The organism is Pseudomonas sp. EA_15y_Pfl1_P101 (genome assembly GCF_963970835.1).
In the GTDB taxonomy this organism is placed as follows: Bacteria; Pseudomonadota; Gammaproteobacteria; order Pseudomonadales; family Pseudomonadaceae; genus Aquipseudomonas; species Aquipseudomonas tritici.
Map to the genome: position 1 here is coordinate 1 of NZ_CAXAPA010000008.1, position 230,686 is coordinate 230,686.

206 protein-coding genes, 2 tRNA genes, 1 other RNA gene and 2 pseudogenes (1 of these 211 cut by a window edge) are annotated in these 230,686 nt (G+C 58.8%); 99 read left to right on the forward strand and 112 right to left on the reverse strand.

The features are described from left to right. Positions 1–125: 125 nt before the first annotated feature. The 9 genes from msrQ to mrcB form a co-directional block, all read right to left on the reverse strand. Positions 126–746, reverse strand: coding sequence for a protein-methionine-sulfoxide reductase heme-binding subunit MsrQ (gene msrQ / locus AACY36_RS13925; protein WP_339420321.1), 621 nt, complete (start codon positions 744–746; stop codon positions 126–128). Then, positions 746–1,759 (reverse strand): protein-methionine-sulfoxide reductase catalytic subunit MsrP, encoded by a 1,014-nt coding sequence (gene msrP / locus AACY36_RS13930; protein WP_339420320.1) that lies wholly within the window; start codon positions 1,757–1,759, stop codon positions 746–748. The genes msrQ and msrP overlap by 1 nt, the downstream gene beginning before the upstream one ends. Before the next feature lie 63 nt (positions 1,760–1,822). Next, the gene (pssA, locus tag AACY36_RS13935; RefSeq protein ID WP_049711521.1) at positions 1,823–2,680 is read right to left on the reverse strand and encodes a CDP-diacylglycerol--serine O-phosphatidyltransferase; all 858 of its coding nucleotides are present in this window, start codon (positions 2,678–2,680) and stop codon (positions 1,823–1,825) included. Between the two features lie 143 nt (positions 2,681–2,823). Then, a complete protein-coding gene (ilvC, locus tag AACY36_RS13940) occupies positions 2,824–3,840 on the reverse strand; it encodes a ketol-acid reductoisomerase (protein ID WP_007948647.1) in 1,017 nt (338 codons plus the stop codon). A gap of 47 nt (positions 3,841–3,887) precedes the next feature. Next, a complete protein-coding gene (ilvN, locus tag AACY36_RS13945; RefSeq protein WP_003176102.1) occupies positions 3,888–4,379 on the reverse strand; it encodes an acetolactate synthase small subunit in 492 nt (163 codons plus the stop codon). Positions 4,380–4,381: 2 nt separating this feature from the next. Continuing rightward, complete coding sequence (locus AACY36_RS13950) at positions 4,382–6,106, reverse strand: acetolactate synthase 3 large subunit (RefSeq protein ID WP_339420319.1); 1,725 nt, start codon at positions 6,104–6,106, stop codon at positions 4,382–4,384. A 431-nt stretch (positions 6,107–6,537) separates the two neighbouring features. Beyond that, positions 6,538–6,867 (reverse strand): YqcC family protein, encoded by a 330-nt coding sequence (locus tag AACY36_RS13955; RefSeq protein ID WP_065875696.1) that lies wholly within the window; start codon positions 6,865–6,867, stop codon positions 6,538–6,540. Next, positions 6,867–7,601: a tetratricopeptide repeat protein gene (locus AACY36_RS13960; protein ID WP_339420318.1), complete on the reverse strand. Its 735-nt coding sequence runs from the start codon at positions 7,599–7,601 to the stop codon at positions 6,867–6,869. The genes AACY36_RS13955 and AACY36_RS13960 overlap by 1 nt, the downstream gene beginning before the upstream one ends. A 16-nt stretch (positions 7,602–7,617) precedes the next feature. Further along, positions 7,618–9,942 (reverse strand): penicillin-binding protein 1B, encoded by a 2,325-nt coding sequence (gene mrcB / locus AACY36_RS13965; RefSeq protein WP_339420317.1) that lies wholly within the window; start codon positions 9,940–9,942, stop codon positions 7,618–7,620. Between the two features lie 118 nt (positions 9,943–10,060). Here mrcB and AACY36_RS13970 point away from each other — a divergent pair, with 118 nt between their 5' ends. The 3 genes from AACY36_RS13970 (at position 10,061) to AACY36_RS13980 (ending at position 12,520) form a co-directional block, all read left to right on the forward strand. Next, positions 10,061–11,617, forward strand: a complete 1,557-nt coding sequence (locus AACY36_RS13970) for a bifunctional aminoglycoside phosphotransferase/ATP-binding protein (RefSeq protein ID WP_339437539.1) — start codon at positions 10,061–10,063, stop codon at positions 11,615–11,617. A gap of 92 nt (positions 11,618–11,709) precedes the next feature. Continuing rightward, positions 11,710–12,054 (forward strand): pentapeptide repeat-containing protein, encoded by a 345-nt coding sequence (locus AACY36_RS13975; RefSeq protein ID WP_339420315.1) that lies wholly within the window; start codon positions 11,710–11,712, stop codon positions 12,052–12,054. Between the two features lie 193 nt (positions 12,055–12,247). After that, the gene (locus AACY36_RS13980; protein WP_339437538.1) at positions 12,248–12,520 is read left to right on the forward strand and encodes a TfoX/Sxy family protein; all 273 of its coding nucleotides are present in this window, start codon (positions 12,248–12,250) and stop codon (positions 12,518–12,520) included. Positions 12,521–12,757: 237 nt separating this feature from the next. Here AACY36_RS13980 and AACY36_RS13985 read toward each other — a convergent pair whose 3' ends face one another. The 3 genes from AACY36_RS13985 to AACY36_RS13995 are packed head-to-tail and all read right to left on the reverse strand — an operon-like array spanning position 12,758 to position 15,437. Then, entirely contained in the window at positions 12,758–13,525 is a 768-nt protein-coding gene (locus tag AACY36_RS13985; protein WP_339420314.1) for a heme ABC transporter ATP-binding protein, read from the reverse strand. Next, complete coding sequence (locus AACY36_RS13990; RefSeq protein WP_339420313.1) at positions 13,525–14,562, reverse strand: FecCD family ABC transporter permease; 1,038 nt, start codon at positions 14,560–14,562, stop codon at positions 13,525–13,527. Before AACY36_RS13990 ends, AACY36_RS13985 begins: the two co-directional genes overlap by 1 nt. After that, a complete protein-coding gene (locus AACY36_RS13995; protein WP_339420312.1) occupies positions 14,559–15,437 on the reverse strand; it encodes a heme/hemin ABC transporter substrate-binding protein in 879 nt (292 codons plus the stop codon). Before AACY36_RS13995 ends, AACY36_RS13990 begins: the two co-directional genes overlap by 4 nt. Before the next feature lie 156 nt (positions 15,438–15,593). On the opposite strand from AACY36_RS13995, the gene AACY36_RS14000 reads away from it, so the two are divergent. After that, complete coding sequence (locus AACY36_RS14000; protein WP_339420311.1) at positions 15,594–15,911, forward strand: Rieske (2Fe-2S) protein; 318 nt, start codon at positions 15,594–15,596, stop codon at positions 15,909–15,911. On the opposite strand, the gene sfsA is transcribed toward AACY36_RS14000, so the two are convergent. Beyond that, complete coding sequence (gene sfsA / locus AACY36_RS14005) at positions 15,908–16,618, reverse strand: DNA/RNA nuclease SfsA (protein ID WP_339420310.1); 711 nt, start codon at positions 16,616–16,618, stop codon at positions 15,908–15,910. The two genes, AACY36_RS14000 and sfsA, sit on opposite strands and share 4 nt — an antisense overlap. Further along, positions 16,618–17,790, reverse strand: coding sequence for a pyridoxal phosphate-dependent aminotransferase (locus AACY36_RS14010; RefSeq protein ID WP_339420309.1), 1,173 nt, complete (start codon positions 17,788–17,790; stop codon positions 16,618–16,620). The genes sfsA and AACY36_RS14010 overlap by 1 nt, the downstream gene beginning before the upstream one ends. Before the next feature lie 319 nt (positions 17,791–18,109). Between AACY36_RS14010 and dksA the strand changes: the two genes are divergently transcribed. From dksA to AACY36_RS14080, 14 genes are all read left to right on the forward strand, one after another. Further along, complete coding sequence (gene dksA / locus AACY36_RS14015) at positions 18,110–18,553, forward strand: RNA polymerase-binding protein DksA (RefSeq protein WP_025857127.1); 444 nt, start codon at positions 18,110–18,112, stop codon at positions 18,551–18,553. Between the two features lie 83 nt (positions 18,554–18,636). Next, entirely contained in the window at positions 18,637–19,524 is an 888-nt protein-coding gene (gluQRS, locus tag AACY36_RS14020) for a tRNA glutamyl-Q(34) synthetase GluQRS (protein WP_339420308.1), read from the forward strand. Between the two features lie 62 nt (positions 19,525–19,586). Continuing rightward, positions 19,587–19,763 (forward strand): hypothetical protein, encoded by a 177-nt coding sequence (locus AACY36_RS14025; protein ID WP_003176118.1) that lies wholly within the window; start codon positions 19,587–19,589, stop codon positions 19,761–19,763. Continuing rightward, positions 19,747–22,701, forward strand: a complete 2,955-nt coding sequence (locus tag AACY36_RS14030) for a sensor histidine kinase (RefSeq protein WP_339420307.1) — start codon at positions 19,747–19,749, stop codon at positions 22,699–22,701. Before AACY36_RS14025 ends, AACY36_RS14030 begins: the two co-directional genes overlap by 17 nt. Before the next feature lie 22 nt (positions 22,702–22,723). Next, positions 22,724–24,154, forward strand: a complete 1,431-nt coding sequence (locus tag AACY36_RS14035) for a sigma-54-dependent transcriptional regulator (protein WP_339420306.1) — start codon at positions 22,724–22,726, stop codon at positions 24,152–24,154. A gap of 708 nt (positions 24,155–24,862) precedes the next feature. Beyond that, positions 24,863–26,266 carry a polynucleotide adenylyltransferase PcnB gene (locus AACY36_RS14040; protein WP_065875682.1) on the forward strand — a complete coding sequence of 468 codons (1,404 nt, stop codon included), beginning with the start codon at positions 24,863–24,865 and terminating at the stop codon, positions 26,264–26,266. A gap of 2 nt (positions 26,267–26,268) precedes the next feature. Further along, positions 26,269–26,754 (forward strand): 2-amino-4-hydroxy-6-hydroxymethyldihydropteridine diphosphokinase, encoded by a 486-nt coding sequence (gene folK / locus AACY36_RS14045; protein ID WP_339420305.1) that lies wholly within the window; start codon positions 26,269–26,271, stop codon positions 26,752–26,754. Positions 26,755–27,032: 278 nt separating this feature from the next. After that, positions 27,033–27,833: a 3-methyl-2-oxobutanoate hydroxymethyltransferase gene (gene panB / locus AACY36_RS14050; protein ID WP_049711503.1), complete on the forward strand. Its 801-nt coding sequence runs from the start codon at positions 27,033–27,035 to the stop codon at positions 27,831–27,833. Then, a complete protein-coding gene (gene panC / locus AACY36_RS14055; protein ID WP_339497245.1) occupies positions 27,830–28,681 on the forward strand; it encodes a pantoate--beta-alanine ligase in 852 nt (283 codons plus the stop codon). Before panB ends, panC begins: the two co-directional genes overlap by 4 nt. A gap of 225 nt (positions 28,682–28,906) precedes the next feature. Then, positions 28,907–30,571 carry a glucose-6-phosphate isomerase gene (gene pgi, locus AACY36_RS14060; RefSeq protein ID WP_339420303.1) on the forward strand — a complete coding sequence of 555 codons (1,665 nt, stop codon included), beginning with the start codon at positions 28,907–28,909 and terminating at the stop codon, positions 30,569–30,571. Positions 30,572–30,676: 105 nt separating this feature from the next. After that, on the forward strand, positions 30,677–32,614 hold the full coding sequence (acs, locus tag AACY36_RS14065; protein ID WP_339437533.1) for an acetate--CoA ligase: 1,938 nt from the start codon (positions 30,677–30,679) through the stop codon (positions 32,612–32,614). Between the two features lie 16 nt (positions 32,615–32,630). Continuing rightward, on the forward strand, positions 32,631–33,500 hold the full coding sequence (locus AACY36_RS14070) for an oxygenase MpaB family protein (RefSeq protein ID WP_339420301.1): 870 nt from the start codon (positions 32,631–32,633) through the stop codon (positions 33,498–33,500). A 57-nt stretch (positions 33,501–33,557) separates the two neighbouring features. Continuing rightward, on the forward strand, positions 33,558–34,574 hold the full coding sequence (locus tag AACY36_RS14075; protein ID WP_339420300.1) for a class I SAM-dependent rRNA methyltransferase: 1,017 nt from the start codon (positions 33,558–33,560) through the stop codon (positions 34,572–34,574). Between the two features lie 87 nt (positions 34,575–34,661). After that, complete coding sequence (locus AACY36_RS14080; RefSeq protein ID WP_339428319.1) at positions 34,662–37,592, forward strand: DUF748 domain-containing protein; 2,931 nt, start codon at positions 34,662–34,664, stop codon at positions 37,590–37,592. A 233-nt stretch (positions 37,593–37,825) separates the two neighbouring features. Here the strand turns inward: AACY36_RS14080 and AACY36_RS14085 are convergent, their stop codons facing one another. The 16 genes from AACY36_RS14085 to rlmE form a co-directional block, all read right to left on the reverse strand. Beyond that, entirely contained in the window at positions 37,826–38,446 is a 621-nt protein-coding gene (locus AACY36_RS14085) for a BON domain-containing protein (protein WP_339420298.1), read from the reverse strand. A gap of 295 nt (positions 38,447–38,741) precedes the next feature. Then, positions 38,742–40,847, reverse strand: coding sequence for a polyribonucleotide nucleotidyltransferase (pnp, locus tag AACY36_RS14090; RefSeq protein ID WP_339439270.1), 2,106 nt, complete (start codon positions 40,845–40,847; stop codon positions 38,742–38,744). A 194-nt stretch (positions 40,848–41,041) separates the two neighbouring features. After that, a complete protein-coding gene (gene rpsO / locus AACY36_RS14095; protein WP_003176135.1) occupies positions 41,042–41,311 on the reverse strand; it encodes a 30S ribosomal protein S15 in 270 nt (89 codons plus the stop codon). 159 nt (positions 41,312–41,470) lie between these two features. Then, positions 41,471–42,388 carry a tRNA pseudouridine(55) synthase TruB gene (truB, locus tag AACY36_RS14100; protein WP_339420296.1) on the reverse strand — a complete coding sequence of 306 codons (918 nt, stop codon included), beginning with the start codon at positions 42,386–42,388 and terminating at the stop codon, positions 41,471–41,473. 3 nt (positions 42,389–42,391) lie between these two features. Next, positions 42,392–42,787 carry a 30S ribosome-binding factor RbfA gene (gene rbfA / locus AACY36_RS14105; RefSeq protein ID WP_065875288.1) on the reverse strand — a complete coding sequence of 132 codons (396 nt, stop codon included), beginning with the start codon at positions 42,785–42,787 and terminating at the stop codon, positions 42,392–42,394. A 159-nt stretch (positions 42,788–42,946) separates the two neighbouring features. Continuing rightward, positions 42,947–45,457: a translation initiation factor IF-2 gene (gene infB, locus AACY36_RS14110; protein ID WP_339420295.1), complete on the reverse strand. Its 2,511-nt coding sequence runs from the start codon at positions 45,455–45,457 to the stop codon at positions 42,947–42,949. Positions 45,458–45,484: 27 nt separating this feature from the next. Continuing rightward, entirely contained in the window at positions 45,485–46,966 is a 1,482-nt protein-coding gene (nusA, locus tag AACY36_RS14115) for a transcription termination factor NusA (protein WP_049711491.1), read from the reverse strand. Between the two features lie 47 nt (positions 46,967–47,013). Then, positions 47,014–47,472: a ribosome maturation factor RimP gene (gene rimP / locus AACY36_RS14120; protein ID WP_049713475.1), complete on the reverse strand. Its 459-nt coding sequence runs from the start codon at positions 47,470–47,472 to the stop codon at positions 47,014–47,016. A gap of 140 nt (positions 47,473–47,612) precedes the next feature. Next, a tRNA-Met gene (locus tag AACY36_RS14125) sits at positions 47,613–47,689 on the reverse strand. 96 nt (positions 47,690–47,785) lie between these two features. Continuing rightward, positions 47,786–47,871, reverse strand: a tRNA-Leu gene (locus AACY36_RS14130). 21 nt (positions 47,872–47,892) lie between these two features. Next, positions 47,893–48,276, reverse strand: a complete 384-nt coding sequence (gene secG / locus AACY36_RS14135) for a preprotein translocase subunit SecG (protein WP_003235031.1) — start codon at positions 48,274–48,276, stop codon at positions 47,893–47,895. Between the two features lie 4 nt (positions 48,277–48,280). Then, on the reverse strand, positions 48,281–49,036 hold the full coding sequence (tpiA, locus tag AACY36_RS14140; RefSeq protein WP_339420294.1) for a triose-phosphate isomerase: 756 nt from the start codon (positions 49,034–49,036) through the stop codon (positions 48,281–48,283). 66 nt (positions 49,037–49,102) lie between these two features. Then, positions 49,103–50,440, reverse strand: coding sequence for a phosphoglucosamine mutase (glmM, locus tag AACY36_RS14145; RefSeq protein WP_339420293.1), 1,338 nt, complete (start codon positions 50,438–50,440; stop codon positions 49,103–49,105). 16 nt (positions 50,441–50,456) lie between these two features. Further along, a complete protein-coding gene (gene folP / locus AACY36_RS14150) occupies positions 50,457–51,308 on the reverse strand; it encodes a dihydropteroate synthase (RefSeq protein ID WP_339420292.1) in 852 nt (283 codons plus the stop codon). An 8-nt stretch (positions 51,309–51,316) separates the two neighbouring features. Next, the gene (ftsH, locus tag AACY36_RS14155) at positions 51,317–53,227 is read right to left on the reverse strand and encodes an ATP-dependent zinc metalloprotease FtsH (protein ID WP_339420291.1); all 1,911 of its coding nucleotides are present in this window, start codon (positions 53,225–53,227) and stop codon (positions 51,317–51,319) included. Between the two features lie 200 nt (positions 53,228–53,427). After that, positions 53,428–54,078, reverse strand: coding sequence for a 23S rRNA (uridine(2552)-2'-O)-methyltransferase RlmE (gene rlmE / locus AACY36_RS14160; protein ID WP_032862906.1), 651 nt, complete (start codon positions 54,076–54,078; stop codon positions 53,428–53,430). A 105-nt stretch (positions 54,079–54,183) separates the two neighbouring features. Between rlmE and AACY36_RS14165 the strand changes: the two genes are divergently transcribed. Beyond that, positions 54,184–54,492: a YhbY family RNA-binding protein gene (locus AACY36_RS14165; RefSeq protein WP_017139256.1), complete on the forward strand. Its 309-nt coding sequence runs from the start codon at positions 54,184–54,186 to the stop codon at positions 54,490–54,492. Positions 54,493–54,501: 9 nt separating this feature from the next. Here the strand turns inward: AACY36_RS14165 and AACY36_RS14170 are convergent, their stop codons facing one another. The 8 genes from AACY36_RS14170 to grpE all read right to left on the reverse strand — a co-directional run bounded on the left by AACY36_RS14170 (position 54,502) and on the right by grpE (position 64,967). Continuing rightward, positions 54,502–54,906, reverse strand: coding sequence for an MFS transporter (locus AACY36_RS14170; RefSeq protein ID WP_339420289.1), 405 nt, complete (start codon positions 54,904–54,906; stop codon positions 54,502–54,504). Between the two features lie 28 nt (positions 54,907–54,934). Then, positions 54,935–55,411, reverse strand: coding sequence for a transcription elongation factor GreA (gene greA, locus AACY36_RS14175; protein WP_049711485.1), 477 nt, complete (start codon positions 55,409–55,411; stop codon positions 54,935–54,937). Next, entirely contained in the window at positions 55,408–58,629 is a 3,222-nt protein-coding gene (gene carB, locus AACY36_RS14180; RefSeq protein WP_045060049.1) for a carbamoyl-phosphate synthase large subunit, read from the reverse strand. Before carB ends, greA begins: the two co-directional genes overlap by 4 nt. Positions 58,630–58,734: 105 nt before the next feature. Then, positions 58,735–59,871 (reverse strand): glutamine-hydrolyzing carbamoyl-phosphate synthase small subunit, encoded by a 1,137-nt coding sequence (gene carA, locus AACY36_RS14185; RefSeq protein WP_339420286.1) that lies wholly within the window; start codon positions 59,869–59,871, stop codon positions 58,735–58,737. 257 nt (positions 59,872–60,128) lie between these two features. Then, on the reverse strand, positions 60,129–60,935 hold the full coding sequence (gene dapB / locus AACY36_RS14190) for a 4-hydroxy-tetrahydrodipicolinate reductase (protein ID WP_339420284.1): 807 nt from the start codon (positions 60,933–60,935) through the stop codon (positions 60,129–60,131). A gap of 10 nt (positions 60,936–60,945) precedes the next feature. Further along, positions 60,946–62,070, reverse strand: coding sequence for a molecular chaperone DnaJ (gene dnaJ / locus AACY36_RS14195; RefSeq protein WP_339420282.1), 1,125 nt, complete (start codon positions 62,068–62,070; stop codon positions 60,946–60,948). Positions 62,071–62,387: 317 nt separating this feature from the next. After that, complete coding sequence (dnaK, locus tag AACY36_RS14200) at positions 62,388–64,304, reverse strand: molecular chaperone DnaK (RefSeq protein WP_339420280.1); 1,917 nt, start codon at positions 64,302–64,304, stop codon at positions 62,388–62,390. Between the two features lie 102 nt (positions 64,305–64,406). Then, entirely contained in the window at positions 64,407–64,967 is a 561-nt protein-coding gene (gene grpE / locus AACY36_RS14205) for a nucleotide exchange factor GrpE (protein ID WP_049711480.1), read from the reverse strand. 254 nt (positions 64,968–65,221) lie between these two features. Between grpE and recN the strand changes: the two genes are divergently transcribed. Further along, on the forward strand, positions 65,222–66,895 hold the full coding sequence (gene recN, locus AACY36_RS14210) for a DNA repair protein RecN (protein WP_339420278.1): 1,674 nt from the start codon (positions 65,222–65,224) through the stop codon (positions 66,893–66,895). An 86-nt stretch (positions 66,896–66,981) separates the two neighbouring features. Here recN and fur read toward each other — a convergent pair whose 3' ends face one another. Then, positions 66,982–67,386 carry a ferric iron uptake transcriptional regulator gene (gene fur / locus AACY36_RS14215; RefSeq protein ID WP_003194220.1) on the reverse strand — a complete coding sequence of 135 codons (405 nt, stop codon included), beginning with the start codon at positions 67,384–67,386 and terminating at the stop codon, positions 66,982–66,984. A gap of 98 nt (positions 67,387–67,484) precedes the next feature. On the opposite strand from fur, the gene AACY36_RS14220 reads away from it, so the two are divergent. Continuing rightward, positions 67,485–68,012, forward strand: coding sequence for an outer membrane protein assembly factor BamE (locus tag AACY36_RS14220; protein ID WP_339420276.1), 528 nt, complete (start codon positions 67,485–67,487; stop codon positions 68,010–68,012). 63 nt (positions 68,013–68,075) lie between these two features. Here AACY36_RS14220 and AACY36_RS14225 read toward each other — a convergent pair whose 3' ends face one another. Beyond that, positions 68,076–68,378 (reverse strand): RnfH family protein, encoded by a 303-nt coding sequence (locus tag AACY36_RS14225; protein ID WP_339420274.1) that lies wholly within the window; start codon positions 68,376–68,378, stop codon positions 68,076–68,078. Continuing rightward, positions 68,371–68,805: a type II toxin-antitoxin system RatA family toxin gene (locus AACY36_RS14230; RefSeq protein ID WP_339420272.1), complete on the reverse strand. Its 435-nt coding sequence runs from the start codon at positions 68,803–68,805 to the stop codon at positions 68,371–68,373. The genes AACY36_RS14225 and AACY36_RS14230 overlap by 8 nt, the downstream gene beginning before the upstream one ends. 168 nt (positions 68,806–68,973) lie before the next feature. On the opposite strand from AACY36_RS14230, the gene smpB reads away from it, so the two are divergent. Further along, positions 68,974–69,456 (forward strand): SsrA-binding protein SmpB, encoded by a 483-nt coding sequence (smpB, locus tag AACY36_RS14235; protein WP_339420271.1) that lies wholly within the window; start codon positions 68,974–68,976, stop codon positions 69,454–69,456. A gap of 36 nt (positions 69,457–69,492) precedes the next feature. Here the strand turns inward: smpB and AACY36_RS14240 are convergent, their stop codons facing one another. Next, entirely contained in the window at positions 69,493–70,260 is a 768-nt protein-coding gene (locus AACY36_RS14240; protein ID WP_028617983.1) for an FCD domain-containing protein, read from the reverse strand. 251 nt (positions 70,261–70,511) lie between these two features. Between AACY36_RS14240 and AACY36_RS14245 the strand changes: the two genes are divergently transcribed. From AACY36_RS14245 to AACY36_RS14265, 5 genes are all read left to right on the forward strand, one after another. Continuing rightward, the gene (locus AACY36_RS14245) at positions 70,512–72,206 is read left to right on the forward strand and encodes a lactate permease LctP family transporter (protein ID WP_339420269.1); all 1,695 of its coding nucleotides are present in this window, start codon (positions 70,512–70,514) and stop codon (positions 72,204–72,206) included. A 70-nt stretch (positions 72,207–72,276) separates the two neighbouring features. Further along, on the forward strand, positions 72,277–75,087 hold the full coding sequence (locus AACY36_RS14250) for an FAD-binding and (Fe-S)-binding domain-containing protein (protein WP_339497247.1): 2,811 nt from the start codon (positions 72,277–72,279) through the stop codon (positions 75,085–75,087). A gap of 150 nt (positions 75,088–75,237) precedes the next feature. After that, positions 75,238–75,516, forward strand: coding sequence for a hypothetical protein (locus AACY36_RS14255; protein WP_033898249.1), 279 nt, complete (start codon positions 75,238–75,240; stop codon positions 75,514–75,516). A 104-nt stretch (positions 75,517–75,620) separates the two neighbouring features. Beyond that, positions 75,621–76,017, forward strand: a transfer-messenger RNA (tmRNA) gene (gene ssrA, locus AACY36_RS14260). Positions 76,018–76,202: 185 nt separating this feature from the next. Then, positions 76,203–77,459 carry an integrase domain-containing protein gene (locus AACY36_RS14265; RefSeq protein WP_014719966.1) on the forward strand — a complete coding sequence of 419 codons (1,257 nt, stop codon included), beginning with the start codon at positions 76,203–76,205 and terminating at the stop codon, positions 77,457–77,459. Between the two features lie 166 nt (positions 77,460–77,625). Here the strand turns inward: AACY36_RS14265 and AACY36_RS14270 are convergent, their stop codons facing one another. The 5 genes from AACY36_RS14270 to AACY36_RS14290 all read right to left on the reverse strand — a co-directional run bounded on the left by AACY36_RS14270 (position 77,626) and on the right by AACY36_RS14290 (position 82,203). Continuing rightward, positions 77,626–77,895: a hypothetical protein gene (locus AACY36_RS14270; RefSeq protein WP_339497248.1), complete on the reverse strand. Its 270-nt coding sequence runs from the start codon at positions 77,893–77,895 to the stop codon at positions 77,626–77,628. Beyond that, positions 77,892–78,872, reverse strand: coding sequence for an integrase domain-containing protein (locus AACY36_RS14275; protein WP_339497276.1), 981 nt, complete (start codon positions 78,870–78,872; stop codon positions 77,892–77,894). Before AACY36_RS14275 ends, AACY36_RS14270 begins: the two co-directional genes overlap by 4 nt. Then, positions 78,856–79,209, reverse strand: a complete 354-nt coding sequence (locus AACY36_RS14280) for a hypothetical protein (protein ID WP_339497249.1) — start codon at positions 79,207–79,209, stop codon at positions 78,856–78,858. The genes AACY36_RS14275 and AACY36_RS14280 overlap by 17 nt, the downstream gene beginning before the upstream one ends. Then, positions 79,202–80,602, reverse strand: a complete 1,401-nt coding sequence (locus AACY36_RS14285; RefSeq protein WP_339497250.1) for a YfjI family protein — start codon at positions 80,600–80,602, stop codon at positions 79,202–79,204. Before AACY36_RS14285 ends, AACY36_RS14280 begins: the two co-directional genes overlap by 8 nt. Before the next feature lie 1,064 nt (positions 80,603–81,666). Beyond that, on the reverse strand, positions 81,667–82,203 hold the full coding sequence (locus AACY36_RS14290; protein ID WP_339497251.1) for a LasR-specific antiactivator QslA: 537 nt from the start codon (positions 82,201–82,203) through the stop codon (positions 81,667–81,669). Between the two features lie 527 nt (positions 82,204–82,730). On the opposite strand from AACY36_RS14290, the gene AACY36_RS14295 reads away from it, so the two are divergent. The 6 genes from AACY36_RS14295 (at position 82,731) to AACY36_RS14320 (ending at position 89,504) form a co-directional block, all read left to right on the forward strand. Continuing rightward, entirely contained in the window at positions 82,731–83,063 is a 333-nt protein-coding gene (locus AACY36_RS14295) for a hypothetical protein (protein WP_339497252.1), read from the forward strand. A gap of 591 nt (positions 83,064–83,654) precedes the next feature. After that, positions 83,655–84,560: an abortive infection family protein gene (locus AACY36_RS14300; RefSeq protein WP_339497254.1), complete on the forward strand. Its 906-nt coding sequence runs from the start codon at positions 83,655–83,657 to the stop codon at positions 84,558–84,560. Further along, positions 84,553–85,446, forward strand: coding sequence for an abortive infection family protein (locus tag AACY36_RS14305; RefSeq protein WP_339497256.1), 894 nt, complete (start codon positions 84,553–84,555; stop codon positions 85,444–85,446). The genes AACY36_RS14300 and AACY36_RS14305 overlap by 8 nt, the downstream gene beginning before the upstream one ends. Before the next feature lie 526 nt (positions 85,447–85,972). Next, positions 85,973–87,187 carry a hypothetical protein gene (locus AACY36_RS14310; RefSeq protein ID WP_339497258.1) on the forward strand — a complete coding sequence of 405 codons (1,215 nt, stop codon included), beginning with the start codon at positions 85,973–85,975 and terminating at the stop codon, positions 87,185–87,187. 2 nt (positions 87,188–87,189) lie between these two features. Continuing rightward, positions 87,190–87,648, forward strand: a complete 459-nt coding sequence (locus AACY36_RS14315) for a three component ABC system middle component (RefSeq protein ID WP_339497259.1) — start codon at positions 87,190–87,192, stop codon at positions 87,646–87,648. Further along, a complete protein-coding gene (locus tag AACY36_RS14320) occupies positions 87,645–89,504 on the forward strand; it encodes a DUF3732 domain-containing protein (RefSeq protein ID WP_339497260.1) in 1,860 nt (619 codons plus the stop codon). Before AACY36_RS14315 ends, AACY36_RS14320 begins: the two co-directional genes overlap by 4 nt. A gap of 536 nt (positions 89,505–90,040) precedes the next feature. Here AACY36_RS14320 and AACY36_RS14325 read toward each other — a convergent pair. The 4 genes from AACY36_RS14325 to AACY36_RS14340 form a co-directional block, all read right to left on the reverse strand. After that, positions 90,041–90,712, reverse strand: coding sequence for a uracil-DNA glycosylase (locus tag AACY36_RS14325; protein WP_339497261.1), 672 nt, complete (start codon positions 90,710–90,712; stop codon positions 90,041–90,043). Positions 90,713–91,206: 494 nt separating this feature from the next. Further along, positions 91,207–91,818: an Nmad2 family putative nucleotide modification protein gene (locus tag AACY36_RS14330; protein ID WP_177108266.1), complete on the reverse strand. Its 612-nt coding sequence runs from the start codon at positions 91,816–91,818 to the stop codon at positions 91,207–91,209. Next, entirely contained in the window at positions 91,815–92,264 is a 450-nt protein-coding gene (locus AACY36_RS14335) for a hypothetical protein (RefSeq protein WP_339497262.1), read from the reverse strand. The genes AACY36_RS14330 and AACY36_RS14335 overlap by 4 nt, the downstream gene beginning before the upstream one ends. 150 nt (positions 92,265–92,414) lie before the next feature. Further along, positions 92,415–93,668 carry a nucleoside triphosphate pyrophosphohydrolase family protein gene (locus tag AACY36_RS14340; RefSeq protein WP_339497263.1) on the reverse strand — a complete coding sequence of 418 codons (1,254 nt, stop codon included), beginning with the start codon at positions 93,666–93,668 and terminating at the stop codon, positions 92,415–92,417. An 800-nt stretch (positions 93,669–94,468) separates the two neighbouring features. On the opposite strand from AACY36_RS14340, the gene AACY36_RS14345 reads away from it, so the two are divergent. From AACY36_RS14345 to AACY36_RS14355, 3 genes are all read left to right on the forward strand, one after another. Beyond that, positions 94,469–94,738 carry a DUF6124 family protein gene (locus AACY36_RS14345; RefSeq protein ID WP_339456793.1) on the forward strand — a complete coding sequence of 90 codons (270 nt, stop codon included), beginning with the start codon at positions 94,469–94,471 and terminating at the stop codon, positions 94,736–94,738. 338 nt (positions 94,739–95,076) lie between these two features. After that, complete coding sequence (locus AACY36_RS14350; RefSeq protein ID WP_339416794.1) at positions 95,077–95,586, forward strand: hypothetical protein; 510 nt, start codon at positions 95,077–95,079, stop codon at positions 95,584–95,586. A 134-nt stretch (positions 95,587–95,720) separates the two neighbouring features. Beyond that, complete coding sequence (locus tag AACY36_RS14355) at positions 95,721–97,154, forward strand: ArnT family glycosyltransferase (RefSeq protein WP_339416796.1); 1,434 nt, start codon at positions 95,721–95,723, stop codon at positions 97,152–97,154. Between the two features lie 14 nt (positions 97,155–97,168). Here AACY36_RS14355 and AACY36_RS14360 read toward each other — a convergent pair whose 3' ends face one another. Further along, the gene (locus AACY36_RS14360) at positions 97,169–97,657 is read right to left on the reverse strand and encodes a TIGR00645 family protein (RefSeq protein ID WP_049711466.1); all 489 of its coding nucleotides are present in this window, start codon (positions 97,655–97,657) and stop codon (positions 97,169–97,171) included. A 164-nt stretch (positions 97,658–97,821) separates the two neighbouring features. Here AACY36_RS14360 and AACY36_RS14365 point away from each other — a divergent pair, with 164 nt between their 5' ends. Continuing rightward, positions 97,822–99,645 carry a hypothetical protein gene (locus tag AACY36_RS14365; protein WP_339416801.1) on the forward strand — a complete coding sequence of 608 codons (1,824 nt, stop codon included), beginning with the start codon at positions 97,822–97,824 and terminating at the stop codon, positions 99,643–99,645. A gap of 3 nt (positions 99,646–99,648) precedes the next feature. On the opposite strand, the gene AACY36_RS14370 is transcribed toward AACY36_RS14365, so the two are convergent. Both AACY36_RS14370 and AACY36_RS14375 read right to left on the reverse strand, forming a co-directional pair. Further along, positions 99,649–99,957 (reverse strand): PA4575 family protein, encoded by a 309-nt coding sequence (locus AACY36_RS14370; protein ID WP_339416802.1) that lies wholly within the window; start codon positions 99,955–99,957, stop codon positions 99,649–99,651. Between the two features lie 314 nt (positions 99,958–100,271). Next, positions 100,272–102,710 (reverse strand): Lon protease family protein, encoded by a 2,439-nt coding sequence (locus AACY36_RS14375; RefSeq protein WP_339416803.1) that lies wholly within the window; start codon positions 102,708–102,710, stop codon positions 100,272–100,274. Between the two features lie 267 nt (positions 102,711–102,977). Here AACY36_RS14375 and AACY36_RS14380 point away from each other — a divergent pair, with 267 nt between their 5' ends. From AACY36_RS14380 to AACY36_RS14405, 6 genes are all read left to right on the forward strand, one after another. Then, positions 102,978–103,466, forward strand: a complete 489-nt coding sequence (locus AACY36_RS14380) for a DUF3015 domain-containing protein (RefSeq protein ID WP_010206666.1) — start codon at positions 102,978–102,980, stop codon at positions 103,464–103,466. A gap of 94 nt (positions 103,467–103,560) precedes the next feature. After that, positions 103,561–105,414: an Lnb N-terminal periplasmic domain-containing protein gene (locus AACY36_RS14385; RefSeq protein ID WP_339416804.1), complete on the forward strand. Its 1,854-nt coding sequence runs from the start codon at positions 103,561–103,563 to the stop codon at positions 105,412–105,414. 101 nt (positions 105,415–105,515) lie between these two features. Further along, entirely contained in the window at positions 105,516–105,815 is a 300-nt protein-coding gene (locus tag AACY36_RS14390) for a chorismate mutase (RefSeq protein ID WP_339416805.1), read from the forward strand. 214 nt (positions 105,816–106,029) lie between these two features. Next, positions 106,030–107,115 carry a type I restriction endonuclease gene (locus AACY36_RS14395; RefSeq protein ID WP_339416806.1) on the forward strand — a complete coding sequence of 362 codons (1,086 nt, stop codon included), beginning with the start codon at positions 106,030–106,032 and terminating at the stop codon, positions 107,113–107,115. A 277-nt stretch (positions 107,116–107,392) separates the two neighbouring features. Then, entirely contained in the window at positions 107,393–107,749 is a 357-nt protein-coding gene (locus AACY36_RS14400) for a hypothetical protein (RefSeq protein WP_339416807.1), read from the forward strand. 70 nt (positions 107,750–107,819) lie between these two features. Beyond that, a complete protein-coding gene (locus tag AACY36_RS14405; RefSeq protein WP_339416808.1) occupies positions 107,820–108,317 on the forward strand; it encodes a GreA/GreB family elongation factor in 498 nt (165 codons plus the stop codon). Here the strand turns inward: AACY36_RS14405 and gdhA are convergent. Both gdhA and ettA read right to left on the reverse strand, forming a co-directional pair. After that, positions 108,314–109,651, reverse strand: a complete 1,338-nt coding sequence (gdhA, locus tag AACY36_RS14410; RefSeq protein ID WP_339416809.1) for an NADP-specific glutamate dehydrogenase — start codon at positions 109,649–109,651, stop codon at positions 108,314–108,316. The genes AACY36_RS14405 and gdhA overlap by 4 nt on opposite strands. Positions 109,652–109,993: 342 nt before the next feature. Continuing rightward, positions 109,994–111,658 (reverse strand): energy-dependent translational throttle protein EttA, encoded by a 1,665-nt coding sequence (gene ettA / locus AACY36_RS14415; protein ID WP_339497264.1) that lies wholly within the window; start codon positions 111,656–111,658, stop codon positions 109,994–109,996. Positions 111,659–111,973: 315 nt separating this feature from the next. Here ettA and AACY36_RS14420 point away from each other — a divergent pair, with 315 nt between their 5' ends. Further along, positions 111,974–115,825, forward strand: a complete 3,852-nt coding sequence (locus tag AACY36_RS14420) for a sensor domain-containing protein (protein ID WP_339416813.1) — start codon at positions 111,974–111,976, stop codon at positions 115,823–115,825. 220 nt (positions 115,826–116,045) lie between these two features. After that, positions 116,046–117,299, forward strand: a complete 1,254-nt coding sequence (gene glyA, locus AACY36_RS14425; RefSeq protein WP_049711455.1) for a serine hydroxymethyltransferase — start codon at positions 116,046–116,048, stop codon at positions 117,297–117,299. A 186-nt stretch (positions 117,300–117,485) separates the two neighbouring features. Here the strand turns inward: glyA and yjiA are convergent, their stop codons facing one another. The 3 genes from yjiA to AACY36_RS14440 all read right to left on the reverse strand — a co-directional run bounded on the left by yjiA (position 117,486) and on the right by AACY36_RS14440 (position 120,874). Beyond that, positions 117,486–118,445 carry a GTPase gene (gene yjiA, locus AACY36_RS14430; protein WP_339416814.1) on the reverse strand — a complete coding sequence of 320 codons (960 nt, stop codon included), beginning with the start codon at positions 118,443–118,445 and terminating at the stop codon, positions 117,486–117,488. Positions 118,446–118,594: 149 nt separating this feature from the next. Next, positions 118,595–118,792: a YbdD/YjiX family protein gene (locus AACY36_RS14435; RefSeq protein WP_003176208.1), complete on the reverse strand. Its 198-nt coding sequence runs from the start codon at positions 118,790–118,792 to the stop codon at positions 118,595–118,597. A 15-nt stretch (positions 118,793–118,807) separates the two neighbouring features. Beyond that, complete coding sequence (locus AACY36_RS14440; protein WP_339416816.1) at positions 118,808–120,874, reverse strand: carbon starvation CstA family protein; 2,067 nt, start codon at positions 120,872–120,874, stop codon at positions 118,808–118,810. 174 nt (positions 120,875–121,048) lie between these two features. On the opposite strand from AACY36_RS14440, the gene AACY36_RS14445 reads away from it, so the two are divergent. Beyond that, positions 121,049–121,417 carry a PilZ domain-containing protein gene (locus tag AACY36_RS14445; RefSeq protein ID WP_339427989.1) on the forward strand — a complete coding sequence of 123 codons (369 nt, stop codon included), beginning with the start codon at positions 121,049–121,051 and terminating at the stop codon, positions 121,415–121,417. A 127-nt stretch (positions 121,418–121,544) separates the two neighbouring features. Here the strand turns inward: AACY36_RS14445 and radA are convergent, their stop codons facing one another. From radA to katB, 3 genes are read right to left on the reverse strand one after another with little or no spacing between them, the layout of a single operon-like run. After that, positions 121,545–122,912 (reverse strand): DNA repair protein RadA, encoded by a 1,368-nt coding sequence (gene radA, locus AACY36_RS14450; protein ID WP_099584746.1) that lies wholly within the window; start codon positions 122,910–122,912, stop codon positions 121,545–121,547. Between the two features lie 35 nt (positions 122,913–122,947). Continuing rightward, on the reverse strand, positions 122,948–123,487 hold the full coding sequence (locus tag AACY36_RS14455) for an ankyrin repeat domain-containing protein (RefSeq protein ID WP_339416822.1): 540 nt from the start codon (positions 123,485–123,487) through the stop codon (positions 122,948–122,950). A 58-nt stretch (positions 123,488–123,545) separates the two neighbouring features. Then, positions 123,546–125,087, reverse strand: coding sequence for a catalase KatB (gene katB, locus AACY36_RS14460; RefSeq protein ID WP_339416824.1), 1,542 nt, complete (start codon positions 125,085–125,087; stop codon positions 123,546–123,548). 286 nt (positions 125,088–125,373) lie between these two features. On the opposite strand from katB, the gene mscL reads away from it, so the two are divergent. Continuing rightward, positions 125,374–125,793: a large-conductance mechanosensitive channel protein MscL gene (gene mscL / locus AACY36_RS14465; RefSeq protein ID WP_339416826.1), complete on the forward strand. Its 420-nt coding sequence runs from the start codon at positions 125,374–125,376 to the stop codon at positions 125,791–125,793. A 44-nt stretch (positions 125,794–125,837) separates the two neighbouring features. Here mscL and AACY36_RS14470 read toward each other — a convergent pair whose 3' ends face one another. After that, on the reverse strand, positions 125,838–126,614 hold the full coding sequence (locus AACY36_RS14470) for a ferredoxin--NADP reductase (RefSeq protein ID WP_339416828.1): 777 nt from the start codon (positions 126,612–126,614) through the stop codon (positions 125,838–125,840). 383 nt (positions 126,615–126,997) lie between these two features. Here AACY36_RS14470 and AACY36_RS14475 point away from each other — a divergent pair, with 383 nt between their 5' ends. Together AACY36_RS14475 and AACY36_RS14480 are read left to right on the forward strand one after the other, a co-directional pair. Continuing rightward, positions 126,998–127,711 carry a helix-turn-helix transcriptional regulator gene (locus AACY36_RS14475; RefSeq protein WP_339427988.1) on the forward strand — a complete coding sequence of 238 codons (714 nt, stop codon included), beginning with the start codon at positions 126,998–127,000 and terminating at the stop codon, positions 127,709–127,711. A 162-nt stretch (positions 127,712–127,873) separates the two neighbouring features. Beyond that, positions 127,874–128,998: a class I SAM-dependent methyltransferase gene (locus tag AACY36_RS14480; RefSeq protein ID WP_339416832.1), complete on the forward strand. Its 1,125-nt coding sequence runs from the start codon at positions 127,874–127,876 to the stop codon at positions 128,996–128,998. Between the two features lie 67 nt (positions 128,999–129,065). Here the strand turns inward: AACY36_RS14480 and AACY36_RS14485 are convergent, their stop codons facing one another. Genes AACY36_RS14485 through AACY36_RS14495 form a run of 3 tightly spaced genes read right to left on the reverse strand, consistent with a single transcriptional unit; the run spans position 129,066 to position 131,694 of the window. After that, on the reverse strand, positions 129,066–129,233 hold the full coding sequence (locus AACY36_RS14485; RefSeq protein ID WP_010562540.1) for a DUF2474 domain-containing protein: 168 nt from the start codon (positions 129,231–129,233) through the stop codon (positions 129,066–129,068). A 12-nt stretch (positions 129,234–129,245) separates the two neighbouring features. Continuing rightward, entirely contained in the window at positions 129,246–130,253 is a 1,008-nt protein-coding gene (gene cydB, locus AACY36_RS14490) for a cytochrome d ubiquinol oxidase subunit II (protein WP_339416833.1), read from the reverse strand. 1 nt (position 130,254) lies between these two features. After that, positions 130,255–131,694: a cytochrome ubiquinol oxidase subunit I gene (locus AACY36_RS14495; protein WP_339416834.1), complete on the reverse strand. Its 1,440-nt coding sequence runs from the start codon at positions 131,692–131,694 to the stop codon at positions 130,255–130,257. A gap of 320 nt (positions 131,695–132,014) precedes the next feature. On the opposite strand from AACY36_RS14495, the gene AACY36_RS14500 reads away from it, so the two are divergent. Further along, positions 132,015–133,253 (forward strand): MFS transporter, encoded by a 1,239-nt coding sequence (locus AACY36_RS14500; protein WP_339416835.1) that lies wholly within the window; start codon positions 132,015–132,017, stop codon positions 133,251–133,253. Positions 133,254–133,387: 134 nt separating this feature from the next. Here AACY36_RS14500 and AACY36_RS14505 read toward each other — a convergent pair whose 3' ends face one another. The 4 genes from AACY36_RS14505 to AACY36_RS14520 form a co-directional block, all read right to left on the reverse strand. Further along, positions 133,388–135,571: a xanthine dehydrogenase family protein molybdopterin-binding subunit gene (locus tag AACY36_RS14505; protein WP_339416836.1), complete on the reverse strand. Its 2,184-nt coding sequence runs from the start codon at positions 135,569–135,571 to the stop codon at positions 133,388–133,390. After that, positions 135,568–136,557: an FAD binding domain-containing protein gene (locus AACY36_RS14510; RefSeq protein ID WP_339416837.1), complete on the reverse strand. Its 990-nt coding sequence runs from the start codon at positions 136,555–136,557 to the stop codon at positions 135,568–135,570. Before AACY36_RS14510 ends, AACY36_RS14505 begins: the two co-directional genes overlap by 4 nt. After that, positions 136,554–137,060 carry a (2Fe-2S)-binding protein gene (locus AACY36_RS14515; RefSeq protein WP_339416838.1) on the reverse strand — a complete coding sequence of 169 codons (507 nt, stop codon included), beginning with the start codon at positions 137,058–137,060 and terminating at the stop codon, positions 136,554–136,556. Before AACY36_RS14515 ends, AACY36_RS14510 begins: the two co-directional genes overlap by 4 nt. Positions 137,061–137,156: 96 nt before the next feature. Then, positions 137,157–137,603 carry a DUF4879 domain-containing protein gene (locus tag AACY36_RS14520; protein WP_339416839.1) on the reverse strand — a complete coding sequence of 149 codons (447 nt, stop codon included), beginning with the start codon at positions 137,601–137,603 and terminating at the stop codon, positions 137,157–137,159. A 173-nt stretch (positions 137,604–137,776) separates the two neighbouring features. Between AACY36_RS14520 and AACY36_RS14525 the strand changes: the two genes are divergently transcribed. From AACY36_RS14525 to AACY36_RS14540, 4 genes are all read left to right on the forward strand, one after another. Beyond that, entirely contained in the window at positions 137,777–139,072 is a 1,296-nt protein-coding gene (locus AACY36_RS14525) for an NCS2 family permease (RefSeq protein WP_339416840.1), read from the forward strand. Then, on the forward strand, positions 139,069–140,148 hold the full coding sequence (gene trmA / locus AACY36_RS14530) for a tRNA (uridine(54)-C5)-methyltransferase TrmA (RefSeq protein WP_339416841.1): 1,080 nt from the start codon (positions 139,069–139,071) through the stop codon (positions 140,146–140,148). The genes AACY36_RS14525 and trmA overlap by 4 nt, the downstream gene beginning before the upstream one ends. Before the next feature lie 283 nt (positions 140,149–140,431). After that, a complete protein-coding gene (gene aroQ / locus AACY36_RS14535) occupies positions 140,432–140,881 on the forward strand; it encodes a type II 3-dehydroquinate dehydratase (RefSeq protein ID WP_065873640.1) in 450 nt (149 codons plus the stop codon). After that, positions 140,878–141,732: a shikimate dehydrogenase gene (locus AACY36_RS14540; protein WP_339438502.1), complete on the forward strand. Its 855-nt coding sequence runs from the start codon at positions 140,878–140,880 to the stop codon at positions 141,730–141,732. Before aroQ ends, AACY36_RS14540 begins: the two co-directional genes overlap by 4 nt. 52 nt (positions 141,733–141,784) lie before the next feature. Here the strand turns inward: AACY36_RS14540 and AACY36_RS14545 are convergent, their stop codons facing one another. Beyond that, entirely contained in the window at positions 141,785–142,426 is a 642-nt protein-coding gene (locus AACY36_RS14545; RefSeq protein WP_339416847.1) for a TetR/AcrR family transcriptional regulator, read from the reverse strand. Between the two features lie 78 nt (positions 142,427–142,504). Beyond that, entirely contained in the window at positions 142,505–144,406 is a 1,902-nt protein-coding gene (gene quiC, locus AACY36_RS14550; protein ID WP_339438503.1) for a 3-dehydroshikimate dehydratase QuiC, read from the reverse strand. A 210-nt stretch (positions 144,407–144,616) separates the two neighbouring features. On the opposite strand from quiC, the gene AACY36_RS14555 reads away from it, so the two are divergent. Next, positions 144,617–145,951 (forward strand): MFS transporter, encoded by a 1,335-nt coding sequence (locus AACY36_RS14555; protein ID WP_339416851.1) that lies wholly within the window; start codon positions 144,617–144,619, stop codon positions 145,949–145,951. 13 nt (positions 145,952–145,964) lie between these two features. Here AACY36_RS14555 and AACY36_RS14560 read toward each other — a convergent pair whose 3' ends face one another. Continuing rightward, positions 145,965–146,843: a DMT family transporter gene (locus AACY36_RS14560; protein ID WP_339436765.1), complete on the reverse strand. Its 879-nt coding sequence runs from the start codon at positions 146,841–146,843 to the stop codon at positions 145,965–145,967. Positions 146,844–147,042: 199 nt separating this feature from the next. On the opposite strand from AACY36_RS14560, the gene AACY36_RS14565 reads away from it, so the two are divergent. From AACY36_RS14565 to AACY36_RS14575, 3 genes and pseudogenes are all read left to right on the forward strand, one after another. Next, entirely contained in the window at positions 147,043–147,456 is a 414-nt protein-coding gene (locus AACY36_RS14565; protein WP_049711418.1) for a membrane lipoprotein lipid attachment site-containing protein, read from the forward strand. A 45-nt stretch (positions 147,457–147,501) separates the two neighbouring features. Continuing rightward, on the forward strand, positions 147,502–148,386 hold the full coding sequence (gene ypfJ / locus AACY36_RS14570) for a KPN_02809 family neutral zinc metallopeptidase (protein ID WP_339416855.1): 885 nt from the start codon (positions 147,502–147,504) through the stop codon (positions 148,384–148,386). Then, positions 148,387–148,790 (forward strand): annotated as a pseudogene (locus AACY36_RS14575) (alpha/beta hydrolase); the annotation flags it as partial. 158 nt (positions 148,791–148,948) lie between these two features. Here AACY36_RS14575 and AACY36_RS14580 read toward each other — a convergent pair. From AACY36_RS14580 to AACY36_RS14590, 3 genes are read right to left on the reverse strand one after another with little or no spacing between them, the layout of a single operon-like run. After that, a complete protein-coding gene (locus AACY36_RS14580; RefSeq protein WP_339416857.1) occupies positions 148,949–149,536 on the reverse strand; it encodes an HAD family hydrolase in 588 nt (195 codons plus the stop codon). Further along, positions 149,533–150,402, reverse strand: coding sequence for an acyl-CoA thioesterase II (tesB, locus tag AACY36_RS14585; protein ID WP_339416859.1), 870 nt, complete (start codon positions 150,400–150,402; stop codon positions 149,533–149,535). The genes AACY36_RS14580 and tesB overlap by 4 nt, the downstream gene beginning before the upstream one ends. 41 nt (positions 150,403–150,443) lie before the next feature. Next, positions 150,444–151,013, reverse strand: a complete 570-nt coding sequence (locus AACY36_RS14590) for a GNAT family N-acetyltransferase (protein WP_339416861.1) — start codon at positions 151,011–151,013, stop codon at positions 150,444–150,446. A 75-nt stretch (positions 151,014–151,088) separates the two neighbouring features. Here AACY36_RS14590 and AACY36_RS14595 point away from each other — a divergent pair, with 75 nt between their 5' ends. Continuing rightward, positions 151,089–152,009, forward strand: a complete 921-nt coding sequence (locus AACY36_RS14595; protein ID WP_339416863.1) for a histone deacetylase family protein — start codon at positions 151,089–151,091, stop codon at positions 152,007–152,009. 170 nt (positions 152,010–152,179) lie between these two features. Further along, positions 152,180–153,424, forward strand: coding sequence for a TIGR03862 family flavoprotein (locus AACY36_RS14600; protein ID WP_339427986.1), 1,245 nt, complete (start codon positions 152,180–152,182; stop codon positions 153,422–153,424). A gap of 62 nt (positions 153,425–153,486) precedes the next feature. On the opposite strand, the gene AACY36_RS14605 is transcribed toward AACY36_RS14600, so the two are convergent. Next, positions 153,487–154,821 carry a DEAD/DEAH box helicase gene (locus AACY36_RS14605; protein WP_339427985.1) on the reverse strand — a complete coding sequence of 445 codons (1,335 nt, stop codon included), beginning with the start codon at positions 154,819–154,821 and terminating at the stop codon, positions 153,487–153,489. Positions 154,822–154,870: 49 nt separating this feature from the next. Continuing rightward, complete coding sequence (yedA, locus tag AACY36_RS14610; RefSeq protein ID WP_339416869.1) at positions 154,871–155,767, reverse strand: drug/metabolite exporter YedA; 897 nt, start codon at positions 155,765–155,767, stop codon at positions 154,871–154,873. Positions 155,768–155,927: 160 nt separating this feature from the next. Between yedA and AACY36_RS14615 the strand changes: the two genes are divergently transcribed. Next, the gene (locus AACY36_RS14615; protein WP_339436762.1) at positions 155,928–156,389 is read left to right on the forward strand and encodes an Lrp/AsnC family transcriptional regulator; all 462 of its coding nucleotides are present in this window, start codon (positions 155,928–155,930) and stop codon (positions 156,387–156,389) included. 88 nt (positions 156,390–156,477) lie between these two features. Here AACY36_RS14615 and AACY36_RS14620 read toward each other — a convergent pair whose 3' ends face one another. Next, the gene (locus AACY36_RS14620; RefSeq protein ID WP_339427992.1) at positions 156,478–156,726 is read right to left on the reverse strand and encodes an acyl carrier protein; all 249 of its coding nucleotides are present in this window, start codon (positions 156,724–156,726) and stop codon (positions 156,478–156,480) included. 233 nt (positions 156,727–156,959) lie between these two features. Here AACY36_RS14620 and AACY36_RS14625 point away from each other — a divergent pair, with 233 nt between their 5' ends. Continuing rightward, entirely contained in the window at positions 156,960–157,259 is a 300-nt protein-coding gene (locus tag AACY36_RS14625; RefSeq protein WP_339427983.1) for a DUF6124 family protein, read from the forward strand. 155 nt (positions 157,260–157,414) lie between these two features. Here the strand turns inward: AACY36_RS14625 and AACY36_RS14630 are convergent, their stop codons facing one another. The 3 genes from AACY36_RS14630 to AACY36_RS14640 form a co-directional block, all read right to left on the reverse strand. Then, positions 157,415–158,026, reverse strand: coding sequence for a 3'-5' exonuclease (locus AACY36_RS14630; RefSeq protein ID WP_065873654.1), 612 nt, complete (start codon positions 158,024–158,026; stop codon positions 157,415–157,417). Positions 158,027–158,068: 42 nt separating this feature from the next. Then, positions 158,069–158,545, reverse strand: coding sequence for a LabA-like NYN domain-containing protein (locus AACY36_RS14635; protein WP_065873655.1), 477 nt, complete (start codon positions 158,543–158,545; stop codon positions 158,069–158,071). Between the two features lie 117 nt (positions 158,546–158,662). Beyond that, positions 158,663–159,430: a DUF2076 domain-containing protein gene (locus AACY36_RS14640; RefSeq protein WP_339416879.1), complete on the reverse strand. Its 768-nt coding sequence runs from the start codon at positions 159,428–159,430 to the stop codon at positions 158,663–158,665. Between the two features lie 176 nt (positions 159,431–159,606). On the opposite strand from AACY36_RS14640, the gene AACY36_RS14645 reads away from it, so the two are divergent. Beyond that, on the forward strand, positions 159,607–160,266 hold the full coding sequence (locus AACY36_RS14645) for a YciC family protein (RefSeq protein ID WP_339416881.1): 660 nt from the start codon (positions 159,607–159,609) through the stop codon (positions 160,264–160,266). 40 nt (positions 160,267–160,306) lie between these two features. After that, the gene (locus AACY36_RS14650; RefSeq protein ID WP_339416883.1) at positions 160,307–161,395 is read left to right on the forward strand and encodes an endonuclease/exonuclease/phosphatase family protein; all 1,089 of its coding nucleotides are present in this window, start codon (positions 160,307–160,309) and stop codon (positions 161,393–161,395) included. Between the two features lie 3 nt (positions 161,396–161,398). On the opposite strand, the gene AACY36_RS14655 is transcribed toward AACY36_RS14650, so the two are convergent. Further along, positions 161,399–162,166 carry a hydroxypyruvate isomerase family protein gene (locus AACY36_RS14655; protein ID WP_339416884.1) on the reverse strand — a complete coding sequence of 256 codons (768 nt, stop codon included), beginning with the start codon at positions 162,164–162,166 and terminating at the stop codon, positions 161,399–161,401. A gap of 189 nt (positions 162,167–162,355) precedes the next feature. On the opposite strand from AACY36_RS14655, the gene AACY36_RS14660 reads away from it, so the two are divergent. The 4 genes from AACY36_RS14660 (at position 162,356) to AACY36_RS14675 (ending at position 167,990) form a co-directional block, all read left to right on the forward strand. Beyond that, complete coding sequence (locus AACY36_RS14660) at positions 162,356–163,258, forward strand: GntR family transcriptional regulator (RefSeq protein ID WP_005791674.1); 903 nt, start codon at positions 162,356–162,358, stop codon at positions 163,256–163,258. A gap of 219 nt (positions 163,259–163,477) precedes the next feature. Then, positions 163,478–165,934: a membrane-bound PQQ-dependent dehydrogenase, glucose/quinate/shikimate family gene (locus AACY36_RS14665; RefSeq protein WP_339416886.1), complete on the forward strand. Its 2,457-nt coding sequence runs from the start codon at positions 163,478–163,480 to the stop codon at positions 165,932–165,934. A 330-nt stretch (positions 165,935–166,264) separates the two neighbouring features. Beyond that, positions 166,265–167,002: a TSUP family transporter gene (locus tag AACY36_RS14670; RefSeq protein ID WP_005791677.1), complete on the forward strand. Its 738-nt coding sequence runs from the start codon at positions 166,265–166,267 to the stop codon at positions 167,000–167,002. Between the two features lie 31 nt (positions 167,003–167,033). Further along, on the forward strand, positions 167,034–167,990 hold the full coding sequence (locus tag AACY36_RS14675; protein WP_339416888.1) for a TauD/TfdA family dioxygenase: 957 nt from the start codon (positions 167,034–167,036) through the stop codon (positions 167,988–167,990). A gap of 84 nt (positions 167,991–168,074) precedes the next feature. On the opposite strand, the gene hrpB is transcribed toward AACY36_RS14675, so the two are convergent. Next, entirely contained in the window at positions 168,075–170,585 is a 2,511-nt protein-coding gene (gene hrpB / locus AACY36_RS14680; RefSeq protein WP_339497265.1) for an ATP-dependent helicase HrpB, read from the reverse strand. 192 nt (positions 170,586–170,777) lie between these two features. On the opposite strand from hrpB, the gene AACY36_RS14685 reads away from it, so the two are divergent. Together AACY36_RS14685 and AACY36_RS14690 are read left to right on the forward strand one after the other, a co-directional pair. After that, positions 170,778–171,197 (forward strand): polyribonucleotide nucleotidyltransferase, encoded by a 420-nt coding sequence (locus AACY36_RS14685; protein ID WP_090401953.1) that lies wholly within the window; start codon positions 170,778–170,780, stop codon positions 171,195–171,197. Positions 171,198–171,212: 15 nt separating this feature from the next. After that, entirely contained in the window at positions 171,213–172,118 is a 906-nt protein-coding gene (locus AACY36_RS14690) for a cation diffusion facilitator family transporter (RefSeq protein ID WP_339427980.1), read from the forward strand. 26 nt (positions 172,119–172,144) lie between these two features. Here AACY36_RS14690 and AACY36_RS14695 read toward each other — a convergent pair whose 3' ends face one another. Then, positions 172,145–173,122, reverse strand: a complete 978-nt coding sequence (locus AACY36_RS14695; RefSeq protein ID WP_339427979.1) for a DUF6515 family protein — start codon at positions 173,120–173,122, stop codon at positions 172,145–172,147. Between the two features lie 398 nt (positions 173,123–173,520). On the opposite strand from AACY36_RS14695, the gene AACY36_RS14700 reads away from it, so the two are divergent. Together AACY36_RS14700 and AACY36_RS14705 are read left to right on the forward strand one after the other, a co-directional pair. Then, entirely contained in the window at positions 173,521–174,000 is a 480-nt protein-coding gene (locus tag AACY36_RS14700) for an Lrp/AsnC family transcriptional regulator (RefSeq protein WP_017735654.1), read from the forward strand. A 194-nt stretch (positions 174,001–174,194) separates the two neighbouring features. Continuing rightward, complete coding sequence (locus AACY36_RS14705) at positions 174,195–174,404, forward strand: DUF2788 domain-containing protein (protein WP_049713471.1); 210 nt, start codon at positions 174,195–174,197, stop codon at positions 174,402–174,404. On the opposite strand, the gene AACY36_RS14710 is transcribed toward AACY36_RS14705, so the two are convergent. From AACY36_RS14710 to AACY36_RS14725, 4 genes are all read right to left on the reverse strand, one after another. Then, positions 174,399–175,034 carry a pseudouridine synthase gene (locus AACY36_RS14710; protein ID WP_339416894.1) on the reverse strand — a complete coding sequence of 212 codons (636 nt, stop codon included), beginning with the start codon at positions 175,032–175,034 and terminating at the stop codon, positions 174,399–174,401. The genes AACY36_RS14705 and AACY36_RS14710 overlap by 6 nt on opposite strands. A gap of 71 nt (positions 175,035–175,105) precedes the next feature. Then, positions 175,106–176,578 carry an AMP nucleosidase gene (gene amn, locus AACY36_RS14715; RefSeq protein WP_339427978.1) on the reverse strand — a complete coding sequence of 491 codons (1,473 nt, stop codon included), beginning with the start codon at positions 176,576–176,578 and terminating at the stop codon, positions 175,106–175,108. Between the two features lie 105 nt (positions 176,579–176,683). Then, positions 176,684–178,330, reverse strand: coding sequence for an acyl-CoA dehydrogenase family protein (locus AACY36_RS14720; RefSeq protein ID WP_339416897.1), 1,647 nt, complete (start codon positions 178,328–178,330; stop codon positions 176,684–176,686). A gap of 67 nt (positions 178,331–178,397) precedes the next feature. Next, positions 178,398–180,794: a hybrid sensor histidine kinase/response regulator gene (locus AACY36_RS14725; RefSeq protein WP_339427977.1), complete on the reverse strand. Its 2,397-nt coding sequence runs from the start codon at positions 180,792–180,794 to the stop codon at positions 178,398–178,400. 287 nt (positions 180,795–181,081) lie between these two features. Here AACY36_RS14725 and AACY36_RS14730 point away from each other — a divergent pair, with 287 nt between their 5' ends. The 4 genes from AACY36_RS14730 to AACY36_RS14745 all read left to right on the forward strand — a co-directional run bounded on the left by AACY36_RS14730 (position 181,082) and on the right by AACY36_RS14745 (position 184,602). Beyond that, positions 181,082–181,879, forward strand: a complete 798-nt coding sequence (locus AACY36_RS14730; RefSeq protein ID WP_339416899.1) for a hydroxymethylpyrimidine/phosphomethylpyrimidine kinase — start codon at positions 181,082–181,084, stop codon at positions 181,877–181,879. A gap of 18 nt (positions 181,880–181,897) precedes the next feature. Beyond that, complete coding sequence (gene thiE, locus AACY36_RS14735; RefSeq protein ID WP_339416900.1) at positions 181,898–182,521, forward strand: thiamine phosphate synthase; 624 nt, start codon at positions 181,898–181,900, stop codon at positions 182,519–182,521. A 17-nt stretch (positions 182,522–182,538) separates the two neighbouring features. After that, a complete protein-coding gene (hemL, locus tag AACY36_RS14740; protein ID WP_339416901.1) occupies positions 182,539–183,822 on the forward strand; it encodes a glutamate-1-semialdehyde 2,1-aminomutase in 1,284 nt (427 codons plus the stop codon). 225 nt (positions 183,823–184,047) lie between these two features. Then, positions 184,048–184,602, forward strand: coding sequence for a tetratricopeptide repeat protein (locus AACY36_RS14745; RefSeq protein WP_339416902.1), 555 nt, complete (start codon positions 184,048–184,050; stop codon positions 184,600–184,602). 122 nt (positions 184,603–184,724) lie between these two features. Here AACY36_RS14745 and AACY36_RS14750 read toward each other — a convergent pair whose 3' ends face one another. Then, complete coding sequence (locus tag AACY36_RS14750) at positions 184,725–185,051, reverse strand: DUF1820 family protein (RefSeq protein ID WP_003236992.1); 327 nt, start codon at positions 185,049–185,051, stop codon at positions 184,725–184,727. A gap of 131 nt (positions 185,052–185,182) precedes the next feature. On the opposite strand from AACY36_RS14750, the gene miaB reads away from it, so the two are divergent. The 5 genes from miaB (at position 185,183) to lnt (ending at position 190,883) form a co-directional block, all read left to right on the forward strand. Further along, positions 185,183–186,511 (forward strand): tRNA (N6-isopentenyl adenosine(37)-C2)-methylthiotransferase MiaB, encoded by a 1,329-nt coding sequence (gene miaB, locus AACY36_RS14755; RefSeq protein ID WP_339416903.1) that lies wholly within the window; start codon positions 185,183–185,185, stop codon positions 186,509–186,511. A gap of 231 nt (positions 186,512–186,742) precedes the next feature. Next, positions 186,743–187,747, forward strand: coding sequence for a PhoH family protein (locus tag AACY36_RS14760; protein ID WP_339416904.1), 1,005 nt, complete (start codon positions 186,743–186,745; stop codon positions 187,745–187,747). After that, positions 187,740–188,198: an rRNA maturation RNase YbeY gene (ybeY, locus tag AACY36_RS14765; protein WP_339416905.1), complete on the forward strand. Its 459-nt coding sequence runs from the start codon at positions 187,740–187,742 to the stop codon at positions 188,196–188,198. The genes AACY36_RS14760 and ybeY overlap by 8 nt, the downstream gene beginning before the upstream one ends. Positions 188,199–188,239: 41 nt before the next feature. Next, positions 188,240–189,079: an HlyC/CorC family transporter gene (locus tag AACY36_RS14770; RefSeq protein WP_339416906.1), complete on the forward strand. Its 840-nt coding sequence runs from the start codon at positions 188,240–188,242 to the stop codon at positions 189,077–189,079. A 280-nt stretch (positions 189,080–189,359) separates the two neighbouring features. After that, positions 189,360–190,883 (forward strand): apolipoprotein N-acyltransferase, encoded by a 1,524-nt coding sequence (lnt, locus tag AACY36_RS14775; protein ID WP_339427990.1) that lies wholly within the window; start codon positions 189,360–189,362, stop codon positions 190,881–190,883. A 62-nt stretch (positions 190,884–190,945) separates the two neighbouring features. Here lnt and AACY36_RS14780 read toward each other — a convergent pair whose 3' ends face one another. Then, positions 190,946–191,707: a YdcF family protein gene (locus AACY36_RS14780; protein ID WP_339427976.1), complete on the reverse strand. Its 762-nt coding sequence runs from the start codon at positions 191,705–191,707 to the stop codon at positions 190,946–190,948. A 96-nt stretch (positions 191,708–191,803) separates the two neighbouring features. Continuing rightward, on the reverse strand, positions 191,804–192,121 hold the full coding sequence (locus tag AACY36_RS14785; RefSeq protein WP_339416910.1) for a hypothetical protein: 318 nt from the start codon (positions 192,119–192,121) through the stop codon (positions 191,804–191,806). Positions 192,122–192,383: 262 nt separating this feature from the next. Here AACY36_RS14785 and leuS point away from each other — a divergent pair, with 262 nt between their 5' ends. The 5 genes from leuS (at position 192,384) to AACY36_RS14810 (ending at position 198,534) form a co-directional block, all read left to right on the forward strand. Beyond that, entirely contained in the window at positions 192,384–194,990 is a 2,607-nt protein-coding gene (leuS, locus tag AACY36_RS14790) for a leucine--tRNA ligase (RefSeq protein ID WP_339416911.1), read from the forward strand. 88 nt (positions 194,991–195,078) lie between these two features. Continuing rightward, positions 195,079–195,684 (forward strand): LPS-assembly lipoprotein LptE, encoded by a 606-nt coding sequence (locus AACY36_RS14795; protein ID WP_339416913.1) that lies wholly within the window; start codon positions 195,079–195,081, stop codon positions 195,682–195,684. A gap of 39 nt (positions 195,685–195,723) precedes the next feature. Then, complete coding sequence (gene holA, locus AACY36_RS14800) at positions 195,724–196,761, forward strand: DNA polymerase III subunit delta (protein ID WP_339416914.1); 1,038 nt, start codon at positions 195,724–195,726, stop codon at positions 196,759–196,761. Positions 196,762–196,982: 221 nt separating this feature from the next. Continuing rightward, complete coding sequence (gene arfA, locus AACY36_RS14805) at positions 196,983–197,147, forward strand: alternative ribosome rescue factor ArfA (RefSeq protein ID WP_003176285.1); 165 nt, start codon at positions 196,983–196,985, stop codon at positions 197,145–197,147. A 61-nt stretch (positions 197,148–197,208) separates the two neighbouring features. Further along, positions 197,209–198,534: a lytic murein transglycosylase gene (locus tag AACY36_RS14810; protein WP_339416915.1), complete on the forward strand. Its 1,326-nt coding sequence runs from the start codon at positions 197,209–197,211 to the stop codon at positions 198,532–198,534. An 81-nt stretch (positions 198,535–198,615) separates the two neighbouring features. Here the strand turns inward: AACY36_RS14810 and AACY36_RS14815 are convergent, their stop codons facing one another. The 13 genes from AACY36_RS14815 to AACY36_RS14875 all read right to left on the reverse strand — a co-directional run bounded on the left by AACY36_RS14815 (position 198,616) and on the right by AACY36_RS14875 (position 211,087). Then, a complete protein-coding gene (locus AACY36_RS14815; RefSeq protein ID WP_339416917.1) occupies positions 198,616–199,536 on the reverse strand; it encodes a S66 peptidase family protein in 921 nt (306 codons plus the stop codon). A gap of 153 nt (positions 199,537–199,689) precedes the next feature. Further along, positions 199,690–200,691 carry a lipoyl synthase gene (lipA, locus tag AACY36_RS14820; protein ID WP_162490596.1) on the reverse strand — a complete coding sequence of 334 codons (1,002 nt, stop codon included), beginning with the start codon at positions 200,689–200,691 and terminating at the stop codon, positions 199,690–199,692. Positions 200,692–200,717: 26 nt separating this feature from the next. Then, a complete protein-coding gene (gene lipB / locus AACY36_RS14825; protein WP_339416919.1) occupies positions 200,718–201,365 on the reverse strand; it encodes a lipoyl(octanoyl) transferase LipB in 648 nt (215 codons plus the stop codon). Next, entirely contained in the window at positions 201,365–201,640 is a 276-nt protein-coding gene (locus AACY36_RS14830) for a DUF493 domain-containing protein (protein WP_065891172.1), read from the reverse strand. Before AACY36_RS14830 ends, lipB begins: the two co-directional genes overlap by 1 nt. An 83-nt stretch (positions 201,641–201,723) precedes the next feature. After that, the gene (locus AACY36_RS14835) at positions 201,724–202,881 is read right to left on the reverse strand and encodes a D-alanyl-D-alanine carboxypeptidase family protein (protein WP_339416921.1); all 1,158 of its coding nucleotides are present in this window, start codon (positions 202,879–202,881) and stop codon (positions 201,724–201,726) included. 180 nt (positions 202,882–203,061) lie between these two features. Continuing rightward, positions 203,062–204,060 carry a septal ring lytic transglycosylase RlpA family protein gene (locus AACY36_RS14840; RefSeq protein ID WP_339416923.1) on the reverse strand — a complete coding sequence of 333 codons (999 nt, stop codon included), beginning with the start codon at positions 204,058–204,060 and terminating at the stop codon, positions 203,062–203,064. Beyond that, positions 204,060–205,070: a lytic murein transglycosylase B gene (mltB, locus tag AACY36_RS14845; RefSeq protein ID WP_339416925.1), complete on the reverse strand. Its 1,011-nt coding sequence runs from the start codon at positions 205,068–205,070 to the stop codon at positions 204,060–204,062. Before mltB ends, AACY36_RS14840 begins: the two co-directional genes overlap by 1 nt. Before the next feature lie 17 nt (positions 205,071–205,087). Then, positions 205,088–206,191 carry a rod shape-determining protein RodA gene (gene rodA, locus AACY36_RS14850; protein ID WP_339417049.1) on the reverse strand — a complete coding sequence of 368 codons (1,104 nt, stop codon included), beginning with the start codon at positions 206,189–206,191 and terminating at the stop codon, positions 205,088–205,090. A gap of 31 nt (positions 206,192–206,222) precedes the next feature. Beyond that, on the reverse strand, positions 206,223–208,121 hold the full coding sequence (gene mrdA, locus AACY36_RS14855) for a penicillin-binding protein 2 (RefSeq protein WP_339416926.1): 1,899 nt from the start codon (positions 208,119–208,121) through the stop codon (positions 206,223–206,225). 15 nt (positions 208,122–208,136) lie between these two features. After that, positions 208,137–208,604 carry a 23S rRNA (pseudouridine(1915)-N(3))-methyltransferase RlmH gene (gene rlmH, locus AACY36_RS14860; protein WP_003176297.1) on the reverse strand — a complete coding sequence of 156 codons (468 nt, stop codon included), beginning with the start codon at positions 208,602–208,604 and terminating at the stop codon, positions 208,137–208,139. A 9-nt stretch (positions 208,605–208,613) separates the two neighbouring features. Continuing rightward, the gene (gene rsfS / locus AACY36_RS14865; protein WP_003237041.1) at positions 208,614–209,108 is read right to left on the reverse strand and encodes a ribosome silencing factor; all 495 of its coding nucleotides are present in this window, start codon (positions 209,106–209,108) and stop codon (positions 208,614–208,616) included. 69 nt (positions 209,109–209,177) lie between these two features. Next, positions 209,178–209,822 carry a nicotinate-nucleotide adenylyltransferase gene (gene nadD, locus AACY36_RS14870; protein WP_049711370.1) on the reverse strand — a complete coding sequence of 215 codons (645 nt, stop codon included), beginning with the start codon at positions 209,820–209,822 and terminating at the stop codon, positions 209,178–209,180. Then, on the reverse strand, positions 209,822–211,087 hold the full coding sequence (locus AACY36_RS14875) for a glutamate-5-semialdehyde dehydrogenase (protein WP_339416927.1): 1,266 nt from the start codon (positions 211,085–211,087) through the stop codon (positions 209,822–209,824). The genes nadD and AACY36_RS14875 overlap by 1 nt, the downstream gene beginning before the upstream one ends. 174 nt (positions 211,088–211,261) lie before the next feature. Between AACY36_RS14875 and AACY36_RS14880 the strand changes: the two genes are divergently transcribed. Then, positions 211,262–211,945 (forward strand): DNA-3-methyladenine glycosylase, encoded by a 684-nt coding sequence (locus AACY36_RS14880; RefSeq protein ID WP_339417051.1) that lies wholly within the window; start codon positions 211,262–211,264, stop codon positions 211,943–211,945. A gap of 149 nt (positions 211,946–212,094) precedes the next feature. Next, a complete protein-coding gene (locus tag AACY36_RS14885) occupies positions 212,095–213,411 on the forward strand; it encodes a bifunctional DedA family/phosphatase PAP2 family protein (protein WP_339416928.1) in 1,317 nt (438 codons plus the stop codon). On the opposite strand, the pseudogene AACY36_RS14890 reads toward AACY36_RS14885, so the two are convergent. The 3 genes and pseudogenes from AACY36_RS14890 to AACY36_RS14900 all read right to left on the reverse strand — a co-directional run bounded on the left by AACY36_RS14890 (position 213,408) and on the right by AACY36_RS14900 (position 215,077). Then, positions 213,408–213,988, reverse strand: a pseudogene (locus AACY36_RS14890) (LON peptidase substrate-binding domain-containing protein). The gene AACY36_RS14885 and the pseudogene AACY36_RS14890 overlap by 4 nt on opposite strands. A gap of 22 nt (positions 213,989–214,010) precedes the next feature. Then, the gene (locus AACY36_RS14895; protein ID WP_339497266.1) at positions 214,011–214,727 is read right to left on the reverse strand and encodes an LrgB family protein; all 717 of its coding nucleotides are present in this window, start codon (positions 214,725–214,727) and stop codon (positions 214,011–214,013) included. Further along, positions 214,724–215,077 carry a CidA/LrgA family protein gene (locus tag AACY36_RS14900; protein WP_049711365.1) on the reverse strand — a complete coding sequence of 118 codons (354 nt, stop codon included), beginning with the start codon at positions 215,075–215,077 and terminating at the stop codon, positions 214,724–214,726. The genes AACY36_RS14895 and AACY36_RS14900 overlap by 4 nt, the downstream gene beginning before the upstream one ends. Positions 215,078–215,236: 159 nt before the next feature. Here AACY36_RS14900 and AACY36_RS14905 point away from each other — a divergent pair, with 159 nt between their 5' ends. The 3 genes from AACY36_RS14905 to AACY36_RS14915 all read left to right on the forward strand — a co-directional run bounded on the left by AACY36_RS14905 (position 215,237) and on the right by AACY36_RS14915 (position 218,186). Beyond that, positions 215,237–215,692 (forward strand): MaoC family dehydratase, encoded by a 456-nt coding sequence (locus AACY36_RS14905; protein WP_339416931.1) that lies wholly within the window; start codon positions 215,237–215,239, stop codon positions 215,690–215,692. Between the two features lie 104 nt (positions 215,693–215,796). Beyond that, entirely contained in the window at positions 215,797–217,515 is a 1,719-nt protein-coding gene (locus AACY36_RS14910) for a C13 family peptidase (protein ID WP_339416933.1), read from the forward strand. 29 nt (positions 217,516–217,544) lie between these two features. Continuing rightward, positions 217,545–218,186: an oxidoreductase gene (locus AACY36_RS14915; RefSeq protein ID WP_339416935.1), complete on the forward strand. Its 642-nt coding sequence runs from the start codon at positions 217,545–217,547 to the stop codon at positions 218,184–218,186. Positions 218,187–218,273: 87 nt separating this feature from the next. Here the strand turns inward: AACY36_RS14915 and AACY36_RS14920 are convergent, their stop codons facing one another. From AACY36_RS14920 to AACY36_RS14935, 4 genes are read right to left on the reverse strand one after another with little or no spacing between them, the layout of a single operon-like run. Continuing rightward, on the reverse strand, positions 218,274–218,558 hold the full coding sequence (locus tag AACY36_RS14920) for a YceK/YidQ family lipoprotein (RefSeq protein ID WP_065873690.1): 285 nt from the start codon (positions 218,556–218,558) through the stop codon (positions 218,274–218,276). Further along, on the reverse strand, positions 218,551–219,180 hold the full coding sequence (gene ubiX / locus AACY36_RS14925; protein ID WP_003219402.1) for a flavin prenyltransferase UbiX: 630 nt from the start codon (positions 219,178–219,180) through the stop codon (positions 218,551–218,553). Before ubiX ends, AACY36_RS14920 begins: the two co-directional genes overlap by 8 nt. Beyond that, positions 219,177–220,526: a UDP-N-acetylmuramate:L-alanyl-gamma-D-glutamyl-meso-diaminopimelate ligase gene (gene mpl, locus AACY36_RS14930; RefSeq protein WP_339416937.1), complete on the reverse strand. Its 1,350-nt coding sequence runs from the start codon at positions 220,524–220,526 to the stop codon at positions 219,177–219,179. Before mpl ends, ubiX begins: the two co-directional genes overlap by 4 nt. A gap of 57 nt (positions 220,527–220,583) precedes the next feature. Further along, the gene (locus AACY36_RS14935; RefSeq protein WP_339438523.1) at positions 220,584–222,491 is read right to left on the reverse strand and encodes a sigma-54-dependent Fis family transcriptional regulator; all 1,908 of its coding nucleotides are present in this window, start codon (positions 222,489–222,491) and stop codon (positions 220,584–220,586) included. A gap of 273 nt (positions 222,492–222,764) precedes the next feature. Here AACY36_RS14935 and exaC point away from each other — a divergent pair, with 273 nt between their 5' ends. The 8 genes from exaC to ppa form a co-directional block, all read left to right on the forward strand. After that, a complete protein-coding gene (gene exaC, locus AACY36_RS14940; protein ID WP_339416939.1) occupies positions 222,765–224,285 on the forward strand; it encodes an acetaldehyde dehydrogenase ExaC in 1,521 nt (506 codons plus the stop codon). A 156-nt stretch (positions 224,286–224,441) separates the two neighbouring features. Beyond that, positions 224,442–225,875 carry an ethanolamine permease gene (gene eat, locus AACY36_RS14945; protein WP_339436981.1) on the forward strand — a complete coding sequence of 478 codons (1,434 nt, stop codon included), beginning with the start codon at positions 224,442–224,444 and terminating at the stop codon, positions 225,873–225,875. A 52-nt stretch (positions 225,876–225,927) separates the two neighbouring features. Continuing rightward, complete coding sequence (locus AACY36_RS14950) at positions 225,928–227,322, forward strand: ethanolamine ammonia-lyase subunit EutB (protein WP_049711356.1); 1,395 nt, start codon at positions 225,928–225,930, stop codon at positions 227,320–227,322. Next, positions 227,319–228,152, forward strand: a complete 834-nt coding sequence (eutC, locus tag AACY36_RS14955; protein WP_339416941.1) for an ethanolamine ammonia-lyase subunit EutC — start codon at positions 227,319–227,321, stop codon at positions 228,150–228,152. Before AACY36_RS14950 ends, eutC begins: the two co-directional genes overlap by 4 nt. Positions 228,153–228,244: 92 nt before the next feature. Continuing rightward, on the forward strand, positions 228,245–228,703 hold the full coding sequence (locus AACY36_RS14960; RefSeq protein WP_339497267.1) for a GNAT family N-acetyltransferase: 459 nt from the start codon (positions 228,245–228,247) through the stop codon (positions 228,701–228,703). Between the two features lie 250 nt (positions 228,704–228,953). Then, positions 228,954–229,610, forward strand: coding sequence for a DedA family protein (locus AACY36_RS14965; protein WP_339416943.1), 657 nt, complete (start codon positions 228,954–228,956; stop codon positions 229,608–229,610). Positions 229,611–229,616: 6 nt separating this feature from the next. Beyond that, a complete protein-coding gene (locus tag AACY36_RS14970) occupies positions 229,617–230,432 on the forward strand; it encodes a M90 family metallopeptidase (RefSeq protein WP_339427974.1) in 816 nt (271 codons plus the stop codon). Between the two features lie 109 nt (positions 230,433–230,541). Then, a protein-coding gene (gene ppa / locus AACY36_RS14975) for an inorganic diphosphatase (protein WP_049711351.1) crosses the window boundary here: on the forward strand, positions 230,542–230,686 show its 5' portion. It continues 383 nt past the right edge of the window; 145 of the gene's 528 nt are visible here — the first part of the coding sequence; the start codon lies at positions 230,542–230,544; its stop codon lies beyond the right edge, outside the window.

Here is a 230,686-nt window from a genome sequence, read left to right on the forward strand (position 1 = left end):
CGATCAACTGAAGCAACTCGCTGTCGAATTTCGCATAACTCTTTGTTTACCAAGGAGTTTTCCGTTTCGACTGCGCCGGAAGTGGGGCGAATTATAGACTTCCAGAATCTGCCGTCAACCCTTAATTACGCTTTTGTTGCAGAAAGTGGTTTTTTCGCAATAAGGCGGGGGATCCGACGCATTACAGGCGGTATCCGCAGCACTAAGAGCACCACGCCTATAGAAGCATAGATAGCCCACTCCTTGAGATCAGCCCGCACAATCCACAGCATATGCAGCAAGCCGAAACCAAGAATCACATACACCAGGCGATGCAGCTTCTTCCAACGATTCCCCAGCCGACGCTGACTATAACGATTCGACGTCACCGCCAATACCAACAGCGACAGGAACCCTAACGCCCCCACAATTATGTAAGGCCGCTTGCGCAATTCCACCGCCAACTGCGTCCAATCCAACCCCAGCACAAACACACAATAAGCAGCCAGATGGAGCACCACATAGGCAAAGCACCACAAACCCAATTGTCTACGAACCGCTATCCACCCGGCCCAACCGCTAAGCTTCTGCAGCGGGGTCATCCCAAGCGTAATCAGCAACAAGATCAACGTACCCAACCCCAGTCGATCGACCAGAACCTTGCCCGGATCAGGCCCAAGGGCGAAACCCCACGCCTCATACAGCCAATACAACGGCCATATCGCCGCAGCTATAAAGACGCCAATGCGCCAAACTGGATAGCGCATCAGTAGTTCTTCCGTAAATCCAGACCGGTATAAAGAGAAGCCACCTCATCGGAGTAGCCGTTGAACATCTGCGTTTCACGCACATTCGGACTGAACAGGCCGCTCGGCAGACGACGCTCCCGAGCCTGAGTCCAGCGTGGGTGGTCGACCGTGGGGTTCACATTCGCATAGAACCCATACTCATCCGCGGCAATGCTCTGCCAAGTGGTTTTCGGTTGCTCGCTCACGAGACTGATCCGCACAATGGACTTCACACTCTTGAAGCCATACTTCCAAGGCACAACCAAACGAAGCGGCGCGCCGTTCTGGTTGGGCAGTTCGCGCCCATACATGCCAACAGCCAGGATCGCCAGCGGGTTCATCGCCTCATCCAGGCGCAACCCTTCTATATAAGGCCAATCGATCAAGCCGAAACTCGAACGCTGGCCCGGCATACTCTTGGAATCCTGGAGAGTTTCAAAGCGGATGTACTTGGCCTTGGAGGTTGGCTCAACCTGCTTGAGCAAGGCCGAGATCGGAAAACCGATCCAGGGGATGACCATCGACCACGCCTCGACGCAGCGCAGACGGTAGATACGCTCTTCCAATTGATACGGCTTCATAAAGTCTTCCAGGGCATATCGCCCCGGCTTGGCGACTTCGCCATCAATCACCACACTCCAGGGCTCGGTCTTGAGCGAGCCCGCATTCGCTGCGGGATCACCCTTGTCCGTACCAAACTCATAGAAGTTGTTGTAGTGAGTCGCATCCTTGAACGGCGTGATCGCTTCGTCCTTTACCGTGACCGCCTGCCATTTGGTACTCGGCAGCTTCTCGGCAAACCAGCTCGGCGCCCTGCCCGCTTCGACATCAGCATAACGTGAGGCTTCCTCAGCATTGGCCCAACGCGGCAAACTGCTGGCTGCGATACTGGCAAGCGCACCACCGAGCAAGCGGCGGCGAGAAAGATAGAAGGATTCAGGAGTGACATCCGATTCATGGCAATCGGACGCTTTAGGCAATTTGATTAACATGGCAACCCCGCAGCATTGGAGAACTGATACACCAATAGACTGCGGAGTATGGGGGAAATTACATTAAGGCAATGTTTTGTCGCGGCGCAGATGCAACAGGTACTGAACCGGGCCCGAAGCGGCGTAGACCAGAAAGGCCAGCAAAAGGATACGCGGCGGATCACTGAACACCACGGCGAACACCAGCACCACTGCCAGAATTGCCACGAAAGGCACACGCCCCTTGAGGTCCAGCTCTTTGAAGCTGTTGTACTTGATGTTGCTGACCATCAGCATGCCGGCAGCAGCTACCATCAACGCCACCAGGAACGACATTTTCGAACCCTGAATGCCGTAATCACTGAACGCCCAGACAATACCTGCCACCACCCCCGCAGCCGCCGGGCTGGCAAGACCGATGAAATACCGCTTGTCGGCAGTGCCCACCTGAGTATTGAAGCGCGCCAGACGCAAAGCAGCGCCCGCAACATAGATGAAGGCGACCATCCAGCCAACCTTACCCATATCACCCAGCGCCCAGGCAAATGCCAGCAACGCAGGGGCTACACCAAACGCGACCATATCCGACAACGAGTCGTACTCGGCACCGAAGGCGCTTTGCGTGTTAGTCATGCGTGCCACGCGACCATCAAGGCCGTCGAGCACCATGGCAACGAAAATGGCAATGGCAGCAAAACCGAAATACTTACTGGCACTCACCGCATCACCCGCGGCCAACGCACTTTGGGCGCTCATGGAGTTGATGATGGAATAGAAGCCGGCAAACAGGTTTGCCGTAGTGAACAGGTTGGGCAAAAGATAGATGCCACGATGCCGGACCTTGCGACCTTCGGCGTCATGCCCTTCTTCGACATGCTCATCGATCGGCAGCAGGCTTTCGGCGTCAGAAGCCTGGTGTGGCTCTTCGGGACGTTCGCTCATGGACTTTACCTTGCAACGGTTTGAAAAAATTCGACAAATACGTGCGGCGAGTGTTCGCACGCAAACGATGCAGCTTTATACCAGAACCAGCCCACAAACGAAAAAACGCGGCCTAAGCCGCGTTTTCCGTTGATGCGTACGACTTAGTTTTTGGCTTTGTCGACGATCTTGTTGGCACCGATCCACGGCATCATGGAGCGCAGTTGCTCGCCGATGATTTCGATACCGTGAGCGGCGTTGTTACGACGCTTGGCGGTCATCGAAGGGTAGCCGGTCGCGCCTTCGCTGATGAACATTTTGGCGTATTCGCCATCCTGAATGCGTTTCAGCGCGTTGCGCATTGCCTGGCGGGACTCGGCGTTGATCACTTCCGGGCCAGTCACGTACTCGCCGTACTCGGCGTTGTTGGAGATCGAGTAGTTCATGTTGGCGATACCGCCTTCATACATGAGGTCGACGATCAGCTTCAGTTCGTGCAGGCATTCGAAGTAGGCCATTTCCGGCGCATAGCCAGCTTCAACCAGGGTTTCGAAACCGGCTTTTACCAGTTCAACGGTACCGCCGCACAGAACGGCTTGTTCGCCGAACAGGTCGGTTTCAGTCTCGTCCTTGAAGGTGGTTTCGATGATGCCGGTACGACCACCGCCAACACCCGCAGCGTAGGACAGCGCAACGTTCTTGGCATTGCCCGAAGCGTCCTGGTAGATCGCGATCAGGTCAGGGATACCGCCGCCTTTGACGAACTCGGAACGCACAGTGTGGCCCGGGGCTTTCGGCGCGATCATGATCACGTCGAGGTCAGCGCGTGGCACTACCTGGTTGTAGTGAATCGCGAAGCCGTGAGAGAAGGCCAGGGTGGCGCCCTTCTTGATGTTCGGCTCGATTTCGTTCTTGTACAGCGCGGACTGGAACTCGTCCGGGGTCAGGATCATGACCAGGTCGGCAGCAGCAACGGCGGAAGCAACGTCAGTCACTTTCAGGCCATGGGCTTCAGCCTTGGCAACAGTGGCCGAGCCTTTGCGCAGGCCAACAGTCACGTCAACGCCGGAATCTTTCAGATTGCACGCTTGCGCATGACCCTGGGAGCCGTAGCCGATGATGGCGACTTTCTTGCCCTGGATGATCGACAGGTCACAATCTTTTTCGTAATAAACTTTCATGAGGTTCCTCTATATATCCAGGCCGTAAGGCCATTCACTAATTTGGGTTAAATGCTGAGTACTTTGTCGCCACGGGCAATCCCGGTGACACCACTGCGTACTGTTTCCAGAATCGAGGCCGTCCCGATCGATTGGATGAAGCTGTCCAGCTTGTCGCTTGTACCGGTCAGTTGAACGGTATAAACGCTGGCGCTCACATCGACGATCTGCCCGCGATAAATATCGGTAGTGCGCTTGATCTCGGCACGCTGGGCGCCGGTGGCCTTGACCTTGACCAGCATCAACTCGCGCTCGATGTGGGCACTTTCCGACAGGTCGACCAGCTTGACCACTTCGATCAGCTTGTTGAGGTTCTTGGTGATCTGCTCGATCACCTCATCGTGGCCCACGGTGGTCAACGTCAGGCGCGACAGGGTCGGGTCTTCGGTCGGGGCCACGGTCAGGCTTTCGATGTTGTAGTTGCGTTGCGAAAACAGGCCGACAACACGGGACAGAGCGCCGGGTTCGTTCTCCAAAAGCAGGGAGATAATGTGCCGCATGATTAAGTACGCTCCGTCTTGTTCAGCCACATGTCGCGCATCGAGCCGTCTTTGATCTGCATCGGGTAGACGTGCTCGCTGGTATCCACCTTGATATCAATGAACACCAAGCGATCTTTCATGGCGAACGCTTCTTCCATCTTCGGCTTCAGATCTTTCAAGTCGGTGATGCGAATGCCGACGTGGCCATAGGCTTCAACCAATTTGATGAAATCTGGCAGCGACTCCATGTAGGAATGGGAGTGACGGCTGTTGTAGCTCATGTCCTGCCACTGACGAACCATGCCCAGCACGCCGTTGTTCAAGCAGACGATCTTCACTGGAAGGCCGTACTGCAGGCACGTCGACAGTTCCTGGATATTCATCTGGATGCTGCCCTCACCGGTGACGCACGCGACGTCTGTGTCCGGGAAGCTCAGTTTCACACCCATGGCCGCAGGGAAACCAAAGCCCATCGTGCCCAGGCCACCGGAATTGATCCAGCGGTTAGGTTTGTCGAACTTGTAGTACTGCGCAGCGAACATCTGGTGTTGGCCCACGTCGGAGGTCACAAAGGCGTCGCCCTTGGTCACTTCGCACAGGGTTTCGATCACGGTTTGTGGCTTGATGATGCTGCCGTCGCCCTTGTCGTAAGGGAACAGGCCGCGATCACCGCGCCATTCGTCAATCTGCTTCCACCAACTGGCGACGGATTCCTTGTTCGGCGCTTCGCCGATGTCCTTGAGCGCGGCAACCATCTCGGTCAATACGCTTTCAACAGGGCCTACGATCGGGACGTCGGCCTTGATGGTCTTGGAGATGGACGCCGGGTCGATGTCGATATGGATGATCTTGGCGTTCGGGCAGAATTTGCTCGCGCCGTTGATTACCCGGTCATCGAAACGTGCACCCACTGCAAGGATCACATCGGCATGGTGCATCGCCAGGTTGGCGGTGTAGCTGCCGTGCATGCCGAGCATGCCGACGAACTGGCGATCCGTACCCGGAAATGCGCCGAGGCCCATCAAGGTGTTGGTCACCGGCAAGTTGAGCAGCTTGGCCAGTTCGGTCAGCGGTGCGGAACCGCCGCCCAGAATCACACCACCACCCGAGTACAACACGGGACGCTTGGCTGCCAGGAGCATTTCTGCTGCCTTGCGAATTTGCCCCGAGTGCCCACGAACGGCCGGGCTGTAGGAACGCAGCTTGGCTTTTTTCGGGAAGATATATTCGAATTTTTCCGCCGGATTGGTCATGTCTTTCGGGATATCGACCACGACAGGCCCAGGGCGACCGGACTGTGCGAGGTAGAAAGCCTTTTTCATGATTTCCGGAATTTCCGACGCATGCTTGATCATGAAGCTGTGTTTCACGATCGGCCGGGAGATACCGATCATGTCGGTTTCCTGGAATGCATCGGTACCGACCATGGTGCTTGCCACCTGGCCAGAAATGATCACCATCGGGATGGAGTCCATATAGGCAGTCGCGATGCCGGTAATGGCATTGGTTGCGCCTGGGCCGGATGTTACCAGTACCACACCGGCTTTACCGGTGGCACGGGCATAACCGTCAGCCATATGGGTCGCGGCCTGTTCGTGGCGAACCAGGATGTGGGTAACAGCCGGTTCCTTGAACAGTGCGTCGTAGACATGCAGCAGAGCACCCCCTGGGTACCCGTAGATATAGTCGACACCTTCGTCACGCAAAAAGCGGACGAGCATCTCACCGCCAGATAAAAGCTCCACGTTGTTCACCTCTAAAACGCCAGAATACCGTCCGTTGAAAACCGACGGGTCTTAATAGGTTTACTTCTCAACAGAGCATGAGCGACGGTGGTCGCCGACTACGTCAGCACTGACTGAGCAAGTATTGGGATCGTCCCAAGTGTTGCGGGCTTTTCCCACCCAGCGCGAGGTAACGCGTTGCGGGTGTAACAGGTCGGCGCGGATGTGCGCCTCATGATCTGCTGAGCGGGCCTGCTTCTGGCAGTCCCGATACAGCGGACTTTGGATTCTTCTGTTTCAGCCCCTTCAAGTCAAGCAATAATTGCGCTTTTTTCCAACTAAGCGCATGAGAACGTAGGAGAAAGGGGTTTGAGGAGGGATAAAACTCGCCTGAATGTCGTCAAGCGGTAGAAATGTGCGCAAGACTGCCGGAAAACCCGGCAGTCAGGCAATTAACGAGCGTCGGCGATCAGTTGGTCGAACTTTTTCAGCGCATTGCGCAAGCCGAGGCTTTCCAGCGGACGGTCAGCGTATACCATCTCCGCCATCTCCATGATCCCTGAAGCATTTGGCAATGGCAGGTCCTGCTCGAGGATCTGCTTCATGCGCACCAGGAAGATCCATTGCAGCCACTGGTGAAAGTCCAGGGTGTCTACCGAAAAGGGCTCAACGCTGCTGAGTGCCTCGACGCTGGGGGACATCTCGTCCCACCAGCCCTGCACGCGCAATTCGCGCTCAATCAGCAATAACTGTTCGGCAATTGCGGGAAAGCGTGCATCCATCAGAGGCTGACCTTGGCTTTCAGGCGAGCCTGGGCCGCGCCGGCTGCGTCACCTTGTGCAGCACGCGCGTCACCAATCAAGGCCCACAGACTGGCTTGCAGGTCTGGACGACCGTGAGCCAGGGTCAGGCCCCGACGGGCAAACTGCTCGGCTTGCGGCGCGTCGCCCTGGGCCATGCGTACTTGCGCCAAGCGATACAACACTTGAGGTTCGCGAGGTGCAACACGCTGGGCGCGCTCAAGGCTGGACGAAGCGCCGTTCAAATCACCCCCTGCCTGCTGTTGCTGGGCAGTGGTCAGCAGCGCCAGCACCGGGCCGTCCAATTGCTCATCAGCCGACAGGCCGCCACCGCTGGAGGATGACGGAATACCACTTGGCGTCGACGGCATGTTGTAGGTGCCTTGATTGATCGGCGCCGCTTGAACCGGCGTGGAGTCAATCGGGCCCGAGGTGCTTGGCCCCGGTGTCCAGGGCTCAGCACTGATCGGCGCCGATGCCGCTGCGCCGCCGCCTGGCACCATCACCACCACGCCGGAATCCTGTGGCATGGCCTGGGTCGTTGCCTGCGCAGGACGCTTGGTCACGGTTTGACGGAACCCGCCATTGGCCGAAATCCGGTCGTTATTGGAGACGGCTGTGCTCGAGTCCACCACGGGAATGGAGCCGCGTTGAACGCTGGAGCAACCGCTGAGCAAAGCCAGAGCTGTAATAGCTGGAAACAACCATTTGTTCACTTGAAACCCTCTTTGCTTAATTCATCCAGCCCTTGACCCAATCCATCACCGATTCCGCGTCAGCAGGTGCACTGCCAGCGCATGCGGCACCGGGTGGCGGTTCGCTGCCGCGAATATACGGCATCTGCACCGCGCCCGGACAATTGGCATCGGAGCCTTGACCCGTGTGCGGATCAATCCAGGCCTGAACGATGTTATCCGGCTGCGGCATGTTCAACGGCAGCGGGTCGGCTTTGCGCATGAAACTGGTCCAGACCTGCAGCGCACCGGTAGCACCGGTGAACGGGGTCTTGCCGTTGTCGTCGCGCCCCAGCCACACCACCGCCAGCACGTCCTGGCCGAAGCCGGCAAACCAACTGTCGCGCGAATCGTTACTGGTACCGGTCTTGCCTGCCAATGTCAGGTTCGCCGGCAGCACGCTATAAACCGAACGCCCGGTTCCTTCACGCATCACGCGCTGCATGGCGTTCTGGATCAGGTAGATGGAGCCCGCGTCAAAACGTTGCTGAATCTGGAACGGGTAACGCTTGAGCGGCTCACCTTCGGCAGTCAACACGCTACGGATCCCGCGCATCGGTGTATTGAAACCACCGTTGGCCAGGGTCTGGTACATGGTTGCGACTTCCATTGGGGTCATCGCGCCAGCCCCCAGCAGGATCGACGGAAAGGCCGGGAACTCACGGGTAACCCCCAGTCGCGCGATCGTCTTGAGGACGTTCGGCACGCCGACTTCAAGGCCGAGGCGGGAAGTCGAGATGTTGTAGGAGTGCGCGATCCCTTGGTATAGGAACACCGTACCGTGGGAGCGACGGTCGAAGTTCTGTGGTGTCCACACCTGGCCATCAGCACCTTTGACCGACAATGGGTCATCCGACAGCCAGCTGGTCAGGGTGTATTTGCTCGGTTTTTCCAGGGCGGTCAGGTAGACCGCGGGCTTGACCAACGAGCCAATCGGCCGCACTGCATCCAGCGCGCGGTTGAAACCGGCGAAGTTGGCCTGGCGACTGCCGATCATGGCCTGCACTTCACCGGTTTCCGGGTTGGTCACGACCATTGCCGCTTCGACTTCATCGGAGCCTTTACGGCCCTTGAGGCGCTTGAAGGTGTCATTGACGGACGCTTCGGCTTTCATCTGCAGGATCGGGTCGAAACTGGTGAAGATCCGCAGGCCTTCTTCGGTCAAGTCTTCATCGCGGTAGTCTTCACGCAGTTGGCGTTTGACCAGGTCGATAAAGCCTGGGAAGGAGCTGTCCGCCAGCTTGCCGCGGGTGGTTACACCCAGTGGCATTTTCTTCGCCGCAGCGACTTGGTCCGCCGTGGCAACGCCTTGTTGCTCAAGCACATCGAGCACCAGGTTACGACGTTCCAGTGCGCGCTCAGGGTTACGACGCGGGTTGTAGTAGGAAGGCCCCTTGACCATGCCCACCAGCAGCGCGACCTGATGCAGCTTCAATTCAGACAGCGGCTGGCCAAAGAAGAACTGGCTGGCCAAGCCAAAACCATGCACGGCGCGCTGGCCATCTTGGCCGACGAACACCTCATTGAGGTAAGCCTCGAGGATTTCCTGCTTGCTGTAATGCAGCTCCAGCAACATCGCCATCATGGCTTCGGTGAGCTTACGCGTCAGGCTGCGCTCATTGGTCAGATAGAAGTTCTTGACCAATTGTTGCGTGAGCGTGCTGCCGCCCTGGGTCATCTTACCGCCGGACGTATTCACCCAGATCGCGCGAGCAATCGACTTCGGCGAGACGCCCCAGTGGTGATAAAAATCGCGGTCTTCGACGGCAACCAGTGTTTCCAGCAGGTACGGCGGCACCTGATCAAGCTTGATCAGAATGCGATCTTCAAGGTTTTTCGGGTAAATGCCGCCGATCATCAGCGGTTCCAGGCGAACCACGGGCAGCTTGGAGCCATTGAGCGACGACAACTCGGCTACGTAATCGCCGGAAAAGCGCACGCGCACCGGCTGGGCTTTTTCCAGGCCTTCGTAGAACTGGAAGCCACGGGTATTCAGGTCGACGGTGTTACCCGTGACGGCGGCCGAACCCGGACCGTTGCTCACGGGCTCGCGGCGGTAGCCCAAGGCGTCGAGCTCGGTCAGGAAGTCGTCCTTGCTCAGCTTCTGGCCGGTGAACAGCTCCAGTGGGCGCGCGTATACCTTGGCCGGAATGGTCCAGCGCTTGCCGGAGAATTTCTCCTGGACCACAGCGTCGAGGTACACCGCAAAGCCGGCGAGCACCACAAAGCCTACCAAGCCAAGCTTGAGCGCCCAGCCCAGCCAAGGGCGAAGGCCACGGGAGGGAGGTTTTTTACGGGAACGGGGAGATCGGGTTCGAGTCATGGCGGCGGATTATACGCACTTTATTGAGGATCAACATGAGCCGGACAGCGGTTTGCACGACCGGCCGCAGCAGCCATAATGCCCGCCATGCTTTTCCCCAGACTCTGAAGGATCGCCCGTGAGCCAGTCCCTGATCGCTGCCCTGCAAAACCCGGCTTTATACCCCCATCCGGTTGAAGCGTTCCAAGTCATCGAGACCCATATTTCCTGGGTCGTACTGACCGGTTCCTACGCCTATAAACTGAAGAAGCCGATGAACTTCGGCTTTTTGGATTTCACCGACTTGGAAAAACGCGGCCACTTCTGCCGGGAAGAACTGCGCCTCAACCAGCGCTTGACCGACGATTTGTATCTTGAAGTGTTGCCGATCACCGGCACTGCCGAAGCCCCGCAACTGGGTGGCGATGGCCCGGTCATCGAGTACGCGCTGAAAATGCGTCAGTTCCCACAAAGCCAATTGCTCAGTACCTTGCAAGCCAACGGCGAACTGACCAGCGCGCACATTGATGAGATGGCCAAGCAGATCGCGCACTTCCACCTCACCGCGCCGAAAGTCCCGCAAGAACATCCTGCCGGCACCCCGGACGAAGTGATGGCACCGGTTCGCCAGAACTTCGATCAGATCCGCCCGTTCCTCAGCGACAAGGCTGACCTGGCTCAACTGGTCGCGCTGCACGCCTGGGCCGAAAGCAGCTTCGAGCGCCTCAAGCCGCTGTTCGCCCAGCGCAAGCTGGAGGGTTTCACCCGCGAATGCCACGGTGATATTCACTTGGGTAACGCAACCTTGATCGATGGCCACGTGGTGATCTTCGACTGCATCGAGTTCAACGAGCCTTTCCGCTTTACCGACGTGTACGCCGACACCGCCTTCCTGGCCATGGACCTGGAAGACCGTGGCCTCAAGTCCCTGGCGCGTCGCTTCATCAGCCAATACCTTGAGCTGACCGGTGATTATCAGGGCCTGGAAGTCCTGAACTTCTATAAAGCCTACCGCGCGCTGGTACGCGCCAAGGTTTCACTGTTCAGCATGCCGAGCGAAGCCAGCCCGGTGCAGCGCGCGACGACCCTGCGCCAATACCGCAACTATGCCAACCTGGCGGAAAGCTACAGCACCATTCCATCGCGCTTCCTGGCGATTACCCACGGTGTTTCGGCTGTAGGCAAAAGCCACGTTGCCATGCGCCTGGTCGAAGCCTTGGGCGCTGTGCGCCTGCGTTCGGATGTGGAGCGCAAGCGCCTGTTCGGCGAGCAACATGTGGAAAACACGCATCAGGCCGGCATCTATGCAGCCGATGCCAGCGCGGCGACCTACGCGCGCTTGAATGAAATCGCCGACACCGTCCTTCGCGCAGGTTACCCAGTGGTGCTGGATGCGACCTTCCTTCAGCGTGAACAACGTGATGCAGCTGCAAAGATTGCTGAAGCCACCGGTGCACCCTTCCTGATCCTGGATTGCAATGCGCCTCAGGCCGTTATCTCAAGTTGGTTGGCGCAACGTCAGGCAGATAAAAACGACCCTTCCGACGCGACATTGACGGTTATCGAAGAACAGCACGCCAATCGCGACCCGCTGACAGCCGAGGAACTGCTTCTCAGCAAACGCGTCGAAACTAATGAAAGCGGGACCCTGGATGCCTTGGTCGCGCATATTCGCCAACACTTGCCAGGCCTGTAAGAAAAATTTCTTGGTCGTGTCGTCTGCCAAGTCGCACGACCAAGCAATAGTGGCACTATAATGGCGTCATAAATCCAACAGGAGTCGCGTTCATGAGTCAGCCCAAGCTTCTTGATACTCCGCTTTACTCGCTCCTGCATAAAGACGATGTCCGCGGGTTTAACCAGGAACGCCCAGAAGACGGCGTCATCGACATGCGCGGTGGCGACTTCCGTGGGTTGGACCTGCGTGAGCTTAACGCCGCTGGCGTGGATTTTACCGACGCGTATTTCCGTTCCGCCGATTTGCGTGGCCTGGACCTGCGTGACTGCCCACTGGAAGGGGCTAGCCTGGCCCATGCGCAGATTTCCGGTACTTACTTCCCGCCAGAACTGACTGCGGACGAGATCCTTATGTCGGTCAATTTCGGCACCCGCCTACGCTACCGTACCCGCTAAAACCCGCTGCCTCTACCCCGGTTTCGCATAGTCGAACCGGGGACTTCCCGCCTGCATGATCTAGTCATTCTCATGAGTCTTTAGGCCGTTTCCGACTAAAGAACTACGCTTTTCCTACTGAGCGCTACACTCCTGTTCAGGCTTGCCTGGTCACGATACCCACCGAACCATTCGGCCGTCGCAAGGAGGCTTGATGAACGATGAGCTGCAACACCTGAAAAACCTCGGCAAGACGTCAGCACAGTGGCTGCATGCGGTGGGGATCCACAGTGCGTCCGACTTGCGTCGCCGGGGCGCGGTCGATGCTTACCGAGCCGTGCGGACGCGCGGGTTCCGTGCGTCAAAAGTGCTGCTGTATGCCATCGAAGGGGCATTGATGGATGTGCACTGGAACGACATTCCTGCCGAGCGCAAGGAAGCGTTGAACCGTCAATTGGACGCTCTGTCGGCACGCCAGAAAAATTAGCTCGACTATAAAACCCAACATTTACAGGCATTTCGAACATACGTTTGAGAGAACGCGGAAGACATGCAAAAACAAATGTTGACTCTCAAATGAGAATCGTTATGATTATCACAACTGGTCGCGAGATCAGCCGATAACTGAAAGACCATTGGTTCGGACTCTCAGATTATCTCCTCATCAGGCTAATCACGGTTATTTGACCCGGCTCTTGCCGGGTCTTTTTTTGTCTGTCAAAACCTAGCGCGCAATAATCAACGGATGCCCACGTTCCGGATGGCGTTGCACGAGCACATCCAGACCAAACACCGCTTTCAGCGGCTCAGGCTGCATTACCTGCGCCGGTGTATCCAAGGCATGGGGACGCCCCGCCTCCAGCAACAGAATTCGATCACAGTAACGCGCCGCCAGGTTCAGGTCATGAAGGATCACCAGCACTGCCGCCCCTCGATCAGCAAAGGTCCGAATGGCCTGCAAGGTCGTATGTTGGTGCAATGGGTCCAGCATTGACGTCGGCTCATCCAGCAACAACGTCTGCCCAGCTTCACCTGGCCATAACTGCGCAAGCACGCGCGCGAGATGAACGCGTTGACGCTCCCCGCCAGACAACGCCAGGTAGCTGCGACCGCTCAAGTGACCGACATCTGCCGCCTGCAAGGCGGCCTCGATAATCTCGTCGTCGCGCACTCGCCCAGTGTGATGTGGCAAGCGCCCCATGCCGACAACCTGTTCGACGCGGAACGCAAAGTCCAGCGTCGACGTCTGTGGCAAGACCGCGAGGCGCTGCGCCCGCTGCGCGCCACTCCATTCGCTCAACGGTCGTTGATCCAGCCAGACCTTGCCCTGATCGGGATGCAGTTCACCGCACAACGCTCCTAGCAACGTGCTTTTACCCGCGCCATTTGGGCCCAATACGCCAAGCACCTCGCCCGGCAATAAATCGAGGGTGACATTCGCCAACACAATTTTGCGCCCGCGACAGATCTGCAAGTCTTCCACACGCAGCATCAGGCACGCCCCCGCAACAACAGGTAAAGAAAAAACGGAGCGCCTATAAACGCAGTGACGATGCCGATCGGCAGCTCAGCCGGCGCCAAGGCAAGGCGCGCCACCAGATCGGCAAACAGCAGCAGGCTTGCACCCGCCAATACGGATGCTGGCAACAGCACCCGATGATCCGGCCCCGTCAGCAATCTCACCAGATGCGGTACCACCAGGCCCACGAAGCCAATCATGCCCGCTGCGGCCACGGCTGCGCCCACCCCCAAAGCCGTGCAGAAGACCAGCTCACGCTTAAGCCTTTCCACATCAATCCCAAGGTGATTGGCTTCTGACTCGCCGAGCAGCAATGCATTCAACGCCTTCGCTCGGCGCGGCAACCACAGCGCCACGCCCGCGCTCACCAGCAACAGCGGCCACAACCGTGAATAGCTGGCGCCGTTTAGGCTGCCCAGGTTCCAGAACGTCAGGGTGCGCAAGGTGGCGTCATCGGCCAGGTAGGTAAACAGGCCCACCGCAGAACCGGCGAGGGCTGTAAGGGCAATGCCGGCAAGCAGCATCGTCGCGACATTGGTTTGGCCGTTGCGCCGCCCCAGTCGATAGACCAATGCGGTGACGCCCAGCCCGCCGAGGAATGCGCACAGCGACAACAAGTACGGCCCGAACGCATCCGGCAAACCGCCCAAAAACGAAGCACCGACAATCGCCACTGCAGCCCCCAACGCCGCACCGCTGGAAACCCCGACTAACCCAGGATCAGCCAGAGGGTTGCGGAACAATCCCTGCATCGCCACTCCCGACAAAGCCAACACACCGCCGACCGCCAACCCCAGCAGCGTACGCGGCAAACGGATCTGCCCCAGGATCAGCTCAGCCTGCTCCAGCCCCTGTGCCTGAATAGGCAGCCCCATCAGTCGCAACGCGGCGTTGAGGGTATCCAGCCATGGCAAGCTGACCGGCCCCAACGCCAGCGAGAGCCAGATAGCCAATACACACAACAGCGCCAGCCCAATAAACAACGTCTTCGGTTTAACCAACGTGGTCATGGGGCAGGCTTAGCCTGGGACGGATAGAACCCGGCAGACAGCTCTGCCAGGCTTTGCGGCAGGCGCGGTCCAAGCCCGCCGACCAACAAGGTGGTGTCCACCTCAAACACCCGCCCATTCTTAGCCGCCGGTGTGGAAGCCAGGATCGGGTTCTCTTTGAATAGCGCCGCACGCGCCGCATCACCACTAAGGGCACGGTCAGCAAACACAAGGACCTCCGGGCTCAACCCCGCCAACGACTCCACCGAAAAAGGTTTGTAACCACTGTGGGTCGCCAGATTGCGCCCGCCCGCCTGTTGCAACATCCAATCAGCCGCTGTGTCTTTGCCCGCGATCAGCGGCTTGCCGCCTGCATGCCCGAGCAGCAGCAGTACACCTGGCGCATTTTGGGTGGACTGAGCCTTGGCAACCCAACGCTTTTGCTGATTCAGCGCCTGCTCATATCCGGCAAACAATTCGGTGGCCTTGGCGTCACTGCCCAGCAACTTGCCCAAGTGCTGAAGATTGCCTTTTAACGCAGACAAGTCCGGTTGCGCTGAGAACATCTCCACCTGCACGCCCGCGCTACGAATCTGCGCCAGCACAGGCGGTGGGCCCATTTCTTCAGTCCCCACCAGCACTTGCGGGCGCAAACTCAGGATGCCTTCAGCCGACAACTGTCGCTGGTACCCAATGCTCGGCAACGCCTTGAGGGATTCGGGATGCTGGCTGGTGGTATCGACCCCCACCAATTTTGACTCACCGCCCAGGACCGCCACCCATTCCGACAGCGCCCCACCGGCACTTACCCAGCGTTGTGACAGTTCAGAGGCTTGGGCCCCATGGTTGACCAGCAGTCCGACAACAAGCGCGATAGCGCTGGCACTCAGGCGCATAACAGGGTTTCCTTCCAGGGGCAGGGCCGCTCAAGCACTCATCGACGTGACAGAAAACGCTTGCCCGGCATCGTAATGAGCACCCGCACAGCTAACGAACGAAGCCGGCATTTGATAATTGTTTGCATTTGAACGTCAAGGCACTTAAGGACTGAAATGAAGTTTCTCTGCTCCTCCGACACCCTCGCGCCAGACAGCAGCCTCGGTTTTGACATCGACGGCTGCAAGCTGTTGGCCGTGCGCCGAGACGGCGTGCCCTACTTCTATATCAACCGCTGCCCCCATCGCGGTGTTCCACTGGAATGGCAACCCGATCAGTTCCTCGACTCCAGCGCCAGCCTGATCCAATGCGCCACCCACGGCGCTCTGTTCCTGATCGAAAGCGGCGAGTGCATCGCCGGCCCTTGCGCCGGCCAAAGCCTCACCCCCCTGCTTGGCCGCGAAGACGCCCAAGGCCTTTGGGTGGAACTCTAGTCGAGCAGCACGTCCAACCGTCGATCTACACAGATTTCTTCTGATGTAACCCGCACGCCATAGGCCAGCACTTCCACCCCCGCCGCCTTGGCTTCACGTAGCGCCGAGGCGTAACCGGCGTCGATCTCCACGGCCGGGCGCACTGCATCAATCCCCGAGAGATTGACGCAATACAATTGCACTGCCCGCACGCCCTCGCGCGCCAGATGGGCCAGTTCGCGCAAATGCTTGGCGCCGCGCTGGGTCACCGCATCGGGGAAGGCGGCAACCGAGGAGCCATCAAAGCCCAGGGTCACGCTTTTGACTTCAACGTAGGCCGCGCCGTCGGGATACTCCAGGCGAAAGTCGATGCGACTTTTCTCCTGACCGTAGGGTACTTCGCGCTTCAAGGCGGTGAAGCCATTGAGTTCGGTAATTACCCCAGCACGCAATGCCTCCTCGACCAACTGATTGGCACGCGCCGTGTTTACGCACGCCAGACGGCCCTGGGGTGTCTCGGCGATTTCCCAGGTGCCGGGCAACTTGCGTTTGGGGTCATTGGACCGGCTGAACCAGACCTGCCCGCCTTCGACCATGCAATTGAGCATCGAGCCGGTATTAGGGCAATGAATAGTCAGCAACTCGCCGTTAACGGTTTCGATATCGGTGAGAAAACGCTTGTAACGGCGAATCAGCCGCGCTTCTTCGAGGGGAGGATTAAAGCGCATCAGCCTTGCCAACTCCGCAAGCCACGTGCGATCCGTTCAACTGCTTCCTGTAACCGATCGAGGTTTTGCGTGTAGGCAAAGCGCACATGGTGGCCGGCTTGATAGCGGCCAAAATCCAGGCCTGGGGTAAATGCCACATGCTCGGTTTCGAGGAAGTGGCGACAGAATGCGAAGGCATCACCGGCGAACGCGCTGATATCGGCATACAAATAGAATGCGCCTTCCGGCTCGACGGCAATACCGAATCCCAGCTCGCGCAAGGCTGGCAGCAGGAAGTCGCGACGGCGACCAAATTCTGCCCGGCGCTCTTCCAGAATGTTCAGGGTTTGTGGAGTGAAGCAGGCCAGCGCCGCGTGCTGCGCCATGCTTGGCGCACTGATATAGAGGTTTTGCGCCAGTTTCTCCAATTCACCCACAGCGTCAGGCGGCGCAACCAACCAACCCAGCCGCCAGCCCGTCATGCCGAAATACTTCGAAAAACTATTCAGGACGAAAGCATCATCGTCTACTTCCAGCACGCTGGCTGCGTCTGTGCCGTAGGTCAGGCCATGGTAAATCTCATCCACCACCAGATGGCCGTTGCGCGCTTTGATTGCGCCGGAAAGAGCGGCCAATTCGTCGCGGGTCAGGATCGTCCCAGTCGGGTTGGCTGGCGACGCTACCAGCGCGCCCACACTGTCCTGGTCCCAGTGCTTGGCTACTAGGCCAGCGGTCAACTGATAGCGCACCTCGGGGCCAACCGGCACCAGTTGCGCCGCGCCCTCCACCAATCGCAGGAAGTGGCGATTGCAGGGGTAGCCAGGATCTGCGAGCAACCAATGCTTGCCCGGGTCCACCAACAGGCTGCTGGCCAGCAACAAGGCGCCGGAACCACCAGGGGTGATCAAAATACGCTGGGGGTCAACGTTCAGCCCGTAGCGCAGCTGATAGAAACCGCTGATGGCTTCGCGTAGTTCCGGCAGTCCGCGGGCCGCGGTGTAGCGGGTCTTGCCATTGGCCAATGCGGCCTGGCCGGCTTGGATGATCGGCTCAGCGGTAGTGAAATCCGGCTCCCCGATTTCCAGGTGGATCACGTCATGCCCGGCGGCCTGCAGCTCATTGGCCCGCGCCAGCAATGCCATGACATGAAAAGGTTCGATGGCGCGACTGCGCGCACTGTAGGGCTGAGCCATTAGCCTTCCTTAACGGTAGGGACAAAATCTGGATTCTACCGAACCCGTGCCGTAAAACATGTTCTATTGCCTGCCCGGCGGCCTGTACGGATCGGGCAAGCGCCTGCAAAACGACTAAAATCAACACTCGAGGCAACACATACCCAGCAATGGCGGGCTGATGTAGTTTGCAACCCCTTAGCCATGTGCCTCGACAACCGGGAGTGGCGCACCCCGAATCTATCTGGTAAGTTCGCCCGCTTGCAGCCGCAGGGCCGGCAGGTGTCGGTGACGTTGCAATCCTGCGCAATGGATTAGAAGAGTGAGAGGCGGTCTATTCATGTCCACCCAAGCAAAGCAACAGCAGACTCAAGGCCTCAACGGCTTCGAACCTTACGTAGAGAAGAAAGGTGAGGAGTACATGGGCGAGCCCATGCGCGAGCACTTCACCAAAATCCTGAACAAGTGGAAACAGGACTTGATGCAGGAGGTCGACCGCACCGTTGACCATATGAAGGACGAAGCAGCCAACTTCCCTGATCCGGCCGACCGTGCGAGCCAGGAAGAAGAATTCGCCCTTGAACTGCGCGCCCGCGATCGCGAGCGCAAGTTGATCAAGAAGATCGACAAGACGCTGCAGCTGATCAAGGACGAAGAATACGGCTGGTGCGAATCCTGCGGTGTCGAGATCGGTATCCGTCGCCTGGAAGCCCGCCCAACCGCGGACCTCTGCGTAGACTGCAAGACCTTGGCCGAAATCAAGGAAAAACAGGTCGGCAAGTAATCCCGCCGAGCTGAACGAATGGGGCGTGCAAACGCCCCATTTTTGTTTCTGGCGTTTACCGAATTTCCAGTAGTATCCGGCCCATGACAGCCTCTACCTATATCGGGCGTTTCGCCCCCACGCCCAGTGGCCATTTGCATTTTGGCTCGCTGGTCGCCGCTCTCGCCTCCTACCTTGATGCCCGCGCCAATAACGGCCGCTGGTTGATGCGCATGGAAGACCTCGACCCACCCCGTGAAGCGCCCGGCGCCCAAGCCGCGATTCTGCACGCACTGGAAAGCTACGGCTTTGAATGGGACGGTGAACTGGTCCGACAAAGCGAGCGGCACGAAGCCTACGCCAAAGTGCTGAACGACATGTTCAACCAAGGCCTGGCCTACGCCTGCACCTGCTCACGCAAACAACTGGAACCCTACAACGGGATCTACCCAGGCCTGTGTCGCAATGCCGGTCACGATCAGCAGGACGCCGCCATCCGCTTGCGTGTTCCTGAGCTTGCGTACCACTTTACCGACCGTGTTCAGGGCGAATTCCGACAGCACCTGGGACGCGATGTAGGCGATTTCGTCATCCGTCGCCGAGATGGCCTTTATGCCTATCAACTGGCTGTGGTGCTCGACGATGCATGGCAAGGTGTTACCGACATCGTGCGCGGCGCTGACCTGCTCGACTCCACGCCACGCCAACTCTACTTGCAAGAGTTGCTCGGCCTGCGCCAACCGCGCTACCTGCACGTGCCGCTGATCATCCAGCCGGACGGTAACAAGCTTGGCAAATCCTATCGTTCCCCACCGTTGACGCCCGACCAGGCCACGCCTTTGCTACTGAGAGCCCTGCGCGCCCTCGGCCAGCAACCCGGCGCCGAACTGTTGCACGCCAGCCCACGAGAACTGCTGGATTGGGGCATTTCGCACTGGGATGCGACAAAGATCCCGCGCGCACTCACGCTGGCCGAAGCGCAATTGAGCTGAAGGCGCTTGCAGCTTGCCAAGCATCCGTTACCATCGCCGCAGTTTTTCAATCAGAGGCCAACATGTACATCTATCGATTGGTCCTGCTGCTGGTCGTCGGGATCTACCTGTTTTCTCCCGCCATCATGGATTGGTGGATCGACGCCACGGGCGCCTGGTATCGCCCTTATTTGCTGTGGCTGATTCTGATCGTCGTGACTTTCATCCTGCAGAGCCAAAAAGATGCCGATGAGCTTTAGCCTCACCCAGATGCTGCTGATAAGCGCCGCCTATCTGGCCGCGTTGTTCGGCGTCGCCTGGATCAGTGAGCGCGGAATGATTCCGCGGGCGATCATTCGCCATCCGTTGACCTACACCTTGTCCCTGGGCGTGTATGCCAGTGCCTGGGCGTTTTACGGCACCGTCGGCCTGGCTTATCAATACGGTTATGGCTTTCTTTCCAGCTATCTCGGGGTGTCCGGCGCGTTTCTGCTGGCGCCGGTGTTGCTGTACCCGATCCTGAAGATCACCCGCACTTATCAATTGTCATCCCTGGCCGACCTGTTTGCGTTCCGCTTTCGCAGCACCTGGGCCGGCGCACTGACCACCATTTTCATGTTGATCGGTGTATTGCCGTTGCTGGCCCTGCAAATCCAGGCCGTGGCCGACTCCATCAGCATCCTCACCCGCGAGCCGGTGCAACATAGAGTCGCCCTGGCGTTCTGCGCGCTGATCAGCCTGTTCACGATTTTCTTCGGCTCACGCCATATCGCCACCCGCGAGAAACACGAAGGCCTTGTGTTTGCGATTGCCTTCGAGTCGGTGATCAAGCTGATCGCCATTGGCGGCGTCGGCCTCTATGCGCTGTACGGTGTGTTCGACGGCCCGCAACAGTTGGAGTTGTGGCTGCTGCAAAACCAGACCGCCCTCGCCGCCCTGCACACGCCCCTGCAGGAAGGCCCATGGCGCACGCTGCTGCTGGTGTTCTTCGCCTCGGCGATCGTGATGCCGCACATGTACCACATGACCTTCACCGAAAACCTCAACCCGCGCTCGCTGGTCAGCGCCAGCTGGGGTTTGCCGCTGTTCCTGCTGTTGATGAGCCTGGCTGTGCCGCTGATCCTGTGGGCGGGCCTGAAACTGGGGGCAACCACCAACCCGGAATACTTCACCCTCGGCATCGGCATTGCCGCCAACAGCCCCGCGTTGGCACTGCTGGCTTACGTCGGCGGTTTGTCAGCGGCCAGCGGGTTGATCATCGTCACGACCCTGGCGCTTTCGGGCATGGCACTCAACCATTTGGTATTGCCGCTTTACCAGCCGCCGGCTGAAGGCAACATCTACCGCTGGCTGAAATGGACGCGCCGCGCGCTGATTGTTGCGATCATCATGGCCGGATACGGTTTCTACCTGCTGCTGGGCGCCGGGCAAGACCTGGCCAACCTGGGTATCGTTGCCTTTGTCGCCACCTTGCAGTTCCTGCCGGGTGTGTTGTCGGTACTGTACTGGCCGACCGCCAATCGCCGTGGGTTTATCGCCGGCTTGCTGGCGGGGATCCTGGTGTGGGTCGTGACCATGCTGCTACCGCTGGTCGGCAACCTGCAGGGCTTCTACATTCCGTTGCTGAACATGATTTACGTGCTGGATGACACCAGTTGGCACATGGCGGCGATTGCGTCCTTGGCCGCCAACGTCTTGATGTTCACCCTGATCTCGCTGTTCACCAACGCAAGCGCGGAAGAAACCAGCGCCGCCGAAGCCTGTGCGGTGGATAACGTGCGTCGCCCGCAACGGCGTGAATTGCATGCGGCCTCGCCCCAGGAGTTCGCCACGCAACTGGCCAAGCCTTTGGGCGCCAAGGCGGCGCAAAAGGAAGTCGAACAGGCGCTGCGCGATCTGTACCTGCCGTTCGACGAACGCCGCCCCTACGCGCTGCGTCGTTTACGTGATCGTATCGAAGCCAACCTGTCGGGGCTGATGGGGCCGAGCGTGGCCCAGGACATGGTGGAAACGTTCCTGCCCTATAAGGCTGGCGGCGAAAACTATGTCACCGAAGACATCCATTTCATCGAGAGCCGGCTGGAGGATTACCACTCCCGCCTCACCGGTCTCGCCGCCGAACTCGACGCCCTGCGCCGCTACCATCGCCAGACCCTGCAGGAACTGCCCATGGGCGTGTGTTCCCTGGCCAAGGATCAAGAGATCCTGATGTGGAACAAGGCCATGGAAGAGCTCACGGGCATCCCCGCACAACGCGTCGTCGGTTCACGCCTCAATACCCTGGGCGAGCCGTGGAAAGAATTGCTGCAAGGTTTTATCAACTTGCCCGACGAGCACTTGCACAAGCAGCATCTGGCCCTCGACGGCCAGACACGCTGGCTCAACCTGCACAAGGCCGCCATCGATGAACCCCTCGCCCCCGGCAACAGCGGCCTGGTGTTGCTGGTGGAAGACCTGACCGAAACCCAGATGCTCGAAGACAAGCTGGTGCACTCCGAGCGTCTGGCAAGTATCGGTCGACTGGCAGCGGGGGTGGCCCATGAAATCGGTAATCCGATCACCGGTATCGCGTGCCTGGCGCAGAATCTAAGGGAAGAGCGAGAAGAAGACGGCGAAATTACCGAGATCAGCGGGCAAATCCTCGAACAGACCAAGCGCGTCTCGCGGATCGTGCAGTCGCTGATGAGCTTCGCCCACGCAGGCGGCCATCAGAACCAGGACGAAGCCGTGTGCCTGGCCGAAGTGGCGCAGGATGCCATAGGCTTGCTCGCCTTGAACCGGCGTAATTTCGAAGTACAGTTTTTCAACTTGTGCGACCCGGACCACTGGGTAGATGGCGACTCACAACGCCTGGCCCAAGTGCTGATCAACCTGCTGTCCAACGCCCGCGATGCGACCCCCGCCGGCAGCGCGGTACGCGTCAAGACCGAGGCTTTCGAACATACGGTCGATCTGATCGTCGAAGATGAAGGTAGCGGTATTCCACAGAACATCATGGACCGATTGTTCGAACCCTTCTTCACCACCAAGGACCCAGGTGAAGGTACCGGTCTGGGCCTTGCACTGGTCTATTCCATCGTTGAAGAGCATTATGGACAAATCACCATCGACAGCCCGGCTGACACAGAAAGCCAACGCGGCACCCGTATTCGGGTGACCTTGCCGCGTCATGTCGAAGCGACGTCCGCTGTGAACTGAGACCGTCGAGAGAATTGAATCAATGCCGCACATTTTGATCGTCGAAGACGAAACCATTATCCGCTCTGCCTTGCGTCGCCTGCTTGAACGAAATCAGTACCAGGTCAGCGAAGCCGGCTCTGTGCAGGAAGCCCAGGAGCGATTCAGCATTCCCACGTTCGACCTGATTGTCAGTGACCTGCGCCTGCCTGGCGCACCTGGCACCGAGTTGATCAAGCTCGGCCAAGGCACCCCGGTGCTGATCATGACCAGCTACGCCAGCCTGCGTTCGGCGGTGGACTCCATGAAGATGGGCGCGGTGGACTACATCGCCAAGCCTTTCGACCATGACGAAATGCTCCAGGCGGTGGCGCGTATTTTGCGCGACCGTCAGTCGGTCAGCAGCGCGCCTGCCGAACAGCGTCCCGCCAGCAAAGCTGCCGACAAGCCAGGGGTTGATAACAGCAATGGCGAAATCGGCATCATCGGTTCGTGCCCGCCCATGCAGGATCTGTACAGCAAGATCCGCAAAGTCGCGCCGACTGACTCCAATGTATTGATCCAAGGCGAATCAGGCACCGGTAAAGAACTGGTGGCCCGCGCCCTGCACAATCTGTCCAAGCGCGCCAAGGCGCCGATGATTTCGGTGAACTGCGCGGCCATCCCTGAATCCCTGATCGAGTCCGAACTGTTCGGTCACGAGAAAGGCGCGTTCACCGGCGCCAGCGCCGGGCGTGCGGGCCTGGTGGAAGCGGCGGACGGTGGCACCTTGTTCCTCGATGAAATCGGCGAACTGCCATTGGAAGCCCAGGCGCGTTTGCTGCGCGTGCTGCAGGAAGGTGAGATTCGCCGTGTCGGTTCGGTGCAATCGCAAAAGGTCGACGTGCGCCTGATTGCGGCCACCCACCGTGACCTGAAAAGCCTGGCCAAGATCGGGCAGTTCCGTGAAGACCTGTATTACCGCCTGCACGTGATCGCCCTCAAGCTGCCGGCCCTGCGTGAACGCGGCGCCGACGTCAACGAGATCGCCAGCGCGTTCCTGCTGCGCCAGAGCGCACGCATCAACCGTACCGACCTGAAGTTTGCGCCGGATGCCGAGCAGGCGATTCGGCATTACTCGTGGCCGGGTAACGTGCGGGAACTGGAAAATGCGGTCGAGCGCGCGGTAATTCTGTCGGAAAGCCCGGAGATTTCCGCCGAGCTGCTGGGCATCGATATCGAACTGAGCGACTTGGACGACGACGACTTCATCGGCCTGGCCCCACAACAGGGCGGCGGTAGCAATACCAGCCATGAGCCGACGGAAGATTTGTCGCTGGAAGATTACTTCCAGCATTTTGTCCTTGAGCATCAGGACCATATGACCGAGACCGAGCTGGCACGCAAACTGGGCGTGAGCCGCAAGTGCCTGTGGGAACGCCGCCAGCGCCTGGGCATTCCACGGCGCAAGACCGGTGTGGCCAGCGAGAGTTGAGGGTGCGCCCCCACAGGTAACACCCACAGATGTGAAAAAACTGTTACCGCGGATATTTCGCGTAACAAAAGCCGGGGCTTACGGTAACGAAGCCCCGGCTTTTTTTGGTCCATCAAACACCCGAAAGCACCTCAACACCCCGGATTTGCTGGACGGCGCAAAAGTTGGCACGCACCCTGCTATATGCTTAGTACAAAAACAATAACAAGCTTAGTACAAGACAATAAAAATAAGACGAATCGACTCACGCATAACAAAAACAACACGGCGGAGGCGCAGCTAACTGATTCTTTTGGAGAGGCGTTGCATTTGGGGCTTACCCCGCAACCAGGCCGAGAACAACAAAAACTGCCCTAAGGCAGAGCCTGAACTGGTTGGATCGTAGATCAGCAACACAGCAACCAAAGCAATCCGTTTGCTCTTGACTCCCGATTGGGAGTGTCATGAAGGTGAAGCTTCATGGCGAGGGCGATCAACAAAAACAAGAAGCCCGCAACCAATAATAAAAATAGAGCACGCAACTACTTCTGGGGGAGCTTCGGCTCCCCTTGTAGTTTCTGCGAATTGGCCTTCCAGCAACCTCTTGAAGCTTTTGGCTTGGGGCTTGCAGCTTGTTCCTACACCATCCCCTGACTAAATGCTAGAATCCCCGCCCATCATGCGGTCATTCTTCGTTATGGCCGAACATTCCTTCAAACAGTGCATCCCATGCTGAAGAAGTTGTTCCAGTCATTCCGTTCTCCCTTGCGTCGTACGCAACACATTCGCAGCACGCCTGAAGTGCTTAACAGCAATCAGCATTCATTGCAGCGCGCTCAATTCAGCCGTTATGCGGTGAACATCGTCGAACGTTTGCAGAACGCCGGCTACCAGGCTTATCTGGTGGGTGGCTGCGTACGTGACATGCTGCTCAATATCACGCCGAAAGACTTCGACGTCGCCACCAGCGCCACGCCTGAGCAAGTGCGTGCCGAATTCCGCAATGCGCGGATCATCGGCCGGCGCTTTAAGCTGGTGCATATCCACTTCGGTCGCGAAATCATCGAAGTGGCGACGTTCCGTGCAGGCCACCCGCAAAACGATGAAGAGGAAGACACCAATCAATCTTCCCGCAACGAAAGCGGGCGCATCTTGCGCGACAACGTCTATGGCACCCTGGAAGAAGACGCGCAGCGACGCGACTTCACCATCAACGCCCTGTATTACGACCCGGTCAGCGAGCGCATCCTCGATTACGCCAATGGCGTACACGATATTCGTAATAACCTGATCCGCCTGATCGGCGACCCGGTACAACGCTACCAGGAAGACCCGGTGCGCATGCTGCGGGCCGTGCGTTTCGCCGCCAAGCTGAACTTCGGCATCGAGAAGCACACCGCCGCGCCGATTCGCGAACTGGCACCGATGCTGCGGGAGATTCCCTCGGCACGCCTGTTCGAGGAAGTGCTCAAGCTGTTCCTTTCGGGCTACGCCGCCGACACCTTTGAAATGCTGGTGGACCTGCAGTTGTTCGACCCACTGTTCCCGGCCAGCGCCGAGGCTTTGGAACACAACCCGACGTACACCCACACCTTGATCAGCGAAGCGCTGATCAATACCGACCTGCGCATCAAACAGAACAAGCCGGTCACCCCGGCGTTCCTGTTTGCCGCTTTGTTGTGGCCAGCCCTGCCAAAACGCGTACTGCGCCTGCAGGATCGTGGCATGCCGCCGATTCCAGCCATGCAAGAAGCCGCGCATGAGTTGATCGTCGAGCAGTGCCAACGCATCGCCATTCCCAAACGCTTCACCCTGCCGATCCGCGAGATCTGGGACATGCAGGAGCGCCTGCCACGTCGCAGCGGCAAACGCGCCGATCTGTTGCTGGATAACCCGCGCTTCCGCGCCGGCTACGACTTCCTGCTGCTGCGCGAAAGCGCCGGCGAGCAGACCGACGGCCTGGGCGAATGGTGGACCGACTACCAGGACGCCAATGACAGCGAGCGCCGCGACATGATTCGTGACCTCGGCAGCAAAGGCGATGGCGAAGGCGCTGGCCCTAAGAAGCGCCGCCGCAGCAGCACCAAACGCAAGCGCAGTTCGGCTGACGCCTCGGGCGCTGCAGGCGAATAAACGTGGAGCGTATCTACATCGGCATGGGCAGCAATCTGGCTGCCCCGGATCAGCAATTGCGCAGCGCTATCGAAGCGCTGGCACAATTGCCAGGCACCACCGTTGCTGGCGTCTCCGCCTTTTATCAAAGTGACTCCCTGCTCCCAGGCCAACCGCGCTACACCAATGCGGTTGCTGCCTTGGACAGTAGCCTTGCGCCCCTTGAACTGCTGGATGCGCTGCAAGCCATCGAGAACGATCAAGGCCGCGAACGCCTTGAGCGTTGGGGCCCGCGCACTCTCGACCTGGACATCCTGCTGTTTGGCGATCGCCTGATCGACGAGCCGCGCCTCAAGGTGCCGCACTATCAAATGCACCTGCGGGCGTTTGTGCTGTATCCACTGGCCGAGCTAGCGCCCGCAGCGCTGCAACTGCCCAACGGTCAAATGCTCAGCGACTTGCTGGCCGCCTGCCCGTTTCTCGGCCTGGAACGCTTGCCCCAAGACTGACTGGGTCAATGTGGGAGCCTGCGCACTTAAAATCGCTTTCCCACTTGCTGAATCGCGTCAGTAACAGCGGTAACACAGCCATCGTAACAATGCGGTAACACATCCAATTGACTTCCCGTGCCCTCCTCACGACTATAGGCGTCCCGCTGCCGCCAACCCGGCGCTAAAGGGCGCAATCCAGGCCTTATAAGCACTGCTCTCAAGACAGTGCGCCTGAATAAACGAAGACTCACGCGCGTTACTCGCTGTTTCCAAGCGCCTGAACGAGGACCCTTTTCATGCCAGACATTACCCTGACCACCTTGCAGAGCCTCAAGCTCAAGGGTGAAAAAATCACCATGCTGACCTGCTATGACGCCACGTTCGCCCACGCCAGCTGCCAGGCCGGGGTTGAAGTGTTGCTGGTGGGCGACTCCCTGGGCATGGTTCTTCAAGGGAATGACAGCACCCTGCCCGTCACCACCGATGAATTGGCCTACCACACGGCCAGCGTCAAGCGCGGCAACGACGGCGCGTTTATCATCGCCGACCTGCCGTTCATGGGTTACGCGACGCTCGAACAGACTTTCCAGAATGCCGGCAAGTTGATGCAAGCCGGTGCGCACATGATCAAAGTTGAAGGCGCGGTTTGGCTTGCCGAATCGATCCGCCTACTGGCAGAACGTGGTGTGCCGGTGTGCGCACACATGGGCCTGACGCCACAGTCGGTGAACCTCCTCGGCGGCTACAAGGTACAGGGCCGCAATGAAGCGCAGGCACGGCAGATGCGTGCCGATGCAATCGCCCTGGAACAAGCAGGCGCTGCAATGATCCTGCTCGAGTGCGTGCCGAGCGAACTGGCCGCCGAAATCACCCAGGCCGTCAAAGTGCCAGTCATCGGTATCGGCGCGGGTTCCGCAACCGATGGCCAGGTGCTGGTGTTACACGACATGCTCGGCCTGTCGATCACCGGCCGCGTGCCAAAATTCGTTAAGAATTTCATGATTGGCCAGGCCAGCATCCACGACGCATTGAGCGCCTATGTTGCTGAAGTCAAAGGCGTAACGTTCCCTGGCGCCGAACACGGATTCTCTGCATGAACACCGTAAAAACCGTACGCGAATTGCGTGCTGCCGTGACTCAAGCCCGCAGCGCCGGCAAGCGCATAGGCTTTGTGCCGACCATGGGCAACTTGCACAGCGGTCACGCCACACTGGTGACCAAGGCAGCCCAGCAGGCGGACTTCGTCGTCGCCAGCATCTTCGTCAACCCGCTGCAATTCGGCGCCGGTGAAGACCTGGACAAATACCCGCGCACCTTGGCTGCCGACCAGGAAAAGCTGCTGCAAGCCGGTTGCAGTCTATTGTTCGCACCTACTGTCGAAGAAATGTACCCCGGGGGCATGACCGGCCAAACTCGCGTCAGCGTGCCGCAACTGTCCGAAGGCCTGTGCGGCGCCAGCCGCCCGGGGCATTTCGAAGGTGTGGCAACGGTGGTCAGCAAACTGTTCAACATGGTCCAGCCGGACATGGCCGTGTTTGGCCAGAAGGATTACCAGCAACTGGCCGTGATCCGCGCCATGGTCCATGACCTGAATATGCCGATCCAGATCATCGGTGAACCCACCGTGCGCGCCGACGACGGCCTTGCGCTGTCGTCACGCAACGGCTACCTCACCGACGAGCAACGCGCTATTGCGCCGGTGCTGTACCGCTGCCTCACCCTGATCGCTGCTGCGATCAAAGCCGGTGACCACGACTTCGCGACGTTGCGCGCCGAACAGGTCCAGCAAATCGAAGCCGCCGGGTTGCGCCTGGACTACCTCGAAGTACGCCAGGGTGTGCATCTGCGCCCGGCCACTGCCGAGGATCGGGATATCGTCATTCTGGTAGCCGCCTACCTGGGCGCCACTCGCCTCATCGACAACCTGCATCTGACCCTCGACTGACCCCTTGCAGTTGCCCTTCTCGCTGCGTCAATAAAAAGTGCCGGTGCAAAAAAGTACCGGCATAAGCGCAGACAAAACCAAGACATATCGACACGCTAGGTTTAATGTAATTGCCCTGCGCTATGGTTAGCGCTGTCCCGAACCCATTCCTTGATGAAAGACTGGACGTTCCGGGCTCAGAAGTGTCCTAAAGGCAGTCCCCGTAATAAAAGGAAACCCGCAGCGATGGCGTACTACCGCACTCCTCATGACGTTACCGCTCTGCCCGCCTGGCAAGCGCTCAATCAACACCGCCAAGCCATGCAGGATTTCAGCATGCGCGAAGCGTTCAATGCCGATCCTCAGCGCTTTTCCCAGTTCACCTTGAGCAGCTGCGGACTTTTCCTCGATTACTCGAAAAATCTGATCACCAGCGAAACCCGCGACCTGCTGGTGGCCCTGGCAAAGGAAGTGAATCTCAAAGGCGCGATCGATGCGCTGTACGCAGGCGAGCCAGTCAACTCCTCCGAAGGCCGCCCTGCCCTGCACACCGCCTTGCGCCGCCCAGTGGGTGACAAGCTGTCGGTCAACGGCGTGAACATCATGCCGGACGTGCACAAGGTGCTGAACCAGATCACTGACCTGGTCGGCCGCATCCACGACGGTTTGTGGCGTGGCTACACCGAGAAGCCGATCACCGACGTAGTGAACATCGGTATCGGCGGCTCGTTCCTCGGCCCGGAGCTGGTTTCCGAGGCGCTGTTGTCCTACGCGCATAAAGGCGTGCGCTGCCATTACCTGGCAAACATTGACGGCAGCGAGTTCCACGAGCTAACCATGAAGCTGCGCGCCGAGACCACCCTGTTTATCGTCTCGTCGAAATCCTTCAACACCCTGGAAACCCTGAAAAACGCCCAGGCCGCCCGCGCCTGGTACCTGGCCCAGGGTGGCTCGGAAGCCGAGCTGTATCGCCACTTCATCGCCGTGTCGAGCAACAACGCGGCCGCCGTGGCTTTCGGTATCCGCGAAGAAAACATCTTCCCGATGTGGGACTGGGTCGGCGGCCGTTACTCGCTGTGGTCAGCCATCGGTTTGCCCATCGCCTTGGCCATCGGCATGTCCAACTTCAAGGAACTGCTGTCCGGTGCCTACACCATGGACCAGCATTTCCAGAACGCGCCATTCGAAGCCAACATGCCGGTGCTGCTGGGCTTACTGGGCGTGTGGTATGGCAACTTCTGGGGTGCGCAAAGCCATGCGATCCTGCCGTACGACCACTACCTGCGTAACATCACCAAACACTTGCAGCAGTTGGACATGGAATCCAACGGCAAAAGCGTGCGGCAGGACGGCACGCCAGTGTCTACCGATACCGGCCCGGTGATCTGGGGCGGCGTGGGCTGCAACGGTCAGCATGCTTACCACCAGTTGCTGCACCAAGGGACCCAACTGATCCCGGCCGACTTCATCGTGCCAATCGTCAGCTTCAACCCGGTGTCCGACCACCATCAGTGGCTGTATGCCAACTGCTTGTCCCAGAGCCAGGCGCTGATGCTCGGCAAGACCCGCAGCGAAGCCGAAGCCGAGTTGCGCGACAAGGGCATCTCGGAAGAAGAAGTGCAGAAGCTTGCCCCGCACAAGGTGATCCCGGGCAACCGTCCGAGCAACACCCTTGTGGTCGAGCGTATCAGCCCGCGTCGCTTGGGCGCGCTGGTTGCCATGTATGAACACAAAGTGTTCGTGCAGAGCGTGATCTGGGGTATCAACGCCTTCGACCAATGGGGCGTGGAACTTGGCAAAGAGCTGGGCAAGGGCGTCTACAACCGCCTGACCGGTGCCGAGGAAACCCTGGCTGACGATGCGTCGACTCAGGGCCTGATCAACTACTTCCGTGGTCGTCACCGCGGCTGATTCAGGTATTGCAGGGCCAACGTCCGTTTGGAGGTTGGCCTTGAACCCTCCCCCTGCAGGGTGCATCTTTATGACTTGTGGCTAAAACAAGAATAAGGATCGCTCATGTTCGATATCAGCACGTTCCCCACCGCCGATGCCGTCCGCCGGGCTGCGCAACTCAGTCAAGAGGACTATCAACGCCTCTATCGCCAATCCATCGATCATCCGGACACGTTCTGGGCTGAACAGGCCAAAGGCTTTCTCGACTGGATAACCCCTTGGCACACCGTTCAAACCTCAGACATCAAGACCGGTGCTGCGCAATGGTTCGCCGGCGGCCAATTGAACGTCAGCTACAACTGCATCGACCGCCACCTGGCGCAACGCGCCGATCAGCCGGCCTTCATCTGGGAAGGCGATGATCCGAAAAATTCTTCCAAAATCACGTACCGCCAACTGCACCAGAACGTCAGCCGCCTGGCCAATGTGCTGAAAAGCCGCGGCGTGAAGAAAGGCGACCGGGTGTGCATCTACATGCCGATGATCCCGGAAGCAGCCTACGCCATGCTCGCCTGCACGCGGATTGGCGCGGTGCATTCCGTGGTGTTTGGTGGCTTCTCGCCGGACGCCCTGCGCGACCGTATTCTCGACGCAGACTGCCGCACCGTGATCACCGCTGACGAAGGCGTGCGCGGCGGTAAGCCAGTGGCGCTGAAACAGAATGTCGACAAAGCCCTGACCAACTGCCCGAACGTCAGTACGGTGCTGGTGGTGGAACGCACGGGTGCGACCGTTAACTGGACCGAAGGCCGCGACCTCAAGTATCAACAGGCTCTGGATGCCGCAAGCGACGACTGCCCGCCCGAGCCGATGGACGCCGAAGACCCGCTGTTCATCCTCTACACCTCCGGCAGCACCGGTAAACCCAAGGGCGTCCTGCACACCACGGGCGGTTACCTGCTGCAAGCGGCGATGACCTTCAAATACGTGCTCGACTACCGCGACGGCGAAGTGTTCTGGTGCACAGCCGATGTGGGCTGGGTCACCGGCCACAGTTACATCGTGTACGGCCCGCTGGCCAATGGCGCGACCTCGCTGATGTTCGAAGGCGTACCAAGCTACCCGGACAGCTCGCGCTTCTGGCAGGTCATCGACAAGCACAAGGTCAACATCTTCTACACCGCGCCCACTGCCTTGCGCGCGTTGATGCGCGAAGGCCACGGCCCGCTGGAGAACACGTCCCGCGCCAGCCTGCGCTTGCTGGGCAGCGTCGGCGAACCGATCAACCCGGAAGCCTGGGACTGGTACTTCAACGCGGTGGGCGAACAGCGCTGCCCGATTGTGGATACCTGGTGGCAAACCGAAACCGGCGGCATCATGCTCAGCCCACTGGTCAGCGCCCAGCGGATCAAGCCCGGTTGCGCGACCCAGCCAATGTTCGGTGTACAGCCGGTATTACTGAATGAACAAGGTAAGGAACTCAGTGGCGCCGGCAGCGGCGTGCTGGCGATCAAAGCCAGCTGGCCCGGGCAGATCCGCAGTGTGTACGGCGATCCGCAGCGCATGATCGACACCTATTTCAAACCCTACCCCGGTTACTACTTCACCGGCGACGGCGCGCGACGCGACGAAGACGGCGATTATTGGATCACTGGGCGCATCGACGATGTGATCAACGTGTCCGGCCACCGCATCGGCACCGCCGAGGTGGAGAGCGCGCTGGTCCTGCATGACTTGGTGGCCGAAGCCGCCGTAGTGGGTTACCCCCACGACGTCAAAGGCCAGGGCGTCTATGCGTTTGTCACGCCCATGAATGGGGTGGAACCCGACGACGCGCTGAAAGAGCACCTGCTGGCGTTGGTCAGCAAGGAAATCGGCAGCTTTGCCAAGCCGGAGCTGATCCAATGGGCCCCGGCCTTGCCGAAAACCCGTTCCGGCAAGATCATGCGCAGGATTTTGCGCAAGATCGCCTGCAACGAACTCGACAGCCTCGGTGATACCTCGACCCTGGCCGACCCGAGCGTCGTAGAGAGTTTGATCGACAAACGCCTGAACCGATAGGAAGCCCCGAGTCGCCATGGAATTTATCCGCAGCCGTATCGAAAACCAGCTGATGAGCCTGACCGGCTTGTCGCTGGGCCAGTTGGACCTGGAAAACCCCAAGGGCGACCCAGGTCTGTTCGGGCCCGACTCGGTGAGTTGGCAAGTACATGGCGATTTCAGCAGTATGCTTATCGGCGGCATCAGTGCCTTGATGCTGCAAGCTTTGCACCCACTGGCCCTGGCGGGTGTGTGGGACCATTCTAATTTTCGCCAGGACATGCTCGGGCGGTTGCGGCGTACCTCGCAGTTCATCTCGGGCACCACCTTTGGCGCGCGAAAAGATGCCGAATGGCTGATCGAGAAAGTCCGCACCATTCACCTGCAGGTGGTCGGCCATGCGCCGGACGGGCGACCTTATGCGGCCAGCGACCCGGAGCTGCTGACTTGGGTGCATGTCGCGGAGGTCAGTAACTTCTTGGCCGCCCACCTTCGCTACCGCAACCCGCACCTTTCAGGTCGAGACCAGGACCGTTACTACAGTGAAATTGCCTTGGTGGCCGAGCGTCTGGGCGCGCAGGGTGTTCCGCATTCCCGGCAGGAAGTGTCGGATTATCTGGCACGCATACGTCCGCAGTTGCTGTGCGATGACCGCAGCCGGGAAGTGTTGCGCCTGCTGCTGAATGCGCCCTCCCCCAGTGCCCTTGCCAAGCCCTTTGGCGCCTTGATGATGCGAGCCGGGATCGACCTGCTGCCTGACTGGGCCAGCGCCATGCTCGGTCAGCGCCAGAGTCCGCTGCAACGCCAGATGATCCGTGCCGGGGTCAAACGCAGTGCGCCGATGCTGCGTTGGGCGATGCGCAATGGTTCGGTGCAACGGGCCCATCGGCGGATGGGGTTGATGTAGGCGACGGCGCATAACTGTTAAACTTCGCGCCCTCATTTCCCCAGCAAGGCGCGCTCCATGTCTTCCTTGAATCAGGCGCTGCGCGCCGCCCTCGATCATCGCCAAGACCTGATCAGCGAACTGCACGCCCAAGACACCGACTGCTACCGGCTGTTCCACGGCAGCCAGGAAGGCGCTGGCGGCCTGACCATCGACCGCTACGGCCCTCAACTGCTGGTGCAGAGCTTTCACCAGTCCCTGGAAACGGCAGACCTGCTGGACCTGCATCAACAGATCAACCAGTACTTGGGCCTGGAATTGCTACTGGTCTACAACGACCGTTCCCGTGGCAATTCGCGCGTTGACCGCGAAGACACGGTGTATCGTGCCGAACCTGCTGCACTGGAAGACCTGGTGGGTCACGAGTGGGGGCTCAATTACCGCGTACGCGGGCGGCATGCCGGGCAGGATCCGCTGCTGTTCCTCGACCTGCGCAACACCCGGGGCTGGGTCAAGGAACACAGCGCCGGTAAAAGCGTGCTGAACCTGTTCGCCTACACCTGCGGCGTCGGCCTGAGCGCGGCCGCCGGTGGTGCCCGCGAGGTATGTAACCTGGACTTCGCCGAGGGCAACCTCGCAGTCGGGCGCGAAAATAGCCTGCTGAACCCACAATTGCCGACCCTGCAATTCGTGCAATCCGACTACTTCCCGGCGATCCGCCAACTGGCGGGCCTGCCGATCACCCAGCGTCGCGGGCAGAAACTGCCAAGCTATCCGCGCCTGGAGCAACGTCAATACGACTTGGTATTGCTGGACCCTCCGGCCTGGGCCAAGAGCGCGTTCGGCACCGTCGACCTGCTGCGCGACTATCAAAGCCTGCTCAAACCCGCACTGCTTGCCACCGCTGACAACGGCGTGCTGATCTGCTGCAACAACCTGGCAAAGGTCAGCATGGAGGATTGGCGCGAACAGGTGCTGCGTTGTGCGCAAAAGGCCGGGCGCCCGGTGCGTGACTGGACAATCATGACGCCCGGTGCGGACTTTCCCTCACAGGATCAACAGCCCCCGCTGAAAACCCTGATACTCCAACTGTAAGGCGTTTCCCAAAGGCCCTGCGCTTCGGAACCGAAAACCCGTGCCATACTCCAAGGCACTCTTGTTTGATATAGATGGCGCCGCCCCATGCCCAAAGGATTGATTCGCGCCGCTGGCGCTTTGTTGACCGCCCTTGCCCTTTACAGCTTGCTGGGCTTTTTGATTCTCCCCGGTATCGCGCTTCGCATTGCCAACCAGCAACTGGCCAATTACGCGACGGTGCCAGCCCGGATCGAGCGAATAGAGCTCAACCCGTTCAGCCTGGAAGTGACGGCATGGGGGCTCAAAATAGGCGAGCCTGGCAATGAACAAGTGGGTTTCGAACGGCTCTACGCCAACCTGCAAATCGACAGTCTATGGACCCGAGCCCTGCACCTGGCTGATGTGCAATTGGACAAGCCCAAGACCGAGTTGCTGTTCGACAAGTCCGGCAAGTTGAATCTGGCGCAGTTGTTCAAGCTGCCCGCCAGCGAGCCCGCCCCCGCCGATCCGAATGCCAAGCCTTTCCCGTTACGTGTCGATGGCATCAAACTGTCGAGCGGCTATGTGCATTTTCAAGACTTGCGCCCCAGCGAACCTATCGAATTTCTATACGACTCACTCGACTTCGAGCTGAAAAACCTCAGCACCCTGCCTGAAGATAATGCCGACATGACGCTGGTCGCGGCGGGGCCTGACGGTGGGAGAATCGATTGGAAAGGTAATTTCAGCCTGGTGCCGATTACCTCCGAAGGTACGCTGAAGGTCACCGATGGCAAGATGAAAGCCTGGTGGCCCTATGTACGTGATGCGTTGCCCCTGGTGCTGGAAGACGGTGTGCTCAACTTCAGCACCGAATACACGTTCAGCCTGGCCAAAGAGACAGAACTGAACCTGACCAACACCGCCGCCAGCATCGCGCCATTTGCCATCAAAGCACCGGACGGCCGGCCGTTGGTGCGCCTGGAGCGCTTGGACGTCAGCGAGACCACGGTGGACCTGGCCAAGCAGCAGGTAATTGTCGGTAAGATCCGCAGCAACAAGCTGGAAACCTGGGCGGCCCTTGAGGCCGATGGGCAACTGGACTGGCAGAAACTGTTCGCCAGTCAACCCAGTAAACCCGCCAAGGCGCCGGAGCCTGTCAGCGCTCCGGCCACTGCCGACTCGCCAAAAGCCGAACCTGCGGCGCCGAGCAAACCGTGGCAGGTCCTGCTCAAGGATGTGCAACTACGCAACTATCAAGTGCACCTGGCCGACCGTCAGGCCAAGCCGGCGGTTGCGCTGGAACTGGGCCCGTTGAACGTCGATGTGCAGAACTTCGATAGCCTCAACCAGAACCCGTTCACCTTGAAGCTCGACACGGGGCTGGGCAAGCAAGGCAAAATCCAGGCGACCGGAGAGGTCAACCTCAACCCAGTCAGCGCCAAGCTGAAGGTAAATACCCAAGACATCGACCTGCGGGTCGCCCAGTCCTACATCAGTCCGTTCATTCGCCTGGAACTGCGTAGCGGCATGCTCGGCAGCAATCTTGATGTGAACCTGAAAGGCACCGACCCTCTGAAGTTGCAGGTCACCGGTCGGGCGCAGGTCGACCAGTTGCACACCCTGGACACCCTCAAAACGCGCGATTTCCTCAAATGGCAGCGCCTGGTACTCGAAGGCGTGAACTATCAGCACGGCGACAGCCTGTCGATCGACAAGGTCAACCTGCTGCAACCGTATGCGCGCTTCATGATCAATGATGACCGCACCACCAACATCGACGACCTGCTGATTCCACAGCCGGCCGACAGTGGTACTAAGTCAGCAGCCAAACCGGCCAGCAAAGATAAGCCCCTGGGCATTCGTATCGGCCAGATTGCGATCAACGACGGCTCCGCCAACTTTGCCGACTTCAGCCTCACACCTAATTTCGCCACTGCGATTCAACAACTCAACGGAAAAATCGGCACTATCGACAGCCGCCAGGCCAAACCGGCCAGCGTCGACATCAAGGGTAAGGTAGACCGTTACGCGCCCGTCACCATCAAAGGCAGCGTGAATCCGTTTGATCCAATGGCGGCGCTGGACATCGCCACCAGCTTCAAGCGCGTCGAACTGACTAACCTGACGCCCTACTCCGGCAAGTTCGCCGGCTTCCGTATCCGCAAGGGCCGACTCAACCTTGACCTGCACTACGTGATCACCAAGGGCCAATTGAAGGCCGAAAACAAAGTGGTCGTCGAACAATTGCAACTGGGCGAGAAGGTCGACAGCACTGATGCGGTGGACTTGCCGATTCGCCTGGCGATTGCGCTACTCAAAGACACTAACGGCAAAATCACCATCGAGTTGCCAGTAACGGGCGATTTGAACAACCCCCAATTCAGCGTAATGCCGATCGTTTGGCAGACCCTGCGCAATCTCGTGGTCCGCGCGGCGACGGCGCCCTTCACGTTCATCGGTGGGCTGGTGACCGGGGGGGGCTCGGAAGACCTCGGTAATGTCTCGTTCGGACCGGGTTCCAGCGAGCTGAACAAAGACGCCGAGGGTGCCTTGAACACGCTGGCCAAGGCGCTTAAAGAGCGCCCTGCGCTGCGCCTGGAAATCGAAGGCACGGCCGCTGCCAGCAGCGACGGGCCGTTCCTCGCCGCGCAGCGCCTGGAACGCGAATACCAATACAACTACTACAAGATGCTGCAACGCCGTGGTGACAAGGTTCCGGCCCAGGCTTCCTTGCTGGAAGTACCGGAAAGTGAAAAAGCACCGTTGCTGGAAGGCATCTACCGCACCCGTCTGAAACAGCAGCCGCCGGCGGAGTGGAAAGACCTCAGCCGCGATGAACGTACCGCCAAGCTGAAGGACGGCGTTATCAAATTCTGGAGTGGCAGTGATGTGTTGCTGCGCCAGTTGGGCCAAGACCGCGCAAGCACTATCAAGGATTACCTGGTAGACAAAGGACAGTTGGAAGATGACCGGGTGTACTTCATCGATGCCAACCTCGGGCAGGCAGAGAAGGATGGTCGAGTGGTGACACCGATGCATCTGGATGCTGAGTAACCCGACCTCTACGCACACCTGAATGGGGAAGCGGGCTTGCTCGCTCCCACATTTTATCTTCATAAGCCTACAAAACGTATTCCGAGCCAGAATAGAACAGGCCCCGACACAAGTGCCGGGGCCTGTAATGACCACATCCGTGTGGTCGGTCGCATGAACTGGTGGAGGTGCGTTGAGTGTATATCTAGCTCACTCGCCGCCGCCGACGTTTAGTTCAGGCGAACTCTGGAGCGTTACTCTGCTTTCAGGCCATCAGCCGATACAGCTTTAACGCCTTTGATTTTTTTGGTGATTGCCACGGCAGTGGACTTCTGCGATTCAGTCACGGCAGTAGAGGACGACAGGGAAACCACGCCTTTGTTGGTTTCGACTTTGATGTCGGTGCCAGGAATGCCTTTCTCGGTTACCAAGTCAGCTTTCACTTTGGTGGTGATCCAAGTATCCGAGGTAGCGCCTTTGGCGTCAGCAGCAGCGGCCTTGGTTTTGTCCATGTTATCGGCTTTAGTTGCACCGCCAGCCATCAGGCCATCAGCAGAAACCGCAGTCACACCTTTGATTTTCTTGGTGATCGCCACAGCAGTAGCTTTCTGAGCGTCCGAGACAGCGACTTCGGAAGACAGGGAAACCACGCCTTTGTTGGTTTCAACCTCGATGTCCGAGCCCGGGATGCCTTTTTCAGTCAGCAGGTCAGCTTTGACTTTGGTAGTGATCCAAGTGTCCGAGGTGGCTTCTTTAGCCTTGGTCACTTCACCAGCAGCCAGGGTCATTGGCGCTTGGGAAGTCTGGGCAAAGGCCACGTTAGCACCCATGGCAAGGGTCAGAGCGGTAGCAGTAGCGAGAGCGAACTTCTTCATACGAGTAACTCCTGTTTTATTAAAAGACTGCAGTGTGTGAACCTTGATGCTGCAGCGCTAACAGGGTTGTTGCAGGCACTGTGCCAACTCACTCTCACAAAATAAATCCTTATAAATCAATAGCTTAATAAAATTTTCTTTCTTCGAAATCGTGCAACTTGCATGAACAGGAACTTGCCTGCATGCAAGTTGCGGGTTTTAGGTATAACTAAGCGACTGATTTCTAGAGATTTTCTTATAGGCATAAAAAAAGGACTCCGAAGAGTCCTTTTTTTCAGCCTACAGCGGCGGGTAATTAAACGCCCGAAGCCTTGGCTGCTGCTACGTCCTTGATGGAGAGCTTGATACGGCCGCGGTTGTCCACGTCCAGTACCAGTACTTCCACTTCCTGGCCTTCTTTCAGAATGTCGGTCACTTTCTCAACGCGAGCGTCGCTCAGCATGGAGATGTGAACCAGACCGTCTTTGCCCGGCAGGATGTTGACGAATGCGCCGAAGTCGACGATGCGCTCAACCTTACCGACGTAGATCTTGCCGATCTCGGCTTCCGCGGTGATGCCCAGAACGCGCTGACGCGCCGCTTCTGCAGCTTCCTTGGTTTCGCCGAAGATCTTGATCGAGCCGTCGTCTTCGATGTCGATCGAAGCCTTGGTCTCTTCGCAGATCGCACGAATGGTCGCGCCACCTTTACCGATAACATCACGGATTTTGTCGGTGTCGATTTTCATCGCGATCATGGTCGGAGCATTTTCCGACAGTTCGGTACGGGAATGACCAATGATCTGGTTCATCTGGCCGAGGATGTTCAGGCGCGCTTCCAGGGCTTGGCCCAGAGCGATTTCCATGATTTCTTCGGTGATGCCCTTGATCTTGATGTCCATCTGCAGCGCGGTAACACCTTTGGCGGTACCGGCCACTTTGAAGTCCATGTCGCCCAGGTGGTCTTCGTCACCCAGGATGTCGGTCAGGATGGCGAACTTCTCGCCTTCTTTAACCAGGCCCATGGCGATACCGGCAACCGGTGCCTTCATCGGCACACCAGCGTCCATCAGCGCCAAGGAAGCACCGCAGACCGAAGCCATGGAGCTGGAACCGTTGGACTCAGTGATTTCCGACACAACACGGATGGTGTACGGGAACACGTCAGCAGCCGGCAGCATGGCGGCGATCGAACGACGCGCCAGACGACCGTGACCGATTTCGCGACGACCAGCGCCGCCCATGCGACCACACTCACCCACCGAGAACGGAGGGAAGTTGTAGTGCAGCATGAATGGGTCTTTTTTCTCGCCTTCCAGGGTGTCCAGCAGTTGTGCGTCACGGGCGGTGCCCAGTGTTGCAACGACCAAAGCCTGGGTTTCACCACGGGTGAACAGGGCCGAACCGTGAGTCTTCGGCAGAACGCCGACTTCGATGTTCAGCGGACGTACAGTGCGGGTGTCGCGACCGTCGATACGTGGCTTGCCGTTAACGATGTTTTCGCGAACGGTGCGGTATTCGATTTCACCGAAAGCAGCTTTGACTTCGCTGGAAGAAGGCTGGCCTTCTTCACCGGACAGCTTGGCAACAACCTGATCCTTCAACTCACCCAGACGAGCGTAACGGTCGGCCTTGACGGTAATGGCGTAGGCCTGGGAGATCGCGTCGCCGAATTCGGCACGGATAGCGCCCAGCAGTGCGGTGGCTTCAGGCTGTGGAGCCCAAGTCCAGGTTGGTTTGGCAGCTTCGGCAGCCAATTCTTTAACAGCGTTGATCACAACCTGGAACTCGTCGTGAGCAAACAGCACGGCGCCCAGCATCTGGTCTTCGGTCAGCTCTTTGGCTTCCGATTCAACCATCAACACGGCTTCCGAGGTACCGGCTACGACCATGTCCAGGCTCGAAGCTTTCTGTTGCTCGTAAGTCGGGTTCAGCAGGTAACCGGTGCTTTCGTGGAAGGCAACGCGGGCAGCGCCGATCGGGCCATCGAAAGGAATACCGGAAATAGCCAGGGCAGCCGAGGTACCGATCATCGCAGCGATGTCCGGATCGGTCTTCTTGCTGGTGGAAACGACGGTGCAGACAACCTGCACTTCGTTCATGAAGCCTTCTGGGAACAGCGGACGGATCGGACGGTCGATCAGTCGGGAAGTCAGGGTTTCTTTCTCGGAAGGACGGCCTTCACGCTTGAAGAAACCGCCAGGGATCTTACCGGCAGCGTAAGTCTTTTCCTGGTAGTGAACGGAAAGAGGGAAGAAGCCTTTGCTCGGGTCAGCGGTCTTGGCGCCAACAACGGTCACCAGAACGGTAACGTCGTCGTCAACGGTAACCAGCACTGCGCCGGAGGCTTGACGGGCGATACGGCCTGTCTCGAGAGTAACGGTCGACTGACCGAACTGGAATTTTTTGATAACCGGGTTCACGGTGTCCTACCTTCTTTGTGGCTCTTGGGGAACTTGTCTTCTTGCGAAATTCTTGGGCAATGTCGGGAATCGGCCCGACCCTCGTCCAGGGTAAAACGTGTATCCAGATAAAACTTGAGGCTGGGAGCCTGCCATGGGCCAGCGGGAATCCCACTGACACACGGCAGACAACCAACCTCTAGCGCAATCGCTTATTAGCGACGCAGACCCAGGCGACCGATCAGAGCCTGATAGCGACCCAGATCCTTGCCTTTCAGGTAGTCCAGCAGCTTACGGCGCTGGTTTACCATGCGGATCAGACCACGACGGGAGTGGTGGTCTTTACCGTTGGCCTTGAAGTGACCTTGCAGCTTGTTGATGTTGTGGGTCAGCAGTGCAACTTGCACTTCTGGCGAACCAGTGTCACCAACAGCTTGCTGATAGTCAGCTACGATTTGTGCTTTTTCTTGAACGTCGAGAGCCATGAGGCAATCCTTTTTTCAGGAAACCACCCAAAGGGCAGTTTCAACAGGCCAGGGATAAATCCCTGTATCTAAAAATGAGTGTTGACCGTGCCTGTTAACAGCCACACTCGTTCCAGTTTGCGTAAAAGCTACTGCGCTTTTACCACAAACTGGTTCCGGTCATTCTGACCGAATCAGTCGACGCGGCGCGATGCGCCCGTCTTCGCTCACTTCACCGATACCGATAAAGCGACCGTTATGATCCTGTACCCGCACCATACCGAACTTCGGAGCATCCGGGGCACGCACCGGTTGGCCGTTGAGCCAGTAGAACGCGCTGTGCTCCGAGAAGTGCAACAACGGCCAATCCAGCAAGCCGCTGTCTGAAGGCATCAGGAAGCGATCAACCGCTTCGTTGCCACCTTCGGCATGTACCGCTTCCAACTCTTCCAGCGTGACCGTCTGGGCCAGGCTGAAAGGACCGGCCTGGGTGCGTCGCAGTTCTGCAACGTACGCACCGCAACCGAGCTTTTCACCAATATCTTCCACCAGAGTACGGATATAGGTGCCTTTGCTGCAGTCAACGGCCAAGCGGGCGGTGTCGCCTTCACAGGCGAGCAATTCCAAGCGCGCAATAGTAACAGAACGCGGTTCGCGCTCCACTACTTCGCCCGCACGTGCCAGCTTGTAAAGAGGCTGCCCATCGCGCTTGAGCGCCGAGTACATCGGCGGTATCTGACTGATTTTCCCACGAAAACCGGGTAAAGCAGCTTCGATATCAGCACGACCAACGGTCACGTCGCGAACCTGCAAAACATCACCTTCGGCGTCGGCCGTGGTAGTGGTCTTGCCCAGTTGCATCAGGGTTTCATAACCCTTGTCGGAATCGAGCAGGTATTGCGAGAACTTGGTCGCCTCGCCAAAGCACAGCGGCAACACGCCAGTGGCCAAGGGGTCGAGGCTGCCGGTGTGCCCGGCCTTCTCGGCATTGAGCAGCCAGCGGACCTTCTGCAACGCGGCATTGGAGGTAAAGCCAATGGGTTTGTCGAGCAGAATGATGCCGCTGACGTTGCGACGTATACGTTTGACCTGAGCCACCGCTTACTCCTTGGCGTCTTCAGGTGTGGACGGGCGCTGGCTGTCTTCAGCCACGGCGCGCTCGATCAGAGCCGACAGGTGCGCACCACGCACGACACTTTCGTCGTAGTGGAAGTGCAACTGAGGAACGCTGCGCAGCTTCATCTCACGGGCCAACTGCATGCGCAGGAAACCCGCTGCCGAGTTGAGCACCTTGATGCTTTGTGCGATTTCTTCGCTGTTGTCCTGCCCCATCACGGTGATAAAGATCTTGGCGTGACCCACGTCACGGCTCACTTCAACGGCGGTGATGGTGACTAGGCCAACGCGGGGGTCTTTGACTTCGCGACGGATCAGTTGGGCCAGCTCACGCTGCATCTGATCGCCGATACGCTGGGTACGGCTGTATTCTTTTGCCATGTCTTGTTACCTGTTACTGCCACACGGTGAAACCCGTGGGGTCTGAAAGCGGCAAACGCCCGGCCTGACAAAAGCCAGACCGGGCGTTGCGTTTAGAGTCCGGACACAGCGCGAGGCATTTGCATGCCCACACGCCGTGTGGCTCCTGAAGTGCGCGAGTTAGAGGCTGCGAGCAACCTGGACCTTCTCGTAGACTTCGATCTTGTCGCCAGGCTTAACGTCGTTGTAGCTCTTGACGCCGATACCGCATTCCATGCCGGCACGCACTTCGGAAGCGTCATCCTTGAAGCGGCGCAGGGATTCCAGCTCGCCTTCAAAGATAACGATGTCTTCACGCAGTACACGGATTGGACGGTTACGGTGCACAACACCTTCGATAACCATGCAACCGGCGATCGCGCCGAATTTCGGCGAGCGGAACACATCACGCACCTCGGCCACACCCAGGATGTTCTCCCGGACATCGCTGCCAAGCATGCCGGTAAGGGCTTTCTTGACGTCTTCGATGATGTCGTAGATGACGTTGTAGTAACGCATGTCCAGGCCTTCCTGCTCGACGATCTTGCGAGCGCCAGCATCGGCACGCACGTTGAAACCGAACAGTACAGCGTTGGAAGCCAGTGCCAGGTTGGCGTCGGATTCAGTGATACCACCGACACCGCCACCGACAACACGCACTTGCACTTCGTCGTTACCCAGGCCGTTCAAGGCGCCGTTCAACGCTTCGAGAGAACCACGGACGTCAGATTTGAGGACGATGTTGAGCGTCTTCTTCTCTGCCTGGCCCATGTTTTCGAAGATGTTTTCCAGCTTGCCGGCGTGAGCACGAGCCAGTTTGACTTCGCGGAACTTGCCTTGACGGAACAGAGCCACTTCACGGGCTTTCTTCTCGTCCGACAGCACGCTCATCTCGTCGCCAGCGTCCGGAGTACCATCAAGGCCGAGGATCTCGACAGGGATGGAAGGACCGGCTTCTTTGATTGGCTTGCCGTTCTCGTCGAGCATGGCACGTACACGGCCATAGTTCGAACCGACCAGCACCATGTCGCCTTGGCGCAGGGTACCGTCTTGAACCAGAACAGTTGCAACCGGGCCACGACCTTTGTCGAGACGCGATTCAACCACAACACCGCGACCTGGAGCCGATGGCGTTGCTTTCAGTTCGAGTACTTCGGCTTGCAGCAGGACTGCTTCGAGCAGTTCGTCTACACCAGTACCGACTTTCGCCGAGACCGAAACGAACGGCGTATCACCGCCCCACTCTTCGGAAGTCACGCCGTGAACCGACAGTTCGCTACGGATGCGATCGAGATCGGCGCCCGGCTTGTCGATTTTGTTCACTGCAACAACCAGTGGAACACCCGCAGCCTTGGCGTGCTGGACAGCTTCAATGGTCTGCGGCATCACGCCGTCGTCCGCTGCAACTACCAGGATCACGATGTCAGTCGCCTTGGCACCACGGGCACGCATTGCGGTAAACGCGGCGTGACCTGGGGTGTCGAGGAAGGTGACCATGCCGCGTTCGGTTTCAACGTGGTACGCACCGATGTGCTGGGTGATACCACCGGCTTCGCCAGCAGCTACCTTGGCACGACGGATATAGTCGAGCAGGGAAGTTTTACCATGGTCAACGTGGCCCATTACGGTCACAACTGGCGCACGGGAGAACGTCTCACCTTCAAACTTCAGGGACTCGGCCAGGGAATCTTCCAAGGCGGTGTCGCTGACCAGGGTCACTTTGTGGCCCAGTTCTTCGGCTACCAGCTGAGCAGTTTCCTGATCAAGCACCTGGTTGATGGTCGCTGGGGTGCCCAGTTTGAACATGAACTTGATGATTTCAGCAGCCTTGACCGACATCTGATTGGCGAGATCGCCAACAGAGATGGTCTCGCCGATCTGCACATCACGCACGACAGGGCCGGTTGGGCTCTGGAAACCGTGGGCGTTGCGTTTTTTCAGCTTGGCCTTGCCGCGACCACCACGACGGAAGCTATCGCTTTCTTCGTCGGTAGTACGTGGGGCAACGCGTGGCGCAGGCGCTTTCTCTTTGACCGAGGCACGATGCGGAGCATTTTTGCGCTCGCCATCACCGCCGCCGCCGCGACGATTGTTATCGTCAGCACGTGGTTTGTCCGGACGGCGAGGTTCTTCGCGCTTGCGGGCATCAGCAGCAGGTGCTGGTGCCGCGGCAACCGGAGCGGCCTCACGCACAGCTTCTACTGGCGCGCTAGGCGCGGAGACCGATTCAGTAGTCGCAGGCTGGCGACGCGCTTCTTCTTCGGTGCGACGCTTGGCTTCTTCTTCAGCCTTCTGACGAGCAGCATTTTCTACTGCGCGACGTTCTTCCAGATCGCGTTTGCGCTCGGCTTCGATTTCTTCCGGGCTGCGTTGTACGAAGACTTTCTTCTTACGTACTTCAACGCTGATGCTCTTGCTACCCGCAACACGCAGTGTGCTGGTGGTTTTGCGCTGCAATGTAATCTTGCGCGGTTCTTCCACTTTCGCCTTGTGGCTGCTCTTCAAGTGAGTCAGCAAAGACTGCTTCTCACTATCGCTCACACCTTCATCGGCGGCGGTGTGCGGCAGACCTGCCTCACGCATCTGCTGCAACAGGCGCTCTACCGGTGTTTTGACCTCATCGGCCAGTTGTTTCACCGTGACTTGCGTCATGCACTTCTCTCCTCAGGCCGCGCCTAGTTACTCGAACCAATGGGCTCGGGCGGCCATGATCAACTTGCCGGCACGATCTTCGTCAATGCCGTCGATGTCGAGCAGATCGTCAATAGACTGCTCGGCCAGGTCTTCGCGGGTAATTACGCCGCGCACCGCCAGTTCCATCGCCAAATCCTTGTCCATACCCTCAAGCGAGAGCAGGTCTTCGGCCGGATGGGCGTCTGCCAGCTTTTCCTCAGTAGCGATGGCTTTAGTCAACAAACGATCCTTGGCCCGAGCGCGAAGCTCGTTGACGGTGTCTTCGTCAAAGCCGTCGATGTTGAGCATTTCTTCCAACGGTACGTAGGCAATCTCTTCCAGGCTGGTGAAGCCTTCATCTACCAGCACCTGTGCCAGGTCTTCATCGACTTCGAGCTCTTCGATAAAGTTGCGCAGGATGTCACCGGTTTCTGCTTGCTGCTTAGCCTGGATGTCCGATTCGGTCATCACATTCAGGGTCCAACCGGTCAGTTGGCTGGCCAGACGCACGTTCTGACCACCACGACCAATGGCCTGAGCCAGGTTGTCTGCGCCAACGGCGATGTCCATTGCATGGGCATCCTCGTCAACGATAATTGCCGCCACTTCAGCCGGCGACATCGCGTTGATCACGAACTGAGCCGGGTTATCGTCCCACAGCACGATATCCACACGCTCACCGCCCAATTCGCCAGACACTGCCTGGACGCGCGAACCGCGCATACCAATGCAAGCACCTTGCGGATCAATACGCTTGTCCTTGGAACGGACCGCGATCTTGGCGCGCGAACCCGGGTCGCGGGACGCAGCCATGACTTCGATCAGGCCTTCGGCAATTTCCGGCACCTCGATACGGAACAGTTCGATCAGCATTTCCGGCGCGGTACGCGACAGGATCAACTGAGGGCCGCGGTTCTCGGTGCGGATTTCCTTGAGCAGCGCACGCAGACGCACGCCGACACGGAAGGTTTCGCGAGAGATGATGTCTTCACGGGCCAGCAACGCTTCAGCGTTGTTGCCCAGGTCAACGATCACGTTGTCGCGGGTGACTTTTTTCACGGTACCGGAGATGATTTCACCCAGGCGCTCGCGATAAGCGTCAACGACTTGAGCGCGCTCGGCTTCGCGAACCTTCTGCACGATGACCTGCTTGGCGGTCTGTGCAGCAATACGGCCGAACTCGATCGATTCGATCTTTTCTTCTACGACATCACCGACATTGGCGCCAGGGTGCGTTTCGGCAACCTTGCTCGGCCAGGTTTCGATGGCCGGATCATCAAGATCGGCTTCTTCGACGACCGTCCAGCGACGGAAAGTCTCATAGGCACCGGTGTGGCGGTTGATTTCCACACGCAGATCTACTTCGTCTTCAAAACGCTTTTTGGTAGCAGTGGCCAGGGCCAGCTCCAGCGCTTCAAAAATCACGTTTGCCGGTACGCCCTTTTCATTGGATACCGACTCAACAACCAGCAGTACTTCTTTGCTCATCGTACGCCTCGCCTTTCGCAAGCCATTGGATCCGCGGGATCCGCGTCTCAGCCAAAACTGGGAATAATGTTGGCCTTGTCGATCATATCGATCGGCAACAGGAACTCATGGTCTTCCACTTGCACCACAACGTCCTGCTCTTCTACACCGCGCAGAAGGCCCTGAAAATTGCGTCGCCCTTCGAACGGGGATCGCAGCTTGATCTTCACTTGTTCACCGGCAAACTTTGCAAACTGATCAATAGTGAACAGTGGGCGCTCCATGCCTGGCGAGGAAACTTCGAGGGTGTATTCAACAGCAATTGGATCTTCAACATCCAGCACACCGCTGATCTGACGGCTGACAATGGCACAATCGTCCACCAGCACGCCGCCCTCTTTATCGATATAAACGCGCAACATTGAGTGGCGACCTTGAGCCGAAAACTCAATACCCCAGCATTCATAGCCTAGGGCCACGACCACCGGGGCCAGCAAGGCCTGCAACTCTTCTAGCTTGCTCGACACCTGAACCCCCTCGTGCATGTATGTGCATGCTGTGCAAAATAAAAAAATGGGCGAAACGCCCATCCTTGAAACGCCGTCGAACAGCGGCGTTGAAAGTGTCCAGCTAACAAAAAGCCCCTTAAAAGGGGCTCCGCTAAAACTGGTTGCGGGGGCCGGATTTGAACCGACGACCTTCGGGTTATGAGCCCGACGAGCTACCAGACTGCTCCACCCCGCGACAAAGCTGGGGCGGAAGTATACGACTGATCCCTTACAGGGTCAATGTAACCTTCCACCTACAAGAAAGCCCGCAACAGCGGGCTTTCCTGATAATTGGTACCGAGAAGGGGACTCGAACCCCTACACCCTATGGGCACAACCACCTCAAGGTTGCGTGTCTACCAATTCCACCACCTCGGCAATACAGCATTTACAACCTTCTTACTTCTGCTCTTGAGCTGGAGGCACGTCAGTCGCTGGAGTAGCCGACTTTTGCTCTTGAAGCACCGGGACATCATCAGAAGCCGGTTTTGCTTTTGGTACTTCCAACACTGCTGGGTTTGGCAAACCTGCTTGAGTCAGCACATGAGCTTTCTCTTTAGCAAAGTAACCTAACCCCAAGCTGGTTATGAAGAAACCGGCGGCAAGTATAGCAGTAAACTTACTAAGAAAGGTAGAGGAACCTTGGCTTCCGAACACAGTATTTGAAGCACCTGCACCGAAAGACGCACCAGCATCCGCACCTTTACCCTGTTGCAGCAAAACCAGGGCAACTACGCCCAGGGCAGCCAACAGATGAAAAACGACTACGACTGTTTCCAGCATTTTTTCAGTTTCCCGCGGCGCGACAGATCGCACCGAACTCATCTGCATTCAGGGAAGCTCCACCAATGAGCCCCCCATCGATATCCGGCATGCCGAACAGTTCGACCGCATTGGCCGCCTTCACGCTGCCGCCGTATAGAAGACGCACACCTTGTGCGACTTCAGAATTCTCTGCCGCCAACTGCGCGCGGATGGCTGCGTGCACATCCTGCGCCTGTTGCGGTGTAGCAGTCAGCCCGGTACCAATAGCCCAGACCGGCTCATAAGCAATTACTGCTTTTGCAAACGCACCAACACCCAGCTCCTCGATGATGCTGCCTAGCTGACGCGAGACAACTTCAAGAGTCTTGCCCGATTCACGCTGCTCCAGGGTTTCCCCTATGCACAACACTGGAATCAAGCCACAAGCCTGCGCTGCGGCGAACTTGCGATTGAGTGTCCCATCACGCTCGCCCATCATCTGGCGGCGCTCGGAGTGCCCAACAAGCACATAGGAACAACCCGCATCGACCAACTGACTCGGCGAAATTTCACCGGTCAACGCACCTTGCATCGGCTCCACCGCAGAATTCTGCGCGCCGACCTGGATCGACTTACCTTTCAAGCCATCAACCACTTGGTTGATATGCAAGCAGGGTGGGAAAACCGCAACGTCAACACCGCTATGCAAGGCCAGATGACGAAGGCCATTGATCAGCTCAGCGACACTGGCGCGGGTACCGTGCATCTTCCAGTTACCAGCTACCATAGTGCGACGCATGCTGTACCTCGTCGGTCAAAGTGGGCGCAGATGTTACCCAACCACATCATCACTGGCAAGCCGAATTCAGGCGCAAACTTCAGTTACCAGTTTTGCCAGGTCTTCGGCATGGCCGCGAACCTGTGTTTCGTCGTCACCTTCGACCATGACGCGCACCAGAGGCTCTGTGCCGGACTTGCGCAATAACACACGGCCACGCCCCGCCATTGCCAGGGTCGCGCGCTCGCACGCCTCCTTGACAGCAGGGTGATCGATCGGATTTTCGCCACCGGCAAACCGCACATTGACCAGCACTTGAGGACATTTACGCAGCGCCTGACGCGCCTGGGCGAGGCTCTCTTCGCGACGACGCAATGACAGCAGCACCTGCAGCGCAGCAATAATCGCATCGCCTGTGGTGGTGTGCTGGAAGCAGACAACGTGCCCGGAATTCTCGCCACCCACTAGCCAGTTGCGTTCAAGCAGTTCGGCGATCACATAGCGGTCACCAACATTGGCGCGCACGAACGGGATACCCAGGTCTGCCAAGGCCAGCTCAAGCCCCAGATTACTCATCAGCGTGCCGACAACGCCGCCTTGCAGCTTGTTACGCTCATGCAGGTCGCGTGCAATGATGAACAACAGATCATCACCATCCACAATGGCGCCGGTGTGATCCACCATCAAAACGCGGTCGCCATCACCATCGAAGGCAATACCCAAGTCGGCATGCTCGGCAAGGACGGCCGCCTGCAACTGCCCCATGTGAGTGGAGCCGCAGTTATCATTGATGTTCAAGCCGTTCGGCTGAGCCGACAGCACCGTCACGTCCGCGCCCAATTCCTTGAATACGCTGGGCGCTACTTTGTAGGTAGCACCATGAGCGCAGTCGACCACAATTTTGAGGCCGGCGAAACTGGTACTGCTCGGCACACTGCTCTTGCAGAATTCGATATAGCGGCCAGACGCGTCATTGATTCGCGACACCTTGCCCAGCTTGCTGGAATCAACCACCGTCATCGGCGCATCCAGCAGCTCTTCAATCATCAACTCGATCTCGTCCGGCAGCTTGGTGCCTTGGCCCGAGAAGAACTTGATACCGTTATCATCATGGGGGTTGTGCGAGGCACTGATCACGATACCGGCTTCAGCGTGAAAGGTACGCGTCAGGTAGGCGATCGCCGGTGTCGGCATAGGCCCCAGCAGCATTACATCGGCACCCGCAGCGGACAGGCCTGCTTCCAGTGCGGACTCAAACATGTAACCCGAAATACGGGTGTCCTTGCCGACCAGGATGCGGCACGCGCCCATACTGCGGAACGCCATACCCGCCGCCCAACCCAGCTTGAGCATGAAGTCAGGGGTAATTGGAAATTCGCCGACCCGACCACGGATACCGTCGGTGCCAAAGTATTTTTTAGTCATAAGTGCTCCATCATTCTTATTCGGCTGATTCTACCGCAGCAATCATACGCACCACATCCACCGTCTGGGCGACATCGTGCACACGCAAGATGCGTGCGCCCTTCGTTACCGCGAGCGCTGCCAGTGCAAGACCACCGTACAGCCGCTCACCCACCGGACGATTCAGCGCCAGCCCGATCATGCTCTTGCGCGAAACACCGACCAACAGCGGCCGACCAAGTGCGTGCAGGGATTCCATATGTTTGAAAAGGCTTAAATTGTGTTGCAGGGTCTTGGCGAAGCCGAAGCCGGGATCGAGGATGATCTTTTCAGCCGCAATCCCTACGGCAGCGCATTGAGCAATCCGCTCAGCGAGAAAACCACTCACTTCACCAACAAGATCATCATAGTGAGGGTTGTCCTGCATGTTGCCGGGCTCACCCAGCATATGCATCAGGCACACCGGCAAACCGGTAGCCGCGGCCGCATCCAGCGCGCCATCTCGCTGAAGAGAGCGTACATCGTTGATCAGCCCGGCTCCCAGGCGCGCAGTCTCGCGCATCACGGCGGGGGTCGACGTATCAACCGAAATGATCACATCCAATTCTCGGGAGATTCGCTCAACTATCGGCGCCACCCTCTCCAGCTCCTCCAGGGGAGAAACTACGCGAGCACCAGGGCGAGTCGACTCACCGCCGACATCAATAAGGGTCGCCCCCGACGCCGCCATTGCCTCGGCATGACGCAGCGCGGCATCAAGCTGGCTGAAGCGGCCACCATCGGAAAAAGAGTCGGGGGTTACATTAAGAATGCCCATGACATGTGTATGGGCCAAATCAAGAACCCGGCTGCCGCAAGGCAACCGGGTGGAGGACAACGCAGAAGTCATTTCAAACCTTAGACGTCAGCTGCCGGACCGCCGATCGGATTTTCAGGGCGTTCGTTCTGAACCACAGGCGGCGTGCCCGAAGTGCCCGAACCACCTTCCCAATCGCGAGGCTCGCGCGGTGTGCGCCCCGCCATGATGTCGTCAATCTGGTCGGCATCAATGGTCTCGTACTTCATCAGCGCGTCGGCCATTGCATCCAACTTGTCGCGGTTGTCGGTCAGGATCTGCTTAGCCGTGCCGTAGCACTGGTCAATGATGCTGCGCACCTCGGAGTCGATCAGCTTGGCCGTCTCACCGGAGAAGCTGGCGCCTTGACCGCCACCGCCACGCCCCAAGAATACTTCGCCCTCTTCCTCGGCATACATCAAAGGACCGAGTTTTTCCGACAACCCCCATTTGGTGACCATGTTCCGCGCAATCTGGCTGGCACGCATGATGTCGTTGGATGCGCCAGTGGTCACACCGTCGAAGCCCAGCGTCATCTCTTCAGCAATTCGACCGCCGTACAGCGAGCAGATCTGGCTGATCAGTGCGCGCTTGGAGAGGCTGTAACGATCCTCTTCCGGCAGGAACATGGTGACACCCAGCGCCCGACCACGAGGAATGATCGACACTTTGTAGACCGGATCGTGCTCAGGCACAACGCGCCCCACAATGGCGTGGCCGGCTTCATGATAAGCAGTGTTCTGCTTCTCTTTCTCGGACATGACCATGGATTTGCGCTCAGCGCCCATCATGATCTTGTCTTTCGCCAGTTCGAACTCTTTCATTTCAACGATACGCTTGCCGGTACGGGCAGCGAACAGCGAAGCCTCGTTGACCAGGTTAGCCAAGTCAGCACCGGAGAAACCTGGAGTACCACGGGCAATCACGGCCGGAGCCACATCGTCACCCATAGGTACTTTGCGCATGTGTACTTTCAGGATCTGTTCGCGGCCACGGATATCCGGCAAGCCAACCACGACCTGACGGTCGAAACGACCAGGACGCAGCAGCGCAGGGTCCAGCACGTCAGGACGGTTGGTTGCAGCGATGACGATGATGCCGTCATTCATTTCAAAGCCGTCCATCTCAACCAGCAACTGGTTGAGGGTCTGCTCACGCTCATCATGACCACCGCCCATGCCGGCACCACGATGGCGACCAACGGCGTCGATTTCATCGATGAAGATGATGCAGGGCGCGTGCTTCTTGGCTTGTTCGAACATGTCGCGAACACGGCTTGCACCGACACCGACAAACATTTCTACGAAGTCGGAACCGGAAATAGTGAAGAAAGGCACCTTGGCTTCGCCGGCAATCGCCTTGGCCAGCAAGGTTTTACCAGTACCCGGAGGACCGACCATCAGCACGCCGCGCGGAATACGACCACCCAGGCGCTGGAACTTGCCTGGATCGCGCAGGAACTCGACCAGCTCGCCCACTTCTTCCTTGGCCTCGTCGCAACCGGCAACATCAGCCAGGGTGGTTTTCACCTGGTCTTCGGAGAGCAGGCGCGCCTTGCTCTTGCCGAAGCTCATCGGCCCGCCCTTGCCTCCCGCACCGCCTTGCATCTGGCGCATGAAGAACATGAACACGGCGATGATTACCAGAATCGGGAAGCTCGCCACCAGAAGCTGGGTCCAGATGCTTTGCTGCTCAGGCAGCTTACCCTCAACAACGACCTTGTTATCCACCAGATCGCCGATCAGACCGTTGTCCTGAATAGCCGGACGAATGGTCTTGAAGCTGTCGCCATCGACGCGCTTACCGGTAATCACGTAGCCATCAACCGCTACGCGCTCGACTTTGCCATCCTTAACTTGCTGGATGAAGTCGGAATAGTTGAGGGTCTGCGGCTCATTAGGGCTGGAGAAGTTGTTCATCACCGTCACAAGGACAGCCGCGATGATCAACCACAGGATCAGATTCTTTGCCATATCGTTCAATTAACTACCCTCTGAAGCAAGCTCCGCTACTGGCGCGCGCTTCGCATGATATTCACCGGCCTAACTTACTACATTACCTACAACTCTGGCAGGCGCCGTCTGTAACCCTTTGTGAAACTTTGACTACACAATATTCGTAAAGCTTCGTGACGAAAGCGATATAAAAAAACCTATCGCCCTCCTCCAAATCCTCAAAAACGCTCTTCGCTCGCAGCGCCTTCAACACCGCGGAAGCCGCGGCACAACAGATACTGCTCCCGGGACCTGTCCCGGGAAGAGTCAGGCTTGCGCGTCTGCACCTTGTCGAACAACTTGCGGATGTTCTTGTGGTACTCGTCAAACCCTTCGCCCTGGAAGACCTTCACCAGGAAGTCACCACCAGGACGCAACACCCGACCCGCCAAATCCAGGGCCAGTTCACACAGGAACATGGCTCGCGGCATATCGACGGCCGGTAATCCACTCATATTGGGGGCCATGTCGGAAATCACAAGGTCCACCTGCGAATTTCCCACAGCCTCAAGGATCTGTGCGAGCACGGCGTCCTGGGTGAAGTCCCCATGAACAAAGGTCACATCCGGGATACTGTCCATTTCCAGGATGTCGGAAGCGATCAAGCGACCTTGACCACCAATCAGACGACTGGTCACCTGCGACCACCCACCCGGCGCCGCGCCAAGGTCGATAACGCTCATGCCTGGACGGATCAACTTGTCCTTGTCCTGGATCTCCAGCAGCTTGTAACTGGCCCGTGAACGGTAGCCGTCCTTTTGCGCCTTTTTGACGTAAGGGTCGTTGAAATGCTCTTGCAGCCACTTAAGGCTAGTTTTGGAACGGGCCACGGGCCACCTCGAAAATAAAACGGGTCGTGATTAACTGGGCGGTCCCGGACTCGCTCGGGTAAACTGGCCGCCGCTTTTTACAAGATCAGACGCAGGGGTCAGATTATGCCGCTCACTCAAGAGCAGAAGAAACAGTACAAATCCATTGGCCACCATCTGAAACCAGTTCTGATTGTGGCAGACAACGGTTTGACTGAAGGTGTGCTAGCCGAACTTGAACGCGCATTGGGCGATCACGAACTGATCAAGATCAAGGTCAACATCCTTGACCGCGAAGCGCGCCTGGCCGCCATTGCAGAACTGTGCAAGGTGGGCAAAGCGGACCTGGTTCAGGTCATCGGCAAGATGGCGCTGCTGTATCGCAAGAACTTCAGCGTCAACAAGCAACTGTCGAACGTTCATCGCTTCAAATGATATCAAGGGTTACGGGCGTGCTTCGCGCGCCCCGCCACTCCATCCCGGTGCCGGCTGTATAACCAGCACCAGACCAGAGAACCCTAGCACAAGATAGCTGAACAGCTGCCAGCGCAACGCTTCCGGCAGCCACACATGCACCACGCAAAACATTGCGCACGCATACAGCGCCATCAACAGCAGTTGGCCGCGAATATCCCGCCATAAACTCCCCAAGCCTTCGGCCTTGACCAGCACCAACGCCTGGAGCGTCACGCACGCCGCCGCGAAACCCACCAGCAACGCACTGAGTAATCCATCGATTTCATCGATCAGCAACGGTGCCAGGCCAACCAGGCCCAGCGCCGGCAACACACCGATGTGCAACAACCACAGGCCTCCCACCCAAAGCATCTGGGAGAGCTGCCAAAGCATGGCGCCCGCATAGAGCGGGCGCCGTCTTTCAGATGTGACGAACTTCAACAATCTCGTACTCGATCACGCCGCTTGGCGTTTTCACAGCCACCACATCACCCTCTTCCTTGGCAATCAAGGCGCGGGCAAGCGGAGAACCAACGGAGATCTTGCCGAGTTTGAAGTCAGCTTCGTCTTCGCCCACGATGTGGTAGACGACGCGCTCATCTGTCTCGACGTTGGCGATTTCCACGGTGGTGCCGAAAATCACCTTGCCGGTATGTGGAATGGTCGTCACATCGATGATTACCGCATTCTGCATACGGCCTTCGATGTCACGGATCCGCGCCTCGACCATACCTTGCTGCTCGCGAGCAGCGTGGTATTCGGCATTTTCCTTCAAGTCACCCAGCTCGCGAGCGGTGCCGATATCCTGGCTCAGCTTCGGGCGGACGACTTTGGTCAGATGGGCGTGTTCCTCTTCCAGGGCCTTGGCGCCCTGGACGGTCATTGGGTATTTGGTCATGCCTTCAATCCTGCGTGTAGATCTTGCAAGCGACGCACGGTCTTTTCCGGACCGAACTTGAGCGCTTCACAGATGGCTTCGCCAGCAGCAATGGTGGTGGTGCAGTAGATCTTGTGCTGCAAAGCGTTACGACGAATGGAATAGGAGTCCGCGATCGACTGGCGACCTTCGGTGGTGTTGATGATCAGGGTGACTTCGTCATTCTTGATCATGTCGACCACGTGCGGACGGCCTTCCGTCACTTTATTCACGCGACGCACTTTCAGGCCGGCGGCTTCGATCAGCTTGGCGGTCCCGGCGGTGGCCACGACCTCGAAGCCCAAGTTGATCAAATCACGGGCCACGCCCGCAACCAGCGGCTTATCGTCATCGCGCACGCTGATGAACGCAGTACCGCCGGTCGGCAGCACTTCGCTGGCACCCATTTGGGCTTTAGCAAACGCCTCGCCGAAGGTATCGCCCACGCCCATCACTTCACCGGTGGACTTCATCTCTGGGCCCAGGATCGGGTCCACACCAGGGAATTTGGCGAATGGGAACACCGCCTCTTTCACGCTGTAGAAGTTCGGAATGATTTCCTTGGTGAAGCCGATTTCCTTCAGGGTCTTACCGGCCATCACGCGGGCAGCGATCATAGCCAGGGACACACCGATGCACTTGGAAACAAACGGTACAGTACGCGACGCGCGCGGGTTGACTTCGATGACGTAGATGTCTTCGCCTTGCAGCGCCAACTGTACGTTCATCAGACCGACCACGCCCAGTTCCAGGGCCATTTTCTTGACCTGTTCGCGCATCTCGTCCTGGATGTGCGCCGGCAGCGAGTACGGCGGCAGCGAGCAAGCGGAGTCACCGGAGTGAACGCCAGCCTGTTCGATGTGCTGCATGATCGCGCCGATCACTACGTCGGTGCCGTCGCAGACTGCGTCCACATCCATTTCGATGGCGCAGTTGAGGAAGTGGTCGAGCAGCACCGGGCTGTCGTTGGACACTTTCACCGCATCACGCAGGTAGCGCTTGAGCTCTTCTTCTTCGTAGACAATTTCCATCGCACGACCGCCTAACACGTAGGACGGACGCACCACCAACGGGTAGCCGATCTTGCTGGCTGCGCGAATGGCTTCATCTTCGCTGCGCACGGTGGCGTTTGGCGGCTGACGCAGGTTCAGGCGCTCAACCATTTGCTGGAAGCGCTCGCGGTCTTCGGCACGGTCGATGGCGTCCGGGCTGGTGCCGATGATTGGCACGCCGGCCTCTTCCAGTGCACGCGCCAGTTTCAGCGGGGTCTGGCCGCCGTACTGGACGATTACACCCTTAGGCTTCTCAACCCGGCAGATTTCCAGCACGTCTTCCAGGGTCACGGGTTCGAAGTACAAGCGATCGGAAGTGTCGTAGTCGGTGGAAACAGTTTCCGGGTTGCAGTTGACCATGATGGTCTCGTAACCGTCTTCGCGTAGGGCCAGTGCCGCGTGTACGCAGCAGTAGTCGAACTCGATACCCTGGCCGATACGGTTTGGACCGCCGCCGAGGATCATGATCTTGTCGCGGCCCGAAGGCGCGGCTTCGCACTCTTCCTCGTAAGTCGAGTACATGTAGGCGGTGTCGGTGGCGAACTCAGCCGCGCAGGTGTCAACGCGCTTGTAGACCGGGAAGATCTCCAGCTTGTGACGGTGACGACGCAGCGCTTTCTCGGTCACGCCCAGCAGCTTGGCCAGACGCATGTCGGAGAAGCCTTTGCGCTTGAGCTTGAACATCAAGTCGCGGTCGATGCTGGCCAGCCCCAGGGTCTTGACCTTCTCTTCTTCCTTGATCAGGTCTTCGATCTGCACCAGGAACCACGGGTCGATCATGTTCATGCCGAAGATGTCTTCGACCGACAGACCGGCGCGGAAGGCGTCAGCCACGTACCAGATGCGCTCGGCGCCGGGCACGGTCAATTCGCGCTTGAGGATGCTCATGCTTTCCGGGTTGCTCAGGTCGAGCTTTTCGTCCAGGCCGCAAACGCCCACTTCCAAACCGCGCAAAGCTTTCTGCAGGGATTCCTGGAAAGTCCGGCCGATAGCCATGACCTCACCCACCGACTTCATTTGAGTGGTCAGGCGTGCGTCGGCTTTCGGGAATTTCTCAAAGGCGAAGCGTGGCAACTTGGTCACGACGTAGTCGATCGACGGCTCGAAGGACGCTGGAGTAGCGCCGCCGGTGATTTCGTTCTGCAGTTCGTCAAGGGTATAGCCGATCGCCAACTTGGCAGCGATACGCGCAATCGGGAAACCGGTGGCTTTCGAGGCCAGAGCCGAGGAACGGGATACCCGCGGGTTCATCTCGATGACGACCATGCGACCCGTGTCCGGGCAGATGCCGAACTGGACGTTGGAGCCGCCGGTTTCCACGCCGATCTCGCGCAGTACCGCCAGGGAGGCGTTACGCATGATCTGGTATTCCTTGTCCGTCAGGGTCTGTGCCGGCGCAACAGTGATCGAGTCACCGGTGTGCACGCCCATTGGGTCAAAGTTTTCGATAGAGCAGACGATGATGCAGTTGTCCTTCTTATCGCGGACAACCTCCATCTCATACTCTTTCCAGCCGATCAGGGATTCGTCGATCAGCAGCTCTTTGGTCGGCGACAGGTCCAGGCCACGGGCGCAGATTTCTTCGAACTCTTCACGGTTGTAAGCGATACCGCCGCCGGTGCCACCCATGGTGAAGGACGGACGGATGATGCACGGGAAGCCCAGCTTCTCGAGCACTGCGTTGGCTTCTTCCATGCTGTGGGCGATGCCCGAGCGCGGGCAGTCCAGGCCGATGGATTTCATTGCCTTGTCAAAGCGCGAACGGTCTTCTGCTTTGTCGATGGTGTCGGCATTCGCGCCGATCATCTCTACGCCGAACTTTTCCAGGACGCCTTCGCGCTCCAGGTCCAGTGCGCAGTTCAGAGCAGTCTGGCCGCCCATGGTCGGCAGCAGCGCGTCCGGACGCTCTTTCTCGATGATCTTGGCAACGGTCTGCCACTTGATCGGCTCGATATAGGTGGCGTCGGCCATGTCCGGGTCGGTCATGATGGTGGCTGGGTTGGAGTTCACCAGGATGACGCGGTAGCCCTCCTCGCGCAGGGCTTTACAGGCCTGGGCGCCGGAGTAGTCGAATTCGCAGGCCTGGCCGATCACGATCGGGCCAGCGCCGAGAATCAGGATGCTTTTTATGTCTGTACGTTTTGGCATGGGTTTGTCACTCAAATCCGCAGGTCAGTCGGCAAGCCGTCTTGAACAATCTTTAGAGAGCCTGCAGGGGCCGCCGGAGTTAGGGGCCGCCCGCAGACCGCTCAGTTAGCGTCGCTTGGCCATCTCATTGATGAAACGGTCGAACAGCGGCGCTACGTCGTTCGGGCCCGGGCTGGCTTCAGGGTGGCCCTGGAAGCTGAACGCGCTCTTGTCAGTGCGCTCGATGCCTTGCAGGGAACCGTCGAACAGCGACTTGTGAATGGCGCGGACATTAGCCGGTAAGGTCGCTTCATCCACCGCAAAACCGTGGTTCTGGCTGGTGATCATCACAACACCGGTGTCCAGGTCCTGCACTGGGTGGTTGGCACCGTGGTGGCCGTGGCCCATTTTCAGGGTCTTGGCGCCGGAAGCCAGTGCCAGCAGCTGGTGGCCGAGGCAGATGCCGAACACCGGAGTCTCGGTCTCCAGCACGTCCTTGATGGCCTGGATAGCGTAGTCGCATGGCTCAGGGTCACCCGGGCCGTTGGACAAGAACACGCCGTCTGGCTGCAAGGCCAATACATCGCTGGCCGGAGTTTGCGCCGGCACCACGGTCACGCGGCAACCGCGCTCTACCAACATGCGCAGGATGTTGTATTTGACGCCGTAGTCATAGGCGACAACGTGGTACGGCAGCTCAGCGGCATCGATAGTCGCGTGACTGTCGGTCTTCAAGTCCCAGACAGTGGAGCGCCACTCGTACTTCTCTTTAACGCTGACGACTTTCGCCAGGTCCATGCCTTTCAGGCCAGGGAAACCTTGCGCTGCGGCAATCGCCGCCTCTTCGGAGATATTGTCACCGACCATGATGCAGCCGTTCTGCGAGCCTTTTTCACGCAGGATGCGTGTCAGGCGGCGCGTATCGATACCCGCGATAGCCACAACGTTGTTGGCTTTGAGGTAGTCGGACAGCGACATCGTGTTACGCCAGTTGCTCGCAACCAGTGGCAGGTCACGAATCACCAGACCAGCCGACCAGACACGATCAGACTCGACGTCTTCCGGTGTAGTACCGGTGTTGCCGACGTGCGGATAGGTCAGGGTAACGATCTGTTGGGCGTAGGAAGGATCGGTAAGGATTTCCTGATAGCCGGTCATGGCAGTGTTAAACACCACCTCTCCAACGGTCTGACCGTCGGCTCCAATGGCTTCGCCGCGAAAAATGCTGCCATCAGCAAGGGCGAGTATGGCTGGCTTAGTCAAGAAGACCTCCCGTAAATAAAGCCTGAAAGGGCGATCGCAGGTGTAAAAAAGCGGAGTGACGTATGGACACGTCACCCCGCTCATTCACTGAATTATTCTGCGCGCTTTTAGTGAACACACTAAAGCTGTAGCTTACAGAAAAAGGCTTTTTTGGTCCACCGCTAATGAGTCTAAAAGGCAGGGGAATGCGACAGGACGTCGCTTAGCGGGAAAAACGGGGCCCAAGCATAAGCTTGAAGCCCTGTTTGAGCGACTGATCAGTGCAGATCCAGCACATCGCGCATGTCGTAGAGGCCTGGCTCGCGCCCTTCCAACCACAGCGCAGCACGTACCGCACCTTTGGCAAAGGTCATCCGACTAGACGCCTTGTGCGTGATTTCCAGGCGCTCGCCTTCAGTGGCGAACAACACAGTGTGATCACCGACCACGTCGCCACCGCGCACAGTCGCAAAGCCGATGGTGTCACGCGCACGCGCACCGGTGTGACCTTCACGCCCGTACACCGCCACTTTCGATAAATCGCGACCCAGCGCATCGGCGATGGCTTCACCCATGCGCAATGCAGTACCCGACGGCGCGTCGATCTTGTGGCGATGATGGGTCTCGATGATCTCGATATCCGCTTCATCACCCAGCACGCGCGCCGCCAGGTCCAGCAATTTGAGCGACAGATTCACACCGACACTGAAGTTCGCCGCGAAGACGACCGGAATATCCTTCCCCGCCTCCACCAACAACTGCTTCTGCTCAGCCGTCAAACCGGTGGTGCCAATCACCATGGCCTTACCCGCCCTGCGGCAGAACGCCAGGTTTTTCAGCATCACGTCCGGCAGCGTAAAGTCGATCAGTACGTCAAACTCATCAGCCACCTGCTCCAAGTGGCCGGACAACGAAACACCGATACGCCCCAGAGAAGCCAACTCACCGGCATCCGCACCGATCAACGTGCTACCCGGACGCACAATCGCCGCGGTCAGCCCGGAGGCCGGCGAGCGCTGCTGCACCGCTTCGACCAGCGTCTTGCCCATGCGCCCGGCAGCGCCCATTACGGCTATACGTCGCATATTCAATTCCTTACAGGTCGCCGAAGAAGCGCTTCACGCCATCGAAAAAGCCCGTGGTTTTCGGTGAGTGTGAGTCATCGCCTTCCAGCGAACTGCGGAACTCTTCAAGCAATTCGCGCTGACGACGCCCCAGATTGACCGGCGTTTCAACTGCCACACGGCACATCAGGTCGCCCGCTCCACCACCGCGCACCGGCGCAACGCCTTTGCCACGAATACGGAACTGCTTGCCGGTCTGCGTGCCTTCAGGAATCTTGAGCTTGACCCGTCCGTCCAGCGTCGGGATTTCCAGCTCGCCACCCAAGGCTGCGTCGACAAAGCTGATCGGCACCTCACAGAACAGGTGCTTGCCGTCGCGCTGGAAAATCGAGTGCTCGCGCACATTGATTACAACGTACAGGTCGCCCGTAGGTCCGCCTTGAGCACCCGCCTCACCTTCGCCCGACAGGCGAATGCGGTCACCGGTATCCACGCCAGCCGGCACTTTTACCGACAGCGTCTTGTACTCTTCGACACGTCCTTCGCCGTGGCAGGAATCGCACGGATCAGAAATGATCTTGCCCTGGCCATGACAGCGCGGGCAGGTCTGCTGCACCGAAAAGAAGCCCTGCTGCATACGAACCTGGCCGATACCACCACACGTCGGGCAGGTGATCGGCGAGGAGCCCTTCTTGGCACCCGAACCATCGCACGGCTTGCAGTTGACCAGCGTCGGCACGCGAATGTTGACGCTGGTGCCGCGCACGGCTTCTTCCAGGTTCAATTCCAGGGTGTAGCGCAAATCGCTGCCACGCTGGGCGCCGCCACGCTGACCACCCCGGGCACCGCCGAAGAAATCGCTGAATACATCGCCGAAAATGTCGGAGAAGTTCTGACCACCAAAACCGGCACCGCCGCCCCCCATGTTCGGGTCGACACCGGCATGGCCATACTGGTCGTAGGCCGCACGCTTGTTGGGATCAGACAGGCATTCGTAGGCCTCATTGGCCTCTTTGAACATCTCTTCGGATTCTTTGCTATCCGGATTACGGTCCGGGTGATGCTTCATCGCCAGGCGACGGTAGGCCTTCTTCAGGTCCGCCTCGCTGGAGCCGCGCTCCACACCCAACACTTCGTAATAGTCACGCTTTGCCATAAGTCTTTGCACTCTTAAGGACGTTCGGCCAGACCCTCCTGAGCCCCGCCAAACTCGTTGAGCCCCAATACAGGCCCGGACCCAACTCACGTCAATTCAACGATCCTGGTCATTACTACTTTTAGCCAAGGACCCGGCCAAAAATACGGTAGTTATTGCTCGGAAAGCAGGAGCATTCCCGATCACACCGCCAGCACCCGAACGCTGTCGCATGCTGTAAAAATTCGCTTACCCCAGACACGCCAACGCGGGAGCAAGCTCCCGCGCGGCGACATCCTACCAGTCACCGCTTAAAAGCGGTCAACCGGGCGACCAAGTTACTTCTGTTCTTTAACTTCTTCGAACTCGGCATCGACAACATCGTCGTGCTTGGCTTCAGGCTCTGCCTGTTGCGCTGCACCGTCAGCTGGCTGACCTTGTTCGGCATACATTTTCTGTGCAACCGGCGCGGAGACTTTGGACAGCTCCTCGATCTTGGCTTCGATAGCAGCCTTGTCGTCGCCTTTAACGGCGGCTTCCAGGGCAACTACGGCAGCTTCGATCGCGGCCTTCTCTTCAGCGCTCACTTTATCGCCAGCATCAGCGACCATTTTGCGCGTCGAGTGAACCAGTGCATCACCCTGGTTGCGGGCGCCAGCCAACTCAGCAAACTTGGCATCCGCATCAGCGTTGGCTTCAGCATCACGAATCATCTGTTGAATTTCTTCATCAGACAGACCGGAGTTGGCCTTGATAGTGATCTTCTGCTCTTTGCCGGTCGCCTTGTCTTTCGCGCCAACGTGCAGGATACCGTTGGCATCGATGTCGAAGGTCACTTCGATCTGTGGCACGCCACGGGGTGCAGGTGGAATCTCAGCCAGGTCGAACTTGCCCAGGGACTTGTTCTGAGCCGCTTGCTTACGCTCACCTTGCAGCACGTGAATGGTCACAGCACCCTGGTTGTCATCGGCAGTCGAGAACACCTGGGATTTCTTGGTAGGAATCGTGGTGTTTTTCTCGATCAGCGCAGTCATCACGCCGCCCATGGTTTCGATACCCAAGGTCAGCGGGCTGACGTCGAGCAGCAGTACGTCTTTCACGTCACCGGCCAATACCGCACCCTGGATAGCAGCACCCATGGCAACTGCTTCGTCAGGGTTCACGTCTTTACGCGCTTCCTTGCCGAAGAACTCGGTGACTTTCTGCTGAACCAGTGGCATGCGGGTCTGACCGCCCACCAGGATCACGTCGTTGATGGCGCCAACGTCGATACCGGCATCTTTCAAAGCGATGCGGCAAGGTTCGATGGTGCGCTGAACCAGATCTTCAACCAGAGCTTCCAACTTGGCGCGAGAAATCTTCACGTTCAAGTGCTTAGGACCGGTGGCATCTGCAGTGATGTACGGCAGGTTAACGTCGGTCGACATGCTCGAGGACAGCTCGATCTTGGCCTTCTCAGCAGCTTCTTTCAGGCGCTGCATGGCCAGCGGGTCACCCTTGAGGTTCATGCCGCTTTCTTTCTTGAATTCGTCAACAAGGTAGTCGATCAGACGAATATCGAAGTCTTCACCGCCCAGGAACGTGTCACCGTTGGTGGCCAACACTTCGAACTGGTGCTCGCCGTCAACTTCAGCGATCTCGATGACCGAAACGTCGAAAGTACCGCCACCCAGGTCATAAACGATCACGGTGTGATCGCCTTTGGCCTTGTCCATACCGTAAGCGAGAGCCGCTGCGGTGGGTTCGTTGATGATGCGTTTTACGTCCAGGCCCGCGATGCGGCCGGCGTCTTTGGTCGCCTGACGCTGGCTGTCGTTGAAGTAGGCCGGAACAGTGATCACCGCCTCAGTCACTGACTCACCGAGGTAATCTTCGGCAGTCTTTTTCATCTTTTTCAAGACTTCAGCCGAGATCTGCGGTGCAGACATCTTGTTGCCATTTACTTCAACCCAGGCGTCACCGTTGTCAGCCTTGGCGATTTTGTAAGGCACCATCTTGATGTCTTTCTGTACGACTTCTTCATCGAACTTACGACCGATCAGACGCTTCACCGCGTACAGAGTGTTGTGCGGGTTGGTCACAGCCTGGCGCTTGGCCGACTGGCCAACCAGGATCTCGCCATCATTTGCATAAGCAATGATCGACGGCGTAGTACGCGCGCCTTCGGCGTTTTCGATGACTTTAGCTTTGCCGTTTTCCATGACGGAGACACAGGAGTTGGTGGTCCCCAGGTCGATACCGATAATTTTGCCCATGATTTACTCTCCCGAAACTTGAATTTGGATGCCGCAGCAGTTGTGGCTAACTGCGGTAGCACTTAAACGCTTGACTTATAGATGGGGGCCTTACGGCGTATTTCAAGCCTGCTCATCAATAGAAGGCGAAACCGGTGCAGGAGCCTTGCTCACCACAACCATCGCCGGGCGCAGCAAGCGACCGTTGAGCTGATATCCCTTCTGGAACACTTTCAACACGCTATTAGGCTCCAGGTCATGGCTTTCCTGCATGGCCATGGCTTGGTGGTGCTCAGCGTTGAACGGTTCACCGCCCATTGGATCGATGGCTTCCAACTGATAACGCTTCAGGGTGTCCTGGAACATTTTCAAGGTCAGCTCGATCCCTTCGCGCATTGGGCGGATGTTTTCGTCGTCCGGGTTGGACAACTCAAGGCCACGCTCCAGGCTGTCAATGATCGGCAGCAAGTCACTGGCGAACTTCTCCAGTGCGAATTTGTGAGCCTTTTCTACATCCTGCTCGGCACGGCGGCGGACGTTCTGCAGATCGGCGGCAACACGCAAAGACTGGTCCTGCGCAGCAGCCAATTGCTCTTCGAGCACTTGCACACGAGTTGCCAGCTCATCGCCGACAGCCGAATTAGCGTCTGGAGTTTGCGTATCCTGCGTCTGTTCGTCAGCCATAGTTTTCTCCTTTCAAAATCATGCGCGAACTCAACTCGCGCTTCTGTTCCGGTATATGGGGCCACAATTTCCAGGTTCAAGGGCGAAGGCGTTACCAAAAGTCTTTCGACTGACCTTCATCAATTCCTGCCCATTAATTCCTGGCAGCACTTAAAAAGACGTTGAATCAAGCAAATCGAGCTAAGCGTCAGGATTGTCAGCGCCAAAGAAAACACTGTATAAATAACCAGATCTAAAGCCTGGGAGCGGCCAACATGCTCGTGCACCTGTCCGTACATAACTACGCCATCGTTGAACACCTGGATCTTGAATTGGATCGCGGGATGAGCGTAATCACAGGCGAAACCGGCGCCGGCAAGTCGATCATGCTAGACGCCCTGGGCCTGACCCTGGGTGATCGCGCCGACAGCGGCGTGGTTCGCCCCGGTGCGGACAAGGCCGACATCCTGGCCACCTTCGACCTGGCAGACATACCCGAGGCGGAAGTCTGGCTAGCCGAGCGCGACCTAAATAATGAAGGTCCGTGCATCCTGCGTCGGGTCATCACGGCGGAAGGCCGTTCACGTGGCTATATCAACGGCACACCTTGCCCGTTGGGCGACCTTAAAGCTCTGGGCGAGTTGCTGATAGATATCCACAGCCAACACGAACACCAGTCCCTGCTGAAAACCGACACCCATCGCCGCCTGCTCGACGAATACGCTGGCGCGACAGACCTTGCCCGCCAGGTGCAACTTGCCGCTCAACGCTGGCGCCAGACTCGCCAAGAGCTGGAGCGGCTCTCCAATTCCGGCGATGAACAACGTGCTCGCCATCAGCTGCTCAGTTATCAACTCGAAGAGCTGGAAAGCCTGGGCCTGGGCGAGACCGAACTAGAGCAGCTTGAGCAAGAACATAAGAACCTCACCAACGCAGAAACCCTGCTGGGTATCTGCCGACAGGTGGTGGAGCAATGTAGCGAGAGCGATTCCGGCAATGTGCTCAACGCACTGACTGCCAGCCTCAATCGCTTGTCGAGCGTGAACAACGCTTCCGGGTCGCTAAGTGAGGCCACCACCCTGCTCACCAGTGCACAGATTCAAGTAGAAGAAGCGGTAGGCGAACTGAACCGTTTCCTGGATCACTTCGATGCCGACCCGGCACGCCTGCAGGACATAGAAGAACGCCTGGACACCATTTATACCCTGGCGCGCAAACATCGAATTCAGCCCACCGAAGTAGTGACGATGCAGCAGAAGCTACTGGATGAAATCGAGACCCTGAACGCCAACGATGAATCTATCGAGCGCCTGGGTGACGAGCTCGCTTCTTTCGCCCGTCATTACCAAGAGAAAGCGCGCGAACTGAGCGACCTGCGTCAACAAGCAGCCACTGGCCTGGCCAGCGCAGTGGAGTTGGAAATCCAGCGCCTGGGTATGCCGGGCGGACGCTTCACCATTGAATTGCGCACCAACGCCAGCAACGAACTGCAGCCCCACGGCCTGGAACAGGTGGAACTACTGGTTAGCGCCAACCCTGGACAGCCGCTCAAAGCACTGGCAAAAGTGGCATCTGGTGGCGAGCTGTCGAGGATCAGCCTGGCGATCCAGGTAATTACCGCGCAAACCTCTCGGGTGCCGACCCTGGTATTCGATGAAGTCGATGTGGGTATTGGCGGACCGACGGCGGAAATTGTTGGCCAGTTGCTGCGGCGCCTGGGGGACCGAGGCCAAGTGCTAACGGTGACTCACTTGCCGCAAGTCGCGGCCCAAGGGCATCAGCATTTGTTTGTGCATAAGGTACGCGGCAGTGATGCAACACACACAGCCGTGTCCAAGCTGAATAAGTCGGAGCGCGTGGAAGAAGTCGCGCGCATGCTCGGTGGCATCGATTTGACCAAGGAGTCTTTGGCGCACGCGAAGAAGATGGTCGTGGCGGCGAAGGCCTAAGCGGACAGTTTTCTCTATTATAGAAAGCACGAAGGCGACCCTAAGGTCGCCTTCGATCGTTTTGCAACGTCAATCTGCAGCGCTTGTTACTTTTTCTTACGGATGTACAGAACCAGATTATGGTCAACCAAATCGAAGCCATGCTCCTCAGCAATCTTATGCTGCAGGGCTTCGATCTCCGGGCTGGTGAACTCGATAACCTCATTGGTATCCAGGTCAACCATGTGGTCATGATGCCCACCGTCAGCCAATTCGAACACCGCATGACCGCCGTCGAAATTATGACGAACCACCAGCCCTGCGGCCTCAAACTGGGTCAGCACACGGTAAACCGTGGCCAGGCCAACGTCCTCGTTAGACTCCATCAGCGCCTTGTAGACATCCTCGGCACTCATGTGGCGCTGCTCAGCAGAATCGAGCATTTGTAGAATCTTGACTCGTGGCAGAGTCACTTTAAGACCGGCTTTGCGTAGTTCGCTATTTTCAACCATGGTTAGCTTTCTCGCGGATGCTGCTTCGCAGCTTCTCTTAATACGGGTATGATCGGCGTTTACGTTGTCCCAGCCAAGATAGTGGAAGTCGCCCACCGATGCAAAACACCAAGCTCTTGCTAACCAGTTTCACCTTTGTGGGACTGCTCGCACTCGCCGGTTGTTCATTCCCCGGGGTTTACAAAATCGACATCCAGCAGGGCAATGTCGTCACGCAGGACATGATAGACCAGTTACGCCCCGGAATGACCCGACGGCAAGTACGGTTTATTATGGGTAACCCCCTGCTGACCGACACTTTCCACGCCGATCGCTGGGATTATCTCTACAGCCTGCAGCCAGGTGGCGGTGAACGCCAGCAGGAGCGCGTCAGTGTCAGCTTCAATGGCAATGACCAGCTTGTCAGCCTGTCCGGCGACTTCATGCCTGGCGTAAGCCGTGATGAAGCCCTGCTCGGCAAGGATAACGGCACTAACGTGACCGCACCTGCGCAGGAAGGCGAGAAGCCGAAGTCTGAAGTACCGGCTAAGCCTGGATCTTTGCTCGACAAGATCCAGAAAGACATCGACGGCGTGGAAACTGTTCCCGTCCCGACGCCGCAGCCTCTGGACACCAGCCCGCAGTAAGTTTGCGGCGCCCAACAAAAAGCCCGGTATGCCGGGCTTTTTGTTGCCTGCCATTTGGAGGGCTTACGAGCCCCGCTGCTTGGCCAAAGCAGCCTTGGCTGCGCGCAGCCGGCGCGCCTCTTTCGGGTCCGCCAGCAGCGGCCGGTAAATCTCAATACGATCACCCGCCTGCACGGCATGCACTTGCGCGTTCGCGACCACCTTGCCGAATACCCCCAAAGGGCAATCAGCCAGATCCAACTCTGGAAAGTGCACGGCAATACCTGACGCCTGAACCGCCGAGCGCACGCTGGTGCCTGCTGGCACCATCACCACCAGCAAAACCTGGCGATCCATGGCGGCATATACCACCTCAATCTCAACCATGCAGTTGCTTGGCTCGCTGACAGAACGCATCCACCAACGTATTGGCCGCCTGGTTGAATAAAGGCCCCAACGTCGCACGCACGACAGGACCGGCGTAATCAAAGGAAAGATCGAGGCTTATTTTGCAGGCCTTATCGGTCAGCGCCTTAAATACCCAGACACCATGCAACTGGGTAAACGGCCCTTCCTGCAAATTCATTTCGATGGATTGCCCGGGCACCAGCACATTACGCGTTACAAAGTGCTGACTGAGGCCGCCCTTCGCGACCCCAACGCTGGCGACCATGTACTCATCGCTGCCCTCCAGCACTTCGGCTGTCGAGCACCACGGCAAGAATTCCGGGTAACGCGCCACGTCGTTGACCAGGTCATAAAGCGCTTGTGCCGGATAAGGCAGCAGCGCCGAACGTTGAATATGCGTCGTCATGTGTGCGTTATTTCCACAGCTGAGCGGCAAACATCGCGAAAGAACAGCCCGATCCGCGAAAGAAAAAAACAAGAGAACTGCCCGCATTGTCCGGGATTCGTCCAACACGCTCAAGCACGCAGGTTGACCGTAGCCGATACGCTCGCAACTCCCTATAATGCCGCCCCTATGGCTAAACAAAAGAAACACCCCACAGGGACCATCGCGCAAAATAAAAAGGCGCGACACGATTACTTCATCGAGCATCGGTTCGAGGCTGGTCTGGTCCTGGCCGGCTGGGAAGTAAAGAGTCTGCGTGCCAGCAAGCTGCAACTGGTCGACAGTTATGTGCTGCTCAAGGATGGCGAGGCGTGGCTGCTAGGCAGTCATATCACCCCGCTGACCACCGCGAGCACCCACGTGATTGCCGACCCGGTACGCACGCGCAAACTGCTGCTCAACGCTCGCGAACTGGAAAAGCTCGCCTCCTCCGTACAGCAGAAGGGCTACGCCTGCATCTGCTTGTCCTGGTACTGGAGCAAGCACCTGGTCAAGTGCGAGATCGCCTTGGGCAAAGGCAAGAAGGAATACGACAAGCGTGATACCGAGCGCGAGCGCGATTCCAATCGCGAGCTGCATCGCGCTGTGCGTAACAAGGGCAAGGAAGACTGACCCTTGCTGCGAAGTAGCCTTGGGAGCTCCCCTCGGCTACATCCCCTTGCGCCGCTCCGCACGCGCCACACGCTGAACCTCCTGACGCACCTCTTCCAACACCTCCTGCACATACAGCAGGTGACGTGTGGAAACTTCTCGCGCCTGCTCGGCCCGCCCCTCGATGATTGCCAGGTACAGATCCCGGTGCTGACTGATCAGCATGTCGCGGGTTTCCGTACGCTGCTGGTACATGCCACCGATGTTGGTCACCACGTTGCGCTTGAGCAGGTCGAACAGCCCGCGAATGGTGTGCAGCAAAACCGCGTTGTGGCTGGCCTCGGCGATAGCCAAGTGAAACCGCGCATCCGCCGCCCCCTCTTCCGCACGACTTACTTCATCGGAACGGGTGTAGCAATCCTGTAGCGCTTCGAAAGCCGCCGTAAGACGCTCACGATCGACTTCGGTGGCGCGCAGCGCTGCGTAATAGGCACAAGACGCCTCAAGGGTCTGGCGAAACTCCAACAGATCACGCTGAGCTTCGGGATTGTTTTCCAGCAGGTGCAGCAGCGGATCACTGAAAGTAGAACCCAATGACTCAGCCACGTAGTTCCCCCCGCCCTGGCGGCTGACGAGCAAGCCTTTGGCGGACAATTTCTGGATCGCCTCCCGCAAGGAAGGGCGCGACACACCAAATTGCTCAGCCAAGGCGCGCTCGGCTGGCAAGCGCTCGCCGGACTTTAGCGTGCCCTCAAGGATCATGCCCTCAAGCTGCTCGACGATATCGTCAGACAAACGGCGCTGACGCACCTGATCAAACCCCATAACTCACTCTCCACCATCCCGACCACTCGCCGGGGCCTCTATTCTGGCCTATCGCAGCGCTTGCAGCACCTATCAGAACGCCCTCGTTTCAACCGATCAGAACGACCTGCCCGCGGACCTACGACCAAAGTTTCGCGAGCGGCAAATTGACACACGCCTGCCAAGGCTTTTACTCTAGCCAACAGCGATTGTAAATTGGTATTACCAATTATCCAAGCTGACCAAACAACAACAATCAGGGGCCACCCCATATGCAAACCTGGCAACAGCTCTACAGCCCACTCGGCAGCCTCGGCCTGTCCGCACTGGCGGCGGTTATTCCGATCGTATTCTTCTTCCTGGCCCTGGCCGTGTTCCGCCTCAAAGGTCACGTAGCCGGCAGCATCACCTTGGCGCTGTCGATCCTGGTAGCGATCTTTGCCTTCCAGATGCCGGTGGACATGGCACTGGCCGCCGCCGGTTACGGCTTTGCCTATGGCCTGTGGCCAATCGCCTGGATCATTGTCGCGGCCGTGTTCCTGTACAAACTGACCGTCAAGAGCGGCCAGTTCGAAGTCATTCGCAGCTCAGTCCTATCGATCACCGACGACCAACGCCTGCAAGTGCTGCTGATCGGCTTTTGCTTCGGCGCCTTCCTGGAGGGTGCTGCCGGTTTCGGCGCGCCCGTGGCAATCACCGCGGCACTGCTCGTCGGCCTGGGCTTCAATCCACTGTACGCCGCTGGCCTGTGCCTGATTGCCAACACCGCCCCCGTGGCCTTCGGTGCACTCGGTATCCCGATCATCGTTGCAGGCCAAGTGACCGGCATCGATGCGTTCAAAATCGGCGCCATGACTGGCCGTCAGTTGCCCCTACTGTCGATGTTCGTGCCGTTCTGGCTGGTGTTCATGATGGACGGCTTGCGCGGCGTGCGTGAAACCTGGCCGGCCGCACTGGTAGCAGGCTTGAGCTTTGCCATCACCCAGTACTTCACTTCCAACTTCATCGGCCCGGAACTGCCGGACATCACCTCGGCGCTCGCCAGCTTGATCTCCCTGACCCTGTTCCTGAAAGTCTGGCAACCCAAGCGCACAGCAGGTGCACAGATTGCCGGTGCGACTTCAAGCGCAGCGGTCGTCGCCAGCGCCGGCGGTTTTGGTCTGCCACGCAACACGGTTGTCTCGCCGTACAGCCTGGGGCAAATTTTCAAGGCCTGGTCACCGTTCCTTATTCTGACCGTGCTGGTCACTATCTGGACCCTCAAGCCGTTCAAGGCCATGTTCGCCGCCGGCGGCTCGATGTATAGCTGGGTGTTCAACTTCGCGATCCCGCACCTGGACCAACTGGTGATCAAAGTTGCGCCGATTGTGACCACCCCCACTGCCATTGCGGCAGTGTTCAAGCTGGACCCCATCTCGGCGACCGGCACAGCGATTTTCTTCTCTGCGCTGATCTCAATGCTGGTGCTGAAGATCAACCTAAAAACTGGTCTTACCACTTTAAAAGAGACCTTCTACGAACTACGCTGGCCAATTCTGTCCATTGGCATGGTGCTAGCCTTCGCTTTTGTCACCAACTACTCCGGCATGTCTTCGACCATGGCACTGGTATTGGCCGGCACAGGTGCAGCCTTCCCATTCTTCTCGCCATTCCTCGGGTGGCTGGGCGTTTTCCTGACAGGCTCCGACACCTCGTCCAACGCGCTGTTCAGCTCACTGCAAGCCACCACCGCGCATCAGATCGGTGTCAACGACACGCTGCTGGTCGCCGCGAACACCAGTGGCGGTGTGACCGGCAAAATGATCTCGCCACAATCGATTGCCGTGGCCTGCGCCGCCACGGGGTTGGTGGGCAAGGAATCCGACCTGTTCCGCTTTACCCTCAAGCACAGCCTGTTCTTTGCGACGATCGTCGGGTTGATCACCCTGGCTCAGGCCTACTGGTTCACCGGAATGCTGGTGCATTAAGGCCGGTACGTAATAGGGTAAGAATCGACGCCGGACACCCATTCCGGCGTCTGCTATTTCTGGAGGACCGATGAGCCTGCCTGCTGCTTTTCTGAGCGACGTCGCACAACTGATCCCGAAAGATCGGCGTTTCGACGATCCACTTTCCACCCTCGCTTTCGGCACCGACGCTAGTTTTTACCGACTGATCCCACAGTTGGTGATCCGCGTGGAGTCGGAAGACGAGGTGGTGGCGCTGTTGCAACTCGCCCAACGCGACCGTGTGGCCGTCACCTTCCGCGCAGCCGGCACCAGCCTTTCTGGCCAAGCCATCAGCGACTCAGTGCTGATCGTGCTGGGGGACAATTGGAACGGCCGCGAAATTCGTGGGCAGGGCACCCAAATTCGCCTGCAACCTGGCGTGATCGGCGCTCAGGCCAATGCATGGCTCGCGCCTTTTGGGCGCAAGATCGGGCCGGATCCGGCGTCGATCAATGCCTGCAAGATCGGCGGCATCGTCGCCAACAACGCCAGCGGCATGTGCTGCGGCACAGCGCAGAACACCTATCACACCCTGGCAGGCATCCGCTTGGTACTGGCTGACGGCAGCCGACTGGACACCGAAGACGCGGCCAGCGTGGCGGCGTTTCGCGAACAACACGGCTCGCTGCTGGAACGCCTGGCGACACTGGGCCGCGAGACGCGGGCAAACGCTGAATTGGCGGCAAAAATCCGCCACAAATACCGCCTGAAAAATACCACCGGGCTGTCACTTAATGCCCTGGTGGATTTCGATGAGCCGCTTGATATCCTCAGCCATCTGCTGGTGGGCTCCGAGGGTACGCTTGGATTTATCAGTGCGGTCACCTATGACACGGTGGTCGATCATCCGAACAAAGCCTCGGCCTTGATTGTGTTTCCGGATGTCGAGACCTGCTGCAACGCGGTGACCGCCCTCAAGACCCAACCGGTCTCAGCCGTCGAGCTGTTGGATCGACGCAGCATGCGCTCGGTTCAAGACAAGCCGGGAATGCCCGCCTTCGTACAACATCTATCGGAAAATGCCTGCGCACTGTTGATCGAATCTCGCGCAGCGTCGCCGTCTTTGTTGCATGAGCAATTGGCGCTGATCATGGCCTCCCTGGCCGATTTCCCTGTGGAGAAACAGGTCGATTTCACCGAAGACCCGGTAGAAAATGCGCGCCTGTGGGCCATTCGCAAAGACACCTTTCCCGCCGTCGGCGCCGTACGCAAAACCGGCACCACGGTAATCATCGAAGACGTCACCTTTGCGGTCGAGCAACTGGCAATCGGTGTAAATCGCTTGATCGAACTGTTCGACAAACATCACTACGACGAAGCAATCCTTTTCGGACACGCGCTGGAAGGCAACCTGCACTTCGTGTTCACCCAAGGCTTCAACAGCGCGGAAGAAGTCGCACGCTACCAAGCGTTCATGGACGACGTGGCGCACCTGGTGGCGGTGGAGTTTGGTGGTTCGTTGAAAGCTGAACACGGTACCGGCCGCAACATGGCGCCGTTCGTTGAGTTGGAATGGGGCAGCGACGCCTATCAATTGATGTGGCAACTCAAACGCCTGCTCGACCCCAATGGCATTCTCAACCCGGACGTGGTGCTCAGCGAAGACCCGCAAATCCACCTCAAACACCTCAAGCCGCTACCCGCCGCCGACGAGCTTGTGGATAAGTGCATCGAATGCGGCTTCTGCGAGCCGGTGTGCCCGTCGAAAGGCCTGACTTTGAGTCCACGCCAACGCATCGTGATCTGGCGCGATATCCAGGCGAAGAAACGAGCGGGCGTCGACACCACCGACCTGGAAGCCGCCTACCACTATCAAGGCATCGACACCTGCGCCGCCACCGGCCTTTGCGCTCAACGCTGCCCCGTGGGAATCAATACCGGCGACCTGGTGAAAAAACTACGCAGCCGTGACGCCGACCGTACGAAAACGGCCGAATGGCTCGCCACTCATTTCGCCACTGCGCTGCAGGGCGCGCGCTTTACCCTGCATGTCGCCAACGGCGCACGCATGCTGCTGGGCGCACCTCGCCTGGCGAAGCTATCGGCCACCGTCACCAAGCTGTCCAAGGGGCAGATTCCGCAGTGGACAAACGCCATGCCGCAGCCGGAGAAAGCCATCCGCTTCAGCCCGGCGGTCACGGACGAGCGGCCACGAGTGGTCTACTTGGCCGCCTGCGTCTCACGCGCCATGGGCCCGGCGGCGGGAGATAAAGAACAGATGTCGTTGTACGACAAAACCCGCGGCCTCTTGGAAAAGGCCGGTTACCAAGTCGTCTTCCCCGACAATCAGGACAACCTGTGCTGCGGCCAGCCCTTTGCCTCCAAAGGCTACGCTGAACAGGCCGAACACAAGCGCCAGGAACTGATCGGCGCCCTGCTCCACGCCAGCCGCGGCGGGCTCGACCCGATTTACTGCGACACCAGCCCGTGCACCTTGCGTCTGGTGCAGGATCTGGCTGAAACACGGCTGGATCTTTACGATCCGGTGCGTTTTATCCGCACTCACCTGATGGATCGCCTCGATTTCACACCACAGGCCGCCCCCATCGCCGTGCACGTCACCTGCAGCACCCAGCATCTGGGCGAGAGCCAGGCGCTGATCGACCTGGCCCGGCGCTGCTCTAACACCGTGGTCATCCCGGAAGGCATTCATTGCTGCGGGTTTGCTGGCGATAAGGGTTTCACCACGCCGGAACTCAACGCCCACTCACTGCGCACCCTCAAGGACGCGGTGCAGCATTGCAGCGAGGGTATCTCCACCAGCCGCACCTGCGAGATCGGCCTGAGCCAGCATGGCGGCATTGATTATCACGGGCTGGTCTACCTGGTGGACCGTGTCACGCAGGCTCGCGCCCACTGAGCCTGCAAAAATGAGCCTGCAAATAAACAGAACCCCTGCGCGCCGGTGTAGTCATCTGCATAGGCCTCGACAAACGAGGCTCATCACTGATGTCGCTGGCAGCCGTTCAATGCCAGCAGCGTCGAGCCCTTTTGCGCAAGGAGATACCCTATGAAGCGTTCCGCTCTTGCTGGCTTGTTCATTACCGCTGCGATGCTGGCGTCCCCTGCTTTCGCGGCAGGTGATAAAGACCTGTGCCAGATCAACCTGGACAAAATCAACAACGGTAAAGCGCTGCTCGCCACCGACACCAGTGGTAAAAGTGGCGAGATAGACACCGCTGTGTCTTCGGCTAAAGCAGCCCACGCCGCCGGCGATGACAAAAAGTGCATTGAGATCACCTCGAAGGCACTGCAAGACCTGCAGAACAGCGAAAAAGGCGGCCAATAGGCAGCACGGTCAGGGACGGCTAACCTTCGGGTTGGCCTTCCGTGACGGTTTGGCGTACACTGCACAGGCTTGTCACTCACTAAGAAACAACGAGTTACAAGCACGGGGCCGTTTAGGATTCGACGCCGGTCGCGAAACTTTAGGTGCATGCCGAGTTGGTAACAGAACTCGTAAATCCACTGTTGCAACTTCTTATAGTTGCCAATGACGAAAACTACGGCCAGGAATTCGCTCTCGCTGCGTAAGCAGCCTTAGCCCTGAGCTTCTGGTACCTTCGGGTCCAGCAATCACCAGGGGATGTCTGTAAACCCAAAGTGATTGTCATATAGAACAGAATCGCCGTGCAGTACGTTGTGGACGAATCGGCTAAAACTTACACAACTCGCCCAAAGCACCCTGCCCTTCGGGTCGCTGAGGGTTAACTTAATAGAAACGGCTACGCATGTAGTACCGACAGCGGAGTACTGGCGGACGGGGGTTCAAATCCCCCCGGCTCCACCACTTGATCAACTAAAGACGTCCACGGACGTCTTTTTTTGTGCCTGAAATCCAGTAAATACAGGGGTTTCAGCGCTTATGAGAACTTTGGAGAGTTTCTGAGTTCCAGCCCGTTTGGTATCCCAGGTGGTATCCCGGACTGCCAAATGCTATTTTCAGGATACCAAAACGGTGCTGGAGGTAGCCCCATGCCTACTAACGCAACCCGCCTCTCCGATCGCCAGCTCAAGGCAGTCAAGGCAACTGGTAAAGATTTCGTCCTCAGCGACGGCGATGGCTTACAGCTTCGAGTCCGCGCGAGCGGCTCAATGATGTGGAATTTCAATTACCGCGAGCCCCTGACCAGAAGCCGTATCAATATGGCACTTGGTCCATACCCCGACCTTTCGCTAGCCAACGCCCGGAAGAAAGCCGCAGAGGCGCGTGAATTGCTCGCTTTGGGCACGGATCCCAAAACCCAGCGTGATGAGGTAAGGCAAGCCAAACTTGCTGAGACTGAACACACTTTCGAGAAGGTGGCCACCGCCTGGTTCGAGCTGAAGAAAGACTCCGTAACCAAAGCCTACGCCGAAGACATTTGGAGATCGCTGACGCTTCATGTTTTCCCAAGCATGAAAACAACGCCGCTCTCTCAAATCACTGCTCCGATGGTTATCAAGATCCTTCGTCCAATCGAGGCCAAAGGGAGCCTCGAAACCGTGAAACGATTGAGCCAACGACTCAACGAGATCATGACCTACGGGGTCAACTCCGGGCTGATATTCGCGAACCCCCTCAATGGAATTCGGGCGGTGTTCAAGAAACCCAAGAAAGAGAACATGGCTGCGCTACCACCTGAGGAGCTTCCCGAGCTCATGATGGAAATCGCGAACGCCAGCATCAAGCGCACGACCCGCTGCCTAATCGAATGGCAACTGCACACGATGACCCGCCCTGCCGAAGCAGCCACCACACGATGGGCAGATATCGACTTCGACAAGCGCATATGGACCATTCCGCCAGAGCGCATGAAAAAGCGTCGGCCGCACACAATCCCTCTTACCGATCAGGCACTTTCGTTACTGGAGACGCTCAAGCAACTCAGCGGTAACAGAGAGTACGTGTTCCCCTCTGATAGAAATCCCCGCACCCATGCCAATAGCCAGACCGCCAACATGGCGTTGAAGCGCATGGGCTTTCAGGACCGTCTAGTCAGCCACGGCTTGCGCTCGATGGCGAGCACCATCCTGAATGAGCATGGCTGGGATCCGGAGCTGATCGAGGTCGCACTGGCGCATGTCGACAAGGACGAAGTTCGTAGCGCCTACAACCGGACGGATTACATCGAACGCCGGCGTCCGATGATGGCTTGGTGGAGTGAACATATCCAGAAGGCGGCCACCGGCAGCCTGTCGGCATCGGCCATCAATCAAACTAGAGATCGCAACGTCGTACCGATTCGCTGAATATCCAAAAGGGGTGCGCCACCGGCTACGATCCGTGTCGTGTAGTAGGGCGAGAGGAGTAACTACAGTTGCCAGATCTCTGGTATGCCTGCGCTTTTTCAGCCAAGCCCCTGAGTATGGGAAGGCTCCGCATTCCCATACTCAGGGGCTCACGCTTAAAGATCTATCAGGCAACCCCGACTTTTGCCTTTCTACGACGGATCAACCCTGCTGTTAACTCGTAGTAGTAGATGGTAGCTGGAGCTGAGCACCGCAAATAGTGCTCCAGAAACCATCTCACGTGCTTTTCTCTCCAGGACCAGGGCGTCGCGCAACCCCAGCGTTCACGAATCACCTCGTGCATCCTTTCTGCTTGCCTGATGTGCCGCTGCCGCGTGGCATGCGCACCTTTGAGCACAGGGCTCAGAAACAACGCTATGTCGAACTCGGACGTCATCGCCGACCTCCGATGTAGGCACTCACCACATCGATGCGGTTATGTCCCAGCTCGTGGCTGATCTGCTGTCGTGCATGCTGATCAAGCTCTCGATCGTCTCGATGAACACGACCGCCATTGATGGGTGTATTCAAGCCAGTCAGTTGCTCATACCGCTCACAGGCGTAAGCCGCCCGCAGCTCATGAAAGCCTTTCAATCCATGCTCGTGCAAGATGTCCCGTGCCGGTCGCACAACTGACTGCATAAACTCTTTGTAGCTCTCATTGGGGGTCAACAGGTTCCGACTGCGACTGGGTGAAGCCTCCCAGGCCCTATCCAAGGCGCCACGGATTTGATCAGTGACCGCGATCCAACGCGGTGCTGACGCGCCTGATCGACCGCCTTTGGTGCCGTCCTGGATGTTGATCTTGCCCAGTTGCTCGGCCTCACGTTGCAGTCGGGGCAGGTCCGCCAAGATCGCTTCACGCAGACGCATACCAGTCTCCCGGGCCAGGTGCACAATTGCGGCCACTCGTTGCTGACCCCGCTCTGACAGTGCGCGTGCGATCAACTCAATCTGAGCACGATCTTGGCCTTGCGGGGCCTCCCCGCGCACGCTTGAGCGCTGCAAACCCAGCGCCTTGCTCGGACTGGGGATTTTGACGTACTGATCACCGCGCAGCGCAGCCATCGTTCGGTTCACACTGGACAGTCGGTTCTGCGCGGTGGCGATGCCAACGTTGCCCTGGTCCACTTGCTCCCGCATATAGGCGGCGTACCGCATGAGGATCTCGCGGTCGATCTGTCGCGCGTCATTTAGCCTCGGCCCTTCCTCGAATCGACACCAATGCACGAATGCTTGCCAGCGATCGCTATGGGCTTTGACGGTAGCAAAATGGCCGTCGCCAAATAGATCTTTCAAGGCTTGCGGTCCGGCATAGCTGAGCTGGCGACCGAAGCCGAAATTGCGCCCCGCTCGCTTACCGACGCGAGCCATTTTTCTGTTCCTGATCGACTGCAGCGAGCTCATGTTGAAGCGCTCGCCAGTGTGCGCCTACGATGGCGAACTGGGCCCAATCAGTAGGGCGAAAACACAGCGTGTTGTCGACGACGTAGAGATGCGCCCCCTCCTTTTCTAACCACTGGATAATGGCTGTCGTCGAGGTGATAGTTTTACGATCGGTGGCGACATCGGCGACAGCGGCGACAACCCTTGTCCTACCTGGTTTTGAGCGTGGCGACAAAGTGGCGACACTCCCGGCGACAAACCGCACTTTCGGCTCATTGTGACGTTGAGCTAAGTGGTTGCGCAGTGCTTCATCAAGATTAAACATGGCGCACCTCGAAGGTGTGGCCGTCGGTGATCAGCCACTGATGATCAAGCAACTCGACTAACAGCTTGGTGGCATGGCGACTGCTTTTACGGGCAAAGCGGGGGCCGTTGCGGTTCAGGTCTCGAATACTAAAGCGCTTCCAATCTTTGACCTGCAGCCAGCGCAGCAGCCGGTCTGCCTCCTCTTTTACCCTGCACATCGGTTCCTGCTCGGTCAGGCGCTGGATCTCGGTGAGGTAGTAGCCGACTAAGGCCGAGGCCCGTTGGATATGATCGACCTCCACGACGCTGCTCTCCTCCACTACTGCCAGATTGCCGGCGACGCGCAGCAGGTTGTCGGCGGCCTTCGATCCGCTAGGCCGTACGCTTGCCAACTCGCCAAACTCACCCAACTGGGTCTCGATGGCATCATGCAGATCAACCCAGCGACGACGAGCCAATGGACTGAGGCTCAGCGGTGACAGCCGCAAGGCACCGTCAGCGGAAAGCGACCAAGGCTGATGAAACAGGGCCGAAAGACGGTGGTGATATCGCTTTAGGGCGGGGTCTTTTGACAAGTCGACAGCCTGGTAACTGCGTTGTCCGGCCAGGCTGGTGGGCCAGGTCATGAGGCAGCGACCGAGAATGCCTTGCCCCTGCAGCAACGGGTCACTGAGTAACTGCATGGCTAGATACGGTTGCAGCATCAGGTGCAGGCTTAAGCGTCGATCGTAAGCTCGCAAGCTTTCACCCACCATGGACCGCGCGCGATCTATCGGACTGCCGTCCCAGAGTGACGACAAGGTCGTAACCGCTTTCAAACGGTTATCCCGACTCATGGTGCTGCTACCGAGGAATTGTCCCCCCTCGTCACAGAACAGGCCCATGCTCGGCAAGTCATGGCAGAGTCCCTTGATCAGGGCCTCGATAGTCGGATCCGTGGTGATCAGCCTAGGTGCTGAGGGCTCCGCTTCAAGCGGTACGCCGTTTGTGGGGTTGGGATCGCCAGGGTTGACACGCTGCGCCTGTCGCTGCGCGACACGGTACCGGGCGAGTTGTTCGCGATAGCGCTGCCACTGCTCACGCTCCCATTGCCGTGCGGGCAGCAATGCAAATCGATCTGCCGCCGTTTTGCGATCGCCGGATGCCGCCACGGTGATCAGGTACAGCGACAGCGGATAATTTCTCCCATCGAGCTGTAAGCCCGCATGACCTTGAGTGGCCAGCGCCGAAGCAGCCAGCACCGATTGTGCAGCCAATGCCTGGGGCACCCCGATGACCTCAGCCATGCGTTCGACTGCAGGCCCAAGAATCCCACCCAGTGCCTGCACCGGATAAGGCTGGGCCACGGGATTCGACTCAATCAGCGGTCGAGGTAGTTGTGGTAGTTCAAGCTTCGGATCTAACTGCTGCATGGGCCGTCTCCTCGTCATTGCTGGTTGTCCTCACGTAGTCCCGCCACGGCTGTTGAGTGTTATCAGGGATCAAGGCCCCTGCGGCCTGTGAGGTGTTCACTGACGCGGAACGAACGGCTCATTACGACCGAGAGCAAGGGCATAAACCCATGAATCTGGCCTCCTAAACGCATCCGAAGATGCGGGCGGGTGGAGGCTGTGCCGACTGACGAGTTCGGCACCTGGATATCCTGGGTGAGAGAAGGCAACAACATCGACACCTGGGGCATGCCTGACTGTCAGTCAGGTGCAGCCTTTCCATAGGCTGCGGCACCGGTGCCTGTGTTGTTGTGGATGGCGACGAATCGGATTTGTCAGGCCGATTGTCACGAGGAGAGTTGCGGCATTGCCCTGTACTACGTGGCTTGCAGCAGTGCTACGAGCGCCCGTCTCTTTCCACAAGAAAGAGACGGGCAAAGTCTGGCGCAGCGAGGTGTGCCAAAAGGTGAGGTTGCTGCAGCGCAGCGAAGAAGGGCTATCGTCTGCCGCAGTAGGCAGATCAGTCGAGTAGGCATCCATCACTCTTGCGGAGTGACCGTGCGAGCCGCCGGACGCTAATCGCACTCTGGGAGAACCACCACAAAGTGGCGTAGCTTTGAAGGTTCTGGCTACCTGGGCTGTTGCTGTCAACGACAGCGGTCCGTGCGCCAATTTTTATACCCACTCGAAAAGGCGGTCAAGCGTCACGGGCAAAGTGCGTTAAATTGGCGACTGTCGCCACTTTTGTCGCCACGCTCCAGGCAAGGTTCTGCATGGGTTGTCGCCGGTGTCGCCCCTGTCGCCACACCTATATCCATGCCCAACGAAAAGATCCGCTTTGACACTGAAACGGCTCTGCGCCCGATACAGATCACGAGCAATTACTGACGGGTAAAAGAAGGCTGGCGCTAATCAAATTTGAAATGAAAGCGGGGAACGCGGTGGCTGCAAGAAAAAGCGAGTGAACCCTCCGATCGGCGCGATCAAAGATCGCTTGATCGGAGGGTTTGGCGGGAAAAGCAAAGTCTCAAACGTCAATTACAAACTCAGGCATCGAAGCTGGTTGATTGGGAAGTGACTGCCTCACGTCGCATGATCAGCGTCTGCTGCAACCGCAGCAGAAAACCTGCTTCAAATGCTTCTTGGGGATCACCTGGACGATGATGCTTTCGGTTTTGCGCCAGTGCCCACCACAGCGGCAATGATGAGCCATCGAGCCAGGTCTCAGCGCACCGAACGCCGTCCTCAATCATCGGGCGGAATTCATTGCCCCATGGTGTTCGGAGACCGGGACAGCCTTCAGCGGAAGGGACAGAGACGTACTCACCAGCCTGTTGATGAACGCGCTGAGCTGGGATACCGGACAAACATCGAAACGCCTTGTCGAACAACACAGCCGCATCATCCAGTAGCTCTACAGCTAGCTCAACATCCTGGGGAAAATGAAGCAGAATACTCTGTGCGCCATTAAGCCGAAGAGTGGCAGCCTGTCGTAGTTTAACCGCGGCATCTTCGGGGGTGAGTGATGCTGTATCGATGGTGTTGGGTTTGGGAAGGGTGATTAGAAGCGATAGATCAAACATCACGGAATCCTCCGAGATAGTTTGCAGCTTGATCCAAATCGCCAGGGCGGCGCACGTGCTTAAAAGGGGGACAGGGCATTTTCCTTATCTCCTCGGACAGTTAAGGAGCCGTCCACCCAGCCGTTCTGACACGAAATGGGTGGCGGACCGTACGGGGGTCAGAAACCGGCGTCCGAGGGAACCGGCCAGGCCGAAGCCTGCCCCGCACGGACCGCCATAGAAAAGCAGCAGCTAAGCCTCTGTAAGCACTTAATCGCCGGCTATGGCGCTATGCGCCTCGAACAATGCAGGTTCTGACACCCGGCCACGGGATTGACCGCGACAGAGCAAAGCGTAAATGTGAAGCCGCAACAACACAAGCGCGGGGCACCAATATACTCAGCATCCGAATGAAAACTGTAGGCCGGACGCTAATGCTTGCCGATGCCTGGGTGCTCTACCGTTTCCCATCTAACCAAACGACTACAAATTCAGGTCACGCTGATAGAATCGGTAACGCGATACATGACATCCTTCCGGGAAATAGTATGAATACAGAGCTGACAGAAGAAGACATGCGTCGGGCGCTATTCGGAGAGTCTGCGCCCCATAAACCAGCAATTAACTCACACGTGCAAGACACCGCTCAGGATGTCGTGATCGCGGAGCCAGTAAAGACAACTAATAAAAATAAAATTTCAAAAGCTTTTACTCCCAGGTTGAAAGTCACACTGAGGGTGGGGAATGAATTCGAAGGCAAAATGCACGAACTCATACATGAGGCCGACACCCTGAGCTCCCTCGTTGCGGAGCAAGAAGCCACAAAGATAGCTAGGAAAAAATTCAGGTTTGTGGAGGTTATTTCGGTCAAGTCGATGTAAGCGTGCCCTCTAACTGCCCATTAAACCGCATTCCATTCCAGCTATTAACGCAACCGATCAACTGGTGTTGATTGAGGCCTCAAACCTCAATTACGTTAGCCGTTCGCAGTCCTTAACACCAACGCTCCATCCAAAGTCTCAAGCCCTTACTGAATGCCAGCCCTCTCCGCCGCCCAGGGTAGAGACGGGCAAAAACCGGCCAAGAGAAGTCATTCAATATGTCTACTAAAGTGGGAGCTATTCACCGCGCTTGAGTGCTCTGAACCGCCTAAGAGCCTCGATGAGGCTGTTTGCCGGCGTTAGCCTCCCTTTGGTTGATTGGTGCTTACGGGGACAGTCTTTAGGACATTGGTATCGGCGATGGAGACGTGCTGGTGGTGGAAAGGCTCTGGAGCCACTCAAGGGCGACATTGTGGTCGTGGTCACTGGCTCTGATTTCTGCCACAAAGAATACAGGGAGCGCCTAGGCAAATCTCCGGCTCTGCGGGCTCACAACTCCCTCAACGGAATCGGTAGGAGAGTGGGAAGACGTTGAGCTGTGGGGTATCGTCCAGCGCAACCTCCATCGTGTGTCTCGGTTATGAGTACGTTATGACGACCAGAAAAGAAGCGCTATCCCGTTTGACCAAGCAGGTTATAGATACCCGCAGCGCTGTTCGTGCAGGGCTCGAAAGTGTTGAGAAGGATCTGCGCGAGGGAATGAACGGCTTGAGCGTCGATGCCCGTGGAAAAAGAGTAACATTCGCCCAAGTCGATGAGGATGATTGGGAATATGGGCTGCTGAACTTTGACGGTACAAATTTGAGAGTCCTGACTTCTACTACCGTTGAAGACGGTCATAACTACGGTACACCTTGGGAAGGTCATATGACTTCACGACATATGAGCGAAATTAAGGATGATGAAATCATCACAAAATTGGCCTCTCCTGATTCCATTAAATCCATCTGGACCGCCGTTGAAGAGCAAGTCAATGAAATGCTTAGCGACGCTAAAAGTTCAGCAAAGCTTTTGTCAGAATTCTCAGATATTCAAAGTGAAAGTATCCACAAGCAGCTAGTAGATTTAATGAATGGTGATTATTTTGAGAAGCAATGGGTAAAAGCCCGTTTGGCAATAGAAACGGACGCTAGTGACTCCCTAACGCGCACAACGCAATTTCTTGAGTCTGTTTGCCGCCATTACCTCGAAAAAAGGAAAATTTCTTTAGGCAACAAAAAAACAATCACCGACTTTATAAATGCTGTCGTGGGCGATTTTTTACCATTAAAGCTACTCAATGGCGAGGATCATACGGCAGATATTAAAGCATTTTTTGGTGGAGTTAAGGGAATATCCCAAAGTGCTGGTGCATTAAGAACACATTTGGGCACGGCGCATGGTGGAGATAAAACCGCCAATGCTGATGAGGCTCGCCTTTCAAATAATCTTGCTGGTGCCGTTGCAATCTACATTCTGGAAAAACTGAAAGAACGGATGGTCTCAGAAAATGAGTGACGATGGATTTGCAGAGCTGGCCGCTCGATCAGCTAAGGTAAAAAACGAGAACCTACAGTTACTGCTTGGGCTAAGAGCTTTCGAGCAAAAGCTTTTGGATTTGGTCGAAGGGCTTGGGTGTGGTGGTAATAGTGAAACCATTGCTTTTGATGAAATTCTTGACCAAGAAAATGAACCAATTGGGCACACTGCTTGCTATCTCGCATTTACTGGTCGGGAGCTTAAGATTTGCTGGAAAGAGGCGCCTCGGCAAAGCGAGTACGATTACTGGACTTACTGCTCGCTGGAGGAAGCAGGCACTGATATGCAGAGACGCGTCAGTGATTCCAGGGTTCTGAATTCGCTGGTAGCTGATTTACTCCAGAACCTTGACAGGGAGTTTATTAAAACCACCTCAGTGGTTCAGTCGCTTTCTCAATTTGTGACTATTGAGAAGGCCGAGATTGACGCAGATCTCGATGCCCTGTTCAACGGCCATCCCATGCTGCTGGATTCATGGCTGAAGGCTAGAGGATGTGTCCTGACCGATCCAGAGCTTTGCATTACGTTAAGCTGCAGTCACATCGAAACTGTACTGAAAGGTTGCCTCAAGTCACTAGGTGAAAGTGGTTACGAGAAGGAGACAGTCGAACGGCTGTCCTCCAGCATTTTGAAAGCGCTGAAAGCATCGGGGACTATTGATGACAACACGTCCCAGATGCTGCGGGGTGCGGCTACGATTTTCCAATGTGTAGGGGCTTCTAGGAACGATAAAAGCGTCTCACATGGAAAGGACGCCGGTTACGTGCCGCCAACATCTGACCTTGCGCAGACCATCAACCATCTTGCCGGTGTCGCCTCGGTATTCGTGATGAAGCAGACCGACCTTGTGTTGAAGGGGAGATGACATATTGCTTGGCCCAGAGCCAGGATTTTCTTCACGCATTGGAAATCGTGAGGGCCAAACAAGTTACCAAGCCTTAGCATGAGCATGAGCATGATGCGATAGCATCTACGCCCAACGCCGCCGTTTCTATGAAAGACGTCAAGTGGATGGCCGTAAACGGCGAAAAAAACGAACCGTAATAAAAGGAAAGGCCTCTGACCCGCAGCTTCCTACACTAAGCATTTCCAACCGGTTACTGGCCTTCTCTATCCTCGAAAGCAATCAAGTTTTTCAGGACTGTTTGCAGCACTTTGAACTGTATATATATACAGATAAGATGAGGCTGTTCGTATATACAGTTGTTTTTCTACGAAAGAAAATAGCTAGCCGCAACGACGAAATGTAATCTTGCGAGCCTGAGTGATATCAAAATAGTTGCATACCCAGGCCGGCCATGGCTTCATACTCCCTTGAAAGGTCATGGATGGCATTCTCAGTAATTGCCAATCATATCCGAACGGCAAAATGATCACACTGAGACCTTTAAATGGGCACACCGAAAACATTTATGGAGAAGACCGCCGCGCCAGGTGCCAGCGCCGGTTTCGACTACCAGTACTATTATTTCCTCTACAGGATATTAAACCTAAAAAAAGGTCAATCTGTAGGTCTAGAGATCAAGGACGACGTTCACACCGACATTGATAATGACTTGCAGCTCTTATTCCAATTGAAGCATACGATCCAAAAGCAAGCTGACGGAAAACCTATTGCGCTCACAGAACTCGACGCGGATCTTTGGAAAACTCTTCATAATTGGGCCAGAGTCATCTCTGATGCAAACGATGGTCGCTCAACCGAAGCTGCTCAGCTAATTTTTGTCGCTAAGACGGAGTTTCATCTCGTAACTAACAAAAGTGTGAGCAGCTCTAACAAATTCGTAAAATTATTAGCCGCTTACGTCGAAAATCACAGCCCGGAAAACCTAGAAAACATCGCCTCTAGAATATCCGAGCTAGAGGCGTCAACCTCAGATGCTATTATAAATGGATACATAAATGCTGTCGCAGGCCTCAACACATCGATAAAGCGGGAATTTTTCAAGAAAATTCATTTTGAGCTTTCCGAAACAGAGATCATTCAAAAGATCAAAAATTCAATCGCTGAAAAATTTATCAAACCCAACAGGATTGATGAGGTCTACGAACGACTTAATTCAAATATACGAGACAGTAATTATTTATCAATATTGGACGGCAAAGCTTTTACTGTAAAATTTGATGATTTTTTTACCAAGTTCTGGAGCATTTTTCAGGATGGCCGAGATAACAAGCTCTCCAGCCTTCGTTTTGAGCCCGCGCTTCCAGACAATCTACTCAGCCAACTGTTCATTCAGCAACTCTCTGCGATTGATGATATTTACGATTACGAGGAGGAGATCATCACGGAATATACCACTCACAAAATAAGGCTAGCCCGTAGCTTAGAGCAATGGGAGCAGAACGGAGAGGTAGTTCATGATGAAATTCAAGCGTTGCATAGCGAAGTACATTTAAGATGGAAAAACAATCACCGCCTGGCATATCGTGGATGCAAACCGGAGCAGATCAAAGAAAGGGGGCAGTCCATTATCAATACAATGCGTCTAGAAAAATACAAGCTGGGCGGAGATGAACTTAGCACCGAATACTCTAATGGCGAGCTATATGAACTCTCAGATATAGGCCGAATTGGTTGGCATCAAGACTGGGAGAAATTGTGAGCATGAGTGAAAAACGCACCATGACTTGGAGCGGATACAATAACTCAGGTATTGCGGCAGTTGCTATTGGCATGACACTCAATCACTGTCATTCCCTTACCCTTGCTAAAGCACTTCTTGTAATGCCCCTCGTAATGCATGCTCCTACCGTAAAATATTTAGCGAATGGCAATACTCGCTCACGAGAAATTTCCTCGCTAACGGCTATAAGGCCGGATTTCGTCCATAATTTCAGCCAGCGTTACCATGCAAGCCTAATCCACACGATTAATGGATTACAGCTTTTGCACAGCCTAGATTTTATAATTTACAAAGATATTATTTTTCAGGCTAAGGCATTTGAAGCGGGTCCCGAGTTTGGAAAGCGGGTCGAACTCATTACAGCCGCTTCACGAGAAATATCTCACCTTCTCAAATCCTCTGAAGAGGAATTATATTTGAATCTGCGGGTGCAATTGTGAAATTTGGAATTGATAAGATCCGCCTATGGTCTAACCATGGAAAAGTTCGCGACGTCGAATTCGAACGTGGAAAAATTAACGTCCTAACTGGAGGTAGTAGTCGCGGCAAGACCTCTCTGTTGCACATTATCGATTATTGCCTTCTTTCTAGCGAACATAAACTACCGCACGATGTAATTAATGATAACGTCGCATGGTATGGCCTTCAGCTCTACATTAACGATAAGACATTCACAATTGCCAGAAAAAGCCCAACTGCTCAGAACGTATCTGACCAACTTTATTTTTCAGGCATTGGCCTGATGCCTGAAGTCCCCGAGGCTAATGCAAAGAGCGACGATATTAAGGCCATTCTTCAAGCGGAGTTTGGGTTAGATAGTAGCGTTGTGCTTTGGGGCGGGCGCGGCCTCAAGCAAGGTACTCAGATGTCATTCCGGTACTTCATGCTGATGAATACCATGTCGGAGAACACAATAACCAATAGCGAAGTCTACTTTGACAATCAGCAAAAAGACCGCTACCGAGTAGCCCTTCCCCAAGTTCTGGATCTCAGCCTAGGTATTGATACTCTCGAAAATATCGCTGCCCGCGAACGCAAAAAAGATATTCAGCGACAAATTGATAACCTCGAAAAAAAGAAAGAAAAACTGTCAAATGGAAAGAGTTTGTTTGAAGGGGAAGCGAGAAAGATTGCAGCTACTGCAGCAGAGTACGGCTTAATCGAGAAAATTCCAAAAGTCGTCGACATAGCTTTCTTGAAAGGGATTGTAGATAGTTGCCCTTCTCCAGAGGCAACTGGCCAAGACGCTAAGCGCTATGCGGACGCCAAGGCGAAAATGTTTGAACTCAACCGAAAAATGCGAAAGCTACGGGAGTTCACCGATGAACACAAACAATATAAAGCCACACTCAAGGTCACGCTCGATAGCTTAAAGCCGTTAGAAACGTTATTAGACCAGACAGACCAACTAATCAAATCTGAAATTTTTGACGACTTGATAGTTGGCCTTAATGCTGACTTGCGTGCATTAAAATTGGCAACTGCTACTAAACAGCCTGTAGACACACAGGTTGCGAGTATGTTGCGGGACCTTGAGTTTGAAAAGAAAGAGCAGCAAAAATATATAGACTCCTTACCAAAGAAACCAAAGTCATTTGAGACCGCGATTGATCACGCTCGATTTCTCGGAAAAATAGAGGCCAAGCTAGAATCGTACCATGAAGTTTCGAGTGATGATCGAGACAGCTATACCGGCCAAATTGCTGATCTACAAGAATCCGCTAATGAGATTCACGTTCACGATGTAGCAGAGGTCCGACAAAACGTCAATCGTCAAATTGACGATATCGCGCAATCCCTGCTGGCCGAAGCCGATTTCGTCATGGACAATTACGTTACTTGGCATCCAGCATTCAGTTTTAAACATAACATCCTACAACTTAGAAAACCACAGTCATCACTCGTCGAGAACGTCGGAAGCAGCTCCAACCATATGTTCATGCATCTGATCTTATTCCTCGCTTTGCATGAGGCTTCTGCTGCAAATAAATCTCGTTTTGTACCAAACTTTCTATTTATGGACCAACCTAGCCGCCCGTACTACGGTGAGGAGAAGTTTAAGGATGAGATCCATTTAAAAAGCTCAGACGCCGCTAGAGTAAGTCAAGCTTTCGTGATGCTCGACAACTTTATAACTCGTATGAAACTGAAGCACGATACAGAGTTTCAGATGATTGTTCTCGAACACGTGCCGATCGATGTTTTCAAAGGCATGAAAAACGTACATGTATTACCAGAGTTCCGAGAGGCCAATGCTCTAATTCCAATGGAGTGGAAAAACCGAACGCGCAACTGATTCTGAGCTATCTAGTCATCCGATAATCGTGGGAAGGGGGCACGCATTTAATTTTTATATACGGCTTATATAATTAACTTGCCCTCTCCCCCCAATCGTATCCGTACGAAAACGATCAAGGTGAAACCGCTCTAGAGGTTCTTATGGCACTATGGATCGACGGGTTAAAAATAACGAAAGACCACTTGCACAACGTTATTCGTAAATTCAAACCCTCTCAAATGCCTGAGGATATTCGCTTCCTTCTCGATAAAATCGAGCTAAAACCACAGTAGATCGTTAGTTCGCCCCTCCCTAATGCACTTTAATAAAAACTCGCTAGGGCCAACTTAAATGTCTTTACTTACAAAAATTTCGTCCACATTCATACAAGCAGCGCGAGTTCCGGCCACAGTTCTAACCCACAGATTTGTGAGAGTCGAGTCAGACTTTGATAGCAGGATGCTGACGTGTACTGCCTCTCATTCTCCCCGGGTGTGAATATCCTGATAACACTCGTTCTACTAAAAAATACTCAAGATGCATGCTGACCAGCCTCAGAAAAGTGAAGCCTGACGCTTGGGATTGAGCACCTCGACCGGTATATCGTAGAGTGCGCTCATTCCATTGCGAAAGTCCTTGATGCCGCCGTAGCTGGGATGACGAATCGCAACCACCTCAACACCGAACCGGCTGGCGTAATTGAATGCATCCTGCCCAATCGCAACCACGCGGCGAACTTTCAGCCACTTGATCAGCATTTCATTCAGTACGTCAACCTGCTGGAGTTCACGGGCCGTGAACTTGCGGTTGGTGAACGGATTTCCTGGCTCATGGGGATGAAAAGGGAAGACGTTCCACAACATGGGCGGGAGATCAACCGCTCGCAATACTGACCAGATTTCAGAGGCCGTACGTTCTGCGAGCGCCGGACCAACGGTCGCTTGCTTAAAATTTGAGCCCGGATATCTTTGTGTCATCTCGGAGAGATGGTATTCATCCGTAAGTGCAAGTCCTGTCCGTCTCCCGCCACGGTAGCCGAGGTCGCGCCCCATCCAAATCGTGTCCACGCCAATCTCTAAGGCGGCGTTCAAATAGCCACGAAGATTGCAACGACGCGCCGATACGGCATCAGAGCGGTCGTGGACCGGACATTTGTCAGCGTATGGGTTGAATACGTTGTCCAGCTTCAATTTAGACAGGGCATTCACGAAGGCTGTAGGGGTCATTGCTGCTCGTTCTTTACAGGAGGTTCAAAACGCATGATGTGCGGAATCACGCCAACGATCACAATGCCGCCGCAGTGTGTTTATAAGTTTCGGGAGATCTAAAAGCCTGTCAGTATGGCTTTTTCCCACAGCCAGAGCTCGAATTTCTCAATCTCATAGCATTCCGCCATGCTCTTGATGAGCTTGAGGATGCCGTAACCACGAGTGCCTTATCTGATTCGGAGATAGATGATGTGAGCCTTAACGTAGTTAAAAAGCCAGGTTGCAAAACCTTCCTCAATGATCATCGAGCGAGCTCCGTCCTCATCACGAGATGAGACATCATCTCACGACCACACCAGCACCGACGACGGTGTGCAAGCAGCGCTAGAGCTTGCGCGTGCTGATTCGACGTTACAGTTACGGTGAAGTAAACCTCTGTTTCAGCCGCTACGCATATGAGTGTCAGCGAAGGGCGGCGGGCTCGAGCTCGATTTGGCGTTCCCCCCTGAGCGTTATCGCCATGACGCTGGCCGGCTTCGAAAGCCTTGGGTAGGAAGCGATTTAAACCAAATGTCCACCTCAATCCTAAACGCTTCCGAGAACGTGCTTCGGTAGTTCCGTGCTGGAGGGTACAAATCCTCGCCCTGGAAGTTGCGCAGGTAAGCGGGTATCTCCACCGCATTGGCTCCCCAATAAACGAACTCTTCTCCGATAAGCACATTGTCGGAGCCCAAATCCCTTACCAAGTTAGCTTGGTTGATGAGTCCGCCGTCAAAGCTGTGATGGGAGTCTTCCTGGACCCATGAATCGTTCACGACGTGATAAATGTTGTCCCCATACGCCATGCTCTTGCTTGAGTACAAATCAGGCCGTTTTATTCTGAACCTCTCGTCCTCCCAGTATTCCTGAAACGAAAGCTTCTGAGAGACTCTCATTACAAAAATGAGTTTTTCCGGCAGGTTCAGTCCTACGCTGCCACAGCCAACCACAATATCGCCTACTCGAGCAGCCTTCCTGATTTGAGGTTTGCATGTTCCCAGCGTGCAGATGCCATGAAATGGATTTGGAGCGAAGCCATAATCCCTCACCAGCTTGTACGAGAAGACCTTTGGGACTGGGCTCATTGACACTTGACCCGGTTAATATCTCGTTTAGGGCTAGGGGACCCATCAGCCTGCTCCCAGACCTGCTTGCCCTGGATCACATCTTTCAATTGCGGGCTGTCGATGGTTAGTACAGAACTGGCGATGTCATCGAATATTTGCGGTAGGGATTCAACATTTTCGGCGACAGCAACAATTTTTTTACCTGACGCCCCTGCGTGGCCCGCTGCAGCTGTCAGGCAGTCAGAGCCTTCTTCCGGGATCAGAAAAATGCAGATGACGGCATTGTCGATGCAACTTTTGATTTCTTCGGATATAGCCCCTGCCGCCTGCGCTGCTTCCACGACTTCCTGCTCAGCCTCTGCTGTGCAAACGTCAAAACCTTCCTCGGCAAGCTGCTGACAGACTGACTGCGCTTCCGCGTCCATTCCTGTAGTGAATACGACGCAGGCTTTCTGACTGCTCATGATTGGAACCCCCCTTCTACTGCCCGGTATCGGTTGTTTTTATTTCTGATCAACAATGATCGGTGGTCGGGGCCAGAGTTTGGTTCTCAGCCGACGACTCGGGACCGGCATGCCGTAATGCCGCTCAATCAGCCCACCTGACGACTTTCACTATTCGTCGTCACCCTCGCGAAAGCTGATCGTGTGATTGTCGAAGTCGGCGGTGATGTACCCTTTCCGGGAGCTAGAGAGCTTCCGGAAAATATCAAACCCTTCCAAGATCGCTTTCTCCCATTGCCACAAGGCGCATCGTTCGACTTCGTAACCCCTTACGAACTCTTGAATCGATTTCAACAGGTCGTAGTCGATGTGATCGACATTCTCAAACAGATCGCACTCAAGACCGCGGCCAAAAATGAACGTGGCCACGCCTTCTTCTATGAGGATGGCCCTAGCGCCGTCTTGGTTTTCGTCTACGTCAGGAACACTTTTGCGCTTGAGGTGAAGAAGAGCTCTTAGGACAGGCGACCAGCCTAGATGCACGGCGAATGCGATATGGAAAACATCGTGAAAACGATAGTCATCACGCTCCATTTTGTTGTCGGTAAGGCGATCGCCAATGATGATCTTGTTGCACTTTTGAATGACGTACTGCTTACCGCCAATGTTCTCTTCGGCGATGAAAAACTCTAAATGCGAAGGCAGCCTTTCATTTTTTGGCATCTCCGCATCAATTCTTGGGGGATAGGTAATCTCCCCAGGCCAGCGGCTGAACGTTTTTTTGAGGTTCCCAAGGGCGGCCGCATCCATATCCACCCCGGCAGAATCTGCAGCAGCAACCAGTGCTCGGAAAATGTCCACCAGATGCGCCGAAAGCTTGTCCCGATTTCTGGTGAACGTGTCGTTCTTGAAATCGTTTAGCAGGTCGCCTACGCATCCCGCGAGCGTTAGAACTTGGGCGCTAAAATCCTCCTCCGAGACAGGCTTCTCAACCCGGCTCTGCATATCACCAAATACAAGGTTTGGCTCCGAAGGCTCAACGATGTCCCAGTCTTCGATTTCTCGGAAGACTCGTTGAGATAGCGTGGATAAATCGAGTTGAGCACGGGATGCGAGGTTTGAAAAGTACCAAAGCACATCGCCAAGCTCCTCGAGAATGATGGCGTTGTACCTTTTGAACGCCGCCCGATCACGCTGTCGTTTTTTAAGTGCGCTCAGCAGACTACCTACCTCGCCGAACAAGCCTAGGATCGTAAGCTCCAAGCCCGTATCCGGGAGTTTGTCCGTCGTCTTAGCGATTTTTTGATAGGTGCTTATGCTCATGGTCCAGTCGTTGCTCACTTCAGGAGGAAGGACTACGAACTGTTCAGGCACTTGAAGGGGGTCGTGGTAATTGCCCAATGGAGAAGTAGTGTTCGCGTCCATGCGGCCCTCCGGCCAGAAGTCTCAGTACAAAACCGTGAGAAATTTTAAAGCTGTCTCTTTGCTACCATCATCATGGGGTATCGAAACTGATTTGCACACCCCCCCAGAACGGGCCGAGTGGGTTGGGCCATAACGCGGTAGAGACTTCTTTGCGGTATCTATTTCGTTCCCACGTCCGTAGGACGCTCATCGTAACGCCCCTTTACTTGAATCGGCCGATTTCTGCCTGTCGCCACCGGCACGGTATGGGCAGCCCACCCAATCATAGTCATAACGCGTGTTGCTCCACTCTGACGCAAACCGAATGGTCAAGTTGAATGACATTTGCGTGGTATTCCAATTGGTATTCCAACTAAAAAAAATAGCCGCCATTGATTTCATAAATCAATAACTTACTGAGCGAATTCAAATTACCCCGGCGCATCGACAAAACCCGCCTACTGCGGGTTTTGTTGTTTCTGGGGTTCGGAAATCACCGCCAAACCTCGCCTCGGATTTTTCCTTCAAGATGTCGCGCCCTGGGTGAACTGGTTCCACTCCCCACACTCGGCTAACCTCTCCACGTCGCTGCAAAATCAGCGACCGGGTTTAGCAGCTCGGTTAATATCAAGGCCTGCAAAGCCACCATCCGTTCAAGCGATGCTTTCAGCATCCGCTGGTTCGCATTATGGCGGCTGTGCGTGGGGCACTTTCGGGTGCGCTGGGTTCCTTGATTCCTGGTCTGCTAACCCGCGTACGGTCGCCACCCTTTTCGTTTAGCAGCGATGTCTGGCGACTCCATTAATCAAGGAGATTCAGCCATGAAAAAAATCACGCCCAATCCTCCAGCGACTCTCTTCACCATCGCGCCAAACATCGATCCCGAAACACTGCTGATCCAAGCCAGCGAAACCCTTGCATCGCTGGACGCAATCATCACAGACCTGGCCTTCGAACTCGACGGATTAACCCGTCAAAAACTCTTGGGTAGCCAGCAACTAGTGGTGCTGGGCGGATTACTCATTGAGCGTGTGCTCGTCACGCTGGCCTCCACCGCTGACGCGCAACCGTTCCCGACGCAACCTCAGTAGCCAATCAAAAAAGCCGAGTCGCGTGCAGGCTGACGCCGCGGATAACGGTCCAACAACTCACCCTGGCAATCACCACTTCATACTGAGCTCAGGCTTTCACACCCCTTTCACACTTGAGCGTCTATGGTAATCCCAGCTCCTTGTGAATATCCCTTTCAAGCCCGCTTTTCCCCATCGCGGGCTTTTCTTTGTCTGCGATTTGCCATCGTCTCATTTCCCCGGCTCACGCTCTCAGCGCACCACCCAAGGGGTACATCCATTACAATTCAATGATGCACTACTGCCCTGTCTCCGAGAGACACCAGCGGCAGGCTCTGACTACAAGGACGAACGTCGCATTGAACAAAAACTCCTATGCCTACCTGATACCAACCACCATTGGCCTGCTACTCTTCACCGCGCTGATTCTGGTCTGGATATTCATTATCTGGCCGTCTGCACATTTCAACCCGGTAGCTGAAAAGATCGCCCTGATCTCATCGCCAGCGCTGGCAATCATCTTGATGGTGTGGGGGTGGCATACCAGTAACTCCAGGTTCCTGCGCAAAAAACCGCTGGATCGATTAAAAGTCTTTTTCGGCTTGCTCATCGCCAGTGGCCTGGTGATGGATGCGCTGCTATCGGTGGTTATTCTGCTTACGAGCACGGTATTCAGCAGCTATGTGACTTCGTACGAATATGCAGCGGGAGGCAGGCATAATTGCGCAGGCATCCGAGTATTCGATACGGAAGTGAACAAACAGATTAAAATTTGCCGTACCAGCTACTACGGTGAACAGGGTTGGGTAAGGGTGGAAAAACGTAGTGGGCCGTTGGGAATTGTTGTAATAGACACCACGCGCCTGTGACTTCCTATACCGCCCAATAGGCGCCCCTCACTATTCTCCCATCTGTTCACGAAACGTTCAGAAACACTGACAGATACTAACCGATAGCAATGGCCGCTCCCCCGAGCGGTCCCCCGCCTCGGTAGCCACAACCCATGACACGTCCCGCTCCCCTGCTGCTCCTGCTCGCAGGCCTGTTGTTCTTCTTTGCCCTGGGCAACCACGAGCTGCAAGGCTCCACCGAAGCCCGCGTCGCCGGGATCGCCATGGCCATGCACCTGGACAATAACTGGGTGGTGCCCCAGTTGTTTCGTGAGCCCTTCCTGGAAAAACCGCCCCTGAGCCTGTGGATCAATGCCGGGGCCATTCGCCTGTTTGGCGGCACCACCTGGGCCGTGCGCCTGGCCTCGGCATTTGCCGGGTTGTTCAGCGTGATGCTGCTCTACGCCATGCTGCGCAGGTTCGGCCGGCCGCAGACGCTGGCGTTCAGCGCGGCATTGATCCTGGCGACCATGGCCAGTTACTGGAGCAATGTGCGCGGCGTGGGGGAAGACTCGCTGCTCAGCCTGGGCGTGACCACTGCGCTGCTGGCGTTTTACCAAGCCGTGCGGCCCGAGCGCCAAGGTTCAAGCACAGCCGCTTGGGCACTGTTTACCGCTGGCATGGTGATCGCCACGCTAAGCAAAGGCGTGCTGGGCCTGGCGATGCCGGGCATTGTGATTTTTGTGTACCTGGCCAGCACCAGCCTGATGGACAAGCGCCTGCGCATCGGCGACTGGCTCAAGCCGGCGCTGTTTACCTTGTTGGCGCTTGTGCCGCTGGTGATCTGGTTGGGGTTCCTGTTCCAACGCGGTGGTATGCAAGCGGTGGCCGAAGTGCTGTTGACCAACAGCGTCGGGCGCTTCAGCGGCTCGTTTGTCGAGGCTGGGCATTACGAGCCGTTCTACTACTACATCGCCAAGCTGCCCGAGGCGTTCCTGCCCTGGAATATCCTGGTGTACCTGGGCCTGTGGCATTTGCGTAAAAGCCTGGTGCGCAACCGCTACCGGCTGTTTTTCAGTGTCTGGCTGGTGGCGCAGTTCACCCTGCTGACACTGGCGTCCAGCAAGCGCACGGTGTACCTGATGGCACTGACGCCGGCCGCCGCCGTGTTGGCGGCGGAATATGCGCGGGTGCTGCTGGGCTGGCTGAAAGACCACAAGCCCGCGCTGTATAAACACCATAGAACAGTCGTCAGCAGCGCTTTCACCCTGGTCGTGGCCTGCTACCTGGCAGCCGCCTTCTGGTTCGCGCCCAAGGCCGACGTGCGCCAATCGTTCGTGCCGGTGATCAGCCAGATCCAGGCGCTCAAAGACGAAGGCAAAGAAGTTGTGCTGTTTCAGCCCAATGAACGCATCGCCGGGGCCAGCGTGTTCTATCTGCGGGGCTACCTGCCCATCCTGCAAACCGAGGCCGAGTTGCACGATTACCTCGCCGCCAAGCCCGGCAACGTTGCGTTGCTGGACCACACCAACGGTTTGAGCACGCCAGTGAGGGTAGCCAAGGAGATGTCGATCAATCGCCAGCCTTACTATTTTGTGGAGCAGTAAGGCTGGCGCAAACATCAGTGCTTGGTGAGTTTGTCCAGGTAGCCCATGGCGAACGCCGACACCACAAAGGTCATGTGGATGATCACGTACCACATCAAATGCTCCGGATCGACGTTCTTGGCGTCCATGAAGATGCGCAGCAGGTGGATGGACGAGATCGCCACGATCGAGGCCGCGACTTTCATCTTCAGCGACGAAGAGTCCATGGTGCCGAGCCAGTTGAGCTTTTCTTTGTTTTCATCGATATCCAGTTGCGAGACGAAGTTCTCGTAGCCGGAAATCATCACCATCACCAGCAAGCCACCGACCAGCGCCATGTCGATCAACGACAACAGCAGCAGGATCACCTCGGATTCCAGCATGGTAAAAACAGTGGGAATGACGTGAATGATTTCCTGGAAGAACTTCAGCGCCAGGATCAGCAAGCCCAGGGACAACCCCAGGTAGATGGGCGCCAACAGCCAGCGTGAGGCGTACATAGTATTTTCGATAAAGCGTTCCATGGGATCTCACACAGCTTGGCTAAAAATGGTGGCGAGTATACCAGCGGTTCCAAAACACCTGTAACCACGAGAAAACTGAGCTGGGCGGCATCTGTAAGAGAATTTTTCTGCTAGTGTCGAGCCCAATAAAAATCGGCTCGATGACGTCGGACAGGAAAACTCAGATGATGGATGTGCGATCCCCTTTGGCCAATCTCGGCCTGTGCGCGGCATTGCTGCTGGCCGGCGGCTGCTCGCCCAGCGACGAGCAGAAGCAGGCCACCCTCGAAGAGAAAACCGCACAATTCGAACACTCCCTCGACAGCATCCAGGACCCCAAGCTGCGCGAAGCCGTTGCCGAACTTGGCGGTTCGCTGCTGTTTCTGGAACGGGCACGGGTCAAGCTTGCCACCAAGCCCATCGAAGCCGAATACGGCGAAGACAGCCTGGCCCTGCTCAGGCACTACCCCACGCCCCAGGCGCTGGTGGACACCTACATCAATGGCCTGTTCGTGCTGCGTAAAACCTCACACTCCGACTATTTGACGGACTTGCAGCCGGTCTTCCCGTTTAATTTCAGTATCCCGAACCCATTCCCGTTTCCCCATAGCCTGGAATGGCGGTCCGTCACCTTGAGCAACAACAAGGTCATCTCCTTTCAGCCGGAATGGTCGGAAACCGATCCGGGCATCCAACTGAGCCCCAGCAGTTCCAACCTGACCAACCCCGACGATTTGACGGTGACCTACCCGTTTATCGACGGCATCGAAACCGACAACAAGAGCCAGCCGCAACCCGTCAACCTAAAGGGCACCGTTGAAGTGGTCGCGCCGGGCAAGGTGTTGACGTTTGATTTGTCGAAAAAGGACGTCGGCCACAAGCGTACGGAAGGCAATATCACCCTCAACCTGCTGCTCCTGGAGAAAAACTACGCCGAGATCGAGCTGACCAACAGCCAACCACTGGCACCGGAAGTGGGTGACGAGTCGCCCAACCCGCTGCTGGTACAGGCACGGGACAGCACTGGGCAATTCCTCACACGCTCGGGCTCGATCAACGAAAGCAGCGCACAGGTGGCGTTCTACGAGAAGCAACTGGCCGAGATGCAAAAGCAGAAAGTCTGGTCGGACGCGTTTGAAAAACAGCTCACCGATCAGCAAAAAGCCTTCGAACACAAGCAGGGCAGCCATTACGCCAAGGTGTATTTCAACGGTTTGATCGACAGCCTGCAGGTCAACGTGCTGGATTTCTCCACCGCTACGCTTACCCGCAAAGACCTCGACCTGCCCGTGCTGCGTTTTGACAAGAACAGCCTGCAGCAAACCGTAGAGGCCTTGCCGATGCCGGTTACCGTGTACGACGACAGCGCCGCCAGCTGGCTCAAAGACGCGAGCATGACCGAAGACCAGCTGAAAAAAAGCGTCACCATCAGCCAGTCGGTCGAGGACGCCAGCGCCGCACACATCGTGTTTGACCACCCGTTCACCTTTAATGACGACCTGGTGGGCAGTGAGCGCAACAGCAGCGAATCGCCGGTGACCTTCTTTACCGCCGACGAAAAGGGCGAACGGGGGGAGCCTATCGAATTGCCGACTGAGGCCTTCGAACTGAACCCGGCGCGCGGCACCCTCACCTATGACCTCAACCTGTTCCCGGAAAACCCGGCCTTTGTGGTGGGCTCGATTCCACTGCTCTTGGCGACCATTGAAAAAACCGACATTGAGGTAGCCAAGCTACCCAAAGGGCTGTCGCTCAAGGACAACGCGCTGGTCGTGGAGCAGAAGGAATTCCCTGCCGACAGCTGGCGCTTCTACGCCAAGGACACCAGCGGCAACTACCTCAAGGAAATTCTGGGTGTGAGCCACCGCGCCGAGGAATACGGCACGGCGCTGTTTGATGTGCATTATTTCTACGGCCAGCCGACGTCACTGGAAAGCTACCAACGCACCGACCTCAGCACCGTGCAGTACGGCTTTGAAGTCAAGCTGGACAAGCCCGAGAGCAAATAGCACTCAGTGCTGGGTATCACCCTTGAGCTGTCGCAGATGGGCCTGCATGTGCAGGCTCCAGATCTGCGGATCGCCCGCCTGCTCATAGCCATGCAGGGTCAGGCTATCAACGATGGATTCCAGAATGTTTTCCGCCACGACGGGGCCGTGAAACGGGCCCTGGGACTTGATAGTGGAGGGTTGTTCGCCGGTCATTCCGGCGGCAAACAACAACGTCCACATGCCGTTATCCCCCGCAAGAGGGCGAATGGAGCATTCGATACGGGTAACCAGGCCAAAGCACTGACGGGTGAGGCAAAGGTTGCGCGGCATGGCGGCGACCCTCGTTAGATCGGTGTTCAACCTGCGCCTGGGGCGAGGCTGTCTCTATCCAGCGACTCCTGTGGATATCCCTTGAACACAGAATAGAAGAAAACCGCGACAAACCAAGGCTGTAGGGACCAACGGCGCTAGCCCCTCAAACCCAGTCAAATTTATGGCGGCTTCAGGATTTATTCAAATACACCACCGTCAATCTGGGAGCTGGCCCGCCTGCGATGACTGACGTCCAGGCAACATTCTGTTGACGGGTAGACCGCTATCGCGGGTAAGCCAGCTCCCACACTTGACCGCTTCACGACAAAAAGTCAGGTGGGTTTGGTTTCGGCCAGCGCCTCCTGTGCCAACTCCTTCTCCGCCTCCTTCAAGTCGTCCTCACTGATCATCTCGGCAATCGCGCGCAAGCGCTCTACCACGCGCGCATTGACCGTGCCTTCCGGGAACTGCCCTTGCGCATCCGGCTCACCGGCGTCCTCGCCCACCAGCAGGCTCAAGGCTTCATCCGCCTGGCGCACGGCATAGATATGGAACTGCCCGGCGCGCACAGCCTGCAGCACCTTCTCATCAAGCATCAGCGTGGCGACGTTGGCTTGCGGAATGATCGCGCCTTGCTCGCCGGTCAACCCGCGTGCTTCACAGAGGCGGAAGAAACCTTCGATCTTCTCGTTGACCCCGCCCACCGCCTGCACTTCACCAAACTGGTTGATCGAACCGGTGATGGCAAAGCACTGTTTGAGCGGCGTCTTCGACAAGGCCGAGATCAAGGTGCACGCCTCGCCCAGGGACGCACTGTCGCCGTCCACGTAGCCGTAGGATTGCTCCAGCGCGATGCTGGCCGAGATCGCCAGCGGGAACTCCTGGGCATAACGGCTACCCAGGTAACCGGTGAGGATCATCACGCCCTTGGAGTGAATCGGCTGGCCGAGGTTAACCTCACGCTCGATGTCGACAATGCCGCTGCCGCCCGGGTACACCGTGGCGGAAATCCGCGCCGGCACGCCGAACGCCGAGTCACCCACCTCCAGCACCGTCAGCCCGTTGCACTTGCCTACGGCGGCGCCGGCGGTGTCGATCAGGATGACCCCGGCCAGCATGTCGTCGAGAATCCGTGCCGACACGCGCCCGGTGCGCGTGGCCTTGGCCTTGAGTGCGCGCTCGATATGGCCGGCATCGGTCATTTCGTCGCCCGCCAGGTGGCGAATGAAATCCGCTTCGCTGACCAGTTGGAACAAATCACCAATGCGCGCCGACAAGCGCCCTTGGTGCTCGGCCAATCGCGCGCTGTAGGTGGCTAACCGCGCCACGGCATCCGACGTCAGCGGCGCCATGCCTTCTTCCGACGTGCGGGTTTTGAGCAACTGGGCGAACTGCTCCAGGCTCTCATCGACCATCGGGATGTCTTCATCAAAATCCACCAGTACCCGGAACATCTCCTGGAAGTCCGGATCGGCGTCCTGCAACGCGTAGTACAACTGGCGGGAGCCGATGATGATCACCTTGACCTGCAGCGGGATCATCTGCGGGTTCAGGGTGACGGTCGCCAGGCGGCCCAACTCGCCCAACGGCGATTCCATCTTCAGCTTGCGCGACTGCAAGGACCGCTTGAGGGCGTCCCAGACAAACGGCTCGCTGAGCATTTTTTCGGCTTCAAGAATCAGGAAACCGCCATTGGCGCGGTGCAAGGCGCCTGGGCGCAACTGGCGATACGTGGTGTAGAGCGCGCCCTGATCGGTGCTGTATTCGATACGGCCGAACAGGTTGTCGTAGGTCGGGTGCGGTTCAAACACCACCGGTGCGCCGCCGTTGACCGCATGCCCCACCACCAGGCTTGGGCAGTACTGCTCTTCAAGCAGCTTGCGCGCCTGGGCGTCGGTCTTGGCGTCGTCCACCAATTGCTCGACTACGGTCTTAAGCAGGTACACCTGCATGGCTTGCAGATAACCGCAGACAGCGGCGTTTTCCGCGTACTTTTCCGACAGCGGTGCGAGCAAAGGCTGCAGGGCCAGCGTGATGGTTTCTTCGTTGAACTGGCGCAGTTGGTTATTGGACTCACGCTTCCACTGCGGCAGGCTGGCCAGCTCTTCGTTGAGGCGCTCTTCCAGCTCGGAAATATCCGTGTGGAAACGCTCGCGATCGGCTTCCGGCAACTGCGAGAACTCGGCCTCGTCCAGCGCCTTGCCGTCGAGCATCGGGGTAAAGGCGATGTTGGAGCTGTCGCGGTACAGCGCTACGCCTTTTTCCAGGGCCAGGCGTTCGATTACGTCCAGGGCCTTGTCGTAGCGCTGGTTGAAGGCGCGGTCGATGGCGCTTTTGCGCTGTTGATACGTCGGGTGCTCGAAGACCGCCGGGAAGGTGGCAACCAGGTTGTCGACCAAGCCATTGATGTCGGCAATGAACGCCGCCGCAGCGCCGCCTGGCAATTCAAGGGCGCGGGGTTCGCGAGGCTCATCGAAATTATTGACGTAAACCCAATCTGCCGGAGTCTGCAGGCGTTTACCTTCGGCCCTCAGGTAACGTTTGACGAACGAAAAGCGGCCGGTGCCGGGCTCGCCCATGACAAATACGTTGTAACCGGGGCGTGGCATGGCCACACCGAACTGCAGTGCTTCAACCGCACGTTCCTGGCCAAGCACACCGCGAAAGGGCTCCAGATCATTGGTGGTCGAGAAGCTGAACTGTTCAGCGGAGAAAGGGCGAGTCAGCGCATCGGGCGCTAGACGCAAGCTGGCAGCAACAGGATCAGGCATCGGGCTTCCTTACATCAGGCGGGGCAGATAACGGCATTCTGGCTCCCGGTTACGCGCTCTGGCAAGGCGCGCTTGAGGGAAAGCACAGACGCGGGATGCGCCCCGCAAAATTAGTGCGACATCGCGAATTGTTTTATAAAAATACACGGAACCCTTAGAACGTGCCTAAACTCCAAACTGCGCGGGTTGGACTAATAACCGATCCCTAGGGCGCGTTGACGTGCCTGAACCCTTGTCCATTGGTTTGCACACAAAGAGAACAAAGCTATGAAACGGATCCTTCTCGGTACTCTCTTCACCGTCGTCTCCCTCAATGCAATGGCAGAAGCACCAGGTGGCCCGAACTGCGGTTGGGGCAACATGTTGTTTGAAGGCCAGCGCGGTACTCCAGCTCACTTCCTGGCCTCTACCACCAACGGTACTTCGGGTAACGCCACCTTCGGCATGACCTCGGGCACCAACGGTTGCAGCACCAACAGCGCCCTGAGCTATGGCGGCAAGTCCTGGATTGCCATGAATGGCATGATGAACGAGCTGTCCGAAGACATGGCCAAGGGTAACGGCGAAGCGCTGACTACCTACGCTGTGGTACTGGGTGTTGCGCCGGAAGATCGCGAGCACTTTGCTGCCGTGACTCACGAGCACTTCCAGCAAATCTTCAGCAAGGCTGACGTGACGGCTGATGACGTGCACAACAACACCATTGCTGTACTGAAAAGTGATGCCCGTCTGGCGAAATACGCTACCCAGGCTTAAGCTCGACCTGCCCGCGCCTTTCGAGGCGCGGGTTTTATTTTTTCGACCTATCCCCCCCTTGGGTCTTTTTTTTATTTCGACTTAAGTAGCCCCCATGCTCAAACGCCTCGCTTGCCTGGCTCTCTTCGCCTGCGCCCCGCTGCACGCGGCACCGCACCTCGATGATCAACGTTTGCAGCAATTGGCCAATGACCCCTTCTGGTTATCCCTGGGCCACTACGAAGCCGGCAAGATCAGCGGCTGGCGCAGTTATGTCAGCGATAAAAAGTTTTTCCTCGCGCCTGACGGCGCCCATCACCCGGATGCGGAACTCAAGGCCACCGTCGACGCCCTTTACGCGCCGGCCAGCCTGGGTGAAAAACATGCCCAGTGCGTGTACCCCGCACGAACCCGCTGGCTCAAGGATCAGTTGCAGCTGACTGACCTGCCTGCCGTGGACTGCAAAGAATTCAAGCAGTGGTTCAAGGACGTCGCCCCCCATAGCGCGGTGATGATCTTCCCGGCGGCCTACCTCAACAGCCCCTCCTCGATGTTCGGCCACACCCTGCTGCGCATCGACCAGGCCGACGTGCAAAGCAACAACACCGCCCTGCTCAGCTACGCGATTAACTTCGGCGCCTATATCGAGGGCTCCGACAACAGCATTCTCTACGCCTGGAAGGGCCTGATGGGGGGTTATCCCGGCCTGTTCGCCTTGGTGCCCTACCAGGAAAAACTCTCCGAGTACCGTAGCCTGGAGAACCGCGACCTGTGGGAATACCGCCTCAACCTCACCCAGGTCGAGACCGAACGCATGGTCGAGCACGTGTGGGAGCTCAAGCAGATCCAGTTCGACTACTTCTTCTTTGACGAAAACTGCTCCTATCGTCTGCTGGAATTGCTGCAAGTGGCGCGCCCTGGCCTACGCCTGACCGAACAATTTCCGCTGACCGCCATCCCGACCGACACGGTCAAGGCCGTGAAAGAGGCCGGCCTGGTAGAAAAGATCGACTACCGCCCTTCCCGCGAACGTGAACTGCTGGAGCGCGCCAAGCCACTCGACAGCGACGAGCAGCAATGGGTATTGAAGGTCAGCGAAGACCAGAAACAATTGCAGGAGCCCGCTTTCAAAGCCCTGCCCCGCGAGCGCCAGGCCCTGATCATCGACGCCGCTTACCGCCTGGGCCGCTACCGCGCCAATGGCTTGGAGCGCGACACGGTACGTTCCCAGCGCAGCTTCGAACTGCTGCGCGCGATCAATCAGAACCCTGCGCCCGACCTTAAAATCGTGCCGCCCGGCCTGCCGGAAAACGGCCATGAATCGCGCACATGGCAAGCCGGCATTGGCACCCGTGGCGACAAAGCCTTTGGTGAATACGGCCTGCGCATGGCCTACCACGACCTCAACGACAACGCCGAAGGCTTCCCCCTCGGCGCGCAAATCGAAATCCTGCAAATGAAACTGCGCCAGTACGAAGGCAACCACTGGCAACTGCAGCAACTGGACCTGGCCACCATCCGCTCCCTGACCCCGCGCAACGCGCTGTTGCAACCCTGGTCATGGCAAGTCACCGGCGGTCTGGAGCGCGTGCCTGGCAAACACGACGACGAAACCCTGGTCGCCCACGTCAACGGCGGTGCCGGCGGCACCTGGCAACTGCGCGACGACATGCTCGGCTTCGCCCTTGGCACCGTACGCGTGGAACATAACAACGACTTCAACGAAGCCATCTCCCCGGCAGCCGGGTTCAATACCGGGGTGTTGTGGAGGAATCCGCTGGGTAATTTGAGTTTGGAAGCCAAGGGTGATTTCTTCACCAATGGCGAAGTGCGGCGCAGCATCAGCTTGAACCAGCAGTGGGAGCTGTCACGCAACCTGGGGCTGCGGTTGAGTGCGCAGCGCGAGTACAGCCACCTTTCCACGCCAGTCAACGAAGTGATGCTTGAGGTGAAGTGGTATCACTACTGAACCGGCCCCTAAAGCTCAACACAGATCAAATGTGGGAGGGGCTTGCCCCTCCCACATTTGGCCCGAGTTTATTCAGAGACCTCTCAAGGAGTTCAAACGACATGGCCGTTACCTGCACAACGCTGGAAGAAGTCCGAACCCACATCGACCGACTCGACCAGCAAATTGTTACCCTGCTCGCCGAGCGAGGTCGTTATGTCTTCCAGGCAGCGCGCTTCAAAAAAGATGCCGATGACGTAAAGGCTCCCCAGCGAGTTGAACAGGTAATCGCCAAAGTCCGGGATTTGTCGCAGACAGTAGGCGCCAATCCAGAGGTCACTGAGCAGGTGTATCGGTCAATGATTGCGGCGTTTATTCAGCAGGAGTTGGCTGAGCATGCTGCGCTCGTACAAACCAGTTAAGAATTGCCAACTATATTCATCTCTACAGAAATCCTTCACACACATTTAACCTATTGATTTTCAAACGAGAATAATCAGAGGATTTTTTAGCTTTTTTTAACATTCACAAACTTGCTTCGACGAAGCCTCGCTTTATGAGGATTTGTGTCTAGTCTCGGGTAGCAATCAAATCGCCACCACGTCTATCCACGGATCTGAATAGGTAGAGGCTTATATGGATTTTTTTGAAAAACTCACCAGCCTGGCAGCGAAGGTTCGTCTGCAAGGCCCTGCCATTCAAACAGAAGAAGCGACAAAAAATGCTTTCGTAATGCCCTTTATCAATACGGTGTTGGGCTACGACGTATTTGATCCACAAGAAGTGATGCCTGAATTTGTCTGTGATGTAGGGACGAAGAAAGGCGAAAAGATCGACTATGCGATCATGAAAGAGGGTGAGGTCCAAATACTGATCGAATGCAAAAAAATCGGTGAGTCATTGAGCATCAATCATGCATCGCAGCTTTTTCGATACTTTCATGTCACGAGCGCAAGAATCTCAATCCTCACAAACGGCCAGGTCTACAGATTTTTTACCGACTTGGACGCTCCAAATAAAATGGATGAAAAGCCATTTCTAGAATTGGATTTATTAGACATTGATGAGTACTCCGTACCAGAGTTGATCAAACTCACCAAGTCGGCATTCGACGTTGACTCAATAATCAATGCCGCTGGAGAGTTGAAATACGTCAGTCAACTCAAAAAGCTCATTGGCTTACAGGTCAGCAAACCGGAAGACGACTTCGTTAAATTTTTCGCTTCCCGAGTTTACGAAGGTGTCATCACACAGAAAGTGCGCGAGCAGTTTTTCGAACTGACACGAAAAGCGTTAGCTCAGTTTTTGAACGATCAGATCAATGATCGACTCAAGTCAGCGATGAGCGGAGCCATCCAACCAACAATGGCATCAATGCCCGTCGCGCACAGTGCCAATTCAGATGCGCAGGATAGAGACGAGTCAGAAGATAAAATTCTGACGACGCTTGAAGAGCTGGAGGGCTATCACATCGTCCGAGCCGTTGTTCGATCGGTGGTCGATGCCAAGCGGATTGTTCAAAGAGATACGCAAAGCTATTTTGGGATATTACTGGACGACAATAATCGCAAGCCGATTTGCCGTCTTCACTTCAATCGCAGTCAGAAATACCTCGGAATATTCGACGAGGAAAAAAATGAAACACGGCACGCGATTTCATCCATTGATGAAATTTACGAGTACGCCGATCAGTTGAAAAAAACAGTGGGTTATTACGACTGAAGGCCGCAGAGCGTTAGTTAGAATACGCTCCCGAAATCGTCGATAACCGTGTGGTGAGCGGGGCTGCGCAGCGGCCCCAAAACTACTCAGAGGGGACCGCCAGTCATACCGCGGTTGTCTTAATTAGGGCCGCTTCGCAGCCCCGCGCGGGGCAAGCCCGCTCACTACAAGTGCCGCGCTCACCGCCCAACACCTTTCTCACTTCCCTTTCACACCGCCCTGACAAATCCCCTTCTAAACTCTCCCTATCAGCCGTGAAACGGCCAGGGAGTACGCCATGTGGCGGTTTGCGTTATTGCTGTGTGCGGTGGTGTGGCTGGCGGGTTGTCAAACGACCCATCAGGATTTGCTGGCCAAGGGGTACCCACCGGCTTTTGCCGACGGTTTTGACGATGGCTGCAGCAGCGGTCGCCAGGCTGCCGGGGTGATTACCGGGGAGTTTCGCAAAAATGTGCCGCGTTATCTGAAGGATCGGCAATATGCCGAAGGCTGGGAGGATGGCTTTCGCCAGTGCAAGGCCATGCGTGAAAACGAAGAGTTGCGAAACTACAAGGACAACCACTGGGATGACCGAGAGCGCGCCTGGCAGCACGAGAAAGACCGCGACGCCGCCAGGGCCTATCGCTCGCAATAGGTCGCTTTCAGACATCCATCGAAACTAATGCACGGCGAACATGGCCCAAACTCCATAGAGGGAGAACACCATGAGCCGAGCTTTTGTAAACGAGGACAACGCCGCCGACCAGGCCGACCCGCCGGTGGAGCGTCAAGTGAGCCAGCAGCCCAACCGCCTAACTGCGCAAGGGTTAGCGCAGTTGCAGGCCAAGGTTGCGCAGTTGCAGCAGGAACACAGCGCACAATCCGCCAAGGGCGAGCACGCTGACAAACAACGCCAGGCGGACCTTGAACGGGATTTGCGTTACTTCAACCAACGGGTGCAGAGCGCCCAAGTGGTCGCATCGGCCACTTCCAGCGATAAGGTGCAGATCGGCAGTTGGGTGACCTTCGCCAATGATCAGGACGAGCAGCAGCGTATTCAGTTGGTCGGTGAAGACCAGGCCGACGCTGGTGCAGGCTTGATCAATTGGGGCTCGCCCCTGGGCCTTGCATTGCTGGGCGCTCAGGTCGGCGACGAGGTGCTGTGGAAGCGCCCCGTCGGCGATCAGTTGATCGAGGTGCTGCGCATCGAGCCCGAGGCTTAGACGATGCCTTGGGCCAGCATCGCGTCGGCCACTTTCACAAAGCCCGCGATATTCGCGCCTTTCACGTAGTTGATCCGACCGTTTTCTTCGCCGTAATGCACGCAGGCATGGTGGATCGACTGCATGATGGCGTGCAGCTTGCTGTCCACTTCGCCCGCCGTCCATAGCAGGCGCATGGCGTTCTGCGACATTTCCAGGCCACTCACCGCGACACCGCCGGCGTTGGAGGCTTTGCCCGGTGCGAAGAGAATGCCTGCCTCGATAAAGATATCCACAGCGTCTAACGTGGTTGGCATATTGGCGCCTTCGGCCACGCAGAGGCAGCCGTTGCGCAGCAGGGTGCGCGCAGCATCGGCATTGAGTTCGTTCTGAGTGGCGCAAGGCAGCGCGATGTCGCAAGCCAGTTCCCATGGGGTCTGGCCTTTGCGGAACTCCAGGCCAAAACGCTCGGCCAGTTCGCTGATGCGCCCGCGTTGCACGTTTTTCAGCTCAAGCAAGGCCGACCATTGTTCTTCGGTCAAACCGCTTTCGGCGTACAGGGTGCCTTCGGAATCGGACAGGGAGATCACCTTGCCGCCCAGGTCCATGACCTTGCGCGCCGCGTATTGCGCCACGTTGCCGGAGCCGGACACTGCCACACGCTTGCCCTCGACACGCTGGTTATTGCGCTTGAGCATTTCCTCGGCGAAGTACACGCAACCGAAGCCGGTGGCTTCCGGGCGAATCAGGCTGCCGCCGTAGGTCAAGCCCTTGCCGGTCAACACCGAGGTGAATTGGTTGCTCAGGCGCTTGTACTGACCAAACAGGAAGCCGATTTCACGGGCGCCCACGCCGATATCGCCGGCCGGCACGTCCACGTCCGCGCCAATATGGCGATACAGCTCGCTCATGAAGGATTGGCAGAAGCGCATGACTTCAGCATCGCTCTTGCCCTTGGGATCAAAGTCCGAGCCGCCCTTGCCGCCGCCCATAGGCAGCGAGGTCAGCGAGTTCTTGAAGGTCTGCTCGAAGGCGAGGAACTTCAGCACGCCCAGGTTCACCGAAGGGTGGAAGCGCAGGCCACCTTTATAGGGACCAATGGCGCTGTTCATCTGGATACGAAAACCGCGATTGACCTGGACCTTGCCATGATCATCCACCCACGACACTCGGAAGGTAATGGCGCGTTCCGGCTCGCAGATGCGCTCCAGGATGCCCGATGCCAGGTAGTGAGGGTTGGCTTCAAGAAACGGCCACAGGCTGCGTAGGACTTCTTCTACTGCCTGGTGGAATTCGGGCTGGTCAGGGTCGCGTTTCTTGAGGCGAGCGAGGAAGGATTCGACGGATTCGATCATGAAAAGTCTCGGCAGATTGATTGTTTTTAAATGAGATTGAGCCCGACCTTAGCAACTCGTCATGCACCTGAAAAGCGCAAGATGTCGCCTTTATGAATTTAAATGGTGCATTAGATATAAATAACCGCGTTTATCTGCACCAAATAAGGGACTCAGGCTTGGAGCATGCACCAACAGCCAAACCGCACTCGCGAGCAAGCCCGCACACATTTGATCGGTTTCAACGCTGGAATGCGGTCGAATGTGTGGGCTTGCTCGCGAATGAATCCACCCAGGTCTTTCAGAAAGCACGCAAAAAAAAACGGAGCCCGAAGGCTCCGCTCTTTCAAACCACTGACCCAATCAGGCCAGTTTCTTGTGACGCACACGGTGCGGCTGGGCAGCAGCATCGCCCAAACGCTTCTTGCGGTCCGCTTCGTACTCGGTGTAGTTACCTTCGAAGAACACCGCCTGGGAGTCATCCTCGTACGCCAGGATGTGAGTCGCGACGCGGTCAAGGAACCACCGATCGTGAGAGATCACAATGGCGGCGCCAGGGAAGTCCAACAGCGCTTCTTCCAGGGAACGCAAGGTTTCAACATCGAGGTCGTTGGACGGTTCGTCGAGCAGCAGGACGTTGCCGCCCTCTTTCAGGGTCAGGGCCAAGTGCAAGCGACCGCGCTCACCGCCGGACAAGTCCTTGACGAACTTCTGCTGATCGCCGCCCTTGAAGTTGAAACGACCCACGTAGGTACGCGACGGGATTTCATAGTTGCCGATGCGGATCTGGTCAGAGCCGTCGGAAATCTGCTGGAACACCGTCTTGCTGCCGTCGAGGTCTTCGCGGCTCTGGTCCACACAGGCCAGCTGCACGGTTTCACCGACTTCGATAGAGCCCGAATCCGGCGCTTCCTTGCCCATCAGCATACGGAACAGCGTGGATTTACCCGCACCGTTACCGCCAATAACGCCAACGATCGCACCTTTTGGCATCGAGAACGACAGGTTGTCGATCAGCACACGGTCGCCATAACCTTTGGATACGTTCTTGAACTCGATGACCTTGTCGCCCAAGCGTGGGCCGGCCGGGATGTAGATCTCGTTGGTTTCGCTGCGCTTCTGGAATTCCTGCGATTGCATTTCTTCGAAGCGTTGCAGACGTGCTTTGGATTTGGACTGACGAGCCTTGGCGCCTTTGCGCACCCACTCCAGTTCTTCCTTCATGGCTTTTTCATGGGCCGATTGTTGCTTGGATTCGGCAGCCAGACGGTCGGACTTGGCTTCCAGCCAGCCGGAGTAGTTGCCCTCGTGAGGGATACCGGCGCCACGGTCGAGCTCGAGGATCCAGCCGGCCACGTTGTCCAGGAAGTACCGGTCGTGCGTAATCGCAACCACGGTGCCCGGGAAATCGTGAAGGAAATGCTCCAGCCAGGCGACGGAATCGGCGTCCAAGTGGTTGGTCGGTTCGTCAAGCAGCAGCATGTCAGGGGCCGACAGCAGCAGGCGGCACAGGGCCACACGGCGCTTTTCACCACCGGACAGGAATTCGACCTTGGCGTCCCATGCCGGCAGACGCAACGCGTCGGCGGCAACTTCCAGCTGACGCTCCAGGTTGTGACCGTCGCTGGCCTGCAGGATGGCTTCGAGCTTGGCTTGTTCGGCCGCCAGTTTGTCGAAGTCGGCGTCTTCTTCAGCGTACGCGGCGTAAACCTCGTCGAGGCGCGCCTGGGCGTTTTTGATCACGCTGACGGCTTCTTCAACCACTTCGCGCACGGTCTTGGTCGGGTCCAGGATCGGTTCTTGCGGCAGGTAGCCAATGTTCAGATCGGGCATCGGGCGGGCTTCGCCTTCGAACTCGGTGTCGACGCCGGCCATGATTTTCAGCAGCGTGGACTTACCCGAACCGTTGAGGCCGAGCACGCCAATCTTGGCGCCAGGGAAAAAGGACAGCGAAATGTTTTTCAGGATTTCCCGCTTCGGAGGGACAACTTTGCCCAGCCGATGCATGGTGAAGACGTATTGAGCCAAAATGTGGACCTCATGAAAAAGTGAGAACAGGCCTACGTAGCGTCATGGCGCTGTACATAGCATTGCGAATCCTCAAGGTTAACCTAAGTGGCCGGGCGTATCGAAATCTATCTATTAGATTAGCCGCCCATACCTTCAGAGGTTCCAGCCCCCCCTCATGCTTGGCAGACAACCTGATCCACACAGGTGCCTGACTTGTGTCCCGCCAGGCGGGGCTGGCACTTTGCCACAAGTCAGGGCATGCTAGCCGCCCTCCGGGCGTCCGGCTTATAGTGCATGTCGCGCGCCAGTCCAGCCAAACCGCAGGATCACAGCTTGTCCAAAGTCACGCCGCCTACTCCCCTGCGCGCCGCTCATATAGCGCCGGGAGCGCCCCTGCACGGCACCCTCAAAGGCGCATTGGCGACGCTCGTCCTCATGCTGCTCGCCTTATTGTTCTGGCAACTGCTTGACCAGTTGCAGCAAAACCAGAAGAACCAGCAGCAATACACCATCGACTACAGTGCCGACCTGGCAGAACAGATCAGCCTGAACATGGCCCTGAGCGCAAAAATCGCTCTGAACCTACTACCGATGGTCGAGCCACCGCGCGACAGCGAACAGCAACAGGCCTTGATGCGCACCTTGCAGCGCTCGCTGCCGGAGCTACGCAGCATTGCCCTGCTCGCCCCCAGCGGCGCGATGATCAGTGACAGCGCCACTGACAGCCAGGACGGCGCCTGGCTTGAAGAGCTGGTGCAGCGCAGCCACTCCCAGTCCTATTACCTGAGCAACAACGACGACGGCACCCTCATCTATCTGTTGTTGCACCAGCCCAGCGGCGGTTCAAGGATGTACTGGGCGTTGCGCCTGGCACCCAACTATCTGGCCAACCTCACCCCCCAGGACAGCCAGGGCCAACGCCCGATGTGGGTCATCGAGAATCGCATCAACCACCGCGTCATCAGTCGTGACAGCGGCATGCCGGCCCAGTGGGCCAGCGCCCTCACACCGGACGAACTGAATAAAAGCGTACTGGTCACGCCTCTGAGCAAGAGCGACTGGCAATTGCGTGGGCTATTCGACCGCACCGCCGTGCTGGAGCAACTGCTGCCGGCGTTTATCGGCAAATGCCTGTTGGGCCTGGCGTTCTCGCTGATCCCGGTGATCGTGCTGTTGAACATGCGGCGCCGCCAGCGCCAAGTGCATGAAGGCCGGCGGCGCTACCAAGATATTTTCGAAGGCACCGGCGTGGCCCTGTGCGTGCTTGACCTGTCGGGCCTGAACGGTTTCTTCGACAAGACCGGGTTGCAGACCCGCGAGCAATTGCACACCTGGATGCAGGCCAACCCCGACGAGCGCCAGCGACTGCTCAAGGAGTTGCGCATCACCGAGGTCAACCAGGTGGCGGTGCGCCTGTTGAACGTGGGCTCCTGCGAGGAGGCCTGGGGACGCCTGATCGATGACTGCCCGCGCAATGCCACGTCCATCGGTTACCAGATACTCGATGCTGTCCTGACCCAACAGAACCAGTTGGAGCTGGAAATCCAGCTCAAGGACGTGGCCGGCAACGACCAATACCTGTGGCTGGTGATGCGCATGCCAGAGCAACAAGACGACTTCAAGGCAGTGATCCTCAGTATCAGCGATATCACCAGCCGCAAGCTGATCGAGCTGTCGCTGGTCGAACGGGAAAGCTTCTGGTCAGACGTGGTCCGCACCGTGCCCGACCACCTGTATGTGCAGGATGTGATCAGCCAGCGCATGATCTTCAGCAACCACCATTTGGGCCACACCCTCGGCTACAACAAGGCCGAACTGCAGCAAATGGGCGAGTACTTCTGGGAAATCCTGCTGCACCCCGAGGACGGCGAGCATTACCACGATTTGCGCCAGCAGCAGCGCAATGTCGGCTACACCACGCAGTTGCACTGCCAACTGCGCTTCCGTCATCGCGATAACCAGTGGCGCCGTTTCGATATCCGCGAACAAGCCCTGGCCCGCGAAGAAACCGCGCAGATCAGCCGGATCATCGGCGTGGCCAAGGACATCACCGACCAGATCGAAGCCAGTGAATCCCTGCGCGACAGCGAACAGCGATACCGCATGCTGGCCGAAAGCATCAGCGACGTGATCTGCTCCACCGACAGCCAATTGGCCCTCAACTATGTCAGCCCGTCGGTCAATGCCGTGCTGGGCTATGACGTGGATTGGGTGTTCAAGAACGGCTGGCAGTCGATCATTGCCAACCCGCAGCAACTGACCGGCATTTATAGCCTGATGGAGCAGGTCAGCCGCGCGCTGGGCGATACCGAGGCGCTGAACAAGCTGCGTGATGACATTCAAACCCAGTTGTTCCTGTTCGATTGCCTGCGCGCCGACGGTCGCAAAGTGCCGATTGAGTTGCGCCTGGTGCTGGTGTGGGACGAACACGGCGCCTTTGAGGGCATCCTCGGCGTGGGTCGCGACATCAGCCAGCAGCGCCGCGCCGAGAAAGACCTGCGCATGGCGGCCACGGTATTCGAGCACTCCACATCGGCGATCCTGATCACCGACCCGGCGGGTTATATCGTGCAGGCCAACGAGGCGTTCAGCCGGGTCAGCGGCTACGCGGTCAGCGATGTGCTCGATCAATTGCCAGCCATGCTCACCGTCGACGAACAGCAGGAAGCCCACCTGCGCTACGTGCTCAAGCAACTGCATCAGCACAGCACCTGGGAAGGCGAAGTGTGGCTCAAGCGCCGTAACGGCGAGCATTACCCGGCGTGGGTCGGCATCACTGCCGTGTTTGACGATGAGGGCGACCTGGCCAGCTACGTGTGCTTTTTCAGTGATATCAGCGAGCGCAAGGCCAGCGAACAGCGCATCCACCGCCTGGCCTACTATGACGCCCTGACCCACCTGCCCAACCGCACGCTGTTCCAGGATCGCCTGCACACCGCGTTGCAGTCGGCCGAACGGCAAAAGTCGTGGGTAGTGCTGATGTTCCTCGACCTCGACCGCTTCAAACCGATCAATGACTCCCTGGGCCACGCCGCCGGCGACCGTATGCTCAAGGAAATGGCCACGCGCCTGCTGGGTTGCGTGGCCGAAGACGACACCGTGGCGCGCATGGGTGGCGACGAGTTCACGTTGCTCCTGCAGCCACGGGTCAACCGTGAAATGGCGCTGAACCGCGCGATCCATGTGGCCGAGCAGATCCTCGCCAGCCTGGTAAAACCCTTTGTATTAGAAGGACGAGAATTCTTTGTGACCGCCAGTATCGGCATCGCCCTCAGCCCGCAAGACGGTAACGAGCTGAGCCAACTGATGAAAAACGCCGACACCGCGATGTATCACGCCAAGGAGCGCGGCAAGAACAATTTCCAGTTCTACCAGTCGGACATGAACGCCAGCGCCCTGGAGCGCCTGGAGCTGGAAAGCGATTTGCGCCACGCCCTGGAACAGGACGAATTCGTGCTCTATTACCAGCCGCAGTTCAGCGGCGACGGCAAGCGCCTGACGGGCGCCGAAGCCCTGCTGCGCTGGCGTCACCCGCGTCGCGGGCTGGTGCCGCCGGGGGACTTCATCCCGGTGCTGGAAGAGTTGGGCCTGGTGGTGGACGTCGGCGACTGGGTGATCAGCGAAGCCTGTCGCCAGCTCAAGACCTGGCATCAGAACAAGGTGCGCGTGCCGAAAGTCTCGGTGAACATCTCCGCGCGGCAGTTCTCCGACGGCCAGTTGGGCACGCGCATTGCCACTATCCTCAAGGACACTGGCCTGCCGCCGGCGTGCCTGGAGCTGGAGCTGACCGAAAGTATCCTGATGCGCGAAGTCAACGAGGCCATGCATATTCTCGACAGCCTGAAAAACCTGGGCCTGAGCATTGCCGTGGACGACTTCGGCACGGGTTATTCGTCGCTCAATTACCTCAAGCAATTCCCTATCGACGTGTTGAAGATCGACCGCACCTTTGTCGATGGCCTGCCGTCAGGCGAGCAGGATGCACAGATCGCCCGGGCCATTATCGCCATGGCCCACAGCCTGAACCTGGCGGTGATCGCTGAAGGCGTGGAAACCCATGAGCAACTGGACTTCCTGCGTGAGCATGGCTGCGATGAAGTGCAGGGCTACCTGTTTGGGCGACCGATGCCGGCGAATCGGTTTGAGGCGCAGTTCAGTAACGACGCCCTCTTCATGGTCGATTGATTGGAGCTAACAGCTCTAATCAATCGACCATGAAGAGGGCAGCGGCAAGCTTCAAGCTTCAAGCTGTAAGCGGCAAGCAAGGGCAAATCTGCTTTTACTTGAGGCTTGCAGCTTGCAACTTGAAGCCGGCGCTTCATCGCATGATTACCTTTCATACCCCTTCTAAAAGCGCCTGGGTTAGAATGCCCTCCTTTTCTGCCCCCGATCCTTGAGGACCGCCATGTTCAGCCGTGATTTGACCATTGCCAAGTACGACGCCGATCTCTTCGCCGCCATGGAGCAAGAAGCCGTGCGCCAGGAAGAGCACATTGAGCTGATCGCTTCGGAAAACTACACCAGCCCTGCGGTGATGGAGGCTCAAGGTTCGGTGCTGACCAACAAGTACGCCGAAGGCTACCCTGGCAAGCGCTACTACGGTGGTTGCGAGTACGTCGACGTGGTTGAGCAGTTGGCCATCGACCGTGCAAAAGAACTGTTCGGCGCTGATTACGCCAACGTCCAGCCGCACGCCGGCTCCCAAGCCAACAGCGCCGTGTACCTGGCCCTGCTGCAAGGTGGCGACACCATTCTGGGCATGAGCCTGGCCCACGGCGGTCACTTGACCCACGGCGCCAGCGTTTCGTCCTCCGGCAAGCTGTACAACGCCGTTCAATACGGTATCGATGCCAACGGCCTGATCGACTACGACGAAGTCGAGCGCCTGGCGGTCGAGCACAAGCCAAAAATGATCGTGGCCGGTTTCTCTGCCTACTCGCAGATCCTCGACTTCCCACGTTTTCGCGAAATCGCTGACAAAGTCGGCGCCTACCTGTTCGTCGACATGGCTCACGTAGCCGGTCTGGTCGCCGCGGGCGTCTACCCGAACCCAGTGCCTTACGCTGACGTGGTCACCACCACCACCCACAAGACCCTGCGCGGTCCACGTGGCGGCCTGATCCTGGCGCGCGCCAACGCCGAGATCGAAAAGAAGCTGAACTCTGCCGTATTCCCAGGCGCCCAAGGTGGCCCGCTGGAGCACGTGATCGCCGCTAAAGCGATCTGCTTCAAGGAAGCGCTGCAGCCTGAGTTCAAGACTTATCAGCAACAAGTGGTGAAGAACGCCAAGGCCATGGCTGAAGTGTTTATCGCCCGTGGCTTTGACGTGGTGTCCGGCGGTACTGAAAACCACCTGTTCCTGCTGTCGCTGATCAAGCAGGACATTTCCGGTAAAGATGCTGACGCTGCCCTGGGCAAAGCCTTCATCACCGTGAACAAGAACTCCGTACCCAACGACCCACGTTCGCCGTTCGTCACCTCCGGCCTGCGCTTCGGTACCCCAGCTGTGACCACTCGCGGCTTCAAGGAAGCAGAGTGCAAGGAACTGGCCGGCTGGATCTGCGACATCCTGGCTGACCTGAACAACGAAGCCGTGATCGACGCGGTCCGTGAAAAGGTCAAGGCCATCTGCAAAAAGCTGCCGGTATACGGCGCTTGATTGCAGTTGCTTGAATAAGAAGCCCGGCTTTTGAGCCGGGCTTTTTTATGCCAATTTCAGTTTGGAATGCGTTCAAAAATGTGGGAGCGGGCTTGCTCGCGAAAGCGGTGTATCAGTGACAAATATGCTGACTGATCCACCGCTTTCGCGAGCAAGCCCGCTCCCACATTTTGATCGTATTTCAATTCAGGATTGGTAGACCTTTGCAAAGCCGTCGCGAATCTTCTGCTCCGGCAATTCATCGGCAATAAACACAATCACACTCTCGCGTGCCTCGCCTTCGGCCCACTCGGTATCCCAATCGAAACCGTAGAGCTTCAGCACGCCTTGGAACACCATGCGTCGATCTTCCCCGGCAATGTTCAGCACGCCCTTGTAGCGCAGCAGTTGCTTGCCGTGGTCTTCCAACAGTTCGTTCATGAACTCACTGAGACGGTCGATATCCAGCGGCTGGTCAGTGCGCAGCACCAGGCTGGAAATGCGGTCGATGGACGGCGCGGCGCTCACCGGGCGCAGGCTCATGCCAGCATTGAGGTTGAAGCCACGCACATCGAGCAGTTCCGCCAAGTCGATGTTGCCATGATCCACCACGCGGATCGGCGCACGGCGGTTGATGCGGGTAAGGCGTTCGCTGAGCGCGTCGAAGGTGGCGTCATCCACCAGGTCGCGCTTGCTGACCAGCAGGCGGTCGGCAAAACCGATCTGGGCCTGGGCGATGGTCTGGGTCAGGTGGTGCTCGGCGTGGGCGGCATCCACCAGGGTGATGATGCCGTCGAGGATGTAGCGCTCGCGCAGTTCCTCGTCGATGAAAAACGTCTGGGCCACCGGCGCCGGATCGGCCAGGCCGGTCGTCTCGATCACCAAGCGATCAAACGCGATCTCGCCGCTGTCCAGACGTTCGAGCAGCAAGTAGAGGGCTTTGGTCAGGTCGGTGTGGATGGTGCAGCAGACGCAGCCGTTGGACAGGGTCATGACTTGCACCGGTTCTGCGCCCAAGAGCTGGGTGTCGATACCGGCGTCGCTGAATTCGTTTTCAATCACCGCGATTTTCAGGCCGTGCTCGGCTTTGAGCAGGTGGCGCAGCAAGGTGGTCTTGCCGGCGCCGAGGAAGCCGCTGAGGATGGTGACGGGGATGGGAGAGGGCAAAGAAATTCTCCTGAAGGAACACAAAAACAAATGTGGGAGCGGGCTTGCTCGCGAAGGCGGTGGATCAGTCAGCACATACCTAAACTGACAGACCGCCTTCGCGAGCAAGCCCGCTCCCACAGTGGATCACCGCAAGCCCGAGTGCCGGGTCAGCAGCACTTAGGCCCACCCTTGCCACCGTAACGGGCTTCCTGGCGTTCCCGAAAGAACGCCTTGTAGTCCATCATCGGTTTGTCCGGGTGCTTGGTTTGCATATGCTCGACGTACGTGTCGTAGTCGGGCATGCCGACCATCAAGCGCGCGGCCTGACCGAGGTATTTACCGAGGCGACTGATGTCATTGAACATGGCTGCAATCCTCTATTACGCGTCCGGTACAGCCTGGAACGGGGCTTCTTTATCCGTACGCTCTTTGTTGCCCCAAGCGGCGACGCCGACTTTGAGCGCATAGAACAGGATGCTGAACACCACGAACAGGAACAGCGCCGTCAGCGTTGCGTTGGTGTAGGCGTTGTAGATCACGTGCTGCATCTGGTCGATGCTCTTGGCCGGGGCCAGGATCTGGCCGTTGGCCAGGGCATCGCTGTACTTCTTGGCCAGCGACAGGAAGCCGATCGCAGGATTCGCGTCGAACAGCTTGATGAAGCCCGCCGTGGTGGTGCAGATCAGCAGCCAGACGGCTGGCAGCATGGTCACCCAGATGTAGCGTTGGCGTTTCATTTTGATCAGCACAACGGTTGCCAGCATCAGCGCGATACCCGCGAGCATCTGGTTGGAGATACCGAACAGCGGCCACAAGGTGTTGATGCCGCCCAAGGGATCGATCACACCTTGGTACAGCAGGTAACCCCACATGGCCACGCAACCAGCGGTCGCGATGAGGTTGGCCGTCCATGACTCGGTGCGTTTGAGCGCCGGCACGAAGGAACCCAGCAGGTCTTGCAGCATGAAGCGACCGGCACGGGTACCGGCGTCCACCGCCGTCAGGATGAACAGCGCTTCGAACAGGATCGCAAAGTGGTACCAGAACGCCATGGTGTTTTCACCCGGCAGCACGCTGTGCAGGATCTGCGCGATACCCACCGCTAGCGTCGGAGCACCACCGGCACGCGCCAGGATGGTGGTTTCACCGATGTCATGGGCGACGGCAGACAGCGCCTCAGGCGTAATCGCAAAGCCCCAGCTGCTGACGGTCTGCGCCACGGTGACCACGTCCGTGCCGACAATCGCGGCCGGGCTGTTCATGGCGAAGTACACGCCAGGTTCGATCACCGACGCGGCAACCATGGCCATGATGGCCACGAACGACTCCATCAGCATGCCGCCGTAACCGATGTAGCGGGCATGGCTTTCACTGGCCAAGAGTTTGGGCGTAGTGCCCGACGAGATCAGTGCGTGGAAACCCGATACCGCGCCACAGGCAATGGTAATGAACAGGAACGGGAACAGACCGCCCTTCCAGACCGGACCGGTGCCATCGATGAACTGGGTCAACGCCGGCATTTTCAGGTCGGGCATGGTCACCAGGATGCCGATCGCCAGGGCGATGATGGTGCCGATTTTGAGGAAGGTCGACAGATAATCGCGTGGCGCGAGGATCAGCCACACCGGCAGTACCGCCGCGACGAAACCGTAGCCGATCAGCATCCAGGTGATCTGGATACCGGTGAAAGAGAAGGCCTTGGCCCACTCCGGATCAGCAGCAATCTGCCCGCCCAGCCAGATCGAGCCCAGCAGCAACAGCACGCCGATGATCGAGATTTCACCGATGCGGCCCGGGCGGATGTAGCGCATGTAGATGCCCATGAACATCGCGATCGGGATGGTCGCCATCACCGTGAAGATGCCCCATGGGCTCTCGGCCAGGGCCTTGACCACGATGAGCGCCAGCACCGCCAGGATGATGATCATGATCAGGAAGCAGCCGAACAGCGCGATGGTCCCAGGGATGCGGCCCATCTCTTCGCGGACCATGTCCCCCAGGGAGCGGCCGTTGCGACGAGTGGACAGGAACAGGACCATGAAGTCCTGCACGGCACCGGCCAGCACCACGCCGGCAATCAGCCAGAGCGTGCCAGGCAGGTAGCCCATTTGCGCCGCCAGCACCGGGCCGACCAACGGGCCTGCACCGGCAATCGCCGCAAAGTGGTGACCGAAAAGGATGTGTTTGTTGGTCGGCACATAGTCCAGACCATCATTATTGACCACTGCGGGGGTGGCCCGCCGTGGGTCGAGTTGCATCACGTTATTAGCGATGAACAGGCTGTAGTAACGGTACGCAACCAGATAGATGGCCACCGCAGCGACCACAATCCACAAGGCGTTGATCGCCTCGCCGCGGCGCAAGGCCACTACGCCCAGGGCGCACGCTCCTACAATTGCCAGCACCAGCCAGGGTAGATGGCGTAGCAGGCTATTATTATTTTTCATTTTTATATTCCAGCCAGGGTGGACAGAAAGGACAGCCATCCGGAGTTTAGCGCTACTGGCCTTAAAGGCCACCCCCCTACGTTGGTCTAGAGCCTTGCCAGCGCAAAAAAAGCAGAAAAAATGGCCTGATGATGGCGCAGAGCTACACTCTTTCTATCTACAGAGGGTTTGACCATGACCGAGCAAGCGTCTGACCGCCGCCGTTTTCGCCGGATCGCCTTTGATGCCAAGACCGAACTTCGGCAAAACGGCCGCGAGTGGCCGGTGCAGTTGGTGGATTTGTCGCTGAAGGGCTTGTTGGTAAAGCGCCCCGAGGATTGGAAGGGCAATAAGGCGCTGGCGTTTGACGTCGATATTCGCTTGGACCCAAAGGCCCATATCAAGATGCAGGTTCGGCTGACTCATGAGGATCATGACCAACTGGGCTTTGTGTGCCAGCACATCGACCTGGACTCGATCAGCCATTTGCGGCGGCTGGTCGAATTGAACCTGGGTGACGAGGAAGAGTTGGAGCGCGAGCTGGGTGCTTTGCTGGAGATTTAACAGCCAATACAATCCAAACGTGGGAGCGGGCTTGCTCGCGAAGGCGCAGTGTCAGTCGACGAATTCATCGCTGATACACCCCTTTCGCGAGCAAGCCCGCTCCCACATTGGTTTGCGGTGTTGCTGATTACTCGAACAACGCATCCAACGCCTGTTCCAACCGCGTCACGCCAATAATCGTGATCCCCGGCGGCGATTCCTTCGGTGCGTTGCCCTTGGGCACGATGGCGCGCTTGAAGCCGTGCTTGGCCGCTTCCTTCAAACGCTCCTGCCCGCTGGGCACCGGGCGTACTTCGCCTGACAGGCCGACTTCACCGAACACCAGCAAGTCATGCGGCAACGGCCGATTACGCAGGCTGGACATCACCGCCGCCATCAACGCCAGGTCAGACGCGGTCTCCAGCACCTTGACCCCACCCACGACGTTCAGGAATACATCCTGGTCATGGGTAGGAATGCCGCCGTGTCGGTGCAACACCGCGAGCAGCATCGCCAGGCGGTTTTGATCCAGACCCAAGGTCACACGCCGAGGGTTGGCCAGATGGCTGTCATCCACCAGCGCCTGCACTTCCACCAGCATCGGGCGAGTGCCTTCCCACGTTGCCATTACCACACTGCCCGGGACTTCTTCCTGAGCGCGAGTCAGAAAAATCGCCGACGGGTTGGAGACTTCTTTCAGCCCCCGGTCGGTCATGGCAAACACACCCAACTCGTTTACCGCACCAAAACGGTTCTTCACCGCCCGCAGCAAACGCAAGCGGCCGTCGGATTCGCCTTCGAAATACAGCACAGTGTCGACCATATGCTCCAACACCCGTGGCCCGGCCAGCGCGCCTTCTTTGGTCACATGCCCCACCAGGAAGATCGCCGTGCCGCTCTGCTTGGCATAACGCACCAGCAGCGCCGCGCTCTCGCGCACCTGGGACACACCGCCCGGCGCTGATTGCAATTGCTCGGTAAAAATGGTCTGGATCGAGTCGATCACCATGACCTTGGGCTTTTCGATACGCGCCGTGGCAATGATGCTTTCGATGCAGGTTTCGGTCATCACCCGCAGTTGGTCCTGGGGCAAACCCAAGCGACGGGCGCGCATGGCGACTTGCTGCTGGGATTCTTCGCCAGTGACATACAGCGCCGGCATGCGACTGGCGATGCTGCACAGGGTTTGCAGCAGGATCGTCGATTTGCCGATGCCCGGATCACCGCCGATCAACACCACCGAACCGTCCACAAGACCGCCACCCAACACCCGGTCCAGCTCGCCGGAAGCGGTGGAAAAACGCGGGATTTCTTCAACGCTGACTTCGGCCAACGTCTTGATCTGCGCCTGTTGCCCGGTCCAGCCGGCACGGCCAGTGGGGGCCGCCGCGCCGCCGCTTTCGATCATGGTTTCAGTCAGGGTGTTCCACGCACCGCATTCGCCGCACTGGCCGGCCCACTTGGGAAAGGTCGCGCCGCACTCCGTGCAGCCGTACATGCGCTTGGCCTTTGCCATTTGAGAACCTCCAACCGAAAAACCGCGATGATAGCTCAGCGCGGCGCCGGGGTCCGGATTTCACCGCTGGCCAATCGTGAAGCACTGTTGCCGATCGGGTCTTCGGCGTTGAGGTCGGCGCCTTTGGCCTTCAACTCATCCAACAGCTCGACGCGTTTGAACAGCCCGGCGTACATGGCCGCCGTCTGCCCGGCGCCATTGCGCTGATCGGGGTTGCAGTCGGTGGCCAGCAGGCGTTGGGCAATTTTCAGTTCGCCCTTGAAGATCGCGCCCATCAGCGCAGTGTTGCCGCGTTTGTCCTGCACGCAGGCGTCGGCACCGGCGTTGAGCAAGCGCTCCACGAACGGGCCCTGGCCGTGGTACGCGGCGAGGATCAACGCGGTGTAGCCCTTGTCATCCTGGGTGTTGAGGCTGTAGCCGGAATCGATAAAGGTGTTGAGCATGTCGAGGTCGCCACGACGGGCGGCGTCGAAGTAGTAATCCTGCAACTGGACCTTGAGCGCAACCGGGTCGGGCGACTCGGCGTGTGCGACAAAGGCCAGCATGGCCATCAGCAGACCGATAGAAATTCGCATGGGTGTTCTCCTGCCAAGGGTCGACGCCCGTCTCTGGGCGCCGACCATAACCAACGGATCAGTCAGTCAGTTTTTCCGCCAGCGCCTTCACGCGCGCCAGGTCCCCCTTGGCAACCTTGGCTACGCCAGTGCCGTACTCCGGATCGGCTTTGTAAAGGAACGACAGGATAATGTGCTTGCTTTCATCATCGGTGGTTGCCAGCGAGCCGCCGAAGTTCTCGATCAGGTCCTGACGCTCTTTTTTATTGAAGGAGCGGTACAGATCACCGGCTTGCTTGAAGTTCTGCTCACGCTGGATCTTCGCCTGCTGGGTGCTGCCCGACAGGGCCGATTGGCTATAGCGTGCGGCTTGCGGCTCTTCCCGAGGCTCCAGGCGGCTTGGCTGGTAGTTCACGCCGCTGGTGGTTTTGCCGGAATTCAGTGCGCCGTCCTGATTGCCATTGTTGACGGTTGCGCGTGGTGCGTTGATCGGCAGTTGCAGGGCATTGGCGCCCAGGCGGTACATTTGGGTGTCGGCGTAGGAAAACACTCGGCCTTGCAGCAGGCGGTCTTCCGACGGTTCGATGCCCGGCACCAGGTTGGCCGGGGCCATGGCCACTTGCTCGGTTTCCTGGAAGACGTTGGCCGGGTTGCGGTTCAGCACCATCTGCCCGACTTTGCGCTCGGGCACATTCGGCCAGATCTTGGTGGCGTCCAGTGGGTCGAAGTCGAACTTGGCCAGGTCTTCAGGCTTGAGCACCTGTACGTACAGGTCCCACTTGGGGAAGTCGCCCTTGTTGATATGCGTGACCAGATCGTTGGTCATGTGGCTGTAGTCACGGCCCTGCACTTCGGTAACTTGCTTAGGATCCAGATTCTTGATGCCTTGCAGGCTTTTCCAGTGGAATTTGACGTAGTGCACATCGCCTTTGGCATTGATCAGCTTGTAGGCGTGCACACCGTTGCCATCCATTTCCCGATAGCTGGCCGGGGTGCCGGAGTCGGCGTACAGCTCGGTCAGCGTGCGCGTGGACTCGGGCACATGGGAGAAGAAGTCGAAGCGACGGGAGTCGTCATCGAGGTTGGTGCGCGGGTCGGGTTTGAACGCGTGGACCATGTCCGGGAACTTGATCGCATCGCGGATAAAGAACGTCGGGAAGTTGTTGCCCACCAGGTCCCAGTTGCCGTCGGCGGTGTAGAACTTGGTGGCGAAACCGCGCGGGTCGCGCAGGGTTTCCGGGGAGTGGTTGCCGTGTACCACGGCGGAGAAGCGCACGAACACCGGTGTGGTTTCGCCAGCGGCGAATACCTTGGCCTTGGTCAAATCGCTGAGGTTGTCGGTGACCGTGAAGGTGCCGTGGGCGCCCGTGCCACGGGCGTGTACCACGCGCTCCGGGATGCGTTCGCGGTCGAAGCGTTGCAGCTTCTGGATCAGTTGCACGTCCTGCAGCAGTACAGGGCCATTGGCGCCGGCGGTTTGCGAGTTCTGGTTGTCGCCCACCGCTGCACCGTTATCGCGGGTCAAGTTGGCGGCTTGCACAGAGAGGGACAGCAGGCTGGCGGTCACCAGTACCAGCGCAGTTCGCGCTATAACAGGCCCGCGGCTCATTGGGGTGTTCATCAAGGTTTCCTCTGGTTTTTTTAGTGCACATTCAGTTGTGCTTGCCAGAGGCTAGTGACCCGAGAGTCAGAAGATAAATAGAAAAGACGTACCAACCCGATTGATAAAATAATCTAGTAAGCACCTGATTTAGCGAGTATTTCGCGCGCGATTGATGGCACTTTGCAAACTATTTTCGATTTAATGTGTCGATTAAAACTAACAGTGTTAACGGTTGTGTCAGGCAAGCCCGCTACGACTGAATTACACTGAGCCCCACCCTTCTCATCTGTAACAAGGAATAACCATGGGCGTGATCAGTGAGTTCAAGGCCTTCGCGGTCAAAGGTAATGTGGTCGACATGGCCGTCGGTATTATCATCGGCGCGGCCTTCGGCAAAATTGTTTCCTCCTTTGTTGGCGACGTAATAATGCCGCCCATTGGTCTGCTGATCGGTGGCGTGGACTTCGCTGACCTGGCGATAACGCTCAAGGCAGCGCAAGGCGATGTGCCTGCGGTGGTGCTGGCCTACGGTAAGTTCATCCAGAGCGTCATCGACTTTGTCATCGTCGCGTTTGCGATCTTCATGGGTGTGAAGGCGATCAATCGCCTGAAGCGTGAAGAGGCCGTGGCACCAAGCCTGCCACCGACGCCGACCAAGGAAGAACTGTTGTTGGGTGAGATCCGTGATCTGCTCAAGGCACAGAACGACAAGCCGCTTCAGTAAACACCGGCTTGAAAAAAAGGCGCCTGCTTGAGGCGCCTTTTTTATTACCAGTAATTTTCTACCGCCACCTGACCAGGACGACGGCTCAGGCTCAGATTCATATCGCGCTGCTTGAGCAACTGCCGCGTGTCATCAACCATCTGCGGGTTGCCGCAGATCAGCACGCGGGAATGCTCCGGAGCCAGCTCAACGCCGGCCGCGCGTTCCAGTTCGCCATTTTCGATCAGCGTCGTGATGCGCCCATTCAGCGCGCCCGGGTGTTGTTCACGGGTGACGATAGGAATGTAGGTGAGCTTGTGCGCGTATTCGGCCAGGTACTCGCGCTCGCCCAGTTCGTTGATCAGCGCCTGATAGGCCAGCTCCTTGGCTTCGCGGGCGCTGTACACCAGGATGATGCGCTCGAATTTATCCCAGACCTCGAAGTCCTGCAGGATCGACAAAAACGGCGCCACCCCGGTGCCAGTGCCCAGCATCCACAAATCGCGACCATCGACGAAACGGTTCAACGTCAGGAATCCGGTGGCCTGGCGTTCCACCATCAAGGTATCGCCCACCCGCAGGCGACTCAGCTCACTGGTGAACTCACCGCCCGGGACGACGATCGAGAAAAAATCCAAGTGCTCATCAAACGGCGAGGACACTAAGGAATAGGCGCGCCAGACGGTGCTGCCATCCGCCTTGGTCACCCCCAGGCGCACAAACTGGCCCGCAGTGAAGCGGAAACCGGGATCGCGGGTGGTGCGCAGGGTAAACAGGCTGGGGGTCAGCGATTGCACATCGAGCAAGGTCTGGCGGGTGAATTTCTCAGCGCTGGCCGTCATGGGGGCCTCCGTTCAACAGGTGCCCTAGTGTCTCTCAAAGTGGCGCGTGGAAACACCTGTGGTTGGTAGTGGTATCGCGCAACACATGCAGTAATGGCTATCCAATTGCACCGCCAATCAATTGGCTATTAGCCTCTCAACCCCCCTTACAAACAGGTTGTTAGTTGATCGTTACAGGGCCTTCAAACGCCTAATAAACCGCGACTTTCAGACTGCCCGCGGCCAACGCCAGCAGGTCACTTTGCAGAAAAATTCTTAAAAACCTGCGCGCAAGAACGAAATTTTCCTCTCGACATGTAGCCGTTGTCCTACACTCATTTCCGTGCAGCGTTGGGGGTCCAGGACGTACCTCAAGGCACGGAGAATTCCATGGAGCGTTACCAATGATTAACTGGCGCAACACACGGCATCCCAAACTAGAAGGCGAAGATGAGGCCACCAGCGTGTTTGAAATGGTAGCCATCAGAACCTTAGAGCTCGGCTTCCAACACTGTTCCTTCAAAATGAGCGCTAACCTGCCTAAAAACCAAGTCAAGCCGATTGAATTCACCAACTACCCAAATGAATGGAAAACAGTGTATGACCAGGCGAGCTTCTTTGGCGTAGACCCGGTGGTTAAGCACTGTAGGGAGAGCCCGCTGCCCATTGTCTGGAAGGAAGAAACCTTTAAAGACGTACCCAGCCTTTGGTCATTGGCGCAGACTTCAGGCGTGCACATCGCGCTGACCATAACCGTCCATGATTTCCGGGGCATGTTCAGCATGTTGACCCTGAGCCGCGGTAAAGGCGCAATCACGCCGGAAGAACTTTACGAAAAAGCGGGGCTGATGCTGTGGTTGTGTCACGCGATGCATGCAGTACTGGCGCATAAGTATGCCGACATACCACCCAGTACTAAACCCGCCAGCCTGTTGACCCCGCGTGAAACGGAAGTGCTCATGTGGTCCGGCAAGGGCAAGACCGCAGCGGACATCGCCGCCATCCTTTGTTTATCCGAACGCACGGTGGGCTTTCATGTCTGCAGTTGCCTGAAAAAACTGGGGGTCAACAACAAGATCGCCGCCGTGCTCCGCGCCGCGCAAGACGGGATTATTTGACCCGCCAGCAAACACCGCATGTAATCCCCCTGAAAAAAAAGTAACATTTGCGGCCAATTCTGAGTGTTGAGCAGCCACCCCCCGGGTGCCGCCAGTCGTTCACTCAGACGTCTCGGCTGGCCACTGCCGAACACTTATCGTTTACCCAGAGCCTCCCCCTCCATGCCCCTGCTCGAAAGCCCCTTCGCCCAGCTCGATCTGATCCGCCAGCCAGAGCAACATAATGATCCGCTGCAAGCCTTCGATGCGGCTGACGAGTACCTGCTCAATCATCTGGCCGAACAGCAGCCGACTACTGAGACCCGCGTGTTGGTGCTCAATGACAGCTTCGGCGCTCTGGCCGTCAGCCTCCAGGGCCAAGTACAGGTAACCTCCAGCGGCGACTCATTCCTGGCAGCCCAGGGCCTGGAGAAAAACCTGGTGCGCAACAGCAAGGCGTTTGACGCTGTGCCGTTCATCCCGGCCAGCCAAATCCCGGCAGGGCCTTTTGACCGCGTACTGATCCGCGTGCCGAAAACCCTGGCCCTGCTCGAAGAGCAATTGATCCGCCTGCAAGGCCAGCTTGCGCCAGGCGCCGAAGTGATTGCCGGGGCGATGATCAAGCACTTGCCACGGGCGGCGGGCGAGTTGCTGGAACGCTACATCGGGCCGATGCACGCATCGCTGGCGGTCAAGAAAGCGCGATTGCTGATCGCCACTGTTGAAGATCGTCCCGCGGCTGTCTCGCCGTATCCGACCCGCTACACCCTCGACGCGCCAGCCATCGAGTTGCTGAACCACGCCAACGTGTTCTGCCGCGAAAGCCTGGACATCGGCACCCGTGCGTTCCTGCCGCACCTACCCAAAAGCCTGGGCAGCGCGCGGGTGGCGGACCTGGGGTGTGGCAACGGTGTACTGGCGATTGCCAGCGCCCTGCAAAACCCCGAGGCGCAATACACCCTGGTGGACGAGTCCTATATGGCCATGCAGTCGGCGGCCCAAAACTGGCAAGCAGCGCTCGGTGAGCGCGATGTCATCGTACGCGCCGCCGATGGCTTGGCCGGCCAGGCACCCGATTCGCTGGACGTGGTGCTGTGCAACCCGCCGTTCCACCAGCAGCAGGTGGTCGGTGACTTCCTCGCCTGGCGTATGTTCCAGCAGGCGCGGGAAGCGCTGGTAGTCGGCGGCGCCCTCTATATAGTCGGCAACCGCCACTTGGGTTATCACACCAAGCTGGCGCGATTGTTCCGGGGTGTCGAGCAAATCGCCACCACGCCGAAATTCGTGATCCTCAAAGCGCGCAAATAAAAAAGCCCCGCCACTGCGAGGAGAGGCGGGGCCAAAAAACCGTGCCGCAAGGCAACGGGATGGGATGTCAGTGGGTGGTCAAGCCAGCCGCGTTCATGAACATGCGCATCAGGCTGGCCACGACGAACAGGGCCAGCACGCTGCCAGTCCAGATCATCGCCAGCCACCCCAGGCGCCGCCACAACGGTTGTTTCTCGGCCTGTTCAATCTCGTGCAACGTAGGTTTGCCGGACATGAGACGACCCTCCTAGTGATAACCGTCTTCGTGGGTGACCTTGCCGCGGAATACGTAGTAGCTCCAGAAGGTGTAGCCCAGGATGAACGGGATGATGAATAACGTGCCCACCAGCATGAAGCCTTGGCTTTGCGGCGGCGCCGCAGCGTCCCAAATCGACACCGATGGCGGAATGATGTTCGGCCACAGGCTGATACCCAGGCCGCTGTAGCCCAGGAAGATCAGCACCAGCGTCAGCAGGAACGGCGTGTAGTGCGCGTTGCGTGCCACGGCGCGGAACAGGCCGTACATGGTCACCAGCACCAGGATCGGCACTGGCAGGAACCAGAACAGGTTGGGCAGGGTGAACCAGCGCGAGGCAATTTCCGGGTGCGTCAGCGGCGTCCAGATACTCACGATGCCGATCACCGCCAGCACCACGAACGCCAGGGGCCGCGCCAGGTTGTGCATCTTCTCCTGCAACGGGCCTTCGGTCTTCATGATCAGCCAGGTGCAACCGAGCAACGCATAGGCCACGATCAACGCCACACCGCAGAACATCGTGAACGGTGTGGCCCAGTCCAGCGAACCGCCGGCGAACTGGCGATTCACTACCGGGATGCCATCGATAAACGCCCCCAGCGCCACGCCCTGGAAGAACGTCGCAGCCAACGAGCCACCGATAAACGCCTTGTCCCACAGGTGACGCTTGTGGTCTTTGGCCTTGAAGCGGAACTCGAACGCGACGCCGCGAAAGATCAGCCCGATCAACATCAGCATCAGCGGCAGATACAGCGCCGACAACACCACCGAATAGGCCAGCGGGAACGCGCCGAACAGCGCCGCGCCGCCCAATACCAACCAAGTTTCGTTACCGTCCCAGACCGGCGCCACGGTGTTCATCATCACGTCACGGTCGGTCTTGCCCGGGATAAACGGAAACAGGATGCCGATACCCAGGTCGAAGCCGTCCATGACCACGTACATCATGATGCCGAAGATGATGATCACGGCCCAGATCAGCGGAAGATCAATACCCATCTCAATTCCCCTTATGCTGGATGTGGTCGTTGTCGTTGTCAGTGCCGTCATCGGCAGCAGACAAAGGACGCGCCGGCGTGCGCTTCTGGCCAGGACCACCGTGGGTCGGCTCGGTCACGTCATGGGCTACAGGGCCTTTGCGCACCAAACGCATCATGTAGCCAAGACCCGCACCAAACAGCGCGAAGTACACCACCACGAACAACACCAGGGTAATGGTCATCTGCGCCAGGCTATGCCCGGAAGAAGCATCCGCTGTGCGCATCAAGCCGTAGACCACCCACGGCTGGCGGCCGATCTCGGTGGTGAACCAACCCGCAAGGATCGCAATCAGGCCGGACGGGCCCATCCACAGCGCCAGGTACAGGAACGGTTTGGACGTGTACATCTTGTCGCCCCGGCGCAGCCAGAGGCTGAACAGGCCGGTGAAGATCATCAGGAAGCCCAGGCCGACCATGACCCGGAACGACCAGAACACGATGGTCGAATTCGGACGATCTTCCGGTGGGAAGTCCTTGAGCGCAGGCACCTGTTTATCCAGGGAGTGGGTGAGGATCAGACTGCCCAGGTAGGGAATTTCCACCGCGTATTTGGTTTTTTCGGCCTTCATGTCGGGCCAGCCAAACAGGATCAGCGGTGTCGGTTCGTTGCCTTTGTTTTCCCAGTGGCCTTCAATCGCGGCGATTTTCGCGGGCTGGTGCTTCAGGGTATTGAGGCCATGGAAGTCGCCGATCACCGCCTGGATAGGCGCAACAATCAGCGCCATCCACATCGCCATCGAGAGCATTTTGCGGATCGCCGGGTTGTCCTTGCCGCGCAACAAGTGCCAGGCCGCTGAGGAGCCGACGAAGAACGCTGTCGCCACGAAGGCCGCCGTGGCCATGTGCGCCAGGCGATAAGGGAACGACGGGTTGAAGACCACGGCGAACCAATCGGTTGGGATCACGCGGCCGTCAATGATTTCAAAGCCCTGGGGCGTCTGCATCCAGCTGTTGGACGACAGGATCCAGAAGGTCGAAATCAACGTACCCACGGCCACCATCACGGTGGAGAAAAAGTGCAGGTTGCGCCCGACCTTGTTCCAACCGAACAGCATCACGCCGAGGAAACCGGCCTCAAGGAAGAAGGCCGTGAGCACTTCGTAGGTCAGAAGTGGCCCGGTGACGGCGCCAGCGAAGTCTGAGAAGCGGCTCCAGTTGGTGCCGAACTGGTAGGCCATGACCAAGCCGGACACCACGCCCATACCGAAGTTGACGGCAAAAATCTTCGACCAGAAGTGGTAGAGATCACGGTAAGTGTCGTTGTGGGTCTTGAGCCACAAGCCTTCCAGCACCGCAAGGTAACTGGCCAGGCCGATGGTGATCGCCGGGAACAGGATATGGAATGAGATGGTGAACGCGAACTGGACGCGGGCGAGATCTAGCGCCTCCAAACCGAACATATGTTGTCCTCTTTCAGGTAATACCGAATGCCGGCCGGCGGCCTGCAATCACTGCCCCATCGCTATGGAGTACGGCGAATTTCAATTCGTTTCTTTTTTTGTCCAATCACGCTGGGATGCTTGCCTGGTCTGCCGACTTGAACTGCCCCTGCGACGGCATTGATCTGAATCAAGCATTGCTGAAAGAGTAGTCCCATTTTTGAGGTTGACCTGTGTGGTCTTTTGCCGCGTGACAGACTGCCTCAGCTCAGCTCCTGCAACTATCTGTTACAACTTAATGATAATCTCGGCGCTTCCCCCGGCCTTGACTCGAATTCCCGATGCCTAGCGAACCTGCGTTGCTGTTACGTCACCATCGCCCTTTCATCGCGTTCTGGCTGGCGCGCATCTTCACCGCCAGCGGCTTCCAGATGCTCACCGTGGCGATCGGCTGGAACCTCTACCAACTGACGGGCAACGTGCTGGACCTGGGTTTGGTCGGATTAGTGGAATTCGTGCCGCGCGTGCTGTTCATGCTGCACACCGGGCATGTGGCCGACCGCTATGAGCGGCGCAAAGTTGCCGCCATCTGCCAGACCGTGCAGGCGCTTATCGCATTGTCCCTGGCCATTGGAGGCCTGACCGGCAACGTGACCCGCGAGATGATCTTTATCCTCGCCTTCATGCTGGGTGCTGCGCGCTCGTTTGAAATGCCCACCACCCAGGCCATGCTCCCGAGCCTTGTGCCCGCCGCACTGTTCCCACGGGCCGTGGCCTCGTCGCAGTCGGCCCAGCAGCTGGCGACCATTGTCGCGCCGGCCCTTGGCGGCTTGCTTTACGCCTTTGGCAGCGTGTGGGTGTATGGCCCCACGGTGGTGCTGTACCTCATTGCCTGCGTGCTGACCCTGAATTTGCCCGCGCGCCAAACGCCGCTGAACAAAGCCAAGGCGACCATGGACTCTCTGCTCGCCGGTATCCGCTTTATCCGCAGCCGCCCGGATATTCTCGGTGCCATCTCCCTCGACTTGTTCGCCGTGCTGCTGGGTGGCGCCACCGCGTTGCTGCCGGTGTTCGCCAAGGACATCCTGCTGACGGGCGCCTGGGGCCTGGGCCTGCTGCGTTCGGCACCGGCAGTGGGCGCGCTATTGATGTCGTTGTGGTTGGCGCGGTTCGCGGTGGACCGGCATGTGGGCCGCGTGATGTTCACCGCCGTCGGCGTATTCGGCGTGGCGACCATCGCCTTCGGCCTGTCCACCTCGTTCTGGTTTTCCCTGGCGGTGCTGGTGGTGCTGGGTGCGGCAGACATGATCAGCATGGTGATCCGCGCCTCATTCGTGCAGTTGGAGACACCGGACGAAATGCGCGGGCGGGTCAGTGCAGTCAACGGTTTGTTTATCGGCGCGTCGAATCAGTTGGGCGAGTTTGAATCGGGCATCACCGCCCACTGGTTCGGCACCGTGCCTGCCGTGGTCATGGGTGGGATCGGCACGCTGGTGGTGACGGGGGTGTGGATCAAGCTGTTCCCGACCCTGGCGAATCGGGATCGGATGCATGTGCCGGTGGAAGAGCCCAAGGTTTAAGCCACACCGCAAATACTGTGGGAGCCGGGCTTGCCCGCGATAGCGGTGTGTCAGTCACCTCATCAGGAGCTGACCCACCGCCATCGCAGGCAAGCCAGCTCCCACACTTGATCTTCAGTGGGTAGGAGATTGCGTCAGAGCACTTTGTCCAAAGTAATCGGAAACGCCCGCACCCGCTTCCCAGTGGCGTGATAAATCGCATTCGCCACCGCCGCCGCTACGCCCACAATACCAATCTCACCAACCCCCTTCGACCCAAGGGCGTTGACGATATCGTCGCGTTCTTCGACAAACACCACGTCAATCTCGCCGATATCGGCGTTTACCGGGATGTGGTACTCCGCCAGGCTATGGTTCATGTAACGCCCCAATTGATGGTCGATCTGGGTTTCTTCGTGCAGAGCCATGCCGATACCCCATACCACCCCGCCGAGGATCTGGCTGCGCGCCATCTTCGGGTTGACCACGCGCCCGGCGGCAATCGCGCTGACCACCCGGCTGACCTTGATCGTGCCCAGGTCTTCATCCACACGCACCTCGACAAATACCGCCGAATGGGTAGCGGTAGCAAACCCCTCGCGCTTCTTGTCGGGCTCGCTGTCGACCTGCACCGCCAACGCGTCTTCGCCACTGTCCTTGACCAGCTGTGCCAATGACACACTGACGTCACCGGTATGCAACTGGCCGTCTTCAAAGCGTACGGACTCGGCCTCCTTGAATACCGGGTACGTTTGCCGAGCAACGGCCAACAGCTTGGCATTCAACGCTTCGCAGGCCTGCTGCACAGCCGTGCCGACGGAGGACACGGTAAACGATCCGCCCTGCAGCGGCGCAGTGGGCAACGATGAATCCCCCAACACAAAGGCCACGTCCTCAACCGCCACGCCACTGGCCTGAGCCGCGATCTGGGTCATCACCGTGTAGGTGCCAGTGCCGATATCGGTGGTGGCGCTGCTGACGGTCAGTTTGCCCTCGGCATCAATACGCGCCTTGGCGCTGGCCTTCATCTGCATGGCCTCCCACACGCCGCCGGCCATGCCCCAGCCGATCAACTGGCGGCCGTCGCGCATGCTGCGCGGTTCCGGGTTGCGTGGGTGCCAGCCGAAACGCTCGGCGCCTTCGCGGTAACACTCGCGCAGGGCTTTGCTCGACCAGGGCTTGTCTTCGTTCTGATTGCGTTCGGCATAGTTGATCAGCCGCAGTTGCACCGGGTCCATCCCCAGCGCGCAGGCCAGTTCGTCCATGGCGCACTCCAGGCCGATCACCCCGAGGGCCGCCCCAGGTGCACGCATGTCTAGCGGCGTGAACACATCCAGTGGCACCAACTTATAAGTAAGCTGCACGTTATCGCAGTGGTAGAGCATGCCGCTCCACTCCACCACATGCTCACTGAAATCCTCGAAGCGCGACGTCTGGCCAATCGCGGTGTGCCCCAGTGCCAGCAGGCGGCCGTTGGCGGCGGCGCCCAGCTGCAAACGCTGCAAGGTGCGTGGGCGGTAACCGAAGGTGAACATCTGCTGACGCGTCAGCGTGACCCGCACCGAGCGCTTGAGCGCCAAGGACGCCATCACCGCCAGCGGCAATTGATACTGCGGGCGCAGGCCCGAGCCAAAGGCGCCGCCGACAAATGCCGCGAAGACACGCACCTGGCTTTTATCCAGGCCGAAGACTTTTTGCACATAGGCCTGGCAGTTCTGCGGGCCTTGGGTCTTGTCGTGGATGTGCAGCGTGCCGTCCGGCTGAAACAGCACGGTGCTGGCGTGGGGCTCCATCGGGTTGTGGTGTTCGATGGGGGTGCTGTAGTGCAGATCCAGGCTGACGGCAGCGCCGATCCATTCGGCCTGGAAGTTGCCGCGCGGCTTGGGCGGAGTCTGCGGCGAGGCGTAGGCTTGTTCCTGCAAGGCCAGCAAGTCGGTTTCAAAGGCTTCGGTTTCGTACTCGATCTCCACCAGGGAGCCGGCATGTCGCGCCAGCTCGAGGTTATCGGCGATCACCAGCGCCAGTGGCTGGCCGCTGTACAGTACGCGATCGTTGTACAGCGGGCGAAACGGCGAGCCGTCGGCCGCATCATCGTCCTGGAAAGCATCATCGTAGCTGGCGATTGTTGGCCGATTGAGGTGATGGATAACCTCCACCACACCCGGCAGCGCCAGCGCCTTGGTCGCGTCGATACGCAGCACCCGGCCCTTGGCCACGGTGCTCGACACTACGCTGCCATGCAGCAGGCCTTCTTCGGGAAACTCACCGGCATACCGCGCTTTGCCTGTGACCTTGAGCAGACCGTCAACGCGGTCCAAGGGTTTGCCGATAGCGCTCATGGGCGTTCTCCTGCAACAGCGGCGTCGCTCAGGGCGCGAATAACCCCCCGGCGTGCCAGCTTGATCTTGAAGCCGTTGTGCTGCAGCGGCTCGGCGTCTTGCAACAGGGCATCGGCGGCGTTACTGAAGGTTTCACGGCTAACAACCTGGCCGATCAGTGCGGCTTCCACCACGCGGTCACGCCAGGGTTTGTGGGCCACGCCGCCAAGGGCCAGGCGCGCGTCGATGATGGTGTCGCCGTCCAGCTCAAGCGCGGCAGCCACAGACACCAAGGCGAACGCATAGGAGGCACGGTCACGGATTTTCAGGTAATTGCTATGGTTTGCCAGGTGATCGGCAGGCAGTTCGATGGCGGTGATCAGCTCATCGTCGGCCAATTGGTTGTCACGTTGCGGCGCATCACCCGGTAGGCGATGAAAGTCGGCGAACTCAATGATTCGCGAACCGCCACGCCCCTCTACATGCACCCTCGCCTCCAGCGCTGCCAAAGCGACGCACATGTCGGAGGGATGGGTGGCGACACACTGTTCACTGGCGCCGAGGATCGCGTGAATACGGTTCAAACCGGTGCGTGCCGGGCAGCCACTGCCGGGCTCACGCTTATTGCACGGCACGGTAGCGTCATAGAAGTAGTAGCAACGGGTGCGCTGCAACAGGTTGCCGCCGGTACTGGCCATGTTGCGCAGTTGCGGCGAGGCGCCGGCCAGGATGGCCTGGGACAGCAGCGGGTAACGTTGTTCGATCAGCGGGTGCCAGGCCAGGTCGGCGTTGCTCACCAACGCGCCGATCAACAGACCGCCACCGGCAGTCTCCTGAATGTCATTGAGCGGCAATCCTGTGATATCGATGAGATGCTCGGGGCGGCTGATGTTTTCTTTCATCAGGTCCAGCAGGTTGGTGCCACCGGCAATAAAGCGCGACGCGGCGCTGCTCAGATGAACCGCTTCTTGCACATCCGCAGGCTTGCTGTAGTGGAAGGGATTCATTGCTCACCTCCCACTACGTCTTCAATGGCATCGCGAATATTGCTGTAAGCCCCGCAGCGGCACAGGTTACCGCTCATCAGCTCTTGGATTTGCGCCGTGTCGTGGGCCCGACCTTCATTGGCCAGGCCGACGGCCGAGCAGATCTGCCCAGGGGTGCAGTAACCGCATTGGAAGGCATCGTGTTTGATAAACGCCTGCTGCATCGGGTGCAGTTGGTCGCCGTTGGCCAGGCCCTCGATGGTGGTGAGTTCGGCACCGTCGCACATCACCGCCAGCGTCAGGCAGGCATTGATCCGCTTGCCATCGCGCAATACGGTGCAGGCGCCGCACTGGCCGTGGTCGCAGCCTTTTTTGCTGCCCACCAAGTCGAGCTGCTCACGCAAAAGGTCGAGTAGTGTGGTCCAGGGCAGCACATCCAACTGGCGATCCTGGCCGTTTAGCCTCAGGCATATGGAGTGGCTGGCGAACGGTTGGGTCGCCGCGCCATTGGGGGTCGCGCTCATAAACACCTCACGGGTTGGTCTACATCCGCGGCGTTCAGGAAAGTCGCCGTCTCAGGGGTACGACTTCCCAGGGTATTGAGCGTTCAAGGTGATTGATCAGCGGATATTGAGCTGTGTGGTCAAGGTATTTCGCGGGGGGTTGATCGAGGAGTTGCTGTACTGGAACCAGCCCTGGGCTTCGACGTTCAGGTCAAACACATAGATGTAGCCCATCAATGTGCCGGCCCCCGTGCAGGCTTCGCTGATGTTGCCCACCTGGCAAACCGCCGTGCGCTGGCCATTCAACTCAGCACCATTGAAGCGACCCATGGGGTTGTTGCCCAGGCCGACTTCCATCACAGAAACCCGGGTGGGCCCGCGGTGCTCACACATCTGGGTAGTGTTTACACGTTCCGCAATGGTCTCGCTGCACTTCGCCGACTCGACCTTGAACACACGCACTTCGCTCAAGGGCGGTGCAGTCGCGCCCCACGCCGGTGCTGCGCCGAGCAACAGGCTGATACAGGGGATCAGGACTAGACTCCACGGTTTGGCGTTTTTCATGCTGCGGGTGACCTTCGTTTAAACGTCGTCGCAGTATGCCTCAAGGCCTCGGCTGCTGGTATGATGCGCCGCTTTTTCCGATCCTCTCTGAAACCACAGGCGCTTGGCGCAGTTTGTGCTTTGACTTAGAGGTCAACAAATCACGACGCCACAGAGCGTCACAGGGAGCAGGCATGCTGGAAAAGCTGTTTCAACTCAAGGCACACAACACCAACGTGCGCACCGAGATCCTCGCGGGCATCACAACATTCCTGGCCATGGCCTACATCCTGTTCGTGAACCCGAGCATCCTCGGCGAGACCGGCATGGACAAGGGCGCGGTATTCGTCGCGACCTGCCTGGCGGCCGCCATCGGTTCGACCGTGATGGGCCTGATCGCCAACTACCCGATCGCACTCGCGCCGGGCATGGGCCTCAACGCCTTCTTTACCTACACCGTGGTCCTGCACATGGGCCATACCTGGCAGGTTGCGCTGGGTGCGGTGTTTATCTCGGCGGTGCTGTTCTTCCTGCTGTCGATCTTTCGTATCCGTGAGTGGATCATCAACAGCATTCCCCTGCCCCTGCGCTCGGCGATTGCTGCGGGTATCGGCCTGTTCCTGGCGCTGATTGCGCTGCACAACGCCGGGATTGTGGTTGCCAACCCGGCCACGCTGGTTGGCCTGGGTGACTTGAAGCAACCTGCTCCGATCCTTGCCACCCTGGGTTTCGTGCTCATCGTTGCGCTGGAAGCCCTGGCGGTACGCGGAGCCGTGCTGATTGGCATCCTGGCAGTGACCATCGTGTCGATCCTGCTGGGCGTCACCCCGTTCGGCGGCGTGACCTCAATGCCGCCGTCCCTGGCCCCGACTTTCCTGCAGTTGGATATTAAAGGCGCGCTCGATATCGGCCTGGTGAGCGTGATCTTCGCGTTCCTGTTCGTCGACCTGTTCGATAACTCCGGCACCCTGATCGGCGTCGCCAAGCGCGCGGGCCTGATGGGCAAGGACGGCCACATGCCGAAAATGGGCCGTGCGCTGATCGCCGACAGCACCGCCGCCATGGCCGGTTCGCTGCTGGGTACGTCAACGACTACCAGCTACATCGAATCGGCTGCCGGCGTGAGCGCAGGTGGCCGCACCGGTTTGACCGCCGTCGTGGTAGCGATCCTGTTCCTGCTGGCGCTGTTTTTCTCGCCACTGGCCGCCAGCGTACCTGCCTTCGCAACTGCACCAGCACTGCTGTTCGTGGCCGTACTGATGACGTCGGGCCTGGCCGAAATCGACTGGGACGATATTACCGTTGCAGCGCCGGTGGTGATCACCGCCCTGGCGATGCCCTTCACTTACTCCATTGCCAACGGCATCGCCTTCGGTTTCATCGCCTGGACCGCCATCAAGCTGCTTTCGGGCCGCTACCGTGAGCTGAACCCGGCGCTGGTGATTCTGTCGATTCTGTTCGTGATCAAGCTGGGCTGGTTCAACGCATGACTTTTGACGCCGCACGCTACACCGCTCAACTGCAAGACAAGGTCACGCGCTTGCGTGACCTGCTGGCACCGTTCGATGCACCGGAGCCACAGGTCTTCGACTCGCCCCTACAGAACTTCCGCCTGCGCGCGGAGTTCCGCCTGTGGCGCGAAGGCGGTGAGCGCCACTACGCAATGTTTTCCCAGGACGACAAGCGCACGCCGATCCTGATCGAAGCGTTCCCCATCGCAAGCGCCCGCATCAACCAGTTGATGCCGCAACTCAAGGCCGCCTGGCAAGCCAGCGCCGCCCTGAGCCACAAGCTGTTCCAGGTAGAGTTCCTCACCACCCTGGCCGGCGACGCGATGATTACTCTGTGCTATCACCGCCCGTTGGACGAGCACTGGCACACCGCCGCGAACCAGCTGGCTGCCGGCTTGAACGTGAGCATCATCGGCCGCTCGAAGGGCAAGCGCGATGTGATCGGCCATGATTACGTGGTGGAAAAACTCGACGTTGGCGGGCGCACCTTCAGCTACCGCCAACCCGAAGGCGCCTTCACCCAGCCCAACGGCACGGTGAACCAGAAGATGCTCAACTGGGCATACGAAGCCTTGGGTGACCGCCCGGATGATTTGCTCGAGCTGTACTGCGGCAACGGTAACTTCACCCTGCCCTTGGCAACCCGCGTGCGCAAAGTGCTGGCCACCGAGATCAGCAAGACCTCAGTGAATGCGGCGCTGAGCAACCTCGATGAAAACGCCGTGGATAACGTCACCCTGGTGCGACTCTCCGCTGAAGAACTCACCGAAGCGCTCAACGAAGTGCGCCCGTTCCGCCGCCTGCACGGCATCGACCTGAAGCGCTATGAGTTCGGCAGCGTGTTCGTCGACCCGCCGCGCGCCGGCATGGACCCGGACACCTGCGAACTGACCCGACGCTTCGACAACATCCTGTACATCTCCTGCAACCCGGAGACGTTGGCGGCGAACATCGCGCAACTGCATGACACGCACCGCATCACCCAATGCGCGCTGTTTGACCAGTTCCCGTGGACGCACCATATGGAGTCCGGGGTTCTGCTGACCCGCAGATAAATCTGCCAGGCACCCACAATCTCCTGTGGTTTTTCATGCATCCGTAGAATCGCTGGGCTCTAAAACCTTCTTGCGCGGCCGTCCGCCCTTCTTGCCATTGGCTCGGGCGGCATCTTAAGCGCTGTCGAGAATGACGCTCAATTGATACCCCATCCGATTCAACTGTACGACGTGTCTGATTAACGGTTCGATTATCGAACACATCCGCCGCCATCAATTGACCAAATTAACTAACCAGTACATTTTATCCACACAACTAACAAGAACTGTGGAGAAACCCTCAATGCCGCCCATCGTGCTGGTGCTCAACGGCCCCAACCTCAACTTGCTCGGCACCCGCGAGCCCGCCACTTACGGCCATGAAACCCTCGCCGACGTCGCCGCGCTGTGTGGCCGCAGCGCCGAACAGCTCGGGCTGAAAATCGAATTTCGCCAGACCAACCACGAAGGCGAATTGCTCGAGTGGATCCACGGCGCCCGCGCCCGTTGCGCCGGTATCGTGATCAACCCTGCGGCCTGGACCCACACCTCCGTAGCCATTCGCGACGCGCTGGTAGCCAGTGAGGTGCCGGTGATTGAGGTGCACCTGTCCAACGTGCATGCCCGTGAAGCGTTCCGCCATCACTCCTTTGTGTCGCCCATCGCCAAGGCAGTGCTGGCGGGGTTCGGCAGCCATGGCTACCACCTGGCCCTGGAACATTTCAGCCATCTGCTAAAAGGATCGGCCCGATGAAACCGCGCATCCTCGCTGGCCTGATCGGTGCCGGTATCCAGGCTTCCCGCACGCCGGCCCTGCATGAACGCGAAGGCGACGCCCAAGGCCTGCGCTACCTGTATCGCTTGATCGACCTTGAGCCCCTGCACTTGGACATCAACGCCCTGCCCGACCTGCTGCATGCCGCCGAGCTGATGCACTTCACCGGGCTGAACATTACCTATCCGTGCAAACAGGCGATCCTGGCGCTGCTCGATGAACTGTCCGACGAGGCCCGCGGCATCGGTGCGGTCAATACAGTGGTGTTCAAGCACGGCAAACGTATCGGCCACAACACCGATTGCCTGGGGTTCGCCGAAGGGTTTCGGCGCAACTTGAATGACGTGGCGCGCCAACGTGTGGTGCAGATGGGCGCTGGCGGTGCGGGCGCAGCGGTGGCCCACGCGCTGTTGGCGGAAGGTGTCGAGCAGTTGAGCATTTTCGACGTGGACGCCAATCGCGCCCGCGACCTTGTGGATAACCTCACGCAACGTTTCGGTGCTGGCCGGGCCCAGGTCGGCAACCACTTGGAGAACGCGATGGCCGAGGCCGACGGCGTGGTCAATACCACGCCGATGGGTATGGCCAAGCTGCCCGGCACACCGGTGCCGGTCGCTCTGTTGCGCACTGAGTTATGGGTCGCGGAAATCGTGTATTTCCCACTCGAGACCGAGCTGCTGCGCGACGCCCGCGCCTTGGGCTGCCGCACGCTGGATGGCGGCAACATGGCGGTGTTTCAGGCGGTGAAGGCGTTTGAGTTGTTCAGTGGGGAAGTGCCGGATGCAGACCGGATGTTGGCGCACTTCCAGAGCATGAACGTTTCACTGTAGGAACCGAATCCATATGTGGGGCTTGCATTTCAGCCTCGAGCCTCGCATGGACTCAAACCTGCAAATAGCGCATCACCGAGTCACAAATCATGTCCCGGTGCCGCTGTTTAATCGCTTCATCCGACAACTCAATTTGAAAGATCTCACTGAACGTATGGCGGTTGGACACACGGTAAAAGCTGAACGAGTTGATCAGCAAGTGCACGTCCAGCGGCTCCAGCCCCTCGCGAAACACCCCCATCTCGGCCCCGCGACGCAACGTCGTGCCCAGCGCTTCGAGAATGTTGCTGTTCATCGCCTTGATCGCATCCGAGCGCTTCACGTACTCGGCATTGTGGATATTTTCGATGCTGACAATGCGCACGAAATCCACGTTCTGGTCGTGGTGATCAAAGGTGAATTCCACCAGCCGACGGATCGCTTCGCGCGGTTCCAGCGCGGTGAGGTTCATCTGGGTTTCGGTAGTGCGGATGTCGCCGTAGAGCTTCTCCAGCACCTCGACGTACAACTGCTCCTTGCTGCCGAAGTAGTAATAGATCATGCGCTTGGAGGTGTGGATGCGCTCGGCGATCGCATCCACGCGAGCGCCGGAAAGGCCCTGCTGGACAAACTCCACAATGGCTTCCTGGAGTATGTTCTCGCGGGTCTTTTCCGGGTTGTTCTTACGACTCTTGCGGGGTGCCTCGGAGGTCATGGTGCGCTCACGGCCAGTGTTGTGCAGGCCGTGATTATGGGCCGCGATGCAGCCTGAAAGAAAGCACCGGACCCGCCGTTATAAACGCGCCTGGCGAACCGCACCGCTGCGCGATTTGGCCATTGCCGCCAAGCGCACCGCCACATTGGCCGCACCGTAGCCGGCATAGCCATTCTTGCGCTGGATGATCTCGAAGAAAAACCGCCCTTCGAACGGCTCGGTGTACACATGAAACAACTCACCGCCCTGGGCGTCGCGGTCGTACAGCACGTTGTAGTACGCCAGCTCGCTGAGGAACGCCTCGTCAAAATCGAAACGTGCCGCCAGGTCATCGTAATAGTTGAGCGGGATATCCAGCAGCGGCACCCCCGCCTCCTTGGCGCGGCTCACTTCGGCGAAAATATCTGCGCAATCGAAGGCAATGTGGTGCACGCCCGAGCCGCGATAGCTCGACAGGGCATGGGAAATGGCGGTATTGCGGTTCTCGGAGATGTTCAGCGGCAGGCGAATCGAGCTGCAACGGCTGCGCAGTGCACGGCTTTTCACCAGGCCGTAAGGATCGGGCAGCACCACTTCATCATCGGCCTCGAAATCCAGCAGGCTCTTGTAGAACAGCACCCAACTGTCGAGGCTGTCGGCCGGCAGGGCCATCGCCATATGGTCAATACGCAACAGGCCTGCGCTGGCCGTCGAAGCGGTTTGCAGGTTGAAGTCGGTGTCGTACAGCGTGCCTTCGCTGGGGTCCACCAAGTAAATCAGGCTGCCATCCGGTGCGCGCACGGCCGCCAATTCCAGCTCGTTGGGCCCGACCAGGCCACGATACGGCTGGCCCTTGTAGGCCACCGCGCGCTCCAGCGCCTTGGCGCTGTCCTTGACCCGGATCGCGGTGGCGCACAACGACGGCCCGTGGGCCTCGAAAAAATTGTGGGCGAAAGAATAGGGTTCGCAGTTGAGGATCAGATTGATATCACCCTGGCGCAGCAGGCTCACGCTCTTGGAGCGATGCTGCCCGGCCTTGACAAAGCCCAGGCGCTCGAGCCAATGGGTGAGCTTGGCGCCAAGGCTTTCATCGACAGCGAATTCGAGGAACTCGATACCGTCATATTCGCTGGCCGCCGGGGTATCAAACAGGATCTGGACCGGTTGCACCGGTGCTTCCTGCTTCAGGCGTTCGCGGGTTTTCTCCTCCAGGTACAGCAAGGAGCGCAGGCCATCCGCCGCATTCGCGCGGGTGGGCGCGGCGCGGAAGCCGTCGTTGAAGATTTCCAGGGACAATGGCCCGGTGTAGCCACTCTTGATGATCGGCGCGAGGAACCCCGCCAGGTCGAATTCGCCCTGGCCGGGGAAGCAGCGGAAATGTCGGCTCCATTCCAGGACGTCCATGGCCAGGATCGGCGCGTCGGCCATTTGTACAAAAAAGATCTTGTCGCCGGGGATCTCGGCAATGGCACTCGGGTCGCCTTTGAGGGACAGGGTGTGAAAGCTGTCGAGCAGTACGCCCAAGTTTGGGTGATCAACCTGACGCACCAGGTTCCACACCTGTTGCCATGTGTTCACATGCCTGCCCCAGGCCAGGGCTTCATAGCCGATGCGCAGGCCACGGCGACCGGCGTGTTCGGCCAACAGGCTCAGGTCATCGAGCAAAATGCGCTCGTCACCTACACAGTCGGCCGACGCATTGCTGCACACTAGCACCAGGTCGGTGCCCAGCTCTTGCATCAAGTCGAACTTACGTTCGGCGCGTTCCAGGTTGCGCGCCAGCCTGTCGCGGCGGCAGCCTTCAAAGTCACGAAACGGCTGGAACAAGGTGATGGCAATGCCGAGGTCGGCGCACATCTGCCTGACTTCACGAGGGCTGCCGTCGTAGTACAACAAGTCGTTCTCGAAGATTTCGACCCCATCAAACCCGGCGGCGGCAATGGCTTCGAGCTTTTCCGGCAGGGTGCCGCTCAAGGAAACAGTGGCGATGGAACGTTGCATGGGCGACTCCCGGAAATTGTTGTTTGCAGCAAATTATTCGCCCCCAGCCTACACGCAGCAATTAAAATGTACGAACCGGTTAGTTTTTAGTGCGATTATCGAACACTATGCCGGTTTGGCGAATTGACGATTTTTTAGCCACTGCGCACCATCAATGACGCAACAGACCCAGAACACACCATAAAAATTTCAAAAAACGGGTACGACCTCATGCCTCTGCAAAACTCCGCCCTGGCCGCGCGCCCGGGCACCCCGCACGCCGGCATCGGCGACAAGATCCGCGGCGCCCTGGCCGTGGGTAAAACGCGCTGGGGCATGCTGGCCCTGGTGTTTTTCGCCACCACCCTGAACTACATCGACCGCGCCGCGTTAGGCGTCATGCAGCCGATCCTCGCCAAAGAGATGAGTTGGACGGCGATGGACTACGCCAACATTAACTTCTGGTTCCAGGTCGGCTACGCCATCGGCTTTGTGCTGCAGGGCCGACTGATCGACCGAGTGGGCGTGAAACGCGTGTTCTTCTGCGCGGTATTGCTGTGGAGCCTGGCGACGGGCGCCCACGGCCTGGCCACTTCGGCGGTAGGCTTTATGGTGTGTCGCTTCATCCTCGGGCTCACCGAAGCCGCCAACTACCCGGCGTGCGTCAAAACCACGCGCCTGTGGTTCCCGGCCGGTGAGCGTGCAGTGGCGACCGGTATCTTCAACGCCGGCACCAACGTGGGCGCGATGATGACGCCGATGCTGTTGCCGTTGATCCTGCAGGTGTGGGGCTGGCAGGCGGCGTTCCTGTGCATGGCGTCACTTGGCGCGATCTGGCTGGTGTTCTGGGGTTTGAAGTACTACAACCCGGAAGACCATCCGACGGTTAAACAATCCGAGTTGGACTACGTGCAACGGGAAATCGAACCGGAACAACCCGGCGTCCCCTTCAGCCGTATCCTGCGCATGCGCGGCACCTGGGCCTTCGCCATCGCCTACGCGCTGACCGCGCCAGTGTTCTGGTTCTACCTGTACTGGCTGCCGCCGTTCCTGAATCAGCAATACAACCTGGGCATCAACGTCACGCAGATGGGCATCCCGCTGATCATCATTTACCTGACCGCCGACTTCGGCAGCGTGGGAGGCGGGATTCTGTCGTCATTCCTGATCGGCCGTGGCATGAACTCGATCAAGGCCCGGCTGCTGTCGATGCTGCTGTTTGCCTGCTGCATCGTCAGCGTGATCATGGCTGCCGGCTCCAGCCAGCTGTGGGTCGCCGTGCTTGCCATCTCCCTGGCGATTGGTGCGCATCAGGCCTGGACCGCCAACATCTGGAGCCTGGTGATGGACTACACGCCCAAGCACATGATGAGCACGGTGTTTGGTTTCGGCGGCATGTGCGCGGCCATCGGCGGTATGTTCATGACTCAGATCGTCGGCCACATCCTTACCGTGACCAACAATAACTACACCGTGTTGTTCACGCTGATCCCGGCGATGTACTTCATTGCGCTGATCTGGATGTACTTCATGGCGCCGCGCAGAATTCCTACCGTAGACGTCTGAGCTTCCCCCTGAGCTATCTGCGCCGCTGCTGCCAGGCAGCGGCCAGCCCGCTCATGCAGATCACCCCGATGCCGACCACCGTGGTCAAGTCGGGGGTATGGTTGAACACCAGCCAGCCCAACAACCCCGCGAATACGATCTGGCAATAGCCGAACGGCGCCAACAAGGCTGGCGCCGCGAAGCGGAACGCCTGGGTCAGCATCAAGTGCGCGGTCATCCCGCATGTGCCCAGGGCCAGCATCAACACGCCATGCCACAGCGTCGGGACCTGCCAGAAGAACGGCACCATCGCACTCATCACCAAGGTATTGCACAGGCCGGCAAAGAAGTTGCTGGTGGTGGGGGTGTCGACTTTACTCAGGATGCGCGTCAGCAGTTGGTAGAAGCAGAAGAACATCGCCGAACACAGCGGCAGCAATACGGCCGGGGTAAACAGCTCGCCGCCGGGGTGGATGATGATCAGCACGCCGACAAACCCGCAGATAACCGCCAGCCACTGGCCGCGCGTCACGTGCTCGCCGAGCAGCGGCACCGAGAGCGCCGTCACCAGGATCGGCGCGAGGAAGTTAACCGCCGTGGCTTCCGCCAGCGGGATGTAATGCAGCGCCGCAGTAAAAAACAGGCTCGTGCCCAGCAGGCACAGCGCCCGCACCACCTGCATCCCCGGTCGTTTGCTGCGCAATACGCGCAGGCCTGATTGCGGCAGGAAGATGCCGGCCATCAACAAGGTATGCACCAGGTAACGCGCCCACACCACCATCACGACGGGGTAGAACCCCGCCAGGTATTTGGACAAGGCGTCATGGCTGGAAAACAGAAACGTCGCCAGCACAATCAGCAGGATGCCTTTGAAAGGGTGGTTGACGCCGGATAGAGGAGTACTGACGGTCATTGAGTTCTCTTGCGTGGCGGGCTGAACACTGTGCACTAAATGAAATAGCGCTCAACCCGGTAATCTAGCAGCCGGGCCGGAGTCTGCCCCAAGAGCATAACCAAACACCGTGCGAACAGCGCACTAAATCACGGGATTCGAGTCCAACGCTGCACGTTGACTGCCGTGTTGCACACTTTTTAACCAAGGCCCTGCCGCTATGAAAAAAACCCTCTTTGTTCTGTCTGCCCTTGCCCTGCTCACCGCTTGCAATCAAGAAGCCAAGGAAGCCCCCAAACCTGCCCCTGCTTCGGTGCAGGCCACCCTGGTGCCAGAGACCCCGCCCACCGACAAATGGGTCGGCAAGTGGATCGGCGTCGAAGGCCTCAACCTGACCATCGCCAAGGACGACAGCATTGGCCGTGGTCATTACATCCTCACCATGCAATACGGCCTCGACGCCGACGACTCAGGCACCTTCAAGGGTGAAGCCGCCGAAGACGGCATCGCCTTCACCCGCCCCGACGGTCCACAGCTATTGCGGGCTGGCGACGGTGCCGCCACCGGGCTGAAATGGCTGGCGGATAAAAAGGACTGCCTGATTGTCGATACCGGCGAAGGCTATTGCCGCTAATAACGACCATAATCAAACACTGTCATCACCCAGAGGATTGCCCACATGCTATGGAAAAAAGGCCGACGCAGCGACAACGTGGTGGATGCACGCAGTGACGGCGGCGGTGGCGGCGGCATGCGCTTTGGTGGCGGCAAAGGCCTGAGCCTGGCGGCGATTGTGCTGATCGTCGGCATCGGCTGGCTGACCGGCCAGGACCCGATGCAGATCCTCGGCCAGTTGACCGGCCAGATGGAACAGGCACCGTCGGTGAGTACACAGCCGCGCCAGGCGCCGCCGGCCAACGATGAGCAAGCCGATTTTGTGCGGGCCGTACTGGGCGATACCGAAGACACTTGGGGCCAGGTGTTCCAGGAAAACGGGTTGGCCTACAAGAATCCGAAACTGATCCTGTTCCGTGGCCGGGTGAATTCGGCCTGCGGTGGTGCCACCTCGGCCAGCGGCCCGTTTTATTGCCCGGCTGACCAGCAGGTGTACCTGGACCTGGGGTTTTTCCGGGAAATGTCGCAACGCTTCCAGGCCGCCGGCGACTTTGCCCAGGCGTATGTGATCGCCCACGAAGTCGGGCACCACGTGCAGACGTTGCTCGGCATCTCGTCGAAAATCCAGGCCGCGCGCCAACAGGGTCGGCAAATGGAGGGCGATGGAGGTCTGCTGGTCCGTCAGGAACTGCAAGCCGACTGCTTCGCCGGGGTGTGGGCCAACCGTGCGCAAAAGCGCTTGAACTGGCTGGAGCCCGGCGACATTGAAGAAGCGCTGAATGCGGCCAACGCAATTGGCGACGACCGCTTGCAGCAACAGGGTCAGGGCCGTGTCGTACCGGACTCGTTTACCCACGGCACCTCGGCACAGCGGGTACGCTGGTTCAAGACTGGCTTCGCCCAGGGCCAGATCAATCAATGCGATACGTTTACGGCCAAGAGTCTCTAGATGAATAAACGATTGGGATTGCTGCTGGGTTTGGTGCTGACCTGCTCTACCACCTTGGCCGCCGAACATGGCGTCAAAGTCGTGAGTCCCGATCGTTTTCACCTGGATGCCGGTGACCTCAGCCTCGGCGTGAGCCAGGACTGGCGCCAGCCGCTGCCCCAAGTCACCCGTGCATTGATCATCGTGCAGGGTCGCCTGCGTACGCGCAGACTTACCTGCAAAGCGGTGAAAACGCCGCCGAGCACGCAGGCCAAGCTGCCAATACGCTGGTGATAGCGCCGCAGTTTCTGAATGAGTTCGACGTGAAGCGCAACCACCTGGACAACCAGGTACTGCGCTGGAAGGGCAATGACTGTCGCGGGCACAACTATTTTGTGCGACCTCCAGCAGCGGCATCCGCAGGTGGGCCACAGGTGGGTGGAAGAGCCTGGAGTGGGGCATAACGGGGATGGGATGTTTACGTCACCGGAGGGGCAGAAGGTACTGTTCACAAATTAACAGACAAAACCGGATCAACATGTGGGGGCTTGCTCGCCCCCACATTTGATTTTCGGTGTCCGGTTTAAATCATCCGACGCAGCGCCACGCAATCCTCGGCATGCCAATCCGCCAACTCCGGCCACGGGTTCTCGGGCAGGTTAACCAACACCGTCCGCGCACCTGCCGCTCGGCCACAATCCAGGTCGAAGCGGTAATCACCGACCATCACCATCTCGCTCGGCGCGACATCCCAAGCGGCTGCCAGTTTCAGAAAACCACCCGGGTCCGGCTTCGGTGGCGCATCTTCACGCCCCAGCACATCCTCGATGGCAAAACAGTCCGCCAGGCCAATCGCCTCCAGCGTAACGTGGGCCAACTCCCGCGCATTGCGGGTCAGGATGCCCAGGCGATAACCACGCCCGGCCAGCTCGCGCACCAACTCAACCGCGCCTTCTGCGGCGACCGAACCCAGCGCCAACTCGCGCTCATGCTCCAGCAGCCAGGCATGCTTGGCCGCCGCCTCATCCGCGGGCAACGCCGCCAGATGGGTGAGAATATCGTCCTCGGGCGGGATCTCCAGGGCCACGCGAATGGCCGCAAAGTCATGCACGGCCACCGTCAGCGTGCCATCCATGTCGAACACCCAGTGCTTAACGTCGGTCAGGCTCATGCCCAGTCCTTGCGATGGCGAATCAAGCCTTCCTGGGTCACCGAGGCCACCAGTTGCCCGGCGCGGTTGTACACACTGCCCCGGGAGAACCCACGGGAATTGCCGGCCCACGGGCTGTCCATGGCGTACAGCAACCAGTCATCGGCACGCAGGTCAGCGTGAAACCACAGCGCATGGTCGAGGCTGGCGACCTGCATGTCTTTCTGCCAAACGGTCTTGCCATGGGGCAGCAACGAGGTGGTCAACAGGCCGAAGTCAGAGGCGTAGGCCAGCAGGTACTTATGCAGCGCCGGCGCGTCGGCCAAAGCGCCGTCGGCACGAAACCACACGTATTTGACCGGGTCGGATGGCTGCGGATTGAACGGGTCTTTTTCGGTGACCGGGCGCACTTCAATCGGCTTGGGGCACAGCAACTTGTCGCGCATAGGCTCGGGGATCAAGTGCGCACGCTGTTTGGTCAGCTCAAGCTCGGACGGCAAATTTTCCGGTCCGACCACCACGGGCATGGTGGTCTGATGGTCAAAACCTTGTTCGTCGTACTGGAACGAGGCACTGCAGGTAAAGATCGGGTGGCCCTTCTGGATCGCCGTCACACGACGTGTGCTGAAACTGCCGCCGTCGCGTACGCGGTCCACTGAATACACCACCGGCAACGCCGCATCACCAGGACGCAGGAAGTAACCATGCAGGGAATGCACGTGCCGCGCTTCTTCTACAGTCTGGCTGGCGGCCGACAGCGATTGGCCGAGCACCTGGCCGCCGAACAGTTGGCGAAAACCCAGGTCCTGGCTGCGGCCGCGAAAGAGGTTTTCCTCGATCGGCTCCAGGGTCAGCAAGTCCACCAGATCTTCCAATACTTGGCTCATAGAGCAACTCCTACAACAATCGAGAGGGCATTCCGGGCTGCTTATCCGTGCAGCGTGTCCAACCATTGGGCGCGGGTGATGCGATACAAAACATGATGGCGCAGCGGGTCATCGGCTGCGACCTTGGGGTGTTCAAAATCTGCCTGGGGATCGTAATGCATACCGATGGCCTGCATGACTTTTTGTGACGGCAGATTGGATTCCGTGGTGAAGGCAACGATTTCGTCCAGTTGCAAGCGGTCGAAACCACAGCGCAGCGCGGTCCACGCCGCCTCGCTGGCGTAACCCAGGCCCCAGTGTTCGCGAGCCAGGCGCCAGCCGATTTCCACCGCTGGGGTAAAATCCGCTTCGAAGCTGACATTCAGCAACCCGGTAAGGCCGATGAAGTCACCGGTGTCCTTGCGCTGCAATGCCCACAGGCCAAAGCCATATTCGGCGAAATGACCACGAACCCGGCCGATCAACGCAGCGCTTTCCAGATGGCTCAGCTTGGCCGGGAAATAGCGCATCACCTGCGGGTCGGCGCACATGCGCGCAAACGCCAGCAGGTCGCTGTCGCGCCATTGGCGCAGCACCAGCCGTGCGCTTTCCAATTCGAGTATCGGCTCCATGGGTCCCCTCCCTTGCGATGTGCGTGAGTGTACAGCGCTGGTAAGATCCGTCGCAGGTTCCCGTCAGAAAATCCTATGCCTTTGCCGTTGATCTATCACGATGACTACAGCCCCGAGTTCCCGGCGGATCATCGCTTCCCCATGGACAAATTCCGCCTGTTGCGCGACCACCTGGTGTCCACGGGACTGACCGAGGACAGCCAACTGCTGCGCCCACAACTGTGCCCACCGCAGATTCTGGCCCTGGCCCATGACGCTGGGTATATCGAGCGCTATATGAGCGGCGAGTTGTCCCGCGAAGACCAACGGCGCCTCGGTCTGCCTTGGAGCGAAGCGCTGGCGCGACGCACTGTGCGTGCAGTCGGCGGCTCCATTCTCGCGGCGGAACAGGCGCTGGACCATGGCCTGGCCTGCCACCTGGCCGGGGGCACCCATCACGCCCATTACGATTATCCGGCCGGCTTTTGCATCTTCAATGACCTGGCGGTGATCAGCCACTACCTGCTGGCGAGCGGCCGCGTCAACCGCGTACTGATCTTCGACTGCGACGTGCATCAGGGTGATGGCACCGCGCGCATTCTCCACGACACGCCGGACGCCATCACTGTGTCGCTGCACTGCGAAAAGAACTTCCCGGCGCGCAAGGCCCAGAGCGACTGGGACATCCCGCTGCCGATGGGCATGGGCGATGCCGATTACCTCAAGGTGGTGGACGACGCGCTCAACTACCTGCTGCCGCTCTACCAGCCCGACCTGGTGCTGTACGACGCCGGCGTCGATGTGCATAAAGACGACGCCCTCGGTTACCTCAAGCTGACAGACGAAGGCGTCGCCGCCCGCGACGAAAGCGTCATGCGCCACTGCCTGGGGCGCGACATCCCGGTGATGGGCGTGATCGGCGGCGGCTACAGCAAGGACCGCCCGGCCCTCGCCCGCCGCCACGGCATCCTGCACCACAGTGCGCAACGGGTCTGGACGTCATCAGGTTGTCATTGAACCGTGGGCGTTACCCACAATGCCTGTGGAACCACCTGTGGATAACTTGAGCGTAAGCACCTGAAAGCCAGAAGCAGTATGGCCTGTAGGAAGCTGTACATTTTTTGATCAGGCAGTTGCGCCGTCCTCGGGTAGAATGCTCGGCCTATTCAGCGACCGTAGCCCAGCCCATGCCTCAGACCCCTGCTCTTCACGTTGCCATTATCGGCGGCGGCCCCACCGGGCTGATGGCTGCTGAAGTCTTGAGCCAGGCAGGCGTGCGCGTGGACCTGTACGACGGCATGCCCTCGGTGGGGCGCAAGTTCCTGCTGGCCGGGGTGGGCGGCATGAACATCACCCATTCCGAGGCGTACCCGGCGTTCCTGTCACGTTACGCCGAGCGCGCGCCGCATATGGCGCCCTTGTTGCGTGGGTTTGGTGCCGAAGCGTTGTGCGAATGGATCCATGGCTTGGGCATCGAAACCTTTGTCGGCACCTCTGGCCGCGTATTTCCTACCGACATGAAAGCTGCCCCCCTACTGCGTGCGTGGCTCAAGCGCCTGCGCGATCAAGGCGTGGTTATCCACACTCGCCATCGCTGGACCGGCTGGAATGCCCAGGGTGATTTACTTATCCACAGCCCGGATGGCGAAAAAACTGTCCACAGCGAGGCAGTGTTGCTGGCCCTCGGCGGCGGCAGTTGGTCGCGCCTGGGTTCTGACGGTGCCTGGCTCAAGCTGCTGGAAGACAAAGGCGTGCCTTACATCCCATTGCAACCCAGCAATTGTGGCTTCGAGGTGTCGGCCTGGAGCGAATTGATGGTCAGTAAATTCGCCGGTGCGCCGTTGAAAAACGTCGCTATCGGCCTGGGGGATGACAAGCCTCGGTTAGGGGAATGTGTGGTCACTGCCACCGGTATTGAGGGCAGTTTGATCTACGCACTGTCGGCGCCGATTCGTGAGGCGATCAACCGCGACGGTTCGGCCACGGTGCATATCGACCTATTGCCGAGCAAGCCGCTGGATAAGGTCCTGGCTGCCTTGTCAAAGCCACGTGGCTCGCGCTCGATGAGCAAGCACTTGCACAGTCAGTTGGGGTTGGATGGGGTGAAAGCGGCGCTGTTGCGTGAGTTGGCACCGGCAGAGCACTTCAACGATCCGGCGCAATTGGCGGTGGATATCAAGGCGTTGCCGTTGACGCTGGTGAAGACGCGACCGATGGATGAGGCGATCAGCACTGCGGGCGGCGTGCCGTTTGAGGCGTTGGATGAGCGCTTGATGCTCAAGCAATTGCCGGGGGTGTTTTGTGCGGGGGAGATGCTGGATTGGGAAGCGCCGACGGGGGGCTACCTACTGACGGGATGCTTTGCCAGCGGATGGGCGGCTGGGCGTGGGATGTTGGAATGGCTTAAAGGCAGTTGCAAGCTGCAAGCCTAGAGCTGCAAGCAAGAGCAGCGTCGTGTCCACTTGCAGCTTTTGGCTCGCAGCTCATAGCGGCTCTATTTCTTCTTACGCGGCCCAGTATTAAACACAGGCACCTTGCGCACCGGCTTGATCGAAGGCTCCACCGGCGCTGCATCCCCGCTGTCCACCCACTTGCCCAGGTTGCGCTTACCGCCACCACTCGACGTTTTAGGCTTCTTCGGTTTTTTCGGCTTCTTCACCACTTGCCCGCTGGCATCGGTGTCCGGCACGCGGTGCTCCGGTTCGAAATCCTGCTCCATATGCCGGCTCAGCGTCTGACGCGTCAGCATCTCAATGGCCGACAGCATGTTCACTTCATCGGCGCACACCAGGGAAATCGCTTCACCGGTATTGCCCGCGCGACCGGTGCGGCCGATGCGGTGGATGTAGTCCTCAGCCACGATTGGCAGGTCAAAGTTGACCACCAGCGGCAGGTCTTCGATGTCCAGCCCACGGGCCGCCACATCGGTAGCCACCAGGATCTGCACATCACTCGATTTAAAACGGTCCAGCGCACGTTGGCGAGTGGCTTGCGGCTTGTCGCCGTGGATACCATCGGCATTGATACCCAGGCCTTGCAACTTATCCACCAGCGCATCCACGCCGTTACGGGTCTTGGCGAACACCAGCACCTGCTTCCAACGGCCTTTGCGCATCAGGTGCACAAACAGCTCTGCCTTACGCTTCTTGTCCACCGGCACCACCCATTGCTTCACAGTGTTGGCGGCGACGTTGCGCGGGCTGACTTCGATGGTCAGCGGGTCGTTGAGCATCTGCCCGGCGAGCAGGCGGATCTCATCGGAAAAGGTGGCGGAGAACAGCAGGGTCTGGCGCTTTTTCGGCAGCATGCGATAAATGTTGGCAAGCTCTTCGGAGAAGCCCAGGTCGAGCATGCGGTCGGCTTCGTCCAGTACCAGGGTTTGCAGCTGGTTGAGTTTCAGCGCGTTCTGGCGGAACAGGTCGATCAAGCGGCCAGGCGTGGCGACAAGGATGTCGACGCCTTTGCGCAGCTTCATCATCTGCGGGTTGATGCTCACGCCGCCGTACACGGCGTAAGTGGTCAGCGGCAGGTTTTGCGCGTACTCGGCAACGCTGGCGTGAACCTGTTCGGCGAGCTCGCGGGTTGGGCACAGGATCAGCGCACGCGCCGAGTTGGCAGCGACTTTCGGCCCTGCCATGGTCAGCAACTGCAGCAGCGGCACGGCGAAACCGGCGGTCTTGCCGGTGCCGGTCTGGGCCGCGGCCATCAGGTCGCGACCGGCCAGCACCGCCGGAATGGCTTGCGCCTGCACCGGCGTCGGGGTCTGGTAGCCAAGCGTCTCAAGGGCGCGCAGCAAGGGTTCGATCAGGCCAAGTGTGGCGAAAGTCATGTGTTTACCGTAGGAAAAATTCAGCGCACTGCGCGTAATGCGCGGCAGTTTACCTTATTTCCGGCTTGGGCTTGCGCCACTGGGGCAGGCTGATCAATAGCACCGCGCTGATAATCACCAGCATCGCAAGGGCTTCTTCCATGCCGATGGTCTCGCCCACGAATACGATCCCCAACAACACCGCCACCGCCGGGTTGACGTAGGCATAGCTGGTAGCCGCCGCCGGGCGTACATGCTTGAGCAGGTACATATAAGCGTTAAAGGCGATGATCGAACCGAACACAGCCAAATAGGCCAGGGCCAGCCAACCTTCCAGCGGTGGCATAGCCTGCAGGCGCTCACCGGTCAACACGCTGCCGATCAACAACGTGACGCCGGCCACCAACATTTCTGCGGCACTGGCCATGGCCCCTTGAGGCAGCGGCAAGCGCCGGCTCCACACCGAACCAAATGCCCACGAAGCGGCAGCAAATAACAGCAAGGCAGCGCCCGTTGGGCTCGATTGCAAGGTGCTGCCCATGTTGAGCATGGCGATGCCGATAATCCCCAGGACCACCCCGGCCCATTCCAGACGGGTATTGCGCGCGCCCCAGAAATAGCCACAGAGCAAGGTGAACAACGGCACGGTCGCCACGGCCAGTGCGGCAACACCGGACGACACACCCGAGTGCTCGGCCAACGTCACCGAGCCGTTGCCGAAAGTCAGCAGCAAAATGCCGATTTTGGCGGCGGCCTTCCACTGCTCCCAGGTCGGCGCCGGCGCCCCGCGCCAGCGTAAATAGCCGTACATCGCCGCGCCCGCCAGCAAAAAGCGAATCCCACCGAGCATCAACGGCGGCCAGTACTCCACGCCAATCCGGATCACCAGGTAGGTAGACCCCCAGATCACATACAACGCAAAAAAGGCGGCGATCAACGGTAAGGGAAAGCGACGTGAGCCAGGCATTGGGCAGCTCTATGGCAGGTGTAGGGAGGCTTATTCTAAAAAAGCAGGTCGATAAACATAAGTTACAAAACCTGTTTAAACCGCCCATACACTTTTCAAAGCATGGTTATCAGCGCTATAAGCCATGTTTTCGAAAGCCACGCGTTACCGGAGCCTTATCATGGACAAATACGACCGCCTGCTCCTCAGCGCCCTGCTCGAAGACGGCCGCGCCTCCTACGCGCAACTCGCCCGCAAGGTAAACCTCTCCGCCCCCGCCGTCGCTGAGCGAGTGGCCAAGCTCGAGGCCAGCGGAGTGATCACCGGTTATCAGGCCAAGGTGGACCTGTCCAAAGTCGGCTTGCCGATTCAATGCGTGATGGAGTTGCGGCTGACTAACCATGGCAGCCAAAAGACCTACGACGCCCTGGCGCAAATCCCTGAGCTGACCGAGTGCCATCGGGTGACGGGTGATCCATGTGTGATCATGCAAGCGGCAGTGGGCAGCATGCCCGAGCTGGAAAACCTGATTAATCGGGTAGCGAAGTTCGGGTTCAGCAAGACCTCGATCATTTTGTCGAGCGCGATAGAGCGGCGGGTGCCGTTGGGGCAGTTGGAGCGGGTCGGGAAGAGTGGTGGCTGACCCACCGCCATCGCGGGCAAGCCCGGCTCCCACCGTTGAAATGCATTCCAACTGTGTGTGTGGCTTGCCTGCGATGACGTAAGTTGCATCAATGCACCTTTGAGCCCTCAACAATCAAATCGACAATCTGCTTGATCGTGGTGATGTGATCCCAATCTGCCTGTGTCGCTTGCAGCTTGAACTGCCACTTGATCTGCATGACAAAGCAGGTCAAATCGTCATCAATGATCTTGAAGTCATGAATGAAATCCGTTTGCTCTGTCACTTGGCTGCGGTCGATGAAGCCAATGATATCGACGAACAGTTGGATGACCTTTTCGCTGATCTCGGCCCTCATTTGGCTAACTCTCTTTTTTTCTCCCCCGATATACGAAGATGTACCAGAGGGCTGTTCTAAATGGCCAGCAAGACCGCTCCCTTTCACTTGCGGGAAGTTTCCGAGCGAGCTTCAACCCCTTGCTCCGCAAAGACTGCACCACTAATCTGCCCCACGTCATCGGCCCCTCGATGACCGGAAGTGCAAGCCGAAATTGACGGAAGGAGCGAGTCAAATACTCTGGAGTTCTGAACATGATCAAAGCAACTTCCACATCGAACGCAAACTTCCTCAGCGAAGACGCCCTGCTCAATCGCCGAGCCATCGACTACTACCTCAAAGCCTGCGCCCCGGATGCGCCGAACTTTATCTTGAATGACAACCTGAGCTTCGAAGATGCCCTGGCCCATGCGGCGGACTTGCTGCATTGCGCGGTGGAGACGGTGCAGGATTCGGGTGAGGTGCTGAGTGCGCAGCAGCGGGCGGTGATGCATTTGGTGGGGATGGCGAAGGGGGTGGTGGATCGGGCCCTGGAGTGTGTACAGCCTCGATGAGCGCCGCCTAACTAATGTGGGAGCGGCGGTGCGACGATTCGACTTGCTCGCGAATGCAGCGTGTCAGTCGCCGAATAAACTGAATGTTACACCGCATTCGCGAGCCAGCCCGCTCCCACATTTTGATCTTCAGTGTTTTTGGGATTGTGGCTGGATCAGAACCCGCGATGTTTCTTCAGGTGCTCATTGATCTTCGCCGCCGGCACTTTCTGCAAGGTGCACAGCAGTTCGTGGGACAGTTCGCGCAGGCCGTGGGTACCGCGCAGTTGCTGGGCCAGGTGCGCGGTGAGGTTAGCGGCCATCTCGGCATCCGCCATCGCCCGGTGAGCCTTGCCGGTGTGGGGCAGTTGGGCAAAGGCGTTGAGCGTGCCAAGTTTGTGGTTGGGCGCGGTGGGCATCAAGCGGCGAGCCAGCAGCAGGGAGCAGGCAAATTTCTGCAGACGGGTGCGGCGGATCAGGCCCAGCTCGTAATCCCAGAATTTTTGGTCGAACGCGGCGTTGTGCGCCATCAACGGCGTGGTGCCGACGAATTCGTTGACCTCGTTCATCACACGCTCCGCCGGCGGTGCGCTGCGCAGCATGGCGTTGCTGATGCCGGTGAGTTGCTCGATGAAACCGGGGACGCGCACGCCTGCGTTCATCAGGCTCTGGTAGCGGTCCACGATCTGGCCGCGTTCGAGGATAACCACGGCGATTTCCGTAGCGCGGCAGTGGCTGCTCGGGGTGATGCCAGTGGTTTCAAAGTCGATGACCGCTATACGTTCCAAACCTGTTCCAACTCCGTCTAACAATTTATTAAGCCGCAGCGCTTATTTGAGCAACAACGCGCCTTCGATGGGTACGTAGCGACTGGCAGCGCGTATCAGTGAGTTGGCCGTCAGCCCCGGCACGCCGTAAGCCACGGCTTCAACGCCGTGCTTGTGGATGATGCGGTCGAGCAGCATGTCGAAATCACCGTCGCCGGAGGCCAGCACGATTTCGTCGACGTGGTCGGCGGCGTCCATGATGTCGAGGGTGATGCCCACGTCCCAGTCGCCTTTGGCCGAGCCATCACTGCGCTGGATGTACGGCTTGAGTTTTACCGTAAAGCCGAGGTTGCGCAGGATCTGCTGGAATTGCTGCTGCTTGCTGTCGCCGCGGTCGATGGCGTACGCATAGGCCTCGACAATCTGCCCCCGCGAGCTGATGTCAGCCCACAGGGCGGCGTAGTTGAAGTGGCAACCATAGGCCTGGCGGACGGTGTAGTAGAGGTTTTGCACATCGGCGAACACTGCAATTTTCTTCACCGCACTTCCTCATGACAGCCAGGCGCCAGCGCCCGGAAAGGCTGCCAGTATGCCAGCCGCGAGAACGTTTCCGGGAAAAATCAGACCGGGGCGACGAAGCACCCCGATCACGGTGTGTCAGACGAAGGAATCGTCGTCGCCGAAGGAAGAGGAATCGTCGGCGTAATCGCTGTCGGCAAAGCTGTCCGAGGCGTTGTCGTTGCCCCAGCTGTCATTGCCGGCAAACTTCTGGTCATCGTTGCCCCAGTTGCCATTGTCACTGGCAGGCGCGGGCTCTTCGCGGATGATTTCCTCGACGACTTGCGGCTGTTGTGAGTTGTGGTTGAACAGGCTGCTGATGCCCTCTGCCAACATCACACCACCGGCCACACCGGCAGCAGTTTTCAACGCACCACCGAGGAAACCACTGCCAATTGGAGCGGCTGGCGCTTGCTGTGGCTGTTGATAATTCGGCTGCGGGGCGCCGTAGTTTTGCTGCGGCGCAGGCTGGCCAAAGGAAGGCCGCGCCGGTTCACGCCAACCGCCGCTGGAAGAGGCTGGCGCGCTCTGTGCCGGTTGCGAATCACGTGAACCGCCTCCGCCAAAGATGCTCGACAAGAAACCACCGCCACCCGAAGCGGCGGGTGGCGCGGATTTGGCCCGTTGCAGCTCATCCTGCAATTGCTGGATCTGCTGCGCCTGTTGTTTGTTCTGCGCGTCGAGAGTCTTGAGCGCGTGTTCCTGCACCAGGATCGACTGGGTCATGAAGTACCCGGCCGCCGGTTGGCGAGTCATGTGCTCCTTGATCCGCGCTTCGGCCTGGGCGTCGCGGGGGGCTGAGTCCGTTTCGGCTTGCTGCAACCGTGAAAACAGTCCATCGATCAGGGTTTGCTCTTCGCTGTTCATGGCGACCTCGTTAGATTGCCGGTAGAAATCGTGGTCTCGCCTTTAATCAGGCGCCGTCTTAGTTATGGGGGTGTTACGAGTTGTTTCAATGGTCTTTACTCAAGGTTTACGTTTGCGTACCGCCAGCCTTGATCGGTTAAAGTGTTGCCCTTGCTTTCAGGCCTGCGATGAACTTGATGAATCCGTTAGACGTATTGCGCGACTCCTTGCGTTTCACCCGACACAACCTGGGCGCCATCGTCCAGTTATGCTTGCCGCTGGTGATTCTCGAAGCCCTGCTGCAACAGGTGCTCAACCACATGGTCGGCCCGGACGCGTTCCCCGGTTACAGCGTGGTGGTGGGGTTGCTGGTGTACCCGCTGTACACCGGCGCGTTGATTCTGTTCCTGGATGCCCGCACCCGTGGCGAGTCGCCGCGCACCCAGGATGTTTGGGCCATGGCCCTGACCCTGTGGCCGCGTTTCGCCCTGCTGACGGCCATGAGCACGCTGCTGATTCTGCTGGGGCTGTCGCTGTATTTCCTGCCGGGCCTGTGGCTGATGGTGGTGCTGGCGTTCGCCGAGTACTTGCTGGTGCTGCGCGGCATGCCGGCGCTGGAGGCCATGAAGGAAAGCTTCCGCCTGACCCGTGGGCATTTCTGGCGAATCCTGGTGTGCCTGCTGTGCGTGATGACACCGTTGTGGCTGCTCAAGGGCGCCAGCGTGGCAGCCTATCCAGAACCGGCGCCATTGCTGGGCCTATTGATAGACAGCGCCCACAGCTTCCTGCAACTGTTTACCAGCGTGGTGCTGTTCCGTTTATTCATGTTGATCGGTGGCGATGCCGACGCGCGGTGATATGCTCCTTGCCACTCCTGAAACGCTATAAGCCGAGCCGATGACCCGTTTATTGCGCATAACCTTGCTGGGCCTGTTGATCATCGCAGGCCTGCTCACCGCACTGATCTACAGCCTGACCTGGCGCCCCGAGGCCAAGGAAACCCTGCCGGTGAGCTGCGTCGCGCCGCGTGCACCAACGCTGCTGCCAGGGCAGGCGCTCAAGGTCATGACCTGGAACGTACAATACCTGGCCGGCAAGAATTACGTGTTCTGGTACGACACCGCCGATGGCAGCGGCCCCGATGATCGCCCCACGGTTGAAGACATGGCCGCCAGCCTCGACGAAGTGGCGCGGGTGATTCGCGACGAAAAACCCGACATCCTGCTGCTGCAGGAACTCGACGAAAACGCCAAGCCTTCCCACTACCAGGACCAGCTCGCCCTTTTGCAGGAACGCCTGGTCGACCTCTACCCTTGCAGTGCCCAGACGTTCGACTGGAAAGCCGACTTTGTGCCAAACCTGCATATCTTCGGCAGCGTCGGCCGCAAATTGGCGACCCTTAGCCGCTACCAGATCGAACACGCCGAACGCCTGCAATTGCCGGCGCCCGAGGCCAATATCCTCAGCCGTCAGTTCCGACCCAAACCGGCCTTGCTGCTGACCTACCTGCCGCTCAGCGACGGCGGCCAACTGGCAGTGATCAACACGCGCCTGGACGGCGCTGCCCCCGGACGCAGCGCGGTGCAGGAGCAAGTCAAAACCACGGTCAAACTGCTGGACAGACTCGAAGGCCGTGGCACGCCCTGGCTGATCGGCGGGGATTTCAACCTGCTGCCCCTGGGTCAATTCCTGCGTTTGGACGCCGGTAAGCGCGGGCAATATTCGCCGGACAGCGAGCTGCATATGCTGTGGGACAAATACCCGATGATCCCCAGCAACAGCCAATCCAGTGGCATCGACCGTGAGAAATGGCTGACGCACTTCCCCAACGACCCAAGCCTTGATGGCCCGGATCGCACCCTGGATTACCTGTTCTACAGCTCGCGGATCAAACGCGTGGAAGCGAAGGTGCGCCAAGACGATACTTTGCGTATTTCCAACCACCTGCCGGTGATCGCCCGCTTCCTGCTGCCTGCCGCGCAATAACCCCTAGGGTTTCAACACCTGGGCCCGCAGCGGCTTAAGCCACTCAAGGCTTTCAACCGTGGTGCCGGATGGGCGGTACTCACAGCCGATCCATCCTCGGTAGCCACGCTGCTCCAGCGCCGCGAACAAGGCGGCAAAGTCCATGGTCCCGGTGCCCGGCTCATGACGACCCGGGTTGTCGGCGATTTGTACATGGACGGTCCTGTCGTAAAACTGCGCCAGCACCCCGGCTGCGTCGCCGGTCAAAAGCTGGGCATGGTAAAGATCCAGAATCAGCCCGACACTCGTAAAGGTTTCCAGCACCTGTTGCGCCTTGCTGAAGTCAGACATGTAATAGCCGGGCATCGCCTGCGGGCAGATCACTTCAATAAGCGCGCGCAAACCCTGATCTTCGAGGTACTTGACCGCGTATTCCAGGTTACTGACGTAGGCAGGCGCGCTCTCATCCTGGGGCGTGGTCACGCCAGACATGATGTGCACATCCGAGCAGTTCAGCGCCTTCGCATAGCGGGCCGCCTCGCGCAGCCCATCGCGAAATTCCTGCTCCTTGCCCTGCAAGGCAGCGATGCCTTTGGTAACACCTGCCGGCGCTGCGAACTGAATCAACGGCAGGTTGTATTGAGCCAGGTGATCGGCGAGCAGGCTGGCGTCAAATTCATAGGGCGATGGGAACTCCACCGCCCTGAAACCGGCAGCGGCGGCGGCTTCGATGCGTTGCAGAAAAGGCAATTCGTTGAACTGGAAACCGAGGTGAGCATTGAATTTGAGCATGGGTAACTATCCATCCTGGGAATAAACAAATCATCAGCCTGGAGCCTCATTCGCGGCTCCAGCGCCACGCTATTGAAAGTGGTCAGTGCAAATACTCATGCTCTTCGTATGGTATTTTCCCACTCCAGTGCGGTGGGGGCATCTGCCCCGACGGGAACGGACTGAAGCTAACCATTCGGAATAAAACCTGTGATCAAGAAAGACCTCGCCCTGCAGTTGGCCCCACGCGTCATCGACATGGTTCGCGCCCGTTCGATGAAAGCCGGTGAGCCCTTGCGCGAGCAGACATTTGCGCAAGCGCTCGGGGTGTCGCGCTCGCCGATCCGGCGGGTTTTTGCCTTGCTCGCCGAGTGGGACCTTGCCATTCAAGAGCCCAATCGTGGCTATTTCCTCAAACAAGGTGCCGGGCAGATTCAGGAAGCCGCAGTCCCTTGCGCCAGCGATCCGTTCGAGGACTTTTACCTTCGCGTGGTCGACGACATTCTGAGCGGAGAAATACCTGCGCACTTTTTCGAAGCGCAGTTGTTGCGACGCTATGAGGTGCCCCGGGGGCAGTTGCTCAAGGTGCTGAACCGGTTGGCCGGCGAAGCCATGGTGGAGCGTAAGCCAGGCCAAGGGTGGGGCCTCAAGGACTTCGTGCATAACACGCAGGCGCATATTCATAGCTACCGTTTCCGGATGGCCATCGAACCGGCGGCGCTCCTTGAGCCCGGTTATCAGGTCAATCACGCCGCGTTTGCCCAGGCCAGGCAACAGCAACAGGCCTTGATCGACGGCGAGATCCAGACCTTGTCCCGCGCGCAACTGTTCCAGCTGGGGGCCCAGTTTCACGAAATGATCGTGCAGTGCTCCGGCAATGTTTTTTTCATCGACGCCATACGCCACCAGAATCAGCTCAGGCGCTTTATGGGCTACAAGGCCAACATTGATCGCACGCGTCTTAAGGCGCAATGCCAGGAACACATCCATTTGCTCGACCTCATCGAGTCTGATCGGCGTGAAGAAGCCGCACAGTTTCTCTGGCGCCACCTGGATCAAGTCGGCCGACTCAAGACTGATCAACGCGCAGTGCCAGAAGAAAGCCAAATCTAGAACGCGTCACTGGCTCCCCGTCAGTGCCGGAACTTCGCCATCACCGCGCCCAATAACGGGCCAAGCAGCCTAGCACAATTGTTTCTGATCAAAACAGAATACAAAAAAATCACCAAACAGTTAATTTTTTCACTACATATTGTATTTCGTTACAACAATAGGCAATCATGCGCGCCGCTCGGACTCGGATCCGTATCGAATCGCACAGGGATGGTGGCCATGAACGAAAGGACGTTGGGTAGTGCAGCGGGAGTCTCAAACCTCCTGTTCGGGGTGTACAACACAGTGGTTGCCCTGCTTGGCGTGATGCTGGCCTATAAAGGCGGCGTGCTGATGGCCGCGGGCGGGTCACCCTATTACGCGATGATGGGCACCGCGCTGTTGTTATCGGCCATCCTCTTGGGCCTGAAAAAGTCCTTGGGCCTCTACCTTTATGGCGCAGCCTCTGTGGCCACCTATGCCTGGGCGGTGTGGGAGTCTGGTTACGATGGCTGGGCCTATATTCCACGCCTGGCCTGGCTGGCGGTTCTCAGCGTGCCGTTCCTGGCGTTCTGGCCCGTAGTACGGCGTGATTTTGCCAACGTCAGAAAAAGTCATTACTTCACCATTATGGGTGTGCTGCCGCTGGTGATGGGGGCTACCATCCTGGTGCCGCTGTTCTACCCGAAAAGCGTTCACCTTGCCGACTCGGCGCACGCCACCACACGCCCCGCCGCCGCCTTCAGCCGCAGTACCGTCGCCTCTCCAGACGGCAATATTGCCGCGTCACACACCGAGACCAACTGGACCGCCTATGCAGGCTCCAACCTGGGCAACCACTATTCAGCCGCGTCGCAGATCACGCCTTCAAATGTGTCGGGCCTGGTCAAAGCCTGGGAATACCACCACGGCGACGTGAAGCAACCCGGTGAGAAAACCAAGTACTTGAACGAAGCCACGCCGATCAAGGTGGGTAACTCGCTCTACACCTGCACCCCCAAGCAAATCATCATTTCCCTGGATGCCACCACTGGAAAGGAGAACTGGCGATTCGACTCCAAAGTCGACCCGGACTACTTCGCCAATGGCGGCGCCTATTGCCGTGGTGTCTCTTATTTCGAAGTCCCCAATGCCAGTGGCTTGTGCGCCTCGCGCATCATTTGGGGCACCAATGATATTCGCCTCGGCGCGGTAGACGCCCTGACCGGCCAGGCGTGTCCCGACTTCGGCAACGCAGGCTTTGCGGATTTGAAAGACGGGCTGGGCACTTTCAGAAAAGGTTCGACGGGTATCACGTCTGCTCCTCTGGTCATTCGCGGGGTGGTGATCACCGGTGGCCGAGTACTCGACTCGGATGTGCGCCCTGCCCCCTCGGGCGTGGTGCGCGCCTACGATGCAGTGACCGGCAAACAGAAGTGGGCCTGGGATTTGGGCCGGCCAGACACCAACGCCCCCGCGGGTAACAACGAGACCTACACCCTCAGCACCCCCAACTCGTGGGCACCGCTGTCGGCCGACGATGAACTGGGCCTGGTGTATGTCACCACCGGCAACGCAGCGGGCGACTTCTATGGCGGCACCCGCACAGCACAAGAAGACAAGTTCAGTTCGTCACTGGTCGCACTGGACGCCACCACCGGTAAGGTCCGCTGGCACTTCCAGACAGTCCACCATGATCTATGGGACTACGACCTGAGCCCGCAACCCAGCCTGATTGATTTTCCGACGGCTGCCGGGCCACGCCCGGCCGTGATCCAGGCGACCAAATCCGGCCAGTTGTTCGTGCTTGACCGCGCCACCGGCGAACCACTGGTGGATGTCGTGCAAGCTCCTGTCCCACAGGGCACCGCCCCGGGAGACTACACCGCAGCCACCCAGCCACTGTCCCCTGGTATGCCGAGCACCATGGGGCGCCCATCGAAAACACCGGAAGTACTGACCGAAGCCAATGCCTGGGGCCTGACGCCTTTCGATCAGATGCAATGTCGCCTCGAATTTCGCCAGGCACGCTACGAAGGGATCTTCACCCCGCCGGTCGTGGGCCAGCAAAGCCTGATCTTCCCCGGCCATCATGGCGGCTTGAACTGGGGCGGTGTGATGGTCGACCTTAAGCGAGGGCTGCTGATCATCAATAACCAGCGCCTTCCTTATATGCAGGGGCTGGTGCCGCGCGAACAACTCGACGCCATCAATGCCAAGTCGTTCCAGGAGTCGCCGGGCAACGCCCAGGGCTTCCGCGTCCAGGCCGGGCTACCTTACGGCGCGATTAAAGACCCGTGGATGTCATCCCTTGACCAGCCATGCATTGCGCCACCCTGGGGCTTTATCTCCGGTATCGACCTGCGCACTCGCGATGTCGTGTGGAGCCGCCCGTTCGGCACAGGCTATGACAGTGGACCTTGGGGGATCGCCTCCAAGATGCGCTTCGAAATCGGTACGCCAAGTGATGCAACGGGCGTGACAACCGCTGGCGGTGTGACGTTCATCGGCGCCGCTATTGACCGGTTCATGCGGGCTTACAACAGCGAAAGCGGTGAGCTGCTCTGGGAAGAACGCCTCCCGGCAGGCAATCAGGCTTCGCCCTTGACCTACATGAGCCAGGGTCGACAGTACGTGGTGGCGGTGGTTGGCGGTCATGACCGAATCCCAACCAAGTTAGGTGACAGCATCATCGCCTGGGCCCTGCCTGAGCAGTAAATCGAGTGCTGTAAGAGAGGCTCGCCATGAGCGTATCGGTGGGTAAAACATATACATGTTCTACCCCCCTCAGTCATGGCGTAGTTTCTGGCACGTATCGCATCACTTCAGAGTGATGACAGGCTAATGACTTATCGCAGGAAGTTTATAAGTAGCGGCCATCATTGCTGCCCTTTATTCACGTAGCAATACCCACTTCTACGCCAGATTCAAAGCGCCTGACTCTCTCAGCGCGCTCGCAGGCGATTGCGCCCGATTTACTCACCCGGTGAGAAGCCTGCGCATCGATATATATGCTTTACGTTTTATAAAATTGGATAGGAATTAACAATGCTCGAACTTTCTGATGGTTTGTATCTATTGGTGGGCGTCAGTTTTATTACGTCATTCATGACGGCTGCCATTGGCGTGGGCGGCGGGATTGGACTGCTTGCGGTTATGCCTCAATTTATCCCCATCTCTGCGGTTGTACCGGTTCACGGCTTGATTCAAATGGTCAGCAACGCCAGTCGATTCGCGTTTGACTTTAAAAGTGCGAAAGTGGAAATCCTGCCTAAATACGTTATCGGCTGCCTGGTCGGCGCGTTCATCGGTTACTTCTTCATCGGCAAATTTCCCGAGCAATATTTATCACTGATTCTCGGCTTCTTCATCCTGGCCATCACCTGGACCAAGATCGTCGCACGCCTGGGTTTTATATTTAAAAACTTTGCCCTGGTGGGCTTTTTTCAAACCTTCCTTTCACTGTTCGTGGCCGTAACCGGTTTGATATCGCAGCCCATCCTGATGAAGATGAATATTAATAAAAACGAAGTAATTGTCACCCACGCCATGCAAATGAGCGTACTGCACGGGCTCAAGGTCGCCGCCTTTGTTATTGCAGGTTTTGCGTTCATGGATTACGCCAACCTGATCATCATCATGATTACCGCCTCTACATTGGGTTCGTACTTGGGCGGCTTTCTCAGAGACCGTATATCGCAGCGTGTCGGCGCAATGCTGTTAAAGGCAGGGGTGACGTTTTTTGGTTTGAAGATGATCTTCGATCATTTTTTCAACGGCCTGTAAAAAGTTCTTCCAATAAAACAAGGAGCGTGAAATGAGCACACGTAAGTTTGATTTTTTTGAAACCAAAGAAATCTCGACGTTTCTGAAAGAGCATGGATATTGCGTTATCAAGCCTCAAGACCACTCTCTGGAAGCCTTTAGAGAGACCGCCGGCAAGTTCGGGCTGATTCAGTTTCATACCAAGTCCGATGAACACGGTGTGGTGGGCGGTGGCGAGCCGATCAACAAGGACTGGCAACGCTTCAAGGATGATTATCATGGCGAACTGTCGAGCGATTTTTTCCCGCATACCGATGGGTCATTCTTGAATGGCATCGCCTACGTAGAGGGCACTGCGAAAAAAATCACGCCCCCCAAATTCGTCATTCTCCAGTGCGTTTCAAAGCCTGAATTTGGCGGCGACAACTTCCTGGTGGATGGGCAGAAAATCTACAATGACCTGCTTGCCCATCACGCTGACACATTAAAAATATTGATGACCAGCGGCAGTGTCACTTACTGCCGCGACGATTTGCTGTCCATCGATTGCGCAGTCTTTGAAAAAATCGATGACGAAACGTTAAGAATTCGCTACCGGTATGACAGCACTGCGTTTATTCCCGAATGGGCCAGCGCGGCGTTTAAATACATCCAGACCCACTACTCCACCAACGAGCGTTACATTACCCCCATAAGCCTTGAGCCAGGGGACATTCTGGTGATGGATAACCTGCGTGTCCTGCATGCCCGGCATAAATTCATCGATGGCAACCAGCAGAGAAAAGTAAGAAGGCTGTGGATCGCTGATGACGCGAGCACCACATTCAAGAACATCCTGGATCAATCCCCGGTACGCAGGGCCATGCTGCCCTTTCAGAACTACAATGTTGCCCAGTCTGAAACCGCCGGGCATTCGTTCATCGAGTACACCTGTGGCATCCACACCCAAACGAGCAAATCGTTGCCAAACGCGCATAAGCAATTTGACAGTGCGCTTGAAGCGCTTTAAGCCCTTCAAGACAACCACCTTGCTCTGATTCAACGCTTTCAGGTAACCCCCCAGTCATCAAAACGACTGGGGAGTTACTTACATTCAAGGCTTTCTGGGTTTGATCCGGGCCGTAGCTTCGGCCACCAACGGGTCATCCGGCCAGTAATGCTTGGGGTAGCGCCCTTTCAAATCCTTCTTCACCTCGGCGTAGGTACTGCGCCAGAAGTTCGCCAGGTCTTGCGTCACCTGCACCGGCCGCCGCGCCGGGGACAGCAGGTGCAACTTCACGGCCAGGCGCCCGCCAGCGATACGCGGGGTGTCTGCCAGCCCGAACAATTCCTGCAAACGCACTGCCAGAATCGGCGGCTGTTTGCTGTAGTCCAACCGCACTGACGAACCCGACGGCACTTTCACGTGCTGCGGCGCCAGTTCGTCGAGGCGCTGCGGCAGCGGCCACGGCAACAGGTTGTGCAGGTAGCTGGAGATATCCAGGTTGGCGAAATGACTCAGGCGCGAGACTTTGCCCAAGTAAGGCATCAGCCAGTGTTCAAGGCTGGCGAGCAAGGCGCTGTCGCTGATGTCGGGCCACTCGCTGGTGTTGCCGGCGTCGAGTTGGCGCAACAGCATCACACGGGCTTGCCACTGACGCAGTTCCGGAGTCCAGGGCAGCAGTTCCAGGCCTTTGCGGCGCACCAGGTTGACCAGCGCCTGGCTGCGGGCGGATTCGTCGAGGCCGGTCAGGGGTTCGCGGCTGAGTACCAACTCACCGACTTTGCGTTGGCGCTCGGCACGCAAGACGCCTTCGCGTTCGTCCCAGTCGAGTTGGTCAACATTGCGCACTTGCTCGGCCAACACCGTGTCGAACAACGCCGGATCAAAATCCGCCGCCAGGTAGATGCGTTCTTCACGCTGGCCCTGGCGGCTGCCCAGGTCGGCGATCACCAGCCAGGGCTGTTTCATCAGGCTGTCGGCCTCGGCGAACAACGCGGCACGGCCATTGGCCAGACGGTATTCGGCGCCACCGGGACGGCGTTGCTGGGCGACGCGGTCCGGGTAGGCCAGGGCGAGCAAGGCGCCGAGCCAGCGTGGGTGATCGGGGTCAGCCACCGGTTGCGTGGCCTTGCCTCTCAGGTAGCCGCGATATTGACGGGCCAGTTGCTTGGCGCGCTGCACGCCGCCTTGCGTGCCACGCGCACGTTCTTCGCCGGACAACAGCGCCAGGCGGCTGTGCAAATCCGCGCCGCCCCCGCGCAAGATGTCGCGCTCACCCAGCAAGGCGGCGACATCACACGCCGTCGCCGCAAGCCCCAAGTCCTGCCCGCGCAAGAGTAAATGGGCGATACGCGGATGAGCAGGTAACTCGGCCATCTTCTGGCCGTGCGCGGTGAGTGTGTCTTCATTCATGGCGCCCAGGCGCATCAGCAAGTCCTGCGCCTGGGCATACGCAGCGGTCGGCGGTACATCCAGCCACACCAGCTGTGTAGGCGTGACTCCCCAGCGTGCCAACTGCAAGGCCAAACCCGCCAGGTCGGCGGCGAGGATTTCCGCGCTGCCGTAAGCAGCCAGGCCTTCATGCTGGTCCTCGGACCACAAGCGATAACACACGCCCGGCTCCAACCGCCCTGCCCGGCCAGCCCGTTGCGTGGCGCTGGCGCGGGAGATGCGCTGGGTGTCGAGGCGGGTCATGCCGCTGCCCGGGTCGAAGCGCGGCACGCGGGCCAAGCCGGCGTCGATCACCACGCGCACGCCATTGATGGTCAGGCTGGTCTCGGCGATGTTGGTGGCCAGCACGACTTTGCGTTTGCCGGCGGGCGCGGGATCGATAGCAGCGCGCTGAGCGTTCAAATCGAGTTCGCCATGCAGTGGGCACAGCAGCACATCGGTACGATCACCCAGGGCGTCGGCCAGTTGTTGATTGACCCGACGAATTTCCGCCTGCCCCGGCAAGAACACCAGCACGCTGCCGGTTTCGTCATGCAGGGCTTCAAGGATGGTCTGCACCAGGCGCGGCTCGATAAATTCACCCGTCTGATACGGCCGCCCCCAACGCATCTGCACCGGGAACATGCGCCCTTCACTGCGCAGGATCGGCGCGTTCTCCAGCAGGCTGGCGAGGCGCTCGCCTTCGAGGGTGGCGGACATCAGCAGGATTTTCAGCGGTTGCTCATCACGAAACAGGTCGCGGCCGTTCAGGCTCAGGGCCAGCGCGAGGTCGGCGTCGAGGCTGCGTTCATGGAATTCGTCGAAAATCAGCAGGCCCACGCCGTCCAGCGCCGGGTCGTCCTGCAGGCGGCGGGTGAGAATGCCTTCGGTGACCACTTCGATGCGCGTGTTGGGGCCGACTTTGCTGTCCAGCCGAATGCGATAACCGACGGTTTCACCGACTTTTTCACCCAGCTCACTGGCCAAGCGCTCGGCAGCGGCGCGGGCGGCAAGGCGGCGCGGTTCGAGCATCAGGATGGTTTGCCCGGCTAGCCATGGCTCATTCAACAGGGCCAAGGGCACGCGGGTGGTTTTACCGGCGCCGGGCGGCGCTTCCAGCACGGCTTCATGGCGATTCGCCAAGGCGTCACGCAGGGCGGGTAAAACATCATCAATCGGCAACGAATTCATACTGGCTCCAAAGCAGAGCGGCGAGTATAACGGCGAACTGCCGGTTGCCGACGCTGGTCTGAAAAACACCACCGGCTGCGCCTGGCAACGCGCTCAACGGCGGGAGCTGGCTTGCCTACTCGCACATTAGAGCGCTGTTGTTCAGCAGTATTGTCATATAGTCCCGTATCAATCGTGCTCAGGAGAATTTTTATGCGTATCGCTTCCCGTGTCATTGGTGGTGTCCTCGCCGTCACCCTGCTGAGCCAACTGACGGCCTGCGGATCGATCTTCTACCCGGACCGCCGCGGCCAGATCGACGGCAAGATCGACCCGACGATTGCCGTGCTCGATGCCGTGGGCCTGCTGTTCTACGTAATCCCAGGCCTGATCGCTTTTGGTGTGGACTTCGCCACCGGCGCCATCTACTTCGAACCGGGCAAGACCGCCCAGGTCGACCCGGAAAAACTCCACGAAGCCATCGGCGCCGACGGCAAGGTCGACAATGCCAAGCTGCAAAGCATCATTCAGAAAGAAACCGGCCGCACCCTGCCGCTGGACGACCCGCGCATGATCCAGTTCAAAGGCAGCGTGCAACAGCTCGCCAGCCTGGGCCTGCAACCTGCCGCTTAAGGAATCGAGCCGCCTATGACCAGCAGTCCCGAACACGCCCGGCTCTTGCGCCTGGCCACTCGCGCTTCGGTGGGCGTGGCCTGTGCGTTGATTATCACCAAGGCCATCGCTTGGTGGTTCAGCGGCTCGGTGAGCATGCTCGCCGGGTTGACCGACTCGCTGCTGGACGGCGTGACCTCGCTGTTGAATTTGCTCGCGGTGCATTACGCCCTGCGCCCGGCCGATGACGATCACCGTTATGGGCATGGCAAGGCAGAATCGCTGGCGGGCATGGCGCAGGCGCTGTTTATCGGTGGCAGTGCGGTGCTGATCGCGTTCCAGGCCTACGAGCGGCTGCAGCACCCGGAACCCGTGGGCGCGCCGTGGTTGAGCATTGGCGTAATCGTGTTTTCCCTGGCGTTGACCGTCGCCTTATTAATGCTGCAACACCGGGTGATCCGCGAAACCGGCTCCAACGCCGTGCGCGCGGATTCACTGCACTACCGCTCGGACCTGATGCTCAATGGGAGCATCCTGGTGGCGCTGGTGCTGGCGGGTGTTGGCTACCATCAAGTGGACGCCTGGTTCGGCCTGGGCATCGCTGCCTACATCTTGTGGAGCGCGGTCCAGATCGCTCGGGAAAGTTTTGCGGTGTTGATGGATGAAGAGCTGCCGACGGACGTCAGCCAGCACATGTTGGAACTGGCCCGTGGCGTACCGGGGGTGTTGGGCGCACATGATCTGCGCACGCGGATTTCCGGCAGCCACTGGTTTGTGCAATTGCACCTGGAGTTGCCGGGGGAGTTGACGCTGTCAGTCGCCCACGGGATCAGCGACCAGGCCGCCGATGCCATTCACAAGGCTTACCCGCGCGCCGAAGTGCTGGTGCATGCGGATCCTGCGGATCAGCTTCAAGCTGCAAGTCACAAGCCTCAAGCTTGACACCAAAAGCTTGAGGCTTGTCGCTGCTACTGTTGCACCTGATAGCCGCGACTGCTCAGGCAGTTGCCCTGGGCCTGGCGGTAGGTTTGCACCACCGCAGGGTCTGGGGCGTACGTCACCGCCTGCGGATCGAAGCCGCTTTGCTGCACCGCCCAGCGATAACAGTCGTAACCGTCCTGCTGCACCTGGGCCGGTGACTGGCCGTTGGCGGGGTACGCCACCACGTCATAGCCATTGCCTTGCGGCGTGGGCTGCGGCGCCGGCACGGCGGTCGGCGGTTGCACCACCACGTACTGCTGGGAACTGCTTTCGTAGGTGTAATAAGAGCCCGCCGCAAGAAAGAACAGCGCACTGCCTATCCACACTTCACGTGCATAGTCGGGCAGGTATTGCACGCGGATTCCGTAGGGCGGCGTCACCACTACATAGCGCGGCCCTTGCGGGCGGTACCAGTAGCCACCGGAATAGAAATAATCCTGGCCGCGGTAAGGCACGCGGTAGTTGCGGTCGGGGAAGCGGTCGATCACGTAGCCAGGACGATGTTGCGGGCCTGGGCCCCAACCATTGCCGTGCCCGTCGGGGCGGCCTGGCCAGCGGTTGTCGCCGGGACGACCATTGTTGTAACCGCCACCATGGTTGCCGGGCCGTGAGCCTGGGCCGCCGGCTTCCCAATGTGGGTTACCGTCATTGCGTCGCGGGATGTCGCGGTAATAGCCCTGGCGGGGTTCCTGGGTCTGGCGCACGGTGTCGGGGCGACTCTGGATCGGCAGGTTATTCGACGGTTGCGGTTGCTGCACCGGGCGCGGCTGGTTATTTTCCGGCCGTGGCTGGTTGTTCTGCGAACGCGGCTGTTCATTATTCCCAGGCCGTCCGCCCTCCGGCCCTCTTTCATGCTGACCACCGCCTTCACCGCGCGGCGCGTTATCACGCTCGTCGGCCACTGCCTGAGCACCAACGGTGACCATCAGCAAACCAACACCTGCCCAACGCCAGATGCGCTTCATGCTATTCCTCATTGCGGATTAGGGCCTGTCCATGAGACTGGAAAAGCGAGGCCCGGTTCTTGGACAGGTTATCAGCAGGCAAAAGAAAAGGGGTGACCCGTCGGCCACCCCTTGAGAACTTCGTCCTGGCTCAACGCTTTTGGCGTTGGCTCACCTCACGCCGTCTTGTGGACAGTGTGCAGCCTGGAGGCCGGCTCAACCCTGCTGGGGTGGCGGCCGCAGCGGGCCTGATTGGGCGCGCTGTAAGTGGACTGTTGTCCAGGCGGTGATTCTGTTGATAAAGATACAGGCGAGCGCCCGACAGATGATTGCGAAGATTGCGTCAATAAACAGTGCTTGCGCAATTTTTAACCCTTCATAGATAATTAACCGCAATAGTTACGACAAAGGCCAACCCAATGAGCAAGCTTGACCGATACGACCTGAGTATTTTGGCGGAATTGCAGCGTGATGCGAGGATCTCCAACCAGGAGTTGGCCGAACGTATCGGCTTGTCGCCTTCGCCGTGCTCGCGCCGGGTCAAGCAACTGGAGGATGACGGCTACATCGCACGCCAGGTCGCCCTGCTCGACCGCAAGATGCTCGGCCTGAGCCTCACTGCCTATGTGCTGATCGGCATGGACCGTCACACCCCCGAGCGTTTCGAGAATTTCGAAGCGGCCATTCGCACACTGCCCCAAGTATTGGAGTGCAGTTTGGTGACGGGAATGGATGCTGACTACCAATTGAAAGTGGTGGTGCCGGATATGGATCACTACCAGAAGTTGCTGCTGGGGCATCTAACGCGCATTGATGGCGTGACCAGCGTGCGGTCGAGCTTTGTGCTGAACCAGGTGCTCAACAGCACTGAGTTACCACTGACCCATCTGCGTACCTGAGCCCCATGAAGATCAAATGTGGGAGCTGGCTTGCCTGCGATGCAGACACCTCGGTATGTCAGCCAGACCCAGGTGATGCTATCGCAGGCAAGCCTGCTCCCACATTGATTGCATTCCAACTCAAGTCAATATTGCGCCTGTAGCACTGCCGTATACTCGCCGCCTGCCTTTGTCGGAAATACTCCATGAACAACATCGATCCCGTCCTGTTTGAAGAATGGATGATGACCGGCCTGGTCACCATCCTGATCATTTTCATGGGCTTTATCGTCTGGGACCTGGCGAAGAAATCCAAAGCCGGACGCTTTGGCTCGTTCATCCTGTTCTTCGTGCTGGGCCTGGGCGTGGCCGCGTTCATCATCAAGAGCGTGGTCATCGGTCTGATCGAGTCCGGCGCCTTATAAGCGCGCCGGCACTTCCTTCCACTGGCCTTGATCCAGGCCTTCAATTGTCCAATCGCCAATTCGCACACGTACCAGGCGCAAGGTGGGCAACCCCACGGCGGCGGTCATGCGCCGTACCTGACGGTTGCGCCCTTCTCGAATCACCAACTCCAACCAATGGGTCGGCACGCTTTTACGAAAGCGCACCGGCGGGTTGCGCGGCCATAACTCGGGCTCATCCAACTGCCGCGCTTCGGCGGGCAAGGTCTTGCCGTCATTGAGCTCGACGCCGTCACGCAGCCGTTGCAGTTGCTCTTCGGTCGGTTCGCCCTCCACTTGTACCCAGTAGGTTTTCGCCAGTTTGTGCTTGGGGTCGGCAATCCGCGCCTGGAGTTGGCCATCGTTGGTCAGCAGCAACAGGCCTTCACTGTCACGGTCCAGGCGACCGGCCGGGTAGATGCCGGGGATGTCGATAAAGTCCTTGAGGGTCGCGCGCCCGCCTTCGTCGCTGAACTGGGTCAGCACGTCGAACGGTTTATTGAAGAGGATCAACTTCGGCTCGGCCGGCGGTGCCTTGGCGACACGACGGGCTGCGCAATGCGGAGGTTTCACGCCGGGGCGGCGCGAATCAGGACGGGTGGGACGGGACATGGCAAAGGAACATCTAACGGTCAGGACCGACAATCCTAGTGGCCTGACCGTTAAATGACCATCCCAACCGCTTAGCGGAACGGCGGTTCGTCGAAGCTGCGCAGTTTGCGCGAGTGCAGCGAGTTGAGTTCGGTGCGCAGCAGGTCGACGGCTTCGATGCCGATCTTCAAGTGCTGGCTGACCGCGCGCTCATAGAACGCGTTGGCCGAACCCGGCAGTTTGATCTCGCTGTGCAGCGGCTTGTCGGACACGCACAGCAAGGTGCCGTAAGGCACACGCAAGCGGTAGCCTTGCGCCGCGATGGTACCGCTTTCCATGTCCACGGCCACCGCGCGAGACAGGTTGATCAATGGGCGTTCCTGGGCCCAGCGCAGCTCCCAGTTACGGTCGTCATAGGTCAACACGGTGCCAGTGCGCAGGCGTTTTTTCAGCTCTTCGCCTTGTTCGCCGGTGACGTTGGCCGCCGCCCGCTGCAAGGCCATCTGCACTTCGGCCAGGGCCGGAATCGGAATATTGGGCGGCACTACGCGGTCGAGAATCCCGTCGCGGCGCATATAGGCGTGGGCCAGTACGTAGTCGCCAATGGTCTGGGATTGGCGCAGGCCGCCGCAGTGGCCGATCATCAGCCAGCAATGCGGGCGCAGCACGGCCAAATGGTCGGTGATGTTCTTGGCGTTGGACGGGCCGACGCCGATGTTCACCAGGGTCACGCCGTGGCCGTCGCTGGCCTGCAAGTGATAGGCCGGCATTTGATAACGATGCCACACAACGCCTGCGGCAATCGCCGACGCTTCACCGTGGTCCATGCTCTTGTCGATCACCACGTTGCCCGGCAGCACCATACGGATAAACCGTGGGTCGCTGCGCAGTTGCTCCAGGCCATGCACGATGAACTGGTCGACATAACGGTGGTAGTTGGTCAGCAGGATCCACGGTTGCACATGGCGCCAGTCGCTGCCGGTGTAGTGCACCAGGCGACGCAGGGAAAAGTCCACGCGCGCCGCGTCGAACAGCGCCAGCGGCAGCGGGTCGGTGTTCTCCCAGTCGTAGAGGCCATCGGCGATGCCATCGGTGGCAGCCGACAGGTCAGTGCTGGGGAACACGCGAGCCAGGGTCGCGGCGGTCACGCCGGAGCCGGCCAGTTCGTCGCCCTGCTCCACCACATACGGGTACGGGATGTTCTGCTGGCTGACGCCCACTTCCACCGTCACGGTGAAGTCGTGCATCAACGGCACCAGTTGCTCCAGCAGGTACTTACGGAAGGCCGCAGGATGGGTGACGGTAACGCTGTAGGTCCCCGGCAACTGGACCTTCGCGTACGCCCGAGTGGTCTGTGGGACTTCGCCGTGGCAGTGGTAGGTCAGGCGCAGTTCTGGGTAACGAAACAGCGCACGTTGTTCGGCATCGGGTTCGACGCGGTCTTTGAGGTACTGCTTGAGGGCTTGATTGAGCGCGCCGGTAGCGCGCTCATGCAGGGCCGCCAGACGATCCACGGCTTCTTCAGCGGTTTGAACGACAACAAAAGCTTCGGTCACGGTAAGCATCCTGTGTTCTGACTTGCAGGCCTTTATCTTGCCTGTATCCCAGGCTCACATAAACACCAGAGTTGGAATGCTTTGAAAGGTGGGAGCTGGCTTGCCCGCGTTTATTCAGTTAGGTGTCGAGCGGGCAACAATCGCTTCCACCTCCATACCACGCGGCAAAGTCCCGTAGGCCCGACCGGATGACTCACCCAACCGGCTGGCAATAAATCCATCACTCACCGCCGCATTCCCTGCCTCCAGCAACAATTTGGCCTGCAACGCCACGGCGATATCCTCGGTCAACTGCCGCGCACGGTACTGGATATCCTGAGTGTCCATAAACGCCGACTTCAGCTGTTCAATATGCCGCGCCAGTGGCTTATCCCCGTGCCCGTCCCCGAGTTCGACAAACAACGCCTCCAGCACACCCGGTTCTTTCGATAACGCGCGCAGCACGTCCAGGCACTGCACATTGCCGGAACCTTCCCACGTCGAATTCACCGGGGCCTCACGATAAAGGCGCGGCAGGATGCTGTCCTCCACATACCCGGCGCCGCCCATGCACTCGGCGGCTTCGTTGATCATGGCCGGGGCGCGCTTGCAGATCCAATACTTGCCCACCGCCGTCACCAGCCGGGCGAACTTGGCTTCCTGCTCATCACCCAGGTTATCCAGGGCCTTGCCCATGCGCATGCTCAGGGCCAGCGCGGATTCGCTTTCCAGTGCCAGGTCAGCCAGCACGTTTTGCATCAGCGGTTGCTCGCCGAGTACACGCCCACCCACCGAGCGATGGGCACAATGATGGCTGGCCTGGGTCAGCGCCTGACGCATCAGGGCGCTGGAACCGACCATGCAATCGAAGCGGGTCATGGCGACCATCTCGATGATGGTGGGCACGCCGCGTCCCTCCTCGCCGATCATCCAGGCCAGGGCGCCACGGAACTCCACTTCGCTGGAGGCGTTGGAGCAGTTGCCGAGTTTGTTTTTCAGGCGCTGGATGTAGAGCTCGTTGCGCGTGTCATCCGGGCGATGTCGGGGCAATAGGAAACAGGAGAGGCCCTTGTCGGTTTGCGCCAGCGTTAGAAAGGCATCACACATCGGCGCCGAGCAGAACCATTTGTGGCCCACCAGTTCATAGGCTTGCCCCGGGCCGCCTGCGCCTACCGGATAAGCCCGGGTGGTATTGGCGCGCACGTCAGTGCCGCCCTGTTTCTCGGTCATGGCCATGCCGATGGTGGCGCCAGCCTTGTGGCGGATGCCGACATTGCGCGGGTCGTAGTGAGTGCTGAGAATTTTCGGCAGCCAAAGGTCAGCCAATTCTGGCTGAATACGCAGCGCCGGCACACAGGCGAAGGTCATGGTCAGCGGGCAGCCGGTACCGGCTTCGGCCTGGCTGTGCAGGTAGGTCATGGCAGCGCGGGCCACATGGGCACCGGACTGCGGGTGCGCCCAAGGCAGCGACGGCAGACCATGCTCGACGGCGGTGCGCATCAGTTCGTGGTAAGCCGGGTGAAATTCCACCAGGTCGATGCGATGACCATAACGGTCATGGCTGTTGAATACAGGCTTGTTCTGATTGGCCAGGAACCCGGCTTCCATCAGCGGCCCGCCGGCCAGCGCGCCGTAGGCATCAATGCGCGCCTGCGCCCAGCCAGCGCCACAGCGGCGTGACCATTCCTGCAAGGGCAAGTCGATGCGATACAGGTTAGTGCCGTCCAGGGACGGCGGTTGGTTGGTGACGTCGTGGGTCTCGGCAAACTGATGCAGGTTCATGACGGGCCTCCTGAAAAAGGCCACGTCCAGTTGGGGCCTGAATTTCAGTTAAGCACCGTCATCCGCCTTAAAAAAGGGGCATACCCGCCGAAAGCCCGGCGCTTTCGCCCTCAACCGGACACAACAACCGACGCTCCAACACCGCTTGCAATGCCTCGAAACGCACCGGTTTGACCAGCCGATCGGAGATACCAATGCCATGGCAATGCTCGCGTTCAGACACATTCAGCGACGTACTCACGGCGATCACCGGCAATTCACCGCAGCCAGGCAGTGCACGAATCTGACAGCACAACGAGAAACCACCTTCGGGAAGGTCCAACAGTACCGCGTCGAAATCCTCGCCCTGCAAAGCCGCCAACGCGTTAGGGCCGCTGTCCACGCTTTTCACCCGGTAGCCGAGCTTAAGCAGCATGCCGCGCACCACTAATTGGCCGACGCTGTTGTCATCCACCAGCAGCACCGCGCACTCCTGAGGCGCGCGTTGCCGGCCTGGCATTGGTTTGAACTCAGGCGGCACTGGGCTGACCTCCACCTCCAGCTCCAGCTGGAAGCGGCTGCCTTTGCTCGGTTCGGAATGATGTGTGAGGCGCCCGCCCAGCAGCTCGATCAGTTGCCGACAGATCGCCAAGCCGATACCCATGCCGCCGTATTCACGGGTGGTGGAGCCATCGAGCTGGAAGAACCGCTGGTACAGCGTGGCCTCATCCAGGAAGGCAAAGCCGATGCCGGTGTCGGTGACGATAAAACTCAGGCGCAAAGCGCCCTCACTGTGCGGCACGCCAACCACACGCAGGCGGACCGACCCTTCGTGGGTGAATTTGAAGGCGTTGTCCAGCAGGCAATCCAGGCATTGCAGCAGTTTGTCGGCGTCGCCCACCACGCGGTCCGGCAGCTCGCCCGCCACGTCGATGGAAAACGCCAGGCCTTTGCTCTGGGCGCTGGCGTTGAACTGCTGGCGCAAGGTGTCCAGCGTCCCGCGCAGGCTGAACACCTGCGGCTGGGCACTCAGGCGCCCGGCCTGCAATTCGGTCAGGGTGAGGATGCCGTTGACCATGCGCATCATGTCCCGCGCCGAACCGGCGGCCGTTTGCTGGTACTGCGCCAGGTCAGCGTCCAACCGCACGGTTTGCATCAGCTCAAGGGAGCCAATCACGCCGTTCATGGGCGTGCGCAGTTCGTGAGTGAGGGTAGCGAGGAACTCATCCTTGAGTCGGTTACTGCGGGCCAATTGCTGGTTGAGCACTTCGAGCTTCTGGCTGGCATCGAACAGGATCTGCGCCTGTTGTTCACGCATGGAATTGATGCGGTCGGCCAGGGCCAGGGACAACAACGCCACTTCAATCGCCGAGCCGATCTGACTGGCGTACATGGTCAGGAACACATTGGGCAGGTAGCCCAGCACCATCAGCGTATTCACCACCCCGCCCAGCAGGAACGCCGACCAGGCGATGATGAAATAGCGCGCCACTCGCTGGCCGCAATACCAGGCCTTGATGGCGGCAACAAAGATGGTCACGGTAAATACCAGCGCCAGACCGGTGGCCAGGCGCAGCGCCAGGGCGTAGCTGGTCATCAACGACAGCAGCATCACCACTGCGCCGCAGGCCACCAACGCCAGCAGCAGGCGGTTGATCCCGCGACTGTGCTGGGCGGTGTGCAAGAAGCTGCGCGCAAACAGGCTGCCGAAGAGCGCCGCCGAGCCAATCAGGAACGGCGTCGCCGCATTCGCCCACCAAGGGTTGTTTGGCCAGAAGTACTCCACCGCCGCGCCGTTGACCGACAGTTGGTACATGCCGAACGAAGCAATATAGAAGATGTAATACAGATAGCTGGTGTCGCGCACGCTGAGGTAGATGAACAGGTTGTAGACCAGCATCCCCAACAACACGCCATAGATCAGGCCTAACACATACAAGCGCAGCGGCTGTTGTTCCAGGTAGGCGGTGCTGGACCAGAGCGTCAATGGCGCCTGGATCGAGCCCTCGCTTTGCAGGCGCAGGTAGACGGTTTTCGCCTGCCCAGGGGTGAAGTCGACGTTGAACAGGTAATTGTTCTGGCGAATTTCACGGGAAGAAAATGGCAGCGCATCCCCCGTGCGCCCGGCCAGGCGATAGGTGCCGGTGTTGTCGGGCAGGTACAGGTCAAGATGGTCGAGCGGCGGGTACGCCAACTCCAGCAACCAGGTGCGTTGCGCTTCGGGATGGGTGGGCAGGTAATGCAGATTGACCTTGAGCCAGAATACCGAGCGTGAGTAGCCGGCGTTCAGTGTGTCTTTATCGTGGGGCTTGAATTGCGTAGCGGCGGAAGGCGCGCTGACATCCGCAATGGTCAGGGCATCGGTCGGGTCTTCGAGCACTTGCATGGCCCGGCCCAGCGGCAGGCTTCGCGTGTCTTGGTTGAACTCGACGGCGTTGGCGAGCAACGGCAGCCCGCACAACAGTAAAATCAGCAAATAGCGCATAGTGCCCCAGCGTAGCCTGTCCGGTTGTGTCAAAAAGCCCCCTATCCTTTTGAGAAGACGTACACCGGCAATACAGTTAGTTGTTTGGATCCACTCTAGCATAGCCGCTAAAGGCCATTGGACACCATTCAAATAAAATTTTTAAAGGCTCTAGAACAAGGGTTTTAGCGTGTTTCACCGTAAGTAACGGACACTAGCAAACAGCCATAAACGCTGACGTTTGCGTACAAAATTCAGCCATCGCCAGACGGCCCCGCCAAAAGCGTTTGGTGGTAAGCTCGCGCACCATGAATATCTACAGCTCTCGCCCCGTTGTCCTCTGTCTCTCCGGCCATGATCCCAGTGGTGGCGCCGGCTTGCAGGCAGATATCGAAGCCCTGCTCGCCCAGGGCTGCCATGCGGCCCCGGCCGTCACCGCCCTGACCGTGCAGAACACCGTCAATGTCAGCGATTTCCGCGTGCTCGACCGCGAGTGGGTGCTGGCCCAGGCCAATGCCGTGCTCGGCGATTCCGAAGTGGCAGCGGTCAAGCTGGGCATGCTCGGTTCCACTGCGATGGTCGACACCGTGGTCGAACTGCTGCAGGCGCACCCGCACCTACCGGTAGTGTGTGATCCGGTGCTGCGCGCCGGTGGCGGTGGCAGCCTGGGCAAGGACGAAGTCGGTTATGCGATGCGCGAGCGGCTGCTGCCGTTGTCGCTGATCGCCACGCCAAACCTGCCCGAAGCGCGCATCCTCGCGCAATTGCCTGAAGGCACGGCGGACGAATGCGCCGAGAAGCTGCTGCCGTATATCAAGCACCTGCTGATCACCGGTGGCCATGGCGATGAGCACGAAGTGCACAACCGCCTCTACAGCCGTGACGGCACGCGCCATACCTTTACCTGCCAGCGCCTGCCCGGCAGTTACCATGGTTCGGGCTGCACGCTGGCCAGTGCATTGGCCGGTCGGATCGCCCAGGGCGAAGGCTTGGTCAGCGCGGTGCAATCAGCCCTCAACTACACCTGGCGCACCCTGCGTGACGCCGAACAACTCGGCCAGGGCCAGTTTGTACCGCGCCGGTTGCCGCTGGATTTCTGCTCTTAAAACCAAGGGGCATGCCCGATGAAACTACGTGGCCTTTACGCCATTACCGACAGCCAACTGTTGGCCGGCAAATTCCTCGCCTACGTCGAAGCGGCGCTGGACGGTGGCGTGACCCTGCTGCAGTACCGCGACAAAAGCAGCGACGAAGCCCGGCGCCTGCGTGAAGCGGAAAAGCTGCGGGAGCTGTGCTCCCGCTACAAGACCCAACTGATCATCAACGATGACGCTGAATTGGCCGCGCGCCTCGGCGTCGGCGTGCACCTGGGCCAGACCGACGGCCCGCTGACCCCGGCCCGTGCGCTGCTCGGCTCCAAGGCCATCATCGGCTCGACCTGTCACAGCCAGATCGAACTGGCCGAGCAGGCCGCCAAGGAAGGCGCCAGTTATGTCGCCTTCGGCCGCTTCTTCAACTCCAACACCAAGCCCGGCGCGCCGGCGGCCACCGTCGAGATGCTGGCCCAGGCCCGCGCACGCTTGCACGTGCCAATCTGCGTGATCGGCGGCATCACCCTGAAGAACGCCGAACCGCTGGTGGCCCACGGTGCCGACCTGCTGGCGGTGGTGCACGGCCTGTTTGGCGCCGACACCACCCAGGAAGTCACGCGCCGCGCCCGCGCGTTCAACGCCCTTCTTAAGATTTGATTTCAGAGAGCCCAACCATGTCCCGTTCCGAAACGCTGTTTGCCAATGCCCAGAAACACATCCCCGGCGGTGTGAACTCCCCCGTGCGTGCGTTCAAAAGCGTGGGCGGCACGCCGTTGTTCTTCAAACATGCCGAAGGCGCCTACGTCACCGACGAAGATGACAAGCGCTACGTTGACTACGTCGGCTCCTGGGGCCCGATGATCCTCGGCCACAGCCACCCAGACGTACTGGACGCGGTGCGCAAGCAACTGGAACACGGCCTGTCCTACGGCGCACCGACCGCCATGGAAACCGAAATGGCTGACCTGGTGTGCGCCATCGTGCCGTCGATGGAAATGGTGCGTATGGTCAGCTCCGGCACCGAAGCCACCATGAGCGCGATCCGCCTGGCCCGTGGTTTCACTGGCCGCGACAGCATCATCAAATTCGAAGGCTGCTACCACGGCCACTCCGACAGCCTGCTGGTAAAAGCCGGTTCCGGCCTGCTGACCCAAGGCGTGCCAAGCTCGGCCGGTGTACCGGCAGCCTTTGCCAAACACACCCTGACCCTACCATTCAACGACATCGCCGCCGTCGAGCAGATGCTCAATGAAGTGGGCCAGGAGGTGGCCTGCATCATCGTCGAACCGGTGGCCGGCAACATGAACTGCGTACCGCCCGCGCCAGGCTTCCTTGAAGGCCTGCGCGAGCAGTGCGACAAGCACGGCGTGGTGCTGATTTTCGACGAAGTGATGACCGGTTTCCGTGTAGCCCTGGGTGGCGCGCAGGCGCACTACAGCGTAACGCCAGACCTGAGCACCTTTGGCAAGATCATCGGTGGCGGCATGCCAGTGGGCTGCTTTGGCGGCAAGCGCGAAATCATGCAACACATCGCGCCGCTGGGCCCGGTGTACCAGGCAGGCACCTTGTCAGGCAACCCACTGGCCATGGCCGCCGGCCTGACCACCTTGCGACTGATCAGCCGCCCGGGCTTCCACGCCGAGCTGACCGACTACACCACCCGCCTGCTCGACGGCCTGCAACAACGCGCCGACGCCGCCGGTATCCCGTTCGTTACAACGCAAGCGGGCGGCATGTTCGGCCTGTACTTCAGCGGCGCCGACGATATCGTCACGTTTGATGACGTGATGGGCAGCGACGCGGATCTGTTCAAGCGCTTCTTCCACCTCATGCTGGAAGGCGGCGTGTACCTGGCGCCGAGCGCTTTCGAAGCCGGCTTCACCTCGATCGCCCATGGCGAAGCCGAGCTGAAGCTGACCCTCGACGCCGCTGAACGCGCCTTCGCCGCACTGAAGTAACTGGCCGTAAAAATCAGGCACCGCGCAAACGGTGTCTGATTTGCTACTTTGCTTGAAGAGATTTCCGAGTTTTTTCGAGAAATCACCTGCAATCCGGCAGATAACTTGCCCAACCAGCAGAAAAACGAGTAAAGACTTTGTAAGCAGAGGCCTGCTTATTTCATAATGCGCGCTTATTGGATCCCACGAGGGTCCGCGTGCCCCGTCAGAGGTAAGTCGATTCCCATGAAACGCACCGGCCGCACCCTGGTTCTGGGCTGCCTGTTGCTCCTTCAGCCGCTGCTGGCACATGCACAAGCAGGCGGCAACTCGTTGTTAATCCCAGCGATGGGTCGTTGCACCCTCAATACCCAGCCAGACAGCCAGGCCGAAGCGCTGAGCGCGTGCCAGAAACAGGCCGAGGACGGGAATGCGCAGGCGCAATACGAGTTGGGTGAGTACTTCCACGACAGCAAAAACCCCGCCCGCGACCTCAACAAGGCCTTGAGCTACTTCGAGAAAGCCTCGTTGCAGGGCCACGCCCAGGCGCAGTTCCAGCTGGGTACCATGTTCTTCAAGGGCGAAGGTGTGCCGGCCAATAACGTCCAGGCGTATATCGTGCTGAAAATGGCGGCGGTCAACGGTGCGGAAGATGCGCTGGATACGGCCGACGAAGTGGCCGAGCACATGCAGCGTGATGAATTGGAACTGGCGACCCAGGTGCTGGGGCAGATTTTCCGCAACTACTTGCAAGAGCTGCAGAGTGCCGATGGGCGCTCGCCTTTCTCACCCCTGCCCTGACTCAGCTAAACCCGTCTACCGCCATCGCAGGCAAGCCAGCGCCCACAGTTGACCGAGTTCCAACTGTGGGATGCATTAAAATGTAGGGCTTGCCTGCGAAGGGCGCGACACGGTCTGAAGCCCTACTTCTCAGGCATCGGCATCGGAAACGGCATGACATTGCTCACGCCCCGCGCTTCGCTGATTTTCGGCGTGCCCAGGCGCTCGACTTCATCGATGCGCACAATCGAATGCATCGGCACAAAACTGCGCACCACGCCTTCGAACTGAGCCTTGAGCTTCTCTTCGCCCGGGTCGACGACCAACTGGGTGCGCTCGCCAAAGACGAACTCTTCCACCTCCAGGAAACCCCACAGATCGCTCTGATAGATCTGCTTGGCGTACATTTCGAACACCTGGCCCTGGTTGAGGAAAATCACCTTATAGATTGGAGCTTCACGTTTGGTCATGGTGGGCGAGCAACACATCGGGGATATAAAAGAGGGCGCGAACTATAGCATGGCGCCCGATGCACAACGCTAGGAACCAATGGGCATGCCCTCTATAATGGGCGGTTCTTTACCACCAGTTGACGATTCCCATGGCCAAGAAGCTTTATATCGAAACCCACGGTTGCCAGATGAACGAGTACGACAGCTCGCGCATGGTCGACCTGCTGGGCGAACACCAGGCCCTGGAAGTCACCGCCCGCGCCGAAGATGCCGACGTGATCCTGCTCAATACCTGCTCGATCCGCGAACGCGCTCAGGACCGTGTGTATTCACAACTGGGCCGCTGGCGTGAATTGAAACTGGCCAACCCGGAGATGGTGATCGCCGTCGGCGGTTGTGTGGCCAGCCAGGAAGGTGCCGCGATCCGCGACCGCGCACCCTATGTCGACGTGGTCTTCGGCCCACAGACCCTGCACCGCCTGCCGGAAATGATCGACGCGGCGCGCATCACCAAGCTGCCGCAGGTCGACGTGTCCTTCCCGGAGATCGAAAAATTCGACCACTTGCCCGAGCCCCGTATCGATGGGCCAAGCGCCTACGTGTCGGTGATGGAAGGCTGCAGCAAGTACTGTACGTTCTGCGTGGTGCCCTACACCCGCGGTGAAGAAGTCAGCCGGCCGTTTGACGATGTCATGTCGGAAATCATCCACTTGGCCGAAAACGGCGTGCGCGAAGTGACGCTGCTGGGCCAGAACGTCAACGGCTATCGCGGCCTGACCCACGATGGCCGCCTGGCCGACCTGGCGGAGCTGATCCGCGTGGTCGCCGCCGTGGACGGTATCGAGCGCATTCGCTACACCACCTCGCACCCGCTGGAGTTCTCCGACAGTCTGATCCAGGCTCACGCCGAGGTGCCGGAGCTGGTCAAACACCTGCACCTGCCGGTGCAATCGGGCTCGGACCGCATCCTGTCGGCGATGAAGCGCAACCATACGGCGCTGGAATACAAATCCAAACTGCGCAAATTGCGCGCGGCGGTGCCGGGTATCTGCATCAGCTCGGACTTTATCGTTGGCTTCCCCGGTGAAACCGAGAAAGACTTTGAGCAGACCATGAAGCTGATCGAAGACGTCGGTTTCGACTTCTCCTACTCGTTCGTCTACAGCCAGCGCCCCGGCACCCCGGCGGCCGACTTGCTGGATGAAACCCCGGAAGCACTGAAAAAAGAGCGCTTGAACGCGCTGCAACACCGCTTGAACCAGCAGGGTTTCGAGATCAGCCGACAAATGGTCGGTTCCACCCAGCGGATCCTGGTCACCGATTACTCGAAAAAAGATCCGGGCGAACTGCAAGGGCGTACTGAAAACAACCGCATCGTAAACTTCCGTTGCGATAATCCGACCTTGATCGGCCAGTTTGCCGATGTGCACATTGATGCCGCGCAGCCCCATTCGTTGCGTGGTTCTTTGATCAACTGACAATCCCAGGATAAATGTGGACCAAATGTGGGAGCTGGCTTGCCTGCGATAGCGATGTAACAGGCGACATCTCTTTTGAATGTGCAGGCCCCATCGCAGGCAAGCCAGCGCCCACAGTCGTTATTTGTAGTTCTTGAGAGTGAGGCCAGTCCATTTAAGTGCTTTCGCACACAGGCGGCTGGCGTTATTCTCTATTTCACCTCAACAGCCAAAGGGCGGCTAAAAGCGACCTTGAACGCACCCATAGCAGAACCCCATCGTTTTCTCCTCGAGCCCTTTGAGGCTCGCCGTTTCGCCAATCTGTGCGGACAGTTCGACGAGCACCTGCGCCTGATCGAACAACGCCTGGGCATCGAGATCCGCAACCGCGGCAATCAGTTCGAGCTCATTGGTGAGGCCCAATACACCAAATCTGCAGAAAACCTGCTGCGTCGGCTCTACCGCGAAACCAAGGGTAGCGAGCTGTCGCCGGAAACCGTGCACCTGTATTTGCAGGAATCGGCTGTGGAAGATTTGGCCAACAACCCCGTGGCCGAAGCCAGCGTGGCCCTGCGAACCAAAAAAGGCATGATTCGCCCAAAGGGCTTGAATCAGCAGAAGTACGTCAAGGCAATCCTCGGTAACGACATCAACTTCGGCATCGGCCCTGCGGGTACCGGCAAGACCTACCTGGCCGTGGCCTGCGCGGTCGACGCACTGGAGCGCGAGCAAGTGCGCCGCATCCTGCTGGTTCGCCCGGCGGTCGAGGCCGGGGAAAAACTCGGATTCCTGCCCGGTGACCTGGCGCAGAAGATCGACCCGTACCTGCGCCCGCTCTACGACGCGCTTTACGAGATGCTCGGCTTTGAATACGTGGCCAAGCTGATCGAACGCCAAGTGATTGAGATCGCCCCGCTGGCCTACATGCGCGGCCGCACCTTGAGCAACAGCTTCATCATCCTCGACGAAAGCCAGAACACCACGGTCGAGCAGATGAAGATGTTCCTGACCCGCATCGGGTTCGGCTCCACGGCCATTATCACCGGCGACATTACCCAGGTTGACCTGCCCAAGGGCACGAAGTCGGGCCTGAGCCATGTGATTGAAGTGCTAAAAGACGTGCCGGGTATCAGTTTCACGCATTTCTCGCCCAAGGACGTGGTGCGCCACCCGCTGGTGCAGCGCATTGTCGAAGCCTACGAGCGCTTCGAACACCGTGACGACGGTTTGTCCAAGGACACTCGCCGCGATGCTTGAGCTAGACCTGCAGCTGGCAACCGAAGCGCCCTCGCCCAGCGAAGAGCAGTTCCGCCAATGGTGCGCGCTGGCCCTGCGCCAGCGCACCGCTGATTCGGAACTGACCATTCGCCTGGTCGACGAGCCCGAAGGCCGCGAATTGAACCACACCTGGCGCCAGAAGGATTACGCGACCAACGTACTGTCCTTCCCCGCCGACGTACCCGATGAACTGCTGGATATCCCGCTACTGGGCGACCTGGTCATCTGTGTCGCGGTGGTGGAGCGCGAGGCCAAGGAACAAGGCAAGGAACTTGAAGCCCATTGGGCCCATCTAGTCATCCACGGCTGCTTGCATCTCTTGGGTTACGACCATATAGACGATGACGAAGCCTGCGAGATGGAAACACTGGAACAAACGTTGCTTGCAGAACTGGGTCATCCAGACCCGTATGCAGACGACGAAGTTTAAAAACACTCAACTGTCACACTAAAGGATTCAGAGTAATCGCTATGAGCGAAGACCGATCGAGCAACGGGCAGAAGTCATGGCTGGGTAAAATCACCCAGGCTTTTGCCCACGAGCCGAAAAACCGCCAGGAGCTGCTTGAGCTACTGCGCGAGGCCCATCAGAACAAGTTGCTGGACAGCGAAGCGCTGGCTATCGTCGAGGGCGCCATTCAGGTGGCTGACCTGCAAGTACGCGACATCATGGTCCCGCGCTCGCAGGTGATCAGCATCAAGGCGACCCAGACCCCACGGGAATTCCTCCCGGCCGTGATCGACTCGGCGCACTCGCGCTACCCGGTGATCGGTGAAAGCCATGACGACGTCATGGGTGTCCTGCTGGCCAAGGATTTGCTGCCGTTGATCCTCAAGGAGAACGGTGACAACTTCAACATCAAGGACCTGCTGCGTCCGGCCACCTTCGTGCCTGAATCCAAGCGCCTGAACGTGCTGCTGCGCGAATTCCGCGCCAACCACAATCACATGGCCATTGTGATCGACGAATACGGCGGCGTCGCCGGCCTGGTCACCATTGAAGACGTGCTGGAACAGATCGTTGGCGACATCGAAGACGAACACGACGTCGAAGAAGACAGCTACATCAAGCCGCTGCCCAGCGGTGACTTCCTGATCAAAGCGTTGACGCCGATCGAAAACTTCAACGAGTTCTTCGACAGCGAATTCTCCGACGATGAGTTCGACACCGTGGGTGGCCTGGTGATGAGTGCGTTCGGGCATCTCCCAAAACGTAACGAAACCACCGAGATCGGCGCGTATCGCTTCCGTATCCTGAATGCGGACAGCCGCCGTATCCACCTGATCCGTCTAACACCTATTGCCCGCTAAGGAAGGGGTGGGTCATCAGCTATTTACTGTGTCGCGTTGCTCCTGAGAGCGGGCCAGGCAAGGCGCAAGGCGCAGGCCGCAGGGAATGGCATTCCCTTTTCAAGGCGTGCAACGCAGCATGGCCCGCTCTCAGGGGCAACCCGTAGGGCCGGGCCTGCTGCGACATAGGGCTGCGTTACGCGTCGTTCATTTGGAAAAACCAAACTACACTCCTCGCGCCTTGCCCTGTGCCGCAGCAGGCCCGGCGCGACACAGGAAATAGCTGATGACCCACCCCTACATGCGCCGTCTCACCTCACCCGGCTGGCCCGGTAATTTGCTGGCCGTGGTGGCTGGCGCCATCACCACCCTGGCGCTGGCACCGTTCGATCTGTGGCCATTTGCACTGGTAGCGGTCGGATTGTTCTATGTGGGACTGCGAGACCTGAGCCCCCGCCAGGCCTTGGGCCGTGGCTGGTGCTTCGGTTTTGGCCTGTTTGGCGCGGGCACCAGTTGGATCTATTACAGCATCCACCATTTCGGCGGTGCCTCGGTGCTGCTGGCTGGCTTCTTGATGTTGCTGTTTACAGCCGCCATCGCCTGGTTCTTCGCCCTGCCCGCCTGGTTATGGGCGCGCTGGTTGCGTCGCAATGAAGCGCCGTTGGCGGATGCACTGACGTTTGCGGCGTTGTGGGTCGGTCAGGAAGCGTTTCGCGGCTGGTTCCTCACCGGTTTCCCGTGGCTGTACTCCGGTTACAGCCAGCTCGACGGTCCGCTCACAGGCTTGGCGCCAGTGGGCGGCATGTGGCTGATTTCCTTTGCGCTGGCGCTGACGGCAGCCCTGCTGTGCAACCTGCCGCGCCTGTTGGCCACTAAGCGCAACGCGTTTATCGGCGCAGGCCTGGTATTGCTGGTGGCGCCTTGGGCCATCGGCCTGGCACTCAAGCATCACGCCTGGACCAGCCCGTCTGGGGCGCCACTGAGCGTCGCAGCCATTCAGGGCAATGTCGAACAAAGCATGAAGTGGGACCCGGAGCAGCTCAATGCACAGCTTGCGCTGTACCGCGACATGAGTTTGAGCTCAAAGCGTGTCGACCTGCTGGTATGGCCGGAGACGGCGGTGCCGGTGCTCAAGGAGTCTGTCGAAGGCTACCTGGGCATGATGGGCAAGTTCGCCGCCGACCGGCACACGGCGCTGATTACCGGTGTACCGATCCGCCAGGAAGTGCACCACCAGAAGCGCTACTTCAACGGCATCACCGTGGTGGGCGAAGGCGATGGCACCTACCTCAAGCAGAAGCTCGTGCCCTTTGGCGAATACGTGCCGCTGCAGGACATGCTGCGGGGGCTAATTGCCTTCTTTGACCTGCCGATGTCGGACTTCGCCCGTGGCCCTGCCGACCAGGCCATGCTACAGGCCAAGGGCTATCAGATTGCGCCGTTCATTTGCTACGAAGTGGTGTACCCGGAGTTCGCCGCAGGCCTCTCGGCCCAGAGTGATCTGTTACTGACCATCAGCAACGACACCTGGTTCGGCCGCTCCATCGGCCCTTTGCAACACCTGCAAATGGCGCAGATGCGTGCACTGGAAGCCGGCCGCTGGATGATCCGTGCTACCAACAATGGCGTGACCGGCCTGATCAACCCATATGGGCAGATCACCGTGCAGATCCCCCAGTTTGAGCGCGGCATTCTCTATGGTGAAGTGGTGCCGATGCACAACCTCACGCCGTACCTGCAATGGCGCTCGTGGCCGTTGATCATTGTGTGCCTGGGGCTGTTTGGCTGGGCGCTGCTGGCCGGTCGTATGTCGAAAACGGTCTGACAGACACATACAAAACCATTGCGGGAGCGGGCTTGCTTGCTCCCACATTTGCATTTGCGGTGTTATCGGTAGAACAATCGGTAGCCTATCTGCCCCACCGCTTCATTGATCAACTGCCCGCTCTGCCACACCGACTTGAACTCCGGCATCCAACCACCCAGCGGTCTGGCATTGTCTACGCCCAGGAACCCCACTGGCGCAGGCACCACGGTGAAGCCAGCCTTTTCAAAACTCCACACCGCACGCGGCATGTGCCAGGCCTGAGTCACTACCACTACGCGTTTGACGCCCTCGGGTAGCAGAATCTCAGCACTCATCTGCGCATTTTCCCACGTGGTGCGGCTGCGCTCTTCCTCCCAGCGCACCGTCACACCGAAGTCATCGCGCATCGAGACCGACATCAACTCTGCCTCGCTTGGCGGCGTGCCGTAATGCAGGCCGCCAGTGGTCAGCACCGGCAGCCCGGAGGCCTTGGCCAATCGTGAGGCATACCGCTGGCGCTCCAGACCGATACCGGTGGGCTGGTCGACGCCCCAGGCCGGGTCGCCGCGCTCGCGCCCCGAACCCAACACCACAATGGCGTCGGCGCGCTGAGCCAGTGTCGACCAGTCTTCTCGCGCCAGCGGTGGCTCGGTTTCCAGGACCCGTGCGCCCCACTCCACCATCACCGGCAGGCTGATCAGCCACATGCCGCCAAAACCCAGGGCAAAGCAGCAACCCGCCAAGCGTGGCCGGCTGCGACGAAACCACCAGGCAAACGCCAGCAGCAGCAAGAGAATGCCGGGCGGCAGTAGCAATTGTTTAATGAAATAACGAATAGGCATCGGGCATCTCCATAGATGCCCGAAGCCTAAGGTGTAACGGGGTTTAGCGACAATCCTTACAGTGCAGCGCGATGATACGTTCAGGGGGGCAATGAACTACTTGTAGCGGGCGGACCGAAGCTTTTGCGGGCCACGACCGGCCGACAAGTCCTTGAGCCACACCACCTTGGCTGAGTGCGTAGGCTCCCCTGCTGGCGGGTTTGCCACCGAGGGAGGCGCACTGCGCCCATTGCGTTCCAAATAGGCCTCGATCAGTTCCAGTTCTGCGCGGCTCAAACCACGCAGTTCCAACTCAACAGGCCGCTCATCACGCAATCGGCCGGCTGTTCTCGCTGCATCCAATACACGACCCAATCGGTCGATCAGTCCTTCGTAGATATCCGGTTTCGATACGATTCGCTGCGATTCAACCATCCCCTCACCTCATTGAAGATAAGACTTACTCCCCAATAAACAGCGTAGCCCCCATGGCTGCCCCTGCCTGCCGCCGCGACAGACGGCCCTGCCGGCGCAATCAGGGTTTCCCTCGATAGAGTGGGGTCATGTATGCTACGGCGCTTCCTGTAACTCCACTTCCCGCAGGGTTTGGGCACGGACGCGCCGCTTTTTGGTGTCGATCAACCTGAACGTTGCACCGAAGAGGATTAGGCCACCCCTATTCAGTTCAAAAGTAGCCATGCACGAACAATATCAGCCCCGTGAAATAGAAAATGCCGCCCAAGCCTTCTGGGACGAGCAAAAGTCCTTTGAAGTCAGTGAACAGCCAGGCAAGGAGACTTTCTATTGCCTATCGATGTTCCCTTATCCCAGCGGCAAGCTACACATGGGGCACGTGCGCAACTACACCATCGGTGACGTGATTTCCCGCTACCAGCGCATGCAAGGCAAGAACGTCCTGCAACCCATGGGTTGGGATGCCTTCGGCATGCCGGCGGAAAACGCCGCGATGAAAAACAACGTGGCGCCTGCCAAGTGGACCTACGAAAACATCGCCTACATGAAGAACCAGCTGCGCAGCCTGGGCTTGGCGGTGGATTGGTCCCGCGAAGTGACCACCTGCAAGCCGGACTACTACCGCTGGGAACAATGGTTGTTCACGCGTCTGTTCGAAAAAGGCGTGATCTACAAAAAGAGCGGTACCGTGAACTGGGACCCGATCGACCAGACCGTGTTGGCCAACGAACAGGTGATCGACGGTCGCGGCTGGCGCTCCGGCGCGCTGATCGAAAAGCGCGAAATCCCGATGTACTACTTCAAGATCACCGCCTACGCGGATGAACTTTTGTCGAGCCTCGACGACCTGCCGGGCTGGCCTGAACAGGTCAAGACCATGCAACGCAACTGGATCGGCAAGTCCAAGGGCATGGAAGTGCAGTTCCCGTATAACGTCGATTCGATCGGCGCAGCGGGCGCGCTCAAAGTGTTTACTACCCGTCCGGACACCCTGATGGGCGCGACTTACGTCGCCGTGGCAGCCGAACACCCGCTGGCCACCCAGGCAGCCCAGAACAACCCTGAGCTGCAGGCGTTCATCGCCGAATGCAAAGGCGGCAGCGTGGCCGAAGCCGACGTCGCCACCCAAGAGAAAAAAGGCCTGCCGACCGGGCTGTTTGTTGAACATCCATTGACGGGCGAAAAGCTGCCGGTATGGGTCGCCAACTATGTGCTGATGCACTACGGCGATGGCGCCGTAATGGCTGTGCCGGCTCACGACGAGCGCGATTTCGAATTCGCCACCAAGTACAACCTGCCAATCAAATCCGTGGTGCGCACCCGCGCGGGCGACACCAACCCGGCCCCGTGGCAAGACGCCTACGGCGAGCATGGTGAACTGATCAACTCCGGCGAATTTGACGGCCTGGACTTCCAGGGCGCGTTCGACGCGATCGAAGTCGCGCTGATCAAAAAGAACCTCGGTGCATCGCGCACCCAGTTCCGCCTGCGCGACTGGGGCATCAGCCGCCAGCGCTACTGGGGCTGCCCGATCCCGATCATCCACTGCGAAAGCTGTGGCGATGTGCCGGTACCGGAAGACCAACTGCCGGTGGTCCTGCCGGAAGACGTGGTGCCGGATGGCGCCGGTTCGCCACTGGCGCGCATGCCCGAGTTCTACGCGTGCAGCTGCCCGAAATGCGGCGCGCCTGCCAAGCGTGAAACCGACACCATGGACACCTTCGTCGAGTCCTCGTGGTACTACGCCCGCTACGCCTCGCCACACTATGAAGGCGGCCTGGTCGAAAAGTCCGCAGCCGACCATTGGTTGCCGGTGGACCAGTACATCGGCGGTATCGAACACGCCATCCTTCACCTGCTGTACGCGCGCTTCTTCCACAAGCTGATGCGCGACGAAGGCCTGGTGAGTTCGGATGAGCCGTTCAAGAACCTGCTGACCCAGGGCATGGTGGTCGCCGAGACTTACTACCGCCGTGAAGCCAACGGCGCCTACACTTGGTTCAACCCGGCCGACGTCGAGCTTGAGCGCGACAGCAAAGCCAAGGTCATCAGCGCCAAGCTGATCGCCGACGGCCTGCCCGTGGAAATCGGCGGCACCGAGAAGATGGCCAAGTCGAAAAACAACGGCGTTGACCCACAGTCGATGATCGACCAGTTCGGCGCCGACACCTGCCGTCTGTTCATGATGTTCGCCTCGCCGCCTGACATGAGCGCCGAATGGTCTGACTCTGGCGTCGAAGGCTCGCACCGCTTCCTCAAGCGCGTCTGGCGCCTGGCGCATGCCCACATCAGCCAGGGCTTGCCGGGCAAACTGGACGTAGCGGCGTTGAGCGACGAGCAGAAACTCATTCGACGCAGCACCCACCTGGCCATCAAGCAAGCCAGCCAGGACGTGGGCCAGCACCACAAATTCAACACCGCCATCGCCCAGGTGATGACGCTGATGAACGTGCTGGAAAAAGCGCCGCAAGCCACTGAACAGGATCGCGCGCTGATACAGGAAGGCCTGGAAACGGTCACACTGCTGCTGGCCCCGATCACGCCGCACATCAGCCACGACTTGTGGAACCGTCTGGGCCACAGCGGCGCCGTCATCGACGCGCGCTGGCCGGTGCAGGATGACAGCGCCCTGGTACAGGACACGCTGCAACTGGTGATCCAGGTCAACGGTAAACTGCGTGGCCAGATCGACATGCCAGCCAGCGCCAGCCGCGAAGACGTCGAAGCGGCTGCGCGCATCAACGAAAACGTGCTGCGTTTTACCGAAGGCCTGACGATCCGCAAAGTGATCGTAGTGCCTGGCAAACTGGTCAATATCGTCGCTAGCTAATCGGATCGGGCGCAGGGCTTGAGCCCTGCGCCGAACAAAGCCTTCAGGGCCTCGATAAGGCCCACATGGTTTCAAGGGGAGCAACAAAATGATCAAACGCAATTTGCTGGTTATGGGCCTTGCCGTGTTGCTGAGCGCTTGCGGCTTCCAGCTGCGCGGTACCGGCACCCACGAAATGGCGATCAAGGAACTGGACGTCAGTGCCCGCGACGCCTACAGCGAAACAGTGACCCAGCTGCGTCAGGTCCTGGAGAACAGTGGCGTTCACGTCTACACCGGCGCGACCTACAAGCTGTTCCTGGCCAATGAAAAACAAACCCAGCGTAACCTCAGCTATGCCAGCGCCGGGCGTGCGTCCGATATCGAACTGAGCACCGTGCTCAGCTTTGAAATCCAGGGCCACGACCACCTGCCATTGATGGGTGACGACATCCAGATTCAGAAAGTCGTTAGCCACGACGGCAACAACCTGGTGGGTTCGGACTCCGAAATCATTCAGGTGCGTAAGGAGATGCGTCGCGAACTGGTCCAGCGCATGGTGCTGCGCCTCTCGCTGATCACCCCGGAACAACTGGAAACCCTGCAGCAACGCGCTGACGACAAGGCCAAGGCTGATGCCGACGCACTGAAAGCCGCCAAAGAGTACGAAGACAACACGCCGAAACAATCGCCTGTTGAAGTACCTGTCGAGTAAGCCAGACGGGGCGCCCCTGGCGCCCCGTTTACACTGCCTATGAAACTCGCCCCCGCCCAACTCGCCAAACACCTGCAAGGTGGCCTTGCGCCTGTCTACATCGTCAGCGGTGATGACCCGTTGCTGTGCCAGGAAGCCGCCGACGCCATCCGCACCGCCGCACGCCAGCAAGGTTTCGATGAACGCCAGGTCTTCAGCGCCGACGCCAGTTTCGACTGGGGCACGTTGCTGCAAGCCGGCGCGAGCATGTCGCTGTTTGCCGAAAAGCGCCTGTTGGAACTGCGCCTGCCTTCGGGCAAGCCGGGTGACAAGGGTGCCGCCGCCTTCATTGAGTACTGTTCACGACCTGCCGAAGACACGGTCTTGCTGATCAGCCTGCCCAAGCTTGATGGCAGCGCCCAGAAAACCAAGTGGGGCAAGGCACTGGTCGAAGGGGCTCAGACCCAGTTCATCCAGATCTGGCCAGTCGACAGCAACCAGTTGCCGCAATGGATTCGCCAACGCCTGGCACAATCGGGGCTGTCGGCGACCCAGGATGCGGTGGAGCTGATCGCCGCCCGGGTCGAAGGCAACTTGCTTGCCGCAGCCCAAGAGATCGAAAAGCTCAAGCTGATGGCCGAAGACGGGCAAATCACCGTTGAGACCGTCCAGGGCGCGGTGGCCGACAGTGCGCGCTTTGATGTGTTCGGGCTGGTGGATGCCATCCTCAATGGCGAACCCGCCCATGCCCTGCGCATGCTTGAGGGCTTGCGCGGCGAAGGCGTAGAGCCGCCGGTGATTCTCTGGGCCCTTGCGCGAGAATTGCGGGTGCTGGCCAACATTGCCCTGCAATACAGCCAGGGCACGCCGCTGGACAAAGCGTTCAGCCAAGCCCGGCCACCGGTCTGGGACAAACGCAAACCCTTGATGAGCAAGGCCCTGCAACGGCACTCGGCACAACGCTGGGCGCAGCTTTTGCTGGAAGCGCAGCGCATCGATGCGCAGATCAAGGGCCAGGCAGCGGGATCGCCGTGGATGAGCTTGAGCCGTTTGTCGCTGTTGATGGCCGGCCAGCGCCTGACACTGCCTGCTGAATAACACTTTCTAAAACACCACCTTCCCCTGTGGGCGCCGGGCTTGCCCGCGATGCAGGCACCTCGGTTTTTCAGATGCATGGAGGTGATGCTATCGCAGGCAAGCCACACATTAACCGTACTTACTTCAGCTTGCGAAAGCGCCTACACATCGCTGGGCTTTACAGCGGGTGAACTTCGGCCGATCATTTGCGCCGTTCCATCCACCCCACGAGAGTAACCATCATGAGCAAAAAGCCATCCAAGCATGGCCCCAACAAGGCCAAATCCATCATCGCCCAGCCACTGTTCCGCAGCCGTCAGGAACGCGCCGGCAAGGGCAAAGGCAGCTACCGCCGCGAAGCCTTCCAGTCTAATAGCTGGGAGGCTTCTTACTTTCTGGCTGCCTGAAGGCAAGCGCCCCTCTGACATGATAAGGTCTGCACCTGATTTGTAATCTCTGGACCTGTGCATGCCCTCTAGTCTTCCCCGTCGTTGGCACCTTCGCCAATTGATCGCTGCCTCCAGCCTCATTCTGCTAGTCGCCTGCGCGGAGAAACCGACCGCCGCCGACGCTCAACCACTGCCAAAGTTACAGACCGCCCCGGTGGTAGCGCCCGCTGTCGTGGCCCCGCTGGCGGTGGACAATCTTGATATCCAACCGACCCAGACCTTTGCCGAATGGCAGGCTGGCTTTCGCGTGCAAGCCCTGCAGGCCGGCATCACCGAAGCTGTGTTCGACAACGCTTTCGCCAACGTCACCCCTGATATGGCGGTCATCCGCGCCGACCGCAGCCAGCCGGAATTTTCCCGCCCCGTGTGGGAATACCTCGACGGCGCCCTCTCGCCGGTGCGCGTGCGTAATGGCCAGGCATTGTTGAACAAATACGCCGATATCCTGCAAAGCATCGAGCAACGTTATGGCGTCGACCGCCAGGCGCTGGTGTCGGTGTGGGGCATGGAAAGCAATTTCGGACAGTTCCAGGGCAATAACTCGGTGATTCGTTCGCTGGCGACCCTGGCCTATGAAGGCCGTCGCCCAGCATTCGCCCAGGCGCAACTGTTGGCAGCGCTGCAGATCATCCAGCACGGCGACATCCAGGCAGACCAGATGAAAGGGTCCTGGGCCGGCGCCATGGGCCAGACCCAATTTATCCCGACCACCTACAACACCCATGCCGTCGACTTCGATGGCGACGGTCGCCGCGACATCTGGAACAGCCCAGCGGACGCGCTCGCCTCCACCGCGCACTACCTGCAAAGCTCCGGCTGGCAGAAAGGCCAGCCATGGGGCTTCGAGGTGAAACAACTGCCGGCGAACTTCGATTACGCCCTGGCCGATGGCGGCATTCGCAAGACAGTCGCCGAATGGCTGAAACTTGGTATCCAACTGCCACCGGGCGCCAGCATGCCGCCCAACGCCGACCAGCTGTCAGCCGCCCTGCTGTTGCCGGCGGGCTACCGTGGCCCGGCGTTCCTGGTGCTGGATAACTTCCGCGCAATCCTCAGGTACAACAACTCGTCGTCCTACGCGCTGGCGGTTGGCCTGTTGTCGGAAAGGTTCGGTGGCGGTGGTGTAATTCGTGGTGACTGGCCGAAGGATGAGCTGCCGCTGAGTCGCTCCCAGCGTATCGACTTGCAGACAGCGCTGAGTGCCAACGGCTATGACGCGGGGAACCCGGACGGGATCATCGGCGCCAATACGCGCAAGGCGATTCGTGCGGCGCAGCAAGCGCTGCGCTGGCCGGCGGATGGGTATCCGACGGTGAAGCTGCTGGAATCGTTGCAGAACAGGTAGACCCCAGCCCCAACAGTTGGAATGCATTTCCCTGAGGGAGCTGGCTCGCCTGCGATGACTGCCTGGCAGGCGATATCAAACTCAGTCCTTGAAGACCACATCCTGCTCCAACACCACCCGCTGTTCCCCCGCCTCCAACCTAACCAACGCGCCCATCGGCAACGTCAGGTTCGGATCACAATGCCCACTGCGCCAGCCGGACAATACCGGAATGCACAGCGGTTCAAAGGTCTGCTTGAGCAGCCGCTCCAACGCATCCTTGTCCACACCCGCCACATCCCCCACCAGCACACCCGCAACCTGGGCCAGCTTGCCTGCCAGGCGCAGGTGCGTGAGCAGACGGTCGATGCGGTAGAGGGGCTCGTTGACGTCTTCGATAAACAGGATGATGCCCTCAGCATCCATCTCGTAGGGCGTGCCCATGACAGCCGCGATCATCGACAGATTGCCGCCCAGCAAACGCCCGCAGGCGACGCCCGGTTCAATCGTAGTCAGCGGGTAAGCCACCGGGTGTATCAACTGGCTACCAGCACTCAGTTGGCCGCGCAGCAGACTGAACAGCGAGGCTTCGGTGGGTTGTTGCTTATCGCCCAGCAGATCGGCATTGAGCATCGGCCCGTGGAAGGTCACGAAGCCGGCATATCGGCTGATCGCTAGGTGCAGAGCGGTGATGTCGCTATAACCTACGAACGGCTTGGGATGGGCGCGTAGCAGGTCGAAATCCAGGCTATCAAGCAGACGCGGCGTGCCGTAGCCGCCGCGCAGGCAGAAGATGGCGTCGATTTCAGGGTCGGCAAAGGCTTTATGGAGGTCGTTGAGGCGGACTTTATCGCTGCCGGCCAGGTAGCCGTCGCGCTCATAGACGCCAGGGAAGATTCGCAGGTCGTAACCGTGGGCGCGCATCCATTGGTCGGCCTTTTCGAAGTCCAGCGTGGCGGGGCCGGCGGGAGCGATCAGGGCGATGGTGCCTTCGGCTCGCAAGGCAGGTACGGCAATGCTCATCCACAACTCTCCTTGGCAGACGCGGAACGAAATGTGGGAGCGGGCTTGCTCGCGAAGGCGCAGTGTCAGTCAATAAATCAGGTGACTGAAAAACACCGCCTTCGCGAGCACGCCCGCTCCCACATTGGATCAGCGGTGTTGGCCAAATCTGTATTACGACACCAGGCTAGCCTTGACCAGCTTGGCCTGTTCGTCCGCATGGTATGACGAACGCACCAACGGCCCCGACGCAACGTTCTTGAAGCCCATCTTGTAACCTTCCTCGGCGAACCAGGCGAAGGTGTCCGGGTGCACGAAACGCTGCACCGGCAAGTGGCTGCGGGACGGTTGCAGGTACTGGCCCAGGGTCAGCATGTCGATATCGTGTTCGCGCATGCGCTGCATGACTTCGATCACTTCTTCGTCGGTCTCGCCCAGGCCCAGCATCAGGCCGGATTTGGTCGGAATGTGCGGCATCATTTGCTTGAATTTCTGCAGCAGGGTCAGCGACCACTGGTAGTCCGAACCCGGGCGCGCGGCCTTGTACAGGCGTGGCACGGTTTCCAGGTTGTGGTTGAACACATCCGGCGGCTCGGCAGCGGTGATTTCCAGCGCCACGTCCATACGGCCACGGTAGTCCGGCACCAGGGTTTCGAGCATGACGTTCGGCGACAACTTGCGGATTTCGCGGATGCAGTCGGCAAAGTGCTGGGCACCGCCGTCACGCAGGTCGTCGCGGTCAACCGAGGTGATCACCACGTACTTGAGCTTAAGGTCGGCAATGGCGATGGCCAGGCTTTCCGGCTCGTTGACGTCCAGTGGCTTCGGACGGCCGTGGCCCACGTCGCAGAACGGGCAACGACGGGTGCAGATGTCACCCATAATCATGAAGGTGGCGGTGCCGCCGGAGAAGCACTCGCCTAGGTTTGGGCAGGACGCTTCTTCGCACACGCTGTGCAGCTTGTGTTTGCGCAGCAGGGCCTTGATACGGTCGACTTCCGGCGAAACCGGGATGCGCACGCGGATCCAGTCAGGCTTCTTCGGCAGTTCGGTGGTCGGAATGATCTTCACCGGAATGCGTGCAACCTTCTCGGCGCCGCGCAGCTTGACGCCGGCTTCCACCTTGGCACGCGGGGCCGGGGCCGCACGGTCGGTAACGTCCACCGTCGGGATCATGGTTTGCACTGCATCAGTAGTCATAATCAGTCGATTCCGCCCGTGAGGGTCGTCTGCTCAGCATAGTCGAGGTGTTTGACGAGCTGCTCACGCAGCCGGGCACTTACCTCGGCAAATTTAATCGGTGTGGCGTGATCACTCAGTTGCGTCATCGCCAACCCGGCATAGCCACATGGGTTGATCCGCCGGAACGGGGCTAGGTCCATGTCCACGTTCAAGGCCAAGCCATGGAAGGAACAGCCGTGGCGAATCCGCAGCCCCAGGGAGGCGATTTTCGCGCCGTCCACATAAACACCCGGCGCATCCGGCTTGGCCGCGGCGGTCACGCCGTAACTGGCCAACAGCTCGATCAGGCAAGCCTCCATGCGGCTGACGAGGTCGCGCACGCCGAACCCTAGCTTGCGCACATCCAGCAACAGATAAGCGACAAGCTGACCGGGCCCATGGTAAGTCACTTGGCCACCTCGGTCGACCTGCACCACCGGAATATCCCCCGGCAGAAGCAAGTGCTCGGCCTTGCCGGCCTGGCCCTGGGTAAATACCGGCGGATGTTCCACCAGCCAGATTTCATCGGGGGCCGACGTGCCGCGCTCGTTAGTGAACCGCTGCATGGCGTGCCAGACGGGCGCGTAGTCCATCCGGCCGAGCTCGCGAAAGCCCAGGACCTGTGACATCACAACACCATGTGCACGAAGCCAGTGGCCCGCAGTTCACTGTTGATGTCGTAGAGCTGGTCTTGCCCCGTCGCAACGATGTGCAACTGGATCGTGGTGTATTTGCCTGTGGAGCTGGATCGCTCGTCCACACGCTCATCATTGATCGTGGCGTGCTTGCGCACGATCTCAAGGATCAAGTCTTTGCGGCCTACGCCGGTGTCGCTGATGATCTTGATGGGATAGTCCACCACCGGGAATTCGATCTTTGGCGCCTTTACTTCGGTATCGGTCATGGCGTAACGGCCTCGTAAGCGTAAGCCTTGGCGACAACAAAGCCCCGCGTCGGATCAACGCGGGGCTTTGCAGATGCACACTATCAGTTGAACAAGCCGTAGAAGAATAGACGGATGCTATCCCACACGCGGCGGAAGATACCACCCTCGTCGACGGCATCCAGGGCGATCAGGTCGGCGCTGTGCACCACCTTGTCGTCCAGCTTCACTTCGACTTTACCGATCACATCGCCCTTGGCGATTGGCGCAACCAATTGCGGGTTCATGGTCATGCTGGCAGCGAGCTTTTTCAGCTGGCCTTTAGGCATGGTCAGGGTCAGGTCTTCAGCCAGGCCGGCCTTGACTTGGGAGGTAGCGCCCTTCCAAACCGGCGCGGTCGCCAGTTCAGCACCCTTCTGGTAGAAGGTCTGGGTTTCGAAGAAGCGGAAACCGTAGGTCAGCAGTTTTTGCGTTTCGGCCGCACGGGCCTGCTCGCTGTTGGTGCCGAAGACCACGGCGATCAGGCGTTGGCCGTCACGTACAGCGGACGACACCATGCAGTAGCCGGCTTCTTCGGTGTGGCCGGTTTTCAGACCATCAACGGTCTTGTCGCGCCACAGCAGCAGGTTGCGGTTAGGTTGCTTGATGTTGTTCCAGTAGAACTCTTTCTGGGAGTAGATCGCGTAGTGCACCGGGTCGATACGAATGATCGCGCGCGCCAGGATTGCCATGTCGTGAGCCGACGAGTAGTGCTCTGGGTTCGGCAGACCGGTCGGGTTCATGAAGTGGCTGTTGGTCATGCCCAGGTCAGTCGCCGTCTTGTTCATCATGTCGGCGAACGCGTCTTCGCTGCCGGCGATGTGCTCGGCCAGGGCGACGCTGGCGTCGTTACCGGACTGGATGATGATGCCGTGCAGCAGGTCGCTTACAGTCACCTGCGAACCGACCTTGATGAACATCCGCGAGCCGCCGGTACGCCAGGCGTTTTCGCTGACGGTCACCGGATCGTTCTCGCCGATCTGGCCGCGACGGATTTCCAGGGTCGCGATGTAGGCGGTCATCAGTTTGGTCAGGCTGGCCGGTGGCAGGCGCTGGTCACCGTTGCTCTCGACCAGCACGTTGCCACTGGCAGCATCCATGAGAACCCAGGACTTGGCGGCCAGTTGCGGGGAAGCCGGCACCATTTCAACGGCCCAGGCGGCCGGGGTGATGATCAGCGAAAGAAGCAGGCACGTGCGTTTGGCTAAGGTGGTGATGTTCATCCGTCTCTCGAAATTGCTTATGGAAACTTGCCCTCGCGGGCAAAACTCATTCAGGCAGCCCGTTGCCAGACTGTCGCGTATTCGGTTGCCCGCTCACCCCTTGCCCCTGGGTTTTTATTGTCAAACGAGCCAACAACCACAGCTCTGACCCGCGCACGAGCCAGAACCATCAATTCTCTGTTATTCGGCGGTAACCACGCTGGGTTGCCCCAGGTTGGCCATGCGCACGCTGTTCTGCACTTGCGCGACTTCGCTCGGCGAGCCTATCGGCCCCATCCGCACGCGATGCAGGGTCTGCTGGTTACGCACGATGGAGCTGATAAAAACCGGCGCGTTGACCATCCCGCTCAGCTTGGACCTTAACAGTTCTGCCGCATCCGGGTTGGCGAAAGCGCCGACCTGCAGGTATTGCCCGCCCGCGACGGCAGCGCCTGGTGCTGCCCTGGGTACGACGACGGTGTCCGGAGCATGCTGCTGCGGCGGAGGCGTCCACTGCTCGACCTTGCCCGTTGAGGCGGTCACTTGCGGCTGCTGGGTTTGCGGCTCATTGAGCATCAGCGGCGCTGGCTTGCCGCGCTGGGCCCAATATTGCGCCGGGTCGATACCTTCAACCTTCACGCGCGCAGTACCGGTTTCGGCATAACCGAGTTTCTTCGCGGCAGCGTACGACAAGTCGATGATGCGGTCCGAATAGAACGGCCCGCGGTCGTTGACTCGCAGGATCACCGTGCGGTTGTTGTCCAGGTTGGTCACGCGTACGTAGCTGGGCAGCGGCAGGGTCTTGTGGGCCGCGCTCATGCCGTACAGGTCATACACTTCGCCGTTGGCGGTGTTCTGGCCATGGAATTTGGTGCCATACCAGGACGCTGTACCCGATTGGACGTACGTCTTGGATTCCTGCAGGGGGAAGTAGCTTTTGCCCAGCACGGTATAAGGGTTCGCCTTATACGGGCCGGTGTGCAGGGTCGGCGTGGCGTCCGGGATCTTCGACACGTCGACGTCCCACCACGGCGCGCCATCTTTGTGCGCGCGGTTGATGTCCAGGCCCGGCTGGGCACGGACAACCGTGCCCCCGGCCTTCTGCGCCGGACCACGACTGGTGGAACAACTGACGACCAGCAGGGACAACGCGGCGAACGCCACCAGCTTGAGCGGTTTATTGAACGGCGATGCCCGCATTACTTGTTGCCCCGTGCTTGGACCAGCATGTCTGACAGCTGATGCACGGCCATGGCGTACATCACACTGCGGTTATAACGCGTGATTGCGTAGAAATTCTTCAGGCCCATCCAGTATTCAGGGCCATTTTCGCCTTCAAGACGGAACGCCGTCACCGGCAGATCATCAGGCAGCGCATTCTGACTCGACCAGCCCAGCGCCCGCAACTCCCCGACCGTCTTGGCCGGCTCTATGCCTTGGGTCAGGCCTTCGTCGGCGCGATCCCCCGTGACATCGGCGCGGATCACCACCGGTTCGCCGCCGACCCAGCCATGACGCTTGAAGTAGCTGGCCACACTGCCGATGGCATCGTCCGGATTGCTCCAGATATTGATATGCCCATCACCGTCAAAGTCAACGGCATAGGCGCGGAAGCTGCTCGGCATGAACTGCGGCAAGCCCATCGCACCCGCGTAGGAACCCTTGAGGCTCAGCGGGTCGGCCTGCTCTTCGCGAGCCAGCAGCAGGAATTCGCGCAGCTCCTTGCGGAAGAAGTCGGCGCGCGGCGGGTAATCGAAGCCCAGGGTCGACAAGGCGTCGATCACCCGGTAACTGCCGGTATTGCGCCCGTAAAAGGTTTCGATGCCAATGATCGCGACAATGACCTGAGCTGGCACACCGTATTCCTGCTCGGCGCGGGCCAGTACTGCCTCATGCTGACGCCAGAAGTCCACACCCCGCGCCACGCGGGCGTCGGTGAGGAACATCGGGCGATACTCCTTCCACTGCTTCACGCGTTCGGCAGGGCGAGAAATGGCGTCGAGGATCGACTGTTTTTTCTGGGCTTCGCGGAACACGCCCATCAGTTGCTCACCGGCGAAACCATAGTCGCGGGTCATTTCACCGACAAACTCGGCGACCTGGGGTGAACCATCGTAGTCACCGGCCCGCGCCTCTTGCGTTGCGCCCAGCAGCCCAATCAGACCCATCCAGGACGCATGCCGAGTCGCCCAGCCGCGCATTACTTGCATTGACATCTTCACCTTATTCAAACCTGTGCGATCCATTTGCGATGCGTATGAATCGACATCAAAACCCCAAACGCTGACATCAATGTCACCAGCGAAGTTCCGCCGTAGCTAATGAACGGCAACGGCACCCCAACAACCGGCAACAGGCCACTGACCATACCGATGTTGACGAAAACGTAAACAAAAAAAGTCATGGTCAGTGCGCCGGCCAGCAATTTTCCGAACAACGTCTGCGCCTGCGCGGTGATCACCAGGCCGCGACCAATCAACAGCAAATAGATCAGGAGCAACGCGCAAATGCCCACCAGGCCAAACTCTTCGCCCAGTACCGCAATAATGAAGTCGGTGTGGCTCTCGGGCAAAAAGTCCAAGTGCGATTGGGTGCCCAGCAACCACCCCTTACCAAATACGCCGCCGGAACCGATGGCGGCCTTCGACTGGATGATGTTCCAGCCGGTGCCGAGCGGGTCGCTTTCAGGGTCGAGGAAGGTCAGGATTCGCTGCTTCTGGTAGTCATGCATAAAGAAGAACCACATGGCCACGGCCACGGGCACGGCGGCAGCCAGCACGCTGAGGATCCAGCGCCAGCGCAAACCGCCCATGAACAGCACAAAGGCACCGCCCGCCAGGATCAGCAGCGAGGTGCCGAGGTCGGGCTGGCGCACGATTAGCACAAACGGCACGCCAATCAGGATCAGGCTGATCCCCACATGTTTGAGCTGCGGCGGCAAGGTGCGCTTGGACAAGTACCAGGCGATGGTTGCCGGCATCAGAATCTTCATGAATTCCGACGGCTGGAAGCGAATCACCCCCGGAATGTTGATCCAGCGCGTCGCGCCCATGGCGTTGTGGCCCATCACGTCCACGACCACCAGCAGCAACACCCCGACGACGTAGCCCAGCGGCACCCAACGCGCCATGAACCGTGGCTCAAGCTGGGCGATCACGACCATCGACAACAGGCCCAGGCCGAACGACGACGCTTGCTTGATCAGCAGGTCCCAGTTCTTGCCGCTGGCCGAGTACAGGACGAACAGGCTGCCCGCTGCCAATGTCAGCAACAGGATCAGCAACGGGCCATCAATGTGAATGCGTTGCAGAAACGTCGCACGACGACGCATCACGTCCTCGCTGGAGAGGATGCGGTCAAATTTACTCTTCATGGGCCGTAACCTCGGTGCTTGACGGGGGGCCGCCATATTCGGGCTTGAGCCTGCCGTCGTCGGCCAACAGCCAGGCGTCCATGATCTGGCGCACCACCGGGGCCGCGACGCCGGAGCCGGATTCGCCGTTTTCGACCATCACCGCCACCACAATTTTCGGATCGTCGGCCGGCGCGAAGCCGACAAACAAGGCGTGGTCACGGTGGCGCTCCTGAACCTTGGAGCGGTCATATTTCTCGCCTTGCTTGATCGCCACTACTTGCGCGGTACCGCTCTTGCCGGCAATACGGTATTGCGCGCCAATCGCCGCTTTGCGCGCTGTACCGCGGGCACCGTGCATCACTTGCTGCATGCCATGGTTGACCTTGGTCCAGTCCGACGGGTCACGCAGCACAATGTCGGGGATCGGGTTGTCATCCACCGGTTTTTCGCCTTCGATGGTCCGGGCCAGGTGCGGACGGTTCCAGATGCCTTTGTTGGCCACCAGCGCCGTGGCCTGGGCCAACTGCAGCGGTGTGGCCTGCATGTAGCCCTGGCCGATGCCGAGGATCAGCGTCTCGCCCGGGAACCACGCCTGGCGGCGGGTCGCGCGCTTCCATTCGCGCGACGGCATCAAGCCTGGGGACTCTTCGAACATATCCAGGGAGACTTTTTGACCGAGGCCGAACTTGCGCATATAGGTGGATAGGCGATCAATCCCCAGCTTGTGGGCCAGGTCGTAAAAATAGGTGTCGTTGGAGCGCATGATCGCGGTGTCCAAGTCGACATAGCCGTCACCGGTGCGGTTCCAGTTACGGTATTTGTGATCGTAGTTGGGCAGCATGTAGTAGCCAGGGTCATAGACTCGGCTGGAGGCCGTGATCACGCCCGCGTCCAGACCCGCAATCGCCACCGCCGGCTTGATCGTCGAACCCGGCGGGTACAGGCCGCGCAATACGCGGTTGAACAGCGGCCGGTCAATGGAATCGCGCAACTCGGCGTAAGCCTTGAAGCTGATGCCGGTCACAAACAGGTTGGGGTCGAAGCTTGGTTGGCTGACCATCGCCAGCACTTCACCGGTCTTCGGGTCCAGCGCGACCACCGCGCCACGCCGACCGCCCAGGGCCATCTCGGCGGCTTCCTGCAACTTGATATCCAGGCTCAGGACGATGTCCTTGCCCGGCACCGGATCGGTGCGTTTGAGTACCCGAAGCACACGGCCGCGAGCGTTGGTCTCGACTTCTTCGTAACCCACCTGGCCGTGCAGTTCTGGCTCGTAGAAACGCTCGATGCCAGTCTTGCCGATATGGTGGGTGCCGCTGTAATTGACCGGGTCGAGGCTTTTCAGCTCTTTCTCGTTGATTCGCCCCATGTAGCCGACAGAGTGCGCAAAGTGCGGCCCATGCGGGTAGTGCCGCACCAACTGCGCCACCACTTCCACACCCGGCAGACGGAACTGGTTCACCGCGATCCGGGCGATCTGCTCTTCGGTCAGCTCAAACAGGATCGGCACCGGCTCGAATGGCCTGCGCCCCTGCTTCATGCGCTTTTCGAAGATCACGCGGTCTTCTGGGGTCAACTGCAGCACCTCGACGATCACATCAAGGATCTGCTGCCAATCACCGGAACGTTCGCGGGTCATGCTCAGGCTGAAGCTGGGCCGGTTATCCGCGACCACCACGCCATTGCGGTCGAAAATCAGCCCACGGGTCGGCGGAATCGGCTGCACATGCACCCGGTTGTTTTCCGACAGCGTGGAGTGATAGTCGTACTGGATCACCTGCAGGAAATACAGGCGCGCAATCAGCACCCCGATTAGCCCAACCACCATAAAAGCGCCGAACACGACCCGAGCGCGTACGAGACGTGCGTCTTTCTCGTGGTCCTTGATGCGGATCGGCTGGGTCATCGAAAGAGGCGCAGATTATTTGTGATAAGGGTGCCCGGACAGAACTGTCCAGGCGCGATACAGCTGCTCACCGATCAGAATCCGTACCAACGGGTGCGGCAGCGTCAACGCTGACAACGACCAACGCTGGTCCGCCCGCGCACAGACTTCCGGCGCCAGCCCTTCGGGGCCGCCCACCATGAAGTTGACCGTACGCGAATCCAGGCGCCAGCGATCCAGCTCCACCGCCAATTGCTCGGTGCTCCAGGGTTTGCCGTGCACTTCGAGAGTGACGATGCGCTCATTGGGGCCGACCTTGGCCAACATGGCTTCGCCTTCCTGACGGATAAAGCGCGCCACATCGGCATTCTTGCCCCGGGTATTCAGCGGTATTTCCACCAGTTCAAGCGACAGCTCAGCGGGCAGACGCTTGGCATACTCGTGCCAGCCTTCTTCCACCCACTTGGGCATGCGTGAACCGACAGCGATCAGACGCAGGCGCACAGCCGTTCCTTATTCCTGGTCTTTGTTCAGCTTGTCGAAGTGCGCGTGGCCCACTTCCGGGCTGTGGTGCTTGCCATCGGCGGCACGGCTCTGCTCGGCGCCTTTCCAAAGACGCTCCAGGTCGTAGAACTGGCGAGCGTTGGAGGTCATCATGTGCACGATCACGTCGTCCATGTCCAACAGCACCCAGTCGCTGTCGCCCTTGCCTTCTTCACCCAGCGGCTTGACGCCTTGGGCTTTGACGGCTTCGCGAACCTTGTCCAGCATCGCGCCGATCTGGCGGTTGGAGGTACCGGTGGCGATGATCATGTAGTCGGTGATGCTCTGCTTGTCGCGCACGTCCAGCACTTGGATGTCCTGGGCCTTAACGTCTTCCAGGGCCGCTACGGCGACTTTTACCAGCTCTTCGCCAGCCAGCTCAGGGCCAACGTGGGCTTCTACCGGCAGCGGGGCGCTTTTGAAGGTGCCTTTGCGCTTAACTTTGCTTACGTCTTTGTTCGTCATATAAAACTCGTTTTGCTCGTATGTACGGGCGCTCGCTGTACGACTGTGCGTACGCTCAAGCGCGCCTTTTCAGTTCGACGCACGGTAAAGCCCGTGCGCATCGATGTAGGCCAGGACCGCGTCAGGCACCAGGAAACGTACCGACTTCCCGCTGGCCAGCAGTTGACGGATCTGGGTGGCGGACACCGCAAGCGGGGTCTGCCAGACGAATGCAATATTCCCGTTCGGCCCGGTCAGGGCCAAGGGGTCACTTACCGACCGCGCGGCCAGCAGGTTGCGCAAGGCATCCGGCGGTTCGCTGTCGGCATCCGGGCGTTGCAAAACCAGGATGTGGCAATGCTGAAGGAGTTCCTCCCAGCGATGCCAAGAGGGCAGGCCGCAAAATGCGTCCCAGCCCAAAAGCAGAAACAACTGGTCATCTGCGGCCAGTTCAGCGCGCATCAGCTCCAGGGTGTCAACAGTGTAGGACGGTTTATCGCGCTTGAGCTCATGGTCGTCCACCACCAGCGGCGAGATACCTTCCACGGCCAGGCGCACCATTTCAAGGCGCTGCTGCGGCGACACCTGCGGCGTATCGCGATGCGGAGGCCGGGCGTTGGGCATCACCCGCAGCTCGTCCAGCGCAAGGGCATCCGCGACTTCCAGGGCACTGCGCAAGTGGCCGATGTGCACGGGGTCGAAGGTACCGCCGAGCAGCCCGATGCGTTTAGCCATCAAGTGCGCACATGACCGTCGCCGAACACCACGTACTTCTCGCTGGTCAGGCCTTCCAAGCCAACCGGGCCGCGTGCGTGGAGCTTGTCGGTGGAAATGCCGATCTCCGCCCCCAGGCCATACTCGAAACCATCGGCAAAACGCGTCGAGGCGTTGACGATCACCGAAGCGGAATCCACTTCGTTGAGGAAACGCCGGGCATCGCTGAAATGCTCGGAAACAATGGCGTCGGTGTGCTTGGAGCCATAGGTGTTGATGTGCTCGATGGCCTCATCCAGGTCGTCGACGATGCGGATCGACAGGATCGGCGCCGTGTACTCGGTGTACCAGTCTTGCTCGGTCGCTTCGATCACGTCCGCGCCGAGCAGCGCGCGGGTGCGCACACAACCACGCAGCTCCACGCCCTTGTCGCGGTAGATGGCAGCCAGCGGCGGCAGCACGCGATCGGCAATGCCGACGTGCACCAGCAGGGTTTCCATGGTGTTGCACGGGGCGTAGCGGTGAGTCTTGGCGTTGTCGGCGATGCGGATCGCCTTGTCGATGTCGGCAGCGATGTCGATGTATACGTGACACACGCCGTCCAAGTGCTTGATGACTGGCACCTTGGCATCGCGGCTGACGCGCTCGATCAGGCTCTTGCCGCCACGTGGCACGATCACGTCGACAAATTCCGGCATGGTGATCAGCGCACCTACGGCGGCGCGGTCGGTGGTTTCCACCACCTGCACCACTTCGGCGGGCAATTCGGCCACGGCCAGGCCCTGCTGAATACACGCTGCAATGGCGCGGTTCGAATTGATCGCCTCGGAACCGCCACGCAGGATGGTGGCGTTGCCGGACTTGAGGCACAGGCTCGCCGCGTCAATGGTAACGTTCGGACGCGACTCATAAATGATGCCGATCACGCCTAGCGGCACGCGCATCTTGCCGACCTGGATGCCGGACGGCAGGTAACGCATGTCGCGGATTTCGCCGATGGGGTCAGGCAGCTTGGCCACCTGACGCAAACCTTCGATCATGTCGTCGATACGTGCCGGGGTCAGCGCCAGGCGGTCCAGCAGGGCCGGCTCCAGGCCATTGGCGCGGCCGTTGGCCAGGTCCAGTTCGTTGGCAGTGGCGAGCTCGGAGCGCGAAGCATCCAGAGCGTCAGCGGCAGCCAACAGGGCACGGTTCTTCTGCGCAGTGCTCGCACGGGCGATCAACCGCGAGGCCTGACGGGCAGCGCGACCCAGGCGGGTCATGTAGTCAAGAACGGACTCAGTCATGGTCAGGGAGTCTTGGCATGGAGGAAAGCGGCAGATTATAGCTGTGACGCCGCCCGACTGACAGCGGTGAGGGGCGGATGGTCGAAATGAACTGTAAAAATCTGGGGTTCAGCGGTAATTAAGGTGGGAGTTGTTATGATTCCGTCACATTTAGCCGTATTCACCCTGACTGCCATGCCCAGCTCATCGCCCCTGCTCCCCGCCAGCGCCCTGCCCGACAGCTTCTTCGACCGCGATGCGCAAACGCTTGCGCAAGCATTACTCGGAAAAGTCATCCGCCATCGCGTCGGCGAAACCTGGCTTTCTGCACGAATTATTGAAACCGAAGCCTATTACGTGGCCGAAAAAGGCAGTCACGCTTCATTGGGCTACACAGAAAAGCGTAAGGCTTTGTTTCTGGATGGCGGTCATATCTACATGTACTACGCCCGTGGTGGCGATTCCCTGAACTTCAGCGCTCATGGGCCGGGTAATGCCGTGTTGATCAAATCGGCGTATCCGTGGGTCGACGCGTTGTCCGGCCCCGAAAGCCTGGCGCAGATGCTGTTGAACAATCCAAATGCCGATGGCAGCCCGCGTGCCGCTCAAAAGCTGTGCGCAGGCCAGACGTTGCTTTGCAAAGCCTTGAGGTTGAAGGTGCCGATGTGGGATGCCAAGCGCTTCGATCAGCAATTGCTCTACGTTGAGGATGTGGGCCAGGCGCCGAGTCAGATCATCCAAACCACCCGCCTGGGCATTCCCAGCGGCCGGGATGAACACTTGATGTACCGCTTTGTGGATGCTGGCTATGCGCCTTATTGCACACGGAACCCGCTGCGCCGTGGCCAGGTCGAAGGGCGCGATTATTTTTTGATTTGATTAGTAGAGGCCGCTGTTGCTGCTGAAAATTGATATCTGCAGCGCGGCAGATTCCATGTGGGAGCGGGCTTGCTCGCTCCCACAGTTGATGTGCGGCGAGTCCGGATATGAATTTGCAAGGCAGTGGCCGAATAAATGGAGTGGATTGTATGGGCCAATGGCTCGATAGCATTACCGGCTGGTTGACCCTCAACCCCGAATGGCTGGCGGTGGCGGTGTTTATCGTCGCCTGCGTGGAGTGCTTGGCCATCGCCGGGTTGATCGTGCCTGGCACGGTATTGTTGTTTGCTATTGCCGCACTCGCCGGCAGCGGCGCACTGTCCCTGAGTGAAACCTTGCTGATGGGCTTTCTGGGCGGTCTGCTCGGTGACGGGGCTTCCTATTTTGTGGGTCGACATTTCCACCAGAACATCAGGCGTTTGCCCGGCTTGCGTCACCATCCTGAATGGATGAACGGCGCTGAAACCTACTTCCACAAGTACGGCATTGCCAGCCTCCTGGTCGGACGCTTCATCGGCCCGCTGCGCCCTATGCTGCCGATGGTGGCGGGCATGTGCGACATGCCATTTCCGCGCTTTGCGGTGGTGAGCGTCGTGGCGGCAGCGGGCTGGTCGGTGGCCTATCTGCTGCCGGGCTGGGCGACCGGCGCCGCCTTCCGCTTGCCTCTGCCCGAGGGGTTCTGGCCCGAGGCCGCAGTGGTCGCAGGATGCCTGGCCGTCCTGATCGGGCTGAGCGTGAACAGCAGCTTGCGCGGCCATCGTCGCGCTACCTTGTGGATGGGTTGCGCGAGCCTGGTGCTGTTGATCGCGCTGTTTATCGGCTACCACGCTCTGGACAACTTCGACCATGGCCTGACCGCCCTGGTGCAGGAACATCGCAGCACTTGGTTGGATGAAGTGATGGTGCGCATCACCCAACTGGGTGAATTCAAGAAGATGTTTTTCGCCAGCGCCGTGTTCACCGGCCTGCTGCTATTGGCACGCCAATGGCGCCATGCGGTGTTTGTCGGCGTAACGCTGGCGGGCGCTGCGGTGATCAACACCGGGACCAAGCTGTTTTTCGCTCGCGGACGGCCGGAAATCCTTACAGACCCTTTGACCAGCTTCAGCATGCCCAGCGGCCACGCGTCCGGCGCTTTCGCGTTTTTCCTGGCCCTGGCGATCCTGGCCGGTCGCGGGCAACCCACACGGCTGCGCCTGACGTGGATGCTGCTGGGCTGCATTCCGGCTGCATTTATCGCGCTGTCGCGGGTCTACCTCGGCGCCCATTGGCCCACGGACATCCTGGCCGGCACACTGCTGGCGATGACGGTGTGTGCGTTCAGCCTGGGCATCAGCCAGTACCGAAGCCCGCTGCCCGCCATGTCACAAAAAACCTGGTGGCTGTTGTTGCCGGCGCTGATTGCGGTGCTGAGCTTCATCGCACTCACCGGCACGCCGCATGCTCTGCTGCGCTACGCCTATTAAGTGAACAGCTCCCCCTGCAATTCATCGAGCAGCATCTGGATCGCATCCAGGCGCTGCTGCGGGTCGTCGAGTTGCAGCAGGTCGACCTTGTCGGCTTCGGTGAAGGGCAGCAGGTACGCCAACTGATTGCCCAAGGCTTGCTGTCCGTCGGCGTGCGCATCCATGTCCAGCGAAGCAACCATGGGGTGCTCGGCCAACGCCTGCAGCAGCGCCAGCAGGTCGGCGTCCTCTTCTTCCAGCGGTTGGTCAGGCAGTTCTTCGAGCCATTGCACGTCGGCCACCAGCAATTGGTCCCTCTGCACGCCCGCATCCCGCACGCGGAACCTGCGACCCGAATCCCCAGCAGGCCGTTGTCCTGTTGTTTGAAGTCGCGAATCAGCGCTTCACAGCCGATCAGCGCGTAGCCGTCCGGGGCCATGCCCACTTCCCTGCCGTCGAGGATGCACACCACGCCGAAGCTTTCGCCCTTTTTCATGCAGCGGCTGATCATGTCCAGGTAGCGCGCCTCGAACAGTTGCAGGTCGAGGGTGCAGCCAGGGAACAGCACGGTATTTAGCGGGAACAGCGCCAGACTCATAAAAGGTTTCCTTAACCCCGATTTAAACGATCACCGACACAGCCAGCGGCAGCAGCACCGCCGTAGCTACGCCCATCAGACTCATGGCCAGCGCCGCAAAGGCGCCGCACTCTTCGCTTTCCTGCAGGGCCACCGAGGTGCCGACAGCGTGGGCGGTCATGCCCAGGGCCATGCCTCGCGCTTCGGGGCTGTACACGCCCAAGCGTGAAAGCAGTGACGGGCCGACCATCGCCCCCACCACCCCGGTGATCAGCACAAACACCGCCGCCAACGCTGCCACGCCGCCGATCTGCTCGGCCACCAGCATGGCAATCGGCGAGGTCACCGACTTGGGCGCCATGGTCATCAACATCATGTGCTCGGCGCCAAACCACCAGCCCAGCAGCACACACAGGCCGGTGGCCAACACCCCGCCTACCACCAGCGTAGTAAAAATCGGCCAGAACAATTGGCGAATCCGTCGCAGGTTCAAATACAGCGGCACGGCCAGCGCCACCGTCGCCGGGCCGAGCAGGATGCCCATGATCTCGGTGCTCTTGCGGTATTCGGCGTAGCTCAGGCCACAGGAGAGCAACACGCCGATCACCAACAGCATGGAGACCAGCACCGGTTGCAGGAACACCCAACGGGCCTTCTCGAACCCTGCCAACACCAGTTGATAGGCACCGAGGGTGATACCAATGCCGAACAAGGGGTGATGAATCACCGCCGTCCACGCGCCCTGCCAGTCGAAGGTCATTGATCCTTCTCCTTGCGCTTGACCATGTGTTGCATCAGCACACCGACAAACGCCATGGCGATCACCAGCGACAGCACCAGCGCGCCGACAATCGCCCAGAAATCAGCGGCAATGTCCTTGGCGTACACCATTACCCCCACCGCCGGCGGCACCAACAGTAACGGCAGGTAACGCAACAGGCTGCTGGCCGCCAGGCTCAGGGGCTCGCCGACTTCGCCGCGCCACACCAGGTAACCCAGCATCAGCAACAGGCCGATGATCGGCCCCGGCAGCACCGGCAGCAGCAAATGATTGAGTGCCGTGCCGATCAATTGAAACAGCACCAGCCATGTCAGACCGCGTAACAGCATCCGTTTTCTCCCCCTCAAAACGTGTCGGCATTATAAGCATGCCCGCCGTATGCTCAGGCATTCGCCAAAAGCATGGTGGGTTGACCCGACCTGTTGCCCATGATGATCTACATTGAAGTTCGCCCACTGATAAAAACCGATGAACCAAGGAGAGACGCAATGCCTTATATACCCGTAGCGCAGCTCAACGATTATGTCGGCAAGGAACTGGGACGTTCCGAATGGCTCACCATCGACCAGGCGCGCATCAACCTGTTCGCAGAGGCCACAGGCGATCATCAGTTCATCCACGTCGACCCGGTCAAGGCCGCGCAAACACCGTTCGGCAGCACCATCGCCCACGGCTTCCTGTCGTTGTCGCTGATGCCCAAGCTGATGGAAGACATCCTGATCATGCCTGAAGGCCTGAAGATGGCCGTCAACTATGGCCTGGACAGCGTGCGCTTTATCCAGCCGGTAAAGGTTGATTCCAAGGTGCGGCTGAACGTGACCCTGACCGACGTCACCGAGAAAAAGCCTGGTCAATGGCTGTTCAAGGCCACCGCCACCCTGGAAATCGAAGGCCAGGAAAAACCCGCCTACATTGCCGAGTCGCTGTCACTCTGCTTCGTGTAAGCCTTGCCTGTGGTGAGGGGTAAAACCTCACCACTGTGTATGTAAATTTATGTATGAAACTCGCGGCTGCGGCATACTCGGCGCTCAATTACCCGGATCCCGCTATGCGCCCCCTCGCTCCCCTTGCCCTTGCCCTGTTGCTCACCGCTTGCGGAGACGGCGAATCGCTGTTGCCGCCCGATGCGCGCCTGCCCGACGGCGGCCGTTACCGGGGCGATGTGGTCAATGGCTTGCTGCAAGGCCAGGGCCGTGTGGACTACCCCAATGGCAGCTGGTACGCCGGCCAGTTCGACAAAGGTCAATGGCACGGCCAGGGCGAATGGCATGGCAGCAATGGCGAAGTCTATAAAGGTCAGTTCAAACAGGGCCTGTTCGACGGCCAGGGCAGCCTGACCACGGCGGGCAGTCACTATGTGGGCGGTTTCAAGAACGGGCGACGCAACGGCGAAGGCACCCTCAAAGAGGGGCAGATGACCTATCGCGGTGAATTCAAGAACGACCAGTATTCCGGCCTCGGCCGCCTGGAACTGGCCGACGGCAGCCAGTACCAGGGCCAGTTCGCCCACGGCAAGCCGAATGGCGAAGGCCAGCGCAACGATGACAGTGGCAACCAGTTCAGCGGCCATTTCGTCGATGGCCAACTGGAAGACAACGGCACGTTCAACAGCGCCGACGGCGACATCTATGTCGGCCAGTTCAAACAGAACCAGCTCAACGGCAAAGGCCGCTATGAGAACGCCGACGGCGACGTGTGGATCGGCCAGTTCAAGGAAGGCGCGCTCAGCGGCAAAGGCGAGTTGATTGGCGTCGATGGTAGCCACTACGTGGGTCAGTTCAGCGATTGGCGCTTTACCGGTGAAGGCCGCCTGAACCTCACCGACGGCAGCTTCTATATCGGCGGCTTCGACAGCGACAGCTACCAAGGCAAAGGCACCCTCGTCCTCACCGATGGCACCGTACAGGCCGGCACGTGGGTCAATGGCCTGCGTGTGCGTGATGCCGACGGCAAATTATTGCCCGACCCACTGGAAATCGGCGTGCTGGCCCAGGGCCGCCTGCTGGATACCGCCCTCGCCGAAGTGCCCGCCTCCACCCCCGCCGTGGAGCTGTACACCCTCGCCGTGGCCGGTGACGGCAAACAGAGCGTGTTCCTGCGCGAGGCCGATTACGTCAGCAACCTGCTCGCAACGCGTTTCGGCGCGCGCGGGCAGATTCGCCTGGTCAATCACCGCGACCACATCGCCGACCGCCCCCTGGCCACCCGCGAAAGCCTGCGTCGCGCCGTGCAAACCCTGGCCGAACGCACCGGCCCGGAAGACTTGGTGTTTATTTACATGACCAGCCACGGCACCCACGAACACGAACTGGTGCTGGACCAACCGCGCATGGAACTGGCGGACCTGCCTGCCGATGAGCTGGCCGCCGTGATGGCGCCGTTGAAGAACCGCGACAAGATCGTGGTGATTTCCGCCTGCTATTCCGGCGGCTTCATCCCGGCACTCAAAGATGAGCGCACGCTGATCATGACCGCCTCGCGGGCCGACCGTGTGTCCTTCGGTTGTTCCGAGGAAGCCGACTTCACCTACTTCGGCGACGCCCTCTTCGCCCAAGCCTTCAACCAGACCGACGACCTGCAGCAAGCCTTCAAGCTGGCGCAACTGCATGTGGCCGAGCGCGAGCAGGCGGACAGCTTCGAAGCCTCCGAACCGCAGATATGGGCCCCCAAGGGCGTCATCGCCCATTGGCACTTATTACGCAAACAGCAGGCACGAAAGGCGCTCGAAAGCGTCTCAATGAATAGCAAGGAAGCCAAAGGCAACTAAGCTGTAACGTGTAACGAGGGGGAAACACCATGTACCTGACTCCGCAGCATATCTTGCTCGCTGGCGCCTCCGGCCTCGCCGGCGAACACCTGCTCGACCGCCTGCTCAACGAACCCACCGTGACCCGCGTGCTGGCACCCAGCCGCAAGCCACTGGCCGAACACCCGCACCTGGAAAACCCGGTGGGCGACCCGGCGGTGCTCCTGCCGAAACTGAGCGGCCAGGTGGATATCGCCTTTTGCTGCCTGGGCACGACCATCAAACAGGCGGGCTCCGAAGACGCCTTCCGCGCGGTCGACCTGGACATGGTGGTGGCTTTCGCCAAACGTGCGCGGGAACTGGGCGCGCGACACCTGATCGTGGTCAGCGCGATTGGCGCCGACCCGAAGTCCTCGATCTTCTACAACCGCGTCAAAGGCGAAATGGAGGAAGAGTTGAAGGCTCAGGATTGGCCACAACTGACCATCGTGCGACCGTCGCTGTTACTCGGGGAAAGGCTGGAGCCGCGCTTGGCCGAACAGTTGGCAGGGCCGTTGTCGCGATTGATTCCTGGGAAATACCGCGGCATTGAAGTGTGCGAACTGGCCCGCGCCATGTGGCGCCTGGCCCTGGAAGAGCAGGATGGGGTGCGGGTGGTGGAGTCGGATGAGTTGCGCAAGCTGGGCAAGTAAACCGATTTAATTATCTGGCAGAGATTCAAATGTGGGAGCGGCGGTTCGACGCTCCCACGTTGGTTTTGTGCTGCCTTCCAGATAGGGTTAGAGGCCACCGGTAGCGTTGAAGCCAACCCCAAGTACCGTCAACACCGACAGCGGCAACAACAGCGTATCGAGCAACGCACTCGCCGGAAGATCCACACCGGGATAGCTCGGCGCCTCGGCACCAAACCTATCCTTGGCGCAACACCCCCCATTCATCGCATACAGATCCAGGCGCGTACCGGCATACACCACCGGCGCGCCTGGCTTTGCCGCATCCAGCGTGCGCGCAGTGGCGCAGCCCGTCAGATGCAACGCCAGTACGATCAGCAGCGCCTTATTCATCACTGCTCAAATGATGCTCGCCCCAACGCGGCAGCATGTCCTGAGGGATATTCAGCAGGTTGAGAATCCGCGCCACCACAAAATCCACCAAGTCATCGATGGTCTGCGGCTGGTGATAAAAACCGGGCGAGGCCGGCAAAATCGTCACGCCCATGTTCGACAACTTGAGCATGTGCTCCAGGTGAATGCTCGAATACGGCGCTTCACGGGGCACCAGGATCAACTGCCGGCGCTCCTTCAACGTCACGTCTGCTGCGCGTTCGATCAAGTTGTTGCAGGCACCCGTGGCGATTGCCGACAGGGTGCCCGTGGAACACGGCACCACCACCATGGCCGCCGGCGCGCCGGAGCCGGAGGCCACGGGCGACATCCAGTCCTCTTTACCGTAAACCTTGATCTGCCCCGCCGCCGCACCGGTGTACTCAGTGAGGAAGGCCTGCATCATCTGCACCTTGGGCGGCAGCGCCACATCGGTCTCGGTGGCCAGCACCAACTGCGCGGCCTTGGAGATCAGGAAGTGCACCTCACGGTCTTCGCGCACCAGGCAGTCCAGCAGGCGCAAACCATAGGGCGCGCCGGACGCACCGGTCATCGCCAGGGTGACGCGCTCTGGGCCGCTCATTTCAGCGCCTCGGCCAGCTTGCCGTGCAGGCCACCGAAGCCGCCGTTGCTCATGACCACCACATGCGTGCCCGGTTTGGCCTGTTGCTTGACGTGCTCAATGATGCCTTCGATGGAGTCACACACGGTTGAGGGCACCGTGCACAGCGCGGCAATCGCCGGCAGGTCCCAGCCAAGGTTGGCCGGCGCGTACCAGACGGCCTCGTCGGCGTCGTTGACGCTTTCCGGCAGGCCATCGCGGTGTGCGCCAAGCTTCATGGAGTTGGAACGCGGCTCGATAATCGCAATGATCGGCGCGTCACCGACACGCTTGCGCAGGCCGTCCAAGGTAGTAGCAATGGCCGTTGGGTGGTGGGCAAAGTCGTCGTAGATGGTAATCCCATTCACGTCGGCGACTTTTTCCATACGGCGCTTCACGCTTTTGAAAGCACTCAACGCGGCAATGCCCATGGAAGGCACCACGCCCACATGCCGCGCGGCAGCGAGGGTAACCAAGGCGTTGGCGACGTTGTGCTGGCCGGTCATGTCCCAATCGACAATGCCCTGGGGTTTGCCTTCGAACAGCACTTCAAATCGGGAACCGTCTTCGCTGAGCAGCTTGACCTGCCACTGCCCGCCCGCGCCGGTGGTTTGCACCGGGGTCCAGCAGCCCATCTCGATCACACGCTGCAGCGCCGGCTCGGTGGTTGGGTGGATCACCAGGCCTTCGCTCGCAATGGTGCGCACCAAATGGTGGAACTGACGCTCGATGGCCGGCAGATCAGGAAAGATGTCAGCGTGATCGAACTCCAGGTTATTCAGGATCGCCGTGCGCGGGCGGTAGTGAACGAACTTGGAGCGTTTGTCGAAGAACGCACTGTCGTATTCATCGGCCTCGATCACGAAGAACGGCGTATCGCCCAGGCGCGCCGACACCGAGAAGTTCTGCGGCACGCCGCCGATCAGGAACCCCGGGCTCATGCCCGCATGCTCCAGCACCCAGGCCAGCATGCTGCTGGTGGTGGTTTTGCCGTGGGTGCCGGCAACCGCGAGCACCCAACGGCCTTGCAGCACATGGTCCGCCAGCCATTGCGGACCAGACACATAGGGCAAACCTTTATTGAGTACGTATTCGACCGCCGGGTTGCCACGGGACATCGCGTTGCCGATCACCACCAGGTCCGGGACCGTGTCGAATTGCGACGGGTCGTAGCCTTGAGTCAGCTCGATGCCCTGGGCCTCGAGTTGCGTGCTCATGGGTGGGTAAACGTTGGCATCGGAGCCTGTCACGTGATGGCCCAGCTCTTTGGCCAGTACTGCCATCGAGCCCATGAACGTGCCGCAAATACCGAGAATATGAATGTGCATAGTCGACCTCGTAAAACATCGAGGCAGGTTAGCGCAGAGGGGCGAAAATCGCACCTTTTAGCTGAGGGTGTGACGCGCGATGCCGTGCCGGCGCAGCTTTCTATACAGCGTGTTGCGGCTCACGCCCAACTGCTCTGCCGTGTGCGTCATGTGCCAGCGCTGTTGCTGCAACGCCGTGAGCAGTGCGAGGCGTTCGGCGTCTTCCAGTGGCGATTCCACAAGCTTGGCCTGCGCGGCTGCCACGGGACGGGCCTGGCGAATCTGCGCGGGCAAATCGTCAAGGCCAACACGCCCCTCGTCGCACAACGCCACCAGCGTGCGCAATACCGTGCGCAGTTGGCGCACGTTTCCCGGCCAGGCGAAAGCCAACAGCGCCCCACGCGCCGCCGGGTCGAGCGATACGGCCTCACCGTTGGCTTCCTGTGCCAGCAGAAATTCGAGCAACTGGGATTTGTCACTGCGCTCGCGCAAAGGCGGCAACCCAACTTCCAGGCCATTGAGCCGGTAGTACAAGTCCTCGCGAAAACTGCCTTCCTGCACACGTTCCAGAAGATTGCGGTGGGTTGCGCTGATAATTCTGACGTTCACCGCCTGGGGCTCACCGCCGAGCGGCACCACCAGCCGATCCTCCAGCACCCTTAATAGACGGGTTTGCAGCGCCAGAGGCATATCGCCGATTTCATCCAGGAACAACGTGCCGCCGTCGGCTTGCTGCAGCTTGCCTTGCATGCCCTCTTTGCGCGCGCCGGTAAAGCTGCCGCCGCGATAGCCGAACAGCTCGCTTTCAATCAGGCTCTCCGGAATCGCCGCGCAGTTGAGCGCAACAAACGCCTTGTCGGCACGCTGGCTGGCCAGGTGCACAGCCTTGGCGAAGGCCTCTTTGCCGGAGCCGGTTTCGCCATTGATCAGTAACGGCACATCGCGCTCGAACACACGCAGCGCCTTGCTGAAACCCAGTTGCAGCGCCGGGTCGCCCAGGCAGATACCGGGCAGGTGCGGCCGCGCCACCACACCAGGTTTGGCAACGGGCGCCGGCGCGCTGCGCGTCTGGCCACGCAACGCCGCGAATAAATGCCGACCATCACGGGTACGCAACGGCCAACTGGCGGTGGCATTCGCGCTGGCGCGACCGAGCAACTGATCCAGGGAGCACTCGAAAAACGCCTCCACCGGCTGCCCAAGCAAATGGCCACGCAGTTGCCCCAACAGGTTCAGTGCACTCTGGTTGACCGCACAAATCCGCCCCTCGCCATCGAACGCCAGCAGGCCTTCGCTGAACAACCCTACCGACTCCGCCTGCAAGTGGAAGCGCAGCAGCCAGTGGTGTTCAAAGTGACGCAGGAAGTAGCAACTCTCGATCATCTTCGCCGACAGGTTCACCAGTGCCATGGTGTGGAACTGGCTCTGGCGCGACACTGCTTCCCGCGCCGACGACACATCCAGCACGGCCAGCAGGTCGCCGTGGGGGTCGAACACCGGGCTCGCCGAACAGGTCAGGCCCGTGTGACGGCCACGAAAATGCTCATCGCGATGAATGGTCAGGGACTGGCGCTCAACCAGGCAGGTGCCGATGCCGTTGGTGCCTTCGCAGGCTTCGCTCCAATCAGCGCCCAGCCAGAGCCCGGCGCGCTCGAAGATCTTGCGCTCGGACGGCGCAGTGACGCAGTTGAGGATCACCCCGCGCGCGTCAGTCAATAACACCGCATGCCCGGCACCGGAGAGTTGCTGATGCAGGCTGTTCATCTCGCTGCCGGCGATGTGCAGCACCTGCTGCAGGCGCTCGCGGCTTTCCAGCAAGCGACCATGTTCAAGCACAGTGGGTGCAATGGTTTGCGCAGGGTCAAGGTGGTAGTCCTCCAGGCAACGCAGCCAGGAGCGAGCGATGGAAGGATCGCTGGACGGGTCGCGGCCATGCGCCACGGTCAGAACCTGTTGGGCATGGCGACTGAATTGATCGTTTTGCATTTCTTATTATTCTCCCTGCGTGAGAACGCCCAGCATCCCCCAGCCATCCAGGCATTGCAATCCCGGGTCGACCCACCGGTCACAGGCTGTACCGCTTGTAGCACAAACTGTCACATGACCTGTATCAGCCCTGCCACAGCAACGCCTTGCAATAATGCACAACCCCTTGATTTACCTGGCGTACAAAGCGGTGGCCCAACCTTTGCTCTACGCTTTATTACGCGCTTGCTGCGCTGCACTCCGAATAAACATAAAAGCCAGGAGATACCCACCATGCGTTATGCACACCCCGGTACTGAAGGCGCCGTCGTTTCGTTCAAGGCCAAGTACGGCAACTACATCGGTGGCGAATTTGTTGCGCCGGTCGACGGCAACTATTTCACCAACATCTCGCCGGTCAACGGCAAGCCTATCGCCGAATTCCCGCGTTCCACTGCCAAAGACATCGATAAAGCACTGGACGCCGCCCACGCTGCCGCCGACGCCTGGGGCAAGACCTCGGCCCAAGACCGCTCGCTGGTCCTGCTGAAAATCGCCGACCGCATCGAACAGAACCTCGAACTGCTGGCCATCACCGAAACCTGGGACAACGGCAAGGCCGTGCGTGAAACCCTGAACGCCGACATCCCGCTGGCCGCCGACCACTTCCGTTACTTCGCCGGCTGCATCCGCGCCCAGGAAGGCTCCAGCGCCGAGATCAACGAACACACGGCGTCCTACCACTTCCATGAGCCGCTGGGCGTGGTCGGCCAGATCATCCCGTGGAACTTCCCGCTGCTGATGGCCGCGTGGAAACTCGCCCCGGCCCTGGCCGCCGGCAACTGCGTGGTGCTCAAGCCTGCCGAGCAAACCCCGCTGGGCATCAGCGTGCTGATGGAATTGATCGGCGACCTGCTGCCACCGGGCGTGCTGAACGTGGTGCACGGTTTCGGTAAAGAAGCCGGTGAAGCCCTGGCCACCAGCAAACGCATTGCCAAGATTGCCTTCACTGGCTCTACGCCTGTGGGCTCGCACATCATGAAATGTGCTGCGGAGAACATCATTCCGTCGACTGTTGAGCTGGGCGGCAAGTCGCCGAACATCTTCTTTGCCGACATCATGAAAGCCGAGCCTTCCTTTATTGAAAAGGCCGCTGAAGGCCTGGTGCTGGCGTTCTTCAACCAGGGCGAAGTGTGCACCTGCCCATCCCGCGCGCTGGTGGAAGAGTCGATCTACGACGACTTCATGAAAGTGGTCATGAAGAAAGTCGAGCAGATCAAACGCGGCGACCCGCTCGACACTGACACCATGGTCGGCGCCCAGGCGTCCGAGCAGCAGTTCGACAAGATCCTGTCCTACCTGGAAATCGCCAAGGGCGAAGGCGCGCAACTGCTGACGGGCGGCAAAGTCGAGAAGCTCGAAGGTGATATGGCTGGCGGTTATTACATCCAGCCGACCCTGCTCAAGGGCACCAACGAAATGCGTGTGTTCCAGGAAGAAATCTTCGGGCCGGTGGTGAGCATCACCACCTTCAAGGACGAAGCCGAAGCCCTGGCGATTGCCAACGACACCGAGTTCGGCCTGGGTGCCGGCGTGTGGACCCGCGACATCAACCGCGCCTACCGCATGGGCCGCGCGATCAAGGCGGGCCGCGTGTGGACCAACTGCTACCACCTGTACCCGGCGCATGCGGCGTTCGGCGGTTACAAGAAGTCCGGCGTGGGGCGTGAGACGCACAAGATGATGTTGGATCATTATCAGCAGACTAAAAACCTGCTGGTGAGTTACGACATTAATCCACTTGGCTTCTTCTAACTTAGCCTTCTAGCAGGCGACCCGCTCTCAACTTGAAATGCGATCAAGTGTGGGAGCTGGCTTGCCAGCGCCCACACTTGAACTTCGCAAGTAGCGGCTACCTCATTCGGCACAAAGAGGCCGGGTTAAAAACAATAACAACGAAAGGTACTTCTTATGCCTAGCGAACCCACTGGATCCTCCGTCGACTTCGAAAAAGTCGGCACCGACTACTTCCAACAACGCGAACTTAAAAAAGGCGCCGCCGGCTGGGTGCTGCTGGTCGGCCTCGGCGTTGCCTATGTCATCTCCGGCGACTATGCCGGCTGGAACTTCGGCCTGGCCCAGGGTGGCTGGGGCGGGATGTTCCTGGCCACCTTGCTGATGGCCACCATGTACCTGTGCATGTGCTTTTCCCTGGCCGAACTGTCTTCGATGATCCCTACCGCCGGCGGTGGCTACGGCTTTGCCCGCAGCGCCTTTGGCCCTTGGGGCGGGTTCCTCACGGGCACCGCGATCCTGATCGAATACGCCATCGCCCCCGCCGCCATTGCGGTATTTATCGGCGCGTATTGCGAGTCGCTATTCGGCATCGGCGGTTGGATGATTTACCTGGCGTTCTACATCATCTTTATCGGCATCCACATCTTTGGTGTCGGTGAAGCCCTGAAGCTGATGTTTGTAATTACTGCCGTCGCCGCGATTGCCCTGGGCGTATTTCTGGTGGCCATGGTGCCGCACTTCAACGTCGCCAACCTGCTGGATGTCCCGGTAACCGAAGCCAAAGGCGCCAGCACCTTCCTGCCATTCGGCTATGTGGGTGTGTGGGCGGCAATTCCCTATGCCATCTGGTTTTTCCTCGCGGTCGAGGGCGTGCCGCTGGCCGCCGAAGAAACCAAAAACCCGAAACGCGACCTGCCGCGCGGCCTGATCGGCGCCATTGTGGTGCTGACCAGTTTTGCCCTGCTGATCCTGGTGATCGCACCGGGCGGCGCCGGCACTTACGCGCTGATCAAGTCCGGCAACCCGCTGGTTGAAGCGCTGGCCTTGGCCTACGGCGGCTCCACGTGGATGGGCAGCTTCGTCAACCTGGTTGGCCTGGCCGGTCTGATCGCGAGCTTTTTCTCGATCATCTATGCCTATTCGCGGCAGATCTTCGCCTTGTCCCGCGCTGGTTACCTGCCACGCAAACTGTCCCAGACCAACAAAAGCAAGGCGCCGGTGCTGGCACTGGTGATCCCTGGCATCATCGGTTTTGGCTTGTCGCTGACCGGCCAGGGGGATTTGCTCATCCTGGTGGCGGTGTTTGGCGCGACGATTTCCTACGTGCTGATGATGGCCGCGCACATCACCCTGCGCATCCGTCGCCCCAAAATGGACCGTCCGTACCGCACGCCGGGTGGCATCTTCACGTCAGGCGTTGCACTGGTACTGGCCTGCGTGGCCGTGGTGGCGGGCTTTCTGGTGGATCCACGGGTGGTGATTGGCGCCGCGATCATCTATGGAGTATTAATTGCTTACTTTGCTTTCTACAGCCGGCATCACTTGGTAGCAGGCACGCCCGAAGAGGAATTCGCGGCGATCCAGGCCGCAGAGGCCGCCTTGCACTAAATGCCGTAAACCTCGACGCGGGCAGCAGCCCGCCTCGTCAAGGAGACACTGTATGGCAAGCTTTTCCCACGCGGTAGGTGCACAAACCTACCGCTTCGACAGCCTCAAGGACGTGATGGCCAAGGCCAGTCCCGCACGTTCCGGGGACTTTCTCGCCGGCGTCGCGGCACAGAACGACGGCGAACGGGTGGCCGCGCAGATGGCGTTGGCGAATATCCCGCTGAAACACTTCCTGGAAGAAGTGCTGATTCCGTATGAAAGCGACGAAGTCACCCGACTGATTATCGACACCCACGATAAACAGGCGTTTACGGCGGTCAGCCACCTGACCGTCGGCGGCCTGCGCGACTGGCTGCTCAGCGACGCCGCCGATGAACAATCCCTACGCGCATTGGCGCCAGGGCTGACACCGGAAATGGCGGCCGCCGTGTCCAAGATCATGCGCGTGCAGGACCTGGTGCTGGTGGCGCAGAAGATCCGCGTGGTCACGCAGTTTCGCGGCACCATGGGCCTGCGCGGGCGGCTATCCACACGGCTGCAACCCAACCATCCGACGGACGAACCAGCAGGTATCGCGGCGAGCATCCTTGATGGCCTGCTCTACGGCAACGGCGACGCCATGATCGGCATCAACCCGGCCACCGACAGCATCGCCTCGATCTGCGCCATGCTGGAAATGCTCGACGCGATTATCCAGCGCTATGAGATCCCGACCCAGGCCTGCGTGCTGACCCACGTCACCACCTCCATCGAAGCGATCAACCGTGGCGTGCCGCTCGACCTGGTGTTTCAGTCGATTGCCGGCACAGAGGCCGCCAACGCCAGTTTCGGCATCAGCTTGAGTGTGCTGCAGGAAGGTTACGACGCGGGTTTGAGCCTCAATCGCGGCACGCTGGGCCAGAACCTGATGTATTTCGAAACTGGCCAGGGCAGTGCCTTGTCGGCCAACGCGCACTTTGGCGTCGACCAGCAAACCTGCGAAACACGCGCCTATGCAGTGGCGCGGCACTTCAAGCCGTTCCTGGTGAACACCGTGGTCGGTTTTATCGGCCCCGAGTACCTGTACAACGGCAAGCAAATCATTCGCGCGGGCCTGGAAGACCACTTCTGCGGCAAGCTGCTGGGCGTGCCGATGGGTTGCGATATCTGCTACACCAACCACGCCGAAGCCGACCAGGATGACATGGACACCCTGCTGACCCTGCTGGGCGTGGCCGGGATCAACTTCATCATGGGCATCCCCGGTTCCGACGACATCATGCTCAACTACCAGACCACCTCGTTCCACGACGCCTTGTACGCCCGCCAGACCCTGGGGTTAAAACCGGCGCCGGAGTTTGAACAGTGGCTGGCGAAGATGGGCATCTTCACGCAAGCCGACGGCAAGGTGCGCTTCGGCAACAGCTTGCCACCGGCGTTTCGCCAAGCCTTGGCGCAACTGGGATGAAGGAGCCGCCCGTGCAACTAGACCTGCCTGACAACCCATGGCTGGAACTGCGCCGCCTGACGCCGGCGCGTATTGCCCTGGGCCGAACCGGCACCAGCATCCCCACCAGCGCGCAATTGGACTTCCAATATGCTCACGCCCAGGCGCGGGACGCGGTGCACCTGCCCTTCGACCACGCGGGCCTGAGCAGTCAACTGGCAGAACGCGGACGCGATAGTTTGTTACTGCACAGCGCTGCTGCCGACCGGCACAGCTACCTGCAACGCCCGGATTTAGGGCGGCGCCTCAGTGATGAGTCGGCCCAGGCACTGCGCGACCATGCCTCGGCCAATCCCGGCGGTGTGGACCTGGCGGTGGTGGTAGCCGATGGTTTATCGGCGCTGGCGGTGCATAAACACACCCTGGCGTTTCTTACACGCATGGAGGAACAAACCCACGCTGAAGGCTGGTCTTTGTCGCCCGTCATTTTGGTGGAGCAAGGCCGCGTGGCGGTGGCGGATGAAATCGGGCAATTGCTCGGTGCCAGGATGGTGGTGATCCTGATTGGCGAACGGCCAGGGCTCAGCTCGCCGGACAGCCTGGGGCTGTATTTCACCTACAACCCCAAAGTGGGCCTTACTGACGCCTATCGCAATTGCATCTCCAACGTACGCCTGGAAGGACTGAGTTACGGCATGGCGGCCCATCGCTTGCTGTATCTGATGCGAGAGGCGTGTCGTCGGCAGTTGTCGGGGGTCAATCTCAAGGACGAAGCGCAGGTTCAGACAATCGAATCCGACGATCCGGACCTGATGAAAGGCAATTTCCTGCTCAGTTCACCGGATGACTGATTGATGGGCGATTGCGCTTTTTCACGCCATTAGGCAGCATCGAGTCACGGCCGCTTGCGTGGTCATACCCAATCTGGAAGTTGAGGCCTGGCATGCGGATTACTCAAGCGACCCTGGAACACCTGGACCTGTTGACCCCGTTGTTCGTCAAATACCGCGAGTTTTATGGCGCCTTGCCCTTCCCGGACTCCTCACGGGCCTTTCTGGAAAAACGCCTGCGCCGCAAGGAGTCGGTGATTTACCTGGCCCTGGCGGACGATGACGATAAAAAGCTGCTTGGATTTTGCCAGCTGTACCCCAGCTATTCGTCGCTGGCGCTGAAGCGGGTGTGGATTCTTAATGACATCTACGTGGCGGAAGACGCGCGCCGCCAGTTGGTGGCGGATAACCTGATGCGCACGGCGAAGAAGATGGCCAAGGAGACATATGCGGTGCGGATGCGGGTGTCGACCAGCAGTGACAATGAAGTGGCTCAGAAGACCTATGAGTCGATCGGGTTCCGTGAGGACACTGAATTCAAGAACTACACGCTGCCGATCAGTGAAGACTGAAACCTGAATACTTCAAACACTACAATTCCCCTGTGGGAGCGGGCTTGCTCGCTCCCACATTTGGATGTGTGGTGATCTGCGGACCGCGTGCCACGACATCCCCCGCTACAAAACCAACACGCTTTTCACCCCTCTATCCGTATAATGCGCACCTTTCAGGGTTGTAAGAAATGCGGCATACATTTGTAGCCTTATTACCCGAGCTTCCGCACAGGCCTGCAGAACCGGGCCATTCACACAGGTGCCATCCATGGATTTCAACCCGCTCGACCTTATCCTGCATCTCGATGTTTACCTCGACCTGCTGGTAACCAATTACGGTCCGTGGATCTACGCCATTCTGTTTCTGGTCATTTTTTGCGAAACCGGCCTGGTGGTCATGCCGTTCCTGCCCGGTGATTCGTTGCTGTTTATCGCCGGCGCCGTGGCCGCTGGTGGTGGCATGGACCCGGTCTTGCTGGGCGGCCTGTTGATGCTGGCGGCGATTCTTGGCGACAGTACCAATTACGTCATCGGGCGAACGGTGGGCGAACGTTTGTTCAACAACCCCAACTCGAAAATCTTCCGTCGCGATTACCTGCAAAAAACCCATGATTTCTATGACAAGCACGGCGGCAAAACCGTGACCCTGGCGCGCTTCCTGCCAATCCTGCGCACCTTCGCGCCGTTCGTCGCCGGCATCGCGAAAATGCCCTACGCACGGTTCTTTGGTTTCAGCGTGCTGGGCACCATCCTCTGGGTGGGCGGCTTGGTCACCTTGGGCTACTTCTTTGGCAACGTGCCGTTCATCAAGAAAAACCTGTCGCTGCTGGTGGTGTTTATCATCCTGCTGTCGCTGGTGCCGATGATCATTGGTGTATTGCGCAGCCGTTTTGGCCGCACCTCCTCCGAAGCCAAGTCGCAGTAAGCGACGATGTGGTCCCTCAGCGCCTGGCGTCGCCAGCGCTTGCTGGCCAGGCACCCGATTGCCGATGAGACCTGGCAGCGGGTGCGCCAGCACCTGACCTTCCTCGACGGCATCGCTGCGGAGCAGGACCAGTGGCTGCGCGAAGCCTGTGTGGTGTTCCTCGTCGAAAAACACCTCACCGCCCTGCCCGGCGTCGAACTGCACCAGGAACAACGCCTGCTGCTCGCCGCTCAGGCGCAACTGCCGCTGATGAACCTCGGCGACCTCGATTGGTACCAAGGCTTCCACGAAATCGTGCTGTACCCCGACGACTTCGTCAGCCCCCAGCGCCATCGCGACAGCAGCGGCATCGAACACGAATGGGACGGCGAACACAGCGGCGAAGCCTGGCAACAAGGCCCGATCATCCTCGCCTGGCCCGGCGTACTCGCCAGCGGCCACTGGGAAGGCTACAACCTGGTGATCCACGAGCTGGCACACAAGCTCGACATGCTCAACGGCGACGCCAACGGCCTACCACCGCTGCACCACGACATGCGCGTGCAGGATTGGGCCAGCGTGATGCAAAGCGCCTACGACGACCTCAATCGCCAGCTGGACGCCAACCCGGACGCCGACACCGAGATCGACCCCTACGCCGCCGAAAACCCGGCGGAATTCTTTGCCGTCACCAGCGAATATTTTTTCAGCGCCCCGGATTTGCTGGTGAACAGTTATCCACAGGTGTACGCGCAACTCAGCCGCTTTTATCGCCAGGATCCCTTGGCCCGCCTCACCGAACTGCAGGCCAGCGACCCACGTTATCAGCCACAAGGCGAATGACCGTACGACGTCTGGTGCATGGCATCGGCGTCAGAATGTGCCTATAATCGCCGCCACTTTTAGGCCAATCCGGCCAAGTTTCTTGGCCAATTAACGAGGGCAACGCCCAATGAGCTACAGCAAGATTCCGGCTGGCAAAGACCTGCCGAACGACATCTACGTCGCCATCGAGATTCCGGCCAACCACGCGCCGATCAAATACGAAATCGACAAAGACAGCGACTGCCTGTTCGTTGACCGTTTCATGGCCACCC

Coding starts and splice junctions, on each gene's coding strand:
- msrQ (WP_339420321.1), bottom strand. CDS start 746: ATGCGCTATCCAGTTTGGCGCATTGGCGTCTTTATAGCTGCGGCGATA.
- msrP (WP_339420320.1), bottom strand. CDS start 1,759: ATGTTAATCAAATTGCCTAAAGCGTCCGATTGCCATGAATCGGATGTC.
- pssA (WP_049711521.1), bottom strand. CDS start 2,680: ATGAGCGAACGTCCCGAAGAGCCACACCAGGCTTCTGACGCCGAAAGC.
- ilvC (WP_007948647.1), bottom strand. CDS start 3,840: ATGAAAGTTTATTACGAAAAAGATTGTGACCTGTCGATCATCCAGGGC.
- ilvN (WP_003176102.1), bottom strand. CDS start 4,379: ATGCGGCACATTATCTCCCTGCTTTTGGAGAACGAACCCGGCGCTCTG.
- AACY36_RS13955 (WP_065875696.1), bottom strand. CDS start 6,867: ATGGATGCACGCTTTCCCGCAATTGCCGAACAGTTATTGCTGATTGAG.
- mrcB (WP_339420317.1), bottom strand. CDS start 9,942: ATGACTCGAACCCGATCTCCCCGTTCCCGTAAAAAACCTCCCTCCCGT.
- AACY36_RS13975 (WP_339420315.1), top strand. CDS start 11,710: ATGAGTCAGCCCAAGCTTCTTGATACTCCGCTTTACTCGCTCCTGCAT.
- AACY36_RS13980 (WP_339437538.1), top strand. CDS start 12,248: ATGAACGATGAGCTGCAACACCTGAAAAACCTCGGCAAGACGTCAGCA.
- AACY36_RS13985 (WP_339420314.1), bottom strand. CDS start 13,525: ATGCTGCGTGTGGAAGACTTGCAGATCTGTCGCGGGCGCAAAATTGTG.
- AACY36_RS13990 (WP_339420313.1), bottom strand. CDS start 14,562: ATGACCACGTTGGTTAAACCGAAGACGTTGTTTATTGGGCTGGCGCTG.
- AACY36_RS13995 (WP_339420312.1), bottom strand. CDS start 15,437: ATGCGCCTGAGTGCCAGCGCTATCGCGCTTGTTGTCGGACTGCTGGTC.
- AACY36_RS14000 (WP_339420311.1), top strand. CDS start 15,594: ATGAAGTTTCTCTGCTCCTCCGACACCCTCGCGCCAGACAGCAGCCTC.
- sfsA (WP_339420310.1), bottom strand. CDS start 16,618: ATGCGCTTTAATCCTCCCCTCGAAGAAGCGCGGCTGATTCGCCGTTAC.
- AACY36_RS14010 (WP_339420309.1), bottom strand. CDS start 17,790: ATGGCTCAGCCCTACAGTGCGCGCAGTCGCGCCATCGAACCTTTTCAT.
- dksA (WP_025857127.1), top strand. CDS start 18,110: ATGTCCACCCAAGCAAAGCAACAGCAGACTCAAGGCCTCAACGGCTTC.
- gluQRS (WP_339420308.1), top strand. CDS start 18,637: ATGACAGCCTCTACCTATATCGGGCGTTTCGCCCCCACGCCCAGTGGC.
- AACY36_RS14025 (WP_003176118.1), top strand. CDS start 19,587: ATGTACATCTATCGATTGGTCCTGCTGCTGGTCGTCGGGATCTACCTG.
- AACY36_RS14030 (WP_339420307.1), top strand. CDS start 19,747: ATGCCGATGAGCTTTAGCCTCACCCAGATGCTGCTGATAAGCGCCGCC.
- AACY36_RS14035 (WP_339420306.1), top strand. CDS start 22,724: ATGCCGCACATTTTGATCGTCGAAGACGAAACCATTATCCGCTCTGCC.
- AACY36_RS14040 (WP_065875682.1), top strand. CDS start 24,863: ATGCTGAAGAAGTTGTTCCAGTCATTCCGTTCTCCCTTGCGTCGTACG.
- panB (WP_049711503.1), top strand. CDS start 27,033: ATGCCAGACATTACCCTGACCACCTTGCAGAGCCTCAAGCTCAAGGGT.
- panC (WP_339497245.1), top strand. CDS start 27,830: ATGAACACCGTAAAAACCGTACGCGAATTGCGTGCTGCCGTGACTCAA.
- pgi (WP_339420303.1), top strand. CDS start 28,907: ATGGCGTACTACCGCACTCCTCATGACGTTACCGCTCTGCCCGCCTGG.
- acs (WP_339437533.1), top strand. CDS start 30,677: ATGTTCGATATCAGCACGTTCCCCACCGCCGATGCCGTCCGCCGGGCT.
- AACY36_RS14070 (WP_339420301.1), top strand. CDS start 32,631: ATGGAATTTATCCGCAGCCGTATCGAAAACCAGCTGATGAGCCTGACC.
- AACY36_RS14075 (WP_339420300.1), top strand. CDS start 33,558: ATGTCTTCCTTGAATCAGGCGCTGCGCGCCGCCCTCGATCATCGCCAA.
- AACY36_RS14080 (WP_339428319.1), top strand. CDS start 34,662: ATGCCCAAAGGATTGATTCGCGCCGCTGGCGCTTTGTTGACCGCCCTT.
- AACY36_RS14085 (WP_339420298.1), bottom strand. CDS start 38,446: ATGAAGAAGTTCGCTCTCGCTACTGCTACCGCTCTGACCCTTGCCATG.
- rpsO (WP_003176135.1), bottom strand. CDS start 41,311: ATGGCTCTCGACGTTCAAGAAAAAGCACAAATCGTAGCTGACTATCAG.
- rbfA (WP_065875288.1), bottom strand. CDS start 42,787: ATGGCAAAAGAATACAGCCGTACCCAGCGTATCGGCGATCAGATGCAG.
- infB (WP_339420295.1), bottom strand. CDS start 45,457: ATGACGCAAGTCACGGTGAAACAACTGGCCGATGAGGTCAAAACACCG.
- nusA (WP_049711491.1), bottom strand. CDS start 46,966: ATGAGCAAAGAAGTACTGCTGGTTGTTGAGTCGGTATCCAATGAAAAG.
- secG (WP_003235031.1), bottom strand. CDS start 48,276: ATGCTGGAAACAGTCGTAGTCGTTTTTCATCTGTTGGCTGCCCTGGGC.
- tpiA (WP_339420294.1), bottom strand. CDS start 49,036: ATGCGTCGCACTATGGTAGCTGGTAACTGGAAGATGCACGGTACCCGC.
- glmM (WP_339420293.1), bottom strand. CDS start 50,440: ATGACTAAAAAATACTTTGGCACCGACGGTATCCGTGGTCGGGTCGGC.
- folP (WP_339420292.1), bottom strand. CDS start 51,308: ATGACTTCTGCGTTGTCCTCCACCCGGTTGCCTTGCGGCAGCCGGGTT.
- ftsH (WP_339420291.1), bottom strand. CDS start 53,227: ATGGCAAAGAATCTGATCCTGTGGTTGATCATCGCGGCTGTCCTTGTG.
- AACY36_RS14165 (WP_017139256.1), top strand. CDS start 54,184: ATGCCGCTCACTCAAGAGCAGAAGAAACAGTACAAATCCATTGGCCAC.
- AACY36_RS14170 (WP_339420289.1), bottom strand. CDS start 54,906: ATGCTTTGGCAGCTCTCCCAGATGCTTTGGGTGGGAGGCCTGTGGTTG.
- greA (WP_049711485.1), bottom strand. CDS start 55,411: ATGACCAAATACCCAATGACCGTCCAGGGCGCCAAGGCCCTGGAAGAG.
- carB (WP_045060049.1), bottom strand. CDS start 58,629: ATGCCAAAACGTACAGACATAAAAAGCATCCTGATTCTCGGCGCTGGC.
- dapB (WP_339420284.1), bottom strand. CDS start 60,935: ATGCGACGTATAGCCGTAATGGGCGCTGCCGGGCGCATGGGCAAGACG.
- dnaJ (WP_339420282.1), bottom strand. CDS start 62,070: ATGGCAAAGCGTGACTATTACGAAGTGTTGGGTGTGGAGCGCGGCTCC.
- dnaK (WP_339420280.1), bottom strand. CDS start 64,304: ATGGGCAAAATTATCGGTATCGACCTGGGGACCACCAACTCCTGTGTC.
- grpE (WP_049711480.1), bottom strand. CDS start 64,967: ATGGCTGACGAACAGACGCAGGATACGCAAACTCCAGACGCTAATTCG.
- recN (WP_339420278.1), top strand. CDS start 65,222: ATGCTCGTGCACCTGTCCGTACATAACTACGCCATCGTTGAACACCTG.
- fur (WP_003194220.1), bottom strand. CDS start 67,386: ATGGTTGAAAATAGCGAACTACGCAAAGCCGGTCTTAAAGTGACTCTG.
- AACY36_RS14220 (WP_339420276.1), top strand. CDS start 67,485: ATGCAAAACACCAAGCTCTTGCTAACCAGTTTCACCTTTGTGGGACTG.
- AACY36_RS14225 (WP_339420274.1), bottom strand. CDS start 68,378: ATGGTTGAGATTGAGGTGGTATATGCCGCCATGGATCGCCAGGTTTTG.
- AACY36_RS14230 (WP_339420272.1), bottom strand. CDS start 68,805: ATGACGACGCATATTCAACGTTCGGCGCTGCTGCCTTATCCGGCACAA.
- smpB (WP_339420271.1), top strand. CDS start 68,974: ATGGCTAAACAAAAGAAACACCCCACAGGGACCATCGCGCAAAATAAA.
- AACY36_RS14240 (WP_028617983.1), bottom strand. CDS start 70,260: ATGGGGTTTGATCAGGTGCGTCAGCGCCGTTTGTCTGACGATATCGTC.
- AACY36_RS14245 (WP_339420269.1), top strand. CDS start 70,512: ATGCAAACCTGGCAACAGCTCTACAGCCCACTCGGCAGCCTCGGCCTG.
- AACY36_RS14250 (WP_339497247.1), top strand. CDS start 72,277: ATGAGCCTGCCTGCTGCTTTTCTGAGCGACGTCGCACAACTGATCCCG.
- AACY36_RS14255 (WP_033898249.1), top strand. CDS start 75,238: ATGAAGCGTTCCGCTCTTGCTGGCTTGTTCATTACCGCTGCGATGCTG.
- AACY36_RS14265 (WP_014719966.1), top strand. CDS start 76,203: ATGCCTACTAACGCAACCCGCCTCTCCGATCGCCAGCTCAAGGCAGTC.
- AACY36_RS14270 (WP_339497248.1), bottom strand. CDS start 77,895: ATGACGTCCGAGTTCGACATAGCGTTGTTTCTGAGCCCTGTGCTCAAA.
- AACY36_RS14275 (WP_339497276.1), bottom strand. CDS start 78,872: ATGGCTCGCGTCGGTAAGCGAGCGGGGCGCAATTTCGGCTTCGGTCGC.
- AACY36_RS14280 (WP_339497249.1), bottom strand. CDS start 79,209: ATGTTTAATCTTGATGAAGCACTGCGCAACCACTTAGCTCAACGTCAC.
- AACY36_RS14285 (WP_339497250.1), bottom strand. CDS start 80,602: ATGCAGCAGTTAGATCCGAAGCTTGAACTACCACAACTACCTCGACCG.
- AACY36_RS14290 (WP_339497251.1), bottom strand. CDS start 82,203: ATGTTTGATCTATCGCTTCTAATCACCCTTCCCAAACCCAACACCATC.
- AACY36_RS14295 (WP_339497252.1), top strand. CDS start 82,731: ATGAATACAGAGCTGACAGAAGAAGACATGCGTCGGGCGCTATTCGGA.
- AACY36_RS14300 (WP_339497254.1), top strand. CDS start 83,655: ATGACGACCAGAAAAGAAGCGCTATCCCGTTTGACCAAGCAGGTTATA.
- AACY36_RS14305 (WP_339497256.1), top strand. CDS start 84,553: ATGAGTGACGATGGATTTGCAGAGCTGGCCGCTCGATCAGCTAAGGTA.
- AACY36_RS14310 (WP_339497258.1), top strand. CDS start 85,973: ATGGGCACACCGAAAACATTTATGGAGAAGACCGCCGCGCCAGGTGCC.
- AACY36_RS14315 (WP_339497259.1), top strand. CDS start 87,190: ATGAGTGAAAAACGCACCATGACTTGGAGCGGATACAATAACTCAGGT.
- AACY36_RS14325 (WP_339497261.1), bottom strand. CDS start 90,712: ATGACCCCTACAGCCTTCGTGAATGCCCTGTCTAAATTGAAGCTGGAC.
- AACY36_RS14330 (WP_177108266.1), bottom strand. CDS start 91,818: ATGAGCCCAGTCCCAAAGGTCTTCTCGTACAAGCTGGTGAGGGATTAT.
- AACY36_RS14335 (WP_339497262.1), bottom strand. CDS start 92,264: ATGAGCAGTCAGAAAGCCTGCGTCGTATTCACTACAGGAATGGACGCG.
- AACY36_RS14340 (WP_339497263.1), bottom strand. CDS start 93,668: ATGGACGCGAACACTACTTCTCCATTGGGCAATTACCACGACCCCCTT.
- AACY36_RS14345 (WP_339456793.1), top strand. CDS start 94,469: ATGAAAAAAATCACGCCCAATCCTCCAGCGACTCTCTTCACCATCGCG.
- AACY36_RS14355 (WP_339416796.1), top strand. CDS start 95,721: ATGACACGTCCCGCTCCCCTGCTGCTCCTGCTCGCAGGCCTGTTGTTC.
- AACY36_RS14360 (WP_049711466.1), bottom strand. CDS start 97,657: ATGGAACGCTTTATCGAAAATACTATGTACGCCTCACGCTGGCTGTTG.
- AACY36_RS14365 (WP_339416801.1), top strand. CDS start 97,822: ATGATGGATGTGCGATCCCCTTTGGCCAATCTCGGCCTGTGCGCGGCA.
- AACY36_RS14370 (WP_339416802.1), bottom strand. CDS start 99,957: ATGCCGCGCAACCTTTGCCTCACCCGTCAGTGCTTTGGCCTGGTTACC.
- AACY36_RS14375 (WP_339416803.1), bottom strand. CDS start 102,710: ATGCCTGATCCTGTTGCTGCCAGCTTGCGTCTAGCGCCCGATGCGCTG.
- AACY36_RS14380 (WP_010206666.1), top strand. CDS start 102,978: ATGAAACGGATCCTTCTCGGTACTCTCTTCACCGTCGTCTCCCTCAAT.
- AACY36_RS14385 (WP_339416804.1), top strand. CDS start 103,561: ATGCTCAAACGCCTCGCTTGCCTGGCTCTCTTCGCCTGCGCCCCGCTG.
- AACY36_RS14390 (WP_339416805.1), top strand. CDS start 105,516: ATGGCCGTTACCTGCACAACGCTGGAAGAAGTCCGAACCCACATCGAC.
- AACY36_RS14395 (WP_339416806.1), top strand. CDS start 106,030: ATGGATTTTTTTGAAAAACTCACCAGCCTGGCAGCGAAGGTTCGTCTG.
- AACY36_RS14400 (WP_339416807.1), top strand. CDS start 107,393: ATGTGGCGGTTTGCGTTATTGCTGTGTGCGGTGGTGTGGCTGGCGGGT.
- AACY36_RS14405 (WP_339416808.1), top strand. CDS start 107,820: ATGAGCCGAGCTTTTGTAAACGAGGACAACGCCGCCGACCAGGCCGAC.
- gdhA (WP_339416809.1), bottom strand. CDS start 109,651: ATGATCGAATCCGTCGAATCCTTCCTCGCTCGCCTCAAGAAACGCGAC.
- glyA (WP_049711455.1), top strand. CDS start 116,046: ATGTTCAGCCGTGATTTGACCATTGCCAAGTACGACGCCGATCTCTTC.
- AACY36_RS14435 (WP_003176208.1), bottom strand. CDS start 118,792: ATGTTCAATGACATCAGTCGCCTCGGTAAATACCTCGGTCAGGCCGCG.
- AACY36_RS14440 (WP_339416816.1), bottom strand. CDS start 120,874: ATGAAAAATAATAATAGCCTGCTACGCCATCTACCCTGGCTGGTGCTG.
- AACY36_RS14445 (WP_339427989.1), top strand. CDS start 121,049: ATGACCGAGCAAGCGTCTGACCGCCGCCGTTTTCGCCGGATCGCCTTT.
- radA (WP_099584746.1), bottom strand. CDS start 122,912: ATGGCAAAGGCCAAGCGCATGTACGGCTGCACGGAGTGCGGCGCGACC.
- AACY36_RS14455 (WP_339416822.1), bottom strand. CDS start 123,487: ATGCGAATTTCTATCGGTCTGCTGATGGCCATGCTGGCCTTTGTCGCA.
- katB (WP_339416824.1), bottom strand. CDS start 125,087: ATGAACACCCCAATGAGCCGCGGGCCTGTTATAGCGCGAACTGCGCTG.
- mscL (WP_339416826.1), top strand. CDS start 125,374: ATGGGCGTGATCAGTGAGTTCAAGGCCTTCGCGGTCAAAGGTAATGTG.
- AACY36_RS14470 (WP_339416828.1), bottom strand. CDS start 126,614: ATGACGGCCAGCGCTGAGAAATTCACCCGCCAGACCTTGCTCGATGTG.
- AACY36_RS14475 (WP_339427988.1), top strand. CDS start 126,998: ATGATTAACTGGCGCAACACACGGCATCCCAAACTAGAAGGCGAAGAT.
- AACY36_RS14480 (WP_339416832.1), top strand. CDS start 127,874: ATGCCCCTGCTCGAAAGCCCCTTCGCCCAGCTCGATCTGATCCGCCAG.
- AACY36_RS14485 (WP_010562540.1), bottom strand. CDS start 129,233: ATGTCCGGCAAACCTACGTTGCACGAGATTGAACAGGCCGAGAAACAA.
- cydB (WP_339416833.1), bottom strand. CDS start 130,253: ATGGGTATTGATCTTCCGCTGATCTGGGCCGTGATCATCATCTTCGGC.
- AACY36_RS14495 (WP_339416834.1), bottom strand. CDS start 131,694: ATGTTCGGTTTGGAGGCGCTAGATCTCGCCCGCGTCCAGTTCGCGTTC.
- AACY36_RS14500 (WP_339416835.1), top strand. CDS start 132,015: ATGCCTAGCGAACCTGCGTTGCTGTTACGTCACCATCGCCCTTTCATC.
- AACY36_RS14505 (WP_339416836.1), bottom strand. CDS start 135,571: ATGAGCGCTATCGGCAAACCCTTGGACCGCGTTGACGGTCTGCTCAAG.
- AACY36_RS14510 (WP_339416837.1), bottom strand. CDS start 136,557: ATGAATCCCTTCCACTACAGCAAGCCTGCGGATGTGCAAGAAGCGGTT.
- AACY36_RS14515 (WP_339416838.1), bottom strand. CDS start 137,060: ATGAGCGCGACCCCCAATGGCGCGGCGACCCAACCGTTCGCCAGCCAC.
- AACY36_RS14520 (WP_339416839.1), bottom strand. CDS start 137,603: ATGAAAAACGCCAAACCGTGGAGTCTAGTCCTGATCCCCTGTATCAGC.
- AACY36_RS14525 (WP_339416840.1), top strand. CDS start 137,777: ATGCTGGAAAAGCTGTTTCAACTCAAGGCACACAACACCAACGTGCGC.
- trmA (WP_339416841.1), top strand. CDS start 139,069: ATGACTTTTGACGCCGCACGCTACACCGCTCAACTGCAAGACAAGGTC.
- aroQ (WP_065873640.1), top strand. CDS start 140,432: ATGCCGCCCATCGTGCTGGTGCTCAACGGCCCCAACCTCAACTTGCTC.
- AACY36_RS14540 (WP_339438502.1), top strand. CDS start 140,878: ATGAAACCGCGCATCCTCGCTGGCCTGATCGGTGCCGGTATCCAGGCT.
- AACY36_RS14545 (WP_339416847.1), bottom strand. CDS start 142,426: ATGACCTCCGAGGCACCCCGCAAGAGTCGTAAGAACAACCCGGAAAAG.
- quiC (WP_339438503.1), bottom strand. CDS start 144,406: ATGCAACGTTCCATCGCCACTGTTTCCTTGAGCGGCACCCTGCCGGAA.
- AACY36_RS14555 (WP_339416851.1), top strand. CDS start 144,617: ATGCCTCTGCAAAACTCCGCCCTGGCCGCGCGCCCGGGCACCCCGCAC.
- AACY36_RS14560 (WP_339436765.1), bottom strand. CDS start 146,843: ATGACCGTCAGTACTCCTCTATCCGGCGTCAACCACCCTTTCAAAGGC.
- AACY36_RS14565 (WP_049711418.1), top strand. CDS start 147,043: ATGAAAAAAACCCTCTTTGTTCTGTCTGCCCTTGCCCTGCTCACCGCT.
- ypfJ (WP_339416855.1), top strand. CDS start 147,502: ATGCTATGGAAAAAAGGCCGACGCAGCGACAACGTGGTGGATGCACGC.
- AACY36_RS14580 (WP_339416857.1), bottom strand. CDS start 149,536: ATGAGCCTGACCGACGTTAAGCACTGGGTGTTCGACATGGATGGCACG.
- tesB (WP_339416859.1), bottom strand. CDS start 150,402: ATGAGCCAAGTATTGGAAGATCTGGTGGACTTGCTGACCCTGGAGCCG.
- AACY36_RS14590 (WP_339416861.1), bottom strand. CDS start 151,013: ATGGAGCCGATACTCGAATTGGAAAGCGCACGGCTGGTGCTGCGCCAA.
- AACY36_RS14595 (WP_339416863.1), top strand. CDS start 151,089: ATGCCTTTGCCGTTGATCTATCACGATGACTACAGCCCCGAGTTCCCG.
- AACY36_RS14600 (WP_339427986.1), top strand. CDS start 152,180: ATGCCTCAGACCCCTGCTCTTCACGTTGCCATTATCGGCGGCGGCCCC.
- AACY36_RS14605 (WP_339427985.1), bottom strand. CDS start 154,821: ATGACTTTCGCCACACTTGGCCTGATCGAACCCTTGCTGCGCGCCCTT.
- yedA (WP_339416869.1), bottom strand. CDS start 155,767: ATGCCTGGCTCACGTCGCTTTCCCTTACCGTTGATCGCCGCCTTTTTT.
- AACY36_RS14615 (WP_339436762.1), top strand. CDS start 155,928: ATGGACAAATACGACCGCCTGCTCCTCAGCGCCCTGCTCGAAGACGGC.
- AACY36_RS14620 (WP_339427992.1), bottom strand. CDS start 156,726: ATGAGGGCCGAGATCAGCGAAAAGGTCATCCAACTGTTCGTCGATATC.
- AACY36_RS14625 (WP_339427983.1), top strand. CDS start 156,960: ATGATCAAAGCAACTTCCACATCGAACGCAAACTTCCTCAGCGAAGAC.
- AACY36_RS14640 (WP_339416879.1), bottom strand. CDS start 159,430: ATGAACAGCGAAGAGCAAACCCTGATCGATGGACTGTTTTCACGGTTG.
- AACY36_RS14645 (WP_339416881.1), top strand. CDS start 159,607: ATGAATCCGTTAGACGTATTGCGCGACTCCTTGCGTTTCACCCGACAC.
- AACY36_RS14650 (WP_339416883.1), top strand. CDS start 160,307: ATGACCCGTTTATTGCGCATAACCTTGCTGGGCCTGTTGATCATCGCA.
- AACY36_RS14655 (WP_339416884.1), bottom strand. CDS start 162,166: ATGCTCAAATTCAATGCTCACCTCGGTTTCCAGTTCAACGAATTGCCT.
- AACY36_RS14665 (WP_339416886.1), top strand. CDS start 163,478: ATGAACGAAAGGACGTTGGGTAGTGCAGCGGGAGTCTCAAACCTCCTG.
- AACY36_RS14670 (WP_005791677.1), top strand. CDS start 166,265: ATGCTCGAACTTTCTGATGGTTTGTATCTATTGGTGGGCGTCAGTTTT.
- AACY36_RS14675 (WP_339416888.1), top strand. CDS start 167,034: ATGAGCACACGTAAGTTTGATTTTTTTGAAACCAAAGAAATCTCGACG.
- hrpB (WP_339497265.1), bottom strand. CDS start 170,585: ATGAATTCGTTGCCGATTGATGATGTTTTACCCGCCCTGCGTGACGCC.
- AACY36_RS14685 (WP_090401953.1), top strand. CDS start 170,778: ATGCGTATCGCTTCCCGTGTCATTGGTGGTGTCCTCGCCGTCACCCTG.
- AACY36_RS14690 (WP_339427980.1), top strand. CDS start 171,213: ATGACCAGCAGTCCCGAACACGCCCGGCTCTTGCGCCTGGCCACTCGC.
- AACY36_RS14695 (WP_339427979.1), bottom strand. CDS start 173,122: ATGAAGCGCATCTGGCGTTGGGCAGGTGTTGGTTTGCTGATGGTCACC.
- AACY36_RS14700 (WP_017735654.1), top strand. CDS start 173,521: ATGAGCAAGCTTGACCGATACGACCTGAGTATTTTGGCGGAATTGCAG.
- AACY36_RS14710 (WP_339416894.1), bottom strand. CDS start 175,034: ATGTCCCGTCCCACCCGTCCTGATTCGCGCCGCCCCGGCGTGAAACCT.
- amn (WP_339427978.1), bottom strand. CDS start 176,578: ATGCTTACCGTGACCGAAGCTTTTGTTGTCGTTCAAACCGCTGAAGAA.
- AACY36_RS14720 (WP_339416897.1), bottom strand. CDS start 178,330: ATGAACCTGCATCAGTTTGCCGAGACCCACGACGTCACCAACCAACCG.
- AACY36_RS14725 (WP_339427977.1), bottom strand. CDS start 180,794: ATGCGCTATTTGCTGATTTTACTGTTGTGCGGGCTGCCGTTGCTCGCC.
- AACY36_RS14730 (WP_339416899.1), top strand. CDS start 181,082: ATGAATATCTACAGCTCTCGCCCCGTTGTCCTCTGTCTCTCCGGCCAT.
- thiE (WP_339416900.1), top strand. CDS start 181,898: ATGAAACTACGTGGCCTTTACGCCATTACCGACAGCCAACTGTTGGCC.
- hemL (WP_339416901.1), top strand. CDS start 182,539: ATGTCCCGTTCCGAAACGCTGTTTGCCAATGCCCAGAAACACATCCCC.
- AACY36_RS14745 (WP_339416902.1), top strand. CDS start 184,048: ATGAAACGCACCGGCCGCACCCTGGTTCTGGGCTGCCTGTTGCTCCTT.
- AACY36_RS14750 (WP_003236992.1), bottom strand. CDS start 185,051: ATGACCAAACGTGAAGCTCCAATCTATAAGGTGATTTTCCTCAACCAG.
- miaB (WP_339416903.1), top strand. CDS start 185,183: ATGGCCAAGAAGCTTTATATCGAAACCCACGGTTGCCAGATGAACGAG.
- ybeY (WP_339416905.1), top strand. CDS start 187,740: ATGCTTGAGCTAGACCTGCAGCTGGCAACCGAAGCGCCCTCGCCCAGC.
- AACY36_RS14770 (WP_339416906.1), top strand. CDS start 188,240: ATGAGCGAAGACCGATCGAGCAACGGGCAGAAGTCATGGCTGGGTAAA.
- lnt (WP_339427990.1), top strand. CDS start 189,360: ATGCGCCGTCTCACCTCACCCGGCTGGCCCGGTAATTTGCTGGCCGTG.
- AACY36_RS14780 (WP_339427976.1), bottom strand. CDS start 191,707: ATGCCTATTCGTTATTTCATTAAACAATTGCTACTGCCGCCCGGCATT.
- AACY36_RS14785 (WP_339416910.1), bottom strand. CDS start 192,121: ATGGTTGAATCGCAGCGAATCGTATCGAAACCGGATATCTACGAAGGA.
- leuS (WP_339416911.1), top strand. CDS start 192,384: ATGCACGAACAATATCAGCCCCGTGAAATAGAAAATGCCGCCCAAGCC.
- AACY36_RS14795 (WP_339416913.1), top strand. CDS start 195,079: ATGATCAAACGCAATTTGCTGGTTATGGGCCTTGCCGTGTTGCTGAGC.
- holA (WP_339416914.1), top strand. CDS start 195,724: ATGAAACTCGCCCCCGCCCAACTCGCCAAACACCTGCAAGGTGGCCTT.
- arfA (WP_003176285.1), top strand. CDS start 196,983: ATGAGCAAAAAGCCATCCAAGCATGGCCCCAACAAGGCCAAATCCATC.
- AACY36_RS14810 (WP_339416915.1), top strand. CDS start 197,209: ATGCCCTCTAGTCTTCCCCGTCGTTGGCACCTTCGCCAATTGATCGCT.
- AACY36_RS14815 (WP_339416917.1), bottom strand. CDS start 199,536: ATGAGCATTGCCGTACCTGCCTTGCGAGCCGAAGGCACCATCGCCCTG.
- lipA (WP_162490596.1), bottom strand. CDS start 200,691: ATGATCCCGACGGTGGACGTTACCGACCGTGCGGCCCCGGCCCCGCGT.
- lipB (WP_339416919.1), bottom strand. CDS start 201,365: ATGTCACAGGTCCTGGGCTTTCGCGAGCTCGGCCGGATGGACTACGCG.
- AACY36_RS14830 (WP_065891172.1), bottom strand. CDS start 201,640: ATGACCGATACCGAAGTAAAGGCGCCAAAGATCGAATTCCCGGTGGTG.
- AACY36_RS14835 (WP_339416921.1), bottom strand. CDS start 202,881: ATGAACATCACCACCTTAGCCAAACGCACGTGCCTGCTTCTTTCGCTG.
- AACY36_RS14840 (WP_339416923.1), bottom strand. CDS start 204,060: ATGCGGGCATCGCCGTTCAATAAACCGCTCAAGCTGGTGGCGTTCGCC.
- mltB (WP_339416925.1), bottom strand. CDS start 205,070: ATGCAAGTAATGCGCGGCTGGGCGACTCGGCATGCGTCCTGGATGGGT.
- rodA (WP_339417049.1), bottom strand. CDS start 206,191: ATGCGTCGTCGTGCGACGTTTCTGCAACGCATTCACATTGATGGCCCG.
- mrdA (WP_339416926.1), bottom strand. CDS start 208,121: ATGACCCAGCCGATCCGCATCAAGGACCACGAGAAAGACGCACGTCTC.
- rsfS (WP_003237041.1), bottom strand. CDS start 209,108: ATGACGAACAAAGACGTAAGCAAAGTTAAGCGCAAAGGCACCTTCAAA.
- nadD (WP_049711370.1), bottom strand. CDS start 209,822: ATGGCTAAACGCATCGGGCTGCTCGGCGGTACCTTCGACCCCGTGCAC.
- AACY36_RS14875 (WP_339416927.1), bottom strand. CDS start 211,087: ATGACTGAGTCCGTTCTTGACTACATGACCCGCCTGGGTCGCGCTGCC.
- AACY36_RS14880 (WP_339417051.1), top strand. CDS start 211,262: ATGCCCAGCTCATCGCCCCTGCTCCCCGCCAGCGCCCTGCCCGACAGC.
- AACY36_RS14885 (WP_339416928.1), top strand. CDS start 212,095: ATGGGCCAATGGCTCGATAGCATTACCGGCTGGTTGACCCTCAACCCC.
- AACY36_RS14895 (WP_339497266.1), bottom strand. CDS start 214,727: ATGACCTTCGACTGGCAGGGCGCGTGGACGGCGGTGATTCATCACCCC.
- AACY36_RS14900 (WP_049711365.1), bottom strand. CDS start 215,077: ATGCTGTTACGCGGTCTGACATGGCTGGTGCTGTTTCAATTGATCGGC.
- AACY36_RS14905 (WP_339416931.1), top strand. CDS start 215,237: ATGCCTTATATACCCGTAGCGCAGCTCAACGATTATGTCGGCAAGGAA.
- AACY36_RS14910 (WP_339416933.1), top strand. CDS start 215,797: ATGCGCCCCCTCGCTCCCCTTGCCCTTGCCCTGTTGCTCACCGCTTGC.
- AACY36_RS14915 (WP_339416935.1), top strand. CDS start 217,545: ATGTACCTGACTCCGCAGCATATCTTGCTCGCTGGCGCCTCCGGCCTC.
- AACY36_RS14920 (WP_065873690.1), bottom strand. CDS start 218,558: ATGAATAAGGCGCTGCTGATCGTACTGGCGTTGCATCTGACGGGCTGC.
- ubiX (WP_003219402.1), bottom strand. CDS start 219,180: ATGAGCGGCCCAGAGCGCGTCACCCTGGCGATGACCGGTGCGTCCGGC.
- mpl (WP_339416937.1), bottom strand. CDS start 220,526: ATGCACATTCATATTCTCGGTATTTGCGGCACGTTCATGGGCTCGATG.
- AACY36_RS14935 (WP_339438523.1), bottom strand. CDS start 222,491: ATGCAAAACGATCAATTCAGTCGCCATGCCCAACAGGTTCTGACCGTG.
- exaC (WP_339416939.1), top strand. CDS start 222,765: ATGCGTTATGCACACCCCGGTACTGAAGGCGCCGTCGTTTCGTTCAAG.
- eat (WP_339436981.1), top strand. CDS start 224,442: ATGCCTAGCGAACCCACTGGATCCTCCGTCGACTTCGAAAAAGTCGGC.
- AACY36_RS14950 (WP_049711356.1), top strand. CDS start 225,928: ATGGCAAGCTTTTCCCACGCGGTAGGTGCACAAACCTACCGCTTCGAC.
- eutC (WP_339416941.1), top strand. CDS start 227,319: ATGAAGGAGCCGCCCGTGCAACTAGACCTGCCTGACAACCCATGGCTG.
- AACY36_RS14960 (WP_339497267.1), top strand. CDS start 228,245: ATGCGGATTACTCAAGCGACCCTGGAACACCTGGACCTGTTGACCCCG.
- AACY36_RS14965 (WP_339416943.1), top strand. CDS start 228,954: ATGGATTTCAACCCGCTCGACCTTATCCTGCATCTCGATGTTTACCTC.
- AACY36_RS14970 (WP_339427974.1), top strand. CDS start 229,617: ATGTGGTCCCTCAGCGCCTGGCGTCGCCAGCGCTTGCTGGCCAGGCAC.